Raw genomic sequence first — 202,233 nt, 5'->3', positions numbered from 1 at the left:
CGCCCCCGGACCCCAGAGCGGCCCGCAGATGCCTCCCGGGCCTCCCCAGGGCCGTGGACCACAGGCTCCGCTCGGCCTCCCGCAGGGCCCCGGGCCTCAGAGCGGCCCCCAAACACCTCCCGGACCTCCCGGACCTCCCCAGGGTCCGCCGCCGAACATGCCCACCGGCGGACAGCCCGGCATGGGACATATCACCCCTGGCGGCCCGCCACGCGGCCCGGGCGGCCCCGGCCAACCTCCGCCCCCCGGCGGCCCGGTTCCGCCGCACGGCATGCCCCCCGGCCCGCCGCCGCAGGGTCCTCAGAGCGGCCCGCACATGCCTCCGGGGCCTCCCGGACCTCCCCAGGGTCCGCCACCGAACATGCCCACCGGCGGACAGCCCGGCATGGGCCCCGGCCGGCCGCCCATGTACCAACAGGGCCCACCGCCTCCCGGCGCGCTCCCTCCAGCTCCTCCCAAACAGGAGCCGGTCTTCCCGGCCGATGCCATGGGCGCCACCCAGAACCTGAACGCGGTTCCCGGTCCCGCCCCCCGCGCGGGTGCCGCGGCCCGCCCGCTGTACCGCGACGAGGTGCCGGAGGACGCCGGCGCGGACACGGCCCAGTTCAGTGTCCAAAGCGACGGTTACGACGACTACGACGATTACTACGACGACGGTTACGACGACCGCCGTTCCACCGGGTCCACGAAGCGCGTCGTGCTCATGGGCGCCGGTTTCCTCGTCCTGCTCCTCATCGTCGGCGGCGGTGTGTTCCTGTTCGCCAGCGGCGGTCTCGGCGGTAGCGGCGGCGAGGCCACCACCGTCGCGGACGAGAGCAACGACCCGGGCAGTCTGGCCCCCGAGTCCCTCTTCCCCGAGGAGATGGAGATCGAGGGCCAGGGCGCGTTCACCCGTGTGGCCGTCGAGGACACCGAGGACTGCGCCTCCGGCACCCACGGCGACTACGGCGACGTGCTCGGCTCGAACGAGTGCCGCCAGCTGGTGCGCGCGTCCTACCTGAGCGAGGACCAGAACCACGCCGTCACCGTCGGCGTCGCCGCCATGCCCGGCGACACCGAGGCCGAAGAGGCCCTGTCCTCACAGGACCTGGTCGGCGCCCAATGGTTCGCCGGCCTGCCCGGCGAGGAGGGCACCCCGGCCGAACGCCTGGGCTACTCCGGCGGCCACGGCAGCAGCGGCCAGTGGGGCCGTTACCTGCTCTTCTCCCTGTCGGCCAACAGCGACGGCAGCGGCGACGAGGAGACCGACGCCACCGAGCTCCGTGACATCGGCGACGGGTTCATCGACGCCGCCTACGAGAACCTCGTCGAGGACCGCTCCTGACACGACGCACAAGACGGCGCCACCCTGCTCGTCCACAGATCGTGGATCAGGGGTGGCGCCGTCTCGCGTTCCCGGATGTACTTGTCCTCATGGGGGAGCTTCGAGCTCCGCCCACACCGGCACGCCCTCACGCCCCCAGCCTCCGACGCCTCCGACGCCTCCGACGCCTCGGCGCACCGATATCGGACCCGCGCCTCTGCCCGCCCCTACCCGGCGTGGCCCTTACAGGGCAGCTCACGGACGCGTCGGGTGAGGGTGGCGCGCTCGGCCAGCTCCTCGTCAGCGGGGTAGCGCACCTCCTCCAGGCTCAGCCCCTGGGGACCGACCACGTGCACCGATGAATCGCGCACAGCCGTGCCCAGAACCCGTCCCGGCCACTCCACGTCCTGACGGCCGTCCCCCACCGCCAGAAGCGCTCCTACGAGCGCGCGGACCATGTTGTGGCAGAACGCGTCGGCCTGGATGGTGCCGGCGAGGAGATGTTCCTCCTCGCGTACCCACGACAGCCGCAGCAGCTCACGGATCGTGGTGGCGCCCTCCCGCTTCTTACAGAAGGCCGCGAAGTCGTGCTCGCCGACGAGCCGGTCCGACGCCTCGTTCATCCGGTCCACGTCCAGCGGATGCCGGTGCCACAGCACGTCACGGCGGCGCAGCGGCTCCAACCCGTAGGGCGCGTCGCCGACCCGGTACACGTAGCGGCGGAACAGCGGCGAGAACCTGGCGTCGAACCCGGGCGGGGCCAGGCGAACGGCGCTCACCCGGACGTCCTTGGGCAGGACCCCGGCCAACCGGCGCAACACCCGTTCGCCCTCGTTCTCCCAAGCGGCGCGCGGCACGTCGATCTGTGCCACCTGTCCCCGGGCGTGCACGCCCGCGTCGGTGCGCCCCGCGCAGGTCACCGATGCGTCCGATAGACGCAGCACCTTGGCCAGCGCCGACTCCAGTTCCCCCTGCACGGTTCTCCGGGTCGGCTGCCGCGCCCACCCCGAGAAGTCCGTGCCGTCGTAGGCGATGTCCAGCCGTAGCCGGACGGTCTCGTTCTCGTCCATCCCCATCCCGTTCACGTCGCCGAACACCGGCCCGGACAAAAGAGAAGTGCCCGACCCCCACAAGGGTCGGGCACTCACGAGGGCGTCGCGCGGACCTGACGGCCACGCACGGGCACCCTACTTGCTCTCGGCGCTCTCCTCGGCGGCCTCGGGGGCCTCCTCGGTCTTGGCCTCGACGGTCTCCTCGGCGGGAGCCTCAGGGGTCTCCTCCACCGGGGCGGCAGCGGCGGCCGGAGCGGCGGGGGCGCTCAGCGCCTCGACCAGCTCGATGACAGCCATCGGGGCGTTGTCGCCCTTGCGCGGACCGATCTTGGTGATGCGGGTGTAACCACCGGGGCGGTTCTCGAAGCGCGGGCCGATCTCGGTGAAGAGCTCGTGCACTACGGCCTTGTCGGTGATCTTGGTCAGCACCTGACGACGGGCGTGCAGGTCACCGCGCTTGCCGAGAGTGATGAGCTTCTCGGCGTACGGACGCAGGCGCTTGGCCTTGGCCTCCGTGGTGCGGATACGGCCGTGCTGGAACAGGGAGGTGGCCAGGTTCGCCAGCATGTGCCGCTCGTGCGCGGGCCCGGAACCCAGACGGGCGCCCTTGGTAGGCGTGGGCATGGTTGCGTTCTCCTAGTGATGCGGTCCACGGCCGCACTCGGCCGGGGACCATTGGGCGACGAAGGTCTAGAACTGCTCCGTCTCGACGAAGGAGTCACCCTCGTCGTCCTCGGAGCCGAAGGAGTCGGCCGCGGTGCCGGGGTCGAACCCGGGCGGGGAGTCCTTCAGGGACAGGCTCATGTCGACGAGCTTCTGCTTGACCTCGTCGATGGACTTGGCCCCGAAGTTCCGAATGTCCAGAAGGTCCTGCTCAGAGCGGGCAACCAGCTCGCCAACGCTGTGGATGCCCTCGCGCTTGAGGCAGTTGTAGGAACGGACCGTGAGGTTGAGGTCCTCGATCGGCAGCGCCAGGTCCGCCGCCAGAGCGGCGTCCGTCGGCGACGGGCCCATGTCGATGCCCTCGGCGTCGACGTTGAGCTCACGAGCCAGACCGAACAGCTCGACCAGGGTCTTGCCCGCGCTGGCCATGGCGTCACGGGGACGAATGGCCGGCTTGCTCTCGATGTCGACGATCAAGCGGTCGAAGTCGGTGCGCTGCTCGACACGGGTCGCCTCGACCTTGTAGGTCACACGCAGCACGGGCGAGTAGATGGAGTCGATCGGGATCCGACCGATCTCCTGGCCCTGCTGCTTGTTCTGCGTCGCGGAGACGTAACCGCGGCCGCGCTCGACCGTCAGCTCCATCTCCAGCTTGCCCTTGCCGTTGAGCGTGGCGATGTGCAGGTCGGGGTTGTGCACCTCGACACCGGCCGGCGGAGCGATGTCCGCGGCGGTCACCACACCCGGGCCCTGCTTGCGCAGGTACATCAGCACCGGCTCGTCGTGCTCGGAGCTGACGACCAGACCCTTGAGGTTGAGGATCATCTCCGTGACGTCCTCCTTGACCCCGGGCACGGTGGTGAACTCGTGCTCGACGCCCTCGATGCGGATGCTGGTGACAGCCGCGCCGGGGATGGAGGACAGCAGGGTACGCCGAAGCGAGTTACCGATGGTGTAACCGAAACCCGGCTCCAACGGCTCGATGACGAACTTCGAACGCCACTCGGAGATGGTCTCCTCGGTGAGCGTCGGACGCTGTGCGATCAACATGGTCCGTGTTTTCCCTTCCACATGGCCGCCCGTTATTTGACGGCCACCGGATGGACACCGCCCGGTCGGCGGTGTCCCCTGATCGGATTCCTACCCGGTCCGCCCCTCACCCCAACGGGATGGAGGCGGACCACACCGCGAGGCGCCCGCGAGTAGGAGACGCGGGCGCCGGTGCCGAATCAGACGCGGCGACGCTTCGGCGGGCGGCAGCCGTTGTGCGGGACCGGGGTGATGTCCTGAATGGAGCCCACCTCAAGACCGGTCGCCTGCAGCGAACGGATGGCGGTCTCGCGGCCCGAGCCCGGGCCCTTCACGAAGACGTCGACCTTGCGGACACCGTGCTCCTGGGCACGGCGCGCGGCGGCCTCGGCGGCCATCTGGGCGGCGTAGGGGGTGGACTTACGCGACCCCTTGAAGCCGACCTGACCCGAGCTGGCCCACGAGATCACGGCACCGGTCGGATCGGTGATGCTCACGACCGTGTTGTTGAACGTGCTCTTGATGTGAGCGTGCCCGTGGACAATGTTCTTCTTTTCCTTGCGGCGCACCTTGCGCGCTGCACCCTGACGGCCCTTAGGCGGCATGAGTGAAACTCCCAGAGATCATCGGTCCGTTTACTTCTCGGACGCGGTTGGCAGGTCCGAGGCGGACTACTTCTTGGCCTTCTTCTTGCCGGCCACGGTCTTCTTCTTGCCCTTGCGAGTGCGGGCGTTGGTCTGCGTGCGCTGACCACGCACCGGGAGACCACGGCGGTGACGAATGCCCTGGTAGCTACCGATCTCCATCTTGCGACGGATGTCGCCCTGGATCTCGCGTCGCAGGTCACCCTCGACCTGGTAGTTGGCGTCGATCCACTCGCGCAGCTTGACCAGGTCCTCTTCGGACAGCTGGTGGACGCGGGTGTTCCCGTCGACACCGGTGTTCTTCAGGGTTTCGGTGGCGCGAGTGCGGCCGACCCCGAAGACGTAAGTGAGAGCGATCTCCACCCGCTTGTCGCGGGGGAGGTCTACGCCGGCAATACGTGCCATGTGGGCGAGACTCCATCCATGCATGTGCGGAGGTCTGACCCGTTCCATCCTCTCGTCGCCCAATCGACGAGGCCCCGGCCTCCGACCGGGGGTTCTCCCCCACCACCAACGGGCGGGAGATCGGAACAGGTTTTTCGTTGTTTCCTGGGCCCGGTCGGGGAAGACCTCCCCTGACCCGGGTCCGATGCGACGCGGAAGTCGCGGCCGGCGAACCGGGGCTTACTCAGCCCTGGCGCTGCTTGTGCCGCGGGTCCGAGCAAATGACCATGATCCGGCTGTTACGGCGGATCACGCGGCACTTCGCGCAGATCTTCTTCACGCTCGGCTTGACCTTCATGGTGACTCCGAACTCATCACATCACCAGTCACGGGCCGTGCGGCCCCGGACGGGCTACTTGTAGCGGTAAACGATGCGCCCGCGCGTGAGGTCGTACGGGCTCAGCTCCACGACGACACGGTCGTCGGGAAGAATACGAATGTAGTTCATCCGCATCTTGCCGCTGATGTGGGCAAGAACCTGGTGCCCGTTATCGAGCTCTACCTTGAACATAGCGTTGGGTAGGGACTCGACAACGGAACCCTCGATCTCGATGGCGCCGTCTTTCTTTGCCATGTCCTCCACGCCTCGCTCATCGATTTGGTTGATCAGGACGACCCGACGCGACCTGAGTGGTCCTTCGCATGACGCGACGGCCCCGGCGATCACGGACACACCGCGTCACCGACGCCAGAACACACTGGAAGTCCAGGCCAACTGCAAGGCTTACGTCGATGGGAAGACGTGGCACAAAGAAGGCAGACTGACCCAACAGCCCGCGTATGGGCAGTGTCAGTCTATCCCCTTCCGGCAAGTGCTCTCGCCCACGAGAGCAGAGGAGCCTACACGGTCCGCCTCATCGAACGAAACCACGTGCGCGTCCCCCGACACCGATCCATCGGCGAGAACTTCAACCGGCGGGGTCGTGGTCATCGCCCTGGGCGCCGCGTTGAGCGGCCAGGACCCCGAAGGTCACCACGAGCATCAGGATGCCCCAAGGCGCCAGCACCCACAGGAACCACGGATACGACGCGTCGGTGGTCAGGTACAGGATCAGCCAGATGGTGAAACACAGGATGTTGACGCCACCGTAGAGCCACCACGGGACCATGAGGGCGGGGTCGCGCAGTCGTAGCGGTGGCGCCGCCACACCGGTGTCGAACCTGGCCGCGTGTCCTTTTTCCGCCAGATCCTTCTCGGGAAAGTCCGTGGTCACCCGGGCGAGGTCATCCGCGGTCTTGGCCTTGTACGCCCGGCCCAGACGCTCGGTGAACTCTTCGTGGTCCAGCCGCCCCTGAGCGAAGTGCTCCTGGAGCAGCCGGGCCACCCGATCTCGTTCCGCGTCGGATGTTCGTATGGACGGCACCGGGTCGGACACTGCTCGCACCTCGCCTTTACACCAGTGAGTGGTCACCACCCCATCGCCGCCGGTTCCCGACGGGACACGGGGGTGGGCCCGCCGTCACCAGGTCGGCTGGACGAACCCCATCGCGTCGATTTTATCGCGGTTGGACTCGCGAGCCGTCAACACCATCGGACCGTCCGCGGTGATGGCGACGGTGTGCTCGAAGTGGGCGGCGCGCCGGCCGTCCCTCGTCACGACCGTCCAACCGTCGTCGAGCTCCACCACGTCGTGCTTGCCGAGCGTGGTCATCGGTTCGATCGCCAGGCACATGCCCTCGCGCAACCGCATGCCCTTGCCGCGCTTGCCGTAGTTGAGCACGTGCGGGTCCATGTGCATCTGGGTGCCGATGCCGTGGCCGCCGTACTCGCGCACGTTGCCGTAGCCACCGTTCGCGGCGATGTGGCCACCGATCGCGTGACCGATGTCCCCCAGCCGCTTACCCGGGACCATCTCGGCGATCCCCAGCCACATGGACTCCTCGCACACGTCCATCATGGTGAGATCCTCGGAGCGGGCCTCGCCCACCGCGATGGTGACCGCGGAGTCGCCGTGCCAGCCGTCGAGGATGGCGCCGCAGTCGATGGAGATGATGTCTCCGTCGGCCAGCACACGCTCGGTGCTGGGGATGCCGTGCACGACCTCCTCGTTCACCGAGGCGCAGATCGACCCGGGGAAACCGTGGTAGCCCTTGAACGACGGGACGGCCCCGGCGTCCCGGATCACCTTCTCGGCGATGGAGTCGAGTTCGAGGGTCGACGCTCCGGGCCGCACCGCGGCCCGGAGCGTGTCCAGGGCGCGGGCCACGATCTGGCCCGCCGCCCTCATCTTGACGATCTGTTCCGGCGTCTTGATCTGCACGTCGGGATCGGCCTTGCCGAACATCAGGCAGCCGACCTCTTCTCGGCGATGGCCGCGTTGGCGCGGGCCGTCACCTCGGTCACGGGGCCCGTGGCGGAGATGGTGGCCAGCAGGCCTTCGCCGGAGTAGTACTCGACCAGCGGCGAGGTCTGCTCGCGGTAGACCTTCAGGCGGTGCCGAATGGTCTCCTCACGGTCGTCCTCGCGCTGGTACAGCTCGGCACCCTCTTTGTCGCACTTGCCCGCGACCTTCGGAGCGTCGTACTCCACGTGGTAAACCCGGCCGCACTCGGGGCAGGACCGACGACCGGAGAGGCGCTTGACGACCTCCTCCTCGTCGACCCGCAGCTCCAGGACCACGTCCAGGTTGGAGCCGAGGTCGGCGAGCATCCCCTTGAGCGTCTCCGCCTGGGGGACGTTGCGCGGGAACCCGTCGAGCAGGAAACCCTCCGCAGCGTCGTCCTGGGCCAATCGGTCCTTGACCATGGCGTTGGTGATCTCGTCGGGGACGAGGTCGCCACGATCCATGAACTCCTTGGCCTTCTTGCCGAGTTCGGTACCGCCGCTGACGTTGGCCCGGAAGATGTCACCGGTGGACACCTTCGGGATGGACAGCTCTTCCGCGAGGATCTGGGCCTGGGTGCCTTTACCGGCCCCAGGCGGCCCCACCAATACAGCTCGCATTTATCGCAGAAAACCTTCGTAGTTCCTCTGCTGGAGGTGACTCTCGATCTGCTTCACCGTGTCCAGCCCGACACCGACCATGATCAGGATGCTCGTCCCACCGAAGGGGAAGTTCATGTCGGCACCGGTGGCACCGAGAGCCACCATCGGCAGGAGAGCGATCACGCCCAGGTACAGCGAGCCGGGGGTCGTGAGTCGAGTAAGCACGAAGTCGAGGTACTCGGCGGTCGGACGCCCTGGTCGGATACCCGGGATGAACCCACCGTACTTCTTCATGTTGTCGGCGACTTCAGTGGGGTTGAAGGTAATCGCCACGTAGAAGAACGCGAACCCGACGATCATGACGAAGAACGTCGCCATGTAGACGGGGTGAGTGCCGGTGAGGAAGTAGGTCTGGAAGAACTGCGCCACCGGATGGGTGGAGTCCTGACCGAGCAGACCCACGATCAGCTGCGGAAGGTACAGCAGCGAAGAGGCGAAGATCACGGGGATGATGCCCGCCTGGTTGACCTTCAGCGGAATGTAGGTGGAACTGCCCCCGTACATTCGCCGGCCCACCATGCGTTTCGCGTACTGAACCGGGATACGGCGCTGAGCCTGCTCCATGAACACCACGGCGGTGATCAGGACCAGACCCGCGATGCAGATGATGGTGAAGATCCAGACGGAGCGCTCTTCGTACAGACCCATGATCGAGGACGGGAAGACCGCGATGACCTGGGTGAAGATGAGAAGCGACATGCCGTTGCCGACACCGCGCTCAGTGATGAGCTCGCCCATCCACACGATGATCATGGTGCCACCGGTCATCGTGAAGACGATGGTGACCATCGTCAGGATGTCCTGGTTCGGCATATAGGAGGAGACCGGTACGGCGTTCTGGAACAGCGCACCGGTCCGAGCCATGGCCACGATGCTGGTCGCCTGTAGCACCGCCAGCATGAGGGTGAGATAGCGGGTGTACTGGGTGATCTTGCCCTGGCCCGCCTGGCCCTCCTTCTTGAGGGCCTCCAAGCGAGGGATGACCACCGTCAGCAGGTTGATGATGATGCTCGCGGTGATGTACGGCATGACCCCGAGCGCGAACACCGCCAGTTGCAGAAGCGCGCCACCACTGAACAGGTTGACCAGGGCGTACACGCCGGACTGGTCGGCGGTGGTGATGGTCTCCATCTGTTCTCTGATCGCCGCCGAGTCGATGCCCGGTGCCGGGATCACCGACCCCAGGCGGAACAGCGTCAGGATGAACAGTGTGAACAGCAGCTTATTGCGCAGGTCGGGCGTGCGGAATGCACGAACGAACGCACCTAGCACGTCTCCTCCTGCGCGGCTTCGGCGGCGGAACGGGTTCCAGACATCGCGGCCGATCCTGAATCGTCGTAGAACGTCAGCAGCGGGCACGTCGCCCGTTGCTCGGAAGTACTCACATTACGTCAAGCGGAGAGCTCAAACAGATGGCACTGTAACAGCCATCACCCAACGGCAGGGTCGGGGAGCCATAACGATCAACTTTCACCATGCACGAGGGCGCCCGACCAGCCGATCCTCGCGGATCCTGCCGGGCGGGCGCCCCCAAATGCACATCGTAGGGATGTTCCCCTACAGCTCGGTGACGGTGCCACCGGCGGCGGTGATCTTCTCCTTCGCCGAGGAGGAGAGCGCGTTGGCGCTCACCTGCACGGCGACGGTGATCTCACCGGTGCCCAGCACCTTGACGGGCTGGTTCTTGCGAACCGCGCCCTTGGCGACCAGGCCCTCGACGGTGACCTCGCCACCCTCGGGGTAGAGCTCGCTCAGCCTGTCCAGGTTGACGACCTGGTAGGTCTTCTTGAACATCGCGTTGCTGAAGCCCTTGAGCTTCGGCACCCGGCGGATGAGGGGCATCTGCCCACCCTCGAAACCGGGACGGACGGTGTTACGAGCCTTCGTGCCCTTGGTACCGCGACCGGCGGTCTTACCCTTGGAAGCCTCGCCACGGCCCTTACGGACCTTGGCCTTGTTGGCACCCGGGGCGGGACGCAAGTGGTGGAGCTTGAGCGGCTCGTCGGGGCTGTAGTCGCTCATTCTGCGACCTCCTCGACAGTGACGAGGTGCGAGACGATCGTGATCTGCCCGCGAACCTCAGGGCGGTCCTCACGGACGGTGGACTTACCGATCCGGCCCAGAGCCAGCGACTGGAGAGCAGCGCGCTGCTTCTCCTTGCCGCCGATCTTGGAGCCGGTCTGCGTGATCTTGATCTTTGCCATGATCAGGCTCCTGCCTTCGCCTCAGCACGAGCGCGCAGCATGGCGGCCGGGGCGACGTCCTCGATCGGCAGACCACGACGGGCGGCGATCTCCTCGGGCTGGTTGAGGCCCTTCAGAGCGGCCACCGTGGCGTGCACGATGTTGAGCGGGTTGGACGAACCGAGCGACTTGCTCAGGACGTCGTGGATACCGGCGCACTCCAGGACGGCGCGAACCGGACCACCGGCGATCACACCGGTACCCGGGGCGGCCGGACGCAGCAGGACGACACCCGCGGCCTCCTCGCCCTGGATCTGGTGCGTGATCGTGCCCTGGATGCGGGGGACGCGGAAGAAGTTCTTCTTCGCCTCGTCCACGCCCTTGGCGATGGCAGCCGGAACTTCCTTGGCCTTGCCGTAACCGACACCCACCATGCCGTTACCGTCACCGACGATGACGAGCGCGGTGAAGGAGAAGCGACGGCCGCCCTTGACGACCTTCGCGACCCGGTTGATGGTCACGACCTTCTCGATGTAGGAGACACCCTTGTCTGCGGCGCCGCCGCGGCGATCGTCACGGCGATCACGCCGCTCGCCACCGGCGCCGCGCCGCGGTGCTGCAGCCATCAGTGGTTCCTCTTCTCGTGGTTGTTCTCGGCCTGTACAACGGTCATCAGAACTCCAGCCCACCTTCGCGCGCCGCGTCGGCGAGCTTCACGATGCGACCGGCGTAACGGTTACCGGCACGGTCGAAGACGACCTTGGTGATGCCGGCGTCCTTCGCGCGCTGCGCGACGAGTTCACCGACCTTCACCGACTTGTCGGACTTGGTGCCCTCGGCGCCACGCACATCCGTCTCGACGCTGGAGGCGGCGACCAGGGTGTGACCCTTGGTGTCGTCGATCACCTGCGCGACGATGTGCTTGGAGGAGCGGAAGACGGCCAGACGGGGACGCTCGGCGGTGCCCACGACCTTCTTGCGCACCCGGAACTGGCGACGCTTACGAGCGGTGGTGGCCTTCGCGGTGCGCTTACGGCTCACGGTGATGCCCATGCCTACTTACCAGCCTTTCCGGCCTTGCGGCGGATGTGCTCACCCTGGTAGCGCACGCCCTTGGCCTTGTACGGGTCAGGCTTGCGCAGACCGCGGATGTTCGCGGCGACCTGGCCCACCAGCTGCTTGTCGATGCCCTCGACATGCAGAATCGTCGGCTTCTCCACGCGGAAGGCGATGCCCTCCGGCGGCTCCACCACGACGGGGTGGCTGTAGCCCAGCGAGAACTCCAGGTTGGAGCCGCGAGCCTGCACCCGGTAACCCACGCCGTGGATTTCCAGAGTCTTGCCGTAGCCCTTGGAGACACCCTCGACGAGGTTCGCGATCATCGAACGGTTCAGACCGTGCAATGACCGGGTCTCCGGCTTGTCGTCGGGACGCGACACCGTGACCACGCCGTCCTCGAAGGAGGCGGTGATCGGCTCGGTGATCGTGTGCTTCAGCTCGCCCTTCGGCCCCTTGACAGTGACGTCTTGCCCGTTAATCGTGACCTCGACGCCCTTTGGGACCGAGAGCGGCAGTCGACCAATACGCGACATGCTTTTCGTCTCTCCCTATTACCAGACGTAAGCGAGGACTTCGCCGCCCACGCCACGCTTCTTGGCCTGCTTGTCAGTCATCAGGCCACCGGACGTCGAAATGATGGCCACACCGAGACCACCCAGAACGCGAGGAAGGTTGTCCTTCTTCGCGTACACGCGGAGACCGGGCTTGGACACCCGGCGGATGCCCGCGATGGAGCGCTCACGCGTGGGGCCGTACTTCAGTTCCAGAACGAGGCTCTGGCCGACTTCGGCCTCCTCGGTCCGCCACCCCTGGATGAAGCCCTCATGCTGGAGGACCTCGGCGATGTGCGCCTTGATCTTGGAAAACGGCATCGTCACGGTGTCGTGGTAAGCCGAATTCGCGTTACGCAGACGAGTCAACATGTCTGCGATCGGGTCGGTCATTGTCATGGCCGACTGGCCCTTCCTCACCGCGGTTTCCGAGTGCGGGCCTTTCCCAAAGCCTGCCTTCCGCGGGGTACCCCCGTGAAGTGCACAAACGGACCTTCGGCGTGGTCGTGGGCACCGCGATCCCGTGGGACTGCCGTGCCCTGGTGAATGAATATCGCTTTCCGCCGTTCTCCGTCCTGGAGGACGACGGGTCCTACATCGAGCCACCGGGAAGGTGGCGCTTCCGGGGGCCGACCGCGCTCAGGCGCTCAGTCGGCCCCGCCGGAAACTACCAGCTCGACTTGGTGATGCCGGGCAGCTCGCCCCGGTGCGCCATCTCGCGGAAGCAGATACGGCACAGGCCGAACTTCTTGAAGACGGCACGCGGGCGTCCGCACCGCGAGCATCGAGTATACGCCCGAACGCCGAACTTCGGCTTCCGGTTCGCCTTTGCGATCAGGGACTTCTTAGCCATGGTAAACCCCTCAGGCTTCCTTGAACGGGAAACCGAGCCGCTTGAGCAGGCTGCGGCCCTGGTCGTCGATGGTGGCGGTGGTGACGACAGTGATGTCCATCCCACGCTGCCGGTCGACCTTGTCCGGGTTCACCTCGTGGAACATGACCTGCTCGGTCAGACCGAAGGTGTAGTTCCCGTTCCCGTCGAACTGCTTCGGGGAAAGGCCACGGAAGTCCCGGATACGGGGCAGAGCCAGCGAGAGCAGCCGGTCGAGGAACTCCCACATCCGGTCGCCGCGCAGCGTGACGCTGGCGCCGATCGGCTGACCCTCGCGCAGCTTGAACTGCGCGATGGAGTTCTTGGCCCGGCTGATCTTCGGCTTCTGCCCGGTGATCGCCGACAGGTCGGCGATCGCGCCTTGAATAAGCTTTGCGTCACGAGCCGCCTCGCCGACGCCCATGTTCACCACGATCTTCGTGAGACCGGGGATCTGCATGACGTTCTCGATGCCGAACTCGTCCTTGAGGCCCGCAACGATCTCGTTACGGTACTTCTCCTTGAGCCGCGGCATCGGCGGGGCGGTGATGTCGTTGGTAACCGTCATCAGATGTCCTTACCGGTGCTGCGGGAGACGCGAACCTTGGTTCCGTCCTCCTCGAAGCGGTAGCCGACCCGGGTGGCCTTGCCGTCCACGGTGAGCGCAACATTGCTCACGTGGAGGGAAGCCTCCTTGGTGACGACCTCTCCCTGCTCGCCGCCGGCCGGATTGGCCTTCCTGTGCTTCTTGACCAGGTTGACGCCCTCGACGACGACACGGTCTTCCTTGGGCATGGCCTTGACGACCTTACCCGTGGCACCCTTGTCCTTGCCGGCGAGAACGATGACCTCGTCGCCAGATTTGATCTTCATCGCTTAGAGCACCTCCGGCGCCAGCGAAATGATGCGCATGTACTTCTTGTCACGCAGCTCACGGCCGACCGGGCCGAAGATGCGGGTGCCTCGCGGGTCCCCACCGTCCTTGATGAGCACGGCAGCGTTCTCATCGAAGCGGATGTAGGAGCCGTCGGGCCGGCGGCGCTCCTTAGCGGTGCGCACGATAACGGCCTTGACGACGTCGCCCTTCTTGACTCCAGCGCCAGGCAGGGCGTCCTTCACCGTAGCGACGATGGTGTCGCCCATTCCGGCGTAGCGCCGACCCGAGCCACCGAGAACACGGATGGTAAGGATCTCCTTGGCCCCCGTGTTGTCGGCGACCTTGAGTCGCGACTCCTGCTGAATCACGTCTGCTCCTGATGTGATGCGTGCGGTCCACTGCCGCACGGCTAGGTGGTCTCACCCCTCGCGTCGGCGGCCGACAACTGGTGTCGGCCGCCGACAGGCCGGGGTTACTTAGCCTTCTCCAGGATCTCCACGACGCGCCAACGCTTCGTCGCGGAGAGCGGCCGGGTCTCCATCATGATGACCCGGTCACCGACGCCACAGGAGTTCGACTCGTCGTGAGCCTTGTACTTGGTCGTCCGACGGATGACCTTGCCGTACAGGGCGTGCTTGACGCGGTCCTCGACCTCGACAACGACGGTTTTGTCCATCTTGTCGCTGACGACGAGGCCCTCACGCGTCTTGCGGTAGTTGCGGGTCGCGGTCTGGTTCTCAGTCATTCGGCTGCTTCCTTCGTCTCCTCAGCCGACTCACCAGACAGCGGGACGATGCCCAGCTCGTGTTCGCGCAGGATCGTGTAGATCCGCGCGATCTCGCGCTTGACCGTACGAAGACGGCTGTGGTTGTCGAGCTGGCCGGTGGCGGCCTGGAAGCGGAGGTTGAAGAGCTCTTCCTTGGCTTCCTTGAGCTTGGTGACCAGGTCCTCAACGGACTGGTCGCGCAGCTCATGGGCAGTCACGGACTTCGCCATCACTCCCCCTCACGCTTAACAAACTTGCACTTCATCGGGAGCTTGTGCATTGCACGGCTCATGGCCTCCTTGGCCACGTCCTCGGGCACGCCCGACAGCTCGAACATCACGCGACCGGGCTTGACCGGCGCGACCCACCACTCGGGTGAACCCTTACCGGAACCCATGCGGACCTCGGCAGGCTTCTTGGTCAGCGGACGGTCCGGGAAGATGGTGATCCACACCTTGCCGCCACGCTTGATGTGACGCGTCATGGCGATACGAGCGGACTCGATCTGACGGTTCGTCACGTAAGCGGACTCCAGGGCCTGGATACCGTACTCACCGAAGGTGACCCGGGTTCCGCCCTTGGCCTTGCCACGAAGGTCCGGGTGGTGCTGCTTGCGGTACTTGACCTTACGAGGAATAAGCACGGGTCAGCTCCCCTCGGTCTTCGGGGCCTCGGCGGACGCACCGGCCTTTGCCTCGGTGTTCGGCTGACCGCCACCCGCGGGACCGCCACGACGGCGGCGCTGCGGACGCTCACGGCGCTGACCGCCACCGGCGGTGCGCTGCGCGACCTGGGCCGCCTCACGCTCGGCGCGGGTCACAGGGGCGTCGCCCTTGTAGATCCACACCTTCACACCGATGCGACCGAACGTCGTCCGGGCCTCGAAGAAGCCGTAGTCGATGTCGGCGCGAAGCGTGTGCAGCGGGACCCGACCCTCGCGGTAGAACTCCGAGCGGGACATCTCAGCCCCACCCAGACGGCCACCACACTGGATACGGATGCCCTTGGCACCGCTCTTCATCGCGCTCTGCATGGCCTTGCGCATCGCGCGGCGGAAAGCCACGCGGCTGCTCAGCTGCTCGGCGACGCCCTGGGCGACGAGCTGCGCGTCGATCTCCGGGTTCTTCACCTCGAAGACGTTCAGCTGCACCTGCTTGCCGGTCAGCTTCTCAAGGTCCGTACGGATCCGGTCGGCCTCAACGCCGCGACGGCCGATGACGATGCCCGGCCGGGCGGTGTAGACGTCCACGCGGACACGGTCACGGGTGCGCTCGATCTCGACCTTGGAGATGCCCGCGCGCTCCATGCCACGGGTCAGCATCCGACGGATCGCGACGTCTTCCTTGACGTAGTCCTTGTAGGACTTGTCGGCATACCAGCGGCTCTTGAAGTCGGTGGTGATGCCGAGGCGGAACCCGTGCGGGTTAATCTTCTGCCCCACTATCGGGTCCTTTCCTTCGTCTTGGACGAGGCACGCGCGTCCTCGGCGACGACCACGGTGATGTGGCTCGTACGCTTGGTGACACGGAAGGCCCGGCCGAATCCTCGCGGGCGAATGCGCTTCAGGGTCGGACCTTCGTCCACCCAGACTCGCTCGACCACCAGGTTCTCCCGGTCCAACTTGTCGTTGTGCTCGGCGTTGGCAATGGCGCTGTCCAGCACCTTGCCAACGGGCTCACTCGCCGACTGGGGAGCGAACCGGAGCACCGCCTGCGCCTCGTCAGCGGGCAACCCGCGAATAAGGTCCGCCACCCGGCGAGCCTTGCGGGGCGTAACGCGGACGAACCGCGCCTGTGCCCTCGTTCCCATCGCTTTTCCCTCGCTCACGGAAAATATCTTCCCCACTCACCGTGGAGAACATTTGTTCTTACAACTGCTGCAACCGCTAACGGCGGCTGCGGCGGTCGTCCTTGACGTGGCTACGGAAAGTACGCGTGGGAGCGAACTCACCGAGCTTGTGGCCGACCATCGACTCCGACACGAACACCGGAATGTGCTTGCGGCCGTCGTGGACGGCGATCGTGTGACCGATCATCTCCGGGATGATCATGGACCGCCGGGACCACGTCTTGATGACGTTCTTGGTCCCCTTTTCGTTCTGCGACTCCACCTTCTTGACGAGGTGGTCGTCCACGAAGGGACCCTTCTTAAGGCTACGTGGCATCAGACGTGCTCCTTACCGCTTCTTCTTACCGCTACGCCGACGCCGCACGATCATCTTGTCGCTGGCCTTGTTCTTGGTCCGGGTCCGGCCTTCCTTCTGTCCCCAGGGGCTGACCGGGTGACGTCCACCGGAGGTCTTGCCCTCACCACCACCGTGCGGGTGGTCGACCGGGTTCATGACCACACCACGGACGGTCGGGCGCTTGCCCTTCCACCGCGAGCGACCAGCCTTGCCCCAGCTGATGTTGGACTGCTCGGCGTTGCCGACCTGGCCAACGGTGGCGCGGCAGGTGATCTCCACCATGCGCATCTCACCGGAGGGCATACGCAGCGTGGCGTAGTTCCCCTCCTTGGCCAGGAGCTGGATCTGCGATCCAGCAGAGCGGCCCAGCTTGGCACCGCCGCCCGGCTTCAGCTCGACCGCGTGCACGAACGTACCCGTGGGGATGTTGCGCAGCGGGAGGCAGTTGCCCGGCTTGATGTCGGACTGGGGGCCGTTCTCGACCTTGTCGCCCTGCGAGAGGCCGGCAGGCGCCAGAATGTAGCGCTTCTCACCGTCCACGTAGTGGAGCAGAGCGATGCGAGCGGTGCGGTTGGGGTCGTACTCGATGTGAGCGACCTTGGCCGGCACGCCGTCCTTGTCGTGACGACGGAAGTCGATCACGCGGTAGGCGCGCTTGTGACCGCCACCTTGGTGACGAGCGGTGATACGGCCGTGGCCGTTACGACCGCCCTTGGAGTGAAGCGGACGAACCAGGGACTTCTCCGGCTCCGAGCGCGTGATTTCGACGAAGTCGCTCACGCTGGAGCCGCGACGACCCGGCGTCGTCGGCTTGTACTTACGAATGCCCATCTTCTTCGCGCATTCCTTTACGTGTTACTTGATGTGTAGCGGTCAGATCCGAAAGATCACTGACCGAAGATGTCGATGCGGTCACCCTCGGCGAGGCTGACGATCGCGCGCTTCGTGTCAGGACGCTTTCCGAAACCGAAACGGGTCCGCTTGCGCTTGCCCTTCCGGTTGATCGTGTTCACGCCGGTGACCTTCACTTCGAAGATCTTCTCGATCGCGATCTTGATCTGGGTCTTGTTGGCGTCCGGGCGAACGATGAACGTGTACTTGTTCGCGTCCATGAGCCCGTAGCTCTTCTCGGAGATCACCGGCTCGACGATGATGTCCCGGTGGTCGGCGATCCTCACAGCTCGTCCTCCTCGGACTCAGCGGCCTTCGAGGTACCGGCCGCGTGGGCCAGGAACTCGGCGTAACCCGCCTCGGTGAAGACCACGTCGTCCGAGTACAGGACGTCGTAGGTGTTCACCTGGTCCGCGTCGAGGATGTGGACCTCTTCGAGGTTGCGCAGGGCGCGCCGGTTGTGCTCGTCCTCACGAGCCAGGACGACGAGAACCTTGTCGGACTCGGTGACCTGGCGCAGCGCCTTGAAGGCGGTCTGCGTGAGCTTGGTGTCCGCGTCCGCGGCCACGAACTGGCCGATGACGTGGATACGGCCGTGGTTGGCCCGGTCGGAGAGGGCGCCACGCAGGGCGGCGGCCTTCATCTTCTTCGGGGTCCGCTGGCTGTAGTCACGCGGCTGGGGGCCGTGAACGACGCCACCACCGACGTACTGCGGGGCGCGGATCGAGCCCTGACGGGCACGACCGGTTCCCTTCTGGCGGTAGGGCTTCTTGCCACCACCGCGGACTTCACCGCGGGTCTTGGTGGCGTGGGTGCCCTGACGGCCTGCGGCCAACTGGGCGTTCACGACCTGGTGCAGCAGCGGAATGCTGACCTTCTGGGCGAAGACGCTCTCAGGCAGCTCGACGCTGCCCTTGGAGCCACCCTCAGGGTTCTTGACCTCGATCTGGGCCATGGCTTACTTGTCCCCCTTCACAGCGGTGCGGACGAGCACCAGACCGCCGTTGGGACCAGGCACGGCACCCTTGACCAGGATGAGGCCCTTCTCCGCGTCCACGGAGTGAACGGTCAGGTTCTGGACGGTCTTGCGCACGTTACCCATGCGCCCGGCCATCCGCATGCCCTTGAAAACGCGGCCGGGCGTGGCGCAGCCGCCGATGGAGCCGGGCGAGCGGTGGGTGCGGTGCGTACCGTGCGAAGCGGACATACCGGCAAAGCCGTGCCGCTTCATGACGCCGGCGAAGCCCTTACCCTTGCTCTTGCCCGTGACGTCGACCTTCTGGCCGATCTCGAACGTGGCCGCGTCGACCTCCTGGCCGAGTGTGTACTCGGAGGCGGCGGTCGTGCGGACCTCTACGTAGTGACGGCGCGGGGTCAGGTCGTGCGCGCGAAGGTAGTCGCCCAGGGGCTTGTTGACCTTGCGCGGGTTGATCTGCCCGTAGCCGAGCTGGATGGCGGAGTAACCATCGGTGTCCGGAGTCCGGATGCGGCTCACGACGCACGGACCGGCCTTCAGGACGGTCACGGGAACCATCTTGCCCGCGTCGTCGAAGACCTGGGTCATGCCGAGCTTTTCGCCCAGAACTCCCTTGATCTGCTTGGTGGCCATGTCAGTGCGTCCTTAAAGCTTGATCTCGATGTCAACGCCGGCCGGCAGGTCGAGTCGCATGAGCGAGTCGACCGTCTTCGGAGTCGGGTCGATGATGTCGATCAGCCGCTTGTGAGTGCGCATCTCGAAGTGCTCGCGCGAGTCTTTGTACTTGTGCGGCGATCGGATAACGCAGTAAACGTTCTTCTCCGTCGGCAGCGGCACCGGGCCCGCGACCTGTGCGCCAGTTCGCGTCACGGTCTCAACGATCTTCTTCGCCGAGCTGTCGATGACCTCGTGGTCATAGGCCTTTAGCCGAATGCGGATCTTTTGTCCCGCCATATGGCCTGTTCGTCCTTCGCTTCAGTGTCCGTAACGGTGAGCAGTTCCGGTCACAGAAGCCCAGGCCCGTCGGCGAATCCGCCGGCTTTTTGGCCTTGAGCCCCTATTTCCTTGAGAAACCGCAACAGGGCTTGCCCCTGCGGTGCGTCACCGTCACAGAGCCCGATGACGTCTTGTCAGTGTGGTGGGTGAGCCGCGTTGGTGCGGCCCACCCGCCACGTCGGGGTGGCTCCTTACGGAAGCACCCCGACGTGTGTACTAGTTGAGGATCTTGGTGACGCGACCCGCGCCCACGGTCCGGCCACCCTCACGGATGGCGAACTTCAGGCCCTCTTCCATGGCGACCGGCTGGATGAGCTGGACGGTCATTCCGGTGTTGTCACCGGGCATGACCATCTCGGTGCCCTCCGGCAGCGTCACGACGCCGGTGACGTCGGTGGTGCGGAAGTAGAACTGCGGGCGGTAGTTGTTGAAGAACGGCGTGTGGCGGCCACCCTCGTCCTTGGACAGGATGACGACCTGACCCTCGAACTGCGTGTGCGGGGTGGTGGTGCCGGGCTTGATGACGACCTGGCCACGCTCGACGTCCTCGCGCTTGGTGCCGCGCAGGAGCAGACCGACGTTGTCACCGGCCTGGCCCTGGTCGAGCAGCTTGCGGAACATCTCAACACCGGTGACGGTGGTGGTCTGCTTGTCTTCCTTGATGCCGACGATGTCGACGGTCTCGTTCACGTTGACGATACCGCGCTCGATACGACCGGTGACGACGGTGCCGCGACCGGTGATCGAGAAGACGTCCTCGATGGGCATGAGGAAGGGCTTCTCGGTGTCACGCACGGGCTCGGGGATGTGGGAGTCCACGGTGCCCATGAGCTCCAGGATGGCCTGGCCCCACGTGGCGTCGCCCTCAAGCGCCTTCAGAGCGGAGACCTTGGTGACGGGAGTGTCGTCGCCGGGGAACTCGTACTCGCTGAGCAGCTCACGGACCTCAAGCTCGACGAGCTCGAAGATCTCCTCGTCGTCCACCATGTCGGCCTTGTTCAGGGCGACGACGATGGCGGGGACGCCGACCTGGCGAGCAAGGAGCACGTGCTCCTTGGTCTGCGGCATCGGGCCGTCGGTGGCGGCCACGACCAGGATCGCACCGTCCATCTGGGCCGCACCCGTGATCATGTTCTTCACGTAGTCGGCGTGACCCGGGCAGTCGACGTGGGCGTAGTGACGCGCCTCGGTCTGGTACTCGACGTGAGCGACGGAGATGGTGATACCGCGCTCGCGCTCCTCAGGAGCGTTGTCGATGTCCGCGAACGGAGTGAACGGGTTCAGCTCCGGGTGGGCGTCGTGCAGCACCTTGGTGATGGCCGCAGTCAGCGTGGTCTTGCCGTGGTCAATGTGACCGATGGTGCCGATGTTAACGTGCGGCTTGGTCCGCTCGAACTTTACCTTCGCCACTGGAAGTCTCCTAGACGTACAGATCTATCTGACTGTGGTCCAACCCCGTGAGCACGGGGAACAGCCGGGTTGGTCGTTCGCGACTATTCGCCGCGAACCTTCGCCACAATTTCTTGGGCGACAGCGGACGGAACCTCCGCGTAGGAGTCGAACACCATCGAGTAGTTGGCTCGACCCTGCGTGCGGCTACGAAGGTCACCCACGTAGCCGAACATTTCCGAGAGAGGCACGAGGGCCTTGACCAGACGGACACCGGAACGGTCGTCCATGGACTGAATCTGTCCACGACGAGAGTTCAGGTCGCCGACCACGTCACCCATGTACTCCTCGGGCGTGGTGACCTCCACGGCCATGACCGGCTCCAGGAGAGCCGGCTTCGCCAGCCTGACGGCCTCCTTGAAGGCCATCGAACCGGCGGTCTTGAAGGCCATCTCCGAAGAGTCGACGTCGTGGTACTGGCCGTCCGTCAGCGTCACCTTGATGCCGACGAGCGGGTAGTGCGCGAGCACGCCCAGCTCCGCGGCGGCCTGGCAGCCGGCGTCGACCGACGGGATGTACTCCCGCGGGATGCGACCACCGGTGACGGCGTTGACGAACTCGTACCCCGAAGCGGCGCCGTCCTCGGACTCCAGCGGCTCAAGGTTGATCTTCACCTTGGCGAACTGACCCGAACCACCGGTCTGCTTCTTGTGGGTATAGACGTGACCGTCGACCTTCTTGCGAATGGTCTCGCGGTAGGCCACCTGCGGCTTACCGATGTTGGCCTCGACCTTGAACTCGTCGCGCATGCGGTGGACCAGCACCTCAAGGTGCAGCTCACCCATGCCGGAGATCACGGTCTGACCGGTCTGGTCGTCCGTGGCCACCTGGAAGGAGGGGTCCTCGTCGGCCAGGCGCTGGATCGCGATGCCCAGCTTCTCCTGGTCGCTCTTGGTCTTCGGCTCGATGGCCACCTCGATGACCGGAGCCGGGAAGGTCATGGACTCCAGGACGATGGGCGAGGCCTGATCCGACAGGGTCTCACCCGTGGTGGTCTCCTTGAGGCCCATGACGGCGACGATGTCACCGGCACCCGCCTCCGGGATCTCCACACGCTTGTTGGAGTGCATGCGGTAGACCTTGCCGATGCGCTCCTTGCGGCCCTTGACGCTGTTCAGCACCTGGGTACCGCTGACGAGGACACCGGAGTAGACGCGCACGTAGGACAGCTTGCCCAGGTGCGGGTCGTTGGCGATCTTGAAGACCAGGGCGGAGAACGGCTCGTCCACGCTCGGCTTACGCGCGAGGACGGGCTCCTCGTTCTCGTCCTTGGGGTCGTGACCCATGATGGACTCGACGTCCAGCGGGGACGGGAGGTACGCGGTGACCGCGTCGAGCAGGGGCTGTACGCCCTTGTTCTTGAAAGCGGTGCCACAAACGACGGGGATGGCGGTGCCGGCGATGGTGGCGCGACGGATCGCGACCACCAGCTGCTCCTCGGTGGGCTCCTGGCCCTCCAGGTACATCTCCATGATCTCGTCGTCGGCGTCGGCCAGCGTCTCGATGAAGGACTCGCGAGCCTCGCGAGCGGCCTCGACGTGAGTGTCCGGGATCTCGACGGTGTCGTACATCTCGCCGAGCGCGGCCTCGTCGCTCCAGACGTAGGCCTTCATCTTCACGAGGTCGATGACGCCCTTGAAGTCGCTCTCGGCACCGATGTTCAGCTGGATCGGCATGGCGTTCGCGCCGAGGCGCTCACGGAACATGTCGACGCAGCGCTGGAACTCGGCGCCGATCTTGTCCATCTTGTTGACGAAGCAGATACGCGGCACGTTGTACCGGTCGGCCTGGCGCCAAACCTGCTCCGACTGGGGCTCCACGCCTTCCTTGGCGTCGAACACCGCGACGGCACCGTCGAGGACACGCAGCGACCGCTCGACCTCGACCGTGAAGTCGACGTGGCCGGGCGTGTCGATGATGTTGATGGTGGTGTCGTCCCACTGGGTGGTGATCGCAGCCGAGGTAATGGTGATACCCCGCTCCTGCTCTTCCTTCATCCAGTCCATCGTCGAGGCGCCGTCGTGCGTCTCGCCGAGCTTGTGGTTGACACCGGTGTAGTAAAGGATCCGCTCGGTCGTCGTGGTCTTGCCCGCGTCGATGTGGGCCATGATGCCGATATTGCGGACCTTGTCCAGGTCAAGCAATGTCTTAGCCATGAGGCTCGTCGTCCTTCGGTCTGTTCAGGTCCTGCCGCTTTACCAGCGGTAGTGGGCGAAGGCCTTGTTCGACTCGGCCATCTTGTGCGTGTCCTCACGCTTCTTGACGGCCGCACCGAGACCGTTGCTGGCGTCGACCAGTTCGTTCATCAGACGCTCGGTCATGCTCTTCTCCCGACGCTGACGCGCGTAGGAGACCAGCCAGCGCAGGGCCAGCGTGGTGGACCGGGAGGCGCGAACCTCGACCGGCACCTGGTAGGTCGCGCCACCGACACGGCGACTGCGGACCTCAAGCGCGGGCTTGACGTTGTCCAGAGCTCGCTTCAGAACGACGAGCGGGTCCTGACCGGATTTCTCACGGGCGCCCTCGAGAGCGTCGTAGACGACGCTCTGAGCGATGGAGCGCTTGCCTTCGAGCAGCACCTTGTTGATCAGTGCGGTGACGAGCGGCGAGCCGTAAACCGGGTCGGTGATGAGCTGGCGCTTCGGCGCCGGGCCCTTGCGCGGCATACTTACTTCTCCTTCTTGGCACCGTAGTGACTACGGGCCTGCTTGCGGCCCCGGACACCCTGGGTGTCGAGCGAACCGCGGACAATTCGGTATCGGACACCCGGCAGGTCCTTCACACGACCGCCACGAACCAGCACGATGCTGTGTTCCTGGAGGTTGTGACCAATGCCGGGGATGTAGGCCGTGACCTCGATGCCGCTGCTCAGCTTGACGCGAGCGACCTTACGCAGAGCGGAGTTCGGCTTCTTGGGCGTAGTGGTGTAGACACGCGTGCACACACCACGACGCTGCGGACTCCCCTTCAGCGCCGGGGTCTTGTTCTTTGCGACCTTGTCCTGTCGGCCCTTGCGGACCAGCTGCTGGATGGTGGGCACCGCGTCTCCGTCTTCCTCGTGACCTACGCCGGTTCTCGTAGCCGATATCGCTATTGACCTGCTGAATTTCCCGAAACTCCCCGACCCCCGTGGTCGGGCGTGTCGACCTCGTTCCCAAACACGGGAACGGAAGCACACCCGGCCTTGAGACCGATTCACAGGAGGGGGTTCACATGCGCCGTGCGCCTCGTGTCCATCCTGCGGAGGACTGGGGAACCGCACACATGTGTGACCCGTTGACTCACGGGCACAATCACACAGGCTACCGCTACCAGACCAGACGGTCAAAACGGTGTGCGAGATAGCGAGAACAAACGGAACCGGTTCTCGCGTAGCCGTGGGTCACCCCTAGTCTACGCGCTCTCCGACGTTCTTCGCCCCAGGTTTCCCTTGGAATGCGGGTGGAGGACCGTCGCAGGAGCGCGGCCGCCTCCGGAGGCACCATTATCCCCCAGAAAGCGGCCGCCTGGCTACAGAACCAAAAGGATCGCGACGGAGATCACCGTCACAACGATGCCGACCACCGCGAACACGGTGCCCGTCGTGATCAGACCGAGTCCGTCGAGGGCGCCCCGAGACCCGCGGATCGCCTTCTTGGCCTTGGGACCCGTGACGAACAACGCGAGGATCGCGGTGATCACACCGACGAACGGGATCAGCGAAGCGGCACCCAACCACAGGGTCTGTACGGCCCCCGGGTCGGTGTCGGCCAGGAAGTCGACACTGTCGTACCCGGGGTAGGAGTCCCCGGCCTCTCCCCCGAGGGGGCGGTCCTCGAAGCCCGGGAAGTCCTCCTCAACGATTCGGTCACGACGGCGTCGGGTCGTCCTGGGGCGATCGGTCATCCCGTAGTCGGCGGGGGTGAACCCGTCGTCGTACTCGGACTCCCCGTCCTCGGCGCCCGGCTCCTCCGCGGCCTCGTCCCGCAGGTCCGGCCCTTCGTCCACACCCTCGTTCCAGGTGTCGGCGGGGCTCTGCGGTTGGGAACCGAAGGGCGATCCCAGGTCGGAGGGGACCCCGGCCACCGCCGTGGAGGGGCGGTCCCCGACGCCGAGCTCGTCCTGGAAGCGGTCACCATAACCTTGGTCACCATAGGACTGGTCACCGTAGGGCCGGTCGCCGAAACCCTGGTCCGGGTATCCCGTGTCCCGGTGGCCCGAATCGGCGTACCCCTGGTCCGCGTACCCCTGGTCCGCGTAGCCCTGGCCGTGCCGGCCCCGCGTCTCGTGACCCGGATCCGGGTGACCCTGGTCCGCGTAACCGCGGTCGTCGTATCCCCGGTCGTCGTAGGTCGGGCGACCCTCGTCCGCGAACCCCTGGTCACCGCGATCGTAGTAGCCCAGTTCGTCGTAGCCGCCGGTGTTCCACCCTCCATCGGTGGGCGCCGCGGAACCGCGATCGGTCGAACGCTCGTCATCCCGCGCGTACCCGTCGATCCCACGACCGTCGAACCCGAGTTCGTCGTGGGACGTGCCGGACCGGACGTCGGACCCGTACGCGGACGGTTCCTCGTCATAGGCGGGCGCGGTGAACATCTGGGTGGCACCCTCGGCGCCCCGGCTCCAAGACGGTTCCTCGGACGGTTCGGAACGCTCGGCCGCGTAGGACTCCGCTCCGCTCCACGGCCGGCTCGGCCACTCCCCCTCGTCCCGGTACGGGTCGGGGTCGTATCCCTCGGCGCCCGGTTCCTCGGTCTCCTTGGCCTTGGCGCGCGACTGCATGTTCGCGATCGCGGCGAGCGGGTCCTCGGAGCCCGCGATCGCCGCGGACAACTCCCCGGTGTCGGGGCCGCTGTCGCGTTCGGTGACCGCCTCGTCCGACCCCGAATCGAGTCCCGCCTCCTCGCGACGGCGCCGTTCGGCGTCCCGGACCACGTCCGGCAGTCGCGGGTCGTTGCGGTCGAACGCCCAGGTGTTGCCACTACCGGTGCCCAGACCACCGTCGTCGGCGGATTCGAAGGACCGAGACGGGGCGGAGAGCTCGTCATAGGGTTCCGCGTACGTCTGCGCGGGCCGCTCCTCCCCCCACGTTCCCTCCGCCGGCGAGGACGGCTCGTAGCGACGGTCCTCCAGGTAGGAGGGTGACGGGTCGGTCCAACGGTCGGACTCGGATTCGGTCCAGGGCTCTCTGGTTCCGCGGCCCTTCCAGTCGTCCCCGAGGTCCGGAACCGGGGTCCAGTCGTTCGAGGCGGCCGTGGAGCCGCTCTCCTCCGGTTCCTCGGGCGGCAACGGGACCTGGGCGCTGGCGGCGATGCCCGGATAGCCTCCGGACCCGCTCGGGCCCTCCTCCCACTCCCGAACGGGTTCCTGCTCGAACTCGGCGCCCCACGATGATCCGGCTCCGGGAGGGACCTCGGAAAAGATGTTCTCCGAGGGAGAGTCCGTGTTCTCCTCCGGCCTCGGCCACAGCGGATCGATGGGGTCCCGCGACTCCGCGGACCTTTCCCAGGACGGAGCCTGCCCGCTGTCGGAAGCGACCGGGACGTCCGCGGTATGGGCACCCCGCTCGGGGCGGGTGTACGGCGCGGAGGGCTCGTCCGGCGTCGACGAAGAGCTCGGGGACTCCCAGGCGGGCGGCCCCTCACCCGGGATCCGCGTGACCGGCTGATAGGCACCGGTGCCCGCACCCGGGTAGGAGATTCCGGGTGGGCCCTGGGGCTCCGGGTTCACCTCGGGTGTGGGCGGAAGGCCCAACGCGTCCGGGTAGGGCTCGACCAGGGCCGGGCGCGACGCGCTCAGCCCCGAGTACCCACCACTGTCGGGGAAGATCGCGGCCGGCTCCTCCGGGGCGTCCCCCGCGGGCTCATCCTCGACCTCCATAGGGTCCTGGTAATCGGACTGTGTCAGGAAACGGTTCTCACTGGGCTTGAACCAGGAGTCCGCGTCCCCTCCGGACGACCGGTTCCCCGGTTCTCCGCCCCCGTTATCGCTCACTTGCCTGCTCTCCCGCCGGCGCCGCGGCGCCCTCTCCCCGTCAACACAGCGGTGTGTCGACGCACAACGACAAAACGGCGGCGGAGCCACCCCCCGTGATGGGGGTGGCTGACCGCCGCCGTCGACTCAGCCAACGTTCAGTTCGGCTGCTTACCGGTTGTACGGCCCGAAGTCGTACTCCTCCAGCGGCACGGCTTCTCCCGAGCCCTGGCCGAAGGTGTACTCACTCGGCTCCTCATAGCCGGACACCGAGTACATCGAGGCCTTGGCCTCCTCGGTCGGCTCGACCCGAATGTTCCGGTACTGGGGAATGCCCGTACCGGCCGGGATGAGTTTACCGATGATCACGTTCTCCTTCAGGCCGAGCAGCGGGTCGCTCTTGCCATGGATCGCGTTCTCGGTGAGCACTCGGGTGGTCTCCTGGAAGGAGGCCGCGGACAGCCAGGACTCCGTGGCCAGCGAGGCCTTGGTGATACCCAGCAGGACCGGACGTCCGGCGGCGGGCTGGCCGCCTTCGGACACCACACGCCGGTTGATGCGCTCGAACTTGGGCCGCTCGACCATCTCACCGGGCAGCAGCTCGGTGTCGCCGGACTCCAGGATGTTCACTCGCTTGAGCATCTGGCGAACGATGATCTCGATGTGCTTGTCGTGGATGGACACACCCTGCGACTTGTACACCTCCTGGACCTCCGACACGAGGTGCTGCTGCACCGCGCGCGGGCCCTGGATGCGAAGCACCTCGTGCGGGTTGATCGCACCCTGGATGAGCTGCTCGCCGACCTTGACGTGGTCGTCGTCGGTCACCAGGAGCTGGGCACGCATCGGGACCGGGTAAGCGATCTCGTCGGTGCCGTCGTCCGGGATGACGACGATCTTGCGGCTCTTCTCGGTGTCGTCGATCCGGATCCGGCCCTCCATCTCGGAGATCGGGGCCACACCCTTGGGGATGCGGGCCTCGAAGAGCTCCTGGACACGGGGCAGACCGTGGGTGATGTCCAGACCGGCCGAACCACCCATGTGGAAGGTACGCATGGTCAGCTGGGTACCGGGCTCACCGATGGACTGGGCCGCGATGATACCGATCGCCTCACCGACGTCCACCGGCTTACCGGTCGCCATGGAGCGGCCGTAGCAGGTGGTGCAGACACCGATCTTCGCCTCACAGGTCAGCGACGAGCGGATGCGCACCCGGGTGATACCCGCGTTGACCAGCTTGTCGATGTTCTGCTCGGAGGTGTCGGACAGGGCGGCCAGCACCACGTTGCCGTCGGCGTCCAGCACGTCCTCGGCGAGAGTACGGCCGAAACCGGTGTTCTCGACGTTGTGCTTACGGGCGATGACACCGGCGGAGTTCTTCTCGCCGATCTCGTGCCACAGCGAACGGTCGGTGTTGCAGTCCACCTCGCGGACGATGACGTCCTGAGCGACGTCCACCAGACGACGGGTCAGGTAACCCGAGTCGGCGGTACGCAGCGCGGTGTCGGCCAGACCCTTGCGCTGACCGTGCGTGGAGATGAAGTACTCCAGCACGGACAGGCCCTCACGGTAGGAGGACTTGATCGGACGCGGGATCGTCTCACCCTTGGTGTTGGAGACCAGACCACGGATACCGGCGATCTGGCGCACCTGCATCGGGTTACCACGCGCACCGGACTGGACCATCATCCACACCGGGTTGTCGGCGGGGAAGTTGTCCTCCATGTTCTTGGCGACCTCGGCGGTCGCCTCGGTCCACAGCTCCGTGAGCTCCTTGCGGCGCTCATCGTCGGTGATCAGACCACGGTCGTACTCGCGCTGCAGCTTGTCGGCCTTGCGGTCGTACCGGGCGAGGATCTCCGCCTTCTCCGGCGGCGCGACGACGTCCTCGATGCCGATGGTCAGACCGGACCGGGTGGCCCAGCGGTAACCGGCGTCCTTGAGGGCGTCCAGGGTCGTGGCGACCTGGACCTTCGGGTAGTTCTCGGCGAGGTCGTTGACCAGGGTCGAGACCTGCTTCTTGCCCACCTGGAAGTTGACGTACGGGTAGTCGACCGGGGTGGTCTCGTTGAAGAGGTACCGACCCAGGGTGGTCTCCAGCACGTACACGTCACCCGGCTCCCAGCCTTCCGGCGGGGTCCAGTCCTTGGGCGTGGGAGCGCCGTCCGCGATCCGCAGGCGGATCTTCGCCTGCAGGTCGAGGTCGCCCAGGTCGAAGGCCATGATGGCCTCGGACGGAGAGCGGAACGCACGGCCCTCGCCGCTGGCACCGGCCTTCTCCGTCGTCAGGTAGTACAGACCGATGATCATGTCCTGGGTGGGCATGGTCACGGGCTTACCGTCGGACGGCTTGAGGATGTTGTTGGTGGCCAGCATCAGCAGCCGCGCCTCGGCCTGGGCCTCGGCGGACAGCGGCAGGTGCACGGCCATCTGGTCACCGTCGAAGTCCGCGTTGAACGCGGTGCACACGAGCGGGTGGATCTGGATGGCCTTGCCCTCGACCAGCTGCGGCTCGAAGGCCTGGATGCCCAGGCGGTGCAGCGTCGGAGCACGGTTGAGCAGAACCGGGTGCTCGGTGATGACCTCTTCGAGGACGTCCCAAACGACCGGACGGGACCGCTCGACCATGCGCTTGGCGCTCTTGATGTTCTGCGCGTGGTTCAGGTCGACCAGACGCTTCATCACGAACGGCTTGAACAGCTCCAGGGCCATCTGCTTGGGCAGACCGCACTGGTGCAGCTTCAGCTGCGGACCGACGACGATGACCGAACGGCCGGAGTAGTCGACACGCTTACCGAGCAGGTTCTGACGGAACCGACCCTGCTTACCCTTGAGCATGTCGGACAGCGACTTGAGCGGGCGGTTACCGGGACCGGTGACCGGACGTCCACGGCGGCCGTTGTCGAACAGCGCGTCGACGGCCTCCTGGAGCATCCGCTTCTCGTTGTTGACGATGATCTCGGGCGCGCCCAGGTCCAGAAGCCGCTTGAGACGGTTGTTCCGGTTGATGACACGGCGGTACAGGTCGTTGAGGTCGGAGGTCGCGAAGCGGCCACCGTCCAGCTGCACCATCGGACGCAGGTCCGGCGGAATGACCGGGATGCAGTCCAGCACCATGCCCATGGGGCTGTTGGTGGTGTTGAGGAACGCGGAGACGACCTTGAGCCGCTTCAGGGCGCGGGCCTTCTTCTGGCCCTTGCCGGTACGGATGATCTCCCGGAGCCTCTCCGCCTCCTCTCCCAACTCGAAGTTGGACAGACGGTCCTGGATGGCCTGAGCGCCCATGCCACCGCGGAAGTACTTCCCGAAGCGGTCCCGCATCTCGCGGTAGAGCATCTCGTCGCCTTCAAGGTCCTGGACCTTGAGGTTCTTGAACCGGTTCCAGACCTCGTCGAGACGGTCGATCTCGCGCTGGGCGCGGTCGCGCAGCTGGCGCATCTCACGCTCGGCGCCCTCGCGCACCTTGCGACGCGCGTCGCCCTTGGCGCCCTGCTCCTCAAGCTCGGCCAGGTCGGTTTCGAGCTTGCGGTGACGCTCCTCCAGGGTGGAGTCGCGACGCTGCTCCAGGTGCTGCTTCTCGACCGAGATCCGAGCTTCGAGCGACTGCAGGTCGCGCTCACGGCCCTCGGTGTCCACCCACGTGACCATGTAGGCGGCGAAGTAGATGATCTTTTCGAGATCCTTCGGCGCCAGGTCCAGCAGGTAGCCCAGACGGGAGGGCACACCCTTGAAGTACCAGATGTGCGTGACGGGAGCGGCCAGCTCGATGTGGCCCATCCGCTCGCGGCGCACCTTGGCACGGGTCACCTCGACGCCGCAGCGCTCACAGATGATGCCCTTGAAGCGGACGCGCTTGTACTTGCCGCAGTAGCACTCCCAGTCCCGGGTCGGACCGAAGATCTTCTCGCAGAAGAGTCCGTCCTTCTCGGGCTTGAGGGTGCGGTAGTTGATGGTTTCGGGCTTCTTGACCTCGCCGTGCGACCACTGGCGGATGTCCTCGGCCGTAGCGAGACCGATGCGCAGCTCGTCGAAGAAGTTGACGTCGAGCACTTAATTCGTCCCCTGCTCTCGAAGAATGCGGAAGTTAGACTTCTTCGACACTGCTCGGCTCACGCCGACCCAGGTCGATTCCCAGTTCTTCCGCGGCGCGGAAGACGTCCTCGTCGCTGTCCCGCATCTCGATGGACATACCGTCACTGGACAGCACCTCCACGTTCAGACAGAGCGACTGCATCTCCTTGATGAGCACCTTGAAGGACTCAGGGATACCCGGTTCAGGGATGTTCTCGCCCTTAACGATGGCCTCGTAGACCTTGACTCGGCCCACCACATCGTCGGACTTGATGGTGAGCAGTTCCTGCAGCGCGTAGGCGGCCCCGTAGGCCTCCAGCGCCCAGACCTCCATCTCACCGAAGCGCTGACCACCGAACTGTGCCTTACCACCCAGCGGCTGCTGCGTGATCATGGAGTACGGACCGGTGGAGCGGGCGTGGATCTTGTCGTCCACGAGGTGGTGGAGCTTCAGGATGTACTTGTAACCGACGGAGATCGGCTCGGCGAAGGGCTCACCGGTACGGCCGTCGAACAGACGCGCCTTACCCTCGTTGTCGATGAGACGGTTGCCGTCCGCGTTCGGACGGACCGACTTGATGAGCCCGATGAGCTCGTCGCCCTCCAGACCGTCGAAGACCGGCGTGGCCACACGCGAGTTCGGTTCGACCTCGGCGGCGCCGACCGCATGGATCGCCTTCTGCCATTCCTCTTCCATGCCCTCGACGACCCAGCCGTTCTTGGCCAGCCAACCGAGGTGGACTTCGAGGATCTGGCCGACGTTCATTCGACCGGGAACACCGAGCGGGTTGAGGATGATGTCGACAGGAGTGCCGTCCTCCAGGAAGGGCATGTCCTCCTGGGGCAGGATCTTGGCGATGACACCCTTGTTGCCGTGACGACCGGCGAGCTTGTCACCATCGGTGATCTTGCGCTTCTGAGCGACGTAGACGCGCACCATCTCGTTCACGCCGGGAGCGAGCTCGTCGCCCTCGTCACGGCTGAAGACGCGCACGCCGATGACCTTGCCGGTCTCACCGTGCGGGACCTTCAGGGAGGTGTCACGGACCTCACGGGCCTTCTCACCGAAGATGGCGCGCAGCAGGCGCTCCTCCGGGGTCAGCTCGGTCTCACCCTTGGGCGTGACCTTGCCGACGAGGATGTCGCCGTCGACGACCTCGGCGCCGATGCGGATGATGCCCCGGTCATCGAGGTCGGCCAGGACCTCCTCGCTGACGTTGGGGATCTCCCGGGTGATCTCCTCCGGGCCCAGCTTGGTGTCACGGGCGTCGACCTCGTGCTCCTCGATGTGGATCGAGGAGAGGACGTCGTCCTGCACCAGACGCTGGGAGAGGATGATGGCGTCCTCGTAGTTGTGCCCTTCCCAGGACATGTAGGCCACGAGGAGGTTCTTGCCCAGCGACATCTCGCCCTGGTCCGTGGAGGGACCGTCGGCGAGGACCTGACGGTCCTCGACCCGCTGGCCCTCGTGGACGATGGGGCGCTGGTTGAAGCAGGTGCCCTGGTTGGAGCGCTGGAACTTACCCATCCGGTACGTCTTGCGCGTGCCGTCGTCGGCCATCACCGTGACGTAGTCGGCGGTGACGTCCTCGACCACGCCGGCCCGCTCGGCGAGGATGACCTCACCGGCGTCGGTGGCGGCGCGGTACTCCATGCCGGTACCGACGAACGGCGACTCGGCGCGCAGCAGCGGCACGGCCTGGCGCTGCATGTTGGAACCCATGAGCGCGCGGTTGGCGTCGTCGTGCTCCAGGAACGGGATCATGGCGGTGGCGACCGACACCATCTGGCGCGGCGACACGTCCATGTAGTCGACCTCGTCGGTGCTGACCTGTTCGAACTCCCCGCCCTTACGACGGACCAGCACACCGGCCTCGGCGAAGCTGCCGTCGGCGTTCAACGGGGTGTTGGCCTGCGCGATGACGCACAGGTCCTCCTCGTCGGCGGTGAGGTAGAAGATCTGGTCGGAGACCTTGCCGTCGATGACCTTGCGGTACGGGGTCTCCACGAAGCCGAAGGAATTCACGCGGCCGTAGGCGGCGAGCGAACCGATCAGGCCGATGTTGGGGCCCTCAGGGGTCTCGATCGGACACATGCGGCCGTAGTGGGACGGGTGAACGTCCCGGACCTCGAAGCCCGCACGCTCACGGGACAGACCGCCCGGACCCAGCGCCGAGAGGCGACGCTTGTGGGTCAGACCCGCGAGCGGGTTGGTCTGGTCCATGAACTGGGACAGCTGCGAGGTGCCGAAGAACTCCTTGATGGAGGCCACGACGGGACGGATGTTGATCAGGGTCTGCGGCGTGATCGCCTCGACGTCCTGGGTGGTCATCCGCTCGCGGACGACGCGCTCCATCCGGGCCAGACCCAGGCGGACCTGGTTCTGGATGAGCTCGCCGACGGTGCGCAGGCGACGGTTGCCGAAGTGGTCGATGTCGTCGGTCTCGATCGGACGGAGGCCGAGGACGGTCTCCTTCTCGATCTCACCCGCGTGCAGGCGGACGATGTAGTCGATCGTGGCGACGATGTCCTCTTCGGTGAGGGTGCCCTGCGTGAACTCGGTGTCCAGACCGAGCTTCTTGTTGATCTTGTACCGGCCGACCTTGGCCAGGTCATAGCGCTTGGGGTTGAAGTACAGGTTCTCCAGCAGCGCCTGGGCCGACTCCTTGGTGGGCGGCTCTCCCGGGCGCAGCTTGCGGTAGATGTCCAACAGCGCGTCGTCGGTACCCGCGGTGGGGTCCTTCTCCAGGGTGTTGCGGATCGACTCGTACTGGCCGAAACGCTCCAGGATCTGGTCCGTGGTCCATCCCAGCGCCTTGAGCAGGACGGTGACGCCCTGCTTGCGCTTGCGGTCGATGCGGACACCGACGAAGTCGCGCTTGTCGACCTCGAACTCCAGCCAAGCACCACGGGACGGGATGACCTTGCACCCGAACAGGTCCTTGTCGGAGGTCTTGTCGACGGACTTGTCGAAGTACACACCCGGGGAACGGACCAGCTGAGACACAACAACGCGCTCGGTGCCGTTGATGATGAAGGTGCCCTTGACGGTCATGAGCGGGAAATCGCCCATGAACACCGTCTGGCTCTTGATCTCACCGGTGTCGTTGTTGATGAACTCCGCCGTGACGAACATCGGGGCGGAGTAGGTCATGTCCTTGTCCTTGCACTCCTCCTCGGAGTACTTGGGCGGTTCGAACCGGTGGTCACGGAACGAAAGGGACATGGTGCCCGAGAAGTCCTCGATCGGGCTGATCTCCTCGAAGATCTCTTCGAGACCGGACTGCTCCGAAACGTCCTTGCGGCCGGCGGCGCGGGCCGTCTCGCCCCGCGTCTTCCACGTGTCGTTGCCCAGCAGCCAGTCGAACGACTCGGTCTGCAGGGCCAGAAGATTGGGAACCTCAAGGGGTTCCTGGATACGGGCGAAAGAAACGCGGTGCGGACCAAGGGCGTTAGCGGAGGCGTTGCGCGAGGCTGCCAACAGGGGTCCTTCCGAAGGCTTGTGGCGGTTGAAGCGCGCACGCCAGACGATCCGTCACGAGAAGGACCGCCGCAACACGGTTGAGACGGTCACATCGAGCGGGAGCGGGCTTCGTCGGGGCTTCCGGAGTAACAATCGGAAATGACGAAAAGCCGTTCACCGACACAGGGATCACCAAAGGGCAGCGCAAAAGAGCAGTGTAGCCGAACACTACACCGCTGTCCACTCACGGTCCACGGCACCACTCACGACACCGGCAGGATCACCCCTGCAGGGCGATCCGTCAAGCCCGGCGACCGTCGAACGTCGCCATGCACGCCCCCGGGGGAAAGGCCCTGGACCATCAGGGTGAAACAGCGCGCCTGCCCTGGCCCCACGGGGGATTGTGAGCCATCGGACACCCGGAAGGATTCCCCCGCCCAAGGCGGGTAAACACTCCCCAACGGGTCCGTCAGGATTCCCGGGACGGGAGATTACCGCGTCCGAGGGACAGTTCGCACACGCGTACCCCTACGTCCCCGATTCCCCCTGGTCCGAGGGCTCGAAGACCGCAACAGCTTCGCACACCGAAGTCCCATGTCCCGTGACGGACACGGCCGCGCCCCGACAAAGGGGACGTTCGTCCTCGCCCCGTCGGATCCCGGAGGACCCGGGGCCCGGGACCCGGATCCTCCGTAAGCGCCCTCAGTCGAGACACGGACACGAGAAAGCGGCCGCCCCTCCCGTTAGGAGGAACGGCCGCTTCACGCAGACCAGCGGGCATCTGAGGCCCGCGGAGGACTACTTGAGGGTGACGGTGGCGCCGGCGCCCTCAAGGGCGGCCTTGGCCTTGTCAGCGTTCTCCTTGCTGGCGGCCTCGAGAACGGCCTTCGGGGCGTTGTCGACCAGGTCCTTGGCTTCCTTGAGGCCCAGGCTCGTGAGGCCGCGGACCTCCTTGATGACCTGGATCTTCTTGTCGCCGGCGGCCTCGAGAACGACGTCGAACTCGGTCTGCTCCTCGGCCTCGTCCTCGGCAGCGGCACCGGGGGCGGCGACGGCCATGGCGGCCGGAGCGGCGGCGGTGACGTCGAACTTGTCCTCGAACAGCTTCACGAACTCGGAGAGCTCGAGGAGGGTCATCTCCTCGAACGCGGCAAGCAGGTCCTCGTTGCTGAGCTTCGCCATGATGCGATCTCTCTTTCTCTCATGCACACGCGCGCCAACGGCTGAGCGTGCGAGCCAATGGCCGGGCGCCGTCGGCACCCGCCGTGGTTCAAAAGGTTTAAGCGGCTTCCTCGTTGCGCTTGTCCGCCAGAGCCTGCGCGAGACGCACAGTCTTGGAGGGCAGCGCCTGGAAGACGGCGGCGGCCTGGCCCTGCTTGGCCTTGAGCGCACCGGCCAGCTTCGAGAGGAGAACCTCTCGGGACTCCAGATCGGCCAGCTTGGTGACCTGTTCGGCGCTGACCGACTTGCCGTCGACCACACCGCCCTTGATCACCAGGGGCGAGTTCGCCTTCGCAAAGTCACGCAGACCCTTGGCGGCCTCGACGACGTCCCCGTGGACGAAGGCGATGGCGGACGGGCCTTCGAGCAGATCGGAGATCTGCTCGTCGACGCCGGCCTCCTTGACCGCGATCTTGGTCAGCGTGTTCTTGACGATGCGAAAACGCGCGTTCTGACCGAGGCTGCGGCGCAGTTCGGAAACCTGCGCGACAGTGAGCCCCCGGTATTCGGTCAGCACTGCGGCGTTCGACTCGCGGAGCTCGTCCGCGAGTTCGGCGACCGCGGCTGCCTTGTCCGGCCTCGCCATGGGACTCCTTCCAACAGTGAACGCTGGTTGCATCCCAAGGACTTCCACGATCGGCGTCAGCACGAGAAAAGCCCCGAGCGCAAGGCGCACGGGGCACGTCCGCGTTCTCCGCCCGCGTGCTCGGCACAACGGGACCCGGAACGGGAAAGCTCTAGTGACACCTGCGCGGGCGCCCATCGAGGTGGGTCCTTAGGTCACCCGAGCGGGTGACGACCAGCGGTCTTCGGCAATTCCCAATGCTAACCGACGAAAGGGAGTGCTCGCACACCGTTCCGACTCGGGCGAACGTGATCGCCGGCACCCTCCGAGACCTCCCGGCCCGCGAGAGTGAGATCACCGCCCTGTGGCGGCTCCCACGAGCACGCGGAACGGCCCCCGTCTCCCGAAGGAGCGGGGGCCGTTCCCATGCTTCGCACAAGGGCCTGGAGGGCCTTAGGCGTCGAGCGGAATGCTCGGGCCCATCGTGGTGGAGACCACGGCCTTCTTGATGTAGCGGCCCTTGGCGGCGGACGGCTTGAGGCGGTTCACCTCGTCGATCGCGGCCTGGTAGTTCTCCAGCAGCTTGGACTCGTCGAACGAGACCTTGCCGATGATGAAGTGCAGGTTCCCGTGGCGGTCCACGCGGAACTCGATCTTGCCGCCCTTGATGTCGGTGACGGCCTTGGTCACGTCCGGGGTGACGGTACCCGTCTTCGGGTTCGGCATGAGGCCACGGGGACCCAGGACACGGCCGAGGCGACCGACCTTGCCCATGAGGTCCGGGGTGGCCACAACGGCGTCGAAGTCGAGGAAGCCGTTCAGGACCTTGGTGACGAGGTCGTCGTCACCGACGATGTCGGCTCCGGCGGCCAGCGCCTGCTCGGCACGCTCACCGGTCGCGAAGACCAGGACCCGAGCGGTCTTGCCGGTGCCGTTCGGCAGGTTCACGGTGCCGCGGACCATCTGGTCGGCCTTGCGCGGGTCGACGCCCAGACGCAGGGCCACCTCGACGGTGGCGTCGAACTTGACGTTGGTGGTCTCCTTGGCCAGCTTCACGGCCTCGGCGGGGCTGTAGAGCCGGTCGCGGTCCACCAGGTTCGTGGCTTTGCGGTGGTTCTTGCTGCGCTTCACGCTGTTCTCCTACGGGAACGTGTGGTCTTGGGGCCAGCGCCTGGCCCTGCCACGGTGTTTCTTGCCATCGAGCAACCCCTGGTCAGGAGCTACTTGACCTCGATGCCCATGGAACGGGCGGTGCCGGCGACGATCTTGGTGGCGGCCTCGATGTCGTCGGTGTTGAGGTCGGGCAGCTTGGTCTGCGCGATCTCACGGACCTGGTCGGCGTTGATGGAGCCGGAGTTGCTGCGGCCCGGCTCACCGGTGGCCTTGTCCATGCCGGCGGCCTTCAGGATCATCTTGGGCGCCGGGGGCGTCTTGGTGACGAAGCTGAAGGAACGGTCCTCGTAGATGGAGATCTCTACGGGGATGACGTTGCCGCGCTGGGCTTCCGTAGCAGCGTTGTACTGCTTGCAGAAGTCCATGATGTTGACGCCGTGCGGACCAAGAGCGGTACCGACGGGCGGCGCCGGGGTCGCCTGACCGGCGGGCAGCTGCACCTTGACGAGTGCGGCGAGTTTCTTCTTCGGAGGCATATCGGGTCCTTTGCCTGATCTGCGTTGTGTGTCGGCCCCTGCCTCCCTGACGGCACGTTCGGGCCGAAGGGGCCACGGCCGTGCCGCTGCCGAAGGAGGCTTCCCCACGCCGGGCGTGGGGCGACGGCCCGTCGGGACCGGACGGGCCGGGCGCGTGTTTCGTCGGGCCGCGAGGCCTGCGGTGACACGCGACGGTGGGCCCACCCCGTGAGGGTGGACCCACCAAGTCTACTTCGCCCGGGTAGTGCTCCGGGCTGGGTGTGGGATGGAACCCACGACGTCAGATCTTGGCGACCTGGCTGAAGGAGAGTTCCACCGGGGTCTCACGACCGAAGATCGACACGAGCACCTTGAGCTTCTGGGTGTCGCCGTTGATCTCGCTGACGGTGGCGGGCAGGGTCGCGAACGGACCCTCCATGACGGTGACGGACTCGCCGATCTCGTAGGCGACGTCGGAGCGGACCTCTCCACCGCCCCCGGCCTTGGCCTGCGGGGTGGCCTCGGGCTCCTCCTCCGGCTCGGGAGCCAGGAGCTTGGCGACCTCGGTCAGGCTCAACGGAGCCGGCTTGTTGGACAGGCCGACGAAACCGGTGACGCCCGGGGTGTTGCGGATGGCCGACCAGGACGCGTCGGTCAGGTCCATGCGGACGAGCACGTAGCCGGGCAGGACCTTCTCGGTGACCTGCTGGCGCTTCCCGCTCTTGACCTCGGTGACCATGTGCTCGGGCACCTCGACCTGGAAGATGTGCTCCTCCATGTTGAGGGACTGGGTACGGCTCTCGACGTTGGCCTTGACGCGCTTCTCGTAGCCGGCGTAAGTGTGCACGACGTACCACTCGCCGGGCAGCAGGACGAGCTCGTTCTTGAACTCCTCGACGGGGTCCAGGCGAGGCAACTCGGGCTCGGCGTCGGCTTCCTCGGCGCTGTCGGCGACCTCGTCGGCCTCTTCGGCGCTGTCGGTGGCCTCGTCGGCTTCCTCGGCGCTGTCGGCGACCTCATCGGCCTCCTCGGCGAGCTCTTGGACGTCGCTGTCGGCGTCCTGGGACGGCTCGCCCGCCAGGCCGGTCTCTTCCGCCGACGACTGATCCGGCTCCTCTTCGGGGAAGTCGTCAGAGGTCAGTGGGGACTCGGACACGGCTGCTCTTTCTCTCGTCGGATTCGCTAGTGCGTGCGACGCACACCGAACAGGCCGTGCGTCGAACCCAGTTCTGCCAGCTTACGGTCTCTCAGGGCGACGCGGGACCAACGCGCGGACGAGGAAGGGCTTGTGGGGCGAAGTCGACGTGCCCCTGCACCGGTGTGAAGGTCGCCGCTCAGGCGCTCGGACGGCCGAAGGTGCTGTAGAGCCAGGTGACGGCCTCACAGAAGGCGAAGTCGAGGAGGGAGACGTAGGACAGGATGATCACGACGAACACCAAGACGACGATGGTGTAGGTGACCAGTTCCTTGCGCGTGGGCCAGCGAACCTTGCGCAGCTCGTCGACGACCTGCTTGGTGAACGTCACCGGACCGGTACGACGCTTCGGCTCCTTCTCGGGCTTGGCGTCGGCGTCAGTCTGAGTCACCTGGGGTCCTTAGGGTCGCGGGCTGCTTCATTCCCCTGTTAGTTCCGTTGCCCTCGCGGTTCGGGGTGACGACCGTGGCCGCCACCCCGATCCGCGCTCGGACTTGCAGGGCAGGAGGGACTCGAACCCCCAACCGCCGGTTTTGGAGACCGGTGCTCTGCCAATTGAGCCACTGCCCTTAGCGGAAACTGCGTTGCCCACCATAGCCGGTCCTGAGAGTCGTCGCACAACCTCGAAGGTGTGACGCCTGCATAACGAACCGACCGGCACGAACGAGTGTACGCCCATTCGAGGGCCTCGACCAAACCGGTTTCGGTGCGCCGAGTGGCCGAGGTGACCTTCCCCGCCCGAGGAAGTGACCTTCCCCCCGACACCCGGGATGAGCACATGACACCATGGGAACATGACTGACCGACCCCGTGTCTCTGCACGTATCAGCGCCATCTCCGAGTCCGCCACCCTGGCGGTGGACGCCAAGGCCAAGGCCATGAAGGCGGAGGGCCGACCCGTCATCGGTTTCGGCGCCGGGGAACCGGACTTCCCGACCCCCGACTACATCGTGGAAGCCGCGGTGTCCGCCGCCCGCGAGCCCCGCTTCCACCGCTACACCCCGGCCGGTGGCCTTCCCGAGCTGAAGAAGGCCATCGCCGAGAAGACCGAGCGCGACTCCGGCTACAAGGTCGAGCCCGCCCAGATCCTGGTCACCAACGGTGGCAAGCAGGCCATCTACGAGGCCTTCGCGGCCATGCTGGACCCGGGCGACGAGGTCATCGTGATCGCCCCGTACTGGACGACCTACCCGGAGTCGATCAAGCTCGCGGGCGGCGTGCCCGTCTACGTCGTCACCGACGAGAGCACCGGCTACATGGCCTCGGTCGAGCAGCTGGAGGCCGCCCGCACCGACCGCACCAAGGTGCTGGTGTTCGTGTCCCCGTCCAACCCGACCGGCGCCGTCTACCCGCGCGAGCAGGTCCGTGCCATCGGCCAGTGGGCGAACGAGCACGGCCTGTGGGTGCTGACCGACGAGATCTACGAGCACCTGGTCTACGGTGACGCCGAGTTCGCGTCCCTGCCCGTCGAGGTGCCCGAGATCGCCGACCGCACCGTCGTCGTCAACGGGGTCGCCAAGACGTACGCGATGACCGGATGGCGCGTCGGGTGGATCATCGGCCCGAAGGACGTGGTCAAGGCCGCGAGCAACCTCCAGTCGCACGCCACCTCCAACGTCGCGAACGTGTCGCAGGCCGCCGCCTTGGCCGCCGTCTCCGGCGACCTCGCCGCGGTCGACGAGATGAAGAAGGCGTTCGACCGCCGCCGCCAGACCATCGTGCGGATGCTCAACGAGATCGACGGCGTGGTCTGCCCGGTGCCCGAGGGCGCGTTCTACGCGTACCCGTCGGTGAAGGGCGTGCTCGGCAAGGAGATCCGCGGGAAGACCCCGACGACCTCCACCGAGCTGGCCGAGCTCATCCTGGAGGAGTCCGAGGTCGCCGTGGTCCCGGGTGAGGCCTTCGGTACCCCCGGCTACCTGCGTCTGTCGTACGCGCTCAGCGACGAGGACCTCGTCGAGGGCGTGACCCGCGTCCAGAACCTGTTGGCCGAGGCCAAGTAGCCTCCGCGAAGGTCATGAGGGAGCCCCGGACCGGTCGGTCCGGGGCTCCCTCATGTGCGGGGTGGGTCTCAGTGTCGCCGTTCCCGGTGCGCGGAGTGTGATTCATACGGCAGGCTTGGGACATGGAGACACCGACCAGCACCCGCCGGTTGGACCGGCTGCCCAAGGCCCATCTGCACCTGCACTTCACCGGGTCCATGCGCCATGACACCCTCATCGAGATGGCCGAGGCACGGGGGGTGCACCTGCCCCAGGCCCTGGCCGAGGAGTGGCCGCCCAAACTGCGGGGCACCGACGAACGCGGCTGGTTCCGCTTCCAGCGCCTCTACGACATCGCCCGTTCGGTCCTGAAACGCCAAGAGGACATGTACCGCCTGCTGCGCGAGGCGGCCGAGGACGAACGGGAGGCGGGTTCGGGCTGGTTGGAGATCCAGGTCGACCCGAGCGGCTACGCGTCCCGTTTCGACGGGCTCACCGCCACCCTGGAACTCATCCTGGACGCGGCCCGCGTCGCCTCCGAGGCCACCGGTGTCGGTATCGGGATCATGGTGGCGGCCAACCGCACCCGGCACCCGCTGGACGCCCGGGCCCTGGCCCGGCTCGCGCGCCAGTACGTGGGCAAGGGCGTGGTCTCGTTCGGGCTCAACAACGACGAGCGTCGCGGACGCGCCCGTGACTTCGAGGCGGCCTTCCGGATCGCCAAGCGCGCGGGTCTGCTGTCCACCCCGCACGGCGGCGAGCTGAACGGCCCGCGCAGCGTGCGCGAGTGCCTGGACGAACTGGACGCGGACCGTATCGGTCACGGCGTTCGGGCCATCGAGGACCCGTACCTGGTGGAGCGGATCGCCACCCAGGAAGTCACCCTGGAGGTGTGCCCGACCTCCAACGTGGGCCTGGGCGTGGTGGAGAAGGTGGACCACCTGCCGCTGCGCAGGCTGTACGACGCGGGAGCACCGATCGCCCTGGGCACCGACGACCCCCTGCTGTTCGGCCCCCGACTGCTGGAGCAGTACCGCATCGCCCGCGAGGTGTTCGAGTTCAGCGACCCCGAACTGGCGGACCTGGCCCGCATGTCGATCCGTGGTTCGGGCGCACCGGACTCGCTGAAAAAGGAGATGCTCGCGGGCGTGGACACCTGGCTGGCCACTCCCCCCGAGGACGGTGCCGTCTAGCAGTGTTCTCGGGGCCTCCGCCGGCGCTTCGGGGTTCCTGGTCGGCTCAAGCGAGGAGCGTCCAGGCGCCTTGGGCGAGCATGGCGGCGCCGGCGACGAAGAACAGCACGGCGGCACCGATCCGGATCGCCTTCTCCGGCAGCTTCTTGCCGAGTGCCGCGCCGATGGCGATGGCGATCCCGTCGGCGGCGACCATGCCGATCGTGGAGCCGATCCACACCGGAAGCCAGTGGTGCTGGGTGCCGACGGTGATGGTGGCGAGCATGGTCTTGTCCCCGAGCTCGGCGACGAAGAACACCAGCGCGACGGTCATGAACCCGGAGCGGATCCGGCGGGAGGCGGCGCGTTCCTCGTCCTTGTCGGTCATCTCGTCCCCGCGCAGGGTCCACAGACCGAAGAAGAGGAAGGCCAGGCCGGCCGCGAGGGTGAGCCAGTCGGTGGGCAGGGTCGCTCCGAGGACCTCGGCGATGAAGACGCTGCCGAGGTGGACCACCGCGGTGGCGGCGGTGATGCCGAGGAGGACCGTGAGGACTCGGTAACGCGAAGCCAGGGACATCGCGACCAGCTGGGTCTTGTCGCCCATTTCCGCGATGAAGATGGCGAACGTGCTGATACCGAGAGCGGCGAGAAAAGCCGACATGCTGCTCCTGCTGTCCTTGGTGGGCAGAAGGAGGCGGATAACGCCCCTTCAACCCGGTCGTTTCCTACCGGGTCAAAGGTCTCGTCCGCCCGCCTGAGCTGGGCTCACGCGGCCGGGACGGAAAAGTCCAGTATGTCGACCGCGCGGATTGGGGACTACTCCCCTTCGACACTGAAGACATTACCAGCGGCTTTTTTATTCGGCAATTTGTTGATTCGGCGAATTGTTTTATCAGGCGAGCCGGAAAAGTGAGTTAGGCGTGCCTAACTCGTTTCTTCGGAGCGTTGTCCCAGGCCCTCTCGGGCGCGGGTGTCTCTACAGACTCACGCCGACCATGACCGGCTCGTTGACCAGGCGTACCCCGAAGGCGGTCTCGACCCCGGCCCGCACCTCGCGGGCCAGGTCGAGCAGGTCGGCCGTGCTCGCCCCACCGGGGTTGGTCAGAGCGAGGGTGTGCTTGCCGGAGATCCGCGCGGGGCCGTCCCCATAGCCCTTGGTGAACCCGGCCCGGTCGATCAACCAGGCGGCGGAAAGCTTCACGTTGCCCTGGTCGTCGGGGTGGCCGGGGATCTCGGCATCCGGACCCAGACGTTCGGTGGCGCGCTCACGGAAGGCCGCGTAGTCCTCCGGGGACAGGATCGGGTTGGTGAAGAACGAACCGGCGCTGCGGGTGTCCGGGTCGCCGGGGTCCAACACCATGCCCTTGCCGCGACGCAGGCCCAGGACGACGTCCCTGGCCTTGTCCAGCGGCACCCTCTCCCCCGCTTCCACACCCATGGTGCGGGCGACCTCGGCGTAGCGCACCGGACGGCTCATCGGCCCCCGACGCAGCTCGAAGACCACCTCGCACACCACATACCGGTCATGGCCCTTGAAGGAGCTGTCCCGGTAGGTGAAACCGCAGTCCGCGTTGGACATGGTCACCAGGTCGCCGGTGGTGCGGTCCAGGACCAGCACCTCGCGGATGGTCTGGCTCACGTCCTGACCGTAGGCCCCGACATTCTGGATGGGGGTGGAACCGACCCGGCCGGGGATGCCGGAGAGGAACTCGATGCCGTTGAGGCCCTCGGCGACGGCCCGTTCGACCAGAGGGTCCCAGTCCACGCCCGCCTCCGCGCGCAGCAGGACGACGGTCTCACCGGTGTCCGCATCGGTTCCCGCGTCGGTGACGGTGACGCCCTGGGAGGCGACCAGGATCACGGCCCCGGGAAAGCCGTCGTCGGCGACCACCAGGTTGCTGCCGCCGCCCAGAACGAGCACACGCTCACCGGCACGATCGGCGTCGGTGACCAGGCGGACCAGTTCGTCAGTGGTGGCGGCGGCGTGGAAGGCCTTGGCGGAACCGCCCAGGCCGAGCGTGGTGTGATCGGCGAGCATGGTGGACACGGGCGTGGTACCTCTTCGTTCTCAGGAGGGCCAGGAGCTCCGTTCGGGGCCGGCCCGAAACAGCGGGGTCAGGCGAGACGGACGACGGCGATGGCCTTGGCGAGGACCTTGGCGCCGCCGGACCGCGCGGTCAGCAGAACGGTGACGGTGCCGTCGTCGTTCTTGGCCTTGACCTTGCCGCCGACGGTGATCTCGGCGCCGTCATCGTCGTCGGGGACGACGACGGGCGCGGAGAAGCGCACCGAATAGTCGAGGACGCTGCCGGGGTCCCCGGTCCAGTCGGTGACGACCCGACCGGCCTCGGCCATGGTGAACATGCCGTGCGCGATCACGTCGGGCAGGCCGACGGACTTGGCGAAGCGTTCGTTCCAGTGGATGGGGTTGAAGTCACCGGAGGCGCCGGCGTAACGGACCAGGTCCAGGCGGCGGACCGGAAAGATCCGCTCCGGCAGCTGCGTGCCGGTCTCGACCTCGTCGTACTTGAGCCTGTTCATCGTCGTGCCCCCCGCTTCCTAGGATCCCCGGACGACGAGCATCATGCCCGCCGTCACCACGTGTTCGCCGTCGGCCGCCGTGGCCACCGTTTCCAGGGTGAGCAGCTCGTTGCCGCCCAGGACCTTGATGTCGGTGATGCGGGTGACGGAGTTCAGGACGTCACCGGCGCACAGGGGGCGGCTGTAGTGGAAGCTCTGGTCGCCGTGGACGACCCGGGAGAAGTCGACGCCCAGGTCGGGGTCGGCGAGGGCCAGCGCGGAACCGGCCATGCCCAGGATCACCGGGAAGGTGGGCGGGGCGATGACGTCGGGATATCCCATGGCCTTGGCGGACTCGCGGTCCAGGTAGACCGGGCTGAGGTCGTTGATGGCCTCGGCGAACTCGCGGATCTTGCCGCGGGTCACCTCGTAGGCCTCGGGGGCGGGGTACTCCCGGCCGAGGTAGTCAGGGTTGATCGCCACGCTCTGCCTCTCGGATGTGGAAACGTCGGGGCCGGTCCGCCGTCGAGGAAAAGGCCCCTGGACAGCGAACAGCCCGGTGAGCGATGGGCTCACCGGGCTGGATTCTACGAGAAGCTGTCGCTCCCTGCGGGGACGACCGTCCCGCGTGACCTAGCGGGTCTCGCGGTGACCGTTGTGCTTGCGGCAGTTCGGGCAGAACTTGTTGATCGTCAGACGGTCGGGGGTGTTCCGACGGTTCTTGCGCGTGATGTAGTTCCGGTGATTGCACTCCTGGCAGGCCAGGGTGATCTTCGGCCTCACGTCTGTGGCAGCCACTTCGGAGTGCCTTTCTCGCTGGAGACATTACCTTGACGCAGTGAAAAACTGCTGAGACCCACGACGACCCCTGAGTGTCTTGCTCAGGGGCCAGTGGGGTGGTAGCGGGGGCCGGACTTGAACCGACGACACAGCGATTATGAGCCGCTTGCTCTACCGACTGAGCTACCCCGCCCCGATCAGACAGAAAGACATCCTACCGTGGATGTCTCCTGGTTCGGCCGGCGAAGTTCCACCGGCCACCCACCTGAGTGGACCGGAACCTCATCAAGTGGTGGAGCCCCTTTACGGAATCGAACCGTAGACCTTCTCCTTACCATGGAGACGCTCTGCCGTCTGAGCTAAAGGGGCGCGCTGTGGGACTTTCTCTCGTCCGCCCCGGGGTGTTACCCCCTTGCGCTGGTCATGACTATACAGGGATCAGGGGGTGATCTGCCAAATCGGGGACCAGGGCCCCCGCACCCCGCCCCGGACACGACCCGCACGTGGGTACGAAATCCCTGTTCAGAACGGGGTTCCCAACATTTCGAAGCCCTGTTCAGAGCCGCGGAAAACGGCCCGAATGTGACGCCGTGCACGCCCTCCGGCGGGCTCCGGGAAGCCTCTTCCGGCCCCTCATCCACCGTTCTCGGCGAGCCACACGTTGGACATGGCGTCGCGGTTGATCGTGCGGATGTCCGCGGTCAGCCCCAGGCGGCGCAGGGCGTCCGACAGACGGGTGTCGTGGGTGAAGACGATGAGCTGCCGATGCCGTCCCACCTCGGCCAGTACGGAGGCGAGCCCCTCCACGGTCTCGGTGTCCATGGCCTGGACCGGATCGTCCAGCAACAGGAACCCGAACGGGTTGCCCTCGATGAGGGTGCGCGGCAGACAGATGGACAGTGCCAGGGCCTGGAACTCGCCCTGGCTGAGCAGGCCCGGCGCGCTGGTCTGGTCGTCCACCCCGTCCACGGACACGTCCACCTCGACCCTCCGGCGGGCTCCACGGCCGATGAGCCGCATGCCCTGTAGGTCGATGTGGCGTTCCTGACGCAGCCGGAACCAGACCTGTTCGGCCTGGGCCGCGACCGGCCCGAGCCGTTCGGCACGCACCGATCGGGCGTACTCGGCGAGCCAGCCGAGCGCGGCCTCGGCCGATGCGAGGGCCTCACTGGCCTTGACCGCGTCCTGGGCGTCGTCCAACCACTCGGAGAGCCGTTCGGCGAGGTCGGACCACCCGCCGCTGGGGTCCTCCAGGCGTTCGGAGGCGTCCCGACGCGCGCTGACCGCGGCCGCGCGGAGCTTGCGACCCACGACCTCGATGTGGTCGGCGAGTTCACCGAGGTCCTCGATGTCGGAACCGGTCTCCCACAGCGACCACACCTGACCGAGTTCGCTCTCCGGCGGCAACCACGTGGGCATCGGGGAGAGCAGGAATCGGGCCTGGTCGCGAGCGGCGTCGGCACGGTCGTAGGCGGCCGAGGTGATGGCGGCCTGGGGACGGAGTGCGCGCAGTTGGGCGTTGGCGCGCCGCACCCAGTCGGATCCCAGCGCCCCGCTGGTGGCGCAGGTGGGGCAGGTGGTCTCGGAGGGGTGGCGCTTGTGGTGTTCCAGCGCCTGTTCGAGGAGTCGGACGACCCCGTGCGCGTGGTCGCCCTTGGTACCGGCGGCCATGGCCAGTTCCATGGCGGCGCCGCGCAGCTCGTTGACGACGTCGCTCATGAGGACCCGCTCGGGGACGCTGAGGCGGCGCAGCCTGCGCATGACCACGTGCTGGGCCGGGTCGCTGGGGCCGTCGTCGGCGGCGATCCGGCGCAGGGCGTCCAGGTCCATCTCGGGCGCGGAGAGCATCCGTACGGCCTGGGCCGCCCGGGGATCGCCGGAGGCGCCGAGCGCGTCCAGGAGGAGGTGCAGGGCACGCGCGGGACGGTCACGGCGGCGGACGAGACCGTCGCAGACCTTGGCGAGGCGGCGCTCGGCCTCGGCCAGCCCCGTGATTCCCAGGAGTGCGGTGAGGGTGTCGTAGAGCTCGGCGGCACGGCCGGTGACGGTGCGGCCGAGCTCGTCGTAGGACAGGAAGGGCCGGTAGCGGACCAGGTTCTCGCCCCAGTCGAGGGTGCGCAGCGGTGCGACCTCACCGGTGGGGTGCACGACCTCACCACGGGCGGAACGGACGCTCTCCCCGGTCCAGCGGCGACTGATCCGAGTGGGTCCGTTGTCACCCGCGATGTGGATGTCGACGCTGGCTTCGGTGCGCTCGTCGTAGTGCAGGTTGCGCCAGCCGTCGCGCCACCCCGTGGGCATGGCGTCCCAGCGAGGGTTGCGGCCGGTCAGGGCCGCCTCCGCCGCCTCGGCGAAGCTGGACTTGCCGGACCCGTTGCGGCCGACGATGACGGTGAGGCCGGGGCCGGGCGCGAAGGTGAGTTCGGCGGGGCGTCCGATGCCGCGGAATCCCTGGACACGGATGCCGGTGAGGTAGGAGCGTCGCATCGACCCGGGAGGAGGACCGCTCGGGGCCTCGGGAACGGCCTCGGGGATGTGCTCTCCCCGCAGGAGGGCCTCCAGGGCGTCTTCTCCCCACAGGGCGGCGTTGACCCAGGACCGGACCCCCGCGGGCATGCCGGAACGCGCGAGAGCCTCCAGGAGGCCCTGCATGGTGGGGTCGTCGGCCCCGGGGCCGGCCTCCCGGCCGTCCCGTCCTCCGTTCGCGCCCGCCTCGGGTCCCCGAGTCACTTCGCCACCCCGCTCCGTTTTCGAACCTGCATCAGCAGACTAGGACAGGAAGGGAGGAAGCGCGCTGGTGATGCCCACAACGAGCGACGCGGATCACACTCCGACGAGTTTCCTCCGACTCCCGTCCCAAGTGAAGTGCAGGGTCGCGATCCCCGGCACGTTGGGGTCGCGCAGACACTCATAGATGTTGAGGCTGGGCACGCTCGCGAAGCAACCCCAGACCCGTTCCGAGGTCAGCACGAAGTCGAGGTCGAGTTCGACCAGTAGGCCGAGAAGCCTTCCGTGGGTGGGTTCGTCGACCTTGGCGAACGCGTCGTCCAGCAGGATCAGACGGGGCGCCCAGGGTGCTCGGGCCGCGAGGGCGTCGAAGTGGGCGGCGGCCGCGGCGAACAGCACCAGGTAGGCGACCACCCGCTGTTCGCCCTGGCTGAGGGCGGTGCGGTGACCCAGACGGCGTTCGTCGCCCGCGGAGTCGGTGACGTACACGGTGAACGTGAACCAGGACCGGTAGTCGAGGGCCGCGCGCAGTTGGGCGCCGCCGGTGGCGGTCGGGTCCAGTCGGCGGATCGCCTCGATGCAGCGGCGCAGCGCGTCGCGTAGACGGGTGGTCTGGACGCGGGTGCGTTCCTCCGGCGGGGTGGCCAGCAACGGAACGACCGCCTCGATGTCGGCGCCGGCGTCGGGGGCCAGGCTCCAGTCCAGGCGCACGCCGAGACCGGCGGAGGTGGTGACGTCCTTGAGGACGTCGTTCATGGTGGCGATGAGGGCGCGGGCCTCGTCGACCTGGCGGGACAGGTGTCCGGCGAGCTCACCGAGCAGGTGGCGTTCGAAAGCCTCCTCCTCCGCGATGGCGACGGTCTCCTCGGCCTTGGCCACGGACGCGGCGACGTGCTCCGCGTAGGCGGTGACGTCGTGGTCCCCGTCCTCGTCGTGGACAGTGAGGCGTTTGACGCCGCGGGGTTCGGTGAGTTCGGTGCGGGTCTGTGCCCAGCCCACGGAGGTGAGGAGGCGCTGGAGGTCCTCGCGGCTGCCGAGGACGCCGCTGTCGTCGACCTCGGGGACGTCGTCCTGCGCGGCGAGACCCGTCTCGATCCGTTCGACGAAGTCGGCGAGGAGGTCCAGGCGTGCGTCGGGGCCGACGGGTTCGGTGTCGGCTCCGGTCTCCAGGGCGGCCAGGTAACGAGGCAGCGGACCGTCGTCGGCGGCGCAGTCCTCCAACCCGGCGGCGCGCAGCAGGACGGCGTCGGGGACGGTGTCCTCGGCGCCCTTGACGGCCTTGCCCGAGGGGTCGCCGACGATGGTGACCGCGCCGACCAGGTTCTCTCCAGTGGCGAGGGCACGACGGACCTGTTCCGCGCGTTCGGCCGTGGCCGCCTCCAGGCGCGCCTCGGCGGCCACCCGATCATCGCGGGCCTGTTGGGCGCGGCGTTCGAGCTCGGGGAGACGTTCGGTGGCCTCCTGTGCGCGGGCCCGCACCTGGTCCCGGGCGGCCTCGATCTGTTCCCCGGGCACCCCGCGGGCACGATCTCCCAGTTCGAACTGGCGGCGCACGGTGATCATGTCGTCGATCGCGCCGGCCCGGGCGTCCTCGGCGACCAGACGCGCCGAGCGGGTGCGGTTCCAGGCCGTGACGTGGCGTTCGTGATCGGCCAACTGCCAGGCGAGGACCTCCAGGTCGCGCAGGGCCGAGGCGATGAGGACGCGGAGGTGGTCCATGGCCCGCAGGACGCTGTCGAGTTCGGCGCGTGCGGTGGGCAGCCCCTCCGCCCCGGCGGCGTCCGACAGACGACGGCGGATGTCGAGGAGTTCGGTGCGGGCGTCGTCGGCGGTGGACCGGGCGGTGTCGTGCGCGCGACGGGCCGCGGCGACGTCGATGCGGGCCACGTCGAGGGTGGCCCAGGCGCGGACGAGCGGTGAGGGGTCCGGCAGGTCCCGGGAGACCTCCAGGAGTTCGGAGTAGGAGTGCTCCACCGCCCAACGTCGTTCGCCCGCCTCGGCGAGGAGGGCCTCGGCGATGTCCATACGACGGTCGGTATTGGCGGTCTGGCGGTCGCGGGCGCGTTTGCGGGCGGCCTCGCCGATGTACTCCGGTTCGGTCTTGGAGTGGGCGCCGGAGGCCACGCCCAGGCGCCAGCCGCCGGAGAGCGACATGGAGCTGACGGTGGCCACGGAGCTGTCCCGACGATGCTTGGCCTCGGTGTCCTCGGAGCCACCGGTCGACTCCGAGCCCAGGGCGATGGAGCCGAGCAGGGCGCGCAGGTTGTCGTTGTCGACGCCGCGGTCGGGGACGGCGACGGGCACGAGCACGTCGAAGAGGGTGCGGCCCTTGGCGGGACGGGCCGGGGTGATCATGAGGTCGCGAGTGTCGGGGTCGTACAGGGTCCCGTCGGAGCGGATCCACCCGGAGAGCAGCCCGCTGGCCTCCAGGGCGGCTTCAAGCCCGGCCTGTTCGCGGGTGGTCAGCCCGTTGGCGAAGTCGACGGCGAGGTGGAAGGGGACGCCGTCGGAATCCGGGCGCTGGTAGGTGGCCCAGGCCGGGCGTTCGGGGGCGGCGTCGGTGTTCTTGGCCTTGCGCTCGGCGAGATCGGCGAGTTCGTCGGCGAGCTGGCCCTCCTCGTTGACGGCCACGTCGCGCCGGGCGCGCAGCTCCTCCAGGAGCGGGTCGACGGCGGTGTGGGCCAGGCGGGCGACCTTGACGGGCACACCGGGGTCCAGCACGCGCAGTGCGTCGGAGATGGGCAGCTCCACGCTGCCCTCCAGGTCGTGGATCGCGTCGCCCAGGGCGTGCGCGTGGCTGGAGTCGCGCAGACGCGCGGCCCAGGTACGGACGCCCTCGGCGTAGGCGGCGCTCTGTTCGCGCAACCCGGCGATGGCGTCCTGTTCCCGGGTGTGGGTGTGTTCGAGGGTCGCCTGAGCGCTCTCGGACTCGCTGGTCAGGGCGACCAGACGGCGGTCGGCGGCGGCCTCCGCGCTGGTCAGCCCGGTGAGGCGGGCGGCATGGTCGGTGCGGTCGGCCGCGGTGTCGGCCGCGCCGGTGAGCCGGTCGTGCAGCCGGCCCAGGTTCTCGCGCAGGTCGTCGAGGTCGATGCCGTCGACGGGGGCGCGTTCCACGGCCTGTTCGAGACCTTGGAGGTCCACCCGGGTGGTGCTCTCCCGGGGGGAGTGCACGGTGGTACGGGTGTCGGGGATCCGTCCCAGCGTTCGCGGGTCGAGGCCGGCGGCGGTGGCGGCTCGACCGGCCTCGGCGTGGGTCTGTCGCAGGACGTCGAGGGACCGTTCGACGGCGGAGACGTCCTCGCCCAGCCGCTCGATCGCGTGGTCCTCGGTGGTGGCGGCGTGTTCCGCCGCGGCCCAGGCGGCCTCGGCGGCACGGATGTAGGCGCCCACGGCGGCGTCGTAGGCGCGACGTTCGTTGACGGTGGCCGTTGCCGCTTCGCTCTGGGCCGAGGCAAGGGTCCCATCGTCGGCCTCGGCGGTGTCGCGGGTGCGACGGGCCTGGTCGCGTTCCTCGGCGACCTGGCTCTCGTCCGTGATGAGCGCGTCGAGTTCGGCGCGCAGCCGGTCGGTCTCCTCCACACGCCGGTCACGGGCGTCGAGTTGCTCTCGGACCTCGGCGACGCGGGCGCGCAGGGCGTGCACCAGGTAACCGTGGTAGTCGGTGAGGAACTCGGCGATGCCGCCGCCCGCCTCGGTGAGGGCGTTCTTCTCCGCGCGGGCCTGTTCGAGGTCGGCGATGTTGCGGGCCACCTCGTCCAGGACGGACTCGTCCATGGGCGGCAGGGCCTCGGAGAGCACTCCGACGAGTTCGCCGGCCTCCAGACGGTCGCCGATGGTGGGGCGGCGCAGGCGATAGAGCAGGTGGATGAGGTTGCGGTAGCGGACGGAGTCGTCGATGCCGAACAGGTCCCGCATCACCCGCGCCCGGTAGGGGACGGCGCTGGTGAAGCAGTTGTCCGCGCCGATCTCCGAACGCAGCCGGTCCACGGGCTTGGGGCGGCCGTCGACGACCAGTTCCAGGTCGTGCCCGACCCGGCGTTCGGTGACGAAGAAGACACAGCGCGGGTCGGAGTCGCCCACCGCCAGGACGGCCGCGCCCAGGGTGAGGTAGCGGGGCGCCTCGCCCTCCGGTTCGATCTCCTCGACGGGTTCGGACTGCGCCGCGAGCAGTGCGGACGCGGAGTTGGGCCCGGTGCCGGCGTGGGCCGCGGCGTCCAGGCCGCGGTCCCCTCGGGCCGTGGTGAACTCCACCCACAGGTAACCCAGACGGGTGGCGGGCCCGGGGGCCGCCTCGCCGTCGCCGGAGGCGGTGGTGGCGGGCGTGGGTCCGATGCCGCCCGGGGGCGTCTCGTCGGACTCGCCGATGGCGGGGGTCGCCGGGCCTCCGAGCAGGTCGGGTCCGGTCTCCTCCTCGGCCGGGACGCGGCCCGCGCGAGGACCGTCGGCCATCAACCAGCGCAGGCTCGTGCGGTTGGTGCCGGTGGTGTCCAGACGCCGCATGTCCCCGTCCAACAGGAACGGCAGCAGCATCTCCAGGGCCTTGGACTTGCCCGCGCCGTTGCGACCGCGCAGCAGCAACCGCCCCTCGGCGAAGTCCAGGATGTGGTCGTCGTACTGCCAGACGTTCCGGATACCCGCGCGTTCGAGACGGTAGCGGGGAGTGGGGGCGGGGTCAGCCGGAGCCTTCCCGTGGGTCTCGCTCGTCTCCTGTGTCACCACTGGTCGCGCTCACCTTCTCGTTCGCCACCGCTTGCAGCACGGACGCCACCCGGTCGAGGTCGTTTCGAGGCTCGTCCCGGGGTTCCTCCCCGGGTTCGTCCCCGGCTTCATCCCGGGGTTCGGGCTCCTGTCGACCGGACCCACGCGGTTGTTCGGGGTCGGTCCGGTCTTCGGGATGTGTCCGGGTGTCCTCGCCATTGTCCTGGATCCGGGGGACGCGATCGTCCACTTCCGCGCCGTATCTCGCGGCGGCGGCCGTCAGCCGTCTGGCCCCGGGGGCGCCCCGGAGCAGACCGAGCCCTGCGAGGAGCTCCAGGACGAGGGCGAAGAGACGTTCGGGTTCGGGGATCTCCGGTCCCGCGGTGCGCGCCCACTCCGCGCGCACCGGTGCGTCGGTCCCGCCCAGAGCCTCCAAGGCGACCTGGAGTTCCCGTTCGGGGACGGGCACGGACGTGGTCGGGCGGCCGGGGTTCAGCAGACCGGAGAGGTGGCGGATCAAGGCCAGGGCCGTGTGGCCGATCGGGTCGTCGGAGGGGAAGCGCGGACGGGCCGTCGCCTCGTCGGGCATGACCAGTACCACACCCTCGGCGCGGATCTCGGTGTCGCAGCCCAGCAGGTTGCCCAGGGCCGAGGCGGCCCGCCACTGGTGGGCGGCGAGCCGGTCGCGCTGCCGGTCCGGGAGCTCCTCCCGGTGGACGACGGCGGTCTCGGCGAGCAGGCGGCGCAGGGCGACCTCCCCCGCCTGGTCGCTCTCGGGATCGGGGTCGGCGGCCTCGGCGAGGAAGGTGTCGGCGTCGGTACCGGCCCGGGGCAGGTGGGCGGCGACCGAACGCAGGGCCTCGGTGTGGGGGGTGAGCTCGGCGTCGACGGCGGCGTCGGCTTGATGGGCGCCGACGGTGCCGGAGGTCTCGGTGAGCGCGCCGAGGTCGATCAGGCGGAGCAGGGCCGCGCAGTAGGAGCGGCGTTCGCCCAGGCCTCGGGTGGGGTCGGCGTCGATGCCCGCCTCGTGGGCGGTCGCGCGCACGGTGGCCGCCAGGGAGCGCACCGTGACGGGGCCGTCCCGCTCGACCAGGACCGCGAGGGTCAGGGCGAGGTAGGTGAGGGCCCGGGGGGTGAGTCGGGAGCCGTCCGCGCGGGTGATCGGTCCGGTGACCTCGTCGACGAGGCCGCGCTTGACCAGGCGGGCGTGGTCTTCGGCGACGGTGAGCTCGTAACCGAGCACACGTTGGAAGCGTTGGACCAGCCACTCGTTGTGCGAGCGCACCAGGGAGAACTCTGCCGGGTGCGCGTCACGGCCGAGCAGCGGGTGGGCCATGAGGGCGCGTGCGGCGGCCTGCCGTTCCCCGATGAGGGCGGCGTCCTCGCTGTAGGCGTTCGTCTCCATCACCCCCACCTCCGCGTCCAGGGTTTTTGCGTGGTGATCTCGATGGGACCGGTGTCCTCGGTGTCCGAGTCCGGTCCGGGGAGGTTATCGGTGAGGGCCGGCTCCCCGACAGGGGCATGTGGGGTGTGCTCGCCCGGAGACCCGGCGTGCGGGGTCCCGGCGTGCGGTGGTCCGGTGCGCGGGGTTTCCACCGAGGGAGGTTCGGTCGGGGCCGGTTCGACCGGTTCCGGGATGTCCGAAACGGGTTCCGTCGGGTTCGGGACGCCCACTCGTCCCTTCGGGGCGGGGACGTCCACGAAGTGCTGACCGTAGGGGGTCACGCACAGGCGCAGCCCCTCCAGGCTCAGGTCGCCGCCCTCGCCCCGGACGGTGACCTCGGCTCCGGGCGCCGCGATCACGTGCAGGCGCAGACCGAACTCCAGGTCGCCGGCGGAGGTGGGCCGCCGAGCCGCGTCGCCCGAGCCCAACGCCGCGGTGAGGAGCTCCATGAGGACCTCCATGCCGGCGCCGGACAGGTCCAGTCGAGCCTCGTCGGCCGTGGGTCGGGCCAACAGGGAACGGATCTGCTCGGCGCCCGCTCGGCGCCAGTGCGCCGAGGACTCGGCGGCGTCCCGAAGGCGCGCCTGTTGGGCGCGGTGGTCGCGGACCGGTTCGGGAGGGCGGGCGCCGGGGTGCTCGGTGACGGTGCTGCGATCGGGTTCCGCCTGCCACCAACTGGTGGTCGCCGCGACCCCGTCGTCGACGCGTCCTTCGAGCTGACGGGCGGGGTGGAGGGCGAAGGCCGCGGTGGCCAGAGCTTCGGCGCGATCCGGTTCGGCCTCCTCGAACCAGGTGGCCAGACGCAGCAAAGCGGCACGGCCGTACCGTGGCACCGGCCTGTTGCCGTTGCCCTGTCGATCGTCCGCGCGGTCGTTCATCCACTGGTTGAGTCCCACAACTCAGCAGACTAGAGACCTCTCGGGCCCGCCACGCCCGGTTCGGCCCCCTCCACCCCCGAAGAGGCTCTCCATCACCCGCCCTGAACAGGGATTATGTCCCAACTGTGGCGTTTGTAAGGATTCTGCGAAGCGCGGGGGAACACTTCGACGTCACCTCACCACGGGACCACTACCGCGCACCGCTCACGGTGCACTCTCACCGCCCACCCTCACTGCGGGACTCCGAGCTTGCCTTCGTCGGCCTGATCGAACGCCTCGCGGGTCTCTTCGGGCATGTCGTCGTCGTAATCGGTGATCGTGTACGTGGAGAAGTACATGGTGCCGTCGACGTCGACGGGGTCGCCGAGTTCCACGTCGACGTCATAGGGGTCGTCCTGGCACCCCTGGTCCATGCACCAGGTGCCCACGACCTCTCCGTCCCCGCGGGCTCGACCCTCGTCCCACTCGTCCCACTCCATGTCGGTGAAGGTGGTGAACTCGGTGGCCACGTACTCCGTGGGTCGCTGCTCGTCGAAGCCGGCCTCGTCGCCGTAGAAGTTGAGGACCTGGACGTCCCCCTGGGTCGCCGCGTCACCGTCGTCGTCACGGTCGTCGTCGTCACGGTCGTCGTGGTCGTCGCGGTCACGGTCCTCGCCACCGTTGCCGTCCTCGGCCGGGGCGTCGTCCCGGTCCGGCTCGTCCTGGTCGCCACAGGCGGAGAGCGCCAGTGCCAGGACCGCGCCGATCAGTAGTGCACGCTTCATATCGCCTCCTGGGTCTCACCCTCCATCATCGCGACGGAAACAGGGAAGGCCCCTCGGCACACGCCGAGGGGCCTTCGAACAACTCTGTTCCGTCACCGGGGCCGGATCGACCCCGTCGGACTCGGGCTACTAGTAGTAGCCGTAGCCCTTGTCGTCCTCGTCACCCTCATCGCCACGGTCGTGGTCGATGTTGGTGCTCGTCGGGCCGTTGACGCAGTCACCGGCGGTCTGCGGCGACAGGATCGGCACGTTGGCGCCGACCAGGCCGACGGCCAGCTCGGTGTTGCACAGCTGCACCGGAACCAACTGCAGGTTCTGGTTGAATTGCTGGTCGCCACCGTGCGAGGCGAAGGCCGGAGTGGTCGCGAGCATCGCGCCCATCGCGATACCGGCGATGGCGGTGGCGGCCGTGAACTTGCGCAGCATCTACGGTCCCCTAGTCGATGTTGGTGCTGATGGGGCCGTTGACGCAGTCGCCCGTGGTCTGCGGCGACAGGATCGGCGCGTTGACACCGGCGAGGAGACCGACGGCCAGCTGGTGTTGCACAGCTGGACCGGGACGGCCTGCAGGTTCTGGTTGTACTGCTGGTCGCCACCGTGCGAGGCGGACGCCGGAGCGGCGGCGAGCATGGCGCCGAAGGCGAGACCGGCGATGGCGGTGGCTGCGGTGAACTTGCGCATTGTGGGGACTCTCCTAGTCGATGTTGGTGCTGATGGGACCGTTGACGCAGTCGCCCGTGGTCTGCGGCGACAGGATCGGCACGTTCACACCGACCAGGCCCACGGCGGCGCTGGTGTTGCACAGCTGCACCGGGACGGCCTGCAGGTTCTGGTTGTACTGCTGGTCGCCACCGTGCGAGGCGGACGCCGGGGAGGCGGCCAGAATGGCGGAGAAAGCGGCACCAGCGACGAGGCCGGCAACGCCGAGCTTACGCAGCATTGAATTACCTTTCGAAAAAGTTTGAGGTAGCGTATCGGTCGGACCGATTGCCGGAATTAGCTGATGTTGGTGCCGACGGGGCCGTTCACGCAGTCGCCCGTGGTCTGCGGCGACAGGATCGGCACGGTGACGGCGACCAGACCGACGCTGCCGGTCAGGTTGCAGGACTGAACCGGAACCAACTGCAGGTTCTGGTTGAACTGCTGGTCACCACCGTGCGAAGCGTGCGCGGGAGCTCCCATGAGGAGCGCGCCCATCGCGGCACCAGCGACCAGGCCAGCAGCGGTCAGCTTCTTGATCATGTTTCCCCCGAGAAATCATGCGAGGCATTGACAGAAAAAGACGCAGGCGCTTCTTGCACCTGTGTCGCGGTGGACTGAGGCAATCATTATCCGGCCCCTCTTTTTTGTCAACGCCGAAACTCGGAAGGCATTTTGTCCATATTGCCGGATCAATTCTTTTCGCCCGGCATATCAAATACGACAATGCGCTGATTTATCAGCGCGCCCCGGCCACACCCCACCCCAGGAAAATCACGCACAGTGATCACACTGTGGCCTCTGCGTGATGTCTTCGCGACCGCCCGAATCACCCGTGGTCGCCGGGCACCCCACCCCGAACACGACGAAGCCCCCGGCACCATAGGTACCGGGGGCTTCGTTCCCCTGTGTGGCAGGTGAAGGATTCGAACCTTCGAAGGCATAAGCCGACGGATTTACAGTCCGCTCCCATTGGCCGCTCGGGCAACCTGCCTGGGCTGCGGCGACGCGTGCGTCGCTGCGCATGAATGACAATAGCGGATGATCGGCCCGAACCTGAAATCGGTTCCCCGGGCGCGTCCCTCACCAGGGACTTCGGGCACGCCGAGCGGGGCGCGGCTAAGCTCTGAACCCGGCCCGCACCGGGGCCGGAGCAGACGTGCACGGGCATCGCCCGTGACCCACGAGATCTAGCGGGGTGTGAGAGTACGTGGCCGCCGAATCCAGTTTCGACGTGGTGTCCAAGCTCGACCGTCAGGAGGTCGACAACGCCCTGAACCAGACGGCCAAGGAGCTGGCCCAGCGGTTCGACTTCAAGGGCACCGGGACCACCATCGCCTGGCAGGGCGAGAACGGCATCGAGATCAAGAGCGGCTCCGAGGAGCGCGCCACCGCCGCCCTGGAGGTCTTCAAGGAGAAGCTGATCAAGCGCAAGATCTCCCTGAAGGTCCTGGACACCACCGAGGAGCCCAAGCCCTCCGGCAAGGAGTACCGCCTCCCGGTGAACCTCAAGGAGGGCATCACCACCGAGGACGCCAAGAAGATCTCCAAGCTCATCCGCGACGAGGGCCCCAAGGGGATCAAGGCGCAGATCCAGGGCGACGAACTGCGGGTCAGCTCCAAGAAGAAGGACGACCTCCAGAACGCCATGACCCTCATCAAGGAGAAGGACTTCGACCTGGCGCTCCAGTTCGTGAACTACCGCTGACGCACGACCGAACCACCCCACGGCCGTCCACTTCGGTGGGCGGCCGTCGTCGTGTTCAGCCCAGGTCCCACTTGCGGGGCAGCGCGCACAGGCGTTGGACGCGCTCGGCGATCGGTGGGTGCGCCGAGAACAACCGGCCCATCGGACCGTGGAACGGGTTGGTCGTCATCAGGTGCGCCGTGGCCAACAGCACCCGTTCGCGGGGCAGTGGGAAGGCCCGATTGCCGGACTCCAGCTTGCGCAGCGCGTTGGCGAGCGCCAGCGGGTCCCCGGTGAGCTCGGCGGCCTGCTCGTCGGCACGGAACTCACGGGCGCGGCCCACCCCGCAGTAGACGATCACGGCCGCGAGGGGCGCCAATACGGCCAGCATCAGCCCTCCCAGCAGATTGGGCATGTCCGTCTCCTCGGACTCCCCCAACGGCAGCAGGAAGGTCACCAGGGTCAGCGCGGTGATGAGGGCGGTCAGCGTCGCCGCGACCGAACTGAGCAGTGTGTCGTGCGATCGGATGTGCGCCAGTTCATGGGCGATCACCCCGCGCAGCTCGCGTTCGTCGAGGATGCGCAGCAACCCGGTCGTGCAGCACAGGGACGCCCGGCGCGGGCTGCCCCCGGTGGCGAAGGCGTTGGGCGTGCGCACCGGAGCCAGGTACAGCTTCGGCATCGGTTGTTTGGCGGCGGTGGCGAGCTCCCGGACGATCCGGTACAGCTCGGGGCGTTCGATCTCGCTGACCGGTCGGGCCCGCATCGCCCGCAACGCCAGGGACTCCCCGAACAGGTAGACGAGGATCCCCGCGCACAGCACCAGGGCGACCGCGATCTGGACGCCCTTCTGTGCGCCGCAGAACCAGCCGACCACGACGATGAGCGCCGAGACTCCGGCGAACAGGCCGACCGCACGGACCGCGTTGACGTGCACGCGCCCTCCCTCCCGCTGTTCGCCGGTGTCCGGCTTTTGATGCGTACATGGTGACAAACGTGCGGGTCGACGTCTCGCGTTCCCCAAGTGACCGGTCGGTGTCCGACCCTCTCGGTCAGCGGCGTGCCCGCGGGGAGGACAGGCGCATGTGACAATCGCCACCCGAGCGGCCTCTGCCCGGGATCGACGACCTATAGTGCGAACGTGGCCCTTGTCACTTCGCGTACCGAGGGGGCGGGAGAGTTCCGTCCTTTCGGTGAGTGGTGGGCCGTGTCGTTGAAGGTCGGCGACCACGTGCGACCCGGCCGCGGTACCCGCACCGCACACGCCGCACCGGGTTGGCGCACCCGGCGCGTGTGGGGGCCATGACAGAAGTCCCCGTCCCCGACCTTGGCAGCCGGCCCGCGACGGTGCGGTCCGTACGGGGGTGGACACCCGAGCGCCGCCGCCTCCACGACCGGCGGCCCACCGAGGAGGTCGTCGATCTCAGTGGCCAAACAGATCGAACAGCTCGACCGCGTCATCATCCGCTTCGCCGGCGACTCCGGCGACGGCATGCAGTTGACCGGTGACCGATTCACCCAGGAGACCGCGTCGTTCGGCAACGACCTGTCGACCCTGCCGAACTTCCCGGCGGAGATCCGCGCCCCGGCCGGCACCCTTCCCGGCGTCTCCAGTTTCCAGTTGCACTTCGCCGACCATGACATCGTGACCCCGGGGGACGCCCCGGACGTGCTGGTGGCGATGAACCCGGCCGCCCTCAAGGCCAACCTCGACGACGTTCCCCGGGGCGCCACGATCATCGTCAACACCGACGAGTTCACCAAGCGCAGCCTGACCAAGGTCGGCTACGTCTCCGACCCGCTCACCGACGGGACCCTCGACGGGTACAAGGTCAGCGCGGTGGGGTTGACCTCGATGACGGTGGCGGCACTGGCCGACTCCGACATCTCCAAGAAGGATGCCCAGCGCGCGAAGAACATGTTCGCCCTGGGTCTGCTGTCCTGGATGTACAACCGCCCCACCGAGGGGACGACCTCGTTCCTGAAGTCGAAGTTCGCGAGCAAGCCGGACATCCTCGACGCCAACCTCACGGCCTTCCAGGCGGGGTGGAACTTCGGGGAGACCACCGAGGACTTCGCGGTCTCCTACGAGATCAAACCGGCCAGGCTTCCCTCCGGCACCTACCGGAACATCACCGGGAACCTGGCCATGGCCTACGGGCTCATCGCCGGGTCCGAGCGTTCCGGGCTCCCCTTGTTCCTGGGCTCCTACCCGATCACCCCGGCCTCGGACATCCTGCACGAGCTGTCCAAGCACAAGCGGTTCGGGGTGCGGACCTTCCAGGCCGAGGACGAGATCGCGGGAGTCGGCGCGGCCCTGGGCGCCTCGTTCGGCGGTTCCCTCGGGGTGACCACCACCTCCGGCCCCGGCATGGTGCTCAAGCAGGAGACCGTGGGGCTGGCCGTGATGACGGAACTGCCCCTGATCATCGTGGACGTACAGCGCGCCGGCCCGAGCACCGGCATGCCCACCAAGACCGAGCAGACCGACCTGCTGATGGCCATGTACGGGCGCAATGGCGAGTCCCCCGTCCCGGTGGTGGCGCCCTCTTCCCCCGCGGACTGCTTCGACGCGGCGATCGAGGCCGCCCGTTTGGCGGTGAAGTACCGGACGCCGGTGGTGGTGCTCTCCGACGGCTACCTCGCCAACGGTTCCGAGCCCTGGCGGCTGCCGGACGTGGCGGGGCTGCCGGTCATCGAACCGGCGTTCGCCACCGAACCGAACGGCCCGGACGACACCTATCTGCCCTACCTTCGCGACGAGGACACCCTGGCCCGCCCGTGGGCGGTTCCGGGTACGGCCGGGTTGGAACACCGCATCGGCGGCATCGAGAAGCACGCCCAGAGCGGCGACATCTCCTACACCCCCGGCAACCACGACCTGATGGTCCGCACCCGGCAGGCCAAGATCGACGCCATCGCCCGGGACATCCCCGAACTGGAGGTGTCCGACCCCACCGGGGACGCGAAGGTGCTCGTACTGGGCTGGGGCGGCACCTACGGGTCCATCACCGCCGGGGTGCGTCGGGTACGTCGGGCGGGCGGCCGTGTGGCGCAGGCCCACCTGCGCCACCTCAACCCGTTCCCCACGAACCTGGGCGAGGTGCTCGGGAGCTACGACCGGGTGGTGGTCCCCGAGATCAACCTGGGCCAACTGTCGCTGCTGCTGCGCGGCCGTTTCCTGGTCGACGTCATCGGTTACAACAAGGTCCGCGGCCTTCCCTTCAAGGCCGAAGAGCTCGCGGGTGTGCTTCAGGAGGTCATCGACCGTGACTGAGAATCCGAACGGAACCGGGCACCTTCACGGCGAGGACGGACTCGCCGGGTTGCGGCTGGTGCCCAAGACCGACGCCCAGTACAAGATGAAGGACTTCAAGTCCGACCAGGAGGTGCGCTGGTGCCCGGGCTGCGGCGACTACGCGATCCTGGCCGCGTTCCAGTCCTTCCTGCCGCAGCTGGGGGTACCGCGCGAGAACATCGTGATGGTGTCCGGGATCGGCTGCTCGTCACGGTTCCCGTACTACTTGAGCACGTACGGCGTGCACTCGATCCACGGGCGTGCCCCGGCGATCGCGACGGGGCTGGCGGCGAGCCGCCCGGACCTGTCGGTGTGGGTGATCACCGGTGACGGCGATGGACTGTCGATCGGCGGCAACCACCTCATCCACGCGCTGCGTCGCAACGTCAACATCAACATCCTCCTGTTCAACAACAGGATCTACGGGCTCACCAAGGGCCAGTACTCCCCCACCTCGGAGGCGGGGAAGATCACCAAGTCCTCGCCGGTGGGGTCGCTGGACCACCCGTTCAACCCGCTGTCGTTGGCACTCGGCGCCGAGGCGGGCTTCGTGGCGCGGACGGTGGACTCGGACCGCAAGCACCTGACGTCGGTGCTGCGGGCCGCCGCCGACCACCCCGGCGCGTCGTTCGTGGAGATCTACCAGAACTGCCCGATCTTCAACGACGACGCGTTCGAGCCGCTGAAGGACGCGACCTCACGCGACCTGAGGCTGCTGCGGATGGAGCACGGGGAACCTCTGCGGCTGGGACAGGACCGCGGTGTGGTCGCGGGCGAATTCGGCGGCCTGGAGGTCGCGGACGTGGCCGAGGTCGGCGAGGAGCGGTTGATCCGCCACGACGCGCACCGGGAGGACCCCGGCTACGCGTTCGCGCTGTCGCGGCTGGACCGTCCGGCCTTCGAGCACGTACCGATCGGGGTGTTCCGAGACGTGCGCCGGCCCACCTACGACGACCTGTTGAACGAGCAGATCGAGGACGTGCGGTCCGAGCACGGCGACGGTGAGCTGGCCGCGCTGCTGGCCGGCGGCGACACCTGGACCGTGGACTAGGGGTCCGACCGGGCGACCGGTCGGCTATTCCCCCGGGCGGCGTCGAGAAGTTCACAGACGTCGCCCGGGGCGGTCTCCGGCCCCTCCGCGAGGGAAGGCAATACGCTGCCCCCATGCGAATCGTCATCGTCGGAGGACACGGGAAGATCGCGCTGCGACTGGCCAGGCAGTTGGCCGACCGCGGTGACACCCCTGTGGCCCTCATCCGTAACCCCGACCATTCCCAGGACGTCACCGACGCCGGGGCCGAGCCGGTCGTGATCGACCTGGAAAAGGCCACCGTGACCGAGTTGACCGAGAAGATCATGGGCGCCGACGCCGTGGTGTTCGCGGCCGGCGCCGGACCGGGCAGCAGTGCGGCTCGTAAGGAGACCGTCGACCACAAGGCGGCGGTGCTGACCGCCGACGCCGCCGCCCTCGCCGGGGTTCGCCGCCTGGTCCAGGTGTCGGCCATCAACGTGGACAAACCGGTTCCGGAGGACACCGGTGAGGTCTGGAAGGCGTACGTCGCGGCGAAGAAGGCCGCCGACGACGACCTCCGCCAACGCGACCTCGACCTGGACTGGACGATCCTGCGTCCCGGGGGACTGACCGACGAACCCGGAACCGGTCTGGTGGCCCTGGACGAGGACGTGGAGCGCGACACGGTGACCCGTGAGGACGTGGCCGCCGTGATCGTCGCTCTTTTGAACGAACCAGGAACGGTCGGCCGGGTTCTCAACCTGGTGAACGGTGAGACGCCCGTCGTCGACGCCGTCCGCGCCGCCTCCGGTTGAGCCGTATCCGCATATCGCGGGGGGTGGGGATCCGTTCGGATTCTGTGGCCAGATGCACCTATAGAAGGCATGATGGTTTCGGAGCCCGGCGGAATCCCGCCACGGTGGACGCGGACGACCGGGAACAGCCCCGACGGGTGAAGCAGCTCCGCAGAGCAGATGGGTACGGTTTTCATGAGCGTCACACAGGTCGTCAGGGACAGCACGGTCGTCGAACACGCCAAGGTCGCCGCGCAGCAGAAGCGCCGGATGTTCATCGTCCAGCTGGAGGTCAACGCCTACGACGAGGCTTCGAGCAAGCTGCGTCCGGGGCTGACCCGCATCCTCGAAGGGATCGAGGAGGCCGGCTGGCGCCTGGAACTGATCACCCCGAGTGAGAGCGGGGAGTCCCAGGCCTCCCGCCTGTTCATCTTCCGCCCCGACACCGAGACGCAGAAGGCGCAGGCGCCGACCCATGCCGAGGCTCAGCAGCCTCAGCAGCCGCAGGACCAGTCGGGACAGCAGCCCGCCTACCCGCATTACCCCACGGGCGCGCAGCAGCCGGACCCCTACGCCGGTCACGGCCAGGGTTACGGCCAGCCGCAGCAGTACCCGGGGTACGACCAGCAGCAGTACCCCGGATACGGTCAGCAGCAGCCGGGGTACGGGCAGCAGCCCGGCTACGGCCAGCAGTACCCGGGATACGGCCAGCAGGGCTGGTAGCTCCCACCGGATTTTCGAGCCCGTACGGCGATGCGCCGTGCGGGCTTTTTTTGTGCCCACACCCGCGGTACGTCCGACATGACCTCCGATGGCCGGACAGCTACTGATTCCGATGCATTCGCCAGAAGCCTGTTCTAGTCGTGCTTTCGGTTGTGTAACGCGATGGGGGTATCAGGCGGTGACATGTCGGTCATGCCGCCCGAGAAGCCGAGGAAACTCTAAGGAAACTCTGGAATCTTCCGGGAAACTACTTCAAGCATACGGACAGCTACGCTAAGTTAATTACGGCGGCCGCAACCACCCCGTTTTTGTACTTCCGAAAGGTGACTCAGATGTCCCGTATTGCCAAGGTTTCCGGTTTTGTCCTGGCTGCCGGCCTCGCCTTCGGCGCCTTCACCGGCACCGCCGCGGCCGACAACAACGCCGACATCCAGAACATCACCATCCCGATCTGCCTGGACGTCCTGAAGGCCTCCGGCGTCAGCGCCAGCGGCTGCAACGTCGTCGACTGGGACGCGACCTCGGGCCTCGCGGTCAGCGACTGATCACCCGGTAGTCATACGGGTCGGCTCCACGCGGCCACCGTCACCACCTGCACACAGCGAACCGAAAAGGAACACTCACCATGAAGCGCACCACCGCCCTCTCCGGCCTCATCCTCGCCACCGGCCTCGCCTTCGGCGCCATGACCGGCACCGCCGCGGCCGACAACAACGCCGACATCCAGAACATCACGGTGCCGATCTGCGCCGACGTCATCAGCTTCGCGGGCTTCAGCTCCGAGGGCTGCAACGTCATCGACAACGACTTCAACTCCGGCATCACCGTCGTGGACGACTAGTAGTCCACGCTCCTCCGGGGACGACGCGGGGCACGGCGAATCCATCGCCGTGCCCCGCTTTCCGTCTTGTCACCCCGGCCCCCGTCCGGGGTCGGGTGCATCCGTTCAGTCCTTGCAGGGGCCCTCAGGGTTCCAGGTGTCCGGGTCGGTCACCAAACGCGCGTGCGAGGCGGTGTCGTAGCGGGAGGTGCCGTACCGCAGCTTGGCCCGCTCGGTCCCCTCCGGCAGCAGCCCCGCACGCCCCAGCGCCAGGCACGAACCCGGGTTGTCGAGTCGGTGCCCCGCCTCCACCCGGAACAGGCCCAATTCGTCGAACGCGAACCGCGAGGCCAACCGCGCCCCGACCGTCGCGACCCCGCGCCCCTGTTCCGCCGGATGCGTCCAGAAGGCCAACCAGCCCAGTTCGTGTCTGCGGCTGGTCACCGAGATCTGCACGTGCCCCAGTGCCTCGTCCCGGCCGTCCACCACCGCGAACCCATGGACGTCACCGTCCCGGGCCAGTTCGGTCCGGTACTCGATCCACTCCCGAGCCTGGTCCGGGGTACGGGGGACGTCACCGGGCTCCTGCCAGACCAACTCCTCCCAGGCGAAGGCCTCCAGCAGCCGCTCCGCGTCCCCTCGGTTCCACTCACGCAGTCGGTACAACGACATTCCCTCTCCTCGACTCCGCCGATCGCGCCAACCTAGGACCCGTTCCCTCTCCGGGCAAGCGGATGGTCGTCCCTTGTGGGTCACCGTTCGGTCTACCTCCGCGGCGGGCGAGACGATTCACTGGAAATCGGCCGGGGACGTGTCACGGACCACGCACGGTGGTACGTCTTCCCTGTCATGACGACGACAGAGGTCTTCGAGGAGCACCGCTCCCTGTTGAACGGGGTCGCCTACCGGGTCCTGGGCAGCGCCAACGACGCCGAGGACGTGGTCCAGGAGGCCTGGCTGCGCTGGTCCAGGGTCGATCCCACCGAGGTCGACGACCCGCGCGCCTACCTGGTCACCGTGGTCTCACGGGTGGCCATCGACCGGTTGCGGCGAGCCGGTTCCCAGCGCGAGTCCTACGTGGGCGAGTGGCTTCCCGAACCGGTCAGCGACCTGCCCGACGGCGCCGAGCGGGCCGAACTCGCCGACTCGGTGGAGTTCGCCCTGATGGTGGTGTTGGAGACGCTGAGCCCGTTGGAACGCGCCGTGTTCGTTCTGCACGAGGCCTTCCAACTGCCCTACGCACAGATCGCGCAGGCCATCGGGCGCAGTGAGGCCGCCACCCGACAGCTGGCCAAACGCGCACGCGACCACGTACGGGACCGCCGACCCCGGTTCGAGGCCGATCGGGCCGAACGACGGCGCATCACCGAACGTTTCCTCCGAGCCTGTTTGGAAGGGGACCTGGACGGGCTCAAGGGCCTGCTCACCGCCGACGCCACCCTGGTGAGCGACAGCGGGGGCAAGGCCAGGGCTCCCCTACGGGTGCTGCGCACCGCGCACAAGGTGGGCCGGTTCCTCACGGCCATCACCGAGGAACGCAACGTCACCCGGTTCCTCGCCTCGGTCGGGGTCGACGGCATGGACGACCTGGACATTCGGGTCACCGAGGTCAACGGTGGACCGGGTGTGCTGGCCTTCGCGGCGGGGGACGCGGTACTCCTGCTCTCCCTGGACGTCTTCGAGGGACGCGTCCAACACGTGTACTTGTTGGTCAACCCCGACAAGTTGTCACGTCTGAGGGCGGTCGACCCGTCCTAGGGACATGGAACTCAATGTTGTGGGCGGTGGCCTCGCCGGACTGACCGCGGCCATCGCCGGCGCCGAGAGGGGCGCCGAAGTCACCCTGTTCGAATCCCATGCCACGCTCGGTGGGCGGGCCCGCTCCACCGATCCTCCGTACGTGGCCAATGACGGGCCGCACGTCCTGTACTCGGACGGGGCCCCCTACGTCTGGCTGAAGCGGCGCGGCCTGATCCCGCCGTCGAAGGCCCTGCCGTTGAGGGCGACGCTCGGGGTCCGGTGGCGATACCGGGGCCGGGTCGGCGGCCCTCCGGCCGGAGTCCTCCGAGCGGCGACCCGTCGGCGTCTGCGCGCCCCGCACGACGTGGACTTCGGTACCTGGGGAACGGAGCACCTGGGCGCCGAGACGGCCCGAGCCGTCGGCGACATGATGGGGGTCGTGCTCTTCCACGCCGAGCCCGCCCGTCTGTCGGCCGCCTTCGTCTGGGACCGGTTCCAACGTGTCACCACCCCGGGATGGCCCGCGCCGCGATACCTGATCGGGGGTTGGGGTGCCTGGGTGGAACACCTGTCCGCGCGTGCCCGGGAGATGGGCGTGCGGATCGAAACGCGGAGCCGGGTGGACACCCTGCCGCAGGGTCCGACCGTCGTGGCCACGTCCCTGGACGCGGCGCGCGCCCTGCTGGGGGACGACACGCTGCGCTGGGAGAGCGGACACACCCTGATGGTCGACCTGGGACTGACACGGCGTCACCGCGATCCGTTCCTGGTGTTCGACGCCGATGAGGCCGGTTTCCTGGAGCGCTACACCGTCGTCGACCCCACGCTCGCCCCGGCGGGCGAGGACCTGGTCCAGGCACAGCTTCCGGTCCGCCCGGGTGAGGGTCGAACGGAGACGAACGCCCGCCTGGAAGCGCTGCTCGACGCCGCGCTGCCCGACTGGCGGGACCGGCTGACCTGGCGGCGCGATCAGGTGGCGCGAGGGCGCACCGGGGCGCTGGACCTACCGGGCACCACCTGGCGGGATCGTCCGGCCATCGACCGGGGCGGGGGCGTGTACCTGGTCGGGGACCAGGTGGCCGCGCCCGGCCTGTTGGGCGAGGTGGCGGTGACCAGCGCGGTGCGGGCCGCCGAACTGGCCACCGCCCGGAACCCGCACGCCGCGGCCGACTCCGGGTGAACCCGGCCCGGGGCCGGCCGTGCCCGGTCAGCCCCGGGCCGGACCGTGGGAGACGGCCTCCACGTTGTTGCCGTCGGGGTCGCGGACGAAGGCGCCGTAGTAGTGCTCGTGGTATTCGGGCCACTCCTTCGGCTCATGCAGGACCTCCGCCCCGACCTCGACGGCGGCGGCGAAGAAGGCGTCGACGGCGGCCCGGTCGGCCGCGGTGAACGCGATGTGCGACTCCCTCGCGGGGCCGTCCGTCTCGCTGGGCGAGATCCAGAACGCGGGGTCGTCGGAGCCGTAGCCGATGACCTCCCCGAACTGGAGCATGCGGCGGTGTCCCAGGGGCGCGAGGACGGCGTCGTAGAAGGACGCGGCGGTGGTCGGGTCTGTGACCTGGATTCCGAGGTGATCCAACATGCCCCGAGTGTGACACCCACCACCGACATTCCTCGGCGGAACACGATCCTCCGGAACACGCCGGCCTCGATCCATGGGATCGGATCCGTCCTGTGGAAACCCGCCGGTAACCCAGGGTGACGCTGAATACTGGTCTTCATGCAACCGAGGAGGCAGTGTAAAGGGATCTCGGTCCTGAAGGACCGGGCTTTTCAGCCCCTTGTGGCTGAGAGCCGTCTTTACCAGCACCAGCCATCGCCTACGGGGAGGTGACCTCGATGGCTACGTTCCGCACAGGGCAGAAGACCCACCAGGCCGTGCTTCCTCAGCGGCCTGCTCTGGAATCGGAGTCGGTAGACACGCCCCGGATCGGGCACGAAACGGGACTTCGGCACCACCCCAGGGTGGTATCCGGTGCGGACCATGTGCGAGGGGAGACCACCCTCATCTCACCTGATGTCGGTGGCGTCACCACCCGGCCTTTGGCTGGGGAGAGGCCGCGTGAGCGGCACCCATCCGTCTTCGTCCTGGACAAGAACCAGATTCCGCTCCAGCCCTGTCACCCGGCCAGGGCCCGCAAACTGTTGAACAAGGGTCGGGCCGTGGTGGCCCGGCACACCCCTTTCACCATCCGGCTCAAGGACCGCACCATCGCCGAGTCCGAGGTGGACGGTGTCCAGGTCGGGATCGACCCGGGCAGCAAACACACCGGTATCGCGGTGTTCACCCAGCATGCCGGGGAACGACGCGGCCGGTACGCGATCCAGCTCGACCACCGTGGTGCGCGAATCCGAAAGAAAATCGGCCAACGCTCCGCCTATAGGCGGGGTCGTCGCTTCCGGAACCTGCGCCACCGCGCACCCCGGTTCGCCAACCGCACCCGCCCCCAAGGGTGGCTCGCGCCGTCCCTGCGACACCGGGTGGAGAACACCACCGGTTGGGTGGACCGGCTCACCCGATGGGCACCGGTCAAAGCGGTGCACGTGGAACGGGTCGCCTTCGACACCCACGCCCTGTCCGCCGGCAAGCCCCTAGAGGGCGTGGAGTATCAACGGGGCACCCTGCACGGCTATGAGGTACGCGAGTACCTGCTGGCCAAGTTCGACCGTGCCTGTGTGTACTGCGGGGCCACGAACACACCACTCAACCTGGACCACGTCCACCCCCGCTCCCGAGGCGGGTCCGATCGGGTGTCCAACCTGGTGTTGGCGTGCGTGACCTGCAACCAGGCCAAGAACAACCGGCCCGTCGAAGAGTTCATCACCAACAAGCAGGTCTTGGCTCGGATTCTGGCTCGGGCCAAGGCACCCTTGCGAGACGCGGCGGCGGTGCAGTCCACCCGATGGGCGCTCTGGCGCGCTCTGAACGAACGGTTGCCTACTCATGTCGGTTCGGGTGGTCGGACCAAGTGGAACCGGACCCGCAACCACCTACCGAAAACCCACACTCTGGACGCCCTATCTGTGGGCAAGATCGACACCATCACCCAGACCACCAACCGGGTCCTGGTCGCCGGATGTGCGGGCCGGGGCTCCTACGCCCGCACCCGCCCCGACAAGCACGGATTCCCGAGGCTGCGCCTGCCCCGAACCAAGGAGTTCTTCGGGTTCTCCACCGGCGATCTGGTCCGGGCCGTGGTCCCCCAGGGAAAGAAGACCGGCACCTATACCGGCCGGGTCGCGGTACGCGCCTCGGGCAGCTTCAACATCACCACCACCCAAGGCACCGTCCAAAGCATCCGTTACAAGCACATGCGTCTACTCCAACGAGCGGACGGCTATGGCTACACCTGGAAGGGAGAGGGCGTTTCCTCCCGGTCCTGAAAGACCGGGTTTTCACGTCCAACAAATCGATGAGTATCCGGCCGGAAGCACCCGAACGACGGCTCACCGTGGACGACCTGGAGAACACGCCGGACGACGGACGGCGGTACGAACTGGTCGACGGGAGGCTTGACGTGTCGCCCGCGCCCAAGCCTTTGCACACACGAGTGAGTTACCGTCTGGGTTTCCATCTCGGCATCCATGCTCCCGAGGATCTGGAGATCGGGGAGGGCCCCGGCATCATCCTCAACGGAGACCCGGGTCGGCACCGCATCCCCGACCTGGCGGTCTTCGACCAGGAACCGCCGGAGGAGGGCTACTACACCGTTCCCCCGCTCTTGGCCGTGGAGATCATCTCCCCCGAGAGCGTGCTCCGTGACAACCACACGAAACGGTACGAGTACGCCGCGTTCGGCATCCCCAGCTACTGGATCATCAATCCCCATCCGGAGAAGCCCGGCATCGTGGAGTTCCGTCTGGAGGACGGTGGCTACCAGGAGATCGGGCAGAGCCAGGGCGAAGAGCTCTTCGAGACCGACTCCCCCTTTCCCGTGAAACTCGTTCCGCGCTGGCTCGTGGCGAGTGGCCCATGGCGCGAACACATCGGTGGGCCATCCGCGACCGAGTGACCCGGCGGCGGTGTCGGGAGGTGCGTCCGGGGTCAGACGACCCAGCGGTAGAGATGTTCGGGGCGACCGGCGGAACCATAACGCATGCGCAGTTCCGCCCGACCGTCGGCGCACAGGTGCTCCAGGTAGCGGCGGGCCGTCACCCTGGACACCCCCGAGCGTTCGGCGACCTCCGCGGCGGACAGCTCTCCCTCGGCCTCGCGCAACACCCCCGCGACCAGGTCCACGGTGGTCGCGGTCAGGCCCTTGGGCAGGGAACGGGCGGCGGGCGGGCGCAACAGTCCGAACAGTCGGTCCACGTCCTGTTGGGTGGCCTCCCCCTGCCCCTGCATCTGCCGCCGGGCCACCGCGAACCGTTCGAGCTGGTCGCGCAGGACGCTGAGCGGGAAGGGTTTGAGCAGGTAGTGGACGGCTCCGCCGTGTACCGCGGAGCGGACCTGGGCGATGTCCCGGACGGCGGTGATCATCAGGAAGTCGGGTTGGGGCGTCCCCGACTCGGTGGACGAGCGCAGGGCGCGCATGACGGAGAGTCCTGAGGCGTCGGGCAGGTGCAGGTCCAGCAGGACCAGGTCGGGACGGTGTCCGCGCACCTGGGTCAGGGCCGCGGCGGCGGTGTGCGCCACCCCGACCACGGTGAACTCGGGCACCGATTCCACCAGTTCCTGGTGGTTGCGGGCCACGCGCACGTCGTCGTCGACGACCAGGACGCGGATCATCCGGCCACCCCCGCCGGTGCCTCGACCGGCAGGCAGGCGGTGAAGACCGCGCCCGCCTCCGCGTCGGGAGCCTCCATCTCGATGCTTCCCCCTCTGCTCTCACAGACCTGCTTGACCAGGGCCAGGCCCAAACCTCTGGTACCGCCGTCCCGGGACGCCCTGGTGGTGAACCCGAACCGGAAGATCTCCTCGGCGACGTCGTCCGCGACCCCGTGCCCGGAGTCGGTCACCCGGATCTCCAGGAGGTCGTGCGGCAGGTCGGTGTCGTCGGACCTGTGCAGTCGTACCAGGACCTCGACCCATCCTCCGTGGGCGACCGCGTCCAGGGCATTGTCCACCAGGTTGCCGAGGACGAGGAGCGCGTCGGAGCGCGGCTCGCCCTGAAGGCACTCGGGGACGCTGGTCATCGGGGACAAACCCAGGTCGACCCCCCTCTCGGAGGCCTGGGCCGACTTGGCCAGGGCGAGGGCGGCCAGCGCCGGGTCTCGCACGTGTTCGGCGATACCGCTCGTGGTGCGGGTGTGGGTGGCGGTGAGGTCGGCCAGGTAGTCGCGGGCCTCCTCGTGGGCACCCAATTCCAGCATGCCCGCGACGGTGTGCACCCGGTTGGCGAACTCGTGGGTCTGGGCCCGCAGCCCTCGGGTGACGGTGCGGGCTCCGTCGAGCTCTCCAGTGAGCCGGTTCACCTCGGTGCGGTCCCGGAGGGTGACCACCGCCCCGGCCTCGGCGCCGCGGACGCGCACCGGCATGCGGTTGGCGACCAGGATCCGGTCGCCGGACAGCAGGATGAGGTCCTCGCCGGGGTCGACGCCGGAGACGATGTCGCGGGCCCGTTCGGGCAGGTCGAGGGCGTCCAGGTGTCGACCTTCGGCGTCCTCGGGCAGGTCGAGCATGGCGCGGGCCGGCGGGTTCACCAGGACCACTCGGTCGTTGGTGTCCACGGCGAGGACACCCTCGCGCACGGCGTGCAGGAGCGCCTCTCTGCTTTCGAGCAGCGCGGTGATCTCGGCGGGTTCGAGCCCGTGCGTCTTGGCGCGCAGTCGTCGGGACAGTGCCAAGGAGCCGACCACGCCCACGGCGAGGACGAGCACGGTCGCGGCGAGGATCCCGGGGATCGCCGCGCGGGCGTCCCCGGCGGCGCTGGAGGTGAGGATGCCGAGTGACACGTAGCCGACGACCTCGCCCCGCGCGTCACCGCCACTGACCGATCCCCCTTCCGCGAAGACGGGCACCTTGGCGCGAACCGTGCGGCCCTGGGTTCCGTCCTGGACCCCGGTCCACTCCACCCCCTCCGCGGCGGGGCCGGGCGGGGTGGAGACCGTTCGCCCTATGCGGTCCTTGTCCGGGTGGGTGTAGCGGGTTCCATCGGGCGCGGCGATGACCAGGAAGTCCGCCCCCGTGGCCGCGGCGACCCGATCGGCGAGGGGGTCCAGTTCGGCGCTGGGTTCGGGTTCCTGGATCCCGTCGACCACCGCGGGCATGACGGCGACGGAGCGGGCCACGGTGAGGACCCGTTCGGCGTACTGGCGGTCGGTCGCCCGGTCGGCTTGGAGCATCCACAGGAGCCCGACCCCGGCGAGGGCCACCGCCAACAGACATACGTAGCCGATGAACAGGGAGCCGGTGAGGGTGAGTCGGCCCGAGGCCGGCGGTGAGGACATGGGGACTCCAGTGGCCGGGGGTGCGGGTGATCCGGCCGGCGAAGGCGCAGGTCGTCGGGGGGCGAAGCGCGTGTCACGAACAATACGACCAATATGACGGCAGTTTTAACAAAACCCTCACCTTCCCGTGTGCCGGGTCACACTGTGTCCTGGCTCTCCCCCTGCGTCTGAGCACCGGGGGACGTGCACAGACGATCGAGGAAGGAGAGGACACATGCGCGATCGTGGCGTGATGCTCCGTCTGGTGGGTGGGCTGTGCGCCCTCCTCCTGGTCGGAACGGCGCTGTTCGACGTTCGTCAGAGCGCGGCCTCCGGTGACGGTTCCCAGGAAAAACTCCTGCTCATCGCACCGGCCGGCCCTGGCGGCGGCTGGGACACGCTGGCCCGCGAGATGCAGAACGGCCTGCGCGACGAGGACCTGCGGTTCAACGTCGAGGTCCGTAACGCCGAGGGGGCGGGAGGCACCATCGGTCTGGCCCAGACCGCGAACCGCGAGGGTCAGGACAACGTGCTGACCATGACCGGCCTCGGAATGGTGGGGGCGGTGGAGACCACGGGGTCGCCGTACACGATGGCCGACGCGACCCCCATCGCCCAGTTGGCCTCGGAGTACCTCGCGATCGTCGTCCCACAGGACTCGCCCTACGAGAGCATCGACGACCTCGCCGAGGACTGGCGCGAACAGTCCTCGACCCTGCCCGTGGCGGGCGGTTCCATGGGCGGCGTGGACCAGATCTTCGCGGCGCAGGTCGCCCAGAGCATGGACATCTCCCCCGGCGAGATCAACTATCTGCCCTACTCGGGCGGTGGCGAGACCCTCACCTCGCTGCTGTCGGGCACCTCTCAAGTCGGGTTCGGCACGCTGGGCGACTTCAGCGACCAGATCGCCGACGACGGCCCGCTGCGCGCGCTGGCGGTCTCCTCCCCCGAACGTCTGGACGGGGTGGACATCCCCACCATGACCGAGCTCGGCTACGACCTGGAGATGTCGAACTGGCGCGGGGTCATCGCCCCGCCCGGGTTGACCGAGGAGGAGATCGAGGCGTTGGAGGAACTGGTGCGGGAGCTGCTGGCCTCGGACTCCTGGGCCGACACCCTCGAACGCAACCGGTGGACCGACACCTACCAGGAGCGCGCCGAGTTCGAGGAGTTCCTGGACGAGGAGATCGCCCTGACCCAGGAGACCGTGGAGGAGCTGGGACTGTGAGCGCCAACGGAACAGACGAGAAGCACGCGGCGGGCGACGACCCGTCCGAGACCACCGACGGCAGCGGGTCCCCCGAAGCCACGGAGGCCGTCGAGACCCCGGGGACGGAGACGGACGCCGGAAGCACCGCGGTGGCCGCGGCCCCGGACCCCGAGAACACCGTGTGGCGAGGGCCGGCGGCGTGGATCGTGCCCGCGCTGACCGCGATCCTGGGCCTGGTGGCCGTGTGGGGCGCGGTCACCATCGAGGCCCCGCCCAACGTCACCCCTCCCGGCCCGGGCGCCTTTCCCGGCGCGGTGGGCGTGCTGTTGCTGATCGCCGCCGTGTGCATGAGCGTGGTGAACCTGCGCAACCTGGGCAGCGGGAAGGGCGCGTCCCCACTGGCCTGGTTCGAGGGCCGACCGGTCCTGCTGGTCCTGGCGGGTCTGGTGGTGCACACCGCCCTGCTGGAGTTCGTGGGCTGGCTGCTCGCCGGGGCCCTGTTGTTCTGGGTCGTGGCCTACGCGTTCGGTGCTCGCGCCCACCTGCGTGACGCGATCGTGGCGCTGTCGATGTCGGCCGCCGTTCAGGTCGGTTTCTCGCTCGGTCTCGGGCTCAACCTGCCGGGCGGATTCCTGGAATTGGTGCTGTGATGGACACTCTGATCAACCTGATGGACGGGTTGGCCGCGGCGCTGACCCCGCAGAACCTCGTGTGGGCCTTCCTCGGCGTGCTGTTGGGCACCGCCGTGGGCGTCCTGCCGGGCATGGGCTCGGCGATGGCGGTGGCCCTGCTGCTGCCGGTGACCTTCCGACTCGACCCGACCAGCGCGTTCATCCTGTTCGCGGGCGTGTACTACGGCGGCATGTTCGGTGGCGCCACCACGTCGATCCTGCTGAACACCCCCGGACAGGCGTCGTCGATCGCCACCACCTACGAGGGCCACAAGATGGCCCTCAAGGGCAGGGCCGCACAGGCGCTGGGCACCGCGGTGATCGGTTCGTTCGTGGCGAGCATCATCGGGACGCTCGTCGTGGCGCTGTTCGCGCCGGTCATGGTGGAGTTCGCGCTCAACTTCGGTCCCGGCGAGTACTTCGCTCTGACCGTGTTCTCGTTCGTGGCGGTGGCCGCGGTGGTATCGGGTTCGGTACTGCGCGGTGTGACGTCGTTGCTCATCGGTCTGGCCATCGGCATGGTGGGCATCGACGCCCAGAGCGGCACGGCCCGGTTCGACTTCGGCGCCGCCAGCCTGATGGACGGCATCGACATCGTCATCGTGACCGTGGGCCTGTTGGCCCTGGGCGAGGTGCTGTACATCGCGGCGCGTGGCAAGTCCGCGCCGAACTTCGCGGCGATCCGCACCGGGCGTCCGTGGCTGGGCCGCAAGGACCTGCGCCGTTCCTGGAAGCCGTGGCTGCGCGGCACCGCGCTGGGCAGCGCCTTCGGGCCGATCCCCGGCAGTGGTGCGGAGATCCCCACGTTCCTCTCGCTCGGTATGGAGCGCAAGCTCGCCGAGCGCCGTGAGCGTCGCACGGGTGAGAAGAGCGAGTTCGGTGAGGGCGCCATCGAAGGTGTGGCCGGACCGGAGTCGGCCAACAACTCCAGTGCCGCGGGCACCATGGTGCCGCTGCTCGGGTTGGGCCTGCCCACGTCGGCGACGGCCGCGATCATGCTGGCGGCGTTCCAGCAGTACGGGTTGCAGCCGGGGCCGGTGTTGTTCGAGCGCAACGCCGACCTGGTGTGGACGCTGCTGGCGTCACTGCTCATCGGCAGCGTCATGCTGCTGGTGATCAACCTGCCGTTCGCGCCGCTGTGGGCCAAGCTGCTGAAGCTGCCCAAGCCGTACCTGTACGCGGGCATCACGCTGTTCTCGGTGCTGGCCGTGTACGCGATCAACACCTCGGTGACGCACCTGGTGATGCTGTTGGCGATCGCGGTGCTGGGTCTGGTGATGCGGACGTTCGGGGTCCCGGTGGCCCCGGCGCTCATCGGCGTGGTGCTGGGCCCGATCGCGGAGACGGAGTTCCGTCGCGCGTTGGCCGCTTCCTCGGGCGATCCGTCGATCCTGGTGAGCAGCGGCATCTCGGTCGGCTTGTACGCGCTGGTGCTGGTCGCCGCGGTGCTGCCGCTGATCGCGTACCTGCGTCGGCGTCGCGCCACCGCCCGAGCGACGGCGGACGTGAAGGAGCCTGCCGAGCGGCCCTGACCCCTCGTACCCTCCCCCTGCGTGGCCCCCGGTTCCGTCCTCCGGGGGCCACCGTCGTTGAACCGGCGACCGTCCACGCGCATCACAATCCGGACCGGGCCGCTCCCCGTGGCCCCCAGGACGGGAGTCGAATGCGTTTCGTGCGTGACCTGTTCGCCCAACTGGTGTTGCTGCGCGATGTGGGCCCGGGTTGGAGTGCGGTGTTGGTGGTGGTGCGGCTGGCCGATCGGCTGGTCGCCCCGGTCACCGCGGTGGCGTTGTCCGCCCTGGTGGGCACGTTGCTCGGACCGTCGGGACCACAACTGTTCACCACCGCGCTGATGCCGTTGGCTCTGCTGGCGCTGGTCATGCTCGTCGGACAGATGGGCGAAGCGGCAGCCGAACCCTTGGAGTACCTGGTCAGGTCCCGGGTGGACGGCGCGTATCGGGGACGGCTGATCCGTGCGGCCGGCGCGCGGCGGGGCGTGGCCGCTCTGGAGGATCGGCGGAACCAGGTCCTGCTGCGACAGGTGCGCGCCGACCCCGAGCACGGGATCGAGTCCACTCCCGGCGATGGAACGGTCGCCACCATTCGCTGGCTGTGCGGGCTGGCTGGCACGGTGACGACCTGCGTGGTGTTGGCCCGCTTCTCTTGGTGGCTGGTGCCGATCGTGCTGGTGCCGGCGGTGATCACGGTGGTCGTCCGGTACCGGCTCCTGGATCTGGTCACCGGTGGTTGGGAGCGCGCCACCAAGGGCGAGCTGCACACCGACGTCTGGCGAGAGGCCAACGTTTCGCCCGCCGAGGGCAAGGACATCCGTGTGTTCGGGCTGCGGGACTGGATGGTCGACCGGATGCAGTCCCAGCTGCGCGAGGTCAACGGGCCGCTGTGGCGGAGCGTGGACCGTGTCATCCGCATGGAGTGGGTGATGGTGCTGCTGATGCTGGTGGGACTGGTCCCCGCCTACTTCCTCGTGACCCGGGCGGCGCTGGACGGAGCGACCACCGTCACCGTGCAGACCGCCGTGTTGGCGGCCGGTTGGTCGCTGTATCAGACCGGCGGTTCGAGCCTGGACCTGTTCCACATGTCCGGAGCCGGCCGTGTGCGGCGTTCCCTGGCCCGTCTGCGCGAGCGCTGGGAGTCCATGGACGAGGCCGCGATCGAACCGGCGGACGGCGCCCGGCTCTTGCCGGAGCGTCCGGCGGGGCTCGTCCGCTTCGAGAATGTCGGTTTCACCTACCCGGGCACCGAACACCCCGTCCTCGACGGCCTGGACCTGCGGGTCCGCACCGACGAACTCCTGGCGATCGTCGGCCTCAACGGGGCGGGCAAGTCCACCCTGATCAAGCTGTTGTGCGGGCTCTACCGGCCCACCTCCGGACGGATCACCGTCGACGGTACGGACCTGGCCGAGCTGGAACCCGAGGACTGGCGTTCGCGGCTGTCGGTGATCTTCCAGGACTTCAACCGCTACCCGCTCACCGCCAGGGAGAACGTCGTGCTGGGCGCTCCCCCGCGCAGTGGAACGGGCGACGACGAGGCGGACCTGCGCGCCGCGGCCGAGGAGGCCGGGTTCGTGTCGGTACTGTCCTGGCTGCCCGATGGTTGGCGGACCCCGCTCTCACGTGCGCGCAGCGGCGGGGTGGACCTGTCCGGTGGCCAGTGGCAGCAGCTCGCCCTCACCCGGGCGTTGTTCGCCGCCCGTCGCGGGGCGAACCTCATCGTCGCCGACGAACCCACCGCGCACCTGGACGTGCGTACCGAGTTCGAGCTGTTCGGCAAGCTCGCCGAGCGACGCTCCGAAACCGGGATCGTGCTGATCTCGCACCGACTGTCCACGGTCCGTCGGGCCGACCGCATCGCCTTGCTGGACGGCGGGCGGATCACCGAGTCGGGCACCCACGACGAACTCGTCGCCCGGGGCGGGTCCTACGCCGAGATGTTCGCGGTGCAGGCCCGCCGTTTCCGTGACGACGCGAAGGAGGCGTGATGCGCGGGTACCCGGCCCTGTGGATCGAGGTCCTGAGGCTGTCCTGGCGGCACCTGCCCGCGGTGACCGCCATGTCGTCGGCCGTCATCGCCCTGTCCGTGGTGGCCGTGCCGGCCGTCGCTTACTCGCTGCGCGCCACGGTGGACGCCACCGCCGCCGGACACCACACCGCCGCGCTCGTGGGAGCCGTGGGCCTGGCCCTGGCCTACGCCCTCACCTCGGCCCTGGACGAGATGTCCGGGCAACTGCTGAACACCGCCGCCGACCGGACCGGGCGCTTGGGCGTCCACCCCCTCGTGCACCGGGAGATCGCCTCGTTGCGCGGGATGGAACACCTGGAACGCGGCGACTTCCTCGACCGGGTCGACATCGTGCGGCGCGGTACCGGACAGATCGCCCGCAGCGCCTGGAACGCCCTGTTGACGGTGTCGAGCGTGCTGAAGCTGGTGGTCACCGTGGCGTTGCTGGGCGCCGTGCACCCGGCGTTGTCCGCCCTGATCCCACTGGCCCTGTTGCCTGTGTGGGCGCACCGACGAGGTCAGGAACTCGTGCGGCGGGCGGAGGTGGCCGGCGCGGAGTCGCAGCGGGTCCAGCGGTACCTGTTCGAAGCCTTGACCGGGGCGGCGAGCGCCAAGGAGGTACGAACCGCCGGTTCGGCCGAACGCCTCCTCGGTCTGCAAGGGCAGGCCTGGCGGGAGACCGAACGGATCCGCTTCCGGGCTCGGGGCGCGGCGGCTCTGTGGAGCCTGGCCGGGTGGACGCTGTTCGTGGCCGGGTTCGCCGCGGGGGTGGCGTTGGTGATCTGGCAGACCTCGCGCGGGGTCGGAACCGCCGGCGACCTGGTGTTGACGGTGATGCTCGCGGTGACCTTGAGCCAGACCATGCGCGCCACGGTCGCGGCCACCGCGGCGACCTCGCGGGGGCGAAGGGTCGTGGAACCGTACCTGTGGCTGCGCGCACGCGTGGCCGCCGACCGCGCTCGGGACCATGCCACCGCCCGGCCGCCCGAGATCCTGAGCGAGGGGATCTCCTTGGACGGGGTCTCGTTCACCTATCCCGGCGCCGAGAGTGCCGCCCTGGACGGGGTGGACGCCCACCTGCCGGCGGGTTCGGTGGTGGCGGTGGTCGGTGAGTACGGTTCCGGTAAGTCCACGCTGGTCAAACTGTTGCTGGGCTTCTACCGGGCCGATGGCGGGACGGTGCGGGTGGACGGACACGACCTCGACGGGCTCTCGGCCGAGGCGTGGCGGTCCCGGTCCAGCGCCGTCTTCCAGGACTTCGGCCGCTTCCACCTTCCGTTCCGCGAGACCGTGGGGCTCGGTGACCTGTCGCGTCTGGACGACGCCGACGCGCTGCGCCGGGCCATCGACGCGGCGGACGCCGGGTCCGTGGTGGATCGGTTGCCGCAGGGGTTGGAGACACAACTGGGCCGGGAGTTGGGCGGGGTCGACCTGTCCGAGGGCCAGTGGCAACGCGCCGCCCTGGCCCGGGGATCCATGCGAGAGGCGCCGTTGTTCTTCGTGCTGGACGAGCCGACCGCGTCCCTGGACGCGCACAGCGAGGAGGCGATCTTCCGCCGCTACATGGAACGGGCCAGGGCGCACGCCCTGCGGTCCGGCGCGGTGACGCTCATCGTCTCCCACCGGTTCTCCACGGTCGCGGGGGCCGACCTGGTGCTGGTGATGGACCGGGGCCGGGTCGTGGAGTCGGGGACGCACGCCGAGCTGATGGCCTTGAGGGGAAGGTACGCCGACCTGTACGGGATCCAGGCCCGCGCCTACGCCCCCACCCCCACGGAGTGAACCGGATCCTCGCTCAGACGATGGTGCGCAGGAGTGGGATCCGTTGGGCGATGGCCACCAGGATCAGACTGATCACGGCGGCCCCCACCGCGTATCCCGCCGCCGCGAACAGCGCCAGGTAGCCCTCCGGCATGCCGCCCAGGTCACGCAGGGTGTACATCACCATGACGTGCACGAGGTAGACGCCGAAGCTCAGTCCGGAGACCACGCGAACGACGTTCTTCGTGGCCAGGGCCGCCGGGCTCTCCGCCATGGCCAGGCGCTCGCCGCCGGCGCGCAGTACCAGGTAGGCACCGATTCCGGCGACGATCATCGGCGGGGACAGGAAGGCGTAGAAGTACTCGCCTCCCGCGCCCCACTCACCCTCCACGTGGGCGGCGATCCCCGCGCCCAGGGCCGTGCCGGCCACGCCCAGGGTGAGCGCGGCGATCCCGAACCGGGTGGTCCGGGGGCTGTTCTCGGTGGTCATCAGCAACCACCCCACCAGGTAGTAGCCGAGGAACGGCAGGAACCGGGTGGCGGCGCTCACGCCGCCGGCCCCGTCGATCAGGGACAGCAGCTGATCGAAGACACCCACGCTGAACGCCGCACCGGCGAACCACCACAGCGCGGTGCGGGAACTGTGCGCGACCACCGTCCGGAAGAACGGTGTGAACAGGTAGAGACCTGCGATGACGTACAGGAAGTAGAGGTGGATCGAGGGGGCGCCCGACGCGGCCTGGGTGGCGGCGTCGGGTGCGCCCAGGCCATCGCGCCATCGTTCCCAGATCAGGTAGAGAGCCGTCCAGGCCACGAGCGGGATGCCGATCTTGGCCCACCGCTTGCGGTAGAAGGTGCCCACGCTCTCATCGCGCGGGCGCAGCAACAGGGCGCCGCTGATCATCACGAAGACCGCGACGCACCAGCGCGTGGCGGCGTCGATGAGGTTGGCGGACCACCATGTGTACCCGCCGAGTTCGGCGTAGACCGTGCTCACCAGTGGTGAGTAGGCGTGTACGCCGATGACCGCGGCCATCGCGGCCACACGGGCGAACCCCATCCACGAGGTGGATGGGGATGACTGTGAGGGCGCCTGTCTACCGGCGGGGGCTGTCTCTACTCGCACACACTACCGATACCATTTCGTTATACGTGGAATCAACCCGAATAGGTTCGACATATGTCACCCGCAGGCCAAGGTACACCGCCTGACCTGGTCGTCGGTACCCTCTGTGAATTCTTCGATTACCGCCCCGACACGCCGCCGAACCGGGGGCTCCGGTGTGCCGCCTCAGCGCTCGGAAAGCAGGTGGGTTCCGTCATGGGCTCGAATGAAGGGGACCTCCTCCGGGTCGAGCCAGGTGACGGAGACGGCTTCGTCGGTGGGTCGAGCGTGACCGCCCACCAAGGGCGGCATCTCGGATGGTGATGTGGGAGTCAGTCCGGTATCGGGAAGCGGTAGTCGAAAACGGCCATGTCGGCGCGGATCAGAAAGTGAGCCACGTCGAGTGGTCCATCCTCGGTGTGATAGGTCCGGATCACTTCGAAGACCGGAGTCCCCTGGGGGATCCGCAATCGGCCCGCTTCCGGCCCGGTCGGCATACGTGCGCTGATCTCTTCCTGGATCTCTTGGACGGTGCTGATCTTGTCGATGTCGGAGATGTGTCCGCCTGGACCTTCTCCTGCCAGGATTCCGGGGGCTCGCGCAGCGGTCGCCATGCTGAAGTAGCTGTCCACGGTCTGGTTGATGGTCCCATCGAGTTTCGTGACGCGTTTACGCACGTGGACGAGATCTCCCTCCGAGACGCCCGGGAGCCTTTCCACGACGAAGCCAGGCGCGGGCACCTGGACGACCTCGGACTCCTGCTCTACCTTCTGGCCCTGCTCAGAGCCTTCGGCTTGCAGAACTCCCTGAGGGCCCGGTCCGCCCCAGACGGATCGGCTGTAGCGCTGAAGCCCGTATCGACGCGTCCGTTTGGGCTCACGAACGTAGGTTCCACTGCCCTTTTTACTGGTCAATAGACCTTCTTGGCGCAGTAGATCCATCGAGCGGCGAGCCACCATCACGCTGACGTCGTATCGCTTGGCAAGGACATGAAGGGTGGGGAGTTTGTCCCCTGGCGCCAGCTCGGATCGCCGGATCTGATTACGCAAGTCATCAGCGATGCGCACCTGCTGCGGGCGAGCGTCAGTGGTCTCGTCACTCATGGCATCCACCCTAAACCCATGCATGTTTGTATACAAACTTATTGCACAGGAAGCCGGAATGTGCTCTCATCCTTGTCAGCAAGTATGCAAGCTTTGACCTCGCGTATGAGAGAGGCCTCGGGGGTGTAGCACCACCCACCGAGGCCGGCCGACAACCAACCCTTGAGCAGGAGTTGCCGACGTGTCCATTGTCCCTCAAATCCCTATGCCCGCCTACCCGGGACGGCGGTGGGAAGCCCGCCACTACCCCGAAACCTCCTCCACCTGCACGCGCTTCCGAGCGGATCTGCGCTCTGACCTGCACGCCCTCGCCGGGGTTCCTCTCTCCCTGCGTGAGGACATCGAACTGTGCGGCAGCGAGGCCTTCGCCAACGCCGTCACGCATTCGCGCTCTCAGCGCCCCGGTGGCACGGTGGTCCGCCTGCTCTCCACCCCGATCGTCATGGGCCGCGAGACCACCCTGCGCCTGTCGATCATCGACGACGGACCCCTGGACACCCGTCCCATGTGCCCGCCGCCTCGGCGTTCGGTGGAGGAATGGGAACAGGCCGAATCCGGGCGCGGTCTCCTCCTCATCCACCGACTGGCCAGTGAATGGGGCACCCAGCGCTGGGCCGACCCCACTCAGCCGACCGTGCTCGGCACGGTGCTCTGGACGGAGTTCACCTACCCCACCCCCACCAGGGCCGTCTCCACCTCGATCACCTGTGTCTGCGGAGGTGGGCGATGAGCACCGAAACCATCCCCATGGACCTGCGCCGGGTCCTGGACGCACCCCGAGGCCGACGCTTCAACCACACCCCCACCGACCCGGCACCCGACCGACACTGACCGACACCCCCCACCAGAGGAACAAAACCGGCCCCGCATCACTCCCGCCGCTGGTCTCGCTAGGCCGCACCCCAAGGGAACGCGAACTCCTGGCCAACATGCCCGACACCCCCGGACTCCGCCGCCGGATCGAACGCGGCGACCTACCCGAACGAATACGCCGCGCCACCCCCGAGAGTTCCTGTTCGTGGCGGGGCCAGCACCCCGAACACACCTCACAGCCCGAACCCGCCCCCACACCGAAACCGGCCCGCGAACCCGACGAGGACGTCGAGCCCGACCGCCCCCTCCAGATCCCGCACCCCCGTCGGGAGTACGTACCACCACCCCCGCTCCCGCGCAGGTCCGGCCATCCGCGCCGCCCGGCGAGCCACCGTAAGCCCCGCCACCGGATCGGCCACCTGCTCACCGGCTACGCCCTGGCCGCCATCGCCGGCGCCATGGCCCAACCCCTGATCACCCTCCTGAGCTGATCCACCTCGCTCCCTCGATCCCTGACAGGCCGCACCGGCAACACGACACCCGGTGCGGCACCGGGCACGGCTCCGACCCGGGTGTATACCGCCGAGTCAGGGAAGGAGCTGTTCGCGCTGCCGCATCGGTTCCACCCATGCGGCCTCACATCCGGGCCCTCAGCACGTCTACCTCACAGCCCGGTTCGAAGGGGTCGAAGCCGTGCTCGCTCAGCCAGCGAACTATCAGCAGGCTGCGTAACGACCACCACGCGTGGATCACGGCGAGGTCGATGTCGGTGCCATAGCCGGCGATGAGGTCGTCGAGGTGCTCCTCGTGTCCGAGCGTGAAGGTCGCGAGGTCGTACAGGGCATCACCCCGGCCCGCTTCGGACCAGTCGATGATGCCCGTGACCTCGTCGCCGTCGACGAAGACGTGCGCGATCTGTAGGTCGCCGTGTGTGAACGCCGGGGTCCACGGCCGCAGCGCGGCATCGGCGACCTGCCGATTGCGTGTGACCAGGTCAGCGGGCAGGACACCGTTCATCACGAGCAGCCCGCACTCCTTGTCGAGCTTCGCCGCCAGCGTGACGATGCTCCGGCCGGCCTGTCCCGTCCGGGACGGCAGCGGCGCGTCGTGCAGCTTCCGAATGGCGGCGCCCGCCGCGGCCCACGCCCCCGACGACCCGGTCGACGGCCCACCAAGGCGCCCGAGCGTCGTCCCCGTGAGCGCGGCGGTCGCGAGCACGTGCGGCTTGCGCCACAGGATCTCCGGGGTCGGGACCGGCGCCAGGGAGATCGCCTCGGCCTCGGCGTCGATGCGCGCCTGATCGGCGTCCACCTTCAGGAACACGTCGCCGACGCGCAGGGTCGCACGTTCGGAATGGGCGATGACGACTTCGACCTCATCCATGGGAGACCAGTATCCCCGGGACGATCGCCGCCGTCGCCGGGTTTTTCACCTGGGATCACGCGGCTGACCACGTCCCGCCGTCGCCTTCCCCGAAGCCCTTCAAATACCGCCGCCGGCACGCCACAGCACAATCGAGGACAGCAGTGAGAGGACGTGGAAGATCACGACGAACGGCGCGCTGATCACCAAGGCGAAAACCCGCGGAGCCAGACCCCGACAGGCGATGAGCACCAAGGAGATCACGCACAAGTCGAAGACGTACACGCGCGGATCGACGAACTCCATCGGATAGCTCGTACCTTCGTACCAACGATGAACAGGAGCGAGGAGCAGGCCGATGATCATGGCGGCGGCCATCACACGTCGCATCGCCTGGTGGGAACGGAGACGATGTCCCCAAAAGCCCAGCAGAGCGCCCGCGACGAGACCGATGACCAGCCAGCCCCGGTACTCCAAGTCGTTCTGCGCGTACTCGATGAACCGGGATCCGACAGCATGGCCGAGGACCCCGCACAACAGGGTGGTCATGCCGGCCAGCGCAGCGTGCCCCGGACGAGACGCCGACCAGCCGGCCAGCGCGGCCGGTAGGACGAACAGTCCGTACGAAACGCTCGGATACTCGTTGATCTTGAGGATGTACAGGGCCGAGAGCACCCCGCCCATAGCGCCCAGGGGAGCCATCAGGAGCAGGAGCGCCCACGGGTGACGGTCCCAGAACGCACGAAGCGCGGACGGTCGGACTTCCGGACGCTCGTCCAGTCCAAGGAGCCGTTGGGCGCGCACCATGAGCGAGCGCCCAGAAGATTCCTCACTCATCGAGACCTCTCACTGCCTCAGGTCCCCCGTGAGCCCGGTCCGTGGTTCCTGGATGGCGATCAGTAGTCCCCACTCGCCACCCACACGAGCATGAAGAGCGCGGCGACGCAGAGGGACAATGGCAGGACGAGTGCGACCGCGCACAGCAATGCCACACCCCGGGCGGTCCCTCCACGGCAGAGCACCAGCAGAAGCAGGGCCAAGGCCCCTTCCAAGAGTGCCGATAGCGGGTGGACAACGACCCTTTCGGATTCGGAGAGTGTCCGAGCCCAAATCCATAGGAAGGTCGCCATCAGACCGAGAGGAAAGCCGGCGGCGAACACCCGAACCGACGTGGACCGCGATCGGAATTTGTTCCCGAGGTACCCCAGCAGGGCACCCATCATGAGACCGACGAACACCCAGGCCCGGTACTCTGACCAGTCGTGATCACCCATGACCGGCAGTGAGGTCGTCAGGTGCCCCAGGATCGCCGCCAAGTAGGCAACCGAACCGGAGACAGCAGCCGGCCTGGGCCGGACCGCCAACCGGCCGAGAATGACCGGAGGCACCACGTAGAGCCCCACGGTTGACTCCAGGAAGCCGATCTCCTCCGGGTTGAGCCGGTTCACGAACGCCGCGAGTGCTCCGCAGCCGAAGCCCGTCGCCAAGGAAAGGGCCAGAAAAAGCCACGGCCGCCGGTTCAGAAAGGCTCGGGACCCTTCGGGAGAAAGTTCCTCTCGTCCCTCCGATATCGACGTTCGGTCAATATCCGCCTCCAGCACAGGATCGGGGGAGTTCTCACTCATCAGGGGACACGGGCCGTCCCATGAATACCAGAAAGTGACTGAACACAACCCGCTGTCACCTCTGCGCCGGTTCCGTCGGTTCTATCGCGGTGCCTATGACCTGGGGAATATCCGCGCATCGACCTGCTGTCCGGTTCCGGCCACCTCGGTTCGAACGTGGGGAGGCCGGTGGGCGCGCGGAAACACGAACGGCCGGAGTGGAAGGTTCCACTCCGGCCGGAATCGCTCAGGTGCGCGGTCAGTCGTTGCCGGTGGCCACACCGATGGGGCAGCTGGCGCCGGTGCCGCCGATGCCGCAGTAACCGTTGGGGTTCTTGGCGTCGGACAAGTACTGCTGGTGGTAGTCCTCGGCGAAGTAGAACGTCTCCAGCGGGGCGATCTCGGTGGTGATGGCCCCGTAGCCGGATCGGTCCAGGGCAGGCTGGAAGGCGTCCCTGGTGGCCTCGGCGGCCTTCTTCTGGGCCTCGGAGTGGAAGTAGATCCCCGACCGGTACTGGCTGCCGACGTCGTTGCCCTGGCGCAGGCCCTGCGTCGGGTCGTGTCCCTCCCAGAACACCTTGAGGATCTCCTCGTAGGAGATCAGCTTCGGGTCGAAGACCACGCGCACGGCCTCGGTGTGACCGGTCAGACCCGAGCACACCTCTTCGTAGGTGGGGTTGGGCGTGTACCCGCCGGCGTATCCCACAGCGGTGGTGATGACACCACGCTCGGCCCCCAGCCGCCAGAACACGCGCTCGGCGCCCCAGAAGCAGCCCATGCCCAGATCGGCGATCTCACTGCCCTCCGGGTAGGGCGGGGTCAGCGAGGTGCCCAGGACGGTGTGACCGAAGGGCGGCTCGATCGGTGTGTCCCGGCCGGGAAGGGCGCGGGCGGGTTCGACCATGGTGGCGTTTCTACCGAACATGTCTCCAGACTATCCACGGGCACAAGAAGGGGGAGGACAGGAGGCACGATTCGTCCTACCATTGCCGTTGTGCCGGAATCCAATCGTGGTGTCGCCCTCGGGGCGAGCGCCTTCCTCCTGTGGGGCTTCGCGGCCATGTACTGGCCGTTCCTCTCCGCCGCCGAACCCGCCGAGATCCTCGCCCACCGCATGGTGTGGGCCTTGGGCGCGATGTGCCTCTTCCTACTGCTCGCGAGGCGCGGTTGGGCGTGGCTGATCCCCGTCCTGCGCGACCCCAGGCGGCTGCTGCCGGTGGCCGCCGCGGCCGTGCTCATCTCGATCAACTGGTGGGGGTTCATCTACTCGGTCTCCATCACCCAGACCCTGCAGGCCTCACTGGCCTACTTCATCAACCCGTTGATGACCGTCTGCCTGGGCGTGGTGTTCTTCGCCGAGCGCCTGCGCGTCGCACAGTGGGTCGCCGTGGGTCTGGGCGCGACGGCGGTGGTCGTGATGACCGTCGCCTACGGGTCGACCCCGTGGCTCTCCCTGCTCATGGCCTCCTCCTTCGCCGCGTACGGCGCGGTGAAGAAGTACGTCAGCCTGGACGGGTTGCAGAGTCTGACCGTCGAGACCCTGGTGATGTTCCTGCCCGCGCTGGGCTACGTGATCCACCTCGAAGCGACCGGCTCCGGTTCCATGTTCTCGGTCTCGCCCGGGCACACCGCCCTGTTGGTCGGGGGTGGCCTGGTGACCGCGCTGCCGCTGCTGCTGTTCGGGATGGCCACACGCCGGGTGCCGTTGAGCGTGATCGGGATGCTCCAGTTCATCACGCCGACCATGATGTTCCTCATCGGCTGGCTGATGCAGGGCGAGGAGATGCCCCCGAGTCGCTGGGTGGGCTTCGGTTTCGTCTGGTTGGCCGTGTGCGTGTTCGCCTTCGACCAGGTGCGTTCGTCCCGTCGTCGATCCGCCGAGCGCGCGGCGGCGACCGACCTCCCGGACGCACCGACACCTCCCACGACCTCCGCTCCTCGAGAGTGAGTTTCCCCGTTCCGGCAAACCGAAACTACCCTCAGTGACTCTGTGCTAACGTCTGGTCGTGGGCGGCGAGCTCTGCCTCGCCCCCGAACCGGCCACCTGCCACGGAGGGTCCTCGTGAAGCCTCGCATCAGTCCGACCGGCACGCTCCGTGCCGTCTCGGGCCTGCGCGCGGCCGCGTCCGCCCTCCTGTTCCTGCTCGGTGTCCTGTTCGCCGCGTTGTGGCTGCTCTCCGCGCCCGCGCAGGCCGAAACCGGATCGAATCCGTTGGGGAACCTGGGCCTGGAACGGGTCGACGAGGTGACCGAGCCGGTGACCACACCGGTGACCGACACCCTCGGCACCGTCCACCAGCGTGTGGAACAGGGCGCCGGTGAGGCCGCGGCCTCCGCCATCGCCCTGCCCGAACCCGCCGTCACCGAGGTACGCGACGAGGTGCGCGGGGTCGTCACCGAGATCGACCGAACCCGTGAGGAGACCGCCGATCAGGGCCTCGTGCCGGCCCTCGTCGAACCGGTCGCTTCCGCGCGTTCCGGCACCGGACCGGTCCCCGAGGAGTCGACCACCTCCGCCGAACCGGACTCCCCGGACCCCTCGAAGGCATCCGTCGACGAGGGAACCGAGGTCACCGAGGATCCGATCGCCTCCGGCCCGCTCCGTTCCACGGCCGCGGACCACCGGGCCATCGCCCCCGCACACGGTTCCGAGCCCGCGGAGGCGCTCACCGGCGACCCCATCGACCCGCCCGAGGTCCAGGCCACCGCCGGTTCCGCGATCTCCTCCGCCAACGCCCCGACGTCGGCGCCCGCCGCCGTCGCCGGCTACCTCGCCACCGCCGCGCTGCCCGGCCCCGACGTCGCCACCGCGCTCGTGCGCGCCGGGTCCCCGCACGCCACACCCGCGGACCCGGCGGACGACCCCACGGTCTCCCCCGACTAGCGAACGGCCCGACCGCACGTTCTCGCGTGTTCCCACGCCTGCCCACGTGCCCCTGCGCGCCTTCCGTGCGCCCTTCGGACCGTTCCCAGCCGCTCTCCATCGCTTCCGTCTGGGAGCTGACCTGAGTCCCGTGCCGTTCTTCACGTGGTTCACGTCAGCCGGTGTCCATCCCGGCTCACCCAGGCCGCCTCTCGCGGCCGCCCCATCAGCAGCTTCAGGAAGGAAACCCATGACCCAGCCCAAGCGCGTGACCGCCCGAACGATCATCCTCGCCACGAGCGCCGCCGGATTCGTGGCCCTCGGCGCCGGTGTCGCCGGGGCCGAGGATCTGCAAACGCCCATGCACGCCGTCGCCCCCACGGTCGAGCGGGCCCTCGTCGAGGGTGTGGCGCCCACCATGAACAAGCTCGCACCCGAGGGTGTGGGGCCGATCGCCGGAACCGCCGTGGAGGAATTGCAGGCGAGCGCGAACGACCCCGAGCACGGCGCTCCCGACCTGGGCGCCGCCCTCCCCGACTCCCGACTGGCCGACACCGTCACCGAGACCCAGGACGCCACCGGTCTGGACGGGGACCCGCACGACACGATCGGTCACACCGCCGGTGAGTCGCTGGAGGCCGGCGCGCAGGACGCCGGGGTCGCGGTGGAGGACACCGCTCGCGGAGCCGGTGGCGTCGTGGAGACCAAGATCCAGGAAGTGGTGCCGCACACGGCGGTGGCCGTCACCGACCTGCGCGACGAGGCGCTCACCCTGCCGGAGCTGGAGGGGCCCACCCTGCCCATGAGCCACTCCGAGACCGCGCTGCCCACGGCGCCCAACGTGTGGGACCTGGCCGCCGGCTTCGGCGTGGAGACCCCCGACCGGCTCCAGGACGTCGTCGAGTCCAACCCGGTCACCGCGGACAACTTCGTGGACCTGGGCGAGAGGGAGGTCCTGGGCATGGTGGGCAACCGGGCCTGGGACGACGAGGTCACCACCGTTCCGCAGAGCTCTCCCCAGACCCCGGGTCTGACCGACCTCACCGACGGCCTGGCCGAGGGCATGTCCTCGGGTGAGGCGAAGCCCGTCGACGTGAACGGTCCCCTGGCGGACGCGCAGCTCCCCCAGATCGCCGAGGGCCTGGACACCACCGCCGCCGAGGACCTGGTGGCCGGCCTGAGCCGGGGCACGGACCTGGTTCACGACCTGGACACCAGCGACCTGGTCTCCATCGAGGGCGGCACCGCCGAGCAGGAGACCCCCGAGGGCATGGTCGAGCACCCCACCTTCATGGACCTGCCCGGCTCCGAGGCGCTCCCCGTGATCAGCTAAGCCATATGACGGCACTCCCCGTGTCGACGGCGCCGTCCCGGTTTTCGGGGCGGCGCCGTCCCTTGTTCGCGGGGCGGTCCTTGTTCTCGGGGACCCAGCTCAGACGCAGTCGTCGTAGACGGTGGAGAACTCGCTTCGGGAGACGTCGTAACAGAGCCCGACGGGCGGATACCCGCGGACGTCCTCCTCGTGGTCCGGGAACCCGAAGACGATCAGCCCGCGCTCCCCCAAGGTCCGAGCCCACCGAACACGACGCGGGCCCTCCCCCGATCAGGGAAGGGCCCGCGTGAAGACATCGTGAGGTAGGTCAGCCGGAGCGTTCCACCACGTAGTCGCACAGCGAAAGGAACGCTTCCCGCGCCGGGATGTCCGGGAGGGTCTGCAGCTCTCCTCGGGCCTTGCCGGCCCAGTGCCGCAGGGTCGTCTCGGCCTCGGCCATGGCCGCGTGGGGACGCAGCAGTGTCAGCGCCTCCTCGGCCTCCGTGTCGTCGAGCGGCCGGCCCAGCAGGGACTTCAGCCGCTCGTCGGCCGGGTCCTCGGAGCGCATCGCGTAGAACATGGGCAGGGTGAGCACACCCTCGCGCAGGTCCGTGCCGGGGATCTTGCCGGAGGCGGAACGGTCGCCGTCCACGTCCAGGATGTCGTCGGCGAGCTGGAACGCCATGCCCAGCGCGTCGCAGGCGCGGGTGAGGGTGCTGACCGTCTCCGGGTCGACCTTGCCGAACATGCCGCCGAACTCCGCCGAAGAGGCGATCAGCGACGCCGTCTTGTCGTCGATGACGTTGAGGTAGTGATCCAGCGGGTCGATGCCGTCCCGAGGACCGGAGGTCTCCAGGATCTGGCCCTGCACGAGTCGCGCGAAGGTCTCCGCCTGTAGGCGAACGGCCTCGGTGCCCAGGTCGGCCAGCATCGTGGAGGCCTTGGCGAACACGTAGTCGCCGGTGAGGATGGCGATGCTGTTGCCCCAGCGCTGGTTGGCGCTGGTCTTGCCACGGCGCAGTTCGGCCTCGTCCATGACGTCGTCGTGGTAGAGCGTGGCCACGTGGGTCAGCTCGACGACGGCCGCCGCGGCGATGAGGTCGGGGACCTTCGGATCGCCGAAGTGGGCGGCGAGCAGCACCAGCATGGCGCGGAAACGCTTACCGCCGGCCTCCAACAGGTGGGAAGCCGCTTCGGTCAGCAACGGGTCGCTGGACCGCACCGACTCCCGCAGCAACTCCTCCACCTTTTCGAGGTCGTCCTGCACCTCCCGGGCGAGGGCCGGGTCGACTCTCGGCAGAGCGAGAAACCCGCTCGGGACAGCACCGCTCACCGTAAAGCTCCACCTGTTGAACGGGCGTGACGGCGACCCCCTGTGAGGGGGCCGCCGCACGCTCAGCACATGAACATGATCCGTCTTGCCACGGTATCCGACCCGGAATGATCGTCCAAAGCCACACCCGGGTCCACGATCACTCCTCGGTGACCTGGTGGACCATCACCGCCGCGGGTTCCTGCCCGGCCTCGGAGTCCGGCAGAAGGTTGTCCAGGACCGGCCCCGGGAAGATCCCCAAGGCCAGCGTGGCCGCCACACCCACGGTGATCACACCGCCGGTGAGGGCGCCCGCGCGAGCCACCGTGGGGCCTTCTCCCTCGGATTCCCGGAAGAACATCACAACGATGATCCGGACGTAGAAGTAGGCGGTCACGGCACTGCTGATGACACCGACGACCACGAGCGGGGTTGCGCCCGCGGCGATGGCGGCCTCGAACACCGCGAACTTGCCGATGAACCCGCTGGTGAGCGGGATGCCGGCGAAGGCCAACAGGAACAGCGACAGCGCCAGCGCCAGTCCGGGAGCACGACGTCCCAGCCCGGCCCAGCCCTCCAGGTCGCCGAGCTCCTGACCGCCGTCCCTGGTGCGCACCAGGGTGACGATCGCGAACGCGCCGAGGGTGGTGAACCCGTAGGCGGCCAGGTAGAACATGGCGCCCGCGAGGCCCTCGGTGCTGGAGGCGATCACGGCGGTGAGGATGAAACCGGCGTGCACGACCGAGGAGTAGGCCAACAGCCGCTTGATGTCACGCTGGGTGACGGCAATGACGGCGGCGGCCACCATCGTGAGGATGGCGACCGTCCACAGCATCGGCTCCCAGATCGCCACCGAACCGCCGAAGGGCACGAAGAACACCCGCAGCAGCGCGCCGAACGCGGCCACCAGCGTGCAGGAGGCCATGAGCGCGGTGATCGGGGTGGGCGCACCCTGGTAGACGTCCGGCTTCCAGTTGTGGAAGGGCACGGCGCCGACCTTGAACAGCAGACCGATCGCGACCAGGCCGATGCCCATGATGAGCAGCGGTTCACCGTTGCCGTCGGCGAAGATCTCCGCGCCGCCCGCGTCCACGGCCTGGCGGATCGCGGTGAAGTTCACCGAGCCCGCGTAGCCGTAGACCAGGGCGATGCCGAAGAGGAAGAACGCCGAGGAGAACGCGCCGAGCAGGAAGTACTTGACCGCGGCCTCTTGGGAGAACAGGCGACGGCGGCGGGCCAGCCCGCACAGCAGGTACAGCGGCAGGCTCATCACCTCAAGGGCGATGAACATGGTGAGGAAGTCGTTGGCGGCGGGGAAGAGCAGCATGCCCAACACCGCGAACAGCACCAGCGGGTAGACCTCGGTGTGCTGGGACCCGGCGAGGATGTGCCTGCGCTCCTCCTCGCTGCCCGGGACCGTGGCGGCCTGGGCGGAGAACGCGTCGCGGCCGTCACGCCGTTCGGCGATGAGCATCAGGCTGATCAGGGCCAGCACGGCGATGGTGCCCTGGAGGAAGAGCACCACGCGGTCCATCGCGAGGACTCCGCCCGCCACGATCACGCCGTCGCCGACCGCCTCCACTTGGAGGACGATCAGGACGAACGTGACGAGCAGTGCCACGGCGGCGACGGTGATCTGCACCGGCCGCAGGACCTTCTTGGGCATGAAGGCCTCGAACAGCACCGCCAGCACACCGGCGCCGAAGACCACCAGGATCGGGGCGAGGAGCCACCAGTCCAGGGTCGGTGGCGCATCGGTGATGCCGGGGAGCGACGGGGGCGCCCCGTCGGCGACGTAGAGCGCGTTCACTCCTCGTCTCCTTCCTCGGTGTCGCCCTCGGCATTCGTGGTGTCGGAGGCGGTGTCCGCCCCGATCTCCACGGTGCGTTCGACGGCGGGGTTGATCACGTTGAGCAGGGGCTGCGGGTAGACACCGAGCGCGATGATGAGGGCGAGCAGCGGTGCCACCACCCAGGTCTCACGCGCGGACAGGTCGGGCAGCTTCGACAGCTTCTCCGGGGTCGGTCCGGTCATGGTGCGCTGGTACATCCACAGGATGTAGAGCGCGGCCAGGACCACACCCACCACGGCGATGATCGCGGGTACCGGGTTGAAGGCGTAGGCACCGACGAACACCAGGAACTCGCTGACGAACGGGGCCAGTCCGGGCAGGCCCAGACCGGCGAGACCGGTCACCAGGAACACCCCGGCGAGCTTGGGCGCGACCTTCTGGACGCCCCCGAAGTCCTCGATGCGGGAGCTCCCGCGACGGGCGATGAGGAAGCCCACGATGAGGAACAGCGCGCCGGTGGCGAACCCGTGGTTGACCATGTACAGGGCGGCCCCCGCCTGAGCCTGCGGCGTCAGGACGAAGATGCCCAGGGTGATGAACCCGAAGTGGGAGATCGAGGTGTAGGCCACCAGACGCATCATGTCGGTCTGTCCGATGGCGACGATCGCACCGTAGATGATGCTCACCACGCTGAGCCCCACCACCGGCCACACGAACCAGGACACGGCGGAGGGGAACAGCTCCAGGCAGAACCGGAGCATTCCGTAGGTGCCGACCTTGTCCAGGACACCGACGAGCAGCACCGCGGTGCCGGGACTGGAGGACCCGGCGGCGGTGGGCAGCCAGGTGTGCACCGGCCACATCGGGGCCTTGATCGCGAAGGCGATGAAGAACCCGAGGAAGAGCCAACGCGCGGTGGCCGGGTCGACGGCGGCGAGCGCGCTGCCCGACGCGGTCAGTTCGCTCCACAGGAAGGTGCCGCCGATGACGTACACGCCGATCACCGCGACCAGCAGGATGAGGCCGCCGGCGAGGCTGTACAGCAGGAACTTCATCGCGGCCTTGGCACGCTCGGCGCCCCGGCCGTATCGCCCGATCATGAAGTAGACCGGGATCAGCATGACCTCGAAGAACACGTAGAACAGGAAGACGTCGGTGGCGACGAAGACGCCGACCATCATCGCTTCGAGGGCGAGGATGAGGGCGAAGTAGCCGCGGCCGCCGTCTTCCTTGTCGGAGTGCTCGTTCCAGGCGGCCAGGATCACCAGCGGGACCAGGACCACCGACATCAGGACCATCGTCAGGGCGATGCCGTCCACACCGACGGCGAAGTGGACCCCGAAGTAGGGGATCCACGGGTAGACCTCCTCGAACTGGAGGTCACCCGCCGTGGCGGTGTCGAAGTTCAGGGCCATGGCCACGACCAGGGCCAGGGTGGCCAGGGAGACGATCAGCGCGATGCGCTTGGCGTTCTCCGCGGAGGCGGTACCCGCCCCGGTCTTGGCGGCGGGCCGGGTCTTGACCGCGGTACCGCCACCGCCCGCCTCCGCCGATGCGCCGGCCCGGGCCGAGGCGGATTCGGTCTCGGCCGCCGTCCTGACGCGGGGCAGCGCCCAGATGAGGATCGCGCCGATCGCCGGAAGGGCGATGGCGAGTGTGAGCCAGGGGATCATGTCAGAACCTCACAGCCAGCGTCGCGGCGACGATCACGGCGCCGATGAGCATGGTGAGCGCGTAGGTGCGGGCGAACCCGGTCTGTGTCTTCCCGAGTCCGGTGGAGGAGTCGCGGACCCCGGCCCCGATCCCGTTGACCGCGCCGTCGATGACCTTGTCCTCGATGACGACCAGGGCCTTGGTGAGCACCTGGCCGGGTCGCATGAACAGGCCCTCGTTGATCTCGTTGCCGTACAGCTCGTTGCGGGCCGTGTCGGTGACGAGGTTGCCCTTGGGGGCGGTGCGCTCCACGGGCTTGCGCAGGTAGATCGCCCAGGCCGCGGCCACGCCGAGGACCAGGACGACCATCGCCGCGATGCCGTAGGGGGAGGCGAAGGCGTGTCCCACCGTGAAGTGGGGCAGTTCCGCGCCGGTGACGGGCTGAAGGAACGCGGCGAAGCGGTCGCCGGCCACCAGGAAACCGCCCAGGGCGATCGAGCCGATCGACAGCGCCAACATGGGGGCGGTCATGCTCACGGGCGACTCGTGCGGGTGCACGCCCTCGTCCCAACGCTTCTTGCCGAGGAAGGTCATGAAGACCATCCGCGACATGTAGAAGGCGGTGAGCGCGGCGCCCAGGATGACCAGGGAACCGAACACCAGGCCCAGGTTGCCGCCGAGGCCGAAGGTGGCGGAGATGATGCTCTCCTTGGTCCACCAACCGGACAGCAGCGGGAAACCGATGATGGCGAGGTAGCCCAGGCCGAAGGTGGCGAAGGTGATCGGCATCTTCGACGCCAGACCGCCGTACTTGCGCATGTTCACGTCGTCGTTCATGCCGTGCATGACCGAACCGGCGCCCAGGAACAGCCCGGCCTTGAAGAAGCCGTGCGTGACCAGGTGGGCGATGGCAGCGGCGTAGCCGATCGGGCCCAGGCCCGCGGCCAGCACCATCATGCCGATCTGGCTCATCGTGGATCCGGCCAGGGACTTCTTGATGTCGTCCTTGGCGGAGGCGATGATCCCACCCGCCAGCATGGTGGCGGCGCCGACGGTCATGACGGTCAGCTGTGCCACCGGGGCGGCCTCGAAGATCGGGCCGGCGCGCACGATGAGGTACACACCGGCGGTGACCATGGTGGCGGCGTGGATGAGCGCCGACACCGGGGTCGGACCCTCCATGGCGTCCAGCAACCACGCCTGGAGCGGCAGCTGCGCGGACTTACCGCAGGCACCCAGCAGGAGCAGCAGACCGATGGCGAGCAGGACGCCGTCGTTCGCGCCCGGTACGGCCGCGAAGACGTCGCTGAAGCTCACCGCGCCCAGTGCGGTGAACATGATCATGATCGCGATGAGCAGGCCCATGTCGCCGACCCGGTTGATCAGGAACGCCTTCTTGGCCGCGGTGGCGGCGGTGGGCTTGTACTGCCAGAACCCGATGAGCAGGTAGGACGCCAGGCCCACACCTTCCCAGCCGAGGAACAGCAGGACGAAGTTGTCCGCCAGCACCAGCACGAGCATGGCGGCGACGAACAGGTTGAGGTAGGCGAAGAACCTGCGCTTGCCCGGGTCCTCGGCCATGTAGCCGAGGGAGTAGACGTGGATCAGCGAACCCACGAACGTGATGAGCAGGACGAAGGTGATGGAGAGCGGGTCGACCAGCAGGTCGATCTTCGCGGAGAAGTCGCCGACCGCGAACCACTCGTAGACGGGAACGGAGACGCTGCGCGCGTCGGCGCCGCGTCCGAGCAGGTCGAACAGGGCCAGGACGGCCCAGACGAAGGAGACCACCGGAAGGACGGTGGCCAGCAGGGGCCCCCAGGCGTTGGTGCGTCGTCCGCCCAGCAACAGGATCGCCGCGCCCACCAACGGCAGGGCGATCAGCAGCCAGGCGTTCGACAGCACCACGCTGTCGGCCGCGGTCGCCGCGGGTTCGGCGGCGAGGTACGCGTGATGTCGTGTCACAGCCACGTCGCCTTCTAGTGCTTGAGCAGGTTGGCGTCATCGAGCGACGCGGACCTGCGGGTTCGGAAGATCTGCATGATGATCGCGAGGCCCACGACCACCTCGGCGGCGGCGACGACCATCACGAAGAACGCGATGACCTGGCCCTCGATGTCCCCGTGCATCCGGGCGAACGCGACGAACGCCAGGTTGCAGGCGTTGAGCATGAGCTCCACGCACATGAAGACGATGATCGCGTTGCGTCGGACGAGGACGCCGACCGCGCCGATGGTGAACAGAAGCGCCGCGAGGACGATGTAGTTCATCGGGTCCACGTGGACTCGACCTCCTGCCCATTGCCGTTGGTGCCGTCGTCGACCGCCGGGGCTGCGCCGTCCTCACCGTCTCCGGTGGGTCGGGCCCCCTTTCCGGCGGTGGGTCCGTCGTCCTCGGGTCGGATCGCGTCGGACCCCCCGCCCTGGAGCGGGGTCGCCCGGATGTCCATGGGCACGCCCTTCTGGTACTGGGGGTCGCGCGCGGTGAGCACGGGGTTGAGGGACAGCTGGGAGACCGTGCCGTCCGGCAGCAGCGCGGGCATGTCGATCGCGTTGTGCCGGGCGTAGGTGCCCGGTCCGGGCAACGGGGTGGGGTGGTCGCCGCGGATGCGGTCCTCGGACATCTCCCTCTGGGTACGGCGCTTGCCGATCTGGGAGGTGTGCGCGAGCACCATGGCGCCGAGCACGGCGGTGATGAGCAGCGCGGCCGTGGCCTCGAAGGCGACCAGGTAGCGCATGATCAGTTCACCGGCCAGCCACGGGATGGTTCCTCCCGCGGGGGCCGCGCCGGCGATCCCCGCCGGGTCGCCCACGGCGATGCGGGTGATCCCGGTGGTGAGGGCGCCGACGAAGCAGATGGCGACGATCGCCGTCATGAGCCGCTGTCCGCGCAGGGTCTCCACCAGGGAGTCCGAGGAGCTGACGCCGACGAGCATCAGCACGAACAGGAACAGCATGAGGACGGCGCCGGTGTAGACCACGATCTGGACGACCATGAGGAACGGCGCCTCGTTGACGCCGTAGAAGATCGCCAGACCGACCATGGTCAGCGCCATCGACAGGGCCGAGTGGACGGCCTTGCGGGAGAAGACCACGCCCAGGGCGCCGAGCAGCACGATGGTGCCCAGCACCCAGAACAGGGCGGTCTCCCCCGAACCGATCGGCGCGCCCGCGGCCAGGTGGACCGTCCGGGAGGCGTCGAGCATGGCCGCTATGTCGTTGTGCGGGGTCACCGTGGGGCCTCCGCGTTCTCCGGCCGGTCCTGCGTGCCGTGCTGACCGCGCCCGGTGGCGTAGTAGTCCTGCTCGTCGTCGCCGAGCCGCATCGGGTGCGGAGGCTGCTCCATCTCCTCGGTGAGAGGCGCCAGGAGCTGCTCCTTGGTCCAGATGAGGCTCTGCCGGCTGTCGTCGGCGAGCTCGTACTCGTTGGTCATGGTGAGCGCCCGGGTCGGGCAGGCCTCGACGCACAGACCGCAGAGAATGCAGCGCAGGTAGTTGATCTGGTAGACCCGCCCGTAGCGTTCTCCGGGCGAGTACCGGTCGTCGTCGGTGTTGTCACCGGCCTCCACGTAGATGGCGTCGGCCGGACAGGCCCAGGCGCACAGTTCGCACCCGATGCACTTCTCCAAGCCGTCGGCCCACCGGTTCAGCTGGTGCCGTCCGTGGAAGCGCGGCGCCGTGGGGCGCTTGACCTCCGGGTATTCGACGGTGGGCACCTTCTTGAACATCGTGTGGAAGGTGACACCGAAACCCTTGACGGGGTTGAGCCACTCAAGCACCGGTAACCTCCCCCTTCTTCTGGTTGCGTTCGACGGTGCCGGCCGAGGCCGTCCGCGACGGTTCGGCGAGCACGCTGCTGCCGTAGTGAGCGGCGGTGCTCGGTGGCACCGGGAACCCGCCGAAGGAGGGTTCCTTGTGAGCGCGGCGCGCGTTCTCGGCGCGTGCCAGGGCCTCCTCCGCCCGCTCGCGGCGCACGAAGCGCACCCACGCGGCGAAGGCGGCGATGGTCGCGACGGTGAAGGCCGCGATGACCGCCCCGATGATGATCGGAGAGGCGCCGTCCAGGATGAGCATGCGCACGACGGCCACGCCGGTGATCCATACGAGCTGGATCGGGATGAGGACCTTCCAGCCGAGCTTCATCAGCTGGTCGTAGCGCACCCGCGGGAGGCTTCCTCGTGCCCAGATGAACAGGAACATCATGAAGACGAACTTGAGCAGCCACCACACGAGCGGCAGCCAGCCCTCGTTGGCCCCGGGGATGATCGCGGTGACGCCGGGCGGCGCGTACCAGCCGCCGAGGAAGAGCGTCACGGACACCGCGGCGACGGTGCACATGTTCACGTACTCCGCGAGGAAGAACATCGTGTACTTCATGGACCCGTACTCGGTCATGAAGCCACCGACGATCTCGCCCTCGCCCTCCGCCAGGTCGAACGGGAGCCGGTTGGTCTCGCCGATCATCGTGACGATGTAGATGAGGAAGGACGGCAGGAGCAGCACCGCGAACCACAGGTGTTCTTGGGCCGCGACGATGCCGGAGGTGGTGAGGGTGCCCGCCATGATGAAGACCGCGACGAAGGACAGGCCCATGGCGACTTCGTAGCTGATCACCTGCGCGGAGGCGCGCAGGCCACCGAGCAGGGCGTACGGGGACTGGGAGGACCAACCGCCCAGGACGATCCCGTACACGCCCAGTGCCGCGGTGGCCAGCACCAGGAGCGCGGCGATGGGCAGGTCAGTGAGCTGCAACGGGGTCATGACCCCGAACATGTTCACCTCGGGCCCCATCGGGATGACCGAGAAGGCGAGGAACGCCGGAATGGCGGCGATCATCGGGGCGGCGATGTAGACGAACCGGTCGACGCCACGCGGGATCAGGTCCTCCTTGAGGGAGAGCTTGATCCCGTCGAACAGGGACTGCAGGAGGCCGAAGGGGCCCATCCGGTTGGGTCCGTGTCGCTGCTGCATGCGACCCATGACCTTGCGGTCGGCCATGATCATCATGAGCACGCAGACCATGAGGAACACGAAGATGCCCAGCGCCTTGATGGTGGTGATCCACCACGGGTCGTTCCCGAAGGCGCTCAGGGTGCTCTCCGCGGCCAGATCTACCACGCGCGGATCAAGAGCGGCGGGGGTCACTGCTGCCTCCCGTTGGTGGTGGGCGCGGCCAGTTCGACCGTCTGCCCGGCCGTGGCGCCCAGGTCACGACGGATGTCGCAGCCGTGTGCGTTGGCCGGGAGCCAGACGACCCGGTCGGCGATGTCGGTGACGACCGCCGGAACGGTCACCGTCCCGAGGGGACCGGTGACGCGCAGCGAGCCGCCGTCGAGGACGCCGACCTCGTCGGCCGTGGTCTTGGACAGGTACGCGCGCGCCTTGCGGGCGGTGCCCGCCAGGTAGGGCTCGCCGTCCTCCATGCGGCCGGTGCCGAGCAGCTGCTTCCAGGTGGACAGCAGCGCGCGGCCGGGTCCGGGTTCGGGCGGGACCACCGGGCGCACGGCCGGGCCGACGGGGCGGTCTCCCGCCCACGGGCCCAACTCCAGCAGTTCCCGGTAGGCGCCCGCGGCGTCGGGCAGACCCAGGTGCACGTCCATCTCGTTCGCGATGGCGGACAGGACCCGCAGGTCGGAGAGGGCTCCGGGCACCTTGAGCGCCTCACCGAAGGGTCGGTGACGACCCTCCCAGTTGACGAAGGTGCCGGACTTCTCGGCGACGGCGGCCACCGGGAGCACGACATCGGCGCGGTCGGTGACGTCGCTGGCCCGCAGTTCCAGGCTGACGATGAACGGAACCCGGGCCAGGGCGGCGCGGGCCGCCTCGGGGTCGGGCAGGTCGTCCAGTTCGAGCCCGGCGATGACCAGGGCGTCCAGTTCGCCGGCTGCGGCCGCAGCGATGATCGCGTCGGTGTCGCGACCGGGGCCGCTCGGCAGAGAACCGACGTTCCAGGCGCGGGCGACCTCGGCACGGGCCGAGGCGTCGGCGACGGGGCGTCCACCGGGAAGCAGGTTCGGGAGCGCGCCGGCGTCGACGGCGCCGCGCTCCCCCGCCCGACGCGGGATCCACGACAGGCGGGCTCCGGTGCGTTCGGACAGGGCGACCGCGGCGGTGAGCGCGCCGGGGACGGCGGCGAGCCGCTCGCCCACCAGGATGACCGCGCCCTCCTGGCCCATGGCCTCGACGATCTCGGGGTGTTCCACGTCCAGGGAGTTGAGGGTCCTGCCCTCGTCGCCCGGAACGGTCGGAACGAGCGTGCCCTTGGTCTTGGTCAGGCCGAGGGCCGAGTGCGAGGCCAGCGAGTACACCTTGAGTCCACGCTTGCGCATGCCCTTGCGCAGGCGCAGGAACGCGGAGGCCGACTCATCCTCGGGGTCGAGTCCGGCGAGCAGCACCGTGGGGGCCTTCTCCACCGCGGTGAAGTCGACGTCCACCGGCCTGCCCGCCACGCGCGCGGCCAGGAAGGCGGCCTCCTCGTCGGAGTGCTCGCGGGCGCGGGCGTCCACGTCGTTGGTGTTCAGGGCCACGCGGGCGAACTTGGCGTAGGCGTAGGCGTCCTCGTAGGTGAGGCGCCCGCCGACCAGTACGCCCACGTTGCCGCGGGCGGCGGCCAACCCCTGCGCGGCCATGCCGATGGCCTCGGGCCAGGAGGCGAACTCCAGGGCCCGGGAGTCCTCGTCACGGACCAGGGGGCGGCTGAGCCGATCGCTCTGGGTGGCGTAGGTGAACGCCCACCGCCCCTTGTCGCAGTTCCACTCCTCGTTCACCTGCGGGTCGTCGCCGGCCAGGCGGCGGGTGACCTTGCCGCGTCGGTGGTCGGTGCGCTGCGCGCAACCACCGGCGCAGTGCTCGCAGATACTGGGGGTGGAGACCAGGTCGAAGGGGCGTGACCGGAACCGGTAGGCGGCGCCGGTGAGCGCGCCCACCGGGCAGATCTGCACGGTGTTGCCGGAGAAGTAGGAGTCGAACGGCTCCCCCTCGGCGATGCCGATCTGTTCCTGGGCGCCGCGCTCCATGAGCTCGATCAGCGGGTCACCGGCGATCTCGGCGGCGAAGCGGGTGCACCGCGTGCACTGGATGCAGCGCTCGCGGTCCAGCAGCACCTCGGTCGACAGCGAGACGGGCTTGGGGAAGGTGCGCTTGACGTCGACGAACTGCGTCTCGCCCTGCCCGTTGGACATGGCCTGGTTCTGCAGGGGGCACTCGCCGCCCTTGTCGCAGACCGGGCAGTCCAGCGGGTGGTTGATCAGCAGGAACTCCATGATCCCGCGCTGGGCCTTATCCGCCACCGCGGAGGTCAACTGGGTGTTGACCACCATGCCCTCCATCACGGTGATGGCGCAGGAGGGCTGTGGCTTGGGCATTCCGCGGCCGTTGCCCATGTCGGGGATCTCGACCAGGCACTGCCGGCAGGCGGCGACCGGGTCGAGCAACGGGTGGTCGCAGAACCGGGGGATCTGGATGCCGAGCAGCTCGGCGGCCCGGATCAGCAGGGTCCCCTTGGGCACCCGGAGCTGGAAACCGTCGATGGTGACGGTGATCAGATCCTCCGGGACCGGGGCGGGTGAGGACCCGCCGGAGCTGTTGGAGGTGACGGTCATCGGTTCCCTCCCGCTGCAGAGGTCGGCCGGTCCGCCCAGATGGTGGACCTGGAGTGGTCGAAGGGACATCCGCCCTTCTCGAAGTGGTCGACGTACTCCTGGCGGAAGTACTTGATCGACGACATGACGGGGCTGGTGGCACCGTCGCCCAGGGCGCAGAAGGCGCGGCCGAGCAGGTTGTCGCAGATGTCCAGGAGCTTGTCGATGTCGGCCTCGGTGCCCTCGCCGCGTTCCAGCCGGTCCAGGACCTGGACCATCCAGTAGTTGCCCTCGCGGCAGGGCGTGCACTTGCCGCAGGACTCGTGGGCGTAGAAGGCGATCCAACGGCCGACGGCACGCACCACACAGGTGGTCTCGTCGAAGATCTGGAGGGCGCGGGTGCCGAGCATGGACCCGGCGGCGCCCACCGACTCGAAGTCGAGCGGAACGTCCAGGTGTTCTTCGGTGAAGATCGGCGTGGAGGAACCGCCGGGGGTCCAGAACTTGAGTTCGTGCCCGGCGCGCACCCCGCCCGCCATGTCGAGGAGTTCGCGCAGCGTGATGCCGAGCGGCGCCTCGTACTGGCCGGGGTTGGTGACGTGTCCGGACAACGAGAAGAAGCCGAACCCGGCGGACTTCTCGGTGCCCATGGAGGTGAACCACTCGGCGCCGTTGGCGACGATCCCCGGGACGCTGGCGATGGACTCGACGTTGTTCACCACGGTGGGCGAGGCGTAGAGCCCGGCCACGGCCGGGAACGGCGGCTTGAGCCGGGGCTGGCCCTTGTAACCCTCCAGGGAGTCCAGGAGGGCGGTCTCCTCACCGCAGATGTAGGCGCCGGCTCCGGCGTGCACGACCACGTCCAGGTCGAAACCCTTGCCGAGGACGTCCTTGCCGAGCAGCCCGGCCTCGTAGGCGTCGGCGACCGCCTGGCGGAGCCGACGGACGACGTGCAGGACCTCACCGCGCACGTAGATGAAAGCCTGGCTGGACTTGATCGCGTAGGCCGCGATCGCCACACCCTCCACCAACACGTGCGGGTTGGCGAGCATGAGCGGGATGTCCTTGCAGGTACCCGGCTCGGATTCGTCGGCGTTGACGACGAGGTAGCGCGGGTTGGGGTTGTCCTTGGGCAGGAACCCCCACTTCATCCCGGTGGGGAAGCCCGCGCCGCCACGGCCGCGCAGACCGGCTTCCTTGACCAGGTCGACGATGCTGTCGGGCTCCATCGTCAGCGCCTTGCGCAGCGCGTCGTAGCCACCGGTGGACTGGTAGCCGTCGATCGTGAAGGAGTCGGGACGATCCCAGTTCTTGGAAAGGATCGGGGTCAGGGTGGTCACTTGGCGCCCTCCTCACCCTGGTCGATGGGGGTCGGAAGGTTGTTCGGGTCCGGCGCTTCCCAGCCGCGCTCCCGGGCGAGATTGAGCCCGGCCAGCGAGGGACCGGCCGCTTGGACGCCTTCGCCCGCGCGCCCGTCGTCGAACCCGGCGAGCACGCGCGAGGCCTGCTTCCAGGTGCACAGGCTCTTCGGGCCACGGGTGGGCACCACGTCCTTGCCCAAGCGCAGGTCGTCGACCATCTGCTTGGCGGTGGCGGGCGTCTGGTCGTCGAAGAACTCCCAGTTGACCATCACCACGGGGGCGAAGTCGCAGGCCGCGTTGCACTCCACGTGCTCCAGCGTGACCTTGCCGTCCTCGGTGGTCTCACCGTTCGCCAGGTCCAGGTGCTCCTTGAGGGAGGAGAAGATCTCGTCGCCGCCCATCACCGCGCACAGGGTGTTGGTGCACACGCCCACCTGGTAGTCGCCGCCCGGACGGCGGCGGTACATGGTGTAGAACGTGGCGACCGCGTTGACCTCGGCGAGGGTGATGTCCAGCTGGTCGGCGCAGAACCTCATGCCGTCCTTGCTGACGTGCCCTTCTTCGGCCTGCACCAGGTGCAGCAGCGGCAACAGCGCCGACCGCGGCTTCGGGTAGCGGCTGATGATCTCCTTGGCGTCCTGCGCCAGGCGGGTCACCACCTCGTCGGTGAAGACGCTCTGTTCGGTCTCGGTGGTTCCGTTGTCGTTGTTCTCGCTCACCGGTCCACGCCTCCCATCACCGGGTCGATACTGGCCACGGCCGCGATGACGTCGGCCACCGTCCCGCCCTCGCACATGGCGGCGACGGCCTGGAGGTGGGTGAACGACGGGTCGCGGAAGTGGACGCGGTAGGGGCGGGTGCCCCCATCGCTGACTGCGTGGCAGCCGAGTTCGCCCTTGGCGCTCTCCACGGCCACGTACGCCTGGCCGGCCGGGACCCGGAAGCCCTCGGTGACCAGCTTGAAGTGGTGGATGAGCGCTTCCATCGAGCCGCTCATGATGTGCGCGATGTGGTCCGGGGAGTTGCCCAGACCGTCCGGCCCCAGCGCCAGCTTGGCGGGCCAGCCGATCTTGGCGTCCTCGATCATCACGGGCCCGGGCTCCAGCTTGTCCAGGCACTGCTCGACGATCTTGAGGCTCTCCTCCATCTCGGCCATGCGCACCCGGTAACGGGCGTACACGTCGCCGCCGTCGGAGACCGGCACGTCGAACTCGTAGTTCTCGTAGCCGCAGTAGGGCTTGGACTTGCGCAGGTCCCAGGCCAGACCGGAGGCGCGCACCAGCGGACCGGTGATGCCGAGCGCCATGCAACCGGGCAGGTTGAGGTAGGCGACATCCTTGGTGCGGGCCAGGTACAGGGGGTTCTCGTCCAGGAGCTTGCGCATGATCTTGATGCGCTCGGGCATCTCCTTGAGCAGCTCCCGCACCTTGCCGACCGCACCCGGGGGCAGGTCCTGGGCCACCCCGCCCGGGCGGATGAAGGCGTGGTTCATCCTCAGGCCCGTGATGAGCTCGAAGACGTCCAGGATCATCTCGCGTTCACGGAAGCCGTTGGTCATGATCGTGGTGGCGCCCAGCTCCATGCCGAACGTCGCCATGGCCACGAAGTGCGAGGCCATCCGGTTGAGCTCCATGAGCATGACCCGGATGACGCTGGCCCGCTCGGGGATCCGATCGGTGATGCCGAGCAGCTTCTCGACCGCCAGGCAGTACGCCGTCTCGTTGAAGAGCGGCGTCAGGTAGTCCATGCGGGTCACGAACGTGGTGCCTTGCGTCCACGTCCGGTATTCCAGGTTCTTCTCGATACCGGTGTGCAGGTAACCGATGCCGACACGGGCTTCGGTGCAGGTCTCGCCGTCCAGGGTGAGGATCAGCCGGAGCACGCCGTGCGTCGACGGGTGCTGCGGCCCCATGTTGACGACGAGGCGCTCGGCGCTACTGCCCTGGGCCTTCTCGACGACGTCGTCCCAGTCCCCACCGGAGGCGTCGATGTAATCCTCGGTGACGGTCATGCCGTGCCTCCCTTCTGGATGGCCCTTCGAATCACTCGTGTGGTGGCCGGGCGGTTCACTTGTAGTCCCGCCGCTCGTCCGGTGGAGGCACGGTGGCGCCCCGGTACTCGACCGGGACACCGCCCAGCGGGTAGTCCTTGCGCTGAGGGTGGCCGTCCCAGTCGTCGGGCATCTGGATGCGGGTCAAGGACGGGTGGTCGTCGAAGACGATCCCGAAGAAGTCCCAGGCCTCGCGCTCGTGCCAGTCGTTGGTCGGGTAGACCGACACGATGGAGGGCACGTGCGGGTCGGCGTCGGGGCAGGTGGTCTCGACCCGGATCTCGCTGTTGTGGGTGATCGACCGGAAGTGGTAGACCGCGTGCAGCTCGCGTCCGGCCTGGTCGGGGTAGTGCACCCCGATGACGCCGGTGCACAGCTCGTAGCGCAGGGCGGGATCGTCGCGCAGCACCCGGGCCAGTTCCAGGAGTCCTTCGCGGCGTACGTGGAAGGTGATCTCCCCGAACGCCACCTCGACCCGTTCGACCTCGTCCGCCCGTTCCAGGGCGTTCAGTGCCGCCTCCAGGTCGTCGGCGACCCGGTCGAAGTCGGCGGTACGCGGGTCGTCGGGGTCGGTGAAGGGTCGACTGCTGTGGACGGGAGCGCTCCCCCGCACCCGCAGCCCACCGAACCCGGAAGTGTCACCCGTGGTCGATGCGCCGAACATGCCGGTTCGCTTGATCGGCGCGGCCAACCGTTCACGTCCACGCTGGTCGGGCAGGTTTTCCGCCGCCTCGTCGCGGTCGCGCTCGTACTCGTTGCTCATGATCAGTCCTTGGTCACCAGCGGCAGCGAACTGCGGAGCATCCGCTCCTCGGTCTCGGCGATCTCCTGCTCCCGGTGGGCACCGAGCTTGGTGTTCTGCACCTTGTCGTGGAGCTTGAGCACGGCGTCCAGGAACATCTCCGGCCTGGGCGGGCAGCCCGGCAGGTAGATGTCGACGGGGACGATGTGGTCCACGCCCTGGACGATCGCGTAGTTGTTGAACATGCCGCCGCTGGAGGCGCACACACCCATCGCGATGACCCACTTGGGTTCGGGCATCTGGTCGTAGATCTGCCGCAGGACCGGAGCCATCTTCTGGCTGACGCGCCCGGCGACGACCATCAGGTCGGCCTGCCTGGGGGTGGCTCCGAACTTCTCCATGCCAAAGCGGGCCAGGTCGTAGTGGGGGCCGCCGACCGACATCATCTCGATCGCGCAGCAGGCCAGACCGAACGTGGCCGGCCACATGGAGGTCTTACGGGCCAGGCCGACGACCTGCTCGACCGTGGTGAGCGCGACCCCTGCGGGGAGTTTCTCTTCGAGTCCCATCAGCTTCGGACCTCCTCGGGGCTGAACTGCCGGGTCTGTGGTGCCTGGGGGTGGAACGCGCGGGGCAGGGCGTGTGTCCGCCGCACATGACCTAGGTCGTGTGTCCGCCGCACATGGCCTAGTCCCATTCGAGGCCTCCGCGGCGCCATTCGTAGGCGTAGGCGATGGAGACGTTCACCAGGAAGAGGATGATCGCGATCAGACCGAACCAGCCGAGGGCGTCGAAGTGGATCGCCCAGGGGATGAGGAAGATGATCTCGATGTCGAAGACGATGAACATCATGGCCGTCATGTAGTACTTGACGGTGAAACGGCCGCCGCCCGCGGGCTGTGGCGTCGGCTCGATGCCGCACTCGTAGGCCTGCATCTTGGCGCGGTTGTAGCGCTTGGGTCCGACGATCGCTCCGACGACCATCGACACCACCACGAAGGCGGCGCCGATCCCGCCGAGCACGAGTACCGGTGTGTACAGCTCCACGGCTCACCCTCCTCCGCCGAATAGCCCGCCGGGCCGTGTGCCCGGCGGTCTTGTGAACGTTTTCACCTGCATGTCCCGCATCCTTTTCGGGGTGAAGGGCACCTTTTCGAAAGCACCCGAAGGGGGCGCCCCTCACGAGAACGCTGTGCTTTGTGGGCGTCCGCTATCGCTTCGGCCCGTGCTCTTTTGCGGCGTCGCGAGAAACCGCGGTCGAGGCCGCGGGTCAGGCCGCGGGCGCCATCTTGCTCAAGCCGTTGATGACCCGGTCCATGGCGTCGCCCTTGTTCGGTTCGGTGAGATTGGCGAGCATCTTCAGCACGAACTTCATGAGGGTGCGCTGACGCAGCCCGTACTTGGTCGCGTACTTCATGAACTCGGGCTGGCCGATGACCTTCACGAAGTAGCGACCGAGCGTGTAGTAACCGCCGTAGGTGTCGGCGAGGATCTCCGGGTAGCTCAGCAGGACGCGTTCCCGGGTCTGCTGGGTGGTGCGACCTTGTGCCTGCACGATCACGTCCGCGGCGATCTGCCCGGCCTCCATCGCGTAGGCGATGCCCTCCCCGTTGAAGGGGTTGACCATGCCGCCCGCGTCACCGACCAACATCAGGCCGCGCGCGTAGTGCGGAACCCGGTTGAAGCCCATCGGCAGCGCCGAACCGAGGATCTTGCCCTTCCGGTTCTCCTCCGTGAAGCCCCACTCCTCGGGCATGGAGTCGGTCCACCGGCGCAGCAGCTTCCGGTAGTCCACGTCCTTGAAGGCGGTGGTGGAGTTGAGAATGCCCAGGCCGACGTTGCTGGTGCCGTCGCCCACGCCGAAGACCCAGCCGTAGCCGGGCAGGAGGACGTCCTTGTCTTCGCTCCTGTCCCACAGCTCCAGCCAGGACTCCAGGTAGTCGTCGTCGTGCCGGGGGCTCTCGAAGTAGGTGCGCACGGCCACGCCCATGGGGCGGTCGTCACGCTTACGGATACCCATGGCCACGGAGAGCCGGGAGGAGTTGCCGTCGGAGGCGACGACCAGCGGCGCCCGGAAGGTCACGGGCTCGCGGTCGGCGTTCTTGGCGCGCACACCGACGATGCGGTTGCTGCGCTCGTCCATGATGGGGCCGGTGACGTTGGTGCGCTCCAGGAGCTTGGCCCCGGCACCGACCGCTCGCTCGACCAGGATCTGGTCGAAGTCGTAGCGGGTACGGACGAGCCCGTACCCCGGGTAGGCGGCCAGGTCGGGCCAGGGAAGTTCGAGTCGAACGCCGGCCCCGACGATGCGCAGGCCGTGGTTCTTGATCCAGCCCTCGTCCTCGAAGGTGATGCCCATCGAGGTGAGCTGTTTCACGGCCCTGGGGGTCAGTCCGTCACCACAGACCTTCTCCCGCGGGAAGGAGGTCTTCTCCAGGAGGAGGACGTCCAGACCGGCCTGGGCCAGGTAATAGGCGGTGGTGGCACCGGCGGGGCCGGCACCGACGATGATCACGTCGGCGTCGTACTCGTTCCGCTCACGGCCTCTGGGAGCGGAGGTGGCTGTCTCACTCACGGGTGGGTCCTCGACTACTCGCGCGGTCCTACCGTGGCGGGCCAGTGCGGGTTCGACCCGCCAACGGGGGTGTTATGGGTCGGTTCGGGACTTCCGACTTGTCCGACATAGGGCCATGTGGCCTACGCCTCGTGCGCTTGTGAAGCACTTCACAAGCCTCTTTTCCGAAGTCTAGCCCCCCAAGAGCCAAGAGGCGACACCCGGGGCCCGTTCTTCAAGAAATCGGATATTGCATCCATAACCACCACAGCCGACATCAAAGCGCCGCTCCGCAACAAGAGCGCAGCTCATGGCGGATAAACGGGACTAAGTGACTCACCAGTAACGTAAAAAGTCCCAAGGAATAGAGTTCCTTGGGACTTGAGAGCTTTGTTGGTTTATACGAACAACATCGCCACTTGGGCGTTATGTCGGATTTTACTTTTCCCGGAAGCCGCGGTGCAGGGCCACGGTGCCCAACGTCAGGTTGCGCCAGGCCACCCGCGACCAACCGGCCGCCTGGAGGTACTTGGACAGCCCCGCCTGGTCCGGCCAGGCCATGATCGACTCCGACAGGTAGTCGTAGGCCTCGCTCCGGCCGGAGAAGGCACCGGCGACCTTCGGCAGGGCCGCCATCAGGTAGGTCGAGTAGAGCTTGTCGATGAACTCCACCGGGATGTGGCTGAACTCGCAGATGACCAACCGGCCGCCGACCTTGGTCACCCGCAGCAGCTCGCGCAGGGCCTGGTCCACGTCGGCGACGTTGCGCAGACCGAAGGAGATGGTCACCGCGTCGAAGGTCTCGTCGGCGAAGGGCAGCGACAGCGCGTCACCGGCCACGAACGTCACCCCGGCGCGCGAGGCGCCGCCCCGCCGCTCGGCGCCCTTGCTGAGCATGCCGAGGGAGAAGTCGCAGGCGATGACACGGGCGCCCTTCTTGATGAAGGACTCCGAGGAGGTTCCGGTGCCCGCGGCCAGGTCCAGGACCAGTTCACCGCTGTGGGCGTCGACCGCGTCCACCACGGCCCGGCGCCAGGCGCGATCCTGGCCGAGGGAGATGACGTCGTTGACGAGGTCGTAGTTCTCTGCGATGCCGTCGAACATCGCGGCGACGTCCTGGGGCTGCTTATCGAGCTTCGCGCGGGTCATGGCAACAAGACTAAGGGGGCCCGGTCGGCGTACGAGACCGCCCTCGCCCCGAACGATGTGGACGTCGCGATCGATGGCGGCGCGTCTTCGTCGGTTGCGGTCGGAGGGGGCCACGGACCGCGCGGAAGTTTATTCACTGGACGTAGTCATTCGACTACTTCATGCAAGAATGGGGGCACCGCAGCCGTTCCCGCGCCCGAGGAGAGAGCCCCGTGAAAACGGCCCGAACGTTCGTCGCCCTGACCATGGGCTCCCTGCTCCTGCTTCCGCTCACCATCGCGACGGCCGCGCCGGCGGTCGCCGCTCCGCACCAGGGCGTGGTCGGCGAAAGCCCCGTGGGGTGGACGCCGCACGTGCTGGACGGCTCGGTCAAGGACATCCTCCAGGTCGGTGACACCGTCGTGGTCGCCGGCGAGTTCGGCCGGGTCTCCGAAGCGGACGGGAGCGGAACCCGGGACCGGCGCAACCTGTTCGCGTTCCGACAGGGCAGCGGTGAGATCCTGACCGACTTCGCCCCCTCCGTGGACGGGACCGTCACCTCCCTGGCCCAGGGGCCGGACGGATCGGTGATCCTGGGTGGACACTTCCAGCAGGTCAACGGTTCGAGCAGCCGGGGCGTGGCCCGCGTCGACGGCACCACCGGGGCCACCGTCGACGGGTTCGACGCCACCCTGGACGACGGGAACCTGTACCGCCTCGTCTCCGACGGCACCGATGTCTACCTCGGCGGCAGCTTCTCCGCCGTGAACGGGGAGAGCCGTACCGGTCTGGCCCGTATCGACGCCGGTGACGGGTCCGTCGACGCCGACTTCACCCCGACCATCTCCGAGCAGCGGCGCGGAAGCCTGCGTGTGCAGGAACTGGCCCTGAGCCCCGACGGGCAGCGGCTGGCCATCAACGGGACCTTCACCAAGGTGGACGGCGAGGACCGCTACCAGATCGCCATGATCGACACCGGTTCCGGAGGTCTCACGCCGTGGTCGACCTCCGCCTACGAGGCGCCCTGCGACTACGAACGCATGCACACCTACATGCGGCAGATGGACTTCTCGCCCGACGGTTCCTACTTCGCGGTGGTGACCGCGGGCGGCCCGAAGGTCAAGCCGGGGCTGTGCAAGTCCACCGCCCGGTTTGAGAACGACGCCACCGCGGGAGCCGAACCCACCTGGACCAACCTGACCGGCGGGGACTCCCTCTACTCGGTCGAGGTCACCTCCAGCGCCGTCTACGTGGGCGGTCACCAGCGGTGGATGGACAACGAACAGGGCGCCCTCAACCCGGGGCCCGGTTCGGTGGAGCGTGAGGGGATCGCGGCGGTGGACCCGACGTCCGGCCGCGCTCTGGAGTGGAACCCAGGCCGTTCCCGCGGCCACGGGGTGGAGGCCCTGTACGCGACCTCCGACGGGCTGTACGTCGGTAGTGACACCGAGCGTCTGGGCGACTCTCACCACGCCCGCCTGGGGATGTTCCCGACCTCCTGAGGGTCCGACATCGGGGTGGTGGCCGCGTGGGGCGGCGGCCACCCCGTCGTTGTGCCGGGCGCCTACTTGACGGGCTTGTCCGCCTCGGTCTCCGTCTCGACCTTCACCTCGGTCTCGGACTCGGACTCGGCACCGGCGACGGGGTCGGCGCTCTCGGCGGCCTTCTCCTTCTGGGCGCGCAGAACCTCGTCCTGAATCTCGTCCTCACGAGCGGCGCCGCCGACCAGACGCTCTCCGACCGACTCCTCCTTGCGTTTGTCCGACCATTCGGTGACGGAGGACGACATCCGATCGCGCCACTTGGACAACAGGACATAGGAGGCCAGGCCACTGATCAACCATGCCAAGACCAGCGCGACCCAGGATCTCGCACCGAACAGATAGACGACCCCGAAGGCGCCGCCGAAGAGCGCCACACGGGCGGCGGTATAGGTCAACCAGCTACGCATCGAAAAAGCCTCACAACAGACGTTTACCTGCACTAGATTGGTCAGCGCACCCATCCACGCACGTTCACGTGCGTGTACGGCCGAGCCGGACGAGCGCGGCAGAAGGGGTGGTGTCCCGGTCGGACGGCCCTCACCCCAGGTTAAGGGCCTGCTTCGGGCATCGTGCACCAGGTCCGGGTGTGTTCCGTCGCTGTTGGAACGGGGCACTCAAGGCATCGGGCACGGATATTCATGGGATGTTTCCAATCCCGACAGTGGGGACCGAACATCACGTTCCGATCACATATCCCCCACCTATCCCCCGATCGCCGTAATTTCTCCGAAAACTAGGGAGGAAACGGTCCAACTCGTGCACACTAGGGGATCAAACGCCCGCCGCCCCCTCACTCCAGGCGGGCATGATTGGGGGAACGTGAAGGTGGAACGAGCAAACGAACGCCTGTTGACCCCCGGGGAAGTGGCCTCACTCTTCCGGGTTGATCCCAAGACCGTGACCCGCTGGGCAGCGTCCGGGCGGATCAGCAGTATCCGTACTCCTGGCGGGCACCGCCGTTTCCGGGAATCCGAGGTACGGGCCCTCCTCCTCGGGGAGCCCAGCGAAACCACCCCCTGACCCCAAGACAGAACAACGTCCTCGACGGCCCCGGCCACCCGTTCCGCGCGGTCTCCCGCACCCTTGGACCGGGTCCGGCCATGAGGAGTGGACAGCAAGAGTAGGCTGGAACCATGGTGTGGCTCGGTGGCCTGATCACGCTCGTATCGATCGTTCTATGGGTGTACGCGTTCTTCGACGCGCTGACCACCCCTGCCCAGGAGGCTCGGAACCTGCCGAAAATCCTGTGGCTGGTCGTCATCGGACTGTTCGTACCCGTGGGATTCATCCTCTGGTTCTTCCTCGGCCGGCCACGCACACCCGCTCCCGTGCCGGGTGACGCGCCCGCTCAGGACGAAGCCGTGTCCGCGGACGACCTTGACCCGTCGGACTTCTCCAAGCCTTCCGGCAGCCCGCACCCGCTCGGACCGGACGACGATCCGGACTTCCTCCGTCGACTGAACCGACGGATCGACCCGGAGGACTAGTGGCCCCGAGCGGTTCTGCCGCGTGAACGAACGTTGGGGCCGCACCCGGCTTTTCCGGGTGCGGCCCCAACGCGTTCCACGGGCAGGGCGACGGCCTCAGAGAAGTCCGACCCCGACCTCACGCGCCAACCCGCGGACCGCGTGCACCGGCTCCACCTCGGCCGTGAACTGCGGCACCCAGGTGAGGTCGGTGCCCAGCGGCGCGTCCGGGTAGTGCGCGTTGTGCTCGGCCACCAGGTCCACCGGGGCGAGACGTCCCCCGCCCCCCGACATCGTCACGTTCCCGTGCTCCACGATGTCGGTACCGCCCCAGTTGTGGAGCAGTGCGCCGGCGCCGATGCCATCGTGCAGGTCGAAGATGTTGTTCTCGGCGTACAGGTGCGACTCCACGCCGACCCCCAGGCTGTAGCCGAAGTGCTCCGGGTCCCGGACGGTGTAGAGGTTGTTGTGGACGTGCACCTGCCCGTACCGCACCCGGGGCGCCCGCTCCCCCAACCCGTCGAAGTGGTTGTGCCGGTAGGTCACCCGCAGATAGCCGCGGTCAGTGGTCCGGCCATCGCTGTTGCCCAGCAGCATCGCCTTGTCCCGACCATCGAAGTGGTTACGGGACACCGTCACCAGGTCGGTCTCCCGAACGATGTCGAGCAGCCCGTCGTGCACCTCGTACTTGCGGCCGAAGTACTCCGGGAGTTCCGTGCCGGGGTTGTCGCCGTCATCGAAGGTGTTGTGGTCCACCCACACGTTGGTGGCGCCGGAGACCTCCACCTGGTCGTACTCGGAGTTCCAGTTGCCGCTGTCGCCGTCGGTGGGATCCCAGCCGGGGAAACAGTCGTGGGCGTCGGAGAAGGTCAGGTCGCGCAGGATGACGTTGTCGACGTCGTGGACGCGCAGGTTGACACCGGACAGGACGGCGTCGCCGCCCAAGCCCACGACGGTGGTGTTGGATCCGACCTCGACGCGGATCCGTTCCGCCTGTACCGCGGCGGAGGCCAGGCGGGCCTCCTCCAGGGGACCCTCGGGGTCGTCCCGGCCCCAGACCTCGGGATCGTAGGTCTCCAGGTACTCCTCCAGGGTGTATCCGTCCACCGCGTGGTCCTCGCACGTCAGCGGGGTGCCGTCCGGTGCGGTATCGGCGTCGACCTGCCCGTCGACGTAGACGATCTTCGGGGTGTCGTCGTCCTTACCGCCGACCGCGGCGCGGAACTCCTCGAAGGTGGAGACCACGTGGACGTCCTCGGGGGCGGCCTCCGAACCGCCGGTGACCCCGTGGCCGGCCGATCCCCAGCCGTCGCCCTCCGGGAGGGTCTGGCGACCGATGCCACGGGGGTCGACGTCGGGGTCGGCCGCCGCGGGAGCGGCGGTGAGTGCGGTGATGGCCAGTACGGCCGCCAAGGTCAGCGACGGGATCGGGTGCGGCTTGCGCATCGACGTTCCTCCGGGGGGATGGCGGGTCGGGAACCCGTGTACAAACGTTTGCACGAACGTCCCCGATCCCTATGACCCCGTCAACCCTCCTCCACCGAGTTGTTGCAGGAAAATGCTGGAAAGACGGGTCTTCGATGGGTCAGGATGACAAAAGCGGCAAGGTCCGAGGGGTATCCCCGGGGCAAACGCTTGCCGTCACCATGACCGAACAGCGGAACGGAGTCCACGGGTGGCCGTCACCATCAAGGACGTCGCACGGGTGAGCGGGGTCCACGTCTCCACGGTCTCGCGGGCCTTCTCCGCGACACACCTGGTCAACGCCGACACACGCGCACGGGTCCTCGCCGCGGCGGAGGAACTCGGTTACCGCCCCAACCGCGCGGCGCGCGCGCTGTCCACCAGCAGGACCGGCAACCTCGGGCTCATCGTCGCCGACATCGCCAACCCCTTCTTCCCTCCCCTGCTCAAGGCGGCCCAGGCCCAGGCCCGCGCCCGCGATTACCACGTGTTCATCGCCGACACCGACGAACAGACACGGGTCGAGGAGGAGCTGGTCCGTTCCATGGCCAAACAGGTGGACGGCGCCGTACTGGTCGCACCGCGGCTGACCAACCGTGTCATAGCGGAACTGGCCAGGGAGATCCCGCTGGTCGTGGTCAACCGGCGACTGCGCGGGGTGTCCGGGGTGCTGATGGACGTCGGCGCCGGAGCCCGTCGGGCCATGGAACACCTCGTCGAGCTGGGTCACCGGGAGATCGTCGTGGTGGGCGGCCCCTCGCGCGCCTGGACCAGCGGGGAGATCGAACGCGCCACCGAGCACATCGCGCAGGACCACGGGATCCTGATCCAACGCGTGGGCCCCAACCCGCCGACGGAGGAAGGCGGCCGTGCCGTGGCCGAGGAGGTCGTGGCGAGCGGTGCCACCGCGGTCCTGGCCCACAACGACCTGCTCGCCTTCGGTCTGGTCCGACGGGCCATCGAACTCGGTCTCAGCGTTCCCGGCGACCTCAGCGTGATCGGCGTCGACAACAGCCACGTCGCCCGGTACTCCAGCCCGGCCCTGACCACGGTGGACATGCCGGTGGCGGAGGCCGGGCGCGGGGCGGTCGACCTGCTCCTGCGCTCGGTGGACGCGGCGGAGTCCACCGGGACGGTCACCCTGGAGACCTCCCTGGTCGTCCGCGCGTCGACGGCGCCTCCCGTGCTCTCCCAGAAGCGCCATTAGCCCTCCTGAAGGACGGTGGGCGGCCCGATCGTCTCGGGCCGCCCTTGCGCGAGAGTCGTGCTCGCGCTCCGAAGCGGATCAGGCGTAGGAGTGCAGACCGCTGAACATGTAGTTCACCGCGAAGAAGTTGAACATGACGGTCGCGAAACCGAGCACGTTGATCCAGGTGGCCTTGGGACCGCGCCAACCGCCGGTGACCCGTGCGTGCAGGTAGGCCGCGTAGATCACCCAGGAGATGAACGACCAGACCTCCTTGGGGTCCCAACCCCAGAAGCGGCCCCAGGCCTCATCGGCCCAGATCGATCCGGCGATGACGCCGAAGGTCCACAGCGGGAAGGCGAAGAGGATGAACCGGTGGGAGATGCGGTCCAGCAATTCCGGGCTGGGCAGGCGACCGGCGATACCGGTGACCTTCTCGCCCAGCGCCTTCTTGGCCTCGGCACGGTGCGAGACCAGGTAGGTGATGCCGGCGACGCCGGACACCATGAACGCGCCGCCCGCGATGATGACCGCCGTGACGTGGATCGGCACCCAGTAGGACTGCAGGGCCGGGATCAGCGGGCCCGGGTCGACGTACAGCCAGCGCACACCGATGCCGAGCAGGAGCAGCACCGGAACGAGCACGAAGGCGCCGAGGAAACGGGCCTGGTAGCGCCAGGAGGCGAACAGCAGCGCGCCGACGGCGACCAGGCACATCGCCACGACGAACTCGAACATGTTGCCCCACGGCCAGCGGCTCGCGGCGATACCACGGGTGATGATCTGGGCGAGGCTGAACAGGAAGCCCAGCGCGGTCACCCCGAGGGCGACCCGGCCGAGCATGCTCTGGGAAGCCTGGGCCTCGCCCTCACCGGTCCGGACGCTGACCTCGATGTCGCTGTCGTCGCCCCCGACGTCTCCGGAGCCGACCGGCATGAGGCGGCCCGGCTTCAGCTTGGTGCGACGGCCATAGGCGGCCTCGATCGCGAACATGAAGAGAGCGGCGGCGTAGGTCACGATCATCGCGATGATGAGCGTGTCACTGGCCGACGCCATGCTCTCGTTCACCGGTGCGGCGAGTGTGTTCGTCACCGGTCACTCCCTCGTGTGGTCGACTCTTCGGTTGGGGTGGTGGGGTTGTCGTCGGACTCACTCCGGAGCCGTCCGGCAAGTCGTGTGGTGATCTCGTGGAACTCGGCGTTGTTGCCGGCCACCTCGGTCTTGCCGAGTCCGGCCAGCTCCACCCGGGTCCGTCCGTCCTCACCCTCGGTGGCGCGCACCCAGATTCGGCGGGGGCGCACGAACAGGGTGACCACCAGGCCTACGACCGCCAGGGTCGCGGCGGTGAGCGCGGGCACCCGGGCCCCATCCCGGTTGCTCTGCAGGGTGACGTACTCCTCGACACCGGTGAAGGTGACCGAACCGGCCTCGTCCGGAAGCTCCCAGGTGTCCCCGATCCCCATCACCGGCGACTCCCCGAGCCCCTCCATGTTCCGGGTCTGGAGCTGGTAGACCGACTGTGGGTCGAGCATTCCGAGATCACCCCGGTAGGCGTCCAGGGTCACCATCGGGTTCTCCGTGCCGGGGTAGGTGGACACCAGCTCCCCTTCGGCGTCCTCGGCGGCGGTGGGCAGGAAGACGCTCACGAAGCCGAGCTCCTCGCCCCCGGTGTCGGGAACCTTGATGACGCCGTCGGAGGTGTAGCTCATGGTCTCGCGGTGCAGGAACGGGACCGCCTGGTCGAAGACCACGTCACCGTCGGCGTTGCGGACCTCGAACTCCGGCGCGTAGCCATGGCCGAGCAGGTACACCTGGACACCGTCGACGCTCAGCGGGTGGTTGACCTCCAGCTGGTGGGTCTTCTCCTCCCCACCGGGCTCCTCGGTGTAGGTCACGTCGGCGATGTAGGACTCCGCCTGGCCGCGCAGGTCACCGTCCTCGATGAAGGAGGCCTCGAACTCGTCCAAGTGCATGGTGAACGGCGCGAACTCGTCGGTGTCGGTCCAGTGCCCCGGGTAGATGGCGTCGTAGGAGGGCAGCGTGTTGGCGAACCCGTCGCCCTCCACGATGAGCATGTTGCCGCGGTAACCGAAGAAGGAACCGGCGGCCAGGGCCAGGAGCAACCCGAGCAGTGCCAGGTGGAACAGCACGTTCCCGGCCTCGCGCAGGTAACCGGTCTCGGCGGAGAGCGAGTCCCCGTAACGCTCGACCCGATAGCCCTTGAGGACCTTGCGCGCCCGTTCCAGGACGGTGTCGGGGGTGGCGTCGGTACCGAACCGCGCCACGTAGGGCATCCGGCCGAGGTTGCGCGGCGTGGTCACCGGCCTGGCGCGTACGGCCCTGGCGTGGACCATGGCGCGCGGGATCACGCACCCGGCCAGCGACACGAAGAGCAGCAGGTAGATGGCTCCGTACCAGGGCGAGGAGAACACGTCGAACAGGTAGAACCGGTCCAGCCAGGGGGCCAGCTCCGGGTTCTCCTGGAAGTAGGCGCCCACCTCGTCGACGCTCACCACGTTCTGCGGCAGGATCGATCCGGGGATGGCGCCCAGCGCCAGCAGGAACAGCAGGATCAGCGCGGTACGCATCGAGGTGAGGGTGCGCCAGATCCAGCGCGCCCATCCCAGGACGCCCAGGCCCTTGGCGGAGCGGGGCTCGTCCCCTGATGTCGTCGGCGTGTCGGTCTTGGTCGTGGTCAAGTCAGATCACCGTCTGGAAGTTCGCGGCCCAGCCCTGCATGGCGATGGTCATCTCGCTCCACAGCCCCGTCACCATGGCCAGGCCGACCAGGACGAGCATGACCCCGCCGATCACGGTGACCGTACGGGTGTGGCGCTTGAGTCGATCGAAGGAGTTGAGCGCGCGTCGGTAGAGCAGGGAGGCCAGGATGAAGGGCAGTCCCAGGCCGACACAGTAGATCAGCGACAGGAGCATGCCGCGGCCGGCGCCGCCCTCGACGAAGGCGAGGGTCTGCACGGCGGCCAGGGTCGGTCCGATGCACGGGGTCCAACCCAGCCCGAACAGGACCCCGAGCAGGGGTGCGCCCGCCAATCCGGCGCGGGGTAGACGGTGGAAGCGGAACTCGCGGCCGAACCCCGGTATGAACCCCATGAAGGCCAGGCCGAGCACGATCGTGAGCGCGCCGAGCACCCGGGTGATGGGGTCGGTGTAGGCCATGAACAGGTCGCCGAGCCAGCCGATGAACCCACCGACGGCGATGAAGACGAGGCTGAATCCGGCGATGAACAGGACGCTGCCCGTGACCATCGTCCAGCGCCGGGAGGCGAGTTCGGTGTCGATGTCGGTGACGGTGCCGCCGCCCGCGGCCTCTTGGCGTTCCCGCACGTGCGAGCCGCTCATCCCGGACACGTACGACAGGTACCCGGGGACCAGGGGCAATACGCACGGGGAGAGGAAGGAGACCAGTCCGGCGGCCAGGGCCAGCGGCGCGGCGAGCAGGAGCGAGCCGGACAGGATCGTGGTGCCGATGGGATCCATCAGCCGTCGTCCTCGTCGGCGCCCTCGTCGCCCGTCTCGTCGGTGCCCTCGGAGTCCTCGGCCCCGTAGTCACCGTCCTCCTCGGAGACCCGGGGGCGTTCCTCCGGATCGCCCAGGTCGAACTCGACCACCAGCGGGTCGAGGAGTTCGGTGAGCTGTCCGTAGGTGGTGGGGCCGATGACCCGTGCGGCGATGTCGCCGTTCGGGTCGAGGACCAGGGTGCTGGGGATGGCTCGGGGCGGGACCGTCTCCCGGAAGGCCTGTGGGATCTCGCCGGGCTGATCGTGCAGGCTCGGGTAGAGGACGCCCTTGTTGTCGGTGTAGGAGCGCGCGGCGGTCTCGTTGTCCTTGATGTTCACACCGAGGAAGTCCACACCGAGGTCCCCGTACTCGGTGTGCACCTCGTCGAGCACCGGCTGTTCGGCACGGCAGGGGCCGCACCAGCTGGCCCACACGTTGAGGACGAGGATCTGCCCCTGGTAGTCCGACAGGGCGAGGTCGTCGCCCTCGAAGGTGGTGCCGCTGACGTCGGGCGCGGCTTCGCGTTCGCCGGTCTCGAAGACGGTGGCGCTGCCATCACCGGAGATGAAGCGGTCCTCTTCGCCGCCGCTCTCGATCTCGGTGCCACCTGCGCAGCCGGACAAGGCGAGGACGGCGGCCAAGGCGGCGGCCGACAGGCGCGGCACGGCACGACGGCGTCGCGTACCCGTACTGGTACTGGGCATCGAGGTAACCTCGCGAACGGGGTGTGATCAGGGCGGACTACATCAACGACAAAGTGTAGTAGATGCCCTGGCATGCCCTTCGTCGCCCCGGGGCAAGAGCCATACGGCCCGTTCCCGGAGCGACCACCGGCGAGGGGAGATCACCATGGGGACGGTGCCGGGGGCGCACCGTCCCTCTGGTGTGCGGCGGACGGGTGTCGGGCGCAAGCGCCCCACACCCGGATTCCGCTCGATCAACCGGCCTCGACGAAAGCCTCGCGGAGGTAGTCGTGCACGGCACGTTCTGGGACCCGATAGGAACGCCCCACACGGATTGCGGGGAGAACTCCCGAGTGCACCATTCGGTAAACGGTCATCTTGGATACTCGCATGATCGTGGCGACCTCCGCCACGGTCAAGAACCTGACCTCTTCGAGAGGCGGCTTGCTCCCGTTCATCTTCCGACGCCCTCATTCCCGGACGTGACCAATTGTCTACCCTTCAGCCCTGGCGTGCCGTACTGGGATCGGACGACCCCGGAAACCGTGTCCGTCCCACCGACACGCCAGCGTGTCATGCTGTCACTACTGACACGTCCGTTTTCAGAGTAGAGCCGAGTTCCCTCCTAGGGAAGGTCGTTCGTGCTGTCTTCGGGGATATGCGTTGACCACGGGTCAGATGAGGTTTAACGGTGGGTATAAATGGTCGGCCCTGCTCAGGCAAGCCCGGCCCTGAAGAGAACGTAATCCCGCAGCGGAGCGTAGTCCTCGGTCAGATAACCGTCGTCCAAAGGCACCGTGACCAGTAGTTTTCCCTCATGTTCGGCGAGGAAGAGCGCGGGGTCGTTGCAGTCGGCGAAGCCCACCGTGGGCACCCCCATCTCCCCCGCGGCCCCCGCGAACCCGTGATCGGCGATGACCAACTGCGGCCATGCCTCACCGCGGTCTCCGAGCTCGTTCAGGATGGCCCGCATGGCGAACGGATGGTGACTGTGCCGGGGAAGCCGGCCGTCGGTCACGATGGCGACGTCGTCCCGCCAGACCACGATCCGTCGATTGGGCGGGCGTTCGGTGGTCACCTCGTAGGAGTATCCGCCGGCCGCGGTGAGCACAGTGCAGCCGCGCGCGACCAAGGCGTCCTTCCAGGCGGCGTAGGTCTCCTGGAGGTTGCGGGGGTGACCGGTGGCGAACATGACGCGTTCACGGCGTTCCGCCGCCAACGCCAGCCGGTCGGCGAGGGCCTCCAGGGCGTCGATGGTCCGGTCGGGGTCGATCGTGTCGATCCCCCACACGTACTCCTCGTCGCCCACCACACCGCACCGCTTGTTCAGGAGCGCGAGGACCTCGGTGAAGGTCCAGGCCTGTGAGAAGGACAGGCCGAACTGGTGATAGGGGTCCTTCTGGACGAGCCTTCGGTAGTGGCGCAGGTTGTTCTGCCGTGGGGTGTCGACATGCCCCGCGATCCCCGTGCGAACCAGATAGGTGATGAGTTCGGCGCGTGTCGGCGGCGTCACCTGCGTTCCCCTTCCTTCCCTGAGCGGCGATCGCGGTGACACGCCGGGCGGCCACCACGGCGCCCGCTCCCGTTCGCCCGGTATTAATTCCCTTCCTACCCCCTGGACGCCGCCCACGCGGAGAACACGCGGATTTCACCATCGTGTGACCGACCGCCCCGACCCGGGAGGATCGATTCGTCGGTTCAGAGCGTGGGGTCGATGCCGTGACTGGGGAAGATCGCGGTGCGGGTGGCGTGGATGGCCCGGTCGATGGGATCGCCCGGGTCGTAACCGTTCTCGAAGGGTGTGAAGGAGACCTCTCGCCCGTCCGTCATGTACAACGGTGCGAGTTCGCCGGTGCGCTCGCGCACGAAGTCGCGCCACCCCTGCGGGGTCTCGCGGTCGGGGTCGATGGGGGTACCGGCCGCCTCGGCGAGCAGGTGGCTCCAGGCCCTGGGCACCACGTGGACCAACCCGTAACCGCCACCACCGAACATCAGCCAACGACCGCCCGCGGTCTTGCGGGCCAGCTTGTGCAGTTCCTGGTAGGCGCGACGCTGGCCGTCCACGCTGAGCGTGAGGTTGGCCAACGGATCCAGGGCGTGGGTGTCGCACCCCTGCTGGGTCACCAGGATCTCCGGCTGGAACTCGTGCAACAGCGGTGGGACGACCGCCTCGAAGGCACGGTGCCAGCCGGTGTCGCCGGTGCCCGCGGGCAGGGCGACGTTCACGGCGTAGCCCTCCGCGTCCGGTCCACCCGTCTCGGAGGCCTGACCGGTACCGGGGAACAACGTCACCGGGGACTCGTGCAGGCTGATGGTGAGCACGCGCGGGTCGTTGTAGAAGGCCTTCTGGACGCCGTCGCCGTGGTGGACGTCCACGTCCACGTACGCGATGCGCTTGGCTCCCTGCTCCAGCAACCAGGCGATGGCCAGCGCCGGGTCGTTGTAGACGCAGAACCCCCAGGCGTGACCGCGCATGGCGTGGTGCAGGCCGCCCGCGATGTTCGCGGCGTGCGCGCTCTGTCCCGTCCACACCGACTTGGCGGCGGCGACCGAAGCGCCGGAGATCAGTGCGGCCGCGTCGTGCATGTCGGGGAAGACGGGGTTGTCGACGGTCCCGAGCAGGTGCGTGTCGTCGGGCTGGAGGGTCTTGCCCGCCCGCTTGACCGCCTTGATGTAGGCGGGATCGTGCACCATGGAGAGCAGTTCGTCGGAGGCGGGCTCCACGTCGATCAGATCCACACCCGGCCCGTCGAAGACGCCGAACTCACGGCTGAGCGCCATGGTCAGCTCGACGCGGATCGGTGCCATCGGGTGCTGCGGCCCGAAGTCGTAGGTGGTGAGTCCTTCGTCCCATGCCACCCGAAGCGAGCAGGACGTGCGCCCTCCCATATGGTGACCCCCGTTCCAGGTGTGCGTGCTTCGAAGCACACAGTACGCAAACCGGGTCCACCTCAGCACCCCGGGGCCCGCACGATGGTGACTCGTGCGGGCCCCGGTGGGCTCGTGAAGGTCGTGTCCGCGACCTACGGGACGTTCTTCCTACTCCGTGTAGATGCAGTCCGCGTAGGTGTCCCCGGCCTTCATCTTGAGGGTGTCGTGCAGGGGACGGTCTAGGAGGCCGTCGGCCGAACCGATGAGGATCCGGTACTCACCCGGGTCGAGTTCCAGGTCCATCGCGTTCGGGTCGCTCAGGCACGAGACGTCGGAGGGCGGCGAGGAGGTGTCGCAGTCCTCGCAGGGGTCGATGACGACCTCGCCGTGCACGGCGTCCGGACCTACGTAGAGGAACCGCATCGCCTCTTCGCTGTAGTTCACGTACTGGACGGAGACCTTGTCACCGCCCCCGGTCTCCAGGGGGCCGCCTTCGAGCGCGCTCTCACCGACAATGGTGGCCAGGTCCATCTGCTGCTCGATGCGGCCCGCGCCGACGTGCCGCTCCAGGTCCTCGACCTCGTCGGCCTCGTGATCGGGGTAGTCGGCGGTGAGGACCTCGACCTGTGCCTCGGCCTCGTCGAAGTTCTCGTCGTCGATCTGGTCCCATCCGCACTCCAGCGCGGCGTTGGGACGTTCCTCCTCGATGCGGTCGGCGATCTCGGGGGCGGAGTCCCAGCTCAGGTCGTCGAACATACCGATCTGGCCGAAGGCCCCACACCAGTTCTCGTCGGCGTAGTCACCGGTGGCCAGGTCGTACAGGTCGACCAGGGCGTCCGGCACCTGCCCCGCGGCAGGGGTGTCCGAGAAGTCCTCGGCCACGAAGGTGTAGGTCTCCTGAGCCTGTCGGAAGGCCTCCTCGACCTCCTCGGTCACCTCTCCGCTGTACAGCTCGTCGGCCTCCACCGCGAGCTGGGAGGCGTAGTCCAGGTGGACGTCGGCGACGCTGCCGTCGGTGTCCTCCCACTGGGCGGCCCCGTGCGCGAAGTACTCGCTGTAGGACTCCAGCGCGTGGTCGTAGGCCTCGTTGTCCACGTCGGACTGGGCGCGGCGCAGCAGTTCGCAGGCTTCCACCCCGGATCGGGCCCGGTTCATCAGGCTCGGGGACATGGAGAGTTGGAACCCGGCCTCGACCCCGTTGTAGGCACTGATCGCGGTGCCGCAGTCCCCGCGCGCGTGCGCCGCGTCGGCGACCCGCAGGCGCCACTCGCCGGCCTGCCACACACCGAGCAGCGAGGCCGCCATCACCAGCACCAGACAGGCCGCCAGGATCATCGGCATGGGCTTGGCGGAGGGTTGTTCCCCTCGACCCATGAGTCGGCGGTCGTGGGAACGACCGGCGAACAGACCGTGCACGACGGTGATCAGGATCCAGAAGAGCAGCGACGGAACCCACACGAGCAGGTCGTCGGCCGCGCCGAGGATCGCGGCGGTGACCAGGAGGGCGAGGGTGACGCCCACGTTGATGCCGAAGAACAGCCAGTTACGCAGGTAGAAGTAGCCCGCGCCGACACCGGACAGGTTGAGCAGGGCGGCGCGCAGGCCCGACTTGGACCGGAACAGGCCGAGCGGGGGCAGGGGCGGCGGGCCGGGAGGACCACCGAACGGGCCGCCGGGGGGCGGCGGCATACCGGGGCCGCCGGGACCGCCGGGACCTCCGGGGAAACCCGGGGGCAGACCACCGGCGCCCATCCCACCGGGCGGCATCCCACCGGGAGGCGGCGGACCGGCCGGCGGCATCCCACCCGGAGGCGGGCCCATGGGTCCGCCCATCGGCGGTTGACCACCGCTCGGGGGACCGAACTGCGGCTGACCACCGCTCGGGGGATTCATCGGAGGCTGACCACCACTCGGGGGGCCCATCGGCGGTTGACCGCCGGAGGGCACCCCACCTTGGGGCGGCGGACCTCCGGGAGGTGGACCGCCCGGAGGACGACCGACCGGGGGACGCCCCCCGGTGTTCGGCCCGGGAGGGAGCTGACCACCGGAGGGGTTCCCAGGGACCTGGGGACCACTCGGAGCTCCGGGCGGGGGTGTGTTCGGCCCGGACTGGCCAGGCTGGTGGGAAGGGTCCGATGGCGGTTGAGCGTTGGTCATGGGGCCCCGGAATCTTTGGAGGACGTACTGGGAGTGTGCGGGATGGAAGGAGGCGGGGTTCCACCCGCTCTGCCCGACTTTATGCACTCCCTACGACGCCACTTCACACGCCCCTCGATCACGAATCATCGAAGATTTCCCTGTGATTTCCATCACATGCCCCGGCGATCAGTTCCCGGACAGGGCCCTGCTCCGATCCCGCGCGGCCTCGATCGCGTCGGTGAACGCGGTCCGTACACCGTGCCGCTCCAACTCGCGCAGGGCCGCGGCGGTGGTCCCACCCGGCGAGGTGACCGCTTCTCGCAGTACCACCGGATGCTCCCCCGAACCGTCGAGCATGGCGGCGGCGCCGGTGATCGTCTGCTCGACCAGCCGCTGGGCCGTGGCACGTGGCATGCCCATCGCCACTCCGGCCTCGATCATGGTCTCGGCGATGAAGTAGAAGTAGGCGGGCCCGCTCCCGGAGATGGCGGTCACCGTGTCCATGTGCTGTTCACCGACCCGGATCACCTCGCCGACCGTGCCCAGTAGCGCCTCCGCCCGGTCCAGGTGTTCCGGGCAGGTGTGCGCCCCACCGGAGACGGCGGTCATCCCCCGCCCCATGAGGGCCGGGGTGTTGGGCATGGCCCGGACCACGGGGACCCCGGAGGGCAGGTGGCTCTCCAGCACGGCGGTGGTCAGCCCCGCTGCCACCGAGATGATCAATCGCTCCTCGGACAGGTGCGGGGCGATCTCGTCCAACAGGGCGAGCATGTCCTGGGGTTTGAGGGCCAAGAGCAGGGTGTCGGCACGCTTGGCGACGTCGACGGCCGGTACGGTCTCGACCCCGTAGCGCGCGCGAAGCTCCGCGGCGTGTTCCGCACGCGGTTCGGTGACCAGGACGTCCTTCGGGGAGTGGTCCTTGGCCAACAGCCCGGCGAGCAGTGCCTCGCCCATCTTTCCTGCACCGATGATCGCGATCATGAAGGGGTCCTCTCTGCGGATCCCTCCACGCTAGTCGCCCCATCGACCCGAGGTGGACCACGCGTCCCAACCCGTGGACGGCCACCTCGGAGGGCGACACGGATGCTTCAGTCGGGGTCGACGGTGCCCTCGTCATCGACGGCTCCGCCTTCGTCCACCGCGAAGCGTCGAGGCGGGTCCTGCGGGCGGCGGCGCAACAGCGCGATCCGTTCCCGGCGACCCAGCGCGGGTTCGGGCTCGCGTGGTCCGGCGAAGTGCAGTCGGGTGAAGGCCAGCGCCTCGGCCAGCTCTCGCATCCGGGTCTGTCGGTCGGGAGCCTTGCGGGTGCTCACCTCAAGGACGAGCTGCCCCTCGTACCGGTTGCCGGCCAGGTGTTCGAGGAGTTCGGCCACGGGCTGGCTCCCCCGCCCGGGGATGAGGTGCTCGTCCAGGTTCTGGCCGCCCAGACCGTCGGTGACGTGCACGTGGGAAAGACGCTCGCCCAGCCGCTTGGCCATGTCCATCGCGTCGGAACCGGACATGGCGGTGTGCGAGAGGTCGAGGGTCACGTCGGGGTAGTCACGATCGAGCGGGTTCCAGCTCGGGGCGTAGGGGACGACCTCGCGGTCGCGCACCCGGACCGGGTACATGTTCTCCACCGCGAAGACCACGTCGGTCTCGTCCTGCATGCGGGAGACGCCGATCTCGAAGTCCTTGGCGTATTCGCGCTGCCAGCGGAAGGCCGGATGGACCACGATCGTCTTGGCCCCGAGGGCCTCTGCCATCTCCTTGGAACGGACGAGTTTGCCCCAGGGGTCTTTGCCCCACACCCGTTGGGTGAGGACGAGACAGGGCGAGTGGACTGCGGTGACGGGCATCTGGTGATAGTCCGAGAGGCGCCGGAGGAGTTCGATGTCCTGGCTGGCCGGGTCGGAGGAGACGAGCACCTCCACACCGTCGTACCCCAGCTTCGCGGCGATCTCGAAGGCGGCCGGGGTCTTCTCCGGGTAGACCGACGCCGTCGAGAGGACCACGGGCGCGTCTGGGACCTGGATAGGGCTCACAGGACCCAGAGTATGCGCTTTCGAGGGTCCTGGGGCGACCGGGGGCGTGAACGCGGCGTGGCGAAGGACCTTCTTCCCGACCGTTCCGGCATACCCCTGTGACAGAAGCCGACGGCCGTGGCCCCTGTGGGCGACGGCCGTCGAACAAGAGAGACGGGGCAGGTGCGGCTACAGGCGCACTCCGCCGGCGAGGTTGTAGCGCGTCACGGCGCGCTCGCCGATCTTGCCGCCGGAGTTCGGGGCGTCGATCATGCGCCCGCCCCCGAGGTAGATGGCGACGTGGTAGGCGTAACCGCCTCCGTCGGTCCAGTACAGGAGGTCACCGCGCTGGGCGTTGGAGTAGGAGACACGGGTCCCGGCGCCGACCTGGTCGTGGGCGATGCGGGGCAGACTCACGCCGGCCTCGCCGAAGGCGTACTGCACGAGTCCGGAGCAGTCGAAGGAGCCGGGGCCGGTCCCGCCCCAGGAGTAGGGCTTGCCCTTCTGGGCCTCGGCCGCGCTGATGGCCTTGTCGATGGTGTCGGAGGTGAGGGCTTGGTGGACACGTTCCGGGCCGCTCTGTTCGGCGGTGGCGGCCGGAGCGGTCGGCTGGTGGGGCTGGGCGAGTGCCGGCGCGACCCCGGTGGTCAGGGCCGCCGCGGCGAGCGCGGCGACGACGAGTGCCCGCGTTCCCCGAGGGCGTGCTCCGACTGCGACGGCCTGCTGCCCCGGGTGCGTGGTGGGACGGCAGGCCCGAGTTTGCTCGTGGTGTCGCGGCAGGTGCATGTGGTGACCCTCCTCGATCGGTCGGGGTGGACCACGCCGCTGTGACGTGGATCTCCCACCGCCGACCCATCACCATTGGTCACACATTGATTACGTTAAGTCACTCTCCGTAGTCCGGCCGGCATCGAAAGACGGTAAAAACTGCTTGACCCCGGCGGACATTTCGGTCGGCAAAGCACCAACCGAACATCATCCGCCGGGGTCGATCGTCGCGGGCCACCAGGTGAATTCCGTCCTCACCGGCGACCCGGAGCGAGAGCTCCTATCAGGGGCTGGGGACTCCGAGGGTGTCGCGGATGAAGTCGCTCGTGGCCGCCATGCCCAGGTTGTTCGGGTGGACCGGGGCACCGTCCTCGGGGATCAGCCCTTCGACCCAACGCGTGTCCGACCCCTGGCAGACGTCGTGACCACGCTCGAAGGTGTCCACGAAGACCGCCCCGTTGGCCGCGGACTCCTCGGCGATCAGCGTGTTGAGCGTGGTCTGCGCCTCGTCCAGGAACGGGACGTCACCCCTGGCGATCGGCGTGCTCGGCCAGCAGCCGCCGCTCTCCGGCATGATCTGGAGGTAGCCGATGGCGAGCACGGTCGCGTTCGGGCTGCGCTCGGCGATGTCGGCGTAGACCTGGGACACCTCGCCCCGCATCCCCTCGATCCGGTCGTCCAGTTCTGAGCCGTAGTGGTCGGCGCAGGGACTGCCCACCGGGTTACTCAGGCTCTGCTTGGAGCACTCCAAGAGCACGTCGGCGAAGCCGAAGTCGTTGCCGGCGATCCCCACCGTGACCAGGTCGGTTTCGGGTCGGAGTGCGTCGAGCTGCGGTTCGGTGTCGTTGAACTGATTCTCGTACAGGTCGTTCATCACCGCGCCGGAACAGCTGACGTCGGTGATCTCCTCGACGCCGAGCTCCTCGGCGAGAAGCTTGGGGTAGTTGACGGACGACTGCATGCAGCCCAGCAGCGGCATCTGCGCGCTCACCAGGGGACCGGCGGTGAAGGAGTCACCGATGGCGACGTAGTGCGAGTAGGCGGAGGTGTCGACTTCATCGGCCGCGACCGGAGCCGCCGCCATCGTGATGCCCAGGGCCGCGATGGCGACGGGGGCGAAGATTCGTGCCAGGTGGCGCCGGAAGCCGGCACCGGAAGCGTGGGGGACGGGGGATTCGTGTGAGCGGGACACGAGGGTCTTCCTCTCCAAGGAGCGGGGCATAGGAGTTGTCAGGTACCGCCGGGGAGTGACTCCCCACACATTCTTTAACATAAGTTACGGCGCCTGCGCCCTAACTCGTAGGTAACTTTCATGTGTCGCTGAAGATATTCCGGTGCTTTCGAAGCCGCTGTGGACAGCGCTCCGCGCATGTCGCCGGCACCCGTTAGCGTGGCGACCATGGCAAAAGCAGTGAAGTCCTCGTTCCGATGCGTCGAGTGCGGATGGAGCACCCTCAAATGGGTCGGGCGCTGCGGTGAGTGCCAGGCCTGGGGCACCGTCGAGGAGGCCGGGGCGCCGGCGCCCAACGCCGTCGCCCCCGCACCCGTCACTGCCAGGGCCCGCCCCATCACCGAGATCAGCGTGGAGAGCGCCGAGGCGGTCCCCACGGGCGTGGACGAGCTCGACCGTGTCCTGGGCGGCGGCGCCGTCCCCGGTGGTGTCGTGCTGCTGGCCGGCGAGCCCGGCGTGGGCAAGTCGACCCTGCTCCTGGAGGTCGCCGCGATGCGGGCCGCCGACGCACCGGTCCTCTACATCACCGGCGAGGAGTCGGCCGGGCAGGTACGGCTGCGCGCCGAACGCCTCGACGCCCTCTCCGACCGGCTGTACCTGGCGGCGGAGACCTCGGTCGCGACCCTGGCCGCTCACGTGGACGCGGTCGCGCCGAAGCTGCTGATCGTCGACTCCGTGCAGACCATGGTCTCCCCCGAGACCACCGGCGTCCCGGGTGGCGTCACCCAGATCCGCCAGGTGTCCGGCGCCCTGATCCAGATCGCCAAGGAACGCGGCATCGCCACCGTCCTGGTCGGCCACGTCACCAAGGACGGTTCCATCGCCGGACCCCGGATGCTGGAGCACCTGGTCGACGTCGTCCTGTACTTCGAGGGCGAACGCCACTCCCAGTTGCGGCTGCTGCGCGCGGTCAAGAACCGCTACGGGCCCACCGACGAGATCGGCGTGTTCGAGCTGAGCGACAAGGGCATCGAGGGCCTGCCCGACCCCAGTGGGCTGTTCCTCACCGATCGCACCGACCCGGTCCCCGGCACCTGCGTCACCGTCGCCCTGGAGGGACGGCGCCCCCTCATCACCGAGGTGCAGGCCCTGGTCGCGCCCTCGCCACTGCCGGCGCCGCGCCGGGCCACGTCCGGCCTGGACACCTCACGGGTGAACATGATCCTGGCCGTGTTGGAGAAGCGCTCGGGCATGAAGCTGGCCAACATGGACGTCTTCGCGTCCACCGTGGGCGGCGTGAAGCTGAGCGAACCCGCCGTCGACCTGGCGCTGGCCATCGCGGCCGGCAGTTCCCACAACGACGTCGCCCTGCCGCCCGGGTTCATGGCCGTCGGCGAGGTCGGACTGGCCGGGGACGTACGCACCGTCCAGGGGGTGCGCCGCCGGGTCGCCGAGGCACAGCGCCTCGGCTTCACCCAGGCGGTCGTACCGAAGAACTTCGGCGACCCCATCCCGGGCATCCGCACCCACGAGGTCGAGGAACTGAAGGACGCCCTGAAGTGGGTGTCCAAGAGTCGCCGCAAGAAGGGCAGTCCGGACAAGCCGAAGGATCCGAAGAAGCAGACGCGCCCCAAGCTCACCATCGCCGAGGAACCCCAGTTCTGACGGGCCGGGGCGCTACTCCCACGCTCAGAAGTCGAAGACCGCGCCCTTGGCCACGGACAGGAGGCAGCCGTTGCCGAAGGTCTCCTCGTAGCGCTCTCCCCCACCGACGGCGATCACGCTGACGGGCCGGTACTCCATGGTGCACAGATCGTTCGTACCGGCCTCGACGTCGGAGACCCGTCCGCCGGCCTTCTCGATGAGGTCGCAGGCCTCTTCGGCTCGGGGGTGCTCTCCTGCGGCCGGTCCGCATTCCAGGACCACGGAACGGAGCGAGCCGGTAACGCTCTCGCTCCGCACTTCGGGCGCATCGTCGACGAAGAGGTCGTAGCTCATGGTCTCGGCCTGCGCGGGCGAGGCCAAGGAGAGGGCGAGGGCGGTGGCGGCGACGAGCCCGAGGGTTGTCCTCATGGTTCACTCCAACGACGACGAGATCAGGTCACTACGAATAGTAGTGACCTGATGACGAAGAGTCCTGGAGTTTGCGGAAACCGGTGTGGTCCGCGTCCCCGCTCAGGCCTTGAGCTGGAAGACCAGTTGGTCCACGCCGCCCACGATGTCGCCCCGGAGGTTGGCCTTGTACCAACCGGCCTGCGCCTGTGACGAGGTCGACCGGCAGTCGGTGAAGGAACGGTCCCGCTCCCAGGTGATCGAGTAGTCGTGCGGGCGGCCCTGCTCCAGCTGGCGTTCCTGGGAGGCCTTGCCCTCCACGCAGTCCGCCGTGGAGTAGACGCGGTCCTCGCCGGAGTGCACGATCAGTTCGAGCGCCTCCGGACCCACGTCCACGGTGCAGGTCTGTTCGCCGACGTTGACCACGGAGACCTTGAACCCGGGGTCGGTGTCGGCCCCGTACACCTCCTGATCGGCCTCGGAGAAGTCGAAGGAGACCACCACGTCCTGCGGACGGCAGGGGTCCTCGGGCTTCTCCGGCGCGGCGGCGTCGGCCGAGCCCCCGCCGGAGGAACCCTCCTCCTCCGACTCCTCGTCGCCTTCCTCGTCCTCACCCTCGGAGGGTTCGGCGGACGGTGACGGGGAGGCGTCCTCCTCGGGTTCCTCGGAAGCGTCCTCGGACGGCTCCTCCTCGGGCACACTGGGAGAGGGCGAGGGATCCTCGACACCCGCCTGGTTGCTGTCCGAGGTGTTCTCGCTCTCCGAAGGGCTACAGGCATAGGCGATCAGCGCGAACACCAACAGCACGCCGATCAGCACGAAGGCCCGGCGCCTCCAGTAGATGTCCTTGCTGACAGGTGCTGTGTGTCCGGTACTTGACGCCATGGGCCGTAGTATTGCGGTTTTGTGCGCCACCCACCTACTCAACCCGCCGATTTGTCGTTAAAGATGAGCGATAACCCTTACAGCACCCCGATTCTGGCGTGGTACGAGACCAACGCCCGAGACCTTCCCTGGCGTCGTCCCGACGCCTCCCCTTGGTCCATCCTGGTCAGCGAGATCATGCTCCAGCAGACCCCGGTCGTCCGGGTCCTCCCCGCCTGGGAAGCATGGATGGAACGCTGGCCCACCCCGGCTCACCTGGCGAAAGAGCCCTCAGGTGAGGCCGTGCGCATGTGGAACCGGCTGGGCTACCCGCGCCGTGCCCTGCGTCTGCACGCCTGCGCGGTCGCCATCACCGAGGAGTACGACGGCGAGGTGCCCGACGACCACACCACCCTGCTGTCCCTGCCGGGCATCGGTGCCTACACCGCGGCGGCGGTGGCGAGCTTCGCTTACGGGCAGCGGCACGCCATTCTGGACACCAACGTTCGGCGTGTCCTGGCCAGGGCCGAAACCGGTATCGAGTACCCGCCGAAAACCCAGACCAAGGTGGAGACCGCCCTCGCCGAGTCACTGCTTCCGGCCCTGCCCTCGGTCGCGGCCCGCTGGGGCGTGGCCGTGATGGAGCTGGGCGCGTTGGTGTGCACGGCCCGCGCCCCTCGCTGCGCCGACTGCCCCATCGCCGGGCAGTGCGCCTGGCGGCTGGCCGGCCGTCCCGCCTACGACGGCCCGCCTCGGCGCGGACAGACCTACGCGGGGACCGACCGTCAGGTGCGCGGCAAGCTCCTGGCCGTCCTGCGCGACTCCATGGAGCCCGTCGCGAAGCCGGCCTTGGACGCCGTGTGGGACGACCACGTCCAACGTGAACGCGCCCTGGACGCCCTCATCGACGACGGTCTGGTCGACCCCCTCGACGACGGCCGCTTCGCCCTCCCCGGCTGAACGCCCGGAACGTGGCGAAGGACCGCTGCCGGCGAGGTCAGTTCATCCGGGCGTCGACGGTCTCGGGGTCGAAGTCGGCCCCGGTGCCGTCGTAGGCGCCGCTGCACGGCGCACCCGGTTCGGGGGCCGCGGGGCTCTGTTCGTACTCCCGTAGGAAGTCGCCGATCCGCTCGTCCGAGGCGTCCTCCAACTGGATCTGGGCGCCCCAGGCCGAGGCAACGATCGACGCGGGCAGGTCCTCCATCGGGCTGACCAGGACGTACGACCCGGGCGAGTGGTAGGACGCCAGCTGTTCGACCTGGTCGGGGTCCAGCGACGGGTCGTAGGTGATCCAGACCGTGCCGTGTTCCAGGGAGTGGACCGCGGCCTCGGTCAGCACCGGCTCGTCGTAGACGCCGCAGTTCTGCCAGAAGGGGTAGTGATCGCCGCCCACCGGAGGCTGCTGCGCGTAGTCGACGGACTCACCGGGGTCCACGTGCTCGGCGGACAGGCCCTCGAAGACCTGGACCTCGCCCGAGCCGCCCTCGCCCGGGCCACTCGCACCCGAATCGGCGTCGCCGGCACCGCCCGAGACCCACCAGAGCCCGAGCCCCATGGCACCGATCAGGACGATGGCGAGAACGCTTCCACCGATCACCCAGGGCAGCGCGCCGCCCCGCTTGCGCGGCGGCCCCTGGTGCGGGTATCCGTACCCACCGGCCGGCGGGTACCCGGGCGGGGGACCTTGAGGGGGATATCCCGGCGGAGGCCCTTGGGGCGGGGTGCCCGGGGGTGGCGGACCCTGAGGAGGGCCCTCCTGAGGCGGCCCCTGGTACATGGGAGCGCCGTACGGACCCTGGGGTGGATGGGGGCCGGAGAACGGTTCCTGAGGCGGCTGAGGGCCGCCCTGGCGAGGATCATGGGGAGAAGACACTGAGGAACCCTACCCCGCGGCCCTCCTCCCGGACACGACAACGGGGGCACCCCCGAAGGGATGCCCCCGTTCACACCGGCGCACGGCCGGGTGATGTCCTTACTCGCCCTTGGCGGCGGACTCCACCTCGGGGGTGTCCGGAACCTCGGCGGGCTTCGGCACACCCTTGAAGGTGAACTTGGCGTCCGTGCCCTCGCCCTCGGCGTCGATCACCACGATCTGGCCGGCCTTGAGGTCGCCGAACAGGATCTTCTCGGACAGCTGGTCCTCGATCTCCCGCTGGATCGTGCGACGCAGCGGCCGCGCGCCCAGCACCGGGTCGAACCCGCGCTCGGAGAGGACCTTCTTGGCACTCGGCCGAAGCTCGATGCCCATGTCCCTCTCCTTGAGCCGGCCGTCCAGGCTCGTGATCATCAGGTCGACGATCTGGAAGATCTCCTTCTGGGTCAACTGGTGGAAGACGATGACGTCGTCCACACGGTTGAGGAACTCAGGCCGGAAGTTGGTCTTCAGCTCCTCGTTGACCTTGGCCTTCATCCGCTCGTAGTTGGTGTTGGCGTCGTCCTCCTTGGCGAAGCCCATGGCCTGGCCCTTGGAGATGTCCCGCGTACCCAGGTTGGTCGTCATGATGATGACCGTGTTCTTGAAGTCGATGTTGCGACCCTGGGCGTCGGTGAGACGACCTTCTTCCAGCACCTGCAGGAGCGAGTTGAAGATGTCGCTGTGGGCCTTCTCGATCTCGTCGAACAGGACCACGGAGAACGGCTTGCGACGCACCTTCTCGGTGAGCTGGCCACCCTCTTCGTAACCGACGTAGCCGGGAGGCGAGCCGAACAGCCGCGAAACGGTGTGCTTCTCCATGAACTCGGACATGTCGAGCTGGATCAGCGAGTCCTCGTCCCCGAAGAGGAACTCCGCGAGGGTCTTGGACAGCTCGGTCTTACCCACACCGGACGGACCGGCGAAGATGAACGAACCACCGGGACGCTTGGGGTCCTTCAGACCCGCACGGGTCCGTCGGATGGCCTGCGAGAGCGCCTTGATGGCGTCCTCCTGGCCGATGACCCGGCGGTGCAGCTCGTCCTCCATGCGCAGCAGGCGAGAGCTCTCCTCCTCGGTCAGCTTGAAGACCGGGATGCCGGTGGAGGCGGCCAGGACCTCGGCGATGAGCTCCTCGTCGACCTCGGCCACGACATCCATGTCGCCGGCCTTCCACTCCTTCTCCCGCTGCGCCTTCTTGTTGAGCAGCTGCTTCTCGTCGTCGCGTAGGGACGCGGCCTTCTCGAAGTCCTGCTCGTCGATGGCCGATTCCTTGTCGCGGCGCACCTTGGCGATCTTCTCGTCGAACTCGCGCAGGTCCGGCGGAGCGGTCATCCGACGGATGCGCATCCGCGAACCGGCCTCGTCGATGAGGTCGATCGCCTTGTCCGGCAGGAAGCGGTCGCTGATGTAGCGGTCCGCGAGCTGCGCGGCGGCCACGAGGGCGCTGTCGGTGATGGAGACCCGGTGGTGGGCCTCGTACCGGTCGCGCAGCCCCTTGAGGATCTCGATGGTGTGCTTGGTGGTGGGCTCGTCCACCTGGATCGGCTGGAAGCGTCGCTCCAGCGCGGCATCCTTCTCCAGGTACTTGCGGTACTCGTCGAGCGTGGTCGCACCGATGGTCTGGAGCTCACCCCGGGCCAGCATGGGCTTCAGGATGGAAGCGGCGTCTATGGCACCTTCCGCCGCCCCCGCGCCGACCAGCGTGTGCAGCTCGTCGATGAAGAGGATGATGTCACCGCGGGTCCGGATCTCCTTGAGCACCTTCTTGAGGCGCTCCTCGAAGTCACCGCGGTAGCGGCTTCCCGCGACCAGGGCGCCCAGGTCGAGGGTGTACACCTGCTTGTCCTTGAGCGTCTCGGGGATCTCCCCCTTGACGATCTTCTGCGCCAGTCCCTCGACGACCGCCGTCTTACCGACGCCGGGCTCACCGATGAGGACCGGGTTGTTCTTGGTCCTGCGGGACAGGACCTGCATGACCCGCTCGATCTCGTTGTCGCGACCGATGACCGGGTCGAGCTTGGACTCGCGCGCGGCCTGCGTCAGGTTGCGGCCGAACTGGTCCAGCACCAGCGAGGTGGAGGGTGTGGACTCGGAGGAGGCTCCGGTGGCCTGCGGCTCCTTGCCCTGGTAGCCGTGCAGCAGCTGGATGACCTGCTGGCGGACCCGGTTGAGGTCGGCGCCCAGCTTCACGAGGACCTGGGCGGCGACGCCCTCGCCCTCGCGGATCAGGCCCAGCAGTATGTGCTCGGTACCGATGTAGTTGTGACCGAGCTGAAGCGCCTCGCGCAGCGACAGCTCGAGGACCTTCTTGGCCCGAGGGGTGAAGGGGATGTGTCCCGACGGAGCCTGTTGGCCCTGGCCGATGATCTCCTCTACCTGCTGCCGAACCGCTTCGAGGCTGATGCCAAGACTTTCCAGGGCCTTGGCGGCGACACCCTCACCCTCGTGGATGAGGCCGAGCAGGATGTGCTCCGTACCGATGTAGTTGTGGTTGAGCATCCTGGCTTCTTCCTGAGCCAGAACCACCACTCGCCTCGCGCGGTCGGTAAACCTCTCGAACATGTCTCGTCGCTCCTCTACAGAGCGGTCAGGCAGGGACGGTCAATACCGACCCGACTCTTCCGCATATAGGCCCCACAGGGATAGCCGCCCCGGGGAGCACTGTCGCACCGCCCGGCCTCACCGACCGTGGCCGGCTCGGACGAACATCTCCGCACGACCGACCGCAGCCGTCCGTGTCAGAGACTTTCCCCGACGATAGGGCGTTCACCCAACATCCAACTACCAATTGCCGCGTCAGATTTCCCTGTACGCCGAAGGCGAACGGCCCGAGCATCCCATCCATCACGAGAGTGCCCGGGCCGCACGTGCGTTAGCTCCATTATCGGCTCTTAGCGAACAAGCCGAAGCGTGTTGTTCTTCGAGACGGAATTGGTCCGCGGATGTCGATGCGTCCGATCCCGACCGGCTCGGTGCCCGATCACGGAAGCGGCGGCCCGCTGTGGGGCCGCCGCGCACCGGACCACCGAAAGCGCGGTCGGCTCACAGGATCGGAGTGCGTCGAGGCCGGGCCAAACAGGAGCGGGGACCGCGTGCCCGCGTCGCGGGGTGTCCTCCAACGAACGGTCTCCGCACCGGCTTGGCGCTCACGACCGGGCGGCTCCACCCGATTCCGCCGACAACCCTCGCCTACCCCGTTATCCCCTGAATCCGGCGGGTCACGGCCCGTTCGATGACGGACCGGGGCTTGCCGGAGGATCGGGTGCGACGTCGGCGGGACTCAGGTCGAAATTCGATCAAGACCTGACAACATTTCGGCGGTCCCGGGCCGGCGGCAAACCTAACCCTTGATGGCCTCATATTCGGCGACGATGGCAGCGGGGATACGGCCACGCTCATTGACCGGCTTCCCGGCGGCCTTCGCCCATGCACGAATCTCGGCGCTGCGCTCGCGGCTGGGGGCATTCCGGCTTCCACGCCGGGCGCCACCACGACCCTGCTTCGCGGGGGCCTTACGAGAAGCCTCGACGAACGAGCTAAGAGCCTCACGGAGCTTGCCGGCATTATCCGCGCTGAGGTCGATTTCGTACGTCGACCCGTCGAGGCCGAACGTCACCGTCTCCTCGGCTTCGCCGCCGTCGAGGTCGTCCACCAGGAAAACCTGGACCTTCTGTGCCATGGAATCAAACCTTTCAGAAGAGAGGTGTCTGTAGCACCTGAATATAAAGCTATCTCGCGGGAACGCGAAAAACAATTCCCGACGCGGTGAAATCGACGTGGCCCACCAGGCCGGGATTCGGGGTCGACGGATCCGCGCGGGGCCATGAGTAGGCCCACGCGCAGGCGTCCCCCGACACCGGGGAGTCTCGACGGCCGGATCGAACCGGCAGCGTATCTAACGCTCGTCGGATTCGGCGCGTTCCCCATCCTGGGTAATCGGCGTCTCGTTCGTCGCCTTGGTCTCCTCGACCTTGGCCGCGCCCTTGTCACCCGCACTGTCGTCCACGGCGGCACCCTCGCTGACCAGGCTTCCATCCATCCGCCTCGGGGCCATCTCCCTACGGAGCAGCTTGATGACGAAGGCACAGAAGACGGTCGCGACAACCACCGGTGGGATGAGCGCGGACAATACGTCGATCAGTCCAGGGGGAAGCACCGATGACAAAAAATCACCCATCGAAGCGGCCTACCCTTCCTGGTTGTTACTTATTGCAGCAAATACCCGACTCCGTGTCGAGTCGGTCCTGGGGGATGGCGCGCCGGTGGGGCCGGGCAATCGCATACCAGACATCATAGACATCGTTTGGCCCCGGTTCGACACCGGACGTACCGAAGAGGTCTCGTCAAAGCCCCTGAGCGACCAATGTCCGATCGAACGTTCACGCCCCACACCGGGTCGTGGACGGAAGGTGAGGAGCGGCCACTCGATGGAACCGGAAAACGTGCGCGTCCCATCGCCTCATCGGTAGTCGGCGAACCCCGCCGCCCCGGTGGACGCAGGTACACATTACCCGCCCTCTTCCACTCCCTTACCATCCGGTGCGCTTAAGCGCTCGACCTCTCCATCACATCGACCAGAAGCCTGTGAGCGTATGGCAAGCGGACACCTATCCGTACCCGGTTCCTTTAGCCCGAGGAACCCACGGGCTCCTCGGCGAGATGCACAAGCATCCTCGTGTTCCCGAGAGTGTTCGGTTTGACCCGCTCCAGGTCGAGGAATTCCGCCACGCCCTCGTCATAGGAACGCAGAAGTTCCTCGTACACACGGAAGGAGACCGGAGTGCCTTGGATGGGGACAAAGCCGTGTTGGGCGAAGAAACCGGTCTCGAATGTCAGGCAGAACACACGGCGTACACCGAGTCCGCGAGCCGTGTCGAGCAATGCGGTCACGATTCGGTGACCCACCCCGAAACCGCGCAGCGCGGGATCGACCGCGACCGTGCGGACCTCCGCGAGGTCCTCCCAGAGGACGTGCAGCGCCCCGCAGCCGACCACGGCGAGTCCCTCTCCGTCGGACGGGGTCTCTCCGGTGATGTCGGAAGCGGCCTCCGTCTCGGCCACCCAGAACTCCTGGACGTCCTCGAAGAGGTTGACCGTGCTCTTGGAGAGCACTCGGCGGTCGACGGAGTAGGTGTCGACGAGACGGCGGATGTGGGTGACGTCGGACGTACGCGCCCGACGCACCCGGACATGACGAACGGGCATAGCCGGACCAGACTACGCCTTCACGACCGTCGGCAGGAACGCTCTTCCGCCGGTGGGACGCGCGACGCGCAGGGCCGGTATGCCCGTATGTGTCACCCGGTCTCCCGGGAGCGGTCGGCTCAGATGAGCTGACGCCTGGCGGCCCACACGACCGCTTCGATGGGTGTGTTGACCCCGAGCACGTCGCAGATGTTGCGGATACGACGACGCAGGGTCCGAGCACTGAGCTCAAGGTGCCGCGCCGCCACTTCGGTGGTGACACCGGTGGCGATCTCGGCGAGCAGTTCGAGCTCTTCGTGACCCAACTCGACCGGGGTGTACACGCCTGACTGCGTGTGCTCCCGCCGGCCCTGCAGGGGAACCACGTTCTCCCGGGGGTCGCGTATGAAGCTCTGGTCCTCGACGGCACGGCGTACGAGTGTGGCCTGTTCCACTCCGTCCTCCCTCATTCATATGAGTGCGGAACATCGACTCATCTACCGAAGGGCGCATCCGACCGGCTGTCGGCGCGTGGTGAGTCCCGGCCACCCGATCCATCCCCGAGGGACCCCTCTGGCACAGGGGTTGGGGCGGTAGGGAGCACGAGACACACGTGGGGCCAGGGGTGTTGTGATCTGGGACGGACAGACCACACCGTGGCTACGTGTGCGGGGGATGTCGACCCGGTCCTCGGCCCGACATCCTTGCTCACCGTTCTTCTCGATCCACTTCGGCGAACTCACGGACCAAGGTCCGCTCTCAGCACGCTAGGCCGCTCTGATGTTACCGTCAAGGGCCGATAAATGACCATGCGTGATCATCAATGGACGTTGGGTCGCAAAGTCACCGAAGAGGAAATACCCTTCGCAGGCTGACCTGCGTAAACAATCTTCACCCACGGGCGGCGCCCCGCGCACCCGAACCCCTCGGAAAAAGAAGGTTCTGGCCGGATGGCTATCCGGACCTGTCCGGAAGTTGGTTCCCTATGACCGGAAAGTGAGTGACGTATCGTGTCACATGCCACATACCCGCAGGTCGAAGTGGTGACGAGAGAGGGCCGCCGCGTTGGTCACGCGACGGCCCTCTGACGTCTTTCGGTCATCCCGTATCGGGATTCCCTCTGCACCTATTCACCCCAATGCGGGGTCAAAGGATGCGGTACTACTCCACTGACGGCTTCACGATCGGGAAAAGGACAGTTTCCCGAATGTTCTTACCGGTAAAGGCCATGAGCAGACGGTCGATGCCCAGCCCGACACCACCCGTCGGCGGCATACCGTACTCCAGTGCCCGCAGGAAATCCTCGTCCAGCTGCATCGCCTCGGGGTCGCCCTCGGCCGCCATCAGAGACTGCTCGGTGAGCCGACGACGCTGCTCGACCGGGTCGACCAGCTCCGAGTAGCCCGTTCCCAGCTCCATGCCGAAGCCGATGAGGTCCCACTTCTCGGTGAGCAACGGGTCCTCGCGGTGCTGACGGGTGAGCGGACTCGTCTCCACGGGGAAGTCGCACACGAACGTGGGCTGGATCAGCGTGTGCTCCACCAGTTCCTCGAAGACGTGCTCGACGAGCTTGCCCTGGCCCCAGGCGTGGTCGAACTCCACACCCTTGGCCTCGGCCAGCCGGCGGACCTCCTCGATCGGGGTGCGCGGGGTGACCTCGGCGCCCAAGGCCTCGGAGACCACACCGTAGAGGGTGACCCGCGGCCACTCCCCGCCCAGGTCGAAGGTCTGACCGTCACGCTCGATCGTGGTGGAACCGTAGACGGCGCGGGCCGCTTCCTGAACCAGCTCACGGGTGACGTCGGCCACCACCTCGTAGTCCGCGTACGCCTGGTAGAACTCCAGCATCGTGAACTCGGGGTTGTGCGTGGAGTCCGCGCCCTCGTTCCGGAAGTTCCGGTTGATCTCGAAGACCTTCTCCAGACCGCCCACGACCAGCCGCTTGAGCGACAGTTCCGGGGCGATGCGCAGGTACAGGTCCATGTCATAGGCGTTGATGTGCGTGGTGAACGGTCGCGCCGTGGCGCCTCCGTGCACCCGCATCAGCATGGGGGTCTCGACCTCGATGAAGTCTCGGTCGCTCAGACCTTCCCGGATCGCCCGGATGGCGGCCGACCGGCGACGCACCATCTGCTGGGACTCGGGGTTGACGATGAGGTCCACGTAACGCTGACGTACGCGGGCCTCCGGATCGGTCAGGCCCTTGTGCTTCTCCGGGAGCGGGCGCAGGCACTTGGCCGTCAGCGTCCAAGAGCTCACCAGGATCGACAACTCACCGCGGCGGGAGGTGATCACCTCGCCCTCCACACCCACGTGGTCACCGAGGTCGATGTCGGCCTTCCAGGCGTCCAGGCTCTCCTTACCGACCTGATCCAGGGACAGCATGATCTGCACGTCCCCGGTCTCGTCGCGCAGGGTGGCGAAGCAGAGCTTGCCGCCGGTGCGGTAGAGCATGACGCGGCCGGCGATGGCGACCTTGTCCCCGGTGTGGGTGTCGGGCTCCAAGCCCTGGTGTTTGTCGCGCACAGGGCCGATCGACATGGTCCGCGGGAAATTCACGGGGAAGGGGTCGATGCCCTCCTCCCGGAGCCGGTCCAGCTTCTGCCGCCGGACTCGCATCTGTTCGGGCAGGTCGTCGTAGGTGTCGTCGTGCGCGTCATTCACGGGGCCGATCCTACCCGTGTCGGGCACTCCCACCGACCGGGTCGGCCCCGCACACGGGAGGCTCAGTCGACGTTGCGTTCGAAGACCAGGCGCAGACCGGTGAGCGTCAGCCAGGGTTCGTGCACGTCGATCGTCTCGCACTCGTCCACCACCGTCGTGGCCAGACCTCCGGTGGCCACGACCGTGACCTCGTCGGGGTTGTCGGTCAGCTCCGCGACCATCCGGTCCACGATCCCGTCGACCTGGCCCGCGAACCCGAACACGACCCCCGATCGCAGCGCCTCGGTGGTGTTCTTCGCGATCGCCGTGCGCGGCTTGACGATCTCCACCATGTGCAGCTGGGCGCCCCTGCGGGACAGCGCGTCCACGGAGATGTCGATGCCCGGGGCGATGGCGCCGCCCACGTACTCGCCCTTGGAGCTGACCGCGTCGAACGTGGTCGCCGTGCCGAAGTCCACCACCACGCTCGGACCGCCGTAGAGGTGCCCGGCGGCCAACGCGTTGATGATCCGGTCGCTGCCGACCTCCTTGGGGTTGTCCATCCGGATCGGCACACCCGTCTTCACACCCGGTTCGACGATCACCGCGGGCAGGTCCCCGAAGTGGCGGCGGAACATGTCGCGCATCTCGTGCTGGACGGAGGGCACCGAGCAGCACATGGCGATGCCGTCGACCTCGCCCAGGTTGCTCAACGAGCTCCCGCTGATGAGGCCGCGCAACACCACCGCCCACTCGTCCGCGGTCCGGCGGACATCGGTCCCCACCCTCCACTGTTCGAGAAGGTCCTCGGATTCGAAGAGTCCGAGCACAGTCTCGGAGTTACCGACGTCGATCGCCAGCAGCATTCTGGGGGCCTCATCATTGGTCGAAGTGGTGTGTACCAAAGGAATCTTCCACTACCAAGGCGGTTCAGGCCAGGTCGAGTGCGATATCCAGTGCCGGGCTGGAGTGGGTGAGGGCCCCCACCGCCAGGTAGTCGACCCCGGTGGCGGCCACGTTCGCGGCCACCCCCAGGGCGAGACCGCCACTGGATTCCAGGCGGGCTCGGCCGTCGACCAGCGCGACCGCCTCACGCAGTTCCGGCACGGAGAAGTTGTCGAGCAGGATCTCCTCCGCGCCCGCTACCAGGGCGTCCTCGATCTGGTCGATCCGGTCGACCTCCACCTCCAGGGGAAGATCGGGGAAGCGTTCCCGGATGGCGCGGACCGCCGCGCCCACCCCACCGGCGGCGAGAACGTGGTTGTCCTTGATCAATCCGGCGTCGCTGAGGCAGTACCGGTGGTTGACCCCACCGCCGCATCGCACCGCGTACTTGTCCAGGGCACGCAGCCCGGGGGTGGTCTTTCGGCTGTCCCGAATACGGGCTTCCGTTCCGGCCACGGCGTCCACCCAGGTTCGGGTGGCGGTCGCGATCCCGGACATGTGGGTGAGCAGGTTGAGAGCGGTGCGCTCGGCGGTGAGCAGGTCGCGCGTGCGCGCGGTGACCTTCATGAGCACGTCGCCGCGCTTGATCGCGTCACCGTCCCGGGCCGACCGGGTGACTTCCAGGGCACCGTCGGCGACCAGCCAGAACACCAGTTCCGCCAAGGGCAGACCGCTGACCGTGCCGTCGGCGCGCGCCACCACGTGGGCGGTGCTCACCTGGTCGGCGGGGAGGGTCGCCACGGTGGTGACGTCGATGCGTGGACCGGCGGTGAGGTCCTCGGAAAGGGCCCGCAACACGGTGTCCACGTGGGCCTGGTGCGGCGCGGTCCAGGCAAGCGTGAACTCGGCGCGCGCCTCCGGCGCCGGGTCCGGCTGTGCCAAGGGGAACGTGATGGTGTCCAGCTCGGCTTCCAGGGCGGGCGGGAGCGATGCCCCACGCTTGTCGTCGGTGGTCACGATGGTGTCCCCTTCTAGTCGGACGATCACGGGCCGCAGGCGCAGCTCGGGGCGGGGCTCGGGTGTGTCGGCGCGTTGGTGGGAGCCTCGGCTCTCCTCACGGCGCCGGGCCGCGGCGGCGACCAGTCTGGCCACGGTGAGCAGGTTGGTCGTCTCCCAGGACGCGGTGTCGGGGGCGACCTCGTCGGTGCCCTCGGCCAGGGCGTCGAGTTCGGTGACCAGATCCCTGAGCCCGTCTCCGGTGCGCAGGACCCCGGCGTGTCGGGACATCAGGGCGCGGACCCGTGCGGCGGCCGACGGGTCGACGGGTGGGGCGGGTACGCCGACGGTCACGGCGTCCGTCGACTCGGGGGCGGGTTCCTCGGCCAGACGGTCGGCGATGCGGTCCGCGTAGACCAGCCCCTCCAACAACGAGTTGGAGGCCAGCCGGTTGGCGCCGTGGACACCCGTGCGGGCCACCTCGCCCACGGCCCACAGCCCGGGGACCCCGGTGTGCCCGTCGATGTCGACCTCCACCCCGCCGGAGGCGTAGTGGGCGGCAGGGGCCACGGGGATGGCCTGGGTCAGCGGGTCGATGTCGTGGGCGCGGCAGGACGCCAGGATGGTGGGGAAGCGACGCTCCCACGTGACCCGGCCGAAGTGGCGGGTCTCCAGGTACACGTGGTCGGTGTCCTGCTCGGCCATGACCCGGGCGATGGTGCGCGCGACCACGTCACGGGGGGCGAGGTCGGCGAGTTCGTGCACCCCCTCCATGATGCGGTGTCCCTCCGCGTCGACGAGGTAGGCACCCTCACCGCGCAACGCCTCGGAGACGAGGGGTTGTCGGCCACGTGCGTCCGGGCCCAACCACAGGACGGTGGGATGGAACTGGATGAACTCCAGGTCGCGCAGGCGCGCACCGGCCCGGGCCGCCAGGGCGAGACCGTCCCCGGTGGACACCGGCGGGTTGGTGGTGGCCGCGAACACCTGGCCCATGCCTCCGGTGGCCAGGACCACGGCGGGGGCACGGACCGCGCCCACCCCATCGCGTTCCCCCTCCCCCATGACGTGCAGGGTGATCCCACCGACCCGGTCGGTGACGGGGTCGCGCAGGACGTCCAGGGCCAGGGCGTGTTCGATGATCTCGACGCGTTCGGCGTCGCGGACGGCGCGCACGAGGGCACGTTGGATCTCCGCGCCGGTGGCGTCCCCGCCGGCGTGGGCCACCCGGTCGGTACGGTGTCCGCCCTCGCGGGTGAGGGAGAGTTCACCGTCCTCGTCGCGGTCGAACTCGGCGCCCAGTCCGATGAGCCAACGCAGGGCGTCGGGCCCCTCGGTGGCGAGCACGTTGACGGCGTGGGGGTCGCACAGGCCCGCCCCGGCCATGTGCGTGTCGACCATGTGGGCGACGGGCCCGTCTTCGGGGGCCATGGCCGCGGCGATGCCGCCCTGGGCGAAGGCGGTCGACCCGGTGGACAGACGGTCCTTGGTGACCAGGACGACCCGGCTCGCGTCGGTGCGCTGGACGTAGCGCAGCGCGGTGCTCAGTCCGGCGATGCCCGAACCGACGACCACGACGTCCGCGTGGGTGGTCCACCCGGGTTCGGGGGCCGTGATCCGGGTCTGTCTGTCAGCACTCATCCGGGGGATCGCTTTCTCGCGACGGTGGGCCGAAGGGCCCACGTTCAGAGGGTCACCGACACGTTGTCGATGAGTCGGGTGGGGCCCACCCTGGCGGCGACGGCCAGGACGGCCGCGCCCCGGTGTTCGGAGGACGCTTCGGCGAAGGTGGCCGGGTCCACCAGGGCGAGGTGGTCGAGTTCGACCGGCGGGGTCGCCTCGGCCGCCTCGTCGAGGACGGTGCGGGCGGCCTCGCGGACGCGGTCGGCCCCGCCCGAGGCCGCCTCGGCTCCGGCCCGCAGGGCACGGGAGAGGGCGAGGGCGCTGACACGCTGCGCGTCGTCGAGGTAGACGTTGCGGCTGGAGGAGGCCAGGCCGTCGGCGTCGCGCAGGGTGGGAGCGCCGACGATCTCGACCGGGATGTTCAGATCGACGACCAGGCGGCGGACGAGGGCGATCTGCTGGGCGTCCTTCTCCCCGAAGAGGGCGAGGTCGGGGCGGACCAGTTGGAACAGCTTGGTGACCACGGTCAGGACACCGGTGAAGTGCCCGGGACGGGAGGCTCCCTCCAACCGCTCGCCCATGACACCCGCGTCGACGGTGACCATCTGCTCGTCGGGGTACATCGTCTCGACCTCGGGGGCGAAGACCACGTCCACCCCTTCCTCGGCGCACACCCGAACGTCGGCCGGGAGGTCGCGCGGGTAGCGGTCCAGGTCCTCGTTCGGGCCGAACTGGAGGGGGTTGACGAAGACGCTGACCACCACGGTCTCGGCCTTCTCCCGGGCCAGGCGCATGAGGGTGCGGTGGCCGCCGTGCAGGGCGCCCATGGTGGGGACCAGGCCCACACGGCCGCGGCCGTCGAGGGCGCGGCGCAGCTCGCCGGCGGTCCGGACGACGAGGGGCCCGTCGGCGGAGGGCGGGGCGGGGTCGGTCATCGATCTCTCCCGGGTGTGGTGGGCACGGTGGCGCGCGAGGACCGGTGATCGCGCACCGGGGTGGTTCGGGGCTCGGGGAGGCGGTCCCTCAGCGGCGGAGCACGTCGAGCAGCCGCACGGCGTCCTCCGGCTTGAGCAGGCCGGCGTTGATGGCCCGGTCCGCGGTGAGCCGGGCGAGTTCGACGTAGCTGGCGACGCTCTCCGGCGCGTTCTTCCGCAGCTGTTCGATGTGGCCGGCGACGGTCCCGGCGTCACCGCGCAGGACGGGCCCGCTGAGCCCGTGGATGCCCAGACGCAGGGCGTTGTCCAACGCGGCGGAGAGCATCGGGGCGAGCAGGCGGCCGGGTTCGGGCACTCCGGCGGCGGAGAGCAGGGAGGCGCTGTCGGCCACGAGGGTGACCAGGTGGTTGGCCCCGCCGGCGAGGGCGGCGTGGTACAAGGTGCGTTTGTCCTCGGCGATCCACACGGGTTCGGCACCCATCTCGACGACGAGGGCCTCGGCGATGGGACGCAACTGCTCGGGGGCGGTGACCCCGAAGGTGCAGTCGGCGAGCCGTTCGATGTCCTCGTCGCGACCGGTGAAGGTCATGGCGGGGTGCAGCGCCAGCGGGAGGGCGCCGGCGATGGTGGCGGGGGCGAGGATGCCGTAGCCGTGGGCGCCACTGGCGTGGACGAGGATCTTGCCGCGCAGGTCGGCCCCGGTTCCGGCGAGCCCCTCGACGAGGTCGGGAAGGGCATCGTCGGGAACGGTGAGCAGCACCAGGTCGCTCGCCTCGACCACCTGGGCGGGTTCGAGGACGCGAGCGCCGTCCAGACGCTGCGCCACACGGCCCACCGACGCCTCGGAGACCGCGCTGGCCGCCACGACCTTGTGTCCGGCCCGGGCCAGGGCGAGGCCGAGGACGGAGCCGACACGTCCGGCTCCGACGACGCCGACCCGCAGACGGGCGGGGCGCTCCTGTGTCGTCTCCATGTGCTCCGTGTCCCCTCCTGGTCCGATGCGCGCTCGTTTCCCACGCACCGAGGTCTGAGCACACGATAGTCCTCCCCCCGTGGTGACCCGACGGCCCGCCCCAGGTGAGCGAAGCCCGGAGGTGACCGGGAACACGAAGCGGGGGCGGGCATCGTCGCCCGCCCCCACGTGTGTTCCGTCGGCCCCCGCCCGACCGTCTCGCGGCGGCCGGGGCCCGGGATCAGTTCTGGATGATCACCCCGGCGTTGTAGCAGGAGGCGAGGGACTGGCCCAGCACGGCGTTGGAGTTGCCACAGCCGGCGTTGGTGTTGTCCACACCGTTGATGTAGGAGATGTTGCCACTGACATCGGAGCCGTAAGAGGAGGTCCAGGCTCCGGCCTGTGCCGCGGCCGGTGTGGCGGAGAGGATGATCCCGGCGGAGGCGAGGGTCACGGCACTGATCGCGAGCGTCTTCTTCAGCACTGCTTTGTCTCCTTAGTCGTCCGGTCGGGGGGAGCCGCCCGGACTCGCGGTGTTGCGACGCCTGTTGGCGTCGATGAAGAAATTACCTACGAAGACACCCGCGAAACACGCCCTGAGCTGCACTGATCACAAAAAGCAGGCAATCATCACCCACGGTCGCGGTACTTCCCGGGGCCCACCCGGACAAAGGCTCCGACTTCGCATCGCACCCGATCGCACAACGTCACCACCACTTCGGGGTTAGCGCGCGGCGACAACGCCGGTTGCGGTCGACCGTTGCCGGCCCACGCACCGCGGCACACGAAAAGCGCCACCCCGTCGTCACGGGATGACGCTTCGCGCGATGAAGCCAGGGACCCGAGGGCGGTTCAGCGGAAGGCGCCTTCCGGCTGTTCACCCCGCCCGAGTCGGGTCGGTTCGGTGCCCCGAACTAGTTCTTCACGGTGGCACCGGAGTCGACGCAGTTGGCGCCGGAGACACCCAGGATGGCGATCGAGTTGCCGCAGACGTTGACCGGCACGTCGAGGTCGGCGATGAGCTGGTTGCCGCTCAGGATGCCGCCGTTGCCGGAGGTGAACGCGTGGCTGTCGGCCATGGCCGGGGACCCGGCGAAGAGGACGCCGGCGGCGGCAGCGGTGATGGCGGTAGCGGCGAAGGCCTTCTTCAGCATGAATATCTCCCGTCAGGACCGTTTGGCGGGGGGCGCCAAACGGTCGAAACCATTGACGATGTGTATGACAGTGAACACTCCCCGTGTTCAGTCACCATTTAGCCATACTCTGCCGCCGTGCGTGACCAGAACCCCGAAGCTTTCATGGCATGTGACCAGGCAATATCACCAAATGTGAGCGGACATGTCGGACATGCAACCCCCAATCGGAGCCACTTACGGCCCCTGGTGTGACACACGCCACATTCACTTCCCGGGGGTGTCATCCGGAGAAACCTCCGGCTCCTCGACCCGGTGTTCCCTCTGAGTGGATTCCGCGTGCATGGTCGCCCTGGTCGCCCACCGTTCCGTGCCGGCGGAGGGAACCCGCGCCCGCCTCCCCGCCTCGGTCAGCGCGTCCAGGAAACGACGGCCCTCCGCCGCCTCCCGGTCGGTCGCGCGCGCCGACACCGGCCCCGGAGGCGTGTCCACGTCGACGGTGACCCGACCTCGCAAGCGCGCGATCGGGCCGGCGGAGAGCCGCAGCGTCTGTATCCGTTCCACCGGAACGATCTCCGTGACCCGGCAGAACACGCCCCGCACGCTCACGAACAACCGTTCGTCCACGCCGGCCGCACCCGCCGACCGCGTCCGGTCGGCCACCAACGGCACCACCGCCGCCTCGCTCTCCGGGAAGACCTCGTTCACCAGCGTGAACGCCGTGGACCTCGGCGCCACCGGCAACAGGTCCGCCGAGTCGCCCTGTCGAGCCCCCGCGTACCCCGCGACGGTCGCCTCCACCCGGGCCACGCCCAGGGCCCGCCACAGCATCGGCTCCACGATCCGCACCGCCTGCACCCGCCCGGGCGGGACCGTCTGCATACGGCGCTGGAACATGCCGTAGCGCAGCCGCAGCCCGTCCGAGGACAACGACGCGTAGAAGTCCGTGTACCGCGCCAACGGGCCCCAGTAGTAGCGCAACAGCCCCAACGCGAGAGGCACCACCGCGCCCAGCACCCCCGGCTCCAGGAACACCACGAACGCGGTGGCCATCATGAGCAGCAGGATGAAGGAGACCAGGATCGGGACCCTGAAGGTCAACGCCCCCAGCAACAGGGGGAAGGGCAGCCGATAGAACGGCCACTCCGGGGCCTGCGGCGCACGTCCCGGGAGCCCCGCCGCGTGGGCGAGCACAGCCGCCCTCATCCGTTCGGCGACGTTCTTGGGCAGGCAACGCAACCGGATGGCGCTGCCGTCTCCACCTGCCAGTTCGATGCGCAGCTCCGCCATCCCGAACACCTGCATCAGCAACGGCTGGACCACGTCCACGGCCTGTAGCCGGCTCAGCGGGATCTCCCTGGCGCTGCGCAGGACCAGGCCCGTGTGGACCAGCAGATGGTCCTCCCGGAGCCCGAAGGTGCCGTACCACCAGGAGGGCAGCGCGTAGGCGAAGGTGCCGAACAGCACGGCCACCGCCATGAACACCAGCCAGGCGAACCCGAACATCACCAGGATCGGCCCGATCAACGCGACGAAGACCAGCGTCACCGCGATGATCTGCAAAGGGATGATCATCCAGTGCGCGCGGAACACCCCGGTGATGATGTCGTCCCGTGGTGGCGGCGGCGGTAGGGGCGGACCCCATCCGGGCCGCGCCGGCATGGCCGGCCCCTGGAAACGCGGGTAGGGGCCGTGCGGCGGGGGGTAGGGAGCGACCCCCGGCGGAGGCGCGGCCGGGTACTGACCCTGGTACGGGCCGGGGGGCTGCCCTTGGGGCGGTCCCTGCGGCGGTCCCTGCACAGGCCCCTGCGGCGGCCGGTGCGGCCCGCCTCCCGGCGGCGCCCACCCTGGTTCGTGCTGAGGCGATCCGTGCACTTACAACCCCGTGGAGAAACTCTCGCTGCGCGCGGCGAGCCGGTCGCGCAACTGGACGGCATCGGCCAGCGGGAGCCCGACGACCCGCGCGTCCGCGGTGCTCGCCGCGGTGCGCATGCGCACCGTCGCGATTCCCAACGCCTGTTCGAGCAGGTCGGTGGTGACGTCCACGACCTGCATCCGGCCGTAGGGCACCACCACGAGTTGCCGGACCAGCACCCCATAGGTCAGATACAGCTCGGCCGACGCCTCGGTGTACCCCCAGGAGCGTTGGAACAGGCCCGCGAGGAACCACATGAGGGCCGCGACGACCAGCGCCAGACCGACCCAGACCCCGGCCCACAGCGGGCGATCCCACAGGAGCAGCAACACACAGCCGCCCGCCCCGGCGACCAGGCACGCCGCCGTGGTCACCAACCGTCGGTACCAGGCCAACGCCGGTGGGATACGCCGCCAGGACGAACCCTCGGGCGCGGCGAAGGCCGCGTCCAAAGGTCGCCCCACACTGGTCGATCCCGCCTCGGACTCGGTCTCGGGTGTCGATTCACTGGTCTCCACGGCCTCAGTCAACCATCAGCCCGCAAGCGACGGTGGGGGCACGAGGCGAACACCGCCTTCCTCAAGGGGCCGGCGGCGTGTCGTCGGTGTCGTCCTCACCGTCGTCGGGGACCCGGCAGGCGTGCTCCAGGTACAACGCGGCGGCCAGGAGCAGACCGGCGGCCAGAGCCGTGCCCAGCGTGATCAGGAAGACCTCGCGGTGCGTGGGCAGGTCCAGCCGTTCGGTGATCGACAGGGCCATGCCGGCGAAGAATCCGGCGGCGATCGACGCGAACAGGGCGCTCGCCTTGGCCAGGGCCAGGAGACGGGCGGCGCTGAGCGGTTCGATGGGTTCGGTCCCCGGATCGCGTCGAATCCGCCGCGCGGTCCTTCCGGCGGTGTACGCCTCGGCGAAGGCCAACAGCAACAGGGTCGGGATCGCCGACCACGGCATCAGCGGCAGACCGGACATCGAGTTGGCGACGAAGAGGCCCACCAGGGCTCCCAACGCCGCCAGGACCGACGGGACACGCCACCCGGTAGGGGAGAGCGTGCCCCCGCCGTCATCCGACATCAGAGATCCGCCTCCCCGGGAACCCGCAGGGTCAGGTCGTCCCGGAGCGTCAACTTCTGTTCTCCCGTGCTGTCGGCGTCCTCCACGGCCGCGAGCAGTGTCGCCACCGGGGCCCGGCCGGGCACGACCGCCGCCGGGTCGGCGTCCAGCCAGGGACGCAGCACGAACGCGCGCAGGTGGGCGCGCGGGTGCGGCAACGTCAGCACCGGGTCGGCGTCGACGGTGTCCCCGAAGGCGATCACGTCCACGTCCAGCGTGCGCGGACCCCATCGCACCTCCCGGACCCGGTCGAAGTCCCGTTCGGCCGCCTGAGAGCGTTCCAGCAACTCCCGGGCGGTGCCGTCGAAGTCCACGACCAGGACCGCGTTCAGATACGCGTCCTGTTCGGGTCCCCCCACCGGAGCGGTCTCATAGACCGGGGACAGCGCGACGGGCGTGGGCGCCCCCGGCCCGGCCAGCAGCGTGTCCACGGCCCCCCGGAGGGTGGCGTGGCGGTCCCCGATGTTGGAGCCCAGGGCGAGCACGGCACGGGTCACCACGCACCCCGCTTCCCTCGGGTGACGGTGACCGAGACGTCCTCGAACTCGTGCTCGATCGGGGCCGACGGTTTGTGCACGGTCAGTTCGACCCCCTCCACGAGCGACTCGATCATGCATTCGGCGGCGAGCCGCTCGGCCAACGTCTCGATCAGGTTGACCGGATCCCCGGTGACGATCGCGACCAGACGGTCGGCGAGCAACCCGTAGTGCACGGTGTCGGCGATGTCGTCGCCGGCCGCGGCGGGCCGCGTGTCCAGGTACAGAACGGCGTCGACCACGAAGTCCTGGCCATCACGACGTTCGAAGTCGAAGACGCCGTGGTTGCCCCGGGCTCGCAACCCACGGAGCGCGATGCGGTCGGACATCACTCCTCGCCCTCCGGGTCGTCCTCCTCCATCAGGACCGGCGAAGCGTGATGCGACCACAGCCGCCACCCCTGCTCGGTGTTGACGAACAGGTTGGTGGTGACCACCTGGCCGCCGGCGACGAACCCCGGACTACCGTCCTCGGCCGTCAGCACGTTCTCCTCACAGGTCACCATGGCGACGCCGCCGCCCACCCCGATGTGCGTCTCGGTGAGCACGTACTGGATGTAGGTGACGTTGGCCATGATCAGGGACCAGGCGCGCATGATCTCGGTGCGACCGCGCAGCAGCGGCCAGCCGGGGTTGACGCACACCAGGTCCGGGGCCTCGTACTCCTCCGCCCACACCGCGCCCATCAGGTCGATGTCGCCGTTCTCGATGGCGCTGTAGAACTGGGCGTTCGCCTCGGCGACGCTCTCCATGACCTCCTGGCGGGGCTTCACCGGTCACCCCGGACCAAGGGCTCGAAACGGCCCTCGTCGAGCCGGCCGCCGCCGTCGGACCAGGCGGACGCCACGCGTACGGCGTCGGCGTTGGGGCGGACGTCGTGTACCCGTACCGCCCACGCGCCCCGGTCCGCGGACAGGGTGGTCACCGCGGCGGTGGCCGCGTCACAGTCCACGAAGGGGCGGTCCTCGCCCTTGCCGTCGGCGAGCAGACGGCTCAGGAAGCGTTTGCGGGAACCGGCGACCAACACCGGACGGCCCAGTTCGTGGAACCGTTCGAGGTGGTGGAGCAGCGCCCAGTTGTGCGCCTGTTCGGGACGTTTGGAGAATCCCAGCCCCGGATCCAGAACGATCTGGCCGGGGTCGACTCCTACACTGATCATGGCCTCCATACGGTCGCGGAGCTCATCGAGGACCTCCTGGACGACATCCGTGTACACGGCACGGCTCTGCATGTCATGACTATGCCCACGCCAGTGCATCAACACGTAGGCGACACCGGAAGATGCGACCAGTCGTGCCATCTCGGGGTCGGCCAACCCACCGCTGACGTCGTTGACCAGGACCGCGCCGGCCTCGACCGCCCGCTCGGCCACCTCTGCCCGCATGGTGTCGACACTGACCGCGATCCCGCGCGAGGCGAGTTCCCGCACGACCGGTTCGACCCGCCGCAGTTCCTCGGCGGCGTCCACGCGTTGGGCGCCGGGCCTGGTGGACTCACCGCCCACGTCGATGATGTCGGCTCCCTCTTCGACCATCCGCAGACCGTGCTCGATCGCGCGTTCGGGATCGAACCAGGACCCGCCGTCGGAGAAGGAGTCGGGGGTGACGTTGACGACCCCCATGACCAGGCACCGCCCGCGGTCGGGCAGTCCTGGAAGTGTGTGTTTCGGCGCCATGCGCATCACCCTACGCGTACGAGCGGGGGCCGGGGGCGCACTGCCCCCGGCCCCCGTGAAGGTGTTCGCCGGCTCTCACCGGACCGGCTTCGCGCGGGCCGGCCGCGACCGGCCCGCGGGTCGGTTCAGCCCCGGTCGAGGATGAGGCTCATGGCCTCGGCCCGGGTGCGGTCGCTGCTGCGGAAGATGCCCCGCACCGCGGAGGTGACCGTTTTGGCGCCGGGCTTGCGCACCCCGCGCATGGTCATGCACAGGTGCTCCGCCTCGACCACCACGATCACGCCGCGCGGGTCCAGGTGTTCCATGATGGCGTCGGCGACCTGACCGGTCAGGCGTTCCTGTACCTGCGGCCTGCGGGAGTAGACGTCCACCAGGCGGGCGAGCTTGCTCAGTCCGGTGATGCGGCCGTCCGCGCCCGGTATGTAGCCCACGTGCGCCACCCCGTAGAACGGCACGAGGTGGTGCTCGCAGGTCGAGTACATCTCGATGTCCTTGACCAGGACCATTTCCTCGTGGTCGGCCTCGAAGACCGTGGTGAGCACGTCGCCCGGCTTCTGGTCCAGCCCGGCGAACTGCTCCTCGTAGGCCCGTGCGACCCGGTCGGGGGTCTTGACGAGGCCGTCACGGTCGGGGTCCTCCCCGATGGCGATGAGGATCTCGCGGACCGCTCGGGCGATCCGCTCACGATCCACCGGTCTGGCGGGAAGGTCGCTCACGCCTGCTCTCCTTCGTTGCCGACCCCGCCGGAGAGTCGACCGTTGAACTCGGATCCCTGTACCTCGGCGCCGTTGAGTGTGCCCAGCTCCTTCTTGGAGAGGACCGGCGGCCGTTTGGAGGGCTGGCGCTTGCCATAGCCGGTGTAGGAACCGCGGGAGGGACGCTTGTGGACGGGCGCGAAGATCTCCAACACCTCGTCCTTGGTGAGCGTCTCCCTCTCCAGCAGCTGCAGGACCAGGTCGTCGAGGACGTCCCGGTACTCCACGAGGACGTCGTAGGCCTCGTCGTGCGCGGACTCGATGAGGCGACGCACCTCCTCGTCGATGATGGAGGCGATCTCCTCGGAGTACTCGCGGGCCTGCGACATCTCGCGTCCCAGGAACGGTTCGCTGTTGGCGGAACCGAACTTGCGGGCGCCCAGGCGTTCGCTCATGCCGTACTCGGTGACCATGTTGCGGGCCAGGTTGGTGGCCTTGTCGATGTCGTTGCCGGCGCCGGTGGTGGGCTCGTGGAAGACGAGCTCCTCGGCGGCGCGACCGCCGAGCATCATGGCCAGCTGGTCCATCATCTGCGAACGCGAGGTGAGGAACTTGTCCTCGGTCGGCACCGACATGGTGTAGCCGAGGGCCCGACCGCGCGGCAGGATCGTGATCTTGTGCACCGGGTCGGAGTTGGGCAGCGCGTGCCCCACCAGGGCGTGACCGCCCTCGTGGTAGGCGATGACCTTCTTCTCACGGTCCGACATCACCCGGGACTTGCGCTCGGGTCCGGCCATCACACGCTCGATGGCCTCTTCGAGGAAGGCGTGGCTGATGACATCGGCACCGGCGCGCGCGGACAACAGGGCGCCCTCGTTGATGACGTTGGCCAGGTCGGCACCGGTCATCCCGGCGGTCTGCCGAGCGATCACCGCGAAGTCGACGTCGTCGGCCATCGGCTTGCCCTTGGAGTGCACCTCCAGGATGTCGCGACGGCCGTCCAGGTCCGGACGGTCCACGACGACCTGGCGGTCGAACCGACCCGGGCGCAACAGCGCCGGGTCGAGGATGTCGGGTCGGTTGGTGGCGGCGATGAGGATGACGCCGCCCTTGACGTCGAAGCCGTCCATCTCGACCAGCATCTGGTTGAGGGTCTGCTCACGCTCGTCGTGACCGCCGCCCATACCGGCGCCACGATGGCGGCCGACGGCGTCGATCTCGTCGATGAAGATGATCGCGGGCGCGTTCGCCTTGGCCTGCTCGAACAGGTCGCGCACACGGGAGGCGCCGACACCGACGAACATCTCGACGAAGTCCGAACCGGAGATGGAGTAGAACGGCACCTCGGCCTCACCGGCGACGGCTCGGGCCAGCAGCGTCTTACCGGTACCGGGCGGGCCCATGAGCAGGACGCCCTTGGGGATCTTGGCGCCCATCGACTGGAACTTCTCCGGGCTCTGCAGGAACTCCTTGATCTCGTGGAGCTCCTCGATGGCCTCGTCGGCCCCGGCGACGTCGTCGAAGGTGTTCTTGGGCGTGTCCTTGGTGATGAGCTTGGCCTTGGACTTGCCGAAGCTCATCACGCGGGAACCGCCGCCCTGCATCTGGCTGAAGATGAACCAGAAGATGACGATGATGATGATCAGCGGCAGGAGGCTGAACAACGCGGTGGTCCAGACCGGGGTGGTGGCGACCGAGACCTTGTAGTCCCCCAGCTCACCGTCCGGATTCTGGCTGGACTCCTGGAGCATGGTGGCCAGTTCCATGCCCTGACCCTCGACCCAGTAGGCCTCGCGGATCTCGTCGTCGGTGGTGGTCAGCTCGATGCGCTGATCACGATCGACGATCTCGGCATCCTTGACCTCGTCCTGCTCGATGAGCCGGTAGATCTCGGAGATGTCGGTCTCCTCCGGCTGCGGACCCCCACCGACGTCGAACACGCGGAAGCCGATGACGAGCATGAGGGCGACGACCAGGATCCAAATCCACGGGCCGCGAAAAATACGCTTCAGATTCATGTGAGCGGAACCCTGTCGGGTCCGTCCCTCCAGACCAGGCCGCCCGCCCCAGAGGACTGTCCGGAGCAGGACCTATCGGACACGTGCTCCCCGCGATGACGCCGGGATATTCGACGGTACACCTCGCCGCGCCGGGCGGGCACACCGCTGAGGCCGGACGCGAGCCGTCATGAAAACAACGATGACGACCCGTTCCGTTGTTCCCGAACCCCGCCCGCGTGGGCCATGACACGACGCCGCGGGCGGGCCGGGGGCTACTTCTCGTAGACGTGCGGGGCGAGTGTGCCGATGAACGGAAGGTTCCGGTACTTCTCCGCGTAGTCCAGTCCGTAACCGACGATGAACTCGTTGGGCAGGTCGAAACCGATGTACTTGACGTCGAGGTCGACGTCGAAGGCCAGCGGCTTGCGGATCATGGTGCAGACCTCGACCGACTTCGGGCCGCGCGAGCGCAGGTTGCCCACCAGCCAGGAGAGGGTCAGCCCGGAGTCGATGACGTCCTCGACGATCAGGACGTCGCGGTCCTTGATGTCGTTCTCCAAGTCCTTGAGGATGCGCACCACACCCGAGGACGTGGTTCCCGCTCCGTAGGAGGACACCGCCATCCAGTCCATCGAGACCGAGGTGTGCAGCACCCGCGCCAGGTCGGCCATGACCATGACGGCGCCCTTGAGCACACCGACGATCAGCAGGTCACGCCCCGCGTAGTCCGCGTCGATCCGCGCGCCGAGTTCGACCAGACGCGCCTTGATCTCTTCCTCGGTGACCAGAACCTTCTCCAGGTCCTCGCCCATGTCCTTAGCGTCCACGCTCACTGTCCTCGCTGCTGGATTCCCCGTTTGCGGCAACCAGGATAAACGTGCCGAACACGGCGGCGGTGCCGGACCTCGTCACAAGAGGGAAGGGTCACCGTGCGCTCGGGTCACGATTCACCCGGTGAACAGGATACGACCGGCCGTTCGGCGACCGCGGATCCCACCGGGTAGATCGATGTGGGCCTGGCCGCGCCACTCCGTGACCAACCGTTCGAGTTCGCGCACGTGCCGTGCGGTGAGGTCGGTGGCGGGACAACCCGCGTCGAGTGCGGCGCGGCGCAGCACACGGGTGCGCAGTGAGGTGTCTGCTTCCTCCAGCGGTCCGACTCCGAGGCCTCCCTGTCCGGTACCGGCCTCCAACGCGCGTTCGTACAGCGTGGCGGCGAGATCGTCCAGGGTGTCGGCGTCGGCCCGGAGCAGCGTCGCGGTCCGCGCCAAGGCGGCCGCGATCCCCGGGCCGAGCGTCCGTTCCAGGGAGGGAAGCGTCTCGTGGCGCACCCGGGAGCGGGCGAACCGTGGATCGTGGTTGTGCGGGTCCTCCCACGGACTCAGGTCCATGAACCGGCACGCCGCTCGGACCGTGGCCCGATCCACCTCCAACAGGGGACGACGGTAGGCGCCGGACGCGGCGGGCATCCCCGCCAGGGAACGGGCACCCGAGCCGCGGGCCAGCCCCAGCAGGACCGTCTCCGCCTGGTCGTCGAGGGTGTGCCCGAGCAGCACGACCGCGGGAGCGTACTCCCGCACGGCCGTGTCCAGGGCGTCGTAGCGGGCCCTGCGGGCCGCCGCCTCGGGGCCGCCCGTCCCGGCCACCCGTACGGTCGCCACGTCCACGGGGTCCAGACCGAGCCCTCGCAGCACCTTGGCGACCGCTTCGGCCCGTTCCACCGACCCCTCCTGGAGCCCGTGGTCCACGGTGACCGCACCGGCCGTGCGTCCCATCCGAGGTGCTTCGAAGGCGAGCGCCCCGGCCAGGGCCAACGAGTCCGCTCCGCCGCTACAGGCCGCGAGCGCGGTGACGTCGGCAGGCAGGGCGGACAGCACCCGCCGGACCGCCGAGCGAACGGCGGCCACGGCGGGGGGCGGCCCGCTCACTCGCTGATGGCGGCGGGGCGCACGACCCGTTCGATCCACGTCGAGGGGCTACGGATCTCCTCGATGGTGGGCAGGGTCTCGGGCGAGGTCCACACCTTGTTGAACTCGGCCATGCCGACCTGGGCGACCACCTGTCGGACGAAGGCCGCGCCTTCCTCGTACTGCTTCATCTTCAGGTCCATGCCCAGGAGCTGGCGCATGACCCGGTCGAGCGGGTTGGCGGCCTCGCGCCGCTTCTGGAAGCGGGCCCGGATGGTCTCGACCGAGGGCACGACCTCGGGTCCGACCGCGTCCATCACGTAGTCCCCGTGCCCCTCGGCCAGGCTCATGACCGCGGTGACCCGGTCCATGAGCTCGCTCTGTTCGGGGGTCTGGAACGCGGTGAGGAGGTTGCCCTCCCCGCCCCGTACGGCTTCGGCCACGGCCTCCCCGGCCTGCCGGAGCCGGTCGATGAGGTCGGAGGCGTCCATCTCCGTGGACAACAGGAGTTCCTGCATGAGCTGCTGGACGTGGTCGCGCAGCCACGGCGTGGCCGTGAACTGCATCCGGTGGGTCTCCTCGTGCAGGCACACCCACAGTCGGAAGTCACGCGGGTCGACGTCCAGTTCACGTTCGGTGTTGACGATGTTGGGCGCCACCAGGGTCAGTCGCCCGGTCGGCGCGTGGCCGTCCGCACCCGGTGGCAGGAAGAGCTCGTACTGGCCGAGGACCTTCCCCGCCAGGTAGGACAGGACGGCACCGAGCTGCATCCCGGTCACCCGCGAACCGACCGCGCCGGCCAGGTTCCCGGCCGGGCTCTTGTTCAGCCGGTCGGTGCCCATTTGTTCGAGTACGGGTTCGAGCACCACCCGAAACCCGTTGACGTTGGCTCGAATCCAGCCGGGTCTGTCCACGATGGCCGCGGGGCCCGAGGATTCGAGGGGGTTCATACCGGTGAAGTCGCGCACGTGCCCGGCCGCCACGGAGGAGAGGTCGCGCAACTGCGCGACGGCCTGCCGTGCGTCGGACAGGTCCACCTGAGGCCCAGGGCGCACGAGGCGAACACCGGTGTTGACGGCTACGTCCCAGTCGATCACAGTCACACCGCCAGCCTACCCACGGGAGACCGAGCGGCACGGGGATCAGGGTTCGAATTCAGGGCTGGACCCGGGATCGCCCTGACCCCGCCCGAAACGAATCCGCGCGAGTCGTCCCTCGGGGGACGTTCCTCGCGGTGGGTCCGCGGTCGAGAGCGCGAACGACCTCACGAACATCCGCACTCGGCGAGGGCCGCGGCGAGATTGTCCAGTCCGGGGCCGGTCGCACCGGGGTCGTTCACCATGAAGGCGAACAGGAACGTATTCCCCTCCTGGTCGTGGATGGTGCCGGAGAGGGCGCTGACTCCGTCGAGCGTTCCGGTCTTGCCCCGGACCATGCCGGCGGCGTGGTGCGCGCTGGAGTACTCGGAGTAGCGGCCGGCGAGTGTGCCGGTGGAGTGCGCGGTGGGCAGCCCCGTGATGGTGGCGTTGAGTTCGGGGTGGTCGGCGGCGGCTTCGAGCAGCTGGACGAGGGCGCGCGGGGTGATGCGGTTCTCGGTGCTCAGACCGCTGTTGTCCGACAGGTCGACCCCGTCGATGCCGAGTTCGTCCATGACGCGGTGGGTGGCGGCGGAGGCGCCGGCGAAGTCCGGCTCCTCTCCCGACTCCAGAGCGGCGACACGGCCCAGGGCCTCGGCCATGTTGTTGTCGCTGGCCAACATCATGTACTCGACGAGCGCGCTGACCGGCGCGGAGTCGACGGAGGCCACGGGTTCTCCGACGGACTCGGCCTCGTCCGGGTCGCCCTGGACGGTGAGTCCGGCCCGTTCCAGTTGGTCGGCGAAGGCCTCGGCGGCGGCCAGCGGCGGGTCCGGCACCCGCGTGGACACGTCCCGGTCGACCCTGCCCTGGTCGACGAGCAGCGCGTGGATGGTGGCGGTGCTGCCCTCGGTCACGTAGTTGGGCTTCCATCCCGGTCCGGTGTCCGAACCGGTGAAGAGGGAGTCGTCGTAGCCGACCCTCACGGTGTCGACGCCCTGCTCGGAGAGGGACTCCGCGGTGGCGACCGCGAGCTCCTCCAGGGTCGCTACCTGTGGGTAAGCTGCGGAGTCGGCGGTCGCGGTCAGGGTCGCGTCGCCCCCACCACGGAGCACCACACGGTTCTCCCCCGGGTCGAGGTAGGCCTCGGTCCGCAGCACGTGGTCGGGGCCGACGGTGTCCAGGACGGCGACGGCCGTGGCGATCTTCGTCGTCGACGCCGGGGTCACCGGGGTGTCCGCGTCCCGTTCGAAGAGTGTCTCCCCGGTCACGCCGTCGACCACGTAACCGGAGAGGCCCTCCTCAAGCCCCGATGACGACATGGGATCATCAAGAATGTCCGCGATCCGTTCCGGGTCCACCGGAGTCGGGGCCGCGGGCGCAACCGCCGCCACGCCGTCGGTGTGCGTGACGGGGTTGGGCACCGCCGGAAGCGGTCGTGCCTCGATCACGTCCAGGGCGACGAACCCGGTGATCAGCACGAATATGTTGAGCAGGGCCAGCGCGAGAATCGCCTCGCCTCGTACCCGTCGCACCCGGGGCACCTGCCCTTCCTTCGGTGTCGCGGCCTGACGTTGTTGTTATACGGCGACATTAGTCGCATTGGGAGCCGAGATCAGCATGGAATTCGACGTTACGATCGAGATCCCCAAGGGGGAGCGCAACAAGTACGAGGTGGACCACGACACCGGTCGCATCCGTCTCGACCGCATGCTGTTCACCTCCACCACCTACCCCGCCGACTATGGCTTCGTCGAGGGCACGCTCGGTGAGGACGGGGACCCGCTGGACGCACTGGTCCTGCTCAAGGCCCCTACCTTCCCCGGCTGCCTCATCCGCGCTCGCGCCATCGGCATGTTCCGGATGCGCGACGAGGCCGGTGGTGACGACAAGCTGCTGTGCGTTCCGGCGACGGACCCGCGCCAGGAACACCTGCGTGACATTCACCACGTCAACGAGTTCGAGCGCCTTGAGATCGAGCACTTCTTCACCGTGTACAAGGACCTGGAGCCCGGCAAGTCCGTCGAGGGCGCCAGCTGGGTCGGCCGTCACGAGGCCGAGCAGGAGATCATCGCGTCGGTGAAGCGCGCGGAGGAGGCCGGCGCACACGGCGACTCCTCGCACATCACCAACGAGGGCAAGTGACCGACGAGCGTCTCGGCACCTGATCGGGTCCGGTGAGTTCACCTCATCGGACCCGCTCGCGTTCGTGGGCCCCTCCCATCGGATACCGCCCGCCGGGCACCGCCCGACGTCACGCGTTCCTCACTCGCTCCCGAGCGGAAGCAGCAGGAGCAGGAGCAACGCGCCCAACAGCATCAGGGCCTGCGACGTGGGAAGTGAGGACAAGACCCCGCGCAGGCTGTTCCGTGCCCCTTGTCGCAGGGGGAAGCCGTCGCGGCCGAACTGGTCGGCCCGGACCGCGACGTGGGTGCGATAGCCGTCGAGTTCGGGGCGGGTCAGGCCGTCGAGCACGCGGCACCGGACCAGACCGTGGGGGCCCGAGAGGGCGGGGCGGACGGTTCCCTCCCCACCCGTAGCGCAGGCACCGTGGTGGCGTCCGCACTCCACCTCGGCCAAAGCGTGCAGCCACTCCCCCAGCCGTGCGGCGTCTCCCAAGCGCACGCTGTGCGCCCGAGCCACGATCAGGGTGTCCCGAAGCACGACGTGCGCGGTGTCCCGGTCGCGCAGAACCAGGACGCAGTACCGGTACAGATCCTCCCCGTAGGCGTCGAGGAGACGGGCGTAGACGCCGGCCGGGCAAGTGCGGCGGGAACGCAGGGCGTGGAGAAGGTCCTGGTCCGTCATAGACCTAGAATCTACGCCGCGGGCCGCGCGACGCTCTCAGATTCGCCGAAAGACACGCTCTTCTTGCTTCTCACCGGTCCCACGGGGCATCGGGGTCCTCCCCCGCATCCGCTCCCGGCTCGGCTTCCCGCTCCGGCGGCCGTCGTCCGCTTCCCGTGAAGAGGGCGCCCCCGTACCTGGTCCGCAACCACAGAAGTACATAGGTGAGCACGCTCAGGGAACAGATGAGCAGTGCCGCCTCCACCCCGAGGAAACCCAGGGCCATCACCCCGGCGGCGGCCACGACAACGGCCCGTACCAGCACACGCGCCCACAGCCCCTGTGCCTCGGGGTTCAAGGCTGCCCTCTGGGAACGGACGGCTGCACGGCCACTCCTGTCGCTACGGCTGTTCTGGGAGGTGGGGCCCGGAGCGACGAGAACGCCGTCCTCTCGGGCTCCACATGTCACCACCACGGGACGCCACCCGCAACACGCCCAGAACGTCTCCGGCGTGAGCGGTCCGACACGCGTGCCTCGCGGTGTTCGCTTGACTCGCCACCGGCTTTGCTGGTCTCCTTACTGCCATGTATCCGCGCACCCGCACCGTCGCCATGGCTCGTACGGCCCTCACCGGGGTCTCCTGCCTGCCGGCTTGTGCGGCGTGTCCGTGTTGTCGTCACTGAGTCGTAGCCGAGGGGACGGATTCCACCGACCCCGCACGACCGACCCGTGATCGGCCCCCGTCCTTCGACGTGAGACGGCCGTGACGGGTCTTCGCTTGGGTGATCTTCCTCTCCGAACGCGCGTTCGGAGACAGCGACCCCACCGTTCCGGGACCACCCGGGCCCCATGACGACGTCCTCGTGATCTCCCTCTACGCCGGGGATCACGCACACGTGAAGGATCCTCTCACGATGCCGCAGCAGACCTCCGCGCCGGCCACCGCCCCCCGCGCCACGACCGAGCACACCCCCCGACCGCGCACCGCGACCGTGTCGTTGGACGGGATCGGCGACGTCGTGGACGCCGGGCGCACCTCCGGCTACGCCCACCTGGGCGCTCGCCGTCTCCCCACCCTCGGACAGGTGGCCGCCGCCGCTCGGGACGCCGCCACCGCGCTGCGTCGCCCGACGCTCCGGCCCGCACGTCGCGGGCACTGGCTGCCCGCCCCGCGCAGCGTCCGTCGCCGGATCCGCGGCCGTTTCCGGGTCACATCGGTGGTCCTCGAACCCAACAGCTTCATCGCGGGCCCCTCGTCGCGTGACGAGCACCGGCACACCCTGGAAGCGCTGTACCTGGTCAGTGGGCGCGCCCATCTGATCACCTCGGCCCCCGACGGTCAGATGCTGTCGGCCGCGGAGCTGACCCCGGATCGGGCGCGCGTGATGGGCAGTGGCGCTCGGGGGAGCCGACACCTGGTGAACACCGGCGAGGAAGTCGCGGTCCTGGTACGGGTCACCGTCTGAACCACCGTTCGAACGGCGTGGGGTCGCCTCAGTCGCCATCGGAACGCCCCGCTCCCGCCTCCCGGAGGGCCTCGTCCACGACCTCGATGGAGCGGAGGAGCCCGGCCGTGCGCCGCCCCTCGGCGAGATAGGCGCTCATGACCTGGTCCAGGGCATGCGGGGACAGGTGGTCGCGCAGGTCCACCCGGGCCGTGCGGTAGCCCTCCCGGGCCGCTTCCAGCGTCGCCGAGACGTATTGACGGGCCAGGCGGGAGAGAGCGACGGGATGGCGGCGCAGGACCCCGTGCAGCCGGTAGTCGGCGGGCACGTGGTCGAACAACCACTCCAGGGCGGTCTGCTCGAAGGAATCCGACCCTGGTGGGTGCACACTCACGGGCCAGTCCGGCGTCAGGGAGTGATCGGGCATACCCCCCAGCATACCCCTTGTTCGAAAATATGTTCGATAACCTCCGGGTGAATCAGTCCGATTCCTTCTCGGCGGACCCCGAACCGGCCTTGTCCGCCTTGTCCGCCTGGCGACGTTCGAACTCCACCCGAATGGCGTGTTCCGCCGCGTCCACCGCGGCTCTGGCGGTGATGGCGTTGGTGTGCGCTCGGTCCAACTCCTCCAGGAGGATGCAGTCGAAGGACACTCGCGCATCATGGATCGCGGCTTCCAGCTGACGTGATGCCTCTTCCAGACTCATGACCCTCCCTTCCCCAGAAGTCGGCACCCGCACACACCGACCCCAGGAGTAACACGACGTATCGGACGCCATAGGACACCGTCATCGCAGGTCACCGCGGACGTGCTTCGTTCCTCGAACGACGGGGTAGGTCATACCGGACCACATGACCGCCCCTGGAGCTCCCATGGTGTACTTCATCCTCGCCCTGCTCGCGATCTGGTTGATCCTCGCCATCGTCGGCACCCTGATCAAGGGCCTGTTCTGGCTCGCACTGCTCGGCGGTGTCCTCTTCGTCGCGACCGCCGTCTGGGCCCGTTGGCAGAGCCGGCCAGGGGTCTGACCCGGCCTCGGGACGACCTCGGGGCTTCGGCGACCTCACGGCTCCAAGGCCGGACGCCCGTCGCCGCGCAGGCGCCGCAGCGCCCGACGGGCACGCGCCTGGTCACCGCCCAGGTGGGAGGCGACCAGACCGAGCGCCTCGTCGGTGCGCCCCAGGACCATCAGGTTGCGCGCCCGTGCGCGCAGCTCCGCGGGAAGCTCGTCGGGATCACGCTGCGCCGGTACGTAACCGCCCACGACGTCCCTCGGGCCGGCGCGCGGCGGGGGTTCCGGCTCGGGGAGCGCGTGACGCGTCTCCATCCGGGCGAGCACCCCCCGTAGGACATAGGACCCGACGCCCAGAACCACCACCGCGCCCAACAGGGCGAACAACATGAACATCAGACTCATATCGCCCACCTACCCACACTTCGGACACAGCAGGCTCAACGCCGGCACACGCGGAGTAATCATTCCGTCAAGGGGACGCGAGTGTCAGTCCTCGCTCTCCCCTCCCTCCGGCAGATCCTCGGGCAACAGGGTCTGGAGTTCGGCCACCTCGGGAATCTCACCCCTGTGGGCCGCGGCCTCGATCCGCCGTGCCTGGCGCGCCACACACTCCTCGAACAGGGCACGGACCTCGACACCACCACGTTCGGCGAAACCGCCCGTCGGCGCTCCGATCAGGCCCGCCAGTGCCTCGCGGGTCCGTTCCGGCAGACGCAGATCGGCCTCCTCCGCCATCGCCGCGAAGACCCCCACCAGCTCGTCGGTCTTGTAGGGCGCGAACTCCACCAGCCCGGCGAACCGCTCCGCCAGATGAGGACGGGACCTCAGGAGGAACGCCACCGTCTCGGGGTCGCCGGCCAGGACCACCACCACATCGTCATGGTGCGTCTCCATCAGCCCGTCGAGGACGTCGGCCGTCTCCCGACCGTGTCCCGCTCCCCCGGTCTCCCCCGGCCCCGGTAGGAGGACCGACAGCACCCCGCCCCGCGCCCGTTCGAAGGCCTCCACCGCCTCTCTGGAGGGACTCCCCCGCTCCACCAGGTCGTCGGCCCGAAGACGTACCGACTGCCCACGCGCGACCAGGCCCAAGGCCGCCAAGAGCTCGCCGTAGAGTCCGGCCACGGTGGCACGCCCGGTCCCCGTCCGTCCGGAGAACACCAGGTGGCGTGAGGGCCGCTCTTCCGTGTCCCCACTACCGCGTCGGGGAGACGACAACAGGCTCGACAGCTGTCGGGCCAGCGCCTCTTTGACCTCGCCACGACCCGCCAGGGAGTCCAGTCGGGCCATCAGTGAGGTGACCTGGCCGCCCGTCCGCCGATCAGGGTCGGCCACCTCGGGGGCGGCCACCCCCTCCAGGTCCTCGGTCAGGAGCCGGGTGAGATCGTCGACGGTCGTGTAGCCGCCCTCGGCGATCCGTTCGGACTGGGCCTTGGCCGCGCCCCCGAGCATCCTGCGGACCTCGCGCCCGTTGTCGAAGGCCACACCCCGTACCCGGTGCCGGAAGTGCCCCACCAGGAGGTCGTGCACCCCCTCCCCCAGGGCGTAGCCGCGTTCCGTGGCCGCCCCGGCGAAGATCCCGGCGAGCTGGTCGGGCGAGTAGTCCTCGAACTCGACGGTCCGCGCCAGCCGTGAACGCAGCCCGGGAGCGGCGTCGAGCAGGGAGCGAAGCCGATCGGAGTGCCCGGCCAGCACCAGCACGAATTCCTCGCCCGGCTCCTCCATCAAGGTGACCAGGGTGTCGATCACCTCCCGGCCGTGCACGTCCGCCGTCTCGGACTCCCCGAACAGGGCGTGCGCCCCGTCGACGAACAACACCCCGCCGCGCGCCCGCTCCACGGCCTCGACCACGCGGGCCCGAGTGCCACCCTGGTACTCGGCCACAAGGTCGGGCCGGGCCACCTCCACGAACCGTCCACGCTCGGACTCGCCCAGGGACCTCAGAATCTGCCCGTACAACCGGGCCACGGTCGTCTTCCCGATCCCGGGCGGCCCGGCCAACACCAGGTGGCGGCCCACGTTCAGCGCGGGCAGCCCCGCCGCGACCCGTTTGGCGCTCACCCGTTGGAGATCGACCAGCGCCCGGACCTCCCGTTTGACCCGCTCCTGCCCGACCAACGCGTTCAGTTCGGTGAGCAGTGAGTCCAGCGAACGTTCACGGTCCCGCACCGCCCCGTCCCCGTTCCCGCCGGCACGGCCCGCGGCACCCGCGCTCCGGGCGACCACACGTTCGCCGTCGCCACCGCGGTTCCCGCTGAAGGTGCTGTCCTCCAGATAGACGGAAGCGCCGGCGGCGGCCCACAACCCCTCGTCGTCGTTGCCCGACACGGTGCATCGCACCAGCCGCACCCGGCCACCGTCCTCCACCATGAGCCCGTCGCCCCGGCCGTCCCTGATCGCGGTGTCCTCCAGCGCCGCCACACCGCCCTCGCCCACGCGCACCCCGCGCTCGCCGCTGCCGGAGAAGGTGGAGGAGCGGACCGTGACGTAGCCGCCCTGCACGTAGACACCGTCCTCGCCGCACTCGGACAGGTCGGCGTCGACCAGACGCACCTCGGTGCCGTCCAGGATGTTGAGACCGTCCTCACGGGCGTCGCGCAGCACCATGCCGCGCACGGTGATCGTGGCGTCCTCCCGGCTGTGGATCCCCGACCCCACGTCGTGGCCGACGATGTCCTCGAAGATCCCCGTACCGCCGACCACGATGGCCATCGGACCGTGCCAGCGACTCACCCGCAGGTCGGTCACCTCGAAACGCGAGCGCACCGCCGCGATCGCTCCACGCCCCTCCTGGACGCTCTCGGCCACCGACATCCCCGACACGGTCACGCGGGCCCCGTCCGCGACCAGTAGGGCCGCCTTGCCCACCCGGTCGCAGCGCAGGTCGGTCACCGTGGCCTCACCGCCGTCGATGAGGACGGCGTCGGCTGCCGCGTCGTCCACCGTGAGCCCCCGCACGGTGAGCCGGCCGCCCTCGATCGCCAGCCCGGTCCGGGTGGAGCCGAGGATCTCGCAGTCGCGGAGGGTGCTCTCGGAATCCCCGTGGACGAAGAAGGCGTCCGTCTCCGCCTTGTCGGGCGACTCCACCACCAGCCGGGTGAAGTCGGCGCGAGAACGCTCGTAGACCCGGACCGGCCAGTCGCGCGAACCGGTGACCCGCACGTCGGTGAACTCGGGCGCGGCCCGATCCCGGACGTAGATGCCGCCCCCGTCCACCAGCGCGCAATCGCTCACCTCCGGGGAGGCGCCCGCCACGTACAGGGTGTGCCAGTCGTCGTGGGCCCCCGTGAAGATGGTCCCGCTGACCTTCGGAGAACACGCCCCTTGGACGGCGATCACCGCACCGGCGAAGTAGCAATCGCGTACGAAGCCCTCGCTGCCGTCCCACAGCAGGCCGCTGTCCTCGAAGCGACAGCCGACGACCTCGGCGTGCGCGCCGGTCACGGTCACCCGCCGCGGCGAGGTGAAGACGCAGTCGACCGCGCGGAGCCGGGCACCCTCCTGCACGTACAGCGGCGGGTACTCGTCCGAGGAGCTGCGCACGCTGACCCCGTGCAGCTCCAGGTCGCCGCCCTTGTGCACGTTGAAGACGTTGGTCTCGTTGGTCGCGGTGACCGTGACGCTGCCCGCCCCCTCGGTGGGCGCCACGACCACACGCCGTAACACGCCGACCGCCTGGGGCTCGACGTAGTCACCCGGCTCCACCCGCAGGTACAGGTCCGAGCCCGTGTACCGGGGATCTCGGAGCACCTGCCCGAGGGAGGAGCTCGCGGCGGAATCCGTCTTCGAGACGCGGACCGTGATCATCCATCGACTCCCAAGGGGGTAGCGGCCGCGGCGCCGCGCCAAAGGGTCTGCGCTATGTACCGTATCCAGCCCAGGGTCCGGGAACCCGATACGGCCTATACCCCTTGTGGCCAGGGTCGGTCAGAACCCGACGACATCCTCCGGTGACAGTGTCTGGAGTTCGCTCAGTCCGGGGACGCCCCCGGCCAGAGCGGACGCCTCGATCCGACGCGCCTGCCGGGTCACACTCGCCTCGAAGAGCTTACGGACCTCCCGTCCGTTGCCGTCGGACAGGCGCACCGTCTCCCGCCCCATGGTCTGCGCCAGAGCCGCGCGGGTCTCCTCGGGAACCAGGAAGTCGGCACCTTCGGCCATTCCCACGAAGATGCTCGACAGCTCCTCCTCTCCGTAGGGGGCGAACTCGACGGTGCGGGAGAACCGGGACGCCAGCCCGGGATTACTGCCCAGGAAGCCGTCCATCTCACCGGTGTAGCCCGCGGCGATCACCACCACCTCGTCACGGTGGTCCTCCATGAGCTTGAGCAGGGTGTCGATGGCCTCCTGCCCGAAGTCGCCGCCGGTCCCGCCCGGGCGGGACAACGTGTAGGCCTCGTCGATGAACAGGACCCCGCCGCGCGCCCGTTCGAACACGTCCTTGGTCTTCTGCGCCGTGTGACCGATGTAGGACCCCACCAGGTCCGCGCGGGCGGCCTCGACCACCTGCCCCTGGGCGAGCACGCCCAAGGCGGCCATGAGCTGCCCGTAGATCCGCGCCACGGTGGTCTTGCCGGTCCCGGGTGGACCGGAGAACACCAAGTGCTGGGCGGACATCGAGGTGGCCAGTCCCACCTCCTGACGGCGCCGGTTCGCGGAGATGAGGCTGAGGAGGTCGGCGACCTCCCGCTTGACCTCGGCGAGCCCCACCATGTTCTCCAGACGGTCCATGAGCTCCCGGGTCTGTTCGGCGTCACGGGGCCCGCCCACTCGCGCGGACAGACCGGTGTCCACGACCCCTTCCAGGTCCTCGGGCAAGATCAGCGCGAGGTCCTCGGCGGAGCTGACGTCACCGGCGACGATCCTCCCGGCCTGGGCCTGGACGATCTCCTCGAACAGACGCCGTGACTCGCGCCCGTTGCCGAACGTCTCGTCCCGGCTCTGCCCCTGGAAGTGGCGGACCAACAGGTCCCGCACGCCCTCCCCCAGCGTGTAGCCCTGCTTGGGCGCCATCGTCTCGATGATGGTGGTGAGCTGCTCGGGAGAGTAGTTCTCGAACTCGATCGTCCGCGCCACGCGCGAACGCAGCCCCGTGTTGGCGTCGAGGAAGGTCCGCATCTCGCTGGAGTACCCGGCGAAGACGATGACGACCTCCTCGCGCAGGTCCTCCATCAGCTTGATGAGCGTGTCGATGGCTTCTTGGCCGAAGTCGCTGCCGCTGCCGAACTTCCGGGACAGCGCGTAGGCCTCGTCGACGAACAGCACCCCGCCGCGCGCCCGTTCCACGGCGTTGGTGACCTTGGCGCTGGTGCCGCCCAGGTGTTCGGCGACCAGGTCCTGGCGGCCCACCTCGACGAACTGGCCGTTGTCCAAGGCCCCCAGGGAGCGCAGGATCTCGCCGTACAGCCGGGCCACGGTGGTCTTGCCGGTCCCGGGCGGACCGGAGAAGACCAGATGCCGGCGGGCATTGAGCGCCGGCAGCCCCGCCGCGGTGCGTTTGGCGTTCGCCCGCTGGAAGACGACCAGCGATCGGACCTCCTTCTTCACCCCGTCCAAGCCCACCATCGTGTCCAGTTCGGCGAGCAGGTCGCCCAGGGACCCGGCCTCACCGGTGGGGGTGTCGGGGGCCGCGGTGCCTTCCGTGGCCTTCGCCTTGGCCCGGACCTCGTCGCCGCCCCTGTTGTCGGCGAGCTCGGTGTCCTCCAGATGCACGACGGCCTCGTCGTGCGCCTCCACGCCCTTGTCCTCGTGGCCGGAGACCCGGCACCGCACCAGCCGGACTCGGCTCTCATCGTCCAGCACCAGGACCCCGCTCCCGGCCCCGTCCCGGATCGCGGTGTCCTCCAGGGTGGCGACCCCGCCTCCCAGGACGGAGACCCCCTGTCCGCGGCTTCCGCTCAGGGTCGACGACCGCAGGACGAGCCGGGCGCCCTCGACGTAGAGGTTGTCGAACGCGCCGTCGACGATCCGGGCGTCGGTCACCTCCATCCGGCTGCCGGCGCTGATGTGGAAGGCGTTGCCCTCGGGCTCGGTCATCTCCACGCCGTGGACCTCGACGGTGGCACCGTCCTGGGCCAGGATCCCGCCGAGGACCCTCTCCCCGACCAGGTCCGTCACGGAGACATGAGCGTCGTGGACACCGAAGCAGGCCCCCTTGAGATCGCGTCCGTGCACCCCCTTGAACTCACCACTCCCACCGGATACGTAGACGCCGAACACACCCTCGGGGGCCCCGCTCCGGTGCTCGGCGAGTTCCAGGCCCGTCAGGCTCACCCGGCTCTTGACGAAGTTGCCCGCGTTGCCGCCCAGATCGAAGGCACGGAAACCCCGGCCGTTCACCCGGCCCTCGTTCGCGTACAACGCGGCGCCCTCCACCCCCCGCACGACCAGGTCGGAGAAAGTGAGTGTGCTCTCCACCGCGCACACCGCGTTCGTCGGGGCCCTCTCGACGAGGGCGTCGTCGAGCTCGACCTCGGCGCCGTCCAGTACGTGCACCGAGTCACCGCCCTCCGCGCCACCGGCCACGCGCAGCCGGGTGAACTTCGCCCGGGTACCCGAGCCGGTGACCCGCACCGGACATCCGCGGTCGCCCTCGACCGTCAGGTCGGTGAACTTCGGCCGAGCGCCCTTTTCCACCCACACCGACCAGGACCCGTTCCCACCGCACTCCCGAAGCTCGCAGTCGGTGATGGTCGGCGCGCAGTCGGACACGAACAGTGAGTGGTATTGGTCGTTGCCCCCGTGGAAGCGCACCCGCTCCACCGTGGGCGAACCTCCTCCCAGGATGCTGAGGGCCGCTTCCTCGAACACGCAGTCCCGGACGATCCCTCCCCCCTTGTTCCAGAGGATCCCGGCGCCTTCGAACCGGCAGTTGACCAATTCGTGCGAACGGCCGTTCAGGCCCAATCTGGCCTTGTCGTGGGATACGCAGTCCACCATCTTGAGGTGGGCACCCTCCTCCACGTACAGCGAGGGGTACTCGCCGGCGCCGCCCTCGACCCGGACTCCGTAAAGCTCCAACCTCCCGCTGGGCTTGACCATGAAGACGTTGCCATCGGCATTCCGTGTGATCTCCACGGTCCCGGGCCCTTGAGTGGGCACCACCATGATCTTCCGGGTCACCGAGATGATCCGGTCCTCGACGTAGTGCCCCGGATCGACGTGCAGGTACAGGTCCGTATTCGCGTACAAGGGGGCGCGGACGGCGGCTCCCAGGGAACGGAAGGCGCCGGGATCGCTCTGAGACACGCGGACCGTGTGCATGCGTCTACTCCGGAAGGTGAAGGGGTGGATGCGCTACGCACCTTAGCGTTCACCGGAGTTCCGAAGCCGTGGAGGGGTCGAGCCGACCTGGCCGGTTCCGGCCCGTCGTCGTAGGTCCGGTCAGAGGTCACCCCGTGGTGGAGGGCTCCGGCTCCGGGTCCGGCTCCGAGTCGGGATCCGGGGCAGGATCCGCTGCCTGGTTCAGATCGTTGTCCCGGAACACGGAGTCCTCGAACTCGTAGGTCGCGTCCTTGTCTCCCCGGACCCCGGCACCGCCGGTTTCCGCGATCGTCGAGCGTACGAGGCGAACCTTCCCGGCTTCGTCCCGCACGACGATCCCCGCCCCTCCGCAGTCGCGGATCTCGGAGTCCTCCAGCAGGACAGACCCGGCTCCCTCCACACACACTCCCTCCTGTCGGGTACCGGTCAACACCGTCGAACGCAGGGTGAGACCGCCGCCGTGCACCCGGGCAAGGCCGTACTCGTTCCCCTCGAAGTGACTGTTCGACACCTCCAGGAACCCGGCGGAGTGCACGCTCAACTGGAGCTTGGTCCCCTGGGTCGATCGCACATCGTCCAATCGTGCCCTGCCGCTTTTGCCAACGAACGCCGTCATACCGACCCGCTCCGCGACCACCATGGACAACACGGCGACGCCGCCCCGCACACCGAGCAACCACCCGTCGAGGTCGAAGGCCCGAACGTTCTCCAGTTCGAGGTCGCCCGCCTCCGTCATCACCGCCCCGGACTCCAGGTAGTCCAGCCCGTCGCTCCGCCTCAGCAGAGCGGGGTGATGGTCGCTCAACTCCACGTCGCTCAGACGTCCCCGAGAACGGATCATGTTGAGCAGGTCGCCCTTCTGTCCATGCCGCAGGGTGAGTCCTCGTCCCTCCAGAACACCGTCCTCCACCGTGAGGTTCGTATACTTCGTCTCCTCCACGGTCAGACCATCGACGACGAGGGTGGCCTTCCACATCTTCATTCCGGCGCCCTTGGGGTGGCGGATCCGGCTGTCGGTGAAACCCACCCGCTCGGAGTCCTGGACGTAGACCGTGTACATCCCTCCAAAGCCGCCGGCCACTCTGAGACGGGTGAAGTCGACGCGTGTGGTCGCGCCCAGGATCCCGATCGCCTTGTTCTCGGCGTCCTCGATGGCGAGATCCGTGAAGTGGACCACGGAGCCGTTGGTGACGCGTACGACGTAGTCCACAGAAGCCGTCTCGTTGAACCCGCCATCGTTGATCACGCAGTCGGTGATCCTCGCCCGGGACCAGGAGAATTCCAGGGTCGGCGCGCCCACGTCCCCGCCCTCGAAGCCCGAGAACCGAAGTACCTCGGCCACCACCGCGGCCCCTTCCCCGAGGGACATGCCCGCCTGGTAGAAGACGCACCGGTGCATCCGGCCGGTGCCACCACGCCATTCCAGGCCGGTGCCGACGAACCGACAGTCGACGAACTCGCTTTCACCCTTCCCCCGCAGACGTACCGGGACATGGCCCACGAACCAACTGTCGACCGCCTTGAGTCGGCCATCGCCCCTCACCTCGATCTGCGGTCGGTCCCGGCTCTTGGAGCGGATCAGCATCCCGTAGAGCTCAAGCGAGTGTTCGGTTTCGATCACCGCGCAGTCCCCGTCCACGGTGAGTTCCACGGTCTCCGGCCCATGAGTGGGCACGATCATCAGCGGCCCGGGGTAGGAGATCGGTCGTTTCTCCTCGTAGGTGCCGGGCTCCACGTGGAGGTAGAGGCCCTCCGTCAGGTCCCGGATCCGAAAGGCCGTCACCGCGTCCGACAGCGAGAGGTAGGCGTTGGGATCGGTCTTCGACACGCGTACCGAGTGCATGCGTCGGCTCCTGGAGGGGCTCAAGAGGGAATGTGGCGCTTCGTACCGTAGCGCCGTGTTACCCCACCCACGCCCGCCCCGACTGGGCGACCTGTTCGCCGAGTAGGCCGCTGGTCCCCTTTATGGCCCCCCAAAGCAAAACGCCACCCCGGATGGGGTGGCGTTTTCGCTGGAGCCGCCTATCGGAATCGAACCGATGACCTATTCATTACGAGTGAATCGCTCTACCGACTGAGCTAAGGCGGCACATCGGCACGCGTTCGTACGTGCCGGAGCCGCAACCAGTCTAGCGCCTCTCACGAGTGGGCCGCACACCCGGAGCCGACCGGCGGCTCCGGGTGATCTCGATCAACCGGCCAGGTTCGGGGCGCAGGTCATCCCGTCTTCGGGCACCGTCAGCTCCAGCAGGTACTCGTCCACGATCTCGTCGACGCATTCGTCACCCATCCGGTAACCGGTGTGACCGTCACCGTCCCGGGTGACCAGGAAGGCGGACGCCAGCTGATCGGCGAGCGACTCGGACCAGGCGTAGGGGGTGGCGGAGTCACGGGTGGTACCCACCACCATGATCGGCTCGGCCCCCGTACCGGTCAGCTCCGGGGTGTCGGCCACCGCGTCCTCCGGCCAGAAGGCGCATGGCAGAGCGCCCCAGGCCAGCATCGGACCGAAGACCGGGGACTCCTCCCCCGCGGCGGCGGCAGCCTCCGCGTAGGCCCCCACATCGCGTGGGGCCGGGGAGTCGGAGCAGTTCACCGCGGTGAGCGCGGCCGTGGAGTTCACGTACTCGTCCAGGTCTCCCCGGCTGTACAGGTCGTCGCCCAACAACAGCAGTCCGGTGCCATCGCCACCCTCCATGGCGTCGGTGAGCGCCTCTCGCACCCGTGGCCACCAGTTCTCGGTGTACAGGGCGGCCAACACCCCCAGTTCGGCGCGGGCACGGTTGACCTCCCGGCCATCGTCGGCGGTGGTCTCCAGCGGCTGCGTCGCGGCCTCGTCCAGGAACGCCTCCAGCGCGGTGATCGCCTGGTCGACTCCGTCGCCGGAGTCCCCGAGCGGGCAGTCCTGTTGGGCCAGGCAGTCCTCGACGAAGGCGTGCAGTGCCGTCTCGAACCCGGTGGCCTGCTGGACGCTCACGCTCAGCTGGTCCTGGGTCGGGTCGACCGCGCCGTCCAGGACGAGCGCGCGCACGTGGTCGGGGAACTGTTCGGCGTACTGAGCGCCGATGTGGGTGCCGTAGGAAGCACCCAGGTAGGTGAGTCGCTCGTCGCCCAGGAGCACGCGCAGCAGGTCCATGTCACGGGCCACGTCGGCGGTGCCGACGTTGCGCATCAGGTCGGGAGCGTTCTCCTCGCAGGCATCGACGAACTCGCGGCTGCCCTCCTCGATCTGGGTCAGTCCCTGGGGGCTGAGGTCCGCCATGTCGTCGGCGCCCGGCCCGGTTCCGTAGTCGGTGCCCAGGAACTCGTCGATCTCCTCGGCGTTCAGGCAGGTCAACGGGGTGCTGCGGCCCACTCCTCTGGGGTCGAAGCCCACCACGTCGAAGCTCCGCCGCACCGTCTCGCTGAGAGTGTAGGGCGTGTGGTCGACGAAGTCGTGTCCGGAGCCGCCCGGGCCGCCGGGGTTGACCACCAGGGAGCCCAGCGTCTCGTCACCGGTGGCGGGGACACGCTTGACCGCGATCTCGATCCGTTCGCCGTCCGGGTCCTCGTAGTCCAGCGGCACCTCGAAGACCGCGCACTCGCTCTCCGGCAGGCCACTGTCGCACTCCTGCCAGTCGAGTCGCTGCTCGGCGAAGTCGACCGGGCCCGTGGCCGCGCCATCATCGTCGGCCCCACCGTCGTCGGAGGTACAACCGGCGACCAGCACCACCATTCCGAGCAGCGTCGCCCCTACCCGTGCCCTCAACCCCACCCGAACCGCCTCCACTCGTCCACCACCTCGCGTCCCGATTGTCGCGGACCCGTCCGCATGCCCGATCCCGGCCCCTCCATGGGCCCCGACCGAGTTCTTGTTCGGCCGCCCCTCAGCCGGTCAGCAGGGCGGAGGTCATGGCCTCCATGGCGATCTGCGGGTGTACGTTCGCGGCGATCCGCTCCCGACACTTCATGATCGCGTCGATCCGGCGCAGGGTGGCCTCGGGTGGGCCGGAACGGGCGATCCGTTCCAGGTCGCCGGAGCGTTCCGCGGTGGACAGTTCCACGGTGGCGCCCAGTTGGAGCGCGAGAACGTCCCGGTAGAAGGCCGCCAGATCCAACAGGGCCCGATCGTAGGAGTCGCGCTTGATTCGGGTGGCCCTGCGCTTCTGGCGTTCGTCCAGGTCCTTGAGCGCCCCGGCGGCCCCGCGGACCGCCTTGGCCACGCCCTTGCCGGTGGAACCCTCGCCGAAGGCCGCCTTGAGCTCGCCCTTCTCCTTCTCGTTCAGCGCGGTGGTGAGCGCCTTGGACTCCTCCTCGGCGATCTCGTACAGTCGCGCGGCCGCGGTGACGCAGGCGCCCAGGCCGGTCAGGCCGGCCGGGATGGACAGGACCTCCTCCCGGCGGCGGCGCGCCTCCGGCTCCGTGGCCAGTTGCCGGGCCCGGTCCACACGGCCGGCGGCGGCACGGGCGGCGGACTCGGCGGTCACGGTGTCCACCCCGTCCCGTCGCACGAGGGAGTCGACGATCTGCCTGGTGCCGGGGGTGGCCAGGGTGACCAGCCGGCAACGGGAGCGGATCGTGATGAGCAGGTCGTCCGGGGTGGGGGTGCACAGCAACCACACGGTGCGCGGCGAAGGCTCCTCCACCGCCTTGAGCAGGGCGTTGGACGCGGCCTCGGTGGCGCGGTCGGCGTCCTCGAAGAGCACGATCCGGAAGTTGCCGCCCGAAGGCTTGGAACCGGCCCGCAGCACCAGGTCACGGGTGGCGGCCACACCGAAGCTGAGCCCGCTGGGGCGGACGTAGAGCACGTCCGGGTGGGTACCGGTCAGGACCTGGTGGCAGGAGTCACAGTGGCCGCAGCCGCCCTCGCGGCATTGCAGGGCGGCGGCGAAGGCACGCGCGGCCTCCTCACGGCCCGAGCCGGGTGGGCCGGTGAACAGCCAGGCGTGGGTCATGCCGGCGCCGCGTCCCCCCGCCAGGAGATCGGCGGCGCCCTGGACCGCGCGCCCGAGCTGGGCGGCGGCCACCTGTTGGCCGACGAGGTCGTCGAAGACCGTCACGCGCTTTCCCCTATCCACGGCTCATTGGTTCGGTCTCCAGGATAGGAGCCGGCACCGACGCCCGGACCGTTTTCCACAGGCCCTTCTCCACCGTTTCCCCAAGGGATCCGCGCTCGGCCACGCGACCCGACGCGACCTTCTCTTAGCGGTTGTCATCGGGGCCGAAGCAGGTCAGAAGGGTTCTGGAGGTGAACCCGAACCCGGTGCGACGGATCTCTCCGGGTAGAGGGCGGCCACAACGGGGGCGCCGCCCGCACCGCAGAAGGAGGACATATGTCGAAGGCACGAGGGATCACGATGCTGTTCGCGTCGGGCGCCATGGTCGCGGGGTTCGGCCTCGCGGGGGCGCCGGCCGCGCTGGCGGACGGTCCGAACACTCCACCCGAGGTGGTCGCCGCGATCGAGGCCGCTTCGTGGCCCGAGCTCCAGGAGGGCCAGGAGACCTGGGAGGTCGCGGTCGTCAAGTTCCTGCTGGTGGAGTACGGCTACCTCGACGTCACCGAGGCCACCGAGGTGTTCGATGAGCGGCTGACCGAAGCCGTGCTGGAATACCAGGAGGCCGAGGGCGTCGACGCGACCGGGATCGTCGACGAGCCGACCTGGAGCGCCCTGACCGACGACCTGGGAATCGTCCGCCAGGGTGACAGCGGCAACCTGGTGAAGGCCGTCCAGTACTCGCTGATCAACGGGCACGGGTACGACCTGGACCTGGACGGGCAGTTCGGTCCGGCGACGCGCGACGCGGTGATCGATTTCCAGACCGGCGCGGAGATCGACCCCGACGGCGAGGTCGGGCCGATCACCTTCCAGGCCCTGCTGACCCCCGACGAGGTCTCGGTCGACTGACCCCTGATCCGGCGAGGGCCTCCCACCGCGCGGTGGGAGGCCCTGTTTCGTGAAGTGCCGTGGCGTGGTGCGCCGTGTCGTGGGGCGCTACTCCGGTCGGATCACCGGGATCATGCCGGTGACGGCCTCGGACTCGGCGGCGATGGGGTCCGGCAGCAGCGGACGCACCCGACGCTGGATCTCCCGACCGACCCGCTCCCGGGTCTCACCCGCGTCCAAAACCAGGTAGCGGTCCGGCTCGGCCTCGGCCAGGGCACGGAACCCCTTCCGGACGCGCTCGTGGAACTCGGCCGACTCCGCCTCGATCCGATCGGCGGGGCCGCCCAGTCGTGCCAGCCCTTCCTCGGGGCGCACGTCCAGCAGCACCGTGAGGTCCGGAACCAGCCCCTGAGTGGCCCAGTCGCTGATCTCCTTGATCTCGGGCACCGCCAGGTCGCGTCCGGCGCCCTGGTAGGCCAGCAGGGAGTCGACGTAACGGTCGCTGATCACCACGGCGCCGCGACGCAACGCCGGCAGGATCTCCTGCTGGACGTGGTCGGCCTTGTCCGCCGTGTACAGGAGCACCTCGGCGCGGTCGGTGATGTGCGAGTTCTCGCGGTCCAGCAGGATGCCGCGCAGCCGCATCCCCAGCTTGGTGGCACCCGGCTGGCGGGTTCCCACCACCTCGAAGCCCTGGTCGCGCAGCCACACGGTCAGGTCACGGACCTGGGTGGACTTGCCGGCGCCCTCTCCGCCCTCCATGACGATGAAGGTTCCTTCGATGGTGGACTCCTCCACCTCCTCGGCGCGAGGGCTGACCCCGCGCAGGGCGGCGAACAGCTCCGGCAGCAGGCCGGGACCCGCGTCGGGGTCCTCGGCGTTGGCCTGGCGGTAGGCGACGAAGGCCAGTACCAGGGCGACGAGACCGCCCGCGAGCAGGACCAGTCCGCTGCCGTACAGGGTGTAGGTGAGCGGCCCACCGAGCGGGAACTCGTGGTCTCCGGCGAAACCGGCGGCGACCGGGGCCAGGACGGCCGCGGTGAGCAGGGCGATCCGTCCGGTGGCGTGCAGGAGGGCGAAGGCGGCCTCGCGCCGTTCCTCCTCGACCTCGACGTTGATCAGCCAGGTACCGGTGGCCCAGGCCAGGCCCGCGCCCAGTCCGAGCACGAACGCCAGGACCGCCGACAGGACCATGTCGGTGGTGGCGCCGGCGATGAGCAGGGCCAGCGCGGCAAGCGCCACGGACAGCCCGAGGAACCGACGGCGACTGAACTGCTTGAGCACGCGCGGCGCGGAGACCACACCGAGCCCCAGGCCCAGGAAGAGCGCGGCCACCAGGAAACCGAAGCCGGCGTTGCCCGCTCCGAGGTTCTCCACGTGCGGTCGGCCCAGGCCGATGACCAGACCACCCGCGGCGGCGGTGACGGCGAGGCCGAAGAGCACGCCTCGGGTCAGCGGACCGGCGCCCACGGCCTCGCGGCCGTTGCCGAGCGAGCGCATCAGCGCGGCGTCCCGGTTGGGGCTCAGCGACGTCTTGGAGACCGTGTGCTTGGGCAGCGGCAGCCCGGCCACGACGATCGCGGCGACGAAGAAGGTGAGGGCGTTGAGGTAGAGGGCGACGTCGGCCGCGGGGTCGGCCATGGAGGGCAGCAGGGCGCCCAGCAGGTTGCCCACCGAAGCCAGGGCCGCGAAGAGCAAGGCCGCCACGGGCGCGGCGCCGTAGGTGGCCAACAGGGTCAGACGGCCGGCCTGACCGAGCATGCGCTTGGGAACGAGGACCGCGATGGTGGCGTCCCGGGCGGGTGTCCAGAACAGGGCCACGATCTCTGCCAGCAGGCCCGCGATCAGCAGCCACTGCAACGCGAACCCGGGGACCAGCAGCCCCATGACCGGGATGGACACGTACAGCAGGCCCCGGAGGACGTCACCGCCGACCATGGTCCATCGACGGTCTAGCCGGTCGGCCACCAACCCCGCCAAGGGGCTCAGGAGGACCGCGGGGGCCAACTTGATGGCGACGACCCCGGCGATGACGAGGTACTGAACGAGAGTGGAGCCGTCGGCGGTGAAGATGGCCGCGAGGGACACCAAGGCCAGAAGGCTCAGCCAGTCCCCCAGGCTGGACAGGGAAAGCGAGACCCACAACCTACGGAAGGGTGTGATCGCGAGGACGTTCCGCGCCTCGGTCGGCGCTCCCAGGGGTGCAGATCTGCTCATAGCGCTCAAGATTATCGATGAGGGGGATTGGTACTGACGGGCGCTTGTCGCCCGTCCGGGGATTCGGGGGATACCTCCGGGGATCGCACTCGATTCCGTGCCCCCATCAGCCATGCTCAGCGTAGTACGGAAGATCATTCCCCGACAGTGGGGGAGGTCCCGTATGCGTTACGAAACACCGGAAACCGTCCACCCGAACATCTCCCGTGGGAGACGCCCGGATGGACGGTCACGCGAAGCGCCAGCCCGCGGCGAGCACCATCGTCACTCCGTGGCGGTGGTCTTCGGCTCGCCGGTCTTCTTGGCGGCGGGCTTGCGCGTCGTCGCCTTCTTGGTGGTGGTCGTCGTCGCCTTCTTCGCGGTGGTCTTCTTGGCCGGGGCCTTCTTCTTGGCGGGCGCCTTCTTCTTGGCCGGGGCCTTGGCCCGGCGCTCGGCCAGGAGCTCGGCGGCACGCTCATCGGTGATGGACGCGACCTCGTCGTCCTTGCGCAGGGAGGCGTTGACCTCTCCATCGGTGACGTAGGGGCCGAAACGGCCGTCCTTGATCACCATCTTGGCGCCGCTCTCCGGGTCCTCGCCGAGCTCGCGCAGCGGCGGGGTCGCGGCGCGGCGACCACGCTGCTTGGGCTGGGCGAAGATCGCCTTGGCCTCATCGAGGGTGATCGTGAACATCTGCTCCTCGGTTTCGAGGGAGCGGCTGTCGGTGCCCTTCTTCAGGTACGGGCCGAAGCGACCGTTCTGCGCGGTGACGTCCTCGCCGTCGAGGTCGCCCACCACACGGGGCAGGGACAGCAGACGGAGCGCGTCCTCCAGGGTGACCGTGTCCAGGTCCATGCTCTTGAGGAGCGAACCGGTGCGCGGCTTGACCTTGGCCTTGGCTTTGGCCTTGCTCTTGGGCTTGGTCTCTCCCTCGGCCTCCTCCGGCTCCGGGATGACCTCGGTGACGTAGGGGCCGTACCGTCCGGACCTGGCGAGGATGGTGCGCCCGGACTCGGGGTCGACACCGAGCTCACGGTCGCCGCTGGGCTGGGCGAACAACTCCTCGGCCTTGTCCGGGGTGAGCTCGTCCGGGGCCAGGTCCTCCGGCACGTTCACCCTCGTGCCGTCCCGGTCCAGGTAGGGACCGAAGCGGCCGACCCGGAGCACGATGTCGGTACCGGGCAGCGGCAGGGAGCTGACCTCCTTGGGGTCGATCTCGGACAGGTGGTCGCCCACCACCAGATCCTTGAGACCCGTCTCCTCCTGCCCCTCGGGGGTCCGTCCACCGAAGTAGAAGCGCCGCAGCCACGGCAGGCTCTCGGTCTCGCCTCGGGCGATGTCGTCGAGGACGTCTTCCAGGCGCGCGGTGAACTCGTAGTCCACCAGGTTCCCGAAGTGGCGTTCCAGCAGCTGCACCACGGCGAAGGCCAGGAAGGCCGGAACCAGGGCCGTGCCCTTCTTGAACACGTAGCCGCGGTCCTGGATGGTGCCGATGATGGCGGCGTAGGTGGAGGGGCGGCCGATCTCCCGCTCTTCCAACTCCTTGACCAGGGTGGCCTCGGTGTAGCGCGCCGGAGGCCGAGTGCTGTGCCCCTCGGCCTCCAGGCTCTGCGCCTTGACCGGGTCCTTCTCGCTCAGGGCGGGCAGGCGGCGCTCACGGTCGTCCAGGTCGGCGGCAGGGTCGTCGGAACCCTCGACGTAGGCCTTGAGGAACCCGTGGAAGGTGATGACCTTGCCGCTCGCGCTGAACTGGACGACCTCGTCGCTGCTGGAGGTGCCCTCGATGCGGACGGTGACCGACTCGCCGACGGCGTCCTTCATCTGGGAGGCGACGGTGCGCTTCCAGATGAGGTCGTAGAGGCGGAACTCGGGGCCGGACAGACCGGTCTCGGAGGGGATACGGAAGGTGTCACCCGCCGGACGGATGGCCTCGTGGGCCTCCTGGGCGTTCTTGACCTTCTTGGCGTACACACGCGGCTTGTCCGGCAGATAATCGCCGCCGTAGAGGCGTCGCACCTGGTTGCGGGCGGCCTTGACGGCGCTGTCCGACAGCGTGGTGCTGTCGGTACGCATGTAGGTGATGTGCCCGTGCTCGTACAACCGCTGGGCGACCTGCATGGTCTGCTTCGCGGACAGGTTGAGCTTGCGGGAGGCCTCCTGCTGGAGGGTGGTGGTGCGGAACGGCGCGTACGGAGAGCGACGGTAGGGCTTGCGCTCCACCGAGGCGACCGCGAAGCCGGCTCCGGCGAGGCGTTCGGCCAGGCCACGGGCGGCGGACTCGTCGAGGTGACGCACGTCCCGGTCGGAGCGAATGGTCCCCTGGGGGGTGAAGTCGCGACCGGCGACGACGCGCTTGCCATCGACCGACAGCAGCGTGGCCGGGAAGGCGGCGGGAGCGTCGGCGACCGCTCCGGCGGCGTCGAAGACCGCCTTGATGTCCCAGTACTCGGCGGAGGTGAAGGCCATCCGCTCGCGTTCACGCTCGACCACGAGTCGGGTGGCGACGGACTGCACCCGGCCCGCCGAGAGCTTGGGCATGACCTTCTTCCACAGCACGGGTGAGACCTCGTAGCCGTAGAGACGGTCCAGGATCCGGCGCGTCTCCTGGGCGCTGACCAGACGGGTGTTGAGCTCACGCGTGTTGTTCGCCGCGTACTGGATCGCGTCCTTGGTGATCTCGTTGAAGACCATCCGGCGGACGGGGATCTTGGGCTTGAGCTCTTCGCGCAGGTGCCAGGCGATGGCCTCGCCCTCGCGGTCCTCATCTGTGGCGAGCAGAAGCTCGTCGGCGTCGGCCATCAGCTCCTTGAGCTTCTTGACGTGGGCCTTCTTGTCGGTGTTGACGACGTAGAGCGGTTCGAAGTCCCCGTCGACGTCGACACCGAGCCGCGCCCAGGACTCCCCCTTGTACTTGGCGGGGATCTCCGCGGCCTTGGCCGGCATGTCACGGATGTGACCAATGCTGGACTCCACGACATAGCCGCGCCCCAGGTAACCGGCGATGGTCTTGGCCTTGGCCGGTGACTCGACGATGACGAGAGCGGTCCCCGCCCCCTGGTTTCCGTTGTCCTTCGAGCCGTTCTTGCCGGCGCTGCCCTTCGTGGCTGGCACGCTGTTTCCCCTACGTCTAGCCTTACGTTTTCTCTCGGCCGTGGTCCTTCGGTTCCCGTGGGAACCGACAGTAACCGAACTGCGGACACTCCCCGTCGGTGGGCGGACCGGGTCGGCCGCACCCGGGATTGTCCCCTCGTCGGTCCGACGACCCCACACCCACCGGCACCCGCAGAATAAGCGCTCAACGGACCGGTACCGGCCCGTAACGTGGATTTGCGACCGTGGCAACCCTCTCCCCCGGCCTCTCGGCGACTCTGACGAGCACCCTGAACACCCCGATCCGGTGACTTACATCACACTTGCGAGCGCCGGGGTGTTCTGTCTCCGAAATGCGGCGAGTCCTCCCGGATATTCCCGGGAGGACTCGACTCGTGTTCTCGAACCGGTGGTCGTCACCTCCACTCTCCCGCAGTCCACCGCGTTCCTCACGGAACGGGAGCGCGGAGGCGACTTCCACCGATTCGTTGTGCGCGGCGCGTGTGCGCCGCTCGCGGGAAAGATGCTCCCCGACCATCGACCGCCGTCCACCTCAGGATGTGCGCGCCCACCGCAGTCCACCGCGTTCCTCACGGAACGGTGGGACGCACTCCCTTGGTCGGGCGGGTGACCGTGTCCGGATCACACCCCCGCGCGGGTCCATCGATGGACCCGCGTTGGTACTACAGGCCGAGGCCCGCGGCGCCCAGCACCTCGCCCACCGGGTCGACCGAAGGCACGTCGGTGGACTCGGGCAGCTCGGCGGCGCGCTCCGGAGCGTGGTCCGCCACGGCCTGGTCCGCGGTCTCGCTCAGGTCGTAGTCGACCGGCAGCATCTCGGAGACGGGGACCTCGGGCAGCTGGTCGACCAGCGGCACGCTGTCCAGCGCGGAGGCCTGGGACTCGGTCTCGGCGCTCTGGTGCACGACCTTGGAGTCGGAGTCGGTGGTGCTCGCACCGGCGACACCGGCCACGGCGCCGACGGCGTTGCCGGCCGCGTTCACGGGAACGTCCGCGTCGGCGACGAGCTGGTTGCCGCCGGCCAGCGAACCGTTGCCGGAGGTCGCGATGTCCTCCTCGACGTCCTTGACCACGGCGTCGCTGTCGGTGGCGGCCGCACCGGCCACGCCGCCGACGGCACCGACCGCGTTGCCCGCGACGTTCACCGGAACGTCCAGGTCGGCGACCAGCTGGTTGCCGCCCAGCGCGGAGCCGTTGCCGGAGGTCGCGATCGACTGGTGCTCGCGGACCGGGGCCGACTGGCGCAGCACGCCGGCGTCCACGCCGGAGGTGTCCGGCAGGATGCGGACGTTCTCGGCGGCCTCGTTGACCAGGTCGGTGGCGGTGAACTGCCCGGCCTGGTGCTCGACCGGCGCGCTCTGGTGGTGACGAACGATCGAGTCGGCGTCGGTGGCCGCCGCACCCGCGACGCCGCCCACGGCGCCGATCGCGTTGCCCGCGACGTTCACCGGAACGTCCAGGTCGGCGACCAGCTGGTTGCCGCCGAGCAGGGAGCCGTTGCCGGAGGTCGCGATGTCCTCGTGGCCGTGACCGTGACCGTAGCCGTGGCCGTGGCCGGCTTCGTGCAGGACCTTGGAGTCGCTGCCGGTGCTGGAGGCGCCCGCGACGCCGCCGACCGCGCTGATCGCGTTGCCCGTGACGTTCACCGGGATGTCGCCGTCGACCACGAGCTGGTTGCCGCCCAGCACGGAGCCGTTGCCCGAGGTGTGCACCTCGTTGTGCTGGTGGTCGATCACCTTGGCGTCGGAACCGGTGCTGGAGGCACCCGCGACACCGGCCACCGCGCCGATGGCGTTGCCGGTCACGTTGACGGGGATGTCGCCGTTGACGACCGCCTGGTTGCCGCCGAGCAGCGAACCGTTGCCACTCGTGGCGGCGTCGCTGTCGGCGAGGGCCACGCCGCTGCCCAGGGCGACGAAGCCCGCGGCCAGGAGCACGGTCTTCGCTGAGGTGCTGGCCCACTTACGCATGTGGGAAGTCCTTTCGAGAGAACGATTCGATGAGAAGGTGCTGTGCATGGGGCCACAGGCCGTTCCACATCCCTGGGTGGGATGTGGGCCTTCGACCAAGGCCGGGGATCATCCGGTCGGCTCCGCACCTGGACAGTGCGTCTTCGCCGGTCTGTTGGGTGTGGTCACGTCACGTCCTCGCTGGCTGCGCACGGACGCCCACACCTCGTCGATCAGCTCCGCTCTGGTTGAGCGGCGGCTGACGTGAACCCCGAGCACAAGGCCTTGGCCGGTGCTACGGGACTCGCGTCAGCCCCCGGACCCGAGGGCCCGGGAGTCCGATCAGGCCCGGGCCTTGTGGCGCCGGCCGTAGAAGATGAAGCCGACTCCCGCGGCGATGGCCAGGACCGCGGCGGCGACCAGACCGGTCAGGGCGCTCTGGTCGGCGCCGGTGACCGCGAGGCGGGACTCGTCGGCGGGCGGAGCCGAGGCGTCCTGGGCGGCAGCCGGGACGGACCGCTCGTCGGCGGGGTCCTCCACGACCTCCGCGAAGCGCTCCTCCTCGACCGGCTCCTCCTCGACCGGCTCTTCCTCGATCTGCTCCTCGCGCTCCTCCTCGGGGGTCTCCTCCCGCGGGTCCTCTTCCTCGGGGGTCTCCTCCTGCTCGGGGTCCTCGGGGTAGTAGCCCTCGTAACCGTCGTCCGGCCGCTCGGACTCGATCACTTCGGCGTCGCCGTCGGTGCACTCGGCACCGGCCACACCGAGCACCGCGACGGCGTTGCCGCAGACGTTGACGGGCGCGTCGACGTCGGCCTCGATCTGGTTGCCGCCACCGATGGAGCCGTTACCGCTGGTGGTGGTGTCGGCGTGGGCGGTGCCGTAGGCGGTGGTGGCGAGGAGGCCGGCGGCCACGAGGGCCGCGAAACGGGCGTGGGTTGACTGGGTCATCGGGTGTCATGTCCTTTGGTCGACGAGAGAGTCGGATCTGCCACTCGTGGACCACGGACGGTTACCCGGCGTGAAGAGCCTGGGTGAGACGCACAGCCACCTAGGAAACGGTGGGGGCGTCTGTGCGCGATGGCGCACCGACCGGCCGCGATCCTTGCGGGAAGCGGCTAGTCAGGCGAGAAGGAAGGGTCGTCCGCGGCGTCGCGCACGACCAGGGTGGGGTCGCCGGGAAGGGCGACCCGCTGGGCCCGGAGCACCATGTGGCCGGACCGGTTCATGAGGAAGCCGGCGGCACCGGGGGCCGGGAAGGACGGGGCCGACGCACCGGTGGCGTCGGGTCCGGTCTGATGGTGGGAGCCACCGCCGATGAGACGGATGCGCTCGGCGTCGTTGTTCTCCTGAGCGGTCTGCTCCGCGGCGGCCTGAGCGGCCTCCTCGGCGACACGCAGACCGATCTCGGTGACGTGGGCGGGCACATCGTGGTCGACGTGCGGTCCCATGCGCCCCGGCTCCTCGTCCACGTCCGCGTCCTCTTCGGAATCGGAACGGTTGACGGAGGAGGAGGTGACGGGATCATCCGAGTCACCGAGGAACGGCAGGCCCAGGGGGCCGCCGGACTCGGTGACGGAGTCGATCCCATGGCGGCCGACGGACTCGGCCAGTCCTGCGGTGACACCGTCGACGAGCTCGCCCTCACGCAGCGACTCGTCGGTGGCCCGAACCACGTCCTGGCCGGTTCGGCCGACACCTTCGACCAGGTCGGAGGCCCCGCGCGCGGTTCCGTCGACGGCCCGAGCGGTGTCGGTGACCGCGGTCTCGGCGACGGAGCCGACCCGGCTCTCCCGTAGGGCACCGGGGACGCCGGTGTCCTCGATCGTGGTGGCCGGAAGCGAGGTCGTCTGCGAGACGACGGTTTCGGTGGAGGCCGCGGTCTCGGCGACGGCTTCGGAGATCCGGCTCTGCCGGATCTCCTCGGTCGCGGCCTGACCCGTGCGTTCGGCGGCGTCGCCTACTCCGAGCACGCTGTCGGCGATCCCACCGGACTCGGTGCCGGTGTCACTGTGCGCGACCCCGACACCGCCGGCGAGCCACGCCACGGCGACGATTCCGAACAGGAGCAGCAGCCGGGCGTAGGCACCACGGGTGTTGCGAGCAGCGCGACTGGACGACACCAGACACTCTCGGCTCGCGAGCACCATGTGGATGCCCCCTTGTCTCGCTACTACTGGACGGTCCCGCGCGGCAATGTCGCCCGCGGTCGGACGTCGGGCCCCGAAAAGACGAGGTCACCTTCGAACTAAAAGAAACCGTAGCATCACTCCGGGTAACTACAACCGGAAAAACGAACCGCACCAAGAATTTCTCGGCGCGGTTCGTCCGGTTTCGCGGGTGGTCGTCCCGAAGAATTCCGGTCAGCTCATGTCGATGAAACGGTCCAGAACTCGAACCCCGAACTGAAGACCGTCCACGGGGACACGTTCGTCCACCCCGTGGAACATGCCGGCGAAGTCCAGCTCCGGCGGCAGCTTCAGCGGCGAGAACCCGTAGTTGCGGATCCCCAGCCGGGAGAAGCTCTTCGCGTCGGTTCCGCCCGACAGGCAGTACGGGACGGCCTTGGCGCCCGGGTCCTCCGCCAGCAGCGACTCCGACATCGCGGTGACCAGGCCACCATCGAAGGAGGTCTCCACCGCGGGAAGGTGGTGGATGAACTCACGGCTCACCTTGGGGCCGAGCAGTTCGTCGATCTTGGCGAAGTACTCGTCCTCGGTCCCCGGCAGGAAACGCCCGTCCACCTGAGCGGTGGCCTCACCCGGGATCACGTTGGCCTTGTAGCCGCCGCCCAGCACCGTCGGGTTCAGGGTGTTGCGCAGCGTGGCGCCGATCATCTTCGCGATCGGGCCCAGCCGCGCCACCGTGGCGTCCACGTCCTTCTCCTCGAAGGGGATCCCGAACTCCTCGCAGATCTCCTCCAGGAAGGTCCGGACCGTGGGGGTGAGCTGCACGGGGAACCGGTGTTCCCCGAGCCTGGCGACCGCGGCGGCCAGTTCGGTGACGGCGTTGTCCTCATTGGTCATCGACCCGTGGCCCGCGGTGCCGCGCGCGGTGAGCTTCATCCACGCGATGCCCTTCTCCGCCGTCTCCACCAGGTACAGGCGTCGGTTCTCGTTGACCGTGAACGAGAACCCACCGACCTCGCTGATCGCCGAGTCGCAGTCCGCGAACAGCTCCGGGTGTTCGTTCACCAGGTACTGGGCGCCCCAGGTACCACCGGCCTCCTCGTCGGCGACGAAGGCCAGGACGATGTCGCGCGGAGGACGGCGCCCCTCGCGCAGTCGCTGCCGCAGTGTGGCCAGCACCATGGCGTTCATGTTCTTCATGTCGACCGCGCCACGGCCCCAGACACAACCGTCCGCGATCTCGGCCGCGAAGGGGTGGTGCGTCCAGTCCTCGGCGGCGGCCGGGACCACGTCGAGGTGCCCGTGGATCAACAGCGGCGGCCGACTGGAGTCCTCACCCGTGATCCGCGCCACCACGTTGCTGCGCCCGGGGTGCTTCTCGTAGATCCGGGACTCCACCCCGACCTCGTCGAGACGGCCCACGACGTACTCCGCGGCCTTGCGTTCACCGGGGCCGGAATGGTCACCGTAGTTGGAGGTGTCGAACTCGATGAGCTCTCGGCACAGGTCGACGACCTCGACCTCCGCCGCGCTCGGATCCCTGTCTTGCGCCATCTGGCTCTCCCGTCTGCCGGCCGCACCTTTTGCCCTAGACCCTGCCACGCTCTCCCCTCGACCGAAAGCCGGCGACCCCCACCGGAAAACTGGTTCAGGGCTCCTCCGACCTTTGCTATGGTTGAACCTGTTCGGCGCTGCAAGCGCTGAGCGCCCAAGTCCGGGTGGCGGAATAGGTAGACGCGCTAGCTTGAGGTGCTAGTGGCCGTTAAGGCTGTGGGGGTTCAAGTCCCCCCTCGGACACAAAGGAAAGGCCCTGGTAACAGGGCCTTTTTTCATGCCCGGGTTGCGGCTGGACCGTCGAGCTACACGGTGCGGGGGCGGCCCTCAACGTGGACGGCTCACGAGGGGCCGTTGAGACCCCTCCGGGCCCCGATCGATCGTGTACGGCAACAGACTTCAACAAGGACGCTGACTTTGGTCGAGTGTTCCCGGTCCCTTCGACCGATATGCGGCAACGGACGGCTTCACTAGCGTCGAACCCATGTTCAGACCCATGTTCGGATCCCGTCAGCCTGCGGGCGGGCCGGCCGCACCGACGCCGAACGCAGAACGCTTGCTGGCGCCGGATCTGGCGCGGGGGTTGATGCTGCTACTCATCGCCCTCGCCCACTCCCGGATGCTGCACGCGGGGGGTCTCTCGATGGCCACGCCCTCTGGCGGTGGCCCGCTCGACGTCGCCGTCCAGTGGCTGCTGACGTCCGTCGTCGACGGGCGGGCCGCTCCCTTGTTCGGGCTCCTCTTCGGGTACGGCCTCGTGCAGATGACCCGGCGCCGCTCCGGACCCGGCGGGGACTCGGCACAGGCGCGGAGACTGATACGTCGACGCGGTGCCTGGATGATCGTGTTCGGTGTAGCCCACGTCGTCCTGCTCTACAGCGGGGACGTCATCGGTGCCTACGGTGTGTTCGCCCTGATGTTCGCCGGGGCGGTGTCCTGGTCCGATCGTCGGCTGTGGACGATCGCCGCGCTCACCCTCGTGCTCGGCGCCGCGGCCTCCGCCGCACTTCAAGTAGTCGCCGGAGCCGACACGCCACTGCCTGTAGGACCCACCCTCGTGGACAGCGCGATGCTACGGGCCAGTGCGCTCCCGGTAGTGCCGATCGCCGGACTCGCCGTAATGCCTTCGTTCCTGATCGGTGTCTGGGCCGGCCGGATGCGTGTGCTGGAACAGCCCGATCGCTACAGGCCGCTCCTGCGCGGTGTGGTGCTGATCGGGTTCCCGGTGGCCGTGCTGGGGGCACAGCCGGTCGCCCTGCAGGCCGTGGGCGTGTGGACACCGGATACCCCTGAGGTCGGCGTCGTCGCCTCGGCGGTGTTCGGAGCGACCGGCGTCGCCGGTGGGCTCGCCTTCGCGGCGGCCATCGCTCTCGTCGCGGTCCACATCAACGACCGGCGCGGCCGGGTGACGAACGCGCTGGTGGCGTGCGGCCGACGGTCGATGACCTTCTACATCGCCCAGTCGCCGGTGTGGCTGGTAGCCACCGAACCATCGCTGCTCGACCTGGGCGGCGGTCTGGGCGCCGCAGCCGCCGCCGGGGTCGCCGTCGCCACGTGGGTGGTCACCGTCGTCATCGCCGACGTCCTGCGCCGCACGGGACGGCGTGGGCCGGCCGAAACCCTCTTGCGGCACCTGACCTACCGCCCTGGGCCGGGACATCCCCGACCCGCACTGCCATAGACCGATCCCGGCAGGTGTTCGCGCCACTCTGACCGCTTCGGCCGAGCAGGGCGTTGCCGTCGCCCGCCGCCCATCCGATGGGTGCACCGAAGCGAACGGGGAAGCCACCGACGCCCTCGACAGCGCATTGAACGACGACACGGCCGACAACAGGTGAGGACGAACATGGGACGAAGGCGTAGAGCAGGCCGGAGCTGGACCGTGATGGCGCTGATCGGCCTCGCCGGGCCGCTGGTCGCGGCACCGGCCGCGGCGGACGACAGGGGCGAGGAACCGCAGGCACAGGTGGAGTGGGGCGCCTGCCCCGAGGATGTGGCGGCCGAGGCGCCCCAGATCGAATGCGGTCTGGTACCGGTGCCGCTGGACTACACCGACCCCGAGGGCCCCGAGATCGAGATCATGGTGTCCCGGCTGGCCAGCCAGGACCCGGACCAAAGACGTGGCGTGCTGCTGTTCAACCCGGGCGGCCCGGGCGGATCCGGGCTGACGTTTCCGGCGGACCTGGTCTCTCGGGGCCTGCCCGCCGAGGTCTCGGACAGCTACGACCTGATCGGCATGGACACCCGCGGAATCGGGTACTCCGCTCCGGTGCGGTGCGGCATCGCCGTCGACCAGGACTACCGGGGCGCCATCCCGCCGTACGCGGTCGACGAGGCGGCGGTCGCCGAGCAGGCCGGTCACGCGGAGATGATCGCCGACCAGTGCGCGGACAACGACACCGACGGACGGTTGCGCCACGTGACGACGGCGAACACGGCCCGTGACCTTGACCGGATCCGGGAGGCGCTCGGCGAGCGGAAGGCCAGCTTCTACGGCGCCTCCTACGGCTCGGCGCTGGGCGCAGCCTACGCCTCGATGTTCCCCGAAGGCTCCGACCGGATCGTGCTCGACAGCAACATCGGTGACACCCACCTCGACCACGAGGGGATGCGCAGGTACGGCTTGGGCGTCGAAGAGACCTTCCCGGACTTCGCGCAATGGGTCGCCGAACGCCACGACGAGTACGGCCTGGGCGACTCATCGGAGGAGGTGCGCCGAACCTACTTCGAGCTCGCCGAGCGACTCGACGAGAACCCGGTGGACACGGACGAGGGCCCCATGGACGGCGGCTTCTTCCGGCTGGCCACCTTCGGGTTCCTCTACCACGATTCGACGTACCCCCGACTGGCGGAGTTGTGGCAGGAGGTGCTCGGCTCCGACACGGCGGCCGGGGAAGCGTCAGACGGGATCGCACCCACTGTGGTGTCGGCCCCCGGCGCCCAGCCGACGATGGGTGCCGAGCCGTCGCCCTTCGACAACAACTGGTCAGTGTTCCTCGCCGTGACCTGCAACGACGTGGAATGGCCCGAGGACGTCGGCACCTATCAGCGTAGCGTCGCCCAGGACCGGGAGAGGTACCCGCTGTTCGGCGCCGCCAGTGCCAACATCATGCCCTGCGCCTACTGGTCGCACGAACCGGCCGAGTCGCCGGTGGAGGTCCTTGACGAGGGGCCGAGCAATGTCCTGATCGTGCAGAACCAGCGCGACCCGGTCACGCCGCACCGGGGCGGGGAGATGCTCAACGAGAAGTTCGGGCAGCGGTCCCGGCTGGTGAGCGTCGACGGCAGCGGACACGGCGTCTACGTCAACGGCGACAACGCCTGCGCGCAAGACACGACCACGGACTTCCTGGTCGAGGGCGACCTGCCGCCCCAGGACACGCTCTGCCCGGCCTGAGTCATCCCTGATTCGTGACTCGGCAGCGACGCCCAGCAGTGGTATCGGCACCGCGCTCGCGGACCGGCGAGCGCACACGGCGCGAACGGGACTGACTACGGGCCGGCGTGTGCGGGTGGGCCGACCCCGGTCGTCCCGCCCGCCCCGGGGAGCGTGTGAACCCGCTCCTTCGAGCAGAGAACTCCGTCCTGCCGGACGCGCGTTCAGGAGGACTCGTGGTGGCCCGGATCGGACCACAATTCGGCGAGCCGGTTCGCGGTCCTCGGGTCCCTCCCGGCCGGGGCGCTCTTCGAGGGCCCCGACGTCCCTGCCTCGGGAAAGACCGAGGCGGGATGGGTCTGGCCGTCGTCGTCCACGGGTATGACCCGCCCCGGACCGCACGGGAACGGTCGGGGCGGCGTCGACCGGGGTCCGTCTCGACCGGCTTCGACCGACGCGGCCGTGAGGGGGCGAGATGAGTCAACGGGGTGAGGGCCATCGGGATCCGGCGGTCATCGAGGTGCGCGGCGCGCGCGTGCACAACCTGAAGGGCATCGACGTCGACGTCCCGCTGGGTGAGGTGGTCGCTGTCGCCGGTGTCTCCGGTTCCGGTAAGTCCTCGCTGGCCATGGGGGTGCTCTACGCGGAGGGGTCCCGGCGTTACATCGAGGCGCTGTCCACGTACACCCGCCGGCGTATGGCGCAAGCGGCCCGCGCCGACGTCGACCGGGTCAGGCACGTCCCGGCCGCGCTGGCTCTGCGGCAGCGACCCGGTGTGCCCGGCGTACGCTCGACCTTCGGCACCTCGACGGAGCTGCTCAACGTGGTCCGGCTGATGTTCTCCCGGTTGGGCCGTCACCTCTGTCCCAACGGTCACCGACAGCGGCCTTCGCTGCACGTGGCGACCGAGGAGCCGATGGTCTGCGATGTGTGCGGCGCCGAGTTCTACGCCCCCGAGGCCGAAGCTCTCGCGTTCAACTCCGAGGGGGCCTGCCCCACCTGCCAGGGCACCGGTACCGTCCGCGACGTCGATGACGCTTCGCTGATTCGGGACGAGGCGATGACCATCGACGACGGCGCGGTGATCCCCTGGCAGATGTTCGGCTTCAATGTGCAGCCGCAGATAGTCCGAGAGTTCGGGGTGCGCACCGATGTGCCGTGGCGGGAGCTGACCGAAGGGGAAAGGGACATCGTTTTCGACGGTCCCGAAGAGAAGAAGCACATCACCGTCGCCACGAAGAACGGTGTCCACGAACTGAACTTCACTTTTCGCAACGCCCGGCTGACCGTGACCGAAGAGCTCAAACGCGCACACGATGAGAAGCGGCTGTCCAGAGTGAGCCGCTTCCTGATCGAACACACCTGCCCGGACTGCCACGGCACGCGACTCTCGGTGGCCGCGCGCGCACCGCGGATCGAGGACCGGAACCTGGCCGACGTCACCGCCATGACCTTGGAGGACGTGGTCGATTGGGCGCCGGGCGTAGTCGATGTGACGCCCGATGAGATGCGCTCCATGGCCCGCGGTCTGGTCGACGCTCTGCTCACGATGGCGCGAAGGCTGCTCGAACTGGGGCTGGGCTACCTCTCCCTGGATCGTGCCGGGGCGAGTCTGTCCACCGGAGAACGTCAGCGTGTTCAATTGGCCCGTGCCGTGCGCAACGAGACCACGGGGGTCCTCTACGTGCTGGACGAGCCATCGATCGGGCTGCACCCCTCCAACGTCCGCGGGCTACAGGGCGTCATCGATGACCTGCTCACCGAGGGCAATTCGGTGGTGATGGTCGACCACGACGTGCAGGTGCTCCGCGAAGCCGGCCACCTGATCGAGATCGGGCCCGGGTCGGGGCAGGAGGGCGGATTCGTGATCGCCCAGGGGTCTCTGGCGGAGGTCGCTCGCAGCCCGGACTCACTGATCGGAGGTTTTCTCACCGGCCGCGAACGGGTCCTGACGCGCGAACGGGCCGATGCGGACCTGATGTTCGACCGTGGCACCTTGTTCATGCGCACCGAACCGGTGCACACCGTTCACGCCTTGGACGTCGAGATCCCGGTCGGGCGACTCACCGGGATCACCGGTGTCTCCGGCTCGGGCAAGACCACCCTGGTGTTGGAGAGCCTCGTCCCCTCCCTGCGGGCCGGCGGGTCCGCTTCCCGGCCCCGCCGGCCCGCACACGTGAGGGAGTTGGAGACCGGTGGGATCGAGAAGGTCAACATGGTGGACGCGACCCCGATCGGCATCAACGTCCGCTCCACCGTGTCCACTTATGTCGGCGTACTGGATGATGTGCGGCGCGCCTACGCGCGGCTGGACGCCGCTCGGGCCGATGGTCTGGGAGCGGGGGACTTCTCCTACAACACCGGCTCGCTGCGCTGCCCGCGTTGCGAAGGCACCGGGGAGATCTCCTTGGACGTGCAGTTCCTGCCTGACGTGGACATCGTCTGCCCGGCCTGCGAGGGATGCCGTTACGGCCCGGAGGCCGAGCGGTACACCCGTGTCTCCGCCGGGGGAACGGAGGAGTTGTCGCTGCCGAGGTTGCTGTCACTGACGGCGGCCGAGGCGATCGAGCACGTCGGCGACCTCAAGAAGGTACGTACCCGACTCCGGGCCCTGATCGACGTCGGCTTGGGTTACCTCACGCTCAACGAGGCCACCCCGGCTCTGTCCGGGGGCGAAGCGCAGCGGTTGAAACTGGTTTCGGAGCTCGACCGGCGGCAGGGGCGAACACTGTTCGTCTTCGACGAACCCACCGTGGGGCTGCACCCCCTGGATGTGCGCGTACTGATCGAAGTACTACAGAGGTTGGTGGACCAGGGCGGAACAGTGATCGTGATCGAACACGACCTGGACCTGATCGCCAACGCCGACCACATCATCGACATGGGTCCGGGCGGCGGGGCCGACGGCGGACGCATCGTCGCCACCGGAACCCCGGATGAGCTCGCGGACGATCCGGACAGCGTCACCGGTCGGTACCTGCGCGACCATCTGAGAGAACACTGAGGTCACCGTTGGTCCGAAGCCGGATCCACATCCGACGTCTCCACGGCGAGAGCCGGGGATCCACCTTCTGTGGGTGGAATGGCGAAAGCCCTCCTCGGACAGGGAAAGCCCTGTTCGGTAGGGCTTTTCTCATGCCCTGAGCACGGACGTCGGCCCGCAGGTCTCCAGGGCGCGACGCCAGGCACGGGTGTCCGACCAGAAGGCGTCGGAGGGCGGCTCGGGGGCGAAGAGCCACATGCGCTGGTCGGCCTCGGAGATCCGACCGTCGATCACGCGGCGCGCGGGCGAGGGCACCTCGTCCCCGAGCTGGTACCAGCCGTAGTCGAGCGGTCGCAGCAGCCTCATGAGACGTTTCTCGACACCGCGACCCGGCAGCACCTCGCAGAGGATCCAGGGACGGAAGGCGCGCAACGCCTTGATGCCCCCGGCGATGACCTCGGGTTCGGTGGTCTCGGTGTCGATCTTGACCACGGCCGGGACGGCACCGGTGCGCTCACACCAGTGGGACAGCGTGTCCACCCGCACCTCGATCCGGCCGACCGAGGGACGGAACCCCGACGCCAGCGAGTTCGAGGCGTCCGAGGTGGAGGAGAGCGTGAAGGAGGCTCTCCCGATCCGGTCGCCCAGGGCGCACTCCACCACCTCGACCGGGAGTCCGTTGGCCGTGGCCAGTTCCCGCGCGGCGGCCGCGACGCGCGGAGTGGGTTCGAAGGCGTGCACCGGGCGCGTGCCACGCGCGGCCGCGAGCAGGCCGTACACCCCCACGTTCGCGCCGATGTCGAGGACCGCGCCCGAACCGGCGTGGTCCAGGGCGGCGAGGAAACAGGCCAGGGTCTCGGGTTCGAACCCGGCGAGCCCCTCCCGTTCGAGCTTTCGCGGGGCCCAGAGCCCGCCCGGAACGGCGAAGGACAGGACCTCCGGCCCCGCGACGACATCGTCCTCGCGCAGAGGGAGCGCCAATTCGAAGCGGCGCTCTCTCACCCGCCTGGACGACTCGATCCCACCAAGCCCCCGTGGGAGTTCGCCGCGGACACTCCGCACCGTCTTCCGAAGCGCCGGGTGGCGTCGCACGAAGTCACGAATCCGGTTCACAAGCACAGGAACTCCCGAAGTCTGGGCGTATCGACCACGGGGGATGTGCACGGTGCCACGAGGCCACCGCAGCCCCCACTATGCCTCCGTGCGCCTGCCGTGGGCACTCATGACACGAGGGTTTCCCTCGGAGCTCACCGGGTCTTCGTTCTCTCGGTGCACCGACTCAGTCCGGGTCCACCAGGTCGAGGAAGACCCGACGGGCGCCCGGGGCCGGGCCGGCCGACTGACGCGAAAGGGGACCCCGGCGTATTCGCCGAGGTCCCCGCGCTCTGGTCGGCTCGACCATCGCGTTCACCGTTCAGGCCGGTCGAACTTCCCTCAGCATCGTGGCGACTCGGGCCGCGGAGGTGCCCAGGCCTGTGGGTGACCAGGCATAGGCGGGTGGAACGGAGTCACGCACGTTCTGTGGCGAACGCAGTCGGCGCTGCTCCGTCTCGGTGTAGCGGACGCACTTGCGGTGCCACTCCAGGATCCCCGACATCCATTCCTTCATGTCGTCGGCGTCGCGGGTGAGCACACGGCGAGTGTGCTCGTCCAGGTCAAAGTCCTCGAACAGCTTGGGCAGGTCGTTGGCGAGGAGGTGCTCGAACTGCTCCATGCGCGCCCGCATCAGGTCGGCCACGACCCTGCTCGCCTGATGACGGTCCAGGTCCAGGAAGTTCTCCACCACCAGGACCAGGTTGTGCACCTCCCCCTCGAACTCGACCTCCTTCTGGTAGGAGAACAGGTCGTTGGTGAAGCACGCGTAGTCCTGAGCCGAGGTCTCCAACTCACGCATGGTCCGGGTCTGGAAGAGATCTTCGGGTACCTCCGAGAAGTGCGCCAGTTTCGCCAGGCTCCTCGTCATGTCCGACCCGAAGGTCCGGCGGCGCATCTCCAGGTAGTCGATCGGATCCGGCACACGGTGGGCCGCCTGGTTGTCCAGCTCCCACAACCAGCTGGACGTCATGTCCTCCACCGCCTTGCGGAAGAAGGCCCGGGCGGAAGCGCTCATGGGACCGGCGGTGCGACGCCACAGATCGGCCAGACCGCGTTCCATCGGTCCGGTCGGCTCCGGGGTCGCACCGAGATCCAGCGGCATGAACTCCGAGAAGCGTTCGTTGCAGGCCCTGGCCGCCGCGAGATCGCGGGTAACGCCGAACACCACGGGGAAGTAGTCGTCACCGTAGGTGCCCCACGCCAGCCAGTCCGAGGTCAAACAGAGCTGGGGAAAGGTCCCGTCGGCGTGGATCATGGCAGCGCAGTGGGCCAGGTCCAGGCCGATGAACTGACGTTCGTCCCACACCCCACCGACCTCGACTCCTGGAACGGAGTCGAAGAAGCCCATGCTCCGGGCCCAGCCCACCGCGTAGCTTCGGGCGTCATCGATGTACCGGTTGGTGCGGATCGGGAACGGCATGTGGAGGTCCGGCACCTCCAGCGGCCCCACCCGCTGGAACACCGGTGGCGCGTGCTTGCGAACACGACGCCGTACCCCCGGCAACACCGGGCGGGCGGCGGAGGTACCCAACCCGGTGGGACCGCCGGGGACCCCGGTCGAGCGAGCGCTCACGGCTTCGTTCATGTACCGGTTGGAGCGTGCGTGCCACTCGTGTCCGCCCGCCTGCCAGTCCTGGAGTCCCTTGACGTAGTGGGCCACGCCGATCTGCGCGTGCGGGGGCACGGCGTGTCGGGTGAGCAGTTCCGGTATCTCGCCCAACGCCGTGTCCTCGAACTGCACCAGCCGTGAGGTCAGCAGATCGTTGACCACCTCGGCGGATTCCTGCGTGGAGTAGCCGAAGAAGCGCTCGAAGACGAGCACGGCGTTGGAGTTCTCTCCCTCCTCCTGGACCTCACGTTGGTAGGAGAAGAGGTCGTTGCGCAGATGCACCGCGTCGGAGAACGTGTCGGACAGGACCCTCAGGGGGCGGCTCTCGGCGATGCCCTCGGGGAGCTCCACACCCACGGCGACCTCGACGAGGTTGGCCGACCACGGCGCCCCGCCGACCCTTCGCCTCATCTGGATGTACTCGATCGGGTTGGCGATCCGGTCGCGGTCGATGTTGTCCAGCTCCCACATGGACTCGACCATCAGGTTGTGGGTGCTGGTGACGAATCGGCGGCGCCAGTCGTCCGACATCGATGGGATCGTGCGAAGCCACAGATCCGCCAGGCCCGCCTCGGCGGGGTTCGTCGGGTCGCCCGGGGGCGACCCGTCCTCGGTCATGAACGTCTCAAGGCGGTCGAGGAAGGACTGTGCCCCCGTGAAATCACGCGAGTACTTGAACCATTCGAGGAAATAGTCGTCGAAGAAGAAGACCCAGACGTACCAGTCGGTGATCAGATCCAGAGTGGGACCATCACAGTCCGGATGGGTATAGGCGCACATCAGCGCGTAGTCCATTCCGGCCAGGGCGGGCTCGTCCCAGACGAGGCCACCACCGGGTGCGGCCGAGTCGAGCATGCCCATGTTCCGAGCCCAGGCCATGCTGTGCGCGCGGGCTCGCTCCAGGTGGGGGTTGATCCTCGCCGGATGCGGCAGGTAGAAGTCGGGCAGATCGAACGCTTGCATCAGGACGCCTGTTCTCGTCGGCCGATCGGGGTCGTTGGTACGGCGGTTCGGACCGCCGTGGTCAGGAGGATCGGACGGGGAGTGGAAGAGTGAAACTCACCGTCTCGCGGGTGGTCTCGTGTTCGGAGACGCTCACCGGCCCCAGACCCGCCAACACGGTGATGACGTTCTCGACCAGGTGGTGTGGTGCCGAGGCACCCGCGGAGAGTCCCACGGTCGCCACCCCGGCGAGCCATTCGGGGCGGATGTCGTGGGCGTCGTCGATGAGGTGGGCCGGTGTTCCACAGCGTTCGGCCCGCTCCACCAACCTCAGGGAGTTGGAGGAGTTCGACGATCCGACGACGAGGACGAGGTCGGTCTCCGCCGCGATCGCCCTCAGCGCGTCCTGCCGGTTCGTGGTGGCGTAGCAGATGTCGTCGGAACCCGGTCCTCGCAACGAGGGGAAACGGGCACGGAGAGCATCGATCACCTCCTCGGTCTCGTCCACGGCCAAGGTGGTCTGGGTGAGGTAGGAGACCCGTTCGGGGTCCTCGACCCACAGGTGCGCGACTTCCTCGGGTGTCTCGACCAGCACCATCCGGCCCGGGGCCTCGCCCATGGTCCCCTCGACCTCCTCGTGTCCCGCGTGGCCGACCAGCACGATGGTGTCACCGCGCTCGGCGAACCGGCGGGCCTCCACGTGCACCTTGCCGACCAGGGGGCAGGTCGCGTCGATCACGTCCAGCCTTCGGTGATCCGCCTCGAAGCGGACCGCCGGGGAGACCCCGTGCGCGGAGAACACCACGGTGGCCCCGTCGGGGACGGCGTCGAGTTCGTCCACGAACACCACGCCCCGTTCCTCTAGTTCGGCCACCACGTGCCGGTTGTGCACGATCTGTTTGCGCACGTGGATCGGCCCGCCCCGCTGTTCCAGCGCCCGTTCCACGATCTCGACGGCGCGTTCGACACCGGCGCAGAACGACCGCGGAGCCGCGAGCAGAACGGAACGGGGTCCGGAGACCGCCGCCCAGGCCGCCACCACCTCGCGGGCGACCACGGACCCGTGGTGGTCGCCGGCGATCACGCCGATGCCCACCCCTTCTCCCGTGGTCTCCCAACACACGATCGGCGCACCCCCCGCCCCCTCCACCGCGGATCCGATGTGGAGCGGACCGCGTCTGGTCCGTACGCCACGTCGCCGCACCTCTCCTTCGATGAGGTCGGCGGCGGGACAGGGGATGCTCGGCCGGCCCTCGCGCAGCAGTACATCGGCCACCAGCACGGTGTCCGGCTCACATGGTCCGGAACCGTCCACCGTGCTCATGGAGTGTGTTCGCGTACTGGACATCCCTGGGTCTCCTCGGCACTCGGTCGATCAATGGTCACGATGGATGGCGAATCGGGCCAGGGCGCCGAGTTCCTCGGTAGGCCGCCCGACCAGGTCCGCGCCGTGGAGTTCGCTCAGGGCGCGGAGCAACAGGGTGTCGGCCTGGCCTCGGCTCCATTCACGCCCGCCCGCCGCGTCGACCAGTTCCGCGGCACGGACGAGTTCGGTGTCGGAGAGATTGCGTTCACGGAGGTAGAGGGTCGCCAACTCCCGTCCCGCCGGGGTGTCGGAGCGCAGAGCGGCCACCACGGGCAGGGACTTCTTACGGCTGCGCAGATCCGAATGGATCGACTTTCCGGTGGCCCCGGGACTCCCCCAGATCCCGAGGAGGTCGTCGACGTGTTGGAACGCCGTCCCGAAGAAGACACCGAATCGGCGCATCGATTCCACGCGGGCGCGGTCACCGCCGAACGCGGCACCGAGTGCACAGGCGCACCCGAGCAGCGCCCCGGTCTTGCCCTCGACCATGCGGACGCACTCCGCCAGGTCGACGTCGGGGCGGGTCTCGAAGTCGAGGTCCGCCGCCTGTCCGTTGATCAGCTCCAGTACCGCAGTGCTGAGCATCCGGGTGCCGTCCTGTGCCGCTTCGTGGCCGCTGGCGGCGAGCACGTCCATGGCCAGGGTGAGCAGGGCGTCACCGGCGAGGATCGTCGGGTTGGCGCCGAACACGGTCCAGGCGGTGGGGCGGTGTCGGCGCGAGACGTCGCCGTCCATGATGTCGTCGTGCAGGAGGGAGAAGTTGTGCACCAACTCCACGGCCACCGCGGCCGATACCCCCGCCTCGGGTGTTCCGCCCACGGCCTCCGCGGCCAGCAGGGACAACGTGGGCCGAATGGCCTTGCCGGAGTCCGCGTCACCCTGGACACCGTTCTCGTCGCACCAACCGAAGTGGTAGTCGGCGATGCGTCGTACGGCGGTCGGGAGGGTGTCGACGGCGGCGCGGAGGGCGGGGGTGACCAGATCACGGCCTCGCGCCAGGATCACGCTCGGCGGGTTGCCCTCCGTGGTCTCTTCGATGATGGCCATGGACATACTCCTCATCGCGTGATGTCGACGTTCTCGAGAATCCCCAGTGCGTCGGGCACCAGGACGGCCGCGGAGTAGTAGGTGCTGACGAGATAGGAGGTGACCGCCTGGTCGTCGACGCCCATGAACCGCACGTTCAGCCCGGGCTCGTACTCGTCGGGGATCCCTGTCTGGTGCAGGCCGACCACGCCCTGGGACTTCTCACCGGTGCGCATGGCCAGGATGGACGTGGTGTGGGAGTCGGAGACGGGGATCTTGTCGCAGGGCAGGAGTGGCACACCGCGCCAGGTCATCATCTGGTGGCCCTCGACCTCGATGGACTCCGGGTAGAGGCCGCGGCGGTCGCACTCTCGTCCGAACGCGGCGATGGCCCGCGGATGGGCCAGGAGGAACCGCGTCCTACGCCGACGTGAGAGTAGTTCGTCGAGGTCGTCGGGGGTGGGCGGGCCGGTCCGGGTATGGATGCGCTGTTTCAGGGCCGCGTTGTGCAACAGTCCGAAATCGCGGTTGTTGAGCATCTCGTACTCCTGACGCTCACGCAGCGCCTCGATGGTCAACCGGAGCTGCTGCTCCACCTGGTTCATCGGCTCGTTGTACAGATCCGCCACACGCGTGTGCACACGCAACACCGTCTGCGCCACACTCAACTCGTACTCACGCGGCGCACGCTCATAGTCCACGAACGTCCCCGGCAACATCGGCTCACCCAGATGCCCCGACGACAACGCGATGTCGGCCTCACCACTACGGTTACGAGGACCCCGGTCGCGGAGGTGGTCCCGAAGGTGCGCGCGGAGCGAGTTCGAGGCACGGCTCACGCGTTCGGCCGCCTCCCTCGGCAGGAGCATGACGATGCAGGGGGTGTTGGCCCTGACGCTGAAGTCCCAAAGGTGCGGATCCGCGTCGGGGTTCGGATCCGCGGTGAGGACCTCGTCGCCGAAGAACTCACCATCGGCCAACACATCCAAGACGAC

The 202,233-nt window shown here is 68.3% G+C and carries 187 protein-coding genes, 6 tRNA genes and 1 pseudogene; 38 read left to right on the top strand and 156 right to left on the bottom strand.

Annotated features, from left to right (window positions below; translation table 11 throughout):
* Positions 1-361 precede the first annotated feature (361 nt).
* Positions 362-1,324, top strand: a complete 963-nt coding sequence (locus BQ8420_RS26955) for a hypothetical protein (RefSeq protein ID WP_369825550.1) — start codon at positions 362-364, stop codon at positions 1,322-1,324.
* Positions 1,325-1,530: 206 nt separating this feature from the next.
* Here the strand turns inward: BQ8420_RS26955 and truA are convergent, their stop codons facing one another.
* The 46 genes from truA to BQ8420_RS26725 form a co-directional block, all read right to left on the bottom strand.
* The gene (gene truA, locus BQ8420_RS26950) at positions 1,531-2,373 is read right to left on the bottom strand and encodes a tRNA pseudouridine(38-40) synthase TruA (RefSeq protein ID WP_143847581.1); all 843 of its coding nucleotides are present in this window, start codon (positions 2,371-2,373) and stop codon (positions 1,531-1,533) included.
* A gap of 117 nt (positions 2,374-2,490) precedes the next feature.
* The gene (rplQ, locus tag BQ8420_RS26945; protein WP_087102490.1) at positions 2,491-2,979 is read right to left on the bottom strand and encodes a 50S ribosomal protein L17; all 489 of its coding nucleotides are present in this window, start codon (positions 2,977-2,979) and stop codon (positions 2,491-2,493) included.
* 66 nt (positions 2,980-3,045) lie between these two features.
* Positions 3,046-4,068 (bottom strand): DNA-directed RNA polymerase subunit alpha, encoded by a 1,023-nt coding sequence (locus BQ8420_RS26940; RefSeq protein WP_087102488.1) that lies wholly within the window; start codon positions 4,066-4,068, stop codon positions 3,046-3,048.
* A gap of 179 nt (positions 4,069-4,247) precedes the next feature.
* A complete protein-coding gene (gene rpsK, locus BQ8420_RS26935) occupies positions 4,248-4,652 on the bottom strand; it encodes a 30S ribosomal protein S11 (RefSeq protein WP_087102486.1) in 405 nt (134 codons plus the stop codon).
* 66 nt (positions 4,653-4,718) lie between these two features.
* Positions 4,719-5,096, bottom strand: a complete 378-nt coding sequence (gene rpsM / locus BQ8420_RS26930) for a 30S ribosomal protein S13 (RefSeq protein WP_087102484.1) — start codon at positions 5,094-5,096, stop codon at positions 4,719-4,721.
* A 223-nt stretch (positions 5,097-5,319) separates the two neighbouring features.
* A complete protein-coding gene (gene rpmJ / locus BQ8420_RS26925) occupies positions 5,320-5,433 on the bottom strand; it encodes a 50S ribosomal protein L36 (RefSeq protein WP_026117481.1) in 114 nt (37 codons plus the stop codon).
* A 54-nt stretch (positions 5,434-5,487) separates the two neighbouring features.
* Entirely contained in the window at positions 5,488-5,709 is a 222-nt protein-coding gene (infA, locus tag BQ8420_RS26920) for a translation initiation factor IF-1 (RefSeq protein WP_013156135.1), read from the bottom strand.
* Positions 5,710-6,043: 334 nt separating this feature from the next.
* Positions 6,044-6,511 carry a DUF1707 domain-containing protein gene (locus tag BQ8420_RS26915; protein WP_087102482.1) on the bottom strand — a complete coding sequence of 156 codons (468 nt, stop codon included), beginning with the start codon at positions 6,509-6,511 and terminating at the stop codon, positions 6,044-6,046.
* An 84-nt stretch (positions 6,512-6,595) separates the two neighbouring features.
* Positions 6,596-7,420: a type I methionyl aminopeptidase gene (gene map, locus BQ8420_RS26910; RefSeq protein WP_087102480.1), complete on the bottom strand. Its 825-nt coding sequence runs from the start codon at positions 7,418-7,420 to the stop codon at positions 6,596-6,598.
* A complete protein-coding gene (locus tag BQ8420_RS26905) occupies positions 7,420-8,079 on the bottom strand; it encodes an adenylate kinase (protein WP_200816105.1) in 660 nt (219 codons plus the stop codon). The genes map and BQ8420_RS26905 overlap by 1 nt, the downstream gene beginning before the upstream one ends.
* Complete coding sequence (gene secY / locus BQ8420_RS26900; protein WP_087102476.1) at positions 8,080-9,393, bottom strand: preprotein translocase subunit SecY; 1,314 nt, start codon at positions 9,391-9,393, stop codon at positions 8,080-8,082.
* A 285-nt stretch (positions 9,394-9,678) separates the two neighbouring features.
* On the bottom strand, positions 9,679-10,143 hold the full coding sequence (gene rplO / locus BQ8420_RS26895) for a 50S ribosomal protein L15 (protein ID WP_087102474.1): 465 nt from the start codon (positions 10,141-10,143) through the stop codon (positions 9,679-9,681).
* A complete protein-coding gene (rpmD, locus tag BQ8420_RS26890) occupies positions 10,140-10,325 on the bottom strand; it encodes a 50S ribosomal protein L30 (protein WP_087102472.1) in 186 nt (61 codons plus the stop codon). The genes rplO and rpmD overlap by 4 nt, the downstream gene beginning before the upstream one ends.
* A 2-nt stretch (positions 10,326-10,327) precedes the next feature.
* On the bottom strand, positions 10,328-10,930 hold the full coding sequence (rpsE, locus tag BQ8420_RS26885; protein ID WP_087102469.1) for a 30S ribosomal protein S5: 603 nt from the start codon (positions 10,928-10,930) through the stop codon (positions 10,328-10,330).
* 46 nt (positions 10,931-10,976) lie between these two features.
* Positions 10,977-11,357, bottom strand: a complete 381-nt coding sequence (gene rplR, locus BQ8420_RS26880; RefSeq protein WP_087102467.1) for a 50S ribosomal protein L18 — start codon at positions 11,355-11,357, stop codon at positions 10,977-10,979.
* Between the two features lie 2 nt (positions 11,358-11,359).
* Positions 11,360-11,896: a 50S ribosomal protein L6 gene (gene rplF / locus BQ8420_RS26875; RefSeq protein ID WP_087102465.1), complete on the bottom strand. Its 537-nt coding sequence runs from the start codon at positions 11,894-11,896 to the stop codon at positions 11,360-11,362.
* Between the two features lie 18 nt (positions 11,897-11,914).
* Positions 11,915-12,313, bottom strand: a complete 399-nt coding sequence (rpsH, locus tag BQ8420_RS26870) for a 30S ribosomal protein S8 (protein WP_087102463.1) — start codon at positions 12,311-12,313, stop codon at positions 11,915-11,917.
* Between the two features lie 268 nt (positions 12,314-12,581).
* Complete coding sequence (locus BQ8420_RS26865) at positions 12,582-12,767, bottom strand: type Z 30S ribosomal protein S14 (RefSeq protein WP_067597799.1); 186 nt, start codon at positions 12,765-12,767, stop codon at positions 12,582-12,584.
* 10 nt (positions 12,768-12,777) lie between these two features.
* On the bottom strand, positions 12,778-13,353 hold the full coding sequence (gene rplE / locus BQ8420_RS26860; RefSeq protein WP_087102461.1) for a 50S ribosomal protein L5: 576 nt from the start codon (positions 13,351-13,353) through the stop codon (positions 12,778-12,780).
* A complete protein-coding gene (rplX, locus tag BQ8420_RS26855) occupies positions 13,353-13,658 on the bottom strand; it encodes a 50S ribosomal protein L24 (RefSeq protein ID WP_087102458.1) in 306 nt (101 codons plus the stop codon). Before rplX ends, rplE begins: the two co-directional genes overlap by 1 nt.
* Before the next feature lie 3 nt (positions 13,659-13,661).
* The gene (gene rplN, locus BQ8420_RS26850) at positions 13,662-14,030 is read right to left on the bottom strand and encodes a 50S ribosomal protein L14 (protein WP_067597790.1); all 369 of its coding nucleotides are present in this window, start codon (positions 14,028-14,030) and stop codon (positions 13,662-13,664) included.
* Between the two features lie 104 nt (positions 14,031-14,134).
* A complete protein-coding gene (rpsQ, locus tag BQ8420_RS26845; RefSeq protein ID WP_087102456.1) occupies positions 14,135-14,407 on the bottom strand; it encodes a 30S ribosomal protein S17 in 273 nt (90 codons plus the stop codon).
* The gene (gene rpmC / locus BQ8420_RS26840) at positions 14,404-14,658 is read right to left on the bottom strand and encodes a 50S ribosomal protein L29 (RefSeq protein WP_087102454.1); all 255 of its coding nucleotides are present in this window, start codon (positions 14,656-14,658) and stop codon (positions 14,404-14,406) included. The genes rpsQ and rpmC overlap by 4 nt, the downstream gene beginning before the upstream one ends.
* Positions 14,658-15,071, bottom strand: a complete 414-nt coding sequence (gene rplP, locus BQ8420_RS26835) for a 50S ribosomal protein L16 (protein ID WP_087102452.1) — start codon at positions 15,069-15,071, stop codon at positions 14,658-14,660. Before rplP ends, rpmC begins: the two co-directional genes overlap by 1 nt.
* Before the next feature lie 3 nt (positions 15,072-15,074).
* Complete coding sequence (rpsC, locus tag BQ8420_RS26830; RefSeq protein ID WP_087102450.1) at positions 15,075-15,869, bottom strand: 30S ribosomal protein S3; 795 nt, start codon at positions 15,867-15,869, stop codon at positions 15,075-15,077.
* Entirely contained in the window at positions 15,869-16,237 is a 369-nt protein-coding gene (rplV, locus tag BQ8420_RS26825) for a 50S ribosomal protein L22 (RefSeq protein WP_067597776.1), read from the bottom strand. The genes rpsC and rplV overlap by 1 nt, the downstream gene beginning before the upstream one ends.
* A 76-nt stretch (positions 16,238-16,313) precedes the next feature.
* Positions 16,314-16,592 (bottom strand): 30S ribosomal protein S19, encoded by a 279-nt coding sequence (gene rpsS / locus BQ8420_RS26820; RefSeq protein ID WP_087102448.1) that lies wholly within the window; start codon positions 16,590-16,592, stop codon positions 16,314-16,316.
* A 12-nt stretch (positions 16,593-16,604) separates the two neighbouring features.
* A complete protein-coding gene (rplB, locus tag BQ8420_RS26815) occupies positions 16,605-17,444 on the bottom strand; it encodes a 50S ribosomal protein L2 (RefSeq protein WP_087102446.1) in 840 nt (279 codons plus the stop codon).
* A gap of 56 nt (positions 17,445-17,500) precedes the next feature.
* Positions 17,501-17,791: a 50S ribosomal protein L23 gene (gene rplW / locus BQ8420_RS26810; protein ID WP_087102444.1), complete on the bottom strand. Its 291-nt coding sequence runs from the start codon at positions 17,789-17,791 to the stop codon at positions 17,501-17,503.
* Positions 17,788-18,459, bottom strand: a complete 672-nt coding sequence (gene rplD / locus BQ8420_RS26805) for a 50S ribosomal protein L4 (RefSeq protein ID WP_087102441.1) — start codon at positions 18,457-18,459, stop codon at positions 17,788-17,790. The genes rplW and rplD overlap by 4 nt, the downstream gene beginning before the upstream one ends.
* A gap of 3 nt (positions 18,460-18,462) precedes the next feature.
* Positions 18,463-19,113 carry a 50S ribosomal protein L3 gene (rplC, locus tag BQ8420_RS26800; RefSeq protein ID WP_087102440.1) on the bottom strand — a complete coding sequence of 217 codons (651 nt, stop codon included), beginning with the start codon at positions 19,111-19,113 and terminating at the stop codon, positions 18,463-18,465.
* Between the two features lie 12 nt (positions 19,114-19,125).
* On the bottom strand, positions 19,126-19,434 hold the full coding sequence (rpsJ, locus tag BQ8420_RS26795; protein ID WP_014908366.1) for a 30S ribosomal protein S10: 309 nt from the start codon (positions 19,432-19,434) through the stop codon (positions 19,126-19,128).
* A gap of 258 nt (positions 19,435-19,692) precedes the next feature.
* Complete coding sequence (tuf, locus tag BQ8420_RS26790) at positions 19,693-20,886, bottom strand: elongation factor Tu (protein ID WP_087102439.1); 1,194 nt, start codon at positions 20,884-20,886, stop codon at positions 19,693-19,695.
* Between the two features lie 83 nt (positions 20,887-20,969).
* Complete coding sequence (fusA, locus tag BQ8420_RS26785; protein WP_087102437.1) at positions 20,970-23,081, bottom strand: elongation factor G; 2,112 nt, start codon at positions 23,079-23,081, stop codon at positions 20,970-20,972.
* Between the two features lie 39 nt (positions 23,082-23,120).
* Positions 23,121-23,591, bottom strand: coding sequence for a 30S ribosomal protein S7 (gene rpsG, locus BQ8420_RS26780; protein WP_087102435.1), 471 nt, complete (start codon positions 23,589-23,591; stop codon positions 23,121-23,123).
* A gap of 2 nt (positions 23,592-23,593) precedes the next feature.
* On the bottom strand, positions 23,594-23,965 hold the full coding sequence (rpsL, locus tag BQ8420_RS26775) for a 30S ribosomal protein S12 (protein WP_014912437.1): 372 nt from the start codon (positions 23,963-23,965) through the stop codon (positions 23,594-23,596).
* Positions 23,966-24,435: 470 nt separating this feature from the next.
* Positions 24,436-26,784: a hypothetical protein gene (locus BQ8420_RS26770; RefSeq protein ID WP_087102433.1), complete on the bottom strand. Its 2,349-nt coding sequence runs from the start codon at positions 26,782-26,784 to the stop codon at positions 24,436-24,438.
* Positions 26,785-27,048: 264 nt separating this feature from the next.
* Positions 27,049-30,927, bottom strand: a complete 3,879-nt coding sequence (locus BQ8420_RS26765) for a DNA-directed RNA polymerase subunit beta' (RefSeq protein ID WP_087102431.1) — start codon at positions 30,925-30,927, stop codon at positions 27,049-27,051.
* A 34-nt stretch (positions 30,928-30,961) separates the two neighbouring features.
* Complete coding sequence (gene rpoB / locus BQ8420_RS26760) at positions 30,962-34,429, bottom strand: DNA-directed RNA polymerase subunit beta (protein WP_087102429.1); 3,468 nt, start codon at positions 34,427-34,429, stop codon at positions 30,962-30,964.
* A gap of 780 nt (positions 34,430-35,209) precedes the next feature.
* The gene (rplL, locus tag BQ8420_RS26755) at positions 35,210-35,593 is read right to left on the bottom strand and encodes a 50S ribosomal protein L7/L12 (RefSeq protein WP_087102427.1); all 384 of its coding nucleotides are present in this window, start codon (positions 35,591-35,593) and stop codon (positions 35,210-35,212) included.
* Positions 35,594-35,690: 97 nt separating this feature from the next.
* A complete protein-coding gene (rplJ, locus tag BQ8420_RS26750; RefSeq protein WP_087102425.1) occupies positions 35,691-36,218 on the bottom strand; it encodes a 50S ribosomal protein L10 in 528 nt (175 codons plus the stop codon).
* Positions 36,219-36,650: 432 nt separating this feature from the next.
* Positions 36,651-37,328, bottom strand: coding sequence for a 50S ribosomal protein L1 (gene rplA / locus BQ8420_RS26745; protein ID WP_087102423.1), 678 nt, complete (start codon positions 37,326-37,328; stop codon positions 36,651-36,653).
* A gap of 89 nt (positions 37,329-37,417) precedes the next feature.
* Entirely contained in the window at positions 37,418-37,846 is a 429-nt protein-coding gene (rplK, locus tag BQ8420_RS26740) for a 50S ribosomal protein L11 (RefSeq protein ID WP_087102421.1), read from the bottom strand.
* Positions 37,847-38,126: 280 nt separating this feature from the next.
* A complete protein-coding gene (nusG, locus tag BQ8420_RS26735; RefSeq protein WP_087102419.1) occupies positions 38,127-38,981 on the bottom strand; it encodes a transcription termination/antitermination protein NusG in 855 nt (284 codons plus the stop codon).
* A gap of 178 nt (positions 38,982-39,159) precedes the next feature.
* Complete coding sequence (gene secE / locus BQ8420_RS26730; protein ID WP_087102417.1) at positions 39,160-39,411, bottom strand: preprotein translocase subunit SecE; 252 nt, start codon at positions 39,409-39,411, stop codon at positions 39,160-39,162.
* A gap of 106 nt (positions 39,412-39,517) precedes the next feature.
* Positions 39,518-39,590 (bottom strand) — tRNA-Trp (locus tag BQ8420_RS26725).
* A 224-nt stretch (positions 39,591-39,814) separates the two neighbouring features.
* Between BQ8420_RS26725 and BQ8420_RS26720 the strand changes: the two genes are divergently transcribed.
* Together BQ8420_RS26720 and BQ8420_RS26715 are read left to right on the top strand one after the other, a co-directional pair.
* Positions 39,815-41,023 carry a pyridoxal phosphate-dependent aminotransferase gene (locus BQ8420_RS26720; protein ID WP_087102415.1) on the top strand — a complete coding sequence of 403 codons (1,209 nt, stop codon included), beginning with the start codon at positions 39,815-39,817 and terminating at the stop codon, positions 41,021-41,023.
* 122 nt (positions 41,024-41,145) lie between these two features.
* Positions 41,146-42,195, top strand: a complete 1,050-nt coding sequence (locus BQ8420_RS26715; protein WP_087102413.1) for an adenosine deaminase — start codon at positions 41,146-41,148, stop codon at positions 42,193-42,195.
* A gap of 46 nt (positions 42,196-42,241) precedes the next feature.
* On the opposite strand, the gene BQ8420_RS26710 is transcribed toward BQ8420_RS26715, so the two are convergent.
* The 17 genes and pseudogenes from BQ8420_RS26710 to BQ8420_RS26630 form a co-directional block, all read right to left on the bottom strand.
* Positions 42,242-42,835 (bottom strand): TMEM165/GDT1 family protein, encoded by a 594-nt coding sequence (locus BQ8420_RS26710; RefSeq protein ID WP_087102411.1) that lies wholly within the window; start codon positions 42,833-42,835, stop codon positions 42,242-42,244.
* A 315-nt stretch (positions 42,836-43,150) separates the two neighbouring features.
* Positions 43,151-44,212 carry a UDP-N-acetylmuramate dehydrogenase gene (locus BQ8420_RS26705; RefSeq protein WP_200816109.1) on the bottom strand — a complete coding sequence of 354 codons (1,062 nt, stop codon included), beginning with the start codon at positions 44,210-44,212 and terminating at the stop codon, positions 43,151-43,153.
* 77 nt (positions 44,213-44,289) lie between these two features.
* On the bottom strand, positions 44,290-44,715 hold the full coding sequence (locus tag BQ8420_RS26700; protein ID WP_087102408.1) for a MaoC family dehydratase: 426 nt from the start codon (positions 44,713-44,715) through the stop codon (positions 44,290-44,292).
* Positions 44,716-44,733: 18 nt separating this feature from the next.
* Entirely contained in the window at positions 44,734-45,177 is a 444-nt protein-coding gene (locus BQ8420_RS26695; protein WP_087102405.1) for a MaoC family dehydratase N-terminal domain-containing protein, read from the bottom strand.
* Positions 45,178-45,327: 150 nt separating this feature from the next.
* Positions 45,328-45,492, bottom strand: a complete 165-nt coding sequence (rpmG, locus tag BQ8420_RS26690) for a 50S ribosomal protein L33 (protein WP_087102403.1) — start codon at positions 45,490-45,492, stop codon at positions 45,328-45,330.
* Between the two features lie 99 nt (positions 45,493-45,591).
* Positions 45,592-45,667, bottom strand: a tRNA-Met gene (locus BQ8420_RS26685).
* A gap of 100 nt (positions 45,668-45,767) precedes the next feature.
* A tRNA-Thr gene (locus tag BQ8420_RS26680) sits at positions 45,768-45,843 on the bottom strand.
* 264 nt (positions 45,844-46,107) lie between these two features.
* The gene (locus BQ8420_RS26675; protein ID WP_200816108.1) at positions 46,108-48,126 is read right to left on the bottom strand and encodes an ATP-binding protein; all 2,019 of its coding nucleotides are present in this window, start codon (positions 48,124-48,126) and stop codon (positions 46,108-46,110) included.
* 171 nt (positions 48,127-48,297) lie between these two features.
* On the bottom strand, positions 48,298-52,920 hold the full coding sequence (locus BQ8420_RS26670) for an SbcC/MukB-like Walker B domain-containing protein (protein ID WP_087102399.1): 4,623 nt from the start codon (positions 52,918-52,920) through the stop codon (positions 48,298-48,300).
* Positions 52,874-54,304, bottom strand: coding sequence for a TIGR02678 family protein (locus tag BQ8420_RS26665; RefSeq protein ID WP_087102524.1), 1,431 nt, complete (start codon positions 54,302-54,304; stop codon positions 52,874-52,876). Before BQ8420_RS26665 ends, BQ8420_RS26670 begins: the two co-directional genes overlap by 47 nt.
* Entirely contained in the window at positions 54,304-55,239 is a 936-nt protein-coding gene (locus tag BQ8420_RS26660; protein ID WP_087102397.1) for a DUF2397 family protein, read from the bottom strand. Before BQ8420_RS26660 ends, BQ8420_RS26665 begins: the two co-directional genes overlap by 1 nt.
* 212 nt (positions 55,240-55,451) lie before the next feature.
* Positions 55,452-55,985 carry a hypothetical protein gene (locus BQ8420_RS26655; RefSeq protein WP_200816104.1) on the bottom strand — a complete coding sequence of 178 codons (534 nt, stop codon included), beginning with the start codon at positions 55,983-55,985 and terminating at the stop codon, positions 55,452-55,454.
* Between the two features lie 129 nt (positions 55,986-56,114).
* Positions 56,115-56,411 carry a hypothetical protein gene (locus BQ8420_RS26650; RefSeq protein ID WP_087102395.1) on the bottom strand — a complete coding sequence of 99 codons (297 nt, stop codon included), beginning with the start codon at positions 56,409-56,411 and terminating at the stop codon, positions 56,115-56,117.
* Positions 56,412-56,421: 10 nt separating this feature from the next.
* Positions 56,422-56,666 (bottom strand): annotated as a pseudogene (locus BQ8420_RS26645) (hypothetical protein).
* 13 nt (positions 56,667-56,679) lie between these two features.
* Positions 56,680-56,925: a hypothetical protein gene (locus tag BQ8420_RS26640; RefSeq protein ID WP_087102393.1), complete on the bottom strand. Its 246-nt coding sequence runs from the start codon at positions 56,923-56,925 to the stop codon at positions 56,680-56,682.
* A gap of 56 nt (positions 56,926-56,981) precedes the next feature.
* Positions 56,982-57,227, bottom strand: a complete 246-nt coding sequence (locus tag BQ8420_RS26635) for a hypothetical protein (RefSeq protein WP_017578673.1) — start codon at positions 57,225-57,227, stop codon at positions 56,982-56,984.
* Between the two features lie 368 nt (positions 57,228-57,595).
* Positions 57,596-57,678 (bottom strand) — tRNA-Tyr (locus tag BQ8420_RS26630).
* Positions 57,679-57,894: 216 nt separating this feature from the next.
* On the opposite strand from BQ8420_RS26630, the gene BQ8420_RS26625 reads away from it, so the two are divergent.
* On the top strand, positions 57,895-58,392 hold the full coding sequence (locus BQ8420_RS26625; RefSeq protein WP_087102391.1) for a YajQ family cyclic di-GMP-binding protein: 498 nt from the start codon (positions 57,895-57,897) through the stop codon (positions 58,390-58,392).
* Between the two features lie 55 nt (positions 58,393-58,447).
* On the opposite strand, the gene BQ8420_RS26620 is transcribed toward BQ8420_RS26625, so the two are convergent.
* Entirely contained in the window at positions 58,448-59,308 is an 861-nt protein-coding gene (locus BQ8420_RS26620) for a M48 family metalloprotease (RefSeq protein WP_087102389.1), read from the bottom strand.
* 489 nt (positions 59,309-59,797) lie between these two features.
* Between BQ8420_RS26620 and BQ8420_RS26615 the strand changes: the two genes are divergently transcribed.
* From BQ8420_RS26615 to BQ8420_RS26590, 6 genes are all read left to right on the top strand, one after another.
* On the top strand, positions 59,798-61,648 hold the full coding sequence (locus BQ8420_RS26615; RefSeq protein ID WP_087102386.1) for a 2-oxoacid:acceptor oxidoreductase subunit alpha: 1,851 nt from the start codon (positions 59,798-59,800) through the stop codon (positions 61,646-61,648).
* Positions 61,641-62,720, top strand: a complete 1,080-nt coding sequence (locus tag BQ8420_RS26610; protein WP_087102384.1) for a 2-oxoacid:ferredoxin oxidoreductase subunit beta — start codon at positions 61,641-61,643, stop codon at positions 62,718-62,720. Before BQ8420_RS26615 ends, BQ8420_RS26610 begins: the two co-directional genes overlap by 8 nt.
* 113 nt (positions 62,721-62,833) lie before the next feature.
* Positions 62,834-63,496 carry an NAD(P)H-binding protein gene (locus BQ8420_RS26605; RefSeq protein ID WP_087102382.1) on the top strand — a complete coding sequence of 221 codons (663 nt, stop codon included), beginning with the start codon at positions 62,834-62,836 and terminating at the stop codon, positions 63,494-63,496.
* 174 nt (positions 63,497-63,670) lie between these two features.
* Positions 63,671-64,198, top strand: a complete 528-nt coding sequence (locus BQ8420_RS26600) for a hypothetical protein (protein WP_087102520.1) — start codon at positions 63,671-63,673, stop codon at positions 64,196-64,198.
* 332 nt (positions 64,199-64,530) lie between these two features.
* Complete coding sequence (locus BQ8420_RS26595) at positions 64,531-64,743, top strand: hypothetical protein (RefSeq protein ID WP_087102380.1); 213 nt, start codon at positions 64,531-64,533, stop codon at positions 64,741-64,743.
* A gap of 80 nt (positions 64,744-64,823) precedes the next feature.
* A complete protein-coding gene (locus BQ8420_RS26590) occupies positions 64,824-65,039 on the top strand; it encodes a hypothetical protein (protein WP_087102377.1) in 216 nt (71 codons plus the stop codon).
* 105 nt (positions 65,040-65,144) lie between these two features.
* On the opposite strand, the gene BQ8420_RS26585 is transcribed toward BQ8420_RS26590, so the two are convergent.
* The gene (locus BQ8420_RS26585; protein ID WP_087102518.1) at positions 65,145-65,684 is read right to left on the bottom strand and encodes a GNAT family N-acetyltransferase; all 540 of its coding nucleotides are present in this window, start codon (positions 65,682-65,684) and stop codon (positions 65,145-65,147) included.
* 183 nt (positions 65,685-65,867) lie between these two features.
* Here BQ8420_RS26585 and sigJ point away from each other — a divergent pair, with 183 nt between their 5' ends.
* Together sigJ and BQ8420_RS26575 are read left to right on the top strand one after the other, a co-directional pair.
* Positions 65,868-66,776: an RNA polymerase sigma factor SigJ gene (gene sigJ / locus BQ8420_RS26580; protein WP_087102516.1), complete on the top strand. Its 909-nt coding sequence runs from the start codon at positions 65,868-65,870 to the stop codon at positions 66,774-66,776.
* Between the two features lie 4 nt (positions 66,777-66,780).
* Positions 66,781-67,938: an NAD(P)-binding protein gene (locus BQ8420_RS26575; protein ID WP_087102375.1), complete on the top strand. Its 1,158-nt coding sequence runs from the start codon at positions 66,781-66,783 to the stop codon at positions 67,936-67,938.
* Positions 67,939-67,965: 27 nt separating this feature from the next.
* Here the strand turns inward: BQ8420_RS26575 and BQ8420_RS26570 are convergent, their stop codons facing one another.
* Positions 67,966-68,340: a VOC family protein gene (locus BQ8420_RS26570; protein ID WP_087102374.1), complete on the bottom strand. Its 375-nt coding sequence runs from the start codon at positions 68,338-68,340 to the stop codon at positions 67,966-67,968.
* 461 nt (positions 68,341-68,801) lie between these two features.
* Between BQ8420_RS26570 and iscB the strand changes: the two genes are divergently transcribed.
* Complete coding sequence (gene iscB, locus BQ8420_RS26565; RefSeq protein WP_087102514.1) at positions 68,802-70,142, top strand: RNA-guided endonuclease IscB; 1,341 nt, start codon at positions 68,802-68,804, stop codon at positions 70,140-70,142.
* Between the two features lie 29 nt (positions 70,143-70,171).
* On the top strand, positions 70,172-70,771 hold the full coding sequence (locus BQ8420_RS26560) for a Uma2 family endonuclease (RefSeq protein WP_087102372.1): 600 nt from the start codon (positions 70,172-70,174) through the stop codon (positions 70,769-70,771).
* A gap of 32 nt (positions 70,772-70,803) precedes the next feature.
* Here the strand turns inward: BQ8420_RS26560 and BQ8420_RS26555 are convergent, their stop codons facing one another.
* Both BQ8420_RS26555 and BQ8420_RS26550 read right to left on the bottom strand, forming a co-directional pair.
* A complete protein-coding gene (locus BQ8420_RS26555) occupies positions 70,804-71,487 on the bottom strand; it encodes a response regulator (protein WP_087102370.1) in 684 nt (227 codons plus the stop codon).
* Entirely contained in the window at positions 71,484-73,148 is a 1,665-nt protein-coding gene (locus tag BQ8420_RS26550) for a sensor histidine kinase (protein WP_087102369.1), read from the bottom strand. The genes BQ8420_RS26555 and BQ8420_RS26550 overlap by 4 nt, the downstream gene beginning before the upstream one ends.
* Positions 73,149-73,362: 214 nt before the next feature.
* Between BQ8420_RS26550 and BQ8420_RS26545 the strand changes: the two genes are divergently transcribed.
* From BQ8420_RS26545 to BQ8420_RS26525, 5 genes are all read left to right on the top strand, one after another.
* Positions 73,363-74,355, top strand: a complete 993-nt coding sequence (locus BQ8420_RS26545; protein ID WP_087102367.1) for a tripartite tricarboxylate transporter substrate binding protein — start codon at positions 73,363-73,365, stop codon at positions 74,353-74,355.
* The gene (locus tag BQ8420_RS26540) at positions 74,352-74,987 is read left to right on the top strand and encodes a tripartite tricarboxylate transporter TctB family protein (RefSeq protein ID WP_087102365.1); all 636 of its coding nucleotides are present in this window, start codon (positions 74,352-74,354) and stop codon (positions 74,985-74,987) included. Before BQ8420_RS26545 ends, BQ8420_RS26540 begins: the two co-directional genes overlap by 4 nt.
* Positions 74,987-76,540, top strand: coding sequence for a tripartite tricarboxylate transporter permease (locus BQ8420_RS26535; protein WP_087102363.1), 1,554 nt, complete (start codon positions 74,987-74,989; stop codon positions 76,538-76,540). Before BQ8420_RS26540 ends, BQ8420_RS26535 begins: the two co-directional genes overlap by 1 nt.
* Positions 76,541-76,671: 131 nt before the next feature.
* Complete coding sequence (locus tag BQ8420_RS26530) at positions 76,672-78,510, top strand: ABC transporter ATP-binding protein (protein WP_087102361.1); 1,839 nt, start codon at positions 76,672-76,674, stop codon at positions 78,508-78,510.
* Positions 78,510-80,312 (top strand): ABC transporter ATP-binding protein, encoded by a 1,803-nt coding sequence (locus tag BQ8420_RS26525; protein ID WP_087102359.1) that lies wholly within the window; start codon positions 78,510-78,512, stop codon positions 80,310-80,312. The genes BQ8420_RS26530 and BQ8420_RS26525 overlap by 1 nt, the downstream gene beginning before the upstream one ends.
* A 13-nt stretch (positions 80,313-80,325) precedes the next feature.
* Here the strand turns inward: BQ8420_RS26525 and BQ8420_RS26520 are convergent, their stop codons facing one another.
* Complete coding sequence (locus BQ8420_RS26520; RefSeq protein ID WP_087102357.1) at positions 80,326-81,351, bottom strand: acyltransferase; 1,026 nt, start codon at positions 81,349-81,351, stop codon at positions 80,326-80,328.
* A gap of 377 nt (positions 81,352-81,728) precedes the next feature.
* On the bottom strand, positions 81,729-82,499 hold the full coding sequence (locus BQ8420_RS26515; protein WP_160049454.1) for a GntR family transcriptional regulator: 771 nt from the start codon (positions 82,497-82,499) through the stop codon (positions 81,729-81,731).
* Between the two features lie 181 nt (positions 82,500-82,680).
* Here BQ8420_RS26515 and BQ8420_RS26510 point away from each other — a divergent pair, with 181 nt between their 5' ends.
* Together BQ8420_RS26510 and BQ8420_RS26505 are read left to right on the top strand one after the other, a co-directional pair.
* Positions 82,681-83,229, top strand: a complete 549-nt coding sequence (locus BQ8420_RS26510; RefSeq protein ID WP_087102353.1) for an ATP-binding protein — start codon at positions 82,681-82,683, stop codon at positions 83,227-83,229.
* Positions 83,230-83,428: 199 nt separating this feature from the next.
* A complete protein-coding gene (locus BQ8420_RS26505; RefSeq protein WP_087102351.1) occupies positions 83,429-83,803 on the top strand; it encodes a hypothetical protein in 375 nt (124 codons plus the stop codon).
* A 145-nt stretch (positions 83,804-83,948) separates the two neighbouring features.
* Here the strand turns inward: BQ8420_RS26505 and BQ8420_RS26500 are convergent, their stop codons facing one another.
* From BQ8420_RS26500 to msrA, 4 genes are all read right to left on the bottom strand, one after another.
* Complete coding sequence (locus tag BQ8420_RS26500) at positions 83,949-84,695, bottom strand: phosphotransferase (protein ID WP_087102349.1); 747 nt, start codon at positions 84,693-84,695, stop codon at positions 83,949-83,951.
* A 99-nt stretch (positions 84,696-84,794) separates the two neighbouring features.
* A complete protein-coding gene (locus tag BQ8420_RS26495; protein ID WP_143847579.1) occupies positions 84,795-85,511 on the bottom strand; it encodes a DUF6518 family protein in 717 nt (238 codons plus the stop codon).
* Positions 85,512-85,570: 59 nt separating this feature from the next.
* Positions 85,571-86,299 (bottom strand): DUF6518 family protein, encoded by a 729-nt coding sequence (locus BQ8420_RS26490; protein WP_143847577.1) that lies wholly within the window; start codon positions 86,297-86,299, stop codon positions 85,571-85,573.
* A gap of 238 nt (positions 86,300-86,537) precedes the next feature.
* Positions 86,538-87,203, bottom strand: a complete 666-nt coding sequence (gene msrA / locus BQ8420_RS26485; RefSeq protein WP_160049452.1) for a peptide-methionine (S)-S-oxide reductase MsrA — start codon at positions 87,201-87,203, stop codon at positions 86,538-86,540.
* 69 nt (positions 87,204-87,272) lie between these two features.
* Between msrA and rarD the strand changes: the two genes are divergently transcribed.
* The 3 genes from rarD (at position 87,273) to BQ8420_RS26470 (ending at position 90,474) form a co-directional block, all read left to right on the top strand.
* A complete protein-coding gene (gene rarD / locus BQ8420_RS26480; protein ID WP_087102343.1) occupies positions 87,273-88,226 on the top strand; it encodes an EamA family transporter RarD in 954 nt (317 codons plus the stop codon).
* 114 nt (positions 88,227-88,340) lie between these two features.
* Complete coding sequence (locus tag BQ8420_RS26475; protein ID WP_087102341.1) at positions 88,341-89,162, top strand: hypothetical protein; 822 nt, start codon at positions 88,341-88,343, stop codon at positions 89,160-89,162.
* 229 nt (positions 89,163-89,391) lie between these two features.
* Positions 89,392-90,474: a hypothetical protein gene (locus tag BQ8420_RS26470; RefSeq protein ID WP_087102339.1), complete on the top strand. Its 1,083-nt coding sequence runs from the start codon at positions 89,392-89,394 to the stop codon at positions 90,472-90,474.
* A gap of 99 nt (positions 90,475-90,573) precedes the next feature.
* On the opposite strand, the gene BQ8420_RS33090 is transcribed toward BQ8420_RS26470, so the two are convergent.
* From BQ8420_RS33090 to BQ8420_RS26385, 18 genes are all read right to left on the bottom strand, one after another.
* Positions 90,574-90,705, bottom strand: a complete 132-nt coding sequence (locus BQ8420_RS33090) for a hypothetical protein (RefSeq protein ID WP_255404906.1) — start codon at positions 90,703-90,705, stop codon at positions 90,574-90,576.
* Between the two features lie 76 nt (positions 90,706-90,781).
* Positions 90,782-91,786 (bottom strand): polyprenyl synthetase family protein, encoded by a 1,005-nt coding sequence (locus BQ8420_RS26465; RefSeq protein ID WP_087102337.1) that lies wholly within the window; start codon positions 91,784-91,786, stop codon positions 90,782-90,784.
* 139 nt (positions 91,787-91,925) lie between these two features.
* On the bottom strand, positions 91,926-93,575 hold the full coding sequence (nuoN, locus tag BQ8420_RS26460) for an NADH-quinone oxidoreductase subunit NuoN (protein WP_087102335.1): 1,650 nt from the start codon (positions 93,573-93,575) through the stop codon (positions 91,926-91,928).
* Positions 93,572-95,230 (bottom strand): NADH-quinone oxidoreductase subunit M, encoded by a 1,659-nt coding sequence (locus tag BQ8420_RS26455; RefSeq protein ID WP_087102334.1) that lies wholly within the window; start codon positions 95,228-95,230, stop codon positions 93,572-93,574. Before BQ8420_RS26455 ends, nuoN begins: the two co-directional genes overlap by 4 nt.
* A gap of 1 nt (position 95,231) precedes the next feature.
* Positions 95,232-97,175 carry an NADH-quinone oxidoreductase subunit L gene (gene nuoL / locus BQ8420_RS26450; protein ID WP_087102332.1) on the bottom strand — a complete coding sequence of 648 codons (1,944 nt, stop codon included), beginning with the start codon at positions 97,173-97,175 and terminating at the stop codon, positions 95,232-95,234.
* Positions 97,176-97,189: 14 nt separating this feature from the next.
* Positions 97,190-97,489: an NADH-quinone oxidoreductase subunit NuoK gene (gene nuoK, locus BQ8420_RS26445; RefSeq protein ID WP_013156051.1), complete on the bottom strand. Its 300-nt coding sequence runs from the start codon at positions 97,487-97,489 to the stop codon at positions 97,190-97,192.
* Complete coding sequence (locus tag BQ8420_RS26440; RefSeq protein WP_087102329.1) at positions 97,477-98,415, bottom strand: NADH-quinone oxidoreductase subunit J; 939 nt, start codon at positions 98,413-98,415, stop codon at positions 97,477-97,479. The genes nuoK and BQ8420_RS26440 overlap by 13 nt, the downstream gene beginning before the upstream one ends.
* Before the next feature lie 23 nt (positions 98,416-98,438).
* Positions 98,439-98,987 (bottom strand): NADH-quinone oxidoreductase subunit NuoI, encoded by a 549-nt coding sequence (gene nuoI / locus BQ8420_RS26435; protein WP_087102325.1) that lies wholly within the window; start codon positions 98,985-98,987, stop codon positions 98,439-98,441.
* Positions 98,980-100,353: an NADH-quinone oxidoreductase subunit NuoH gene (nuoH, locus tag BQ8420_RS26430; protein ID WP_087102323.1), complete on the bottom strand. Its 1,374-nt coding sequence runs from the start codon at positions 100,351-100,353 to the stop codon at positions 98,980-98,982. The genes nuoI and nuoH overlap by 8 nt, the downstream gene beginning before the upstream one ends.
* Positions 100,350-102,809 carry an NADH-quinone oxidoreductase subunit G gene (locus BQ8420_RS26425; RefSeq protein WP_087102322.1) on the bottom strand — a complete coding sequence of 820 codons (2,460 nt, stop codon included), beginning with the start codon at positions 102,807-102,809 and terminating at the stop codon, positions 100,350-100,352. Before BQ8420_RS26425 ends, nuoH begins: the two co-directional genes overlap by 4 nt.
* Positions 102,806-104,128, bottom strand: a complete 1,323-nt coding sequence (nuoF, locus tag BQ8420_RS26420) for an NADH-quinone oxidoreductase subunit NuoF (protein ID WP_087102320.1) — start codon at positions 104,126-104,128, stop codon at positions 102,806-102,808. Before nuoF ends, BQ8420_RS26425 begins: the two co-directional genes overlap by 4 nt.
* Positions 104,125-104,868: an NADH-quinone oxidoreductase subunit NuoE gene (gene nuoE / locus BQ8420_RS26415; protein ID WP_087102317.1), complete on the bottom strand. Its 744-nt coding sequence runs from the start codon at positions 104,866-104,868 to the stop codon at positions 104,125-104,127. The genes nuoF and nuoE overlap by 4 nt, the downstream gene beginning before the upstream one ends.
* A complete protein-coding gene (locus BQ8420_RS26410) occupies positions 104,865-106,160 on the bottom strand; it encodes an NADH-quinone oxidoreductase subunit D (RefSeq protein ID WP_087102315.1) in 1,296 nt (431 codons plus the stop codon). The genes nuoE and BQ8420_RS26410 overlap by 4 nt, the downstream gene beginning before the upstream one ends.
* 55 nt (positions 106,161-106,215) lie before the next feature.
* On the bottom strand, positions 106,216-106,962 hold the full coding sequence (locus BQ8420_RS26405) for an NADH-quinone oxidoreductase subunit C (RefSeq protein WP_087102313.1): 747 nt from the start codon (positions 106,960-106,962) through the stop codon (positions 106,216-106,218).
* Positions 106,963-106,964: 2 nt separating this feature from the next.
* Complete coding sequence (locus BQ8420_RS26400; RefSeq protein WP_087102311.1) at positions 106,965-107,510, bottom strand: NADH-quinone oxidoreductase subunit B family protein; 546 nt, start codon at positions 107,508-107,510, stop codon at positions 106,965-106,967.
* Positions 107,511-107,628: 118 nt separating this feature from the next.
* Complete coding sequence (locus BQ8420_RS26395) at positions 107,629-107,988, bottom strand: NADH-quinone oxidoreductase subunit A (protein WP_087102309.1); 360 nt, start codon at positions 107,986-107,988, stop codon at positions 107,629-107,631.
* 223 nt (positions 107,989-108,211) lie between these two features.
* Entirely contained in the window at positions 108,212-109,516 is a 1,305-nt protein-coding gene (locus BQ8420_RS26390; RefSeq protein ID WP_087102307.1) for a geranylgeranyl reductase family protein, read from the bottom strand.
* A gap of 417 nt (positions 109,517-109,933) precedes the next feature.
* Positions 109,934-110,644 (bottom strand): demethylmenaquinone methyltransferase, encoded by a 711-nt coding sequence (locus tag BQ8420_RS26385; protein ID WP_087102305.1) that lies wholly within the window; start codon positions 110,642-110,644, stop codon positions 109,934-109,936.
* A gap of 212 nt (positions 110,645-110,856) precedes the next feature.
* On the opposite strand from BQ8420_RS26385, the gene BQ8420_RS26380 reads away from it, so the two are divergent.
* Positions 110,857-112,125, top strand: coding sequence for a delta-60 repeat domain-containing protein (locus tag BQ8420_RS26380; RefSeq protein ID WP_087102303.1), 1,269 nt, complete (start codon positions 110,857-110,859; stop codon positions 112,123-112,125).
* A gap of 62 nt (positions 112,126-112,187) precedes the next feature.
* Here the strand turns inward: BQ8420_RS26380 and BQ8420_RS26375 are convergent, their stop codons facing one another.
* Positions 112,188-112,574, bottom strand: a complete 387-nt coding sequence (locus BQ8420_RS26375) for a DUF4229 domain-containing protein (RefSeq protein WP_087102301.1) — start codon at positions 112,572-112,574, stop codon at positions 112,188-112,190.
* Positions 112,575-112,986: 412 nt separating this feature from the next.
* Between BQ8420_RS26375 and BQ8420_RS26370 the strand changes: the two genes are divergently transcribed.
* Both BQ8420_RS26370 and BQ8420_RS26365 read left to right on the top strand, forming a co-directional pair.
* Positions 112,987-113,187: a BldC family transcriptional regulator gene (locus BQ8420_RS26370; RefSeq protein WP_087102299.1), complete on the top strand. Its 201-nt coding sequence runs from the start codon at positions 112,987-112,989 to the stop codon at positions 113,185-113,187.
* 113 nt (positions 113,188-113,300) lie between these two features.
* Positions 113,301-113,654 carry a PLD nuclease N-terminal domain-containing protein gene (locus BQ8420_RS26365; RefSeq protein WP_087102297.1) on the top strand — a complete coding sequence of 118 codons (354 nt, stop codon included), beginning with the start codon at positions 113,301-113,303 and terminating at the stop codon, positions 113,652-113,654.
* A 96-nt stretch (positions 113,655-113,750) separates the two neighbouring features.
* Here BQ8420_RS26365 and BQ8420_RS26360 read toward each other — a convergent pair whose 3' ends face one another.
* Entirely contained in the window at positions 113,751-115,079 is a 1,329-nt protein-coding gene (locus BQ8420_RS26360) for a polysaccharide lyase family 1 protein (protein WP_087102295.1), read from the bottom strand.
* A gap of 229 nt (positions 115,080-115,308) precedes the next feature.
* On the opposite strand from BQ8420_RS26360, the gene BQ8420_RS26355 reads away from it, so the two are divergent.
* Positions 115,309-116,304: a LacI family DNA-binding transcriptional regulator gene (locus BQ8420_RS26355; RefSeq protein WP_087102293.1), complete on the top strand. Its 996-nt coding sequence runs from the start codon at positions 115,309-115,311 to the stop codon at positions 116,302-116,304.
* 78 nt (positions 116,305-116,382) lie between these two features.
* On the opposite strand, the gene ccsB is transcribed toward BQ8420_RS26355, so the two are convergent.
* The 12 genes from ccsB to BQ8420_RS26295 form a co-directional block, all read right to left on the bottom strand.
* A complete protein-coding gene (ccsB, locus tag BQ8420_RS26350) occupies positions 116,383-117,375 on the bottom strand; it encodes a c-type cytochrome biogenesis protein CcsB (protein WP_087102291.1) in 993 nt (330 codons plus the stop codon).
* The gene (locus tag BQ8420_RS26345) at positions 117,372-118,871 is read right to left on the bottom strand and encodes a cytochrome c biogenesis protein ResB (protein ID WP_087102510.1); all 1,500 of its coding nucleotides are present in this window, start codon (positions 118,869-118,871) and stop codon (positions 117,372-117,374) included. The genes ccsB and BQ8420_RS26345 overlap by 4 nt, the downstream gene beginning before the upstream one ends.
* Before the next feature lie 112 nt (positions 118,872-118,983).
* Entirely contained in the window at positions 118,984-119,781 is a 798-nt protein-coding gene (locus BQ8420_RS26340) for a cytochrome c biogenesis CcdA family protein (protein WP_087102289.1), read from the bottom strand.
* Positions 119,781-120,506 carry a TlpA disulfide reductase family protein gene (locus tag BQ8420_RS26335; RefSeq protein ID WP_087102287.1) on the bottom strand — a complete coding sequence of 242 codons (726 nt, stop codon included), beginning with the start codon at positions 120,504-120,506 and terminating at the stop codon, positions 119,781-119,783. Before BQ8420_RS26335 ends, BQ8420_RS26340 begins: the two co-directional genes overlap by 1 nt.
* A gap of 233 nt (positions 120,507-120,739) precedes the next feature.
* Entirely contained in the window at positions 120,740-120,943 is a 204-nt protein-coding gene (locus BQ8420_RS26330) for a helix-turn-helix domain-containing protein (protein ID WP_013155995.1), read from the bottom strand.
* Between the two features lie 257 nt (positions 120,944-121,200).
* On the bottom strand, positions 121,201-121,998 hold the full coding sequence (locus BQ8420_RS26325; RefSeq protein WP_087102285.1) for a phosphatase: 798 nt from the start codon (positions 121,996-121,998) through the stop codon (positions 121,201-121,203).
* A 185-nt stretch (positions 121,999-122,183) separates the two neighbouring features.
* Positions 122,184-123,344 (bottom strand): acetoin utilization protein AcuC, encoded by a 1,161-nt coding sequence (locus BQ8420_RS26320; RefSeq protein ID WP_087102508.1) that lies wholly within the window; start codon positions 123,342-123,344, stop codon positions 122,184-122,186.
* Positions 123,345-123,524: 180 nt separating this feature from the next.
* Positions 123,525-125,045 (bottom strand): hypothetical protein, encoded by a 1,521-nt coding sequence (locus BQ8420_RS26315; RefSeq protein ID WP_087102506.1) that lies wholly within the window; start codon positions 125,043-125,045, stop codon positions 123,525-123,527.
* A gap of 636 nt (positions 125,046-125,681) precedes the next feature.
* Positions 125,682-126,476 (bottom strand): pyrroline-5-carboxylate reductase, encoded by a 795-nt coding sequence (gene proC, locus BQ8420_RS26310; RefSeq protein ID WP_087102283.1) that lies wholly within the window; start codon positions 126,474-126,476, stop codon positions 125,682-125,684.
* Between the two features lie 107 nt (positions 126,477-126,583).
* On the bottom strand, positions 126,584-127,519 hold the full coding sequence (locus tag BQ8420_RS26305; RefSeq protein ID WP_087102281.1) for a sugar phosphate isomerase/epimerase: 936 nt from the start codon (positions 127,517-127,519) through the stop codon (positions 126,584-126,586).
* A 168-nt stretch (positions 127,520-127,687) separates the two neighbouring features.
* Positions 127,688-128,284: a C40 family peptidase gene (locus BQ8420_RS26300; RefSeq protein ID WP_087102278.1), complete on the bottom strand. Its 597-nt coding sequence runs from the start codon at positions 128,282-128,284 to the stop codon at positions 127,688-127,690.
* Between the two features lie 265 nt (positions 128,285-128,549).
* Entirely contained in the window at positions 128,550-129,458 is a 909-nt protein-coding gene (locus tag BQ8420_RS26295) for an SGNH/GDSL hydrolase family protein (protein ID WP_235006511.1), read from the bottom strand.
* 207 nt (positions 129,459-129,665) lie between these two features.
* Between BQ8420_RS26295 and radA the strand changes: the two genes are divergently transcribed.
* Positions 129,666-131,102 (top strand): DNA repair protein RadA, encoded by a 1,437-nt coding sequence (gene radA / locus BQ8420_RS26290; RefSeq protein WP_087102504.1) that lies wholly within the window; start codon positions 129,666-129,668, stop codon positions 131,100-131,102.
* Between the two features lie 24 nt (positions 131,103-131,126).
* On the opposite strand, the gene BQ8420_RS26285 is transcribed toward radA, so the two are convergent.
* Both BQ8420_RS26285 and BQ8420_RS26280 read right to left on the bottom strand, forming a co-directional pair.
* Positions 131,127-131,510 (bottom strand): SSI family serine proteinase inhibitor, encoded by a 384-nt coding sequence (locus BQ8420_RS26285; RefSeq protein WP_087102274.1) that lies wholly within the window; start codon positions 131,508-131,510, stop codon positions 131,127-131,129.
* A 102-nt stretch (positions 131,511-131,612) separates the two neighbouring features.
* Entirely contained in the window at positions 131,613-132,374 is a 762-nt protein-coding gene (locus BQ8420_RS26280; RefSeq protein WP_087102273.1) for a hypothetical protein, read from the bottom strand.
* A 63-nt stretch (positions 132,375-132,437) separates the two neighbouring features.
* Between BQ8420_RS26280 and BQ8420_RS26275 the strand changes: the two genes are divergently transcribed.
* Positions 132,438-133,313: an A/G-specific adenine glycosylase gene (locus tag BQ8420_RS26275; RefSeq protein WP_087102272.1), complete on the top strand. Its 876-nt coding sequence runs from the start codon at positions 132,438-132,440 to the stop codon at positions 133,311-133,313.
* A gap of 37 nt (positions 133,314-133,350) precedes the next feature.
* Here the strand turns inward: BQ8420_RS26275 and BQ8420_RS26270 are convergent, their stop codons facing one another.
* The 26 genes from BQ8420_RS26270 to dacB all read right to left on the bottom strand — a co-directional run bounded on the left by BQ8420_RS26270 (position 133,351) and on the right by dacB (position 161,076).
* Positions 133,351-133,950, bottom strand: a complete 600-nt coding sequence (locus tag BQ8420_RS26270) for a DUF3105 domain-containing protein (RefSeq protein WP_087102269.1) — start codon at positions 133,948-133,950, stop codon at positions 133,351-133,353.
* 375 nt (positions 133,951-134,325) lie between these two features.
* Entirely contained in the window at positions 134,326-136,830 is a 2,505-nt protein-coding gene (locus BQ8420_RS26265) for an ATP-dependent Clp protease ATP-binding subunit (protein WP_087102267.1), read from the bottom strand.
* Positions 136,831-137,608: 778 nt separating this feature from the next.
* Positions 137,609-137,947: an Lsr2 family protein gene (locus BQ8420_RS26260; RefSeq protein ID WP_087102265.1), complete on the bottom strand. Its 339-nt coding sequence runs from the start codon at positions 137,945-137,947 to the stop codon at positions 137,609-137,611.
* 216 nt (positions 137,948-138,163) lie between these two features.
* A complete protein-coding gene (locus tag BQ8420_RS26255) occupies positions 138,164-138,445 on the bottom strand; it encodes a hypothetical protein (protein WP_087102263.1) in 282 nt (93 codons plus the stop codon).
* 449 nt (positions 138,446-138,894) lie between these two features.
* A complete protein-coding gene (locus BQ8420_RS26250; RefSeq protein ID WP_087102261.1) occupies positions 138,895-139,473 on the bottom strand; it encodes an amino-acid N-acetyltransferase in 579 nt (192 codons plus the stop codon).
* A gap of 119 nt (positions 139,474-139,592) precedes the next feature.
* The gene (locus tag BQ8420_RS26245) at positions 139,593-139,907 is read right to left on the bottom strand and encodes a LuxR C-terminal-related transcriptional regulator (RefSeq protein ID WP_087102259.1); all 315 of its coding nucleotides are present in this window, start codon (positions 139,905-139,907) and stop codon (positions 139,593-139,595) included.
* Between the two features lie 706 nt (positions 139,908-140,613).
* Positions 140,614-142,116: a bifunctional lysylphosphatidylglycerol synthetase/lysine--tRNA ligase LysX gene (gene lysX / locus BQ8420_RS26240; RefSeq protein WP_087102257.1), complete on the bottom strand. Its 1,503-nt coding sequence runs from the start codon at positions 142,114-142,116 to the stop codon at positions 140,614-140,616.
* A 62-nt stretch (positions 142,117-142,178) separates the two neighbouring features.
* Positions 142,179-142,961, bottom strand: a complete 783-nt coding sequence (locus BQ8420_RS26235; RefSeq protein WP_087102254.1) for a type III pantothenate kinase — start codon at positions 142,959-142,961, stop codon at positions 142,179-142,181.
* A 64-nt stretch (positions 142,962-143,025) separates the two neighbouring features.
* Positions 143,026-145,617: an L-aspartate oxidase gene (locus BQ8420_RS26230; RefSeq protein WP_087102252.1), complete on the bottom strand. Its 2,592-nt coding sequence runs from the start codon at positions 145,615-145,617 to the stop codon at positions 143,026-143,028.
* 44 nt (positions 145,618-145,661) lie between these two features.
* Positions 145,662-146,534, bottom strand: a complete 873-nt coding sequence (gene panC / locus BQ8420_RS26225) for a pantoate--beta-alanine ligase (protein ID WP_087102250.1) — start codon at positions 146,532-146,534, stop codon at positions 145,662-145,664.
* Between the two features lie 88 nt (positions 146,535-146,622).
* On the bottom strand, positions 146,623-147,507 hold the full coding sequence (locus BQ8420_RS26220; protein WP_087102248.1) for a Rossmann-like and DUF2520 domain-containing protein: 885 nt from the start codon (positions 147,505-147,507) through the stop codon (positions 146,623-146,625).
* Positions 147,508-147,727: 220 nt separating this feature from the next.
* Positions 147,728-147,970, bottom strand: a complete 243-nt coding sequence (locus BQ8420_RS26215) for a hypothetical protein (protein WP_087102246.1) — start codon at positions 147,968-147,970, stop codon at positions 147,728-147,730.
* A gap of 430 nt (positions 147,971-148,400) precedes the next feature.
* Positions 148,401-148,640: a chaplin gene (locus BQ8420_RS26210; protein WP_087102244.1), complete on the bottom strand. Its 240-nt coding sequence runs from the start codon at positions 148,638-148,640 to the stop codon at positions 148,401-148,403.
* Between the two features lie 246 nt (positions 148,641-148,886).
* The gene (locus BQ8420_RS26205; RefSeq protein ID WP_087102241.1) at positions 148,887-150,281 is read right to left on the bottom strand and encodes a PH domain-containing protein; all 1,395 of its coding nucleotides are present in this window, start codon (positions 150,279-150,281) and stop codon (positions 148,887-148,889) included.
* A gap of 213 nt (positions 150,282-150,494) precedes the next feature.
* Entirely contained in the window at positions 150,495-150,941 is a 447-nt protein-coding gene (locus BQ8420_RS26200) for a PH domain-containing protein (RefSeq protein ID WP_235006512.1), read from the bottom strand.
* A gap of 172 nt (positions 150,942-151,113) precedes the next feature.
* Positions 151,114-151,605 (bottom strand): DUF3180 domain-containing protein, encoded by a 492-nt coding sequence (locus BQ8420_RS26195; protein ID WP_087102237.1) that lies wholly within the window; start codon positions 151,603-151,605, stop codon positions 151,114-151,116.
* On the bottom strand, positions 151,605-152,141 hold the full coding sequence (folK, locus tag BQ8420_RS26190; RefSeq protein WP_087102502.1) for a 2-amino-4-hydroxy-6-hydroxymethyldihydropteridine diphosphokinase: 537 nt from the start codon (positions 152,139-152,141) through the stop codon (positions 151,605-151,607). The genes BQ8420_RS26195 and folK overlap by 1 nt, the downstream gene beginning before the upstream one ends.
* Positions 152,138-152,509, bottom strand: coding sequence for a dihydroneopterin aldolase (gene folB / locus BQ8420_RS26185; RefSeq protein ID WP_087102235.1), 372 nt, complete (start codon positions 152,507-152,509; stop codon positions 152,138-152,140). The genes folK and folB overlap by 4 nt, the downstream gene beginning before the upstream one ends.
* Entirely contained in the window at positions 152,509-152,952 is a 444-nt protein-coding gene (locus BQ8420_RS26180) for a nuclear transport factor 2 family protein (RefSeq protein ID WP_087102233.1), read from the bottom strand. Before BQ8420_RS26180 ends, folB begins: the two co-directional genes overlap by 1 nt.
* On the bottom strand, positions 152,949-153,854 hold the full coding sequence (folP, locus tag BQ8420_RS26175) for a dihydropteroate synthase (RefSeq protein ID WP_235006510.1): 906 nt from the start codon (positions 153,852-153,854) through the stop codon (positions 152,949-152,951). The genes BQ8420_RS26180 and folP overlap by 4 nt, the downstream gene beginning before the upstream one ends.
* Positions 153,855-153,979: 125 nt before the next feature.
* The gene (folE, locus tag BQ8420_RS26170) at positions 153,980-154,570 is read right to left on the bottom strand and encodes a GTP cyclohydrolase I FolE (protein WP_235006509.1); all 591 of its coding nucleotides are present in this window, start codon (positions 154,568-154,570) and stop codon (positions 153,980-153,982) included.
* Positions 154,567-156,567: an ATP-dependent zinc metalloprotease FtsH gene (ftsH, locus tag BQ8420_RS26165; protein ID WP_087102229.1), complete on the bottom strand. Its 2,001-nt coding sequence runs from the start codon at positions 156,565-156,567 to the stop codon at positions 154,567-154,569. Before ftsH ends, folE begins: the two co-directional genes overlap by 4 nt.
* 254 nt (positions 156,568-156,821) lie before the next feature.
* Positions 156,822-157,376: a hypoxanthine phosphoribosyltransferase gene (gene hpt, locus BQ8420_RS26160; RefSeq protein ID WP_200816103.1), complete on the bottom strand. Its 555-nt coding sequence runs from the start codon at positions 157,374-157,376 to the stop codon at positions 156,822-156,824.
* A gap of 120 nt (positions 157,377-157,496) precedes the next feature.
* Entirely contained in the window at positions 157,497-158,477 is a 981-nt protein-coding gene (gene tilS, locus BQ8420_RS26155) for a tRNA lysidine(34) synthetase TilS (protein ID WP_087102224.1), read from the bottom strand.
* A complete protein-coding gene (locus BQ8420_RS26150; RefSeq protein WP_087102222.1) occupies positions 158,474-159,553 on the bottom strand; it encodes a zinc-dependent metalloprotease in 1,080 nt (359 codons plus the stop codon). The genes tilS and BQ8420_RS26150 overlap by 4 nt, the downstream gene beginning before the upstream one ends.
* Positions 159,554-159,720: 167 nt before the next feature.
* Positions 159,721-161,076: a D-alanyl-D-alanine carboxypeptidase/D-alanyl-D-alanine-endopeptidase gene (dacB, locus tag BQ8420_RS26145; RefSeq protein ID WP_087102220.1), complete on the bottom strand. Its 1,356-nt coding sequence runs from the start codon at positions 161,074-161,076 to the stop codon at positions 159,721-159,723.
* 76 nt (positions 161,077-161,152) lie between these two features.
* On the opposite strand from dacB, the gene BQ8420_RS26140 reads away from it, so the two are divergent.
* Positions 161,153-161,677, top strand: a complete 525-nt coding sequence (locus tag BQ8420_RS26140; RefSeq protein WP_200816102.1) for an inorganic diphosphatase — start codon at positions 161,153-161,155, stop codon at positions 161,675-161,677.
* 120 nt (positions 161,678-161,797) lie between these two features.
* On the opposite strand, the gene BQ8420_RS26135 is transcribed toward BQ8420_RS26140, so the two are convergent.
* Positions 161,798-162,340, bottom strand: coding sequence for a hypothetical protein (locus tag BQ8420_RS26135; protein WP_087102215.1), 543 nt, complete (start codon positions 162,338-162,340; stop codon positions 161,798-161,800).
* Between the two features lie 70 nt (positions 162,341-162,410).
* Positions 162,411-162,677: a hypothetical protein gene (locus BQ8420_RS26130; protein WP_087102214.1), complete on the bottom strand. Its 267-nt coding sequence runs from the start codon at positions 162,675-162,677 to the stop codon at positions 162,411-162,413.
* Between the two features lie 557 nt (positions 162,678-163,234).
* Between BQ8420_RS26130 and BQ8420_RS26125 the strand changes: the two genes are divergently transcribed.
* A complete protein-coding gene (locus BQ8420_RS26125; RefSeq protein ID WP_200816101.1) occupies positions 163,235-163,786 on the top strand; it encodes a hypothetical protein in 552 nt (183 codons plus the stop codon).
* Positions 163,787-163,814: 28 nt separating this feature from the next.
* On the opposite strand, the gene BQ8420_RS26120 is transcribed toward BQ8420_RS26125, so the two are convergent.
* Both BQ8420_RS26120 and BQ8420_RS26115 read right to left on the bottom strand, forming a co-directional pair.
* Complete coding sequence (locus BQ8420_RS26120; protein WP_200816100.1) at positions 163,815-164,204, bottom strand: hypothetical protein; 390 nt, start codon at positions 164,202-164,204, stop codon at positions 163,815-163,817.
* Between the two features lie 40 nt (positions 164,205-164,244).
* Entirely contained in the window at positions 164,245-164,472 is a 228-nt protein-coding gene (locus BQ8420_RS26115; protein WP_087102211.1) for a hypothetical protein, read from the bottom strand.
* A gap of 145 nt (positions 164,473-164,617) precedes the next feature.
* On the opposite strand from BQ8420_RS26115, the gene BQ8420_RS32075 reads away from it, so the two are divergent.
* The gene (locus tag BQ8420_RS32075) at positions 164,618-164,794 is read left to right on the top strand and encodes a hypothetical protein (RefSeq protein ID WP_160049449.1); all 177 of its coding nucleotides are present in this window, start codon (positions 164,618-164,620) and stop codon (positions 164,792-164,794) included.
* A gap of 35 nt (positions 164,795-164,829) precedes the next feature.
* On the opposite strand, the gene BQ8420_RS26110 is transcribed toward BQ8420_RS32075, so the two are convergent.
* The 7 genes from BQ8420_RS26110 to BQ8420_RS26080 form a co-directional block, all read right to left on the bottom strand.
* Positions 164,830-165,183: a hypothetical protein gene (locus BQ8420_RS26110; protein WP_087102209.1), complete on the bottom strand. Its 354-nt coding sequence runs from the start codon at positions 165,181-165,183 to the stop codon at positions 164,830-164,832.
* A gap of 84 nt (positions 165,184-165,267) precedes the next feature.
* Positions 165,268-168,585 carry a right-handed parallel beta-helix repeat-containing protein gene (locus tag BQ8420_RS26105; RefSeq protein WP_087102207.1) on the bottom strand — a complete coding sequence of 1,106 codons (3,318 nt, stop codon included), beginning with the start codon at positions 168,583-168,585 and terminating at the stop codon, positions 165,268-165,270.
* Positions 168,586-168,705: 120 nt separating this feature from the next.
* Complete coding sequence (locus BQ8420_RS26100; protein WP_087102204.1) at positions 168,706-172,041, bottom strand: AAA family ATPase; 3,336 nt, start codon at positions 172,039-172,041, stop codon at positions 168,706-168,708.
* 127 nt (positions 172,042-172,168) lie between these two features.
* The gene (locus tag BQ8420_RS26095) at positions 172,169-173,884 is read right to left on the bottom strand and encodes a right-handed parallel beta-helix repeat-containing protein (protein WP_087102202.1); all 1,716 of its coding nucleotides are present in this window, start codon (positions 173,882-173,884) and stop codon (positions 172,169-172,171) included.
* A gap of 170 nt (positions 173,885-174,054) precedes the next feature.
* Positions 174,055-174,130: transfer RNA gene (locus BQ8420_RS26090), tRNA-Thr, on the bottom strand.
* Positions 174,131-174,232: 102 nt separating this feature from the next.
* Entirely contained in the window at positions 174,233-175,756 is a 1,524-nt protein-coding gene (locus BQ8420_RS26085; RefSeq protein WP_200816107.1) for an alpha/beta hydrolase, read from the bottom strand.
* 151 nt (positions 175,757-175,907) lie between these two features.
* Complete coding sequence (locus BQ8420_RS26080; RefSeq protein WP_087102200.1) at positions 175,908-177,080, bottom strand: DNA polymerase III subunit delta'; 1,173 nt, start codon at positions 177,078-177,080, stop codon at positions 175,908-175,910.
* A gap of 273 nt (positions 177,081-177,353) precedes the next feature.
* Between BQ8420_RS26080 and BQ8420_RS26075 the strand changes: the two genes are divergently transcribed.
* Entirely contained in the window at positions 177,354-177,926 is a 573-nt protein-coding gene (locus tag BQ8420_RS26075) for a peptidoglycan-binding protein (RefSeq protein WP_087102197.1), read from the top strand.
* A gap of 87 nt (positions 177,927-178,013) precedes the next feature.
* Here BQ8420_RS26075 and tmk read toward each other — a convergent pair whose 3' ends face one another.
* The 6 genes from tmk to BQ8420_RS26045 all read right to left on the bottom strand — a co-directional run bounded on the left by tmk (position 178,014) and on the right by BQ8420_RS26045 (position 188,841).
* The gene (gene tmk / locus BQ8420_RS26070) at positions 178,014-180,122 is read right to left on the bottom strand and encodes a dTMP kinase (protein ID WP_087102195.1); all 2,109 of its coding nucleotides are present in this window, start codon (positions 180,120-180,122) and stop codon (positions 178,014-178,016) included.
* A gap of 264 nt (positions 180,123-180,386) precedes the next feature.
* On the bottom strand, positions 180,387-183,212 hold the full coding sequence (gene topA, locus BQ8420_RS26065; protein WP_087102193.1) for a type I DNA topoisomerase: 2,826 nt from the start codon (positions 183,210-183,212) through the stop codon (positions 180,387-180,389).
* A 662-nt stretch (positions 183,213-183,874) separates the two neighbouring features.
* A complete protein-coding gene (locus tag BQ8420_RS26060; protein ID WP_087102191.1) occupies positions 183,875-185,182 on the bottom strand; it encodes a hypothetical protein in 1,308 nt (435 codons plus the stop codon).
* Positions 185,183-185,503: 321 nt separating this feature from the next.
* Positions 185,504-186,109 carry a chaplin family protein gene (locus tag BQ8420_RS26055; protein WP_087102189.1) on the bottom strand — a complete coding sequence of 202 codons (606 nt, stop codon included), beginning with the start codon at positions 186,107-186,109 and terminating at the stop codon, positions 185,504-185,506.
* 167 nt (positions 186,110-186,276) lie between these two features.
* The gene (locus BQ8420_RS26050) at positions 186,277-187,308 is read right to left on the bottom strand and encodes a hypothetical protein (RefSeq protein WP_087102187.1); all 1,032 of its coding nucleotides are present in this window, start codon (positions 187,306-187,308) and stop codon (positions 186,277-186,279) included.
* Positions 187,309-187,521: 213 nt separating this feature from the next.
* A complete protein-coding gene (locus BQ8420_RS26045; protein WP_087102185.1) occupies positions 187,522-188,841 on the bottom strand; it encodes a M20/M25/M40 family metallo-hydrolase in 1,320 nt (439 codons plus the stop codon).
* A 158-nt stretch (positions 188,842-188,999) separates the two neighbouring features.
* Between BQ8420_RS26045 and BQ8420_RS26040 the strand changes: the two genes are divergently transcribed.
* The 4 genes from BQ8420_RS26040 (at position 189,000) to BQ8420_RS26025 (ending at position 195,221) form a co-directional block, all read left to right on the top strand.
* Positions 189,000-189,084, top strand: a tRNA-Leu gene (locus tag BQ8420_RS26040).
* Positions 189,085-189,325: 241 nt separating this feature from the next.
* Positions 189,326-190,522: a DUF418 domain-containing protein gene (locus BQ8420_RS26035; protein WP_087102183.1), complete on the top strand. Its 1,197-nt coding sequence runs from the start codon at positions 189,326-189,328 to the stop codon at positions 190,520-190,522.
* Between the two features lie 165 nt (positions 190,523-190,687).
* Complete coding sequence (locus BQ8420_RS26030; protein WP_235006508.1) at positions 190,688-192,238, top strand: alpha/beta hydrolase; 1,551 nt, start codon at positions 190,688-190,690, stop codon at positions 192,236-192,238.
* A 454-nt stretch (positions 192,239-192,692) separates the two neighbouring features.
* The gene (locus tag BQ8420_RS26025) at positions 192,693-195,221 is read left to right on the top strand and encodes an excinuclease ABC subunit A (RefSeq protein ID WP_087102179.1); all 2,529 of its coding nucleotides are present in this window, start codon (positions 192,693-192,695) and stop codon (positions 195,219-195,221) included.
* Between the two features lie 129 nt (positions 195,222-195,350).
* Here the strand turns inward: BQ8420_RS26025 and BQ8420_RS26020 are convergent, their stop codons facing one another.
* The 5 genes from BQ8420_RS26020 to BQ8420_RS26000 all read right to left on the bottom strand — a co-directional run.
* On the bottom strand, positions 195,351-196,202 hold the full coding sequence (locus BQ8420_RS26020; RefSeq protein ID WP_235006507.1) for an FkbM family methyltransferase: 852 nt from the start codon (positions 196,200-196,202) through the stop codon (positions 195,351-195,353).
* Between the two features lie 412 nt (positions 196,203-196,614).
* A complete protein-coding gene (locus BQ8420_RS26015) occupies positions 196,615-198,867 on the bottom strand; it encodes a Geosmin synthase (protein WP_087102175.1) in 2,253 nt (750 codons plus the stop codon).
* Positions 198,868-198,928: 61 nt separating this feature from the next.
* Entirely contained in the window at positions 198,929-200,194 is a 1,266-nt protein-coding gene (locus BQ8420_RS26010; protein WP_087102173.1) for a 4-hydroxy-3-methylbut-2-enyl diphosphate reductase, read from the bottom strand.
* Positions 200,195-200,221: 27 nt separating this feature from the next.
* Positions 200,222-201,259, bottom strand: coding sequence for a family 2 encapsulin nanocompartment cargo protein polyprenyl transferase (locus BQ8420_RS26005; RefSeq protein ID WP_087102171.1), 1,038 nt, complete (start codon positions 201,257-201,259; stop codon positions 200,222-200,224).
* An 11-nt stretch (positions 201,260-201,270) separates the two neighbouring features.
* Positions 201,271-202,233, bottom strand: a 963-nt coding sequence (locus BQ8420_RS26000; RefSeq protein ID WP_143847575.1) for a family 2B encapsulin nanocompartment shell protein, incomplete at its 5' end; no start/stop codon positions are given.

It is taken from the genome of Nocardiopsis sp. JB363, assembly GCF_900143625.1.
Classification (GTDB): domain Bacteria; phylum Actinomycetota; class Actinomycetes; order Streptosporangiales; family Streptosporangiaceae; genus Nocardiopsis.
The sequence above is the reverse complement of the archived record's forward strand: the minus strand, read 5'-3'. Positions and strand labels throughout refer to the sequence as shown.

Coding starts and splice junctions, on each gene's coding strand:
- BQ8420_RS26550 (WP_087102369.1), bottom strand. CDS start 73,148: ATGTCCTCACCGCCGGCCTCGGGCCGACTCACCCTCACCGGCTCCCTG.
- BQ8420_RS26470 (WP_087102339.1), top strand. CDS start 89,392: ATGACCCAGCCCAAGCGCGTGACCGCCCGAACGATCATCCTCGCCACG.
- fusA (WP_087102437.1), bottom strand. CDS start 23,081: ATGGCTAAGACATTGCTTGACCTGGACAAGGTCCGCAATATCGGCATC.
- BQ8420_RS26335 (WP_087102287.1), bottom strand. CDS start 120,506: ATGCCCAGTACCAGTACGGGTACGCGACGCCGTCGTGCCGTGCCGCGC.
- panC (WP_087102250.1), bottom strand. CDS start 146,534: ATGACCGACCCCGCCCCGCCCTCCGCCGACGGGCCCCTCGTCGTCCGG.
- rpsQ (WP_087102456.1), bottom strand. CDS start 14,407: ATGACTGAGAACCAGACCGCGACCCGCAACTACCGCAAGACGCGTGAG.
- rpsH (WP_087102463.1), bottom strand. CDS start 12,313: ATGACAATGACCGACCCGATCGCAGACATGTTGACTCGTCTGCGTAAC.
- rpmD (WP_087102472.1), bottom strand. CDS start 10,325: ATGGCAAAGATCAAGATCACGCAGACCGGCTCCAAGATCGGCGGCAAG.
- rplV (WP_067597776.1), bottom strand. CDS start 16,237: ATGGGAACGAGGGCACAGGCGCGGTTCGTCCGCGTTACGCCCCGCAAG.
- map (WP_087102480.1), bottom strand. CDS start 7,420: ATGTTCGGCAAGGCCGATCCCGACGTGCAGATCAAGACGCCGGAACAG.
- radA (WP_087102504.1), top strand. CDS start 129,666: ATGGCAAAAGCAGTGAAGTCCTCGTTCCGATGCGTCGAGTGCGGATGG.
- BQ8420_RS26865 (WP_067597799.1), bottom strand. CDS start 12,767: ATGGCTAAGAAGTCCCTGATCGCAAAGGCGAACCGGAAGCCGAAGTTC.
- BQ8420_RS26600 (WP_087102520.1), top strand. CDS start 63,671: ATGAGCGTCACACAGGTCGTCAGGGACAGCACGGTCGTCGAACACGCC.
- BQ8420_RS26285 (WP_087102274.1), bottom strand. CDS start 131,510: ATGAGGACAACCCTCGGGCTCGTCGCCGCCACCGCCCTCGCCCTCTCC.
- rplB (WP_087102446.1), bottom strand. CDS start 17,444: ATGGGCATTCGTAAGTACAAGCCGACGACGCCGGGTCGTCGCGGCTCC.
- BQ8420_RS26100 (WP_087102204.1), bottom strand. CDS start 172,041: ATGCACACGGTCCGCGTGTCTCAGAGCGATCCCGGCGCCTTCCGTTCC.
- rpsM (WP_087102484.1), bottom strand. CDS start 5,096: ATGGCACGTATTGCCGGCGTAGACCTCCCCCGCGACAAGCGGGTGGAG.
- BQ8420_RS26555 (WP_087102370.1), bottom strand. CDS start 71,487: ATGATCCGCGTCCTGGTCGTCGACGACGACGTGCGCGTGGCCCGCAAC.
- BQ8420_RS26110 (WP_087102209.1), bottom strand. CDS start 165,183: ATGAGTCTGATGTTCATGTTGTTCGCCCTGTTGGGCGCGGTGGTGGTT.
- BQ8420_RS26495 (WP_143847579.1), bottom strand. CDS start 85,511: ATGAGTGAGGAATCTTCTGGGCGCTCGCTCATGGTGCGCGCCCAACGG.
- BQ8420_RS26525 (WP_087102359.1), top strand. CDS start 78,510: ATGCGCGGGTACCCGGCCCTGTGGATCGAGGTCCTGAGGCTGTCCTGG.
- BQ8420_RS26545 (WP_087102367.1), top strand. CDS start 73,363: ATGCGCGATCGTGGCGTGATGCTCCGTCTGGTGGGTGGGCTGTGCGCC.
- rpsE (WP_087102469.1), bottom strand. CDS start 10,930: ATGGCTGCAGCACCGCGGCGCGGCGCCGGTGGCGAGCGGCGTGATCGC.
- BQ8420_RS26085 (WP_200816107.1), bottom strand. CDS start 175,756: ATGGTGGTGCTGGTCGCCGGTTGTACCTCCGACGACGGTGGGGCCGAC.
- BQ8420_RS26220 (WP_087102248.1), bottom strand. CDS start 147,507: ATGGAGACGACACAGGAGCGCCCCGCCCGTCTGCGGGTCGGCGTCGTC.
- rplQ (WP_087102490.1), bottom strand. CDS start 2,979: ATGCCCACGCCTACCAAGGGCGCCCGTCTGGGTTCCGGGCCCGCGCAC.
- rpsG (WP_087102435.1), bottom strand. CDS start 23,591: ATGCCGCGCAAGGGCCCGGCGCCGAAGCGCCAGCTCATCACCGACCCG.
- BQ8420_RS26035 (WP_087102183.1), top strand. CDS start 189,326: ATGTTCAGACCCATGTTCGGATCCCGTCAGCCTGCGGGCGGGCCGGCC.
- BQ8420_RS32075 (WP_160049449.1), top strand. CDS start 164,618: ATGACCGCCCCTGGAGCTCCCATGGTGTACTTCATCCTCGCCCTGCTC.
- BQ8420_RS26280 (WP_087102273.1), bottom strand. CDS start 132,374: ATGGCGTCAAGTACCGGACACACAGCACCTGTCAGCAAGGACATCTAC.
- BQ8420_RS26665 (WP_087102524.1), bottom strand. CDS start 54,304: ATGGAGACGAACGCCTACAGCGAGGACGCCGCCCTCATCGGGGAACGG.
- BQ8420_RS26210 (WP_087102244.1), bottom strand. CDS start 148,640: ATGCTGAAGAAGGCCTTCGCCGCTACCGCCATCACCGCTGCCGCCGCC.
- BQ8420_RS26560 (WP_087102372.1), top strand. CDS start 70,172: ATGAGTATCCGGCCGGAAGCACCCGAACGACGGCTCACCGTGGACGAC.
- BQ8420_RS26425 (WP_087102322.1), bottom strand. CDS start 102,809: ATGACCGTCACCTCCAACAGCTCCGGCGGGTCCTCACCCGCCCCGGTC.
- rplL (WP_087102427.1), bottom strand. CDS start 35,593: ATGGCGAAGCTCAGCAACGAGGACCTGCTTGCCGCGTTCGAGGAGATG.
- BQ8420_RS26705 (WP_200816109.1), bottom strand. CDS start 44,212: ATGCTCGCCGATCACACCACGCTCGGCCTGGGCGGTTCCGCCAAGGCC.
- BQ8420_RS26650 (WP_087102395.1), bottom strand. CDS start 56,411: ATGCTGCGCAAGTTCACGGCCGCCACCGCCATCGCCGGTATCGCGATG.
- ftsH (WP_087102229.1), bottom strand. CDS start 156,567: ATGAATCTGAAGCGTATTTTTCGCGGCCCGTGGATTTGGATCCTGGTC.
- BQ8420_RS26030 (WP_235006508.1), top strand. CDS start 190,688: ATGGGACGAAGGCGTAGAGCAGGCCGGAGCTGGACCGTGATGGCGCTG.
- BQ8420_RS26505 (WP_087102351.1), top strand. CDS start 83,429: ATGCCCGACACCCCCGGACTCCGCCGCCGGATCGAACGCGGCGACCTA.
- BQ8420_RS26330 (WP_013155995.1), bottom strand. CDS start 120,943: ATGAACGGGAGCAAGCCGCCTCTCGAAGAGGTCAGGTTCTTGACCGTG.
- rpmC (WP_087102454.1), bottom strand. CDS start 14,658: ATGGCGAAGTCCGTGACTGCCCATGAGCTGCGCGACCAGTCCGTTGAG.
- BQ8420_RS26340 (WP_087102289.1), bottom strand. CDS start 119,781: ATGGATCCCATCGGCACCACGATCCTGTCCGGCTCGCTCCTGCTCGCC.
- BQ8420_RS26940 (WP_087102488.1), bottom strand. CDS start 4,068: ATGTTGATCGCACAGCGTCCGACGCTCACCGAGGAGACCATCTCCGAG.
- BQ8420_RS26905 (WP_200816105.1), bottom strand. CDS start 8,079: ATGCGAGCTGTATTGGTGGGGCCGCCTGGGGCCGGTAAAGGCACCCAG.
- BQ8420_RS26360 (WP_087102295.1), bottom strand. CDS start 115,079: ATGCGCAAGCCGCACCCGATCCCGTCGCTGACCTTGGCGGCCGTACTG.
- BQ8420_RS26715 (WP_087102413.1), top strand. CDS start 41,146: ATGGAGACACCGACCAGCACCCGCCGGTTGGACCGGCTGCCCAAGGCC.
- folP (WP_235006510.1), bottom strand. CDS start 153,854: ATGGCGCCGAAACACACACTTCCAGGACTGCCCGACCGCGGGCGGTGC.
- BQ8420_RS26025 (WP_087102179.1), top strand. CDS start 192,693: ATGAGTCAACGGGGTGAGGGCCATCGGGATCCGGCGGTCATCGAGGTG.
- rplC (WP_087102440.1), bottom strand. CDS start 19,113: ATGGCCACCAAGCAGATCAAGGGAGTTCTGGGCGAAAAGCTCGGCATG.
- BQ8420_RS26570 (WP_087102374.1), bottom strand. CDS start 68,340: ATGTTGGATCACCTCGGAATCCAGGTCACAGACCCGACCACCGCCGCG.
- BQ8420_RS26955 (WP_369825550.1), top strand. CDS start 362: ATGCCCACCGGCGGACAGCCCGGCATGGGCCCCGGCCGGCCGCCCATG.
- BQ8420_RS26590 (WP_087102377.1), top strand. CDS start 64,824: ATGAAGCGCACCACCGCCCTCTCCGGCCTCATCCTCGCCACCGGCCTC.
- BQ8420_RS26010 (WP_087102173.1), bottom strand. CDS start 200,194: ATGTCCAGTACGCGAACACACTCCATGAGCACGGTGGACGGTTCCGGA.
- BQ8420_RS26060 (WP_087102191.1), bottom strand. CDS start 185,182: ATGCGTAAGTGGGCCAGCACCTCAGCGAAGACCGTGCTCCTGGCCGCG.
- BQ8420_RS26345 (WP_087102510.1), bottom strand. CDS start 118,871: ATGCGTACCGCGCTGATCCTGCTGTTCCTGCTGGCGCTGGGCGCCATC.
- BQ8420_RS26700 (WP_087102408.1), bottom strand. CDS start 44,715: ATGAACAGGCTCAAGTACGACGAGGTCGAGACCGGCACGCAGCTGCCG.
- BQ8420_RS26410 (WP_087102315.1), bottom strand. CDS start 106,160: ATGACCGTCACCGAGGATTACATCGACGCCTCCGGTGGGGACTGGGAC.
- rplJ (WP_087102425.1), bottom strand. CDS start 36,218: ATGGCGAGGCCGGACAAGGCAGCCGCGGTCGCCGAACTCGCGGACGAG.
- BQ8420_RS26635 (WP_017578673.1), bottom strand. CDS start 57,227: ATGATCAAGAAGCTGACCGCTGCTGGCCTGGTCGCTGGTGCCGCGATG.
- BQ8420_RS26125 (WP_200816101.1), top strand. CDS start 163,235: ATGCCGCAGCAGACCTCCGCGCCGGCCACCGCCCCCCGCGCCACGACC.
- BQ8420_RS26375 (WP_087102301.1), bottom strand. CDS start 112,574: ATGCGTAGCTGGTTGACCTATACCGCCGCCCGTGTGGCGCTCTTCGGC.
- rpsJ (WP_014908366.1), bottom strand. CDS start 19,434: ATGGCGGGACAAAAGATCCGCATTCGGCTAAAGGCCTATGACCACGAG.
- rpmJ (WP_026117481.1), bottom strand. CDS start 5,433: ATGAAGGTCAAGCCGAGCGTGAAGAAGATCTGCGCGAAGTGCCGCGTG.
- infA (WP_013156135.1), bottom strand. CDS start 5,709: ATGGCAAAGAAAGACGGCGCCATCGAGATCGAGGGTTCCGTTGTCGAG.
- BQ8420_RS26675 (WP_200816108.1), bottom strand. CDS start 48,126: ATGCAGGGCCTCCTGGAGGCTCTCGCGCGTTCCGGCATGCCCGCGGGG.
- BQ8420_RS26095 (WP_087102202.1), bottom strand. CDS start 173,884: ATGCACTCGGTACGCGTGTCGAAGACCGATCCCAACGCCTACCTCTCG.
- rplX (WP_087102458.1), bottom strand. CDS start 13,658: ATGAAGATCAAATCTGGCGACGAGGTCATCGTTCTCGCCGGCAAGGAC.
- rpsS (WP_087102448.1), bottom strand. CDS start 16,592: ATGCCACGTAGCCTTAAGAAGGGTCCCTTCGTGGACGACCACCTCGTC.
- BQ8420_RS26195 (WP_087102237.1), bottom strand. CDS start 151,605: ATGTCGGATGACGGCGGGGGCACGCTCTCCCCTACCGGGTGGCGTGTC.
- BQ8420_RS26720 (WP_087102415.1), top strand. CDS start 39,815: ATGACTGACCGACCCCGTGTCTCTGCACGTATCAGCGCCATCTCCGAG.
- BQ8420_RS26230 (WP_087102252.1), bottom strand. CDS start 145,617: ATGAGTGCTGACAGACAGACCCGGATCACGGCCCCCGAACCCGGGTGG.
- BQ8420_RS26115 (WP_087102211.1), bottom strand. CDS start 164,472: ATGAGTCTGGAAGAGGCATCACGTCAGCTGGAAGCCGCGATCCATGAT.
- BQ8420_RS26120 (WP_200816100.1), bottom strand. CDS start 164,204: ATGCTGGGGGGTATGCCCGATCACTCCCTGACGCCGGACTGGCCCGTG.
- BQ8420_RS26260 (WP_087102265.1), bottom strand. CDS start 137,947: ATGGCACAGAAGGTCCAGGTTTTCCTGGTGGACGACCTCGACGGCGGC.
- rplR (WP_087102467.1), bottom strand. CDS start 11,357: ATGGGCATCACCGTGAGCCGTAAGCGCACCGCGAAGGCCACCACCGCT.
- BQ8420_RS26265 (WP_087102267.1), bottom strand. CDS start 136,830: ATGTTCGAGAGGTTTACCGACCGCGCGAGGCGAGTGGTGGTTCTGGCT.
- rpsK (WP_087102486.1), bottom strand. CDS start 4,652: ATGCCGCCTAAGGGCCGTCAGGGTGCAGCGCGCAAGGTGCGCCGCAAG.
- BQ8420_RS26300 (WP_087102278.1), bottom strand. CDS start 128,284: ATGCACCTGCCGCGACACCACGAGCAAACTCGGGCCTGCCGTCCCACC.
- BQ8420_RS26535 (WP_087102363.1), top strand. CDS start 74,987: ATGGACACTCTGATCAACCTGATGGACGGGTTGGCCGCGGCGCTGACC.
- rplK (WP_087102421.1), bottom strand. CDS start 37,846: ATGCCTCCGAAGAAGAAACTCGCCGCACTCGTCAAGGTGCAGCTGCCC.
- tmk (WP_087102195.1), bottom strand. CDS start 180,122: ATGAGCAGATCTGCACCCCTGGGAGCGCCGACCGAGGCGCGGAACGTC.
- BQ8420_RS26050 (WP_087102187.1), bottom strand. CDS start 187,308: ATGGTGCTCGCGAGCCGAGAGTGTCTGGTGTCGTCCAGTCGCGCTGCT.
- BQ8420_RS26385 (WP_087102305.1), bottom strand. CDS start 110,644: ATGACCCGCGCGAAGCTCGATAAGCAGCCCCAGGACGTCGCCGCGATG.
- BQ8420_RS26500 (WP_087102349.1), bottom strand. CDS start 84,695: ATGGATGAGGTCGAAGTCGTCATCGCCCATTCCGAACGTGCGACCCTG.
- proC (WP_087102283.1), bottom strand. CDS start 126,476: ATGATCGCGATCATCGGTGCAGGAAAGATGGGCGAGGCACTGCTCGCC.
- msrA (WP_160049452.1), bottom strand. CDS start 87,203: ATGTTCGGTAGAAACGCCACCATGGTCGAACCCGCCCGCGCCCTTCCC.
- truA (WP_143847581.1), bottom strand. CDS start 2,373: ATGGACGAGAACGAGACCGTCCGGCTACGGCTGGACATCGCCTACGAC.
- BQ8420_RS26640 (WP_087102393.1), bottom strand. CDS start 56,925: ATGCTGCGTAAGCTCGGCGTTGCCGGCCTCGTCGCTGGTGCCGCTTTC.
- BQ8420_RS26405 (WP_087102313.1), bottom strand. CDS start 106,962: ATGAGCAACGAGTACGAGCGCGACCGCGACGAGGCGGCGGAAAACCTG.
- BQ8420_RS26055 (WP_087102189.1), bottom strand. CDS start 186,109: ATGACCCAGTCAACCCACGCCCGTTTCGCGGCCCTCGTGGCCGCCGGC.
- BQ8420_RS26105 (WP_087102207.1), bottom strand. CDS start 168,585: ATGATCACGGTCCGCGTCTCGAAGACGGATTCCGCCGCGAGCTCCTCC.
- BQ8420_RS26005 (WP_087102171.1), bottom strand. CDS start 201,259: ATGGCCATCATCGAAGAGACCACGGAGGGCAACCCGCCGAGCGTGATC.
- BQ8420_RS26275 (WP_087102272.1), top strand. CDS start 132,438: ATGAGCGATAACCCTTACAGCACCCCGATTCTGGCGTGGTACGAGACC.
- BQ8420_RS26140 (WP_200816102.1), top strand. CDS start 161,153: ATGGAATTCGACGTTACGATCGAGATCCCCAAGGGGGAGCGCAACAAG.
- rplO (WP_087102474.1), bottom strand. CDS start 10,143: ATGAGCGACTACAGCCCCGACGAGCCGCTCAAGCTCCACCACTTGCGT.
- sigJ (WP_087102516.1), top strand. CDS start 65,868: ATGACGACGACAGAGGTCTTCGAGGAGCACCGCTCCCTGTTGAACGGG.
- BQ8420_RS26770 (WP_087102433.1), bottom strand. CDS start 26,784: ATGGAGGTCGAGGATGAGCCCGCGGGGGACGCCCCGGAGGAGCCGGCC.
- BQ8420_RS26135 (WP_087102215.1), bottom strand. CDS start 162,340: ATGACGGACCAGGACCTTCTCCACGCCCTGCGTTCCCGCCGCACTTGC.
- folB (WP_087102235.1), bottom strand. CDS start 152,509: ATGTCCGACCGCATCGCGCTCCGTGGGTTGCGAGCCCGGGGCAACCAC.
- BQ8420_RS26595 (WP_087102380.1), top strand. CDS start 64,531: ATGTCCCGTATTGCCAAGGTTTCCGGTTTTGTCCTGGCTGCCGGCCTC.
- BQ8420_RS26400 (WP_087102311.1), bottom strand. CDS start 107,510: ATGGGACTCGAAGAGAAACTCCCCGCAGGGGTCGCGCTCACCACGGTC.
- BQ8420_RS26520 (WP_087102357.1), bottom strand. CDS start 81,351: ATGGGGTTCGCCCGTGTGGCCGCGATGGCCGCGGTCATCGGCGTACAC.
- BQ8420_RS26440 (WP_087102329.1), bottom strand. CDS start 98,415: ATGCTCGACGCCTCCCGGACGGTCCACCTGGCCGCGGGCGCGCCGATC.
- BQ8420_RS26515 (WP_160049454.1), bottom strand. CDS start 82,499: ATGAGTGACGAGACCACTGACGCTCGCCCGCAGCAGGTGCGCATCGCT.
- BQ8420_RS26250 (WP_087102261.1), bottom strand. CDS start 139,473: ATGCCCGTTCGTCATGTCCGGGTGCGTCGGGCGCGTACGTCCGACGTC.
- rplD (WP_087102441.1), bottom strand. CDS start 18,459: ATGGCCCAGATCGAGGTCAAGAACCCTGAGGGTGGCTCCAAGGGCAGC.
- rplE (WP_087102461.1), bottom strand. CDS start 13,353: ATGACGGTTACCAACGACATCACCGCCCCGCCGATGCCGCGGCTCAAG.
- BQ8420_RS26205 (WP_087102241.1), bottom strand. CDS start 150,281: ATGCCGGCGCGGCCCGGATGGGGTCCGCCCCTACCGCCGCCGCCACCA.
- BQ8420_RS26575 (WP_087102375.1), top strand. CDS start 66,781: ATGGAACTCAATGTTGTGGGCGGTGGCCTCGCCGGACTGACCGCGGCC.
- BQ8420_RS26315 (WP_087102506.1), bottom strand. CDS start 125,045: ATGCCGCCGCCCCCCGGCGGCCCGTTCGGTGGTCCTCCCGGCCCGCCG.
- BQ8420_RS26015 (WP_087102175.1), bottom strand. CDS start 198,867: ATGCAAGCGTTCGATCTGCCCGACTTCTACCTGCCGCATCCGGCGAGG.
- BQ8420_RS26365 (WP_087102297.1), top strand. CDS start 113,301: ATGGTGTGGCTCGGTGGCCTGATCACGCTCGTATCGATCGTTCTATGG.
- BQ8420_RS26235 (WP_087102254.1), bottom strand. CDS start 142,961: ATGCTGCTGGCGATCGACGTCGGTAACTCCGAGACTGTGCTCGGACTC.
- BQ8420_RS26455 (WP_087102334.1), bottom strand. CDS start 95,230: ATGATCCCCTGGCTCACACTCGCCATCGCCCTTCCGGCGATCGGCGCG.
- BQ8420_RS26075 (WP_087102197.1), top strand. CDS start 177,354: ATGTCGAAGGCACGAGGGATCACGATGCTGTTCGCGTCGGGCGCCATG.
- BQ8420_RS26655 (WP_200816104.1), bottom strand. CDS start 55,985: ATGAAGCGTGCACTACTGATCGGCGCGGTCCTGGCACTGGCGCTCTCC.
- BQ8420_RS26490 (WP_143847577.1), bottom strand. CDS start 86,299: ATGAGTGAGAACTCCCCCGATCCTGTGCTGGAGGCGGATATTGACCGA.
- BQ8420_RS26605 (WP_087102382.1), top strand. CDS start 62,834: ATGCGAATCGTCATCGTCGGAGGACACGGGAAGATCGCGCTGCGACTG.
- rplF (WP_087102465.1), bottom strand. CDS start 11,896: ATGTCGCGTATTGGTCGACTGCCGCTCTCGGTCCCAAAGGGCGTCGAG.
- BQ8420_RS26710 (WP_087102411.1), bottom strand. CDS start 42,835: ATGTCGGCTTTTCTCGCCGCTCTCGGTATCAGCACGTTCGCCATCTTC.
- BQ8420_RS26255 (WP_087102263.1), bottom strand. CDS start 138,445: ATGGGTGATTTTTTGTCATCGGTGCTTCCCCCTGGACTGATCGACGTA.
- BQ8420_RS26045 (WP_087102185.1), bottom strand. CDS start 188,841: ATGGCGCAAGACAGGGATCCGAGCGCGGCGGAGGTCGAGGTCGTCGAC.
- BQ8420_RS26530 (WP_087102361.1), top strand. CDS start 76,672: ATGCGTTTCGTGCGTGACCTGTTCGCCCAACTGGTGTTGCTGCGCGAT.